Consider the following 222188-nt stretch of genomic DNA (forward strand, 5'->3'; position numbering starts at 1 on the left):
AACGAAGGATCTGAAACAGCCATGAGCGACACGCCTCCCGACCGCCTCTCCACCAACCCGCGCAGCCCCCATTTCAACTTGGATGTGCTGCAACGGGGCATCGGCATCCGCTTCAAGGACCGCGTCCGCAACGATGTCGAGGAATATTGCATTTCCGAAGGCTGGATTCGTGTCGCCGCCGGCAAGACCAAGGACCGCCACGGCCAGCCGCTGACGATCAAGCTCTCCGGCCCGGTGGAAGCCTGGTTCGAGCATGGGGCCGACGGCGAAGAGGAAAAGGCCGCCGACGCGGAATAAGCTGGCCTATCCTCATAGGACCGGCGCTTCCCAATAAGCTCCGTTCGCTTCGAGCGAAGTCGAGAAGCGGTTGCACATAACGTGCCCCAACTTCGCTCGACACGAACGGAGGTCGCTCAAACCCGTCAGCGCAGCCGCGCATCCCGTTTCACATCGGCGATGATGTCGCGCAGCGATCGCCCGGAAGGCGCGGCATCCGCGAACTGGATCGCCCGCATATCCATTTCCAGCTTCGGCTCCTGCGCCGCCTTGCGCAAGGATCGGCCAAGGCTCGCAAGGCGCAGAGACGGCTCCTCTCCGTCAGCCTTGATCACCGCCTTTGTCGGCTTCCAATCCTCGGCATCCGCCTTCGCCAGCCGCACGCTGGTGCCAAGCGCGGGATCGGGCTCGAACGCATGCAACTGCGGCTTGGAAGGATAGATGAAGCCAAAGGTCGGATTGGTCCGCGCGCCCATCTGCCCGGTCGGGCTGTGCCATACGCGCACCTGGCTCCAGTCTCCCGCATCGGACACATCCAGCGCCAACACATCTTCCTCAATCGCGCCGGGCACCGACCAGTTGGCATGACGGATCAGCACGCGCCGGTCGTCCAGCACCTTGCTGACCACCGCGACATGACCAAGGGTCATCGGCCCATAGGGGCGAAAGGTCATGACGGCGCCGCGCCGGGGCACGTGCCCACGGGCATAGCGGTCCTGCGCCTGATCCCACCATGTCAGCGCATCGCCCCGGATATTCACGCCGGACACGATCCGCGCATAGGGCACGCATTGCAAAGCGGTTGCGCCGAATACCGGCGTGGCGACCAGCGCCGCCAGCAGCCAAGCCGCCCCGCGAACATATCGAAACATTATTCTGCGACCTCAAACCACTGAGAATCGCCCCACCGCCGATGACATTATCCGGCGGCTCTTATGAACTGGTTAAACTGTCAGAAAGCAGCGCCAGCGGCGGCAGCGGCCGGGTTCACGCGATCGGCCATGGCGATCTGAACCGGCGCGGCCTCACCGGCATGGCCGGGATAGATGAAGCCCTTGGCGGCGTTCGAGCGCAGGCCAAGGCCACCGATCGGGCCGTACCACACGCGCACGTCGGTCCAGTCATTGTTGGGCGACACGTCGATGGCGCGCACATTGCGCTCGATGCCGCCGCGATAGGACCAGTTGGCATGGGTCAGCAGCACTTCGCGATCGCTGACCACCTTGCTCACCATGGCGACATGGCCGACGGGCATGGAACGGCTGGCGGCGAAGGCCAGGACAGCGCCTTCGCGCGGCTCATGACCACGGTCATAGCGACCCTCGGCCTGACCCCACCAGGTATTGGCGTTGCCATAAAGTGTGATGCCGGAAACCTGGCGCGCATAGGGTGCGCATTGTAGAACGCCAGCGGCGGCAGGGGTCACGATCAGGGCGCCGAGCGCAAGCACGGCAGTCGCGATAAATGCGCGAAAAGCACCGACCATGTGTGAAACGACCCCCGACTTGTTGTGCGTTATCAACCCCGTGGCGTCTTTAGCGCAGAGCCAGGATGAGTTGAGAAGCGCCAAGCGGTGAATTGTTGCGGAGGCGGGTTAACCTGCGGAACGAAAAAGCTGGCCCGCCGTTACCGTTAACCGTGTTGCTAGACCCAACGCGTTGAAAAGACTATCTTCCGTTCCCGTCATCCACACCTGCCCGCCGGTTTCTCTTAACCGGCCGAACAATGCAGCTCGCCGCGACGGGTCGAGGTGAGCCGCCACTTCATCGAGCAGCAAGACCGGCGGCTGGCCGCGATGAGCGGCGACCAGTGCGGCATGGGCAAGCAGGATCGATAACAGCAGCGCCTTCTGCTCGCCAGTCGAACAGAGCGCCGCCCCCTGACCCTTGGCCGCATGGGTGACGGAAAGGTCCTGCCGGTGCGGTCCCGACAATGTCCGCCCCGCCGCCGCATCCCGCCGCCGCTCCCGCGCCAGCCGCTGCGCAAGCGGTCCATCGCCCTCCTCATCCCCGTCGATCGCCAGCAGCGGGCGGGCAAAAGGCTCATCGGGCTGGCCAACAAGTTCCACGCCCAGCCGGGTAACGAGATCAGCACGCGCGGCGGACAATAGCGCGCCATGCTCCTCCATCTGCGCCTCCAGCGCCGTCAGCCATGACGGGTCGGCGCGCGGCAAGTCCGACAACAGCCGATTGCGCGCCCGCATCGCCGCCTCATAGCGAGCGCTATGCACCGCATGCCCCGGATGCAGCGCCAGCGTCAGCCGGTCCAGAAACCGCCGCCGTCCGCCGGGGCTATCCATGAATAGCCGGTCCATCGCCGGGGTCAGCCACACGATCGCCAGATGATCGGCCAGCGCATTGGCCGACGAAGCAACGCCGCCGATCCGCACCTGACGTCGATCGGGCGCTTGGGGCGAAGTGCCGGTCCCCAGCACCACCCCGTCCACTTCCGCCGCGATACCGAAGCTACCCGGCCCACCCTGCCGCGCCATGTCGCGCAACGCCGCGCCGCGCAGGCCGCGTCCGGGCGCCAGCATCGACACCGCTTCCAATATGTTGGTCTTCCCCGCGCCATTTTCGCCGGTCAGCACGATGAAAGCATGATCGGGAAGGATCAGCGCATCCGCATGATTGCGGAAATCGCTCAAGGTCAGGCGGCCGATCATCGCCCCGCTCTAGCGACGCTCGCGACAAACGGAAAGCGCTTCAGCAGCGCTTGCGCGTCACCGCCGCCCCGTCATTGATGATGGTGAGTTCCCGACCATTAGCCGACGGGCGCAGTTCCAGCTTCTTGGTCCAGCTGTCCCCCTCTCCGGTAAAGGCGGCATCGACCTTCACCTTGCCGCCGACTCCGGTCGCAACTCCCGTCACCGTCCCGACGCTTTCATGGAAGATCAGGCTGTCCGACGTCACCTTGAGTTCCAGTTCAGCCGACCGATCGCCGCAACGGTCGTTAAGGCCGGTCCAGCTCCCCTGTAACGCCGCAGGAATTGCGCCAGCATGCGACGCGGTTCCCGTCCTGTCAGCAGCGGCGGAAACAGATGCGTTGTCGCCCGGTTGGGGCGGCGTCTCATTGCCCGCCGCCAGCGTTTCATCCTGCGCAGGCGTTTCATTGCTGACATCATAGGTCGCCTGCTCATCGACGATGTTGGTCGACATGCGGGGCTTTTCCCCGCCCTTGTCGTCACATGCGGCGAGCAACAGCAAGGGCATGGCAAAAAGCAGGCGCATCCGTAATGAACCGGCGGGGCGGTGAAGGGTTCCAGCTACAGGCTTGCCAGCGGCACGGCTTGGGGCCATCACCCTTGCTCTGCCGCAAAGGATGGAGACGGGTGATGATGAAGCGCGCGATGATCGCAATGGCCCTTGCCGCCACCATGTTGGGATCGACCGGCGCCGTGGCGGCGCTGTCTGCCGGTGCCAAGGCGCCCGATTTCACCACGCGCGGCGCGCGGGCGGGCAAGACATTCACCCTTACCCTGTCCCACCAGTTGAAGCAGGGCCCGGTCGTCCTCTACTTCTTCCCCAAGGCTTTCACGCCCGGCTGTTCGGCCGAAGCGCGCGAGTTTGCGACGCATATCGATGATTTCAGGAAAGCGGGCGCGACCGTGATCGGCATGTCGGCAGATCCGGTGGACGACCTTGTCGCCTTCTCCACCAAGGAGTGCGCGGGCAAGTTCGCGGTCGCCTCGGCCGGGCCAGACATCATCGCGGGCTATGACGTCGCGCTCAAGATGGCGCCGGGCATAACCGACCGCACCTCTTACGTCATCGCGCCCAACGGTCGGATCGTCTTCGTCCACAGCGAAATGAATTATACCGGCCATGTAAAGAGCACCCTTGCTGCCGTACAATCGATGAAGGCGAAATAGGAAACGCCTACCCCGTCTCCCCCCACCTCCGTTCGCTTCGAGCGAAGTCGAGAAGCGCTGACGCATCCTATGTCTCGACTTCGCTCGACACGAACGGGCATCACCCTTTTTTCTCACCCTTCACATAGCGCCCAAACCACTCCAACGTAGCCACCCAGGCTTCCTTCGCCGCCGCCTCGTTATAGCTGGGTCGGTAATCCGCCATGAAGCCATGATCAGCCTCCGGATAGACCGTAATCGCGTCCGGCGGCGACTTGCCCGCCTTCTTCAGCGCCGCCCGCATCGCCTCGACATCAGCGACAGGGATGCCCTTGTCCAAACCGCCATATTGCCCCAGCACCGGCGCCTTCAGCGCGCCCGCCTGCTCCACCACGCTCACCGGCTGCAACGCTGTCTTCTCGCTGACCAGCCGCCCATAGAAGGCCACGCCCGCATCCAGTTGCGCACTGTGCGCGGCATAAAGCCAAACGATCCGCCCGCCCCAGCAAAAGCCGGTAATGCCCCGCCGTGCCGCATCGCCGCCATGTTTGCCCGCCCAGTCATAGGTCGTATCAATGTCGGACAACACCTGCGCATCGGGCGCCTTCGACACGATGCTGCTGATCAGCTGCTGGATATCGGCGATCTTGGTCGCATCGCCGTGCCGCGCGAACAGATCGGGCGCGATCGTATAATAGCCTTCTCGCGCAAAGCGGCGGCACATGTCGCGGACCCATTCATGGACGCCGAAAACCTCGTGCACCACGACGATAACCGGCGCGTTCTTCGCCTTCTCCGGCCGCGCCACATAGGCGGGCATCGCAAAGCCATCACTCGCCGCGATCGAAACCGTCTCCTGCGTTAGTCCCTGGCCCGATGTCTGCACGGCGCTGCTCGACACCGGGCGGCATGCGGCGGCGAAACCAGCCGCGAAGGCGCCGGTCATCAGCAGCTTGCGCCGGTCGAGCCCGGTGCTGTCGATCCAGCTGCGGTCTTCGGGCAGGCGATCCATGGGGCCGGGTTCTGCATTCTCACTGCTCATCGCGCTTCCTCTCCGCAGCCCCCCCCCCGGCCGCCGCAGATTATCGGCCCATCCGCCCAGCGCAAGCGGTCAGGCCAGGAAATCGCCGCTCGCGATTCGCTCCAGCCCCGCGACATCGCGCGCATAGACATAAGTCCATGCATCGATCGACCCCGCAGCGCCGCGCACCTTAATCTGCTCCCGCGCAAATTCATGAGGCGCGGGAAAATGCGCCGCGCACTCCTCATGCTCGTCAAGAATGGCAAGGATGTCGTCAGGATCAGGCAGCCGGTACAGCTCACCCGTGACAATTCCGTCAGCATCGGGAACGAAGCCGGGATAATAATCGATCCGGTAAAGCGCACCGCTTGCAATGGCAGCACCCGCAAATTCCGCCACTGATGCCAGCCAGCGAGCCATATCCCCTGAAAATCCGGGCCGGAGAGACCCGTAGACGAATAGCAAAGGCTGGCTCATTGCACGTAATCGCTAGCAATAAAAAAGCCGCCCTGACAATAGCCGGGCGGCCTTTTTGAAATTCCCCCAAGACGAGGAATGAAGGGGAGCGATTAATCGCTCAGGCGAAAAGCACCGAGTAGAAGGTCAGCATCTGCGCACCGACCGCAACCATCAACGCAACGCCCTGCATAGTGTGCCGCATGTTTCGTTTCCTGCAATTTTTGTTTTGCGCCCTGTTTGGACAAGAACGCATATGATGGAACACGCCCTTTGCCTCAATCGCAAAGGACGCGTTCGCAGTTGCAGCAAATGCAACAGCCCTGTCACCCCAATGCAACGATCATCGCTTGGGCCGCGGCGGGCGCACGCACTTTGGCCCCGCTGATGTAGAAAACGAAGACGTCACCATTATCCGCCATCGCTTGCGCCTTTTTTGCCCAGCCGCCAATTTCCCTGGGCGAATAGCCGGTCGCTTCCTCCTCCCGCGTGCGCATCAGGCGGCAATAGGAAAAGCCCACATCATGGCCGACAATGGCAGGATATTCGTCATGGTCGGCCAGCACCACCGCCGCACCCGCATCGCGCGCCAGTTGCAAAAAGGCGGGATCATCGAAACTTTCGTGCCGCACCTCCAGCGCATGGCGCAGCGGGACGCCATCGACGCAATCAGGCAGCAGCTTCAGGAAAGCACCGAAATCTTGCGGCTCGAATTTCTTGGTCGGCATGAACTGCCACAGGATCGGACCCAACCGGTCGCCAAGTTCCGCGATCCCCTGCCCCACAAACTTGCCGATCGATTCCCCGGCCTCCGCCAGCACGCGACGATTGGTGCAGTATCGCGACGCCTTCACCGCGAACTGGAAGCCGTCGGGCACCGCCTTGGCCCAATTGGCGAAGGTCGCGGGCTTTTGCGTGCTGTAATAGGTGGCGTTGATCTCCGTCGCGGTCAGATGCTGGCCGACATAGGCCAGTTCATCCTTCTGCCGCAGCCCCTCGGGATAGAAGGTGCCGCGCCATGGCTCGAACGTCCATCCGCCAATGCCTACCCTGATGCGTCCCGCCGCCATGGCACTCTCCTTTCAGCGCTCATCCTGACGCCTGAACGCCGCCCGGAACAGAGGAAATGTCAGGAAGCCGCCTTGCGACGCAGGCCGATCAGCCACGGCTTTACCCCACGCGTCGGCCGCGCCGTGCCATCCAGCCTCTTGGCGCGAATGATCGTCACCGGCTTAACGATCATCTGCCCCCGCATCGGTCCCGATCCGCAGCAGGTCGGCATGGCTAGGATGCGGCGCACGACATCCATGCCAGCAACCACATGGCCGAAAGCGGCATAGCCGATATAGTCCCCCCGCGCGTCCATATTGGGGGTGGCACCCGCCGTGATGAAGAAATTGCCCATCGCCGAATTCGGCCGATTAGGCCGCGCCATCGACAGGGTCGCGTCGAGATGCCGGATGCCGGTCTTGCTGGTCGGCTCATGCGGGATCGGCGGCAGGGACCGGCGCGCATCGGTATCAATCCCGCCCTGGATCAGCCCCAGCCTCGCATCGCTCTTGCGCCGCGCCGCCCGGTAAAAGGTGACGCCATCGAACCGGCCATCATCGACATAGGTAAGGAAATTGGCCGAAGTGCGCGGCGCCCGCTTATTATCCGTCGCAACAATGATCGTGCCCACCGATGTCTCGATCGCCACGCGCGTATAGCCGGGCGTCGCCCGATTGCCCGGCATTCCCCACGCCGCCGGAAACACCATCAACAACAGGGCAGCAGAAATCGGCGGTCTAACCAAGGATCTATCGTCTCCATTCCAAAGCACACGGGCGATGATCGCGCTACAGGACGAACCGTGCGCTCGCCAGTGGCCAACGGGACGTCTCCCGTCCCCGATCAGTCCGCCTTATGCCGTCCGTTAAAAAAGGAGGTGAGCCGGAATAAAAGCGCGACGGCACGCGTAAGCGTCGCATCATGGCAACGCTTCTCCACCTCGACCGCTCGCCCCGCCCGCCGATCGCCGCCCGAGATGCAAAGCGGCCAATGCGGGTCGCCCTATTTTCCGGCAATTATGACTGCGTACGGGACGGCGCGAATCAGGCGCTCAACCGGCTGGTGGATTATCTTCAGGCGCGCCATGGCGTAACAGTGCGCATCTACACCCCGCGCGCGCCAAAGCCCGCCTTCGCCGCCGTTGGAGATATCCAGGCCGTTCGTTCGCTCGGCTTGCCGGGACGGCCCGAATATCGGCTGGCCCTGGGCCTTACGTCCGCCGCGTGCGCCGATCTCGACAGCTTCGCCCCCGACATCATCCACCTATCAGCGCCCGACTGGCTTGGATGGCAGGCGCTCGGCTACGCCCGGCAAAATGATGTGCCCGTGATCGCCAGCGTGCACACGCGCTTTGAAACCTATGCGGACTATTATCGCCTGTCCTTCCTGCGCAAGCCGATCGAGCGCTATCTCGACCGCTTTTATGGCCGGTGCGACCGCATATTGGCGCCGACGCTGCCCATCGCCGATGAGTTCGCCAGCGCTTATGGAGAGGCAAAGGTTTCGATATGGGGCCGGGGCGTCGATCGCGCGCGCTTCCATCCGTCGCTCCGATCCGACGCTGTGCGCGCGGCCTATGGCTATGATCGCGACGATGTTGTGCCGCTGTTCTTTGGCCGCCTCGTCCTGGAAAAGGGCCTGGACGTCTTTGCCGAGACGATCGCGCTTCTGCGTCAGCGTCACCATGGGCTGCGTCCGCTGATCGTGGGAGAGGGACCGGCCCGCAGCTGGCTGGCGCAACGCCTGCCCAATGCGACCTTTGCCGGGCATCTGGAGGGGATAGCGCTCGGCACCGCCATCGCCAGCGCCGACATATTGATCAATCCCAGCGTCACCGAAGCCTTTGGCAACGTCAATCTCGAAGCGATGGCGAGTGGACTGCCCGTCGTGTCGGCGGAGGTGCCGAGCGCCGCCGCTCTTGTCACCCATGATGTCACGGGCCTGCTGGTCGAACCGAAAGACGCGGCCGCCTATGCCGCCGCCGTCGAACATTTGATCGGCGACCCCCGCCGCCGCCGCCGCATGAGCGCGATGGCCAGTGCGGCTGCCGACCGCTATGACTGGGACGATGTCCTTGCGCCTGTTTATCAAGCCTATGCCGATTGCCTGGCGGATGCCCCACCGTCCGCCACGGTACGGGAACTGATATCATGCGCTGGCTGAAAAGCGGGACCGGCGGCCCGATCGGCGACGACCTCACCGCCATGCGCCGCTATGCCCGCTCCCTCGCGCGCGACGATCAGGACGCGGACGATGTGGTCCAAGATGCGCTGGTGCGCGCGATCGAGCGGCAGGACAGCTTTCAACCCAGCCGTAGCAGGCGCCAATGGCTGCTCGCCATCGTCCACAATGTCTTCATATCGGGCAAACGGCGCGAAGCCGCCGAGGCGCGGCGCGACGCGCGCTTTGCCGAAACGGTGATGGCGCATGTCGATGCCGGGCAGGAACATCGGGTGCAGCTTGCCCAATTGGGGCAATCCTTCGCCGCGCTGCCGGACCATCATCGATCGGTCCTGCACCTGATCGCTGTCGAAGGCATGACCTATCAGGAAGCGGCCGAGGTGCTGGACGTGCCGGTGGGCACCATCATGTCACGGCTGGCGCGGGCGCGTGCGGGCTTGCGGAACTCTGGCAGCGTAGATGGGCAGGCGACGTTGCGTCTGGTTGGAGGACAGGATGACTGAGGAACCCGCCGATCACGAATTGCACGCCTATATCGATGATGAACTGGACGATGCCGAACGCTTTGCCGTGGAAACGCATCTTGCCGCCCGCCCTGACCTCGCGGCGCGGGTGATGGCCGACCTCAGCGCGCGGACGGGACTCCGTCTGCTGGCGCACAGGAAGGAACAGCTCTCCGGCCATTTGCTCGACGACAGCGCAGCGCTTGCGCCTTCGAAAGCCCGGCCTTTCTGGCGCAGGGCAGCGACGGTCGGCGGGACGGGGACAGCGGCCGCACTGGCATTGCTGCTGGCGACCGGGCCTAGCCCGCCCGATTATGTCGATATGGCCGTCGCCTCTCACCGGGTCGCGCTGATCCGGGCGCACATGGCTTCGCAAATCGAAGGGCAGGCGCTCGACCATCACGAGCTTCTGGCGCGAACCCACATCTTCCTGCCCACACTGCCCGCCGACTGGAACGTGACCGACGTTCAGCTTTTCCCGGCGGGGAAAAGTCCCGCCCTTCTCGTCGCGATCAGAACCGGCGCGGGCGAGCGCCTGTCCATCTTCGCGACACGACAGAAAAGCGACGCCCCCGCCATCCCCGACACGGTGCGGGAAGGCGCCCAGTCTGTCGCCTACTGGCGCCGCGGCGACATGTCCTATGCGCTGACCGGCGAAGGCGATCCCGGCACGATCGACCAGGAGGCGGAACGACTGAACCAATATTGGTCCTGACCCGGCTGGATACGGAAGCTTTTGATATTAAGTGGCGGAGAGGGAGGGATCAGTATTCCCGCGCTAAAAGCGGCAAATTTCCTATGTTCCTGCCAGACCAGCTGAAGCTTTCCCACACCCCTTACCACGGGTATCCCTGCTGGCCATGAAATCACCAGCTTGATGAAAGGATGACGGACAAACCTTGATCTGTCCAGACGCTAGCCGAAATGAGTGGACGCAGGTGTTCGAGCGCGACCGGCCGTTTGCGGAATTTGGCGTTTAGAGAGGCGAAGACAGGAAAGCCGCCATTCACCGAACCTGATCCCAGAGGCAGTTTCCGACCAAAGGACCCCGCGGGTTCCTGCACTGGAGGCTTTCGTACGCAAGCGCCCGAAACCCTTCGCAGCATCGGCGTTCCCCCTGCTCTGGTGTAAATGTCAGATCAGGACGCATCCTGCCATTCGCCCGATAACAGATGGGTGCAGCGCGCCGACCCGTGCCGCTCGGTTACCGGACTGCAGCCATAAGGAGACATCAGCGGCACCATCCAAGCGTATGACTTATCTCGTGTATCGCGAATGGCCTACCTCGGCGCAAGCTGTTACCTTCGATACCCCGCTACAATCACCACCCAGAGTACATGGGTAGCGGCAGGCTTGAAACCGGGCGGCTAACTGCGAACCGCCCGATTGCAGAGTCAAAACTCCCGCAGAATTTCGCGCAATGTGGTGCCGCGATATTCGGTGCGAACCGCACCGGCCTTTTGCAGAGCGGGAATAACGCCGTTGAGCAGATCGGGGAGCTGGCGGTTATAGCCCGATCCTTCGATAAGGAAGCCGTCGCCGCCGACTTCATCCATGACCGCCATCATCTTTTCGGCGACCTGCTCCGGCGTGCCACTGAAGTCCATTCCACTGGCGCCCTGGCCCATGGAGAACAGGTCACGGATGGATTTGCCTTCTTCCCGCCCGGCTTTCTTCATATGGTCGAGCGCGCTGGTATGGCCGCCCGCAACGATGTCCTGCGGCACGGGCACGTCCAGGTCATAGAGCGAAAAGTCCACGTCTAGCGAGGAGGAGGCCATGACGATATTATGCTCGAACGACGCCTGCTTTTCAGCTTCGGTCATTTCCTGCTTCTCAACCCCTTCGGGAAGGATGTTGACGGGCGTCAGAAAGATGACCTTGATATCATCCGGGTTGCGGCCCTGCGCTTCGGCGCGCCGCCGAATATCCTCGCGATAGGCTTTCATCCCGGGAACGCCGCCGGTCATCATGCCCAGAACAACTTCCGCATTCTTCGACGAAAATTCGCGGCCGCGTTCCGATGCACCGGCCTGACACAGGACAGGATAGCCCTGCGGCGACCGCACCGTGTTCAGTGGGCCGCGCGAGTGGAAATGCTTACCTTCAAAATTGATGGTGTGAACCTTGTTATGGTCGACATACACACCTGTTTCAGGGTCAGCGACCAGCGCGCCTTCTTCCCACGAATCCCACAGCTTCTTGGCCAGTTCGACATATTCATCCGCTATGTCATAGCGGACCGTAGGCGGCAGCAGCTTGTCCATGCCGAAATTCAGGGCCGCGTTCTTCTCACTGGACGTGACCATGTTCCAGCCAGCGCGCCCGCCCGTAAGGGAATCGACGGTCGAAAGTAGTCGGGCCAGCAGATAGGGCGGGTAGAATGTGGTGGACGCGGTAGCGACCAGTCCGATGTGCGACGTTTCCTGCGCCATGACTGGCAGCAGCGGGATGGGATCGAGTTTGGGGGCCAGCGTAGCGTTCTTCAGATCGAGCTCCATGGAGCCGGCATATCTGTCGCCAACGATCAACGTGTCTTCGAAAAAGATGAAATCGAACTTCGCTGCTTCCAGCATCTTGGCGAGTTGCTTGTGATAGGAACCGTCAATCCAGTCCGACCCGAACTCCTTGCCGTCACCGGGCCATGACGTGGCCCCGAACTTGGTGAAATAGCCGAGGTGGAATTTTGTGTGTGCCATAGCGTCAGTCTCCTTGATTTTAATTTGATGATCTGATGACCGGTAGACGTGTGTCAGAGCAGCGAGAGCGCGGCGTCGACACTGATCTTTCGAAAAGTCTGCCGCATGACGCCGTCATCCCAAATGGCGTCGTGATATTTTCTTGCGGTTATTTTCTCGTCTGCACTAATTTCAATCAATCGACTGCGCACACGCTGCGCCAGCTCTCTTGAATAAAGCTGAACATCCGCATCGCCTGCGTCGATGTAGCGCTCGATACTCTCCGCAAGCGCGATTGGTTCGAGCGCCAGTTCGACATCCTGGTGCAGATCAGGGTTCCGCGACATGATCGCAATATCGGCATTACTGGTGCGTCCCTGGGCAGTATAGGCAAAGCAATGCCGGATGCGATCGCGCGCCACCTCTGGCTCTTTCCAAGGGAACGTCAAATGCCGTGGAGTTCCGTCGGGAATAGCCAGGTGGGTAATCGCGCGATCGTTGATCGCCTCGATCAGCGCGTCGGGATCGGCTGGAAGAAAGACCTCCCGACGGGGCACCACGTCAAAGCTTGAGAAGTCGCCATAGCGCCCGCCAGAATGAAGCAGGTAGATTTCCGCATAATGCGGCGCCTTTCGGCGGCTGGGGCGCACATCATAATAGGCCGTGGTCACCAGCTGTAACAGCATGCTGGCACCCAGTGCGCTCAGGGGCGAGGTGAGAATGACGGCCAGCCGATCATCGGGCCGCCAGTCCAGCAGCTCCTCCCGATCCGCCGCATGACCGTTCATCTCGATCTCGAACATCGAACCCTTCAATGAGAAAGCGGTGTGCATAGGCTGCTCTCGCAAAATGTACGCCGACCGGGGTACGCCGGTGTCTTTCCAGCCTTCCCGACCCCTTCCCCGTCGAGTCCGCACCAGGCACCGACTTGCGTTCAGTGGCGATGCCGCCACCGCCGCGTACCGACTGCCTTGCGCCGCTCCTACGGTCAGTATTCGATGGTGGCCGGGACCGTCATGGAACGCAGCTCTTCCGAAGCCGAGTTCCAGGGTGAATCGAAGCCATTCACGACAGAGCTGTAGCCCAGCAACTGACGGAGCGTACGTGACGCGCCGTCCATCGTGCGCGGATCAAGAACGAGCGGAAAGTTGATCAACGGCCGACACCAGGGCGGGCAGTAACCAAAGTTGATGGATGCCCGCTGCCGGTCAGTCGATACATTTGCCCCTGTGCCGTGGAGCAGCATATCCGAGTAAATGAGCAGCGAGCCAGCAGGGGCGATGGCTGGCACCGACTCGTAGAATGTTGCACCAGACATATCGATCCGGTCGTTCCAGCGATGACTGCCAGGGACGACACGCGTCGCACCATTCTCCTCGTCAAACGCATCCAGGCACCAGATGAAGCGAGCCTGGTATGGAACGGCCTGATCATGGGTGTCGCGGGCAGCGTCCAGGTGGATGAATTGCGCGCCGCTTCCTGGACGTGTGACATTGGCATCCAGGCTTTGAACAAGGTAGCTTTCGTTAAGCACCGTGGGTCCGAGGATGTGTTTGACGAGGTCCAACAAAACAGGCTGTTCGAGGAGTTCGAGAAACACCGGATGCCGATCGGGCAAGCGGTCCAGACGCCGATTCTTGGCATCGGGATCGACAAAGAACTGGCTTACCCGAGTGATGTCCGCCGCCTCTTCGTGGGCAATTTCGGAAGCCAGCACCTGCCGGGCGAGTTCGACCTTGTCTGGCAAGATCGCGGCGGTCAGGATCGCATAGCCTGCTCGTTCAAAGTCGGCCTTTGCCGTTTCCAGATCCGGCGTAGGTTGCGGCAGAGCGTCCTGAAAATCCAGTGGCACCACTACTGTCGCTTTCATTTGCTCGGTCTGATAGTCATCTATCGAAATTGTGTTTCCAACTGACATTTCACGATCCTTCAGTCTTTGATCTGGAATGATATCGCTAGTGAGACCGTGATCTCACCCTGATCGCTATCTCGCGTCCTTCATCCCGGCACGTATCAGGGGTGTGCCTGCCTGAGTGCAGTCAAGGGGTCCGCTTGCGCCCCGGCGTGGCCGTAGCCAAAGCCGATCTGATACCCCATCAATTTCAGAAGATCGTCAGGCAGGGTTCGGGCGATATCTTGCGGGCAGGCCAGAAACTGGTTTTCCTCCTGCCGGACCCAGCCAACACAATAGTTGATCGCCTGCGCGCGTCGGATGTCTTTCGATCGATTGCTGCCCCCGGCATGCCACAGCTTGCTCGTGAAAATCATCACGGAACCACGTTTCATCTCGGCTGGCAGCGTGTCTTCCAACCTATATTCCGCACGCGGTAAGGCATGGCTTCCTGGAACAACCCGGGTCGCGCCATTTTCTTCGGTGAAGTCCGTTAATGCCCACAAGGTATTGCAAGAAACGATATAGTCATCAGGAAATGGAAAGCTGTCGAAAGTCATTTCGTCTTGATGAATAAATTGCGCGGGACAACCTGGCTTCAATGAGATCATCTCGGTTGCGCCGAGCTGAACGATCGGTGAATGGCTAAGTACGTCCTTCACGACGCCAAGTACCAAAGGGTTCATCACGAGGTCGCGACCGGTTTCCGAGCGTGCGATCAAATTGCCGACGCGTTGACTTCCATTACCGAACCACTCATTTTCGCTGAACGGCGCAGCATCGGTATATGGCCGCATATCCGTCAGGATTTGATGGATAACGGAACCTGGAACCAGCTCATCTATGATCACATGGCCATGCTCACGGATCACCTTTATCGCTTCCTCGACGGTGGCGTCGTTAGGAAGATGCTGAAGCTTCATCGTGATACTCCTTGAAGCAGGTCGTCTCGTCGCGCGCTAAGCTCAAAGAAATTACCAGTGCCACCTTGTCGGTTAAACCAAATCGCATAGGGCAGCGGACCGTCGCTGAGCCAAGCACCGCGCCTTCCTTCTTACGTTAATATTTATCAACATTTCTTATGTTGAATATTTTCAACTTCCTGTCAACAGGTTTATGTGGGGTTACCGCGCCATCGCGAGCGCCAGCGATGGGCCGAGCGCAAGACTCGTCGTCCAAGTTCGTTATCGAAGCATGATTTAGCGATGGGGCCACCCGGCGTGGGCCGCGCGCTTGGCCGCACGCTCTGAGTTTAACCTATTTCGGCGCCCGCTTTTGCGTCGCACCCCGTTTTTCCGCAGCCATTTCGTCTGGCCGGGCCTTCAGTATGCGTATTTCGGCCGGAGTGATGGTTTTCGCCATTTTGACGAGCGAATTCGCTCCGATCATTTGCATAAGCGGCATTTTTTTCGACCATGGCTTACCATGACCTGCGATGACTGTCATGCCTTCCATTGCGGCATTGATGAAGATCGAGACTGCTTCAACTTCCTCGTCGTTAAGCGAGGGATTCAGCTGCTTTACGAACGAACCAATCAATGTGTGACTATATTGGTATAAGGCCTCCACGCGCTCCGCCACAAATTCATTGTGATTACTCATGGCCCAAAGTTCTGTCATTAAATGCGTTGTTCCTTTCGCCTTGGCGCCTTCCAACGTGCCGGTTATCACAAGAGTCAGCGCGTCTTCGGCAGGCATATTAGTTTCATACACGCGATGTCTTAGGAGTTCTTCACTGGAATCGAGGATTTCATGAAGAAGTAACTGGACAAGCATTTCCTTTCGAGGGAAATGGCGCGTGACGTTGCCTATCTGCAAACCGCATTTTTCTGCGATCCGTTTCAATGTGAACGCCGCCGATCCCTCTTCAATCAACACTTGAACGGCAGATCGAAGTATCATGTCGACCGTTTTAGAGCCTCGGGAAGATTTCCCGGGGCGCACCATGCCAAGGTCCATCGATTGTTCATTGCTATCGGCTTCCATCATGGCACTGTCCTAAGCATTGAAGGATCAGTCGATCAAGGGTGCCAGTGTAGGTTGGCCTTCTCTACACCGCGAGGCTCGAACCCCGCGACACGAGCGGTGACCCCACATTTGGGCGCCGTCACCTGCCCCAAATTTAGGCGGGAACGACTCCCTTTACTGCCGTGCCCCGCCGAAATTGGCGCTGGATACCTGAGGCTACCGGGTGATGTCGATCTCGCGAACGACTTGACGGCCGAACGGGAGCGGGCCAACCGGAGATTCGAGGTAGTGCTGTCAGACAAACCGAATCGCTCTTCGCTGCATGCACCAAGGGATGAAGAGGCAGGGACTCAGGCCGCGGAACCGCCACTCCGCCAGTGCGGCTGAGCGTCTCTCCTTAAAGGTCTGCCGTCGATGAGGTGGCGCTCCAGGGAAAGATGGTTGTGGATGCTGGCGTGAACAGAGGCGAATTTCTGTAGTGCCTTCATCTGCCTGAAGCGGAGCGTCGCTCTTTCCCGTCGCCGAAAGGCAAACGGCGGCTGTTCTCCATCCTGTTTGTATACCCAGCCGGTCCACCGCAGCGACATATCAGCGAAGGCCATCTATTCAACGTTCCGCAGGCTCAGGGGAAATCGCACATGCATCATCACCACCAGGCGGATGATTTCTCGCGAAGAGTTGACGTAGCGGATTGGGCTGGCAGGTGCGGGCCACGGCATGGAATCTGCTTACCAGCGCCTAACGAGCAGTGCATTTGATCTGACAGTGCCGATCGAAGTGATCGGCAGAAGTTCAACCCCGTTTCCCAGCGTCCGCTAAAAGAGATCTGGCCGTTGCGAACCCGCGACGGCCAGTCCCTTCAATTTACTTCGTTGCTGCCGCGCAGCTTACCACCGGAAGGCAAGCGATGCGCCAAACTCGCGTGGCGCGGTCGCGTTGATCGTCCGGTAACCCGAGTCGAACACGCTGCCATCCGCTGCCGCGGTCTGGCCGATGGCGGCCGAAATGTCCGTGATCCGCTTTTGATTAATGAGGTTTTTGATGAATCCGGTCAGTTCCCACTTGCTGTCATCGCTGCGGACACCCGCATAGACATTGAGAATGGTACGGCTTTGATAGTTGAAGTTCCTTAGCTGCGAAAATACCGCGGGACGATAGTTGATCAGCCCGCGCACGAAGGGTGTGAACGATCCACCCATCGGGAAACGCAACTCACTGTTGGCCGAAAGACTGAAATTCGGTGTATCCGACAACCTGCCAAGCTTGCAGAAACTAACATTGCCCGGTCCGGTAATTGCTGGAGTTCCCTCCGAATCCGGCGCCCCATCGCCGTTATAATCGTTGCACGGCAGCCGGGCACCCTTGGAATACCGCGCCTTGACATAAGCGGTGCTGACCGAAAAATCCCAGAAAGTCGTCGGATGTGCATCAAGGGTCAATTCTACGCCTTTGACCGTTGCGTCGCCATTATAGTTGAAATCGAACCCACCGTCGTTGACGCGATCGCCAGGCGTGCCCACCGGCGATGCCGGCGGAACGTTGTCGCAGCCCCCGCCAAATGCCGCTGGCAGGTTGGGGCAGTCATAGGTGACACCTGTAAAGCGCGACACGAAGCCGTCGATCTTCTGATAGAAGGCGGCGAAAGCAAAGTTCAGTTTCCGGTCGAACGCCGAACCCTTCACGCCGACTTCAAAAGCATCGGTCTTTTCGTCATCTGTGACGATCAGGTCGTTCGACAAGCCCACAGGCACTGACGCGCCTGCCGTGGGGGCGCGGAATGACCGATTATAGGAGGCATAGATGTTCAGGGCGTCGTTGACCTCATAGGTCAGGTTCACGCCGCCAGTGAACGCATGCGTACCCTGGTCGCGCAGGGCTGCTGGAATACCGTCCTGATTGACAGTGAACGGATCAATCGGATCAATGCCAAAGGGGGCAAAGCCCGGATAGCCAGGCGAACTGACAAACGTGTCGCTGACGAGTATGTTATGATATTTGGTGTAGCGCAAACCGCCTTCAATCTTGAGATTACCCAGACGCGCATGTCCGAACGCGTTGAAAGACAATGTTTCAACGTCTGCGGGAATAATGACATTGACCCCAATCGGCAGGAACAGGCCCAGCGACGCAGGTGCAAAAGCCGTGAAGAAGTTGTCTGCCGGCTGATCTACCCGCGTAGTACCAGTCTGCTTGGTGTAGAACGCACCGATACCACCGCCGAGCGAGCCGTCATCATTCGTCGAAAGCCGAAGCTCAAAGGTAGGAATCTTGAACGGTGTCTCGATACGTTGGACGGCCACATAGCCCGGAATGGCGTTGGTGGTGTCCTGATCGCGCGCCTGACCCAGCTTGGAATACTGATACGCAGCCAGTCCATCCAGTGAGACTGGCCCCATATCCCAGTGGCCATTGAACGTAATCTGGTGTGATCGATTCTTGAAACGTGCCGGACCTTCCATGACCGATGCATAGTCATCAACGCCCAAGGCTGGACCTGATGTACCTGCCAGACCAGTCGATCCTGTGCCAACAACCTGGGTATATTGCCGGGTATCGGCTTCAAGATATTGATAGGTCAGATAAGCGGTGAACGCGTCGCTCGGTTTGAAACCAAGCGTTATACGACCGCTCATCGTAGTCGCGCGGGAACGGTCGCCATTGCTGATATTTCTCACCTGGTTAACCTGGTTGTGATCAACCAGACCAGCAACGCGGATCGCGAACTTGTCGGAAAACGGCAGGTTCACACCGCCCTGGAAGTTATAACCTTTGTCGTCTGTCGCGCTTGCTTGCGCATAGCCGGTTATTTCATCGAAGACAGGACGACGCGTCGTGATGGTGATGGCACCAGCCGGCGACGGGAGACCACGTTCAAGACCCTGAGGCCCGCGAAGAATTTCGATCTGCCCGATATCGTACAAGGCAGTGAATACAGTTTGAGCGTCAGCGGGAACTTCGTTGACGTAAGTCTGAACAGTGGGGGTGACGCCTGAATCGGGATCAAACGAAAGGCCGCGAAGGGTGGTTGTGTTGTTACGGCCCGAAGTGTTGGTCAACTCTAAGCCCGGAGCCAGTTGTTGGACGTCCTTAGTGTCGAACAGCTGAAGTTTTTCAAGCTGTTCGCCAGTAGCGACGTTAACCGACATCGGAACGTCGGACAGGTTACGCGCGACACGGGTCGCGGTCACAACGATGTCCGTAGTTGTCACTGCGCCCAGGCCTTCTGTCCGCGTCTGGCTTGGCGTCGTTGGAGAGGCGCCCTGATCCTGGGCATGCGCCACGGTTGGCAACGCCAATGCGCTAGCAGCGCAACACAGCATCAGGTTGCGCTTCAAATATTTTTTCAATGTATTCCCTCCCTTTTGTATCATCAGCTTCAGTCATGCGCAGCGGCGTTATTGCGCCGCCTGACATCAGTGCAACGAGCAGTGCCGGATACGATGGCCGGGTGCTGCCAGCATATCGGAGCTTCTGAGCTCAATAGTTGAAATTTTTCAACTAAGCAACAAGGGCCGACTCATACTCACCACGCCACGGCGGCGGCAGCGGCGGCGAGGTAGATGGCACCAAGGAAGTTGGTTGCGAACTTGTTGAATGAATGGCGATGCTGGCTGAGATGCCGCAAACGCGCTTTAGTACATTGGCTTCACGTTCCAGGAAGAAGCTCGTATTACCCAATTCGATGGGCCAGCCCTCCATCACTTCAACGTGATTCTTTACATCGAACGCTACTGTGACGATCATCCTTTGATCTTGCTCGGCAAGGCCGCTTTCAGCAAGCTTTCCATTGCCGACCAGCCGCAACTATGTCCGCTTTCAGGCGATCGGCAGCGGAGCGTTATGACCGAGACTGGCGCTTAGCTGCCCTTTCGCCGACTGCGGAGGAAGGCCTCGATCGAGGCGACCGGTATGAGCGTCATGCTACCGACCTTGAGGGTCTCGATCTCTCCATCGGCAATGAGCAGATAGAGCTTGGATCGGCCGATACCGGTCATGCGACAGGCATCCTTGATGCGGACCGTGATCGGCGCGGGTGATGGCTCGAGGCTCATGGCTGTTCCTCCGATTTCGCAAGGGCGGTTATTTCGCCGCTGTCGGCCCTCACCAGGCGCTGCTCGACCAGCTTCATGAAGCTGACATAGCGCGTCCTTCCGAGGCGGGCGGTGTCACTGTCGAATGGCGGCTGGTCGGCAACCAGCGTCAGCTGGTGCCGGATGAACAGGCCCAGCATCTCGGTCAGCGCATCGACCTTGCGCTCCAGCCGATCGGCCGTCCGGTTCTGCCGGTCAAGCCGCGGCCCGAACCGCTGGTCCAATTCCTGCGCGCCCTTGCGGTCGAGCCATGCGTTGAGCGCGTCGGTCAATATCTGCGTCTTCGACGTGCCGGGATCGGCGGTCAGCGCATTCAGCTTCGCCGACAGGCTATCGGGGAGGTAGAATTGATGGCGGGTCTTGAACGTCTTCATGCCCGCAACATCCGCCAAGCCGCTATGGGGCGACAGTGCCTCCATGGTGCCGTCAGGTGTCTATCGGAGGGCGGCCGGTCAGCCGATGCCCAATCCCCTATTCCTGCCGCCAATGGTCCAGCTGATTGGACCGTCACGCATGACGCCCGACACAGGCTTGCCAACGGCCCGATCGAGGACCGGGCGCCAGGGCACGAGGCTGAACTCATGCGCCCTCTCGATCACGGCATAGCGCTGGTCCCCGACGTTTATGGCGCGGCGATAGATGCCCTCAATCGGCTCCCTGGGCCGCAACGTGATGTGCCGCAGCCCCGTTTCCCGTTCGATCTGCTGGCTGGTCCGGCTGAGCTCGCGCTGCTGGAGGAGGAGAAGCAGATTGCGGCGTAGGCGAACACCTTGTCCTTGCTGCTCTGCAAGTCCCTGCTCCACAAGCCATGCCTGCCGCTGGGCAAGGCTCTTCCTGACATCCGCCCCGAACCCGCCGGAAAGCGGCTGCGGCTGATCGCTCGCCATCTCGCGGTCCAGCCATGTCACGCCATCATGGGCGGCGAGATGTTCGAGCGGCCTGACGGACAGCGTTTCGATGCGGACCGGCAGGCGCCGACTTTTCTCCCGTTCATAGCGTTCGGTGTCAATCAGATGATCCTCACCGATGACCCAGCTGCCGTCAGATTGCCGTTCAGGCACGCCGATCAGCCGCCGCATGGCCTCGAGTCGGCGGACATGCATCTCCGCTGTGCTCTCCGTTATCGTCCTGTCTTGCGCGAGATGGAGATCGACACTGTAGCGCCCCTGATGTTGGGCAGCGATGTTAGCCACCGTGCGATCGACATCGCGTACCTCGATCGGTGCGGGCGAGAGGCGGACGATACTTGCAGTCGGGAAGGCCTGCTGGTCCTCGCCGATGTCGGCATAATGGCTGTGGCCATTGAGGGCATCGATGATGAGGTAGCGCCGGTCGCGATGCTCGTCGGACAGGCCCGTGGCGACGACCCTGCCTATGATCGCCTCTCCGTGGGCGGGATCGTACAGGCTATGGTTGTGGGGCGGGCGATGGATCCCTGCTTCCCGCAGTTCGCGGTTCAACGTCCGGATGATGTCGCCACGCTCGCCCATGCGGCGCAGCGTCGGTTCCAGTTCACGATCGAGCGTCCAGCGTCCGTTCCTGCCTTCCTCGGCAAGGCCGAGACGGGACAGCGTGCGTAGCCGCCCAATGAGCGAAGCATGTTGGCCCGGATGGGTCTTGGTGACGGTGATGACACCCTCTTCATCGGCTTGCCGCATCAAGGTTCGGTCGATGCCGGTGAAGCGCTCCTGCTCGATCTCTCTTGCCATGCTGGCAGCGATCTCCTGTTGCGTGCGGGGACCAAGGTCCAGGGACACGATCCCGGCAGCGCGGGCGCGAAGGCCCTGGGTCATATAATCCCGGGCGATGACGAGATCCTTGCCGGTCTCGTCCTTACCCCGCACGATGACATGGCTGTGGGGATGGCCGGTGTTGAAATGATCGACCGCCACCCAGTCGAGCTTCGTGCCCAAATCCTTCTCGGCCTGCTCCATCAGCTGACGGATCACGGACTTAAGGTCATCATATTGTGCGCCATCCTCCGGCGCGACGATGAAGCGGAACTGGTGGCGGTCACCAGCCGAGCGTTCGAGGAAGGGCTTGTCGTCGAACCGATCGGTGTCGCGGCCATAGAGCGATCCGCGTTCCCCTTCTCGGGTCGTGCCGTCGCGCTGGAGATAGCGGAGATGGGCAGCGGCTGCCATGCCCTTGCCCAGCTTCACGATGCGGCTCTTCACCACCACGCGACGGGCGCTGGCGACGGATCGGGGTGAGCCCCGGCCGAGCACCCGCCCGACGCCATTGCCGCGCCCCAGACGGGCGCCGGTGAAGCGGCGGCCAGCACTGCCGCCACCGCCGACACGGCGAGCCCGGGCGAGGCTCTTGCCGACGGTCGGCGTGTCGCGGCCGATGCGTCCGAGCCAGAGATCGAAATCGTCGCCGTCGGCCATGTCGTGGTCCTTTCCCTAGGAATGCGGGAAAGGATGGGAAGCGGTCGGCCCGCCGTGCAAGGGCCTCCATCGCCAAGACCGAAGGTGCTGCATTCTCCGGCCCTGTGGAGGCATGGCCGTCGGCATGCCTCCATCAAAAACCCTGTGCAGGCGCCATTCCCGGCCGCATCAGGAGGCAGGGCTTTAATCTTGCCGTACCTTAAATCCCCTCACATCTGCCTTTTCAGCGTCTCAGATTTCAACAACGACGCTCACAAATTCCGGCCTTTGATCCCGCGGCGAGGATGGGCAAACCGCCCTCCTGCTCGGCGGCTTTTCACCATCCTCATTGCCTGAATGATGGTTGCGGACGTGGCCTTGGTTGTAGCTATCCTCGCTGGTTTTCACTTCAAAACGAAGTCATCGAGCACCTGATTTCAGGCGTCCTGCGGTCGGCGGCGGTCCTGATGCCGACTTGAGGAAGCATGTGAATTTCTGATGCAGGCTGCATCTCCTCCACGTCATTAAGCGCGAAATTTGGCTTGATAACTTCGCCAAACCCAGCAATCTGGCCCGGCTCCCAAGATACGTGGGAGCGGGGCGTCGAAACCCCGAACCAAAGGATGCTCGGTCACAGTTTACTGGGGCCGGGTGGCATGCGCGCATGTCCAGCCGGCAACGGTAAAGGCGCATGCGCCTGTTCCTTTGGTCAGGTTTCGAACATCCGGCTTTGGCCGTCGCCCCGAGTGGACATAGGCGCGACGATGAAGGCCAAGGCTCAGGGCGTCGCTCACCCGAGGGACGCGTATGACGTTGCCGAGCAGTTCAGGCTGGAACCCTATTTCTGATCTGCCATCTGACCGAAAAGATGGTCGACGGATGCTGCTGTGGGAGGAGGATCAGCCCGTCGTGGGCCGATGGGATCCCAACCGGCGAGACTGGGAGGACCCGGAAGGCATGCAGCTTTATGAGGAAATCACCTTCTGGGCCGACATTCTTGCCCCTCAATAATTGCAAGCCTGACGAATGTTTCGACCTCATATCGATCCAGCCTTCGGTCAAGATGGAGTCGGTAGACGGGATCCTCGCGGCCCTTGTTCGGCAGATTGGCGGTCGCCTTCGACCGGAAGTAGGATCTTCGCGACGGATGGCACGAACCGTGGGAGGCCACACTTCCCAAATACTGCTGGAATGTGATGCGGCCTAGCGGTTGTTGTCGGCGATCTTTAGTCTCCCGGCGACGGCATTGCCCTCGCGGGACCGTCTCCGGGAGTGAAGGCCGGTACTCAGAAAGTAGCGGCCATACTGGAAGCCTATAAAGCTCTTGATCGCATTCCGCCATCAGGCGGTGGATTCAAATACCGCTCTTTCAAGGCGTGCGATCGCATTCAATCGCTCTTTTTGAGATGCTGCTCGAGGGCCGATGCATGCGCCGTTCTCTGGCACTACGCCTCTCGCGTCGGCTCCGTCTTGCAGTTTGATCGGCAAGAAGCGCAGGGATCTGATCTGCTGCTACGGCTGGACTGAAGAGATAACCCTGCGCCTGATCGCACCCGCTCCTGTGCAGGCGATCTGCCTGGCCTCCTGTTTCGATCCCTTCGGCGACCGTCGTGACTCCCAGATCCCTTCCGAGGTTGACGATCGCGCGGACGATCGCCGCGTTGATCGGATCGTCGAGGGATTGAACAAAAGAACAATCAATCTTGAGTACATCAACCGGAAACTGCTTTAGGTGGATGAGAGAGGCATAGCCTGTGCCGAAGTCGTCAAGTGCGATTGTCATCCCGGCGCGCCGAAGCTGTTCAAATGTCTTCGTTACGTTGTGAGAAGCCCCCTCAAGCAGCACCGTTTCAGTGACTTCCAGTTCCAGACAAGATGCGGAGATGCCTGCGCGATCGATGCGTTCCATCAAGCCCGCGACATAATGCTCCTGTCGAAAGGATGCGGCTGACACGTTAAAGGCGATACGACCGATCGGGAGTCCCCGCCTTCTCCACCGAAGGATGTCGGCCGCGATCAGCTTGAATATGCGCTGGTCAAGAGCGATGGCGAGTTCGGCATCCTCGAAAGCGGCGGAGATTGTTCCGGGTCCGTGATATGCGCCAGGCATTCCGTCGCGCCAATGCAATAGTGCCTCAAATCCTGCGATGGCACCCGATTCCAAATCGACTTTGGGTTGATAGAAGGGGAGGATCTGATCAAGGTCGAGCGCCTGGCGGGCCAGCGACAGTTCCGACATGCGGGCTTGCAGAGCCTCCTGGTCAGCTGTCGCCGTTCCGCTGCAAAGTTAATTTCCTCCAGCGTTCGACCAACAGAGACGAACGAAGCGAACATGAAGGCCATTCCGGCTGAAGTCGTGAGACGGCCGCTATCAGACGGCAAGATGCTCCGTAGGCATTGAAGAAGGTGTCCAGTCACTACTTCAAACAATATGCTCCCCATTCGTCCATCAGCTTTCGCCTCTTCTCGAGGAGGTTCCCGCGCCGGTATGCAGCTTCCGTCTTGTCCTTGACCCGGTGAGCCAGAGCGGCTTCTGCGATTTCACCGGGATGATTGGTCTCCTCGCTGACCCAGTCCCGGAAAGCCGAGCGAAATCCGTGGGCGGTCGCGTCCTCCTTCATCTCGCGGAGCAATTTCGTGAGCGTCATGTCACTCATCGACGCGTCACCTCTGGCCCCAGGAAATACAAGCGAGCGCGATCCGATCCGCAATTCCCGGCACCGTTCCAGAATCGCCAGCGCCGGTATCGACAGGGGAATGACATGCTCGCGCGACGCCTTCATGCGCGCGGCCGGTATGGTCCACAGCTTCTCGTCCAGATCGAATTCTTCCCATGCCGCACCTCGAACCTCGCCTGATCGGACGGCAGTCAGGATAGCAAAGCGCAGCGCTAACCTACTGAAGGATTCCCGCTCCGCGAGCCTCACCATGAAAGCGGGCACCTTTGCATAGGCCATGGCCGCGAAGTGCCCGTCCTTCTTGGGCTGTCGTGGAAGCCCCTTGGTAATTGCGCGCATCGGCGCTTCCGTCTCGCGATAGCCCGAAGCGTAAGCCCAATCGAGAACGGTGCCGATCCGCTGCCGGACTCGTCGCGCTGTCTCTGGCTTGGCGAGCCAGATATCCGACAGCACGTTCCGGATCATGGGTCCTGTAATCTCATGAACCTGCACATGACCGATCTGGGGAAACACATAGGCCTCCAGCGTCTGGAGCCATTGCTTCTCGTGCTTCTCATTCCGCCATGTCTTGCTGTGGGCGGCAATCACTCTGGCTGCCGCCTGCCGGAATGTGGGAATGCCCTGCGCCTTGCGCCGCTCGAATTTCGGATCCAGCCCGAGTTCGACCCAGGTGCGGATTTCTCGCGCCCGCTCTCGGGCTGTCGCCAGCGAGACTTTGGATGCGCTGCCCAAGCCGAAGTCGCGCCGGTTGCCATTCTTCTGCACCCGGCACACCCAGCTCTTGGCACCGCCGGGCTGAATCACAAGAAACAGGCCGTCGCCATCCCCGAGCCGCCCGGGACGTGTTGCTGCCTTCACAGCGGTAGCGGAGAGCCTTCCCATGCCACCAAATCTCCCACATTCTTTCCCACATTTCCAATCGGTCACCGGTGGACTGGCAGGGATGGACGTGGATGCGAATCCCGCTGAAAGCCGCAGAAAAGCTGGGCTTTAGTGATTCGGAACGGATGTGAAAGGACAGGATGGTGGCGGAGAGGGAGGGATTCGAACCCTCGGTACCGTTTCCGGCACGCCGCATTTCGAGTGCGGTGCATTCGACCACTCTGCCACCTCTCCGCAGAAGGTCCAGCATGTGCCGTCCCGGTCGAGCGGCGGCCATTAGCGAATGATGACCGGCTTGCCAAGCGGCCCGCGCCGTATTTTTCTTGTAACACTCAGCAAGCACCCTAAATTGCTTTTCATGACCGACACCACTGCAATCTTCGGCGCCGATGTCAGCGCGCCACCTGTTGTCCACGCGCATTTCAGCATCGGCGATGTCGTAAAGCATCGCCTCTTCGCCTTCCGTGGCGTGGTGTTCGACATCGATCCCGTCTTCGCCAACAGCGAGGAATGGTATCAGGCGATTCCCGAACAATCCCGGCCGGACAAGCATCAGCCCTTCTATCATCTGCTCGCCGAAAATGGCGAAACCAGCTATGTCGCTTATGTAAGCCAGCAGAATCTGATGGCCGACGACAGCGGGGAGCCGGTGGATCATCCGGCGATCGCGGGGATGTTCGGGACCTATGCCCACGGCAAATATCAGCTGCGCCCGCTCCATCGCCATTAAGGCGCCGTCCCGCGCACGGGCATGGTGGCGGGTCGCCGCCGCCCTCGCGCTGCTGCCCGGCCTCGCCGGACTCGCGGCTGCGCAGGCGCCGACCGAGCGCCCCGCGCAGGAACCGCGGATCAATGCCGATCCGACCTTCCCCTTCGCCAATGAAGTCGCCGCCTTCGCCAAGGCGAATGAGAGAGACAGCGGCGCGCCCGGCGCCATCCTCTTCCTCGGCAGCTCCAGCATCAGGCTGTGGGACACAAACGCGGGCTTCCCTGACCGAAGCACCGTCAATCGCGGTTTCGGCGGTGCGACGACGCCCGACGTCCTGCGCCATTATGCCCGGCTCTTCCCCAAAGCCGCGCCCCGATCGGTGCTCGTCTATATCGGCGAGAATGACCTTGCCGCTGGAGCCACCCCCGACACCGTCGCGCGCAACATACTCACGCTGCTAAAAAGGCTGCGCGCCGATTACCCCAAGGCCCGCATCGCCTATCTATCGCTCAAACCCTCACCCATCCGATGGACGCTCTGGCCGAAAATGGCGGCGGTCAACATGACCGTGGCGGCGCGTAGCCGGGTCAGCGGTTTTGAATATCTTGACGTCGGCAGCAGCCTGCTCGCCCATGACGGCCTGCCCGACGCATCACTGTTCGGCCGGGACGGGCTGCACATGAACCCGCGTGGCTACAGCCGCTGGAACAGGCTGGTCGATGGTTGGCTCGACCGGATGGAGATGGCGGCGGCACCGGCATCGCGTTCGGCATCACTTTCCAATTGATCCACGGCCCAGCAACATTATTACCATACATCTGTAAAACACACCCAAAGGGGGACGATGCTGGTGACCACTGATTCGGCCAAGGCCCTGCCCATGCCCGCTCCCATGGCGGAACTGACGCTTCGCGGCGTCGTTCTGGGTGCGCTCATCACGCTGCTCTTCACGGCGGCCAACGTCTATCTGGGGCTGAAGATCGGCCTCACCTTCGCGACCTCCATCCCCGCCGCCGTCATATCCATGGCCGTGCTGCGCCTGTTCGCGACCGGAACGATCCTAGAAAACAACATCGTCCAGACGATCGCGTCGGCGGCGGGCACGCTCTCGGCGATCATCTTCGTTCTGCCCGGCCTCGTCATCATCGGCTGGTGGCACGGCTTTCCCTATTGGCTGTCCGCCTTCACCATCGCGCTCGGCGGCATATTGGGGGTCATGTATTCCGTCCCGCTCCGCCGCGCGCTCGTTACCGGCTCCGACCTCCCCTATCCCGAGGGCGTCGCTGCCGCCGAAGTGCTGAAGGTCGGCGCAGGCTCCCGCGAAGGACTGGAAGAGAATAAGCGCGGCCTCTCTGCCATCCTCATAAGCGCCCTCGCCGCCGCCGCCTTCTCCATCATCGCCAAGACGAAGCTGATCGCCGAAGAAGCCGCCACCTTCTTCAAATTCGGCGCAGGCGCGACGTCTGTCTCGACCAGCTTTTCCATGGCGCTGATCGGCGTCGGCCACCTCGTCGGCCTGTCGGTCGGCGTCGCGATGTTCGTCGGCCTGCTGATCAGTTGGGTCGGCCTCGTCCCCTGGCTCACCGCGCCCCTGCCAGCCGGAGCCGACATCGCCGAAGTCGTCGGCACCACCTTCCGCATGAAGGCGCGCTTCATCGGCGCGGGCACCATCGGCGTCGCGGCGATCTGGACCCTGCTCAAGATATTAGGCCCGATCATCAGCGGCATCCGATCCGCCATCGCGGCAGCGCAGCGACGCAAGGCTGGCGACGGCGCCCTGCTCGAACTCACCGAGCGCGACCTTCCCATCGGCATCGTCGGCGGCACCATCCTCGCCTCGCTCGCGCCGATCGCGGTGCTGCTCTGGTATTTCGCGCAAGGAGGCCCGATCGCGGCCAATCCGGTGCCGATCCTCATCCTGACGCTCGCCTATATCCTCGTCGCGGGCATCGTGATCGCGTCGGTCTGCGGCTATATGGCGGGCCTGATCGGCGCGTCGAACAGCCCGATCTCCGGCGTCGGCATCCTCGCCGTGCTGGGCGCCTCGCTGATCCTCGCCGCCATTTACGGCTCTGGCGGCGATCCAAAACAAAGCCAGGCGCTCATCGCGTACGCCCTGTTCGTCACAGCGATCGTGTTCGGCATCGCCACTATCTCCAACGACAATCTTCAGGACCTCAAGACCGGCCAGCTGGTCGGCGCGACCCCATGGAAGCAACAGGTCGCGCTGGTCCTCGGCGTCATCTTCGGCGCCCTCGTCATTCCGCCAGTGCTCGATCTCCTCAACAGCGCCTTCGGTTTTGCGGGCGCTCCCGGAGCCAAGGCGACCGCCCTGCCCGCGCCCCAGGCCGCGCTCATCTCCGCGCTGGCAAAGGGCGTGCTGGGCGGCGATCTCGATTGGGGCCTGATCGGCACCGGCGCGCTGATCGGCGCCGTGGTCGTCGCCATCGATGAACTGCTCGGCAAGGCAGGCAAGCTCCGCCTGCCCCCGCTCGCGGTCGGCATGGGCATCTACCTGCCGATGGCGCTCACCCTGTTGATCCCGGTCGGCGCGGTGATCGGCCATTTCTACAATCGCTGGGCGCGCCGCCAATCCAACCCCGACTTCGCCGAGCGCATGGGCGTGCTGATGGCCACCGGCTTCATCGTCGGCGAAAGCCTGTTCGGCGTGGCCTTCGCCGGGATCGTAGCCGCCACCAACAGCGACGCCCCACTCGCGCTGATGGCGGAAAATGAGTGGGCCGTGCCCGCCGCGCTGCTGATCTTCGCGGCGGTGATCGCGGCACTCTATGCGCGGCTGCGCCACTGGGCGAGCGCACCGCTTGGTTAGGGGGGAAGCGACCCGTTTCGACCACATTCGGTCGCTAGAGCTTCACGCATACTTTCGGATAGCCGACACACTGCAGGCTTGTTGATTCACCCAGGTGCACCCTCTATAGGGCTCGCATTCGCAAGGACCCGGTGAAAGTCCGGGTGGCTATTCCGGCCGCTGATCCGCCGGATAACAACATGCACTGCTCCTTATGCGCTGTTCAGCGCTCGTGCCCTGTTGTGGATTTTCAATGACATTAGATCTTACTACTTACCGTCGCCATTGGTTCACTGACGGTATCGCCGCCCGCCGTGACATCCTGGCAGGCATCGTCGTCGCGCTCGCGCTTATCCCTGAGGCGATCGGCTTCTCCATCATCGCGGGCGTCGATCCGCGTGTCGGTCTGTATGCTTCTGTCGCCATTGCGATGACCATCGCTCTCATAGGCGGTCGACCGGGGATGATTTCGGCAGCTACAGCAGCCGTCGCAGTCCTTGTCGTGCCACTCGTGCGGGATCACGGTGTCGAGTATCTGTTCGCCGCCACCATCCTGATGGGCGTCATTCAGATCATCGCTGGTCTACTGCGGCTGGATCTTGTCATGCAGTTCGTGTCGCGCTCGGTCATTACCGGATTCGTTAACGCGCTCGCCATCCTGATCTTCATGGCTCAGCTTCCGCAACTTACCAATGTCGGATGGGAGACCTACGCGATGGTGGCTGGCGGCCTTGCGATCATCTACGGGTTCCCCCGCATCACAAAGGCGATTCCTTCGCCGCTGGTCGCAATTCTGGTGCTGAGCGCGATTAGCATTGGTCTGGGTCTCCCGGTCAATACTGTGGGCGACATGGGTAAGCTGCCAGAGGCTCTGCCCAGCCTGGTCCTGCCCAACGTCCCTCTGACAATGGACACGCTGCGGATCATCCTACCATATTCGCTTACGATGGCAGCGGTCGGACTGCTGGAGTCGCTTCTCACTGCGCAGATCGTCGACGATATGACGGACACTGACAGCGACAAGCGGCAGGAATGCGCCGGGCAGGGCGGTGCTAACATTGTTGCGGCTCTGTTCGGCGGCATGGGCGGCTGCGCGATGATCGGCCAGTCGGTGATCAACGTAACCTCGGGCGGCCGCAGTAGGCTGTCGACCTTCGTCGCTGGCGCGTTTCTCCTCTTCTTGCTGGCGGTGCTAGGACCTTATGTCGGTCGCGTGCCGATGCCTGCTCTGGTCGCCGTAATGGTCATGGTGTCGATTGGGACGTTCAGCTGGAACTCGATTCCAAACCTGCGCCGACATCCGCCCACCTCGTCGGTCGTTATGCTGACCACCGTAATAGTGGTCGTCGCCACACATGATCTGTCGCTCGGAGTGCTTGCCGGTGTGCTGCTCTCCGGCATCTTCTTCGCCAGCAAGGTGCAGCGCATGTTCTCTGTCCAGCGCGAAGTATCGGTCGACGGCGCACAGGCGACCTATCGTGTCAGGGGTGAGATCTTCTTCGCATCCGTGGAGCGGTTCAGGCGCGCGTTCAACGCAGAGGACACCGCAGAGAAGGTGCGTATCGATGTCGCCGATGCGCACTTCTGGGATATTTCCGGTGTCGGCGCACTCGACAAGATCGTAGCACGGTTGCGCCGAGACGGTCGTTCAGTCGAGGTGGTCGGCTACAACCGCGCCAGTGAAGACATTGTAGATCGCTTCGCACTGCATGACAAAACCGGTGTTGAGCTGGGCGTGGTCCCCCACTAAGCCGACGGGCAGCTTTTGACGATCAACAGCTAAAGACTGCCCTTCCGCTCTCCACCCAAAACCGTCGCCCCCTCTAGGCCGCAGCAATGAAGAGGGCGGCAAATCATTTCGCCGCCCCTCCAATCACCTCTTGGCAAACCACGCCGTCAGCGCAGGCTTCAACCGCGCCCGCGTTTCGATCCGGGTCTTGATGGCGGAGATCGACCGGTCCACCACCTTGCGCGATTCCGGGGTCAGATACTGGGTCGCATAGGCATCCAGCTTCACCGCCATCGCCGGATCAGCCGACCCGCCGCCCAGCCGCGCAATCGCCTGGGACCGCGCCGACACATCGATCAGCGCCTCATATTGCTGCCGGTGCGCCAGCACATAGTCCACCGCCAGCATCGGATGCTCCCCACCCACGGAGGAGATGATCGCCGCGCTGGTCGTCTTGCCCGGCTCATCCGTCATGGCGAGGTCGAGCGCCTTGCCCCCCAGCGCCTCATCCTTCGCCGCGCCCAGCAACGCGAACAGCGTGCTCCGGTCCAGCGCGCTCGTCGCGCCATTGGCCATCGCCCGCAGCTTGTCCCAGGTCGCCGCATCCGCATTCCGCGCGATGATGCGCAGCCACACATTGCGCAACGGCCCTTCCATCAACGCAGGCTCGGCAAAACGCCGCCGCGCCTCGGCAACGACCGCCTTGTCACCCATACTACCCAGCGTCGAGATCAGCGCCGATCGCAGCACCGGCACCTGCGCGCCTTCGCCCGGCTTCGCATCATAGCCGACGCCCTTCAGCACCGGCCCCAGCTTGCGCGAGGCATAGGCCGCCACTCGCGCCTGCGCCACCTTGTCGCCCTCCAGCATCGTATAGACGCTGTCCAAATAGTCCGGCACCTCGGCCAGCACGGCCGGGCTTGCGTTGGCGGGCACCGCGTCCACCATGTCCAGCGCCAGCCCGATCGGCTGATAACCGCCCAGCCCCAGCTGGAAATTATCCGCCATCAGCCCGATCTGGTCCATCGACGACAGCCGGGTAAAGCCCGCCGCCAGCGCCTTCACATTCGCCTCCGGATAGAGCGAGCGATAATAGCCCGTCTGCCCCCCATTGATCACATAGGCCCCGCAACCGGGCAGCGTCACAGAAGCCGTCCCATTCAGGATCAGCCGCTGCGGCGCCCCGCCGATCGTCTGCGCCATCACCGGCACATTCCAGCGCAGCGGCGCCTTATCCTTCCGATCGCGGCTGAACTCGCCCTGGCTCAGCGACACCAGCGTCGAGCCGCCCTTGCACAACGCGCTGTCCACCTTCACCAGCGGGATACCCGGCTGGCTGGTAAAGTCATGCGCGATCCCGACCAGCCCCTTGGCCCCCGCGCCCTCGACCGCCTTCCACAGGTCGTCGGTCACGGTATTCCCATAGGCATGCGCCTTCATGTAGCCGCGAATACCCTCGCGCCACACATCCTCGCCCGCATAGCCTTCCAGCATGGTGATGACCGCCTCACCCTTTTCATAGGTGATGTCGTCAAACGCTTGGTTCACCTCATCGACGGTATGGATTTTCTGCACCACGGGATGAGTGGTCACCAGCGCATCCAATGCCATCGCCCGCTCACGCCCGCCCACGCGCGTCAGCAGCATTTCCCAATCGGGTTGCAACTTGTCGCTGACCTTGGTCGCCATCCAGCTGGCAAAGCCCTCATTCAGCCACAGATCGTCCCACCAGGCCATGGTGACCAGATCGCCGAACCATTGATGCGCCATTTCATGCGCGACGATCGAGTAAATGGTCCGCTTCGTCCCCTCCGACGTGAATTTTGGATCAACCAGCAGCGCCCGCTCGAATGTAAAGATCGCGCCCCAATTCTCCATCGCGGAGAAGAACTGGCTCTGGCCAGGCCCCGCGACATTATCGAGCTTGGGCAGCGGGAAAGGCACGCCGAAATAGTCGTTATACCAGGGCAGGATCGCCGCCGACGCATCCAGCGCCAGTTGCGCCTTGCCCGTATTCCCCTTGCCGGTGATGACGCCCACCTCGGTCGCGCCTGCCATCTTCGTTGCGCGCTCCAACTCGCCCAGCCCGAAGAACAGCAGATAGGATGACATTTTCGGCGAAGTGCCAAAGGTCACCCGCGTCCTGCCCCCGCCCAGATCCTGCGACGCCTTGACCGGCATGTTGCTGACCGCCAGCTGTCCCGTCGGCACGATCGCGGAAAGATCGAACGTCGCCTTGTAGCTCGGCTCGTCAAAGCTCGGCACAAACCGCCGCGCGTCCGGCGCCTCGAACTGGGTGAACAGCGCCCGCTTCTGCGCCCCCGCATTGTCCTTGTAATCCAGCGCGAACATCCCGTTCGCCTGCGTGTTGATGACACCGCCATAGGCAATATCCAGCTTGTAGCTGCCCGGCTGCACCGGCTTGCCAAAATCCAGCGTCACCGTCTGCGCATTCGCGTCGATCTTGGCGGCACCCACCATCGCCTTGCCTTGGACAGGCGTCAGCGTAACACTGCCAATGCTAAGGTCAGCCGCATTCAACACCAGCACCGGCATCGCCTGCGCGACATTCAGGTCGACCGTCACCTTGCCCGTGAATTTGAGGTTCGCCGCATCCGGCACCACCTCAATGGCATAATGACTGGGAGCCGCCCCACGCGGCAACTGCGTCGTGATCTCCGGCGCAGGCCCGGCGGGCGTTTGGGCGATAGCAGGCTGAACAAGGGCAAGCGGCGCGGCGGCCAGCAAGAGGGACGAAATTTTGGAAAGAGACATCAGGTTCGCAACTCCGACACGTTGAGAACGGCACGGCCCGTGCGGCCATGTGCCATGATAGTTGCGGGATCGAACCTTTCTCGCCTGCGGTCAAGCGGTTGTCGGAATTTTGTTGTTCGTTTGTTTAACAGGAAGAGCTTGGCGAATGCTTTCGAGCACCCCATCAAGATTCTCAATGACCTCATGATTCCAGAAGCGGATCACCGAGTAACCCTGTCCCTCCAGAAAGCGCGTACGCGACAGGTCAGCCTCATCGCCGTGCTGGCCTCCATCGACTTCCACGATCAGGCGATGTTCAGCGCAAAGCAGATCAACGACATAAGGACCTATCGTTGCCTGCCGACGGAACTTGAATCCATCCAGCTGCCGATTGCGCAAAGCTGCCCAAAGTCGTTTCTCACAATCCGTTGCATTCCGCCGCAACGCCGCCGCGTTGAGATTGGTGCGCCGTACCCCCATAGCTCGCCCCCACCCTCACCCAACCCTCTCCCGCCAGCGGGAGAGGGCTCCGATGACTTCCTTCTCCCGCTGGCGGGAGAAGGATACGCAGCCTTGCCCGCAAAGCGGGCTAGGCGAAGTTGGATGAGGGTGGCCTCAACCCCGCCCCCGATACCCCGGCACATCCTGCGCAGGCAGCCACAACCCCGCAGGCGGCTCGCCCGACTGCCAGAACACATCGATCGGAATCCCCCCACGCGGATACCAGTATCCGCCAATCCGCAACCACAAAGGCTGCATCTCGGCAAACAGCCGCTCGCCAATCCCTACCGTGCAATCCTCATGGAAAGCGGCATGATTACGAAATGCCCCCAGAAACAGCTTCAACGACTTTGATTCGACGATCGTCGCGGCAGGCGCATAATCGATCACCAAATGGGCGAAGTCAGGCTGCCCCGTCACCGGGCACAACGACGTAAACTCCGGCGCGGTAAAGCGCACCAGATAGGGCTTCCCCGGCCGTGGATTGGGTACATAATCGAGGACCGCTTCCTCTGGACTCGCAGGCAGCGCACTGCTCTGCCCCAGATGGATCGGTGCCATGTTTTCGGGTATATCGGTCATGCCCGGCCATCTACGCCATTGCACGCCTAATGTCACCGCAACCTGATCCCGCCATGCCGTTCATCTCCCGTTCAGCGTCATCATTGCCTTGGCTGCTTGCCATGGGGATGCGTCCTGCCGCCTTGATCACCTTGCCGCTGCTGCTGGCCACGCCTTCGCTCGCGCAGGAACAAGGCGGCAGTGATCCCGTCTTCACCCTGCCGCGCACGTCCCAGCCGCCTGCTGATCCCAGCCGACAAGGGCCAGAGTTGGACGTATTCCGTGGCGCGCCGGTGACGCCGCCAGCCAGCACGCCCGTCATCACCCCGCCCCCGCCGGTCGTCGCGCAACCCCAGCCCCAACCAGCAGCCCCCGCCCAGCCGCAGCGCCCGACCACAACAGCGCCGCGCCCGGCCCCCGCTGAACCCGCCACGCCCGCCCGCGAGCCCGAAAGCAGCCGCCCCGCGCCCCAGCCCAAGGCACCGCAATCTCCGGCACCCCAGTCTCTGGCACCTCAGCCCGCGCCAGCGGAACCCGCCGCACCGCAAGCCGCCCCTGCCCCAGCGCCCACCACTGAACCCCCGCTCAGCGCGCCTGCGGATGCCTCTTCCTGGGGCTGGATCGCAGGAAGCATCGCCTTGCTCGCGGCGATCGTGGCCGCCGCCTGGCTTTTCCTGCGCCGCCGTCCCGAAGAAGAACAGCAACCCTTCATCGAAGAGCAGGAATCCGCGCCAACACCCCCGTCTTCCGCGCCCCGGCCAGCGTCGGCAAAGCCTACGTCTGCCCCCCCCACGCCCCAGCCCAAGGCGCCACCTCCCGTCCCTGCCGCCGCAACCGCAGAGCGGCCATGGATAGACCTGACCCTTGAAGTCCGCAGCGCCCGTCTCTCGCTGATGGGCGCCACCATTGGCTACGCTCTGACGCTCCACAATCGCGGCGAACGCAGCGCGGACGACATTCTGATCCGCACCTTCATGGCCAATGCGGACACCAACCAGCAGGCGCAGCTACAGCAGTTCTTCGCCGGAGCCACCGGACTACCGGCTCATTCCGCCGTCTCGCTCGCACCGGGGCAGAGCCACAGCCTGACGGGCGAGCTACGCCTCCTGCCCGACCAGATCGCGCCCGTGCAGATGGGCGATCGCGCGCTGCTCATTCCGCTTGTCGCCTTCGACGCGCAATATCGCTGGTCCGACGAACCGGACGGCGCCCCTGTCGGTTCAGGTCGCACCGGCCGCGCCTTCATCGTCGGCCAGGAAAAAACCCCGCCCGCCGACCGCCTCGCCCCCTTCCGCGTCGATCAGGGACCACGCCAGTTCCGCACCCCCGGCAGCCGCGCCACCGCGCTCGAACTCGCGAGCTAAGTCCGCCCAAGTCGTCATCCCAGCGAACGCTGGGATCTCAAGCCGGCCACGCCACCCTCCCCACACCCCGTCATCCCAGCGACCCGAAGGGCGGCAAAGCCAACGCCGGGATATCAGGCCCCCTCCCCCATCCCCCAAATACCTCGTCATCCCAGCGAAAGCTGGGATCTCAGGCCCCGTTACGCCACCCCTCCCGAGATTCCAGCTTCCGCTGGAATGACGAATGCCCCCAACACCCTTCCCACACCCTCATCACCCGCCTAAAACGATCGCCACGCACCAACCAAAGAGGCGGCATGGACATCCTCATCTCCACCGATTGGCTCGCAACCCAACTGGGCCAGGACGACCTCCGGATACTCGACGCCAGCCTGTTCCTGCCCGGCACCCCGCGCGATCCCCGCGCCGAGTTCGAAGCCGCCCACATCCCCGGCGCCGCCTATCTCGACCTCCCCAGCCTTTCCGATGCAGACGACCCGCGCCCCGGCATGTTGCCGACCGATGCCTTCATGACCGAACGCTGCCGCGCGCTCGGCCTCAACGCGGACAGCCGCGTCATCCTCTACGACAACAGCCCGACGCACAGCGCCGCCCGCGCCTGGTGGATGATGCGCCTCTATGGCGTGGGCAAGTCCGCCGCGATCCTGGACGGCGGCCTGCCAAAGTGGATCGCCGAAGGCCGCCCGACGGAAAGCGGCTGGCCCGTCATCCCGCCCGGCAACGCCACCGCCCGACGCGCTAAGGGTCAGGTCCGCACCAAAAACGACCTGCTTGCCAATCTCGACAGCCATGCCGCGCAGGTCCTCGACGCGCGCGGAGCTCCCCGCTTCACCGGCGAGGAAAGGGAACCCCGCCCCGGCATGGCATCGGGCCATATCCCCGGCTCCCGCAACATCCCGTCCGCCTCCCTCTTCAACGCCGACAACAGCATGAAGAAGGGCGAGGAATTGCGGCAACTGTTCCTCGACGCGGGCACGGACTTCGCTCGCCCCATCATCACCAGCTGCGGCAGTGGCGTGACGGCGGCGATCGTCCTCGCGGGCCTCGAGTTGCTCGGCAAGACGGACGTCACCCTCTATGACGGCAGTTGGTCGGAATGGGGCCTCGATCCCTCGACGCCAAAGGCCACGGGGCCAGCCGCATGAGCAGGGACCGCAAGCCGCTCACCCAATTGGCGCAGGCCGGGCGCAAGGCGGAATGGACCGGCATGCCCGGCCAGCCCGGCGCGATCGTCAACCCGCCGGTCTGGCGCGCCTCGACCATCCTCTATGACGATGTCGCCCATCTGCGCAGCGCCGCGCGCAGCAGCACGCATGAGCGGCTTTTCTACGGCCGCAAGGGCACCCCGACCGCCTGGAGCCTCGCCGACGCGCTGACGGAAATGGAACCCGGCGCGGAAGGAACGATGCTCTTCCCCTCCGGCGTCGCCGCGATCGCCTGCGCGCTGCTGTCGGTCCTGAAACCCGGCGACCAGCTGCTCATGGTCGACAGCGCCTACGACCCCACCCGCAACTTCTGCGAACAGATGCTAAAAAATTACGGTATCGAAACGATCTACTACGACCCCCTCGCCGATTCCGTTTCAATTCGCCAACTCCTTAATGAAAACACCCGCGCCATTTTCCTGGAAAGCCCCGGCAGCCTGACTTTCGAAGTGCAGGACATCCCCGCCATCACCGCCCTCGCCAGGGAAAAGGGCATCATCACTCTCCTCGACAATACCTGGGCCACGCCCTTCTTCTTCCCCGCCCTTGCCCACGGCATCGACATCACCATCCTCGCCTGCACCAAATATATCGTCGGCCACAGCGACGTCATGCTCGGCTCCGTCACCGCGACACCTGAGCATTTCCCGAAGCTCCGCCAAACGGCCCATCTCCTCGGTCAAATGGTCAGCCCCGACGACGCCTGGCTCGCCAGCCGCGGCCTCCGCACCCTCGGCGTCCGCCTGAACCAGCATCAGGACAGCGCGCTCCAGGTCGCCCGCTGGCTCGCCGACCAGCCCGACGTCGCCCGCGTCCTCCACCCCGCGCTGCCAAGTTGCCCCGGCCATGAAAATTGGGCGCGTGACTTTTCCGGCTCCAGCGGCCTTTTCAGCTTCGTCCTGAAAGGCGGCAATGAAGAAGCCCGCGCCGCGCTGATCGATGGCCTCGAACATTTCGGCATAGGCTATAGCTGGGGCGGTTTCGAAAGTCTGGCCTTGCCCGTCGATCCAGCACGCTACCGCACCGCCACCATATGGCAGGCGGAAGGTCCGCTCGTCCGGCTGCAGATCGGCCTGGAAGATCCCGCCGATCTCATTGCCGACCTCGATGCTGGTCTCGCTCGTTTCCGCAAGGTCCGGGGATGAGCCGGGGCCTCCCCAACCTGCTGGCATTTCTGCCAGGAAATCCGGCGATCGTTCATCCCCTTGTAGCGCTCACGATCGTGGGGGTTCTATTCCTGATCGCCGATGGAATTGCCCATATCGCCGCCCCGCGCCTGCGCCGCCGGGCACGACCATTAGGGGAAGCGTTGGCCGGACATTTCCGCCCCATCCTTCGCCACAGCCTTGGAAGCGGTCTTTTCGCCCTAGCTGTCATGCTATGGCCCGTCGGCGCGCTCGCCCACCTCATCCTTGGCGGAGCCTTCGCGCTCTCCGTCGCCTTGCTCGCCGTCCATATCCTGCGCAGCCTCGCCATTCCGCGCTGGGCTGTCGTTCCGCTCGCCCTGTTGCTGTTCATCATGATCCTTTCCGGCAGCAGCGGCGGCTTCGCGCCCGTTGCGGACATGCTCGACGGCATCGGCATAGACCTTGGCAAACGGCGGATCACGCTGCTTGGCCTTGTCAGCACCGCCGCGATCTGCGTCCTGCTCTTTGCGCTGGTGCGGCTCGCCAATCGCCTGTTCGCCCGCAGCATCGACCGAGCAAAAGGGCTCGATCCCACGCAAAAGCTACTGGCCCAAAAGCTTGCCGCCATCGCCGCCGTCGTCGCCGCCTTCTTCATCGGCGTCGATCTGCTCGGCATCGACCTTACGGCCTTTGCCGTCTTTTCCGGCGCACTGGGCCTGGCGGTCGGTTTCGGCCTGCAAAAAACCTTCGGCAATCTGTTCGCCGGGATCATCCTGCTCATGGACCGCTCGATCAAGCCGGGCGACGTCATCGTTGTCGGCGACAGCTTTGGCTGGGTGAACAAGATCGGTGTTCGCGCCGTCTCCGTCCTGACCCGAGACGGCAAGGAACATCTGATCCCGAACGAAAACCTGATGACGCAGGAGGTGGAAAACTGGTCCTATTCCGACCGCAATGTCCGCATCCGCATTCCAGTGGGCATCGGTTACGACAGCGACCTCAAGCTTGCGCAGGAGCTCATGCTACGCGCCGCGCAGGAAAGCCCACGCGTCCTGCGCAATCCCAAACCCAATGTCTGGTTGACGGGCTTTGGCGAAAACCGCGTCGAACATGACATATTGGTGTGGATCAGCGACCCGGAAGGCGGCGTCGGAAGTGTCAAATCGGACGTGCTGAACCGCCTCTGGCTGTTGTTTCGCGAGCATGGGATCACGATCCCCTATCCACAGCGGGTAGTACATCAGGCTGCACCAAGCGCTCGGCCTTTTGTTGCAGAGTAGCAACATTACGGACGTAAAAGACAACCAATAGCAATAATTTCTTGTGCAGCGCGGCATGCGTCGGCATGTCGTGCCTGTTCAGGTCATCCGATCCGGCCCTTCGTGGGAATAGAGAATTCGGGATCCTGACGCAGGCGGGACCATCGCAGAAAACCACCAAGGGGAATCCAATGCGTAAGTCCATTCTCGGCCTCTCGGCCGTCGCTCTCGCTGCTCTGTCCGTCCCGGCACTCGCCCAGGACGAAGCTACGCCAGCGCTCACCGTCACCGGCAATGCAGCCGTAGTCAGCGACTATCGCTTCCGTGGCATTTCACAGACCGACAAGCGTTTCGCGCTGCAGGGCGGCATCACCGTCACCCATGAATCGGGCTTCTATGTCTCGACCTGGGGCTCGTCCATCGACGATTATGTGGCCGCTGGCAGCGATCAGGAACTCGACCTGATCGCAGGCTATTCGCGGACCTTCGGCGCCGCGACCGTCGATGTCGGCGTGCTCTATTATTACTATCCCGGTTCGGGCGGTGCGAACACCGACTTCGTTGAGCCCTACGCTTCGGTCAAGGGCACCTTCGGCCCGGCAACGGCCAAGCTCAGCGCCGCCTATGCACCCAAGTCGCGCGCCCTTTCGGTCGATGGCGGCCTGACCCGCGAAGACAATCTCTATGTCGCGGGCGACCTGTCGGCCAGCATTCCCAACACGCCACTGGGCGTTTCGGCGCATCTGGGCCACAGCTTCGGCCCCAGCTACCTGACCATCGGCAAGGAATATACCGACTGGAACATTGGCGCCACCTACACCTGGAGCCACCTGACCTTCGGCGTCAGCTATGTTGACACCGACAAGTCGCTCTACAGCCCCAGCGGCCGTAACATCAGCAAGGCTGGCGTAGTGGGTTCGATCACCGCCTCCTTCTGATTTCTTCGATTATTGAATGATGGGGCCGCGATCTCGATGATCGCGGCCTTTTTCGTGTCCGGAGTTATACGGGGTCGCGCACCTTCATTCGCCCGTTTATACAGGGCGCCATGTCCGCGTTCCTGCTGTTCCTGATCTTCGCCGCCACCGTCACCGCGATGGAGGGCTTTGCCTATGTCATGCACCGCTGGGTGATGCATGGGCCGGGCTGGTTCTTGCACGCCAGCCATCATCGTCCCCGCAACGGGATGTGGGAAGCGAACGACCTCTATTTCGTGATCTTCGCGCTCCCCTCGATCCTGCTGCTGCTGGGGGGCGTGCAATGGGGCTGGGGCGATTGGGCAACCGCCTGCGGCGCGGGGATCGCGGCTTACGGCCTCATCTATCTCGGCTTTCACGACATCCTCGTCCATCAGCGGATCACCCACCGGCATGTTTCCCGCTCTCCCTATATGAAGCGGATCGTTCAGGCGCACCGGTTGCATCATGCGGTCGAAACGCGTGCGGGCTGCGTCAGCTTCGGCTTCCTGGTCGCCCCACGGCCGGAAGAACTCAAAAGGCAACTGGCGCAGGGGGATCGGCGGAAGGGCGTGCGGAAGGCACGCGGGCTCATGGAAGCAGAGTGAGCAATCGGTTCGTTTCTGGCCCATTGGCAGCAACGGCGGCAAGCTGAATGGCACGCATCGGCCTTCTGGGCGGCTCCTTCAATCCGGCACATGGCGGCCATCGCGCAATCTCGCTGTTCGCTGCGAAGGCGCTGCGGCTGGACGAAGTCTGGTGGCTGGTTTCGCCGGGTAATCCGCTCAAGCCCCGTGCTGGCATGGCGTCCCTCGCCGCGCGCCTCGCCCATGCGCGCCATATCGCTCGACGCGCGCCGATTCGGCCCACCGCGATCGAGCAAGCGCTGGACACCCGATACACCGTCGATTCGCTTAAGATGATCAGGCACCGCTTCCCCCGCAATCAGTTTATCTGGCTGATGGGCGCGGACAATCTGGCCCAGTTCGGCCAGTGGAAAGATTGGCGCGGCATCGCGCGACAGATGCCCATTGCCGTAATCGCCCGGCCCGGCTATGATGGAGTTGCCCGTGGCTCTGGGGCCATGGCCTGGCTGCGGCGTTTCGTCCGGCCCGCGCGCCAGAGTGCAGACTGGACGGATTGGAGACCGCCGGCGCTTGTGCTTTTGCGCTTTCGCCCTGATCCAAGATCGGCGACCCTGCTGCGGCAGGCGAAACCCCTCTGGCATCGCGAATATGAACATGCACGCGTGCGCGATCCGCTCACGCGCCGGTTGATTGTCTAGAATGGAGCATTTTTGACCAGACCACATCCTGCCAACGACCCGGCTGATGCCGACAGCGTTGCCGCCCTGCACGACCTTGTCCTGAAATCGCTCGACGATGACCAGGCGCAGGAAACCATCTCCATCCCGCTTGAAGGCAAGAGCAGCATTGCCGACCATATGGTGATCGCCAGCGGGCGTTCATCGCGTCAGGTCGCGTCGATGGCGCAGAAGCTTGCCGAGCGCATCAAACAGGCCACCGGCCGATCCGCGCGCGTGGAGGGACTGCCGGTCGCTGACTGGGTGCTGATCGACGCGGGCGACGTGATCGTCCACCTGTTCCGGCCCGAAGTGCGCAGCTTCTACAATCTGGAACGGATGTGGGGCTTTGTCGACGCGCCGGTAGCTGGCACGGCCTGAAGGCTTCTGCTGCATCGGCTTCGTGTCGCCAATGCATGCAGACCTTCGACAAGCGTGCACTGACCCGTTAGGAGCGTGAGCCATGCTCCTCCACATCATCGCGCGCGGCAAGATCGGACGTTCGGCCGAAGCGGAACTGGTCGAACGTTACGTGAAGCGGCTGACCATGCCGCACAGGATCACCGAACTGCCCGACCGTGGCGGCAAGCTGCCGCCCGCTCCGACTGGCACGATCACCGTGATGCTCGACGAGAAGGGCCGCCAGCTCAGCTCCATGGACTTCGCCAAAAGGCTCGAAGGCTGGCGAGACCAGGGCGCGCGCGAATGCCGCTTCCTCATCGGCGCGGCGGACGGCTTTGACGACGAAGCCCGCGCCGGGGCCGACCTGCTGATCGCCTTTGGCGCGATGACCTGGCCACACATGATGGCTCGCGCCATGCTGGCCGAACAATTGTGGCGCGCCTGTTCCATCCTTTCGGGCCACCCCTATCATCGCGAAGGCTGATGCCGCCACCGCTCGACATGGATGGGCGTTTGCGCCTAGTCAGATATCGCCGGTCGCCAGCAGGACCGGCAGGGGGCAAGGGGTGAAAAGGTCAACAGCCTTCGCGGCGATCATCGGCGGCGTAGCGGTCATCGCCGCCGCGCGCCTGGCGGCGGCACCTCAAGCGGGCATCATCCTGGGCGGCACCGGCGAAACCAGCCTGCGTCAGGAACAGGCTGCGCTGAAGGCGGCCCGCATCCAGTCCGAACAAGCACGCGAACGCTCCCAGCGCTTGGAACAGCAGGCAACGGCCGCGCGGGACGAAGCCGAACAGGCGCGCCGCCGCGCCGCCGCCATGGCTGCCCGTATCCAGCAGGCCGAGGCCGATATTCAAGCGGCCCAAGCGCGTATCGCGATCATAGCGCGCATGCAGCGTTCGCAGGCGGCTCGGCTGGCGGCCAAGCAGGAGCCGGTTGTCCGCTTGACCGCCGCCCTTCAGATGATGGCGCGGCGGCCTTTGGCCCTGGCGCTGGTGCAGCCGGGGTCGCTGAGCGATGCCGTCCACATGCGCGCCGTGCTGGGACAGATATTGCCCGTCATTCAGGAGCGCACATCTGGCTTGCGCGCTGAACTGGAGCGCAGCCGCGCCTTGCGTGAGACAGCCGAGCAGGCCGCCGCTTCACTCGCGCAAAGCCAAGCCGATCTCCGCAATAGCCAAGCCGCTTTACGCACGTTGGAAACGCAAAAGCGGCTGGCGGAGAGGGACTATCGCTCCAACGCCAATCTGGAGAGTGACCGCGCGCTCGCCTTGGGCGAAAGAGCCCGCGACATCGTCGATCTGATGGATCGCCTCCAGGCCGCAGGCGATCTGCGGGAGGAACTGGCAGCACTCCCCGGCCCGCTGCTCCGGCCAGCGCGCCCCGACCTCGCCATGGCGCCTGCACAGGCAAGGCAGCGCAGTGCGGGCGGACCTCCACCCTATCGCTTGCCGGTGATGGGCCAGCTGGTCACCGGCATGGGTGAATTGTCGGAAAGCGGCGTCCGGTCGCGGGGCCTCACCATCGTCACCCAGTCGGGCGCGCTCGCCGTCGCACCTACGGCGGGGCGCGTCGTCTTCGCAGGGCCTTATCGCGGCTACGGCCAGATCATGATCCTCGATCATGGCGGCGGCTGGACCACATTGATCACCGGATTGCATCGGCTTTCCGCCGCCGTGGGCGATGATGTGCGACAGGGCGATCCGCTGGGGAACGCCGGAAGCGGGCGTCCGACCATCACGATCGAACTGCGTCGCAATGGCCGTCCGGTCGATATCGTGCCGTTGGTCGGGCTAGGCTGAAAGCGCTAGAGCGCGCTGCGTTTAATTGGACGCAGGCCGCGCGCCCTAGTTTTTTTTGTTTTCGCATCGTTTTAGGCGCAAAACCGGTTCCCACTTTTGCGCACGATGCTCTAGCGCCGCCAGCGCGCCCAGATGGCCGTCGGCAACTCCAGCCCTCTTGCTTCCTCGCGCACGGCCAATTCGCCCGCTTCGACCGTGCCCGGAAGGTCGGCAAAGGCCTGCTTCAGCAATTCCCCGATCGCCAGCGCGGACATGCGGACGGCATAAACGGTCAGGAACAGGAAGCGGCTGTCGGCATCCAGCAGGCGGCGGCAATCCGCGATCAGACGGGGCAGATCCTCTTCCAGCCTCCAGATTTCACCGTCCGGCCCACGGCCATATTTAGGCGGGTCGAGCAATATGCCGTCATAGCGCCGCTCTCGCCGGACCTCTCGGGCGACAAACTTCGCGGCATCGTCAACGATCCAGCGAACAGGGCGGTCTTCCATCCCCGACGCGGCGGCATTGGCCCGCGCCTGCGCCACCGACTTCTTCGACGCATCGACATGCACCATCTGCGCGCCGGTAGCCGACATCGCCAATGTGCCGACGCCGGTATAGCCGAACAGGTTCATGATCTGCGGCTGCTCCAGCCCGGCCGTCTGCTCGCGCATCCAGTTCCACACCGGCGCCATATCGGGAAAGAAGCCGAGATGCCGGAAAGGCGTGCAACTCGCCTGAAACGTCACCTCGTTCCAGCTGAGCGGCCAACCTTCAGCGGGCACCGGGCGATCATAGAACCAGCGCCCGCCGCCCTCTTCATCCGATCCCGGCACGAATTCGCCATCGGCCTGCCAGTCGGCACTCGCGGGCGCCCACATCGCCTGCGGCTCGGGTCGGATGAAACGATAACGGCCATAGCGTTCCAGCTTGCGGCCATGACCCGAATCGAGCAGGCCATAATCGGCCCACGGCTCACCGATGAGCGTGTCGAGCTTCATGCTCGCGGCGTAGCGCGCTCCGCGACATAGGCGGTGATCGCCTCAAAGGTCGCGGGCAGCTTGGCATAGGCTTCCTCTCGGGCGAACAGGTCACCCATGCGGGCAGGCAGAGGCGGACGAAGCCCGGTGGCGCGCTCCACGGCCTCGCGGAACTTGGCTGGATGCGCCGTCGCCAGCGTGACGATCGGAACGCCTGCCTCAACCTCCATCTCGCGCGCGGCGGCAAGGCCCACGGCGGTATGGGGGTCAATGACTTGCCCCGCCCCGTCAAAGGCCCAACGAATCGCCATGTTCATTGCGTCGCCATCGACGCGCGCCGAAGCGAACAGCTTCGCCGCGCCAGCCCGCTGCGCATTGGTCAGACGCATCGCCCGGCTGGTCTCAAATCCCTTCATCTGCTCGGCCAGCGCCGGGCCGCCACGGCCACCAGCGTCGAACAGCAGTCGTTCGAAATTCGAACTAATCTGGATATCCATGCTGGGCGTGGACGTCTGAACGACCTGGCCCTGGCTATAGTCACCATCCGCCAGCGCGCGGTGCAGAATGTCGTTGACGTTGGTCGCGACCATCAGCTTCGCAACGGGAAGGCCCATCTGCGCCGCGACATAACCAGCGAACACGTCACCGAAATTGCCGGTCGGCACTGAAAAGGCAATTTGCCGCTCGGGCGCGCCCAGTCTTACGGCGGCGTAGAAATAATAGACCACCTGCGCCATCAGCCGCGCCCAGTTGATGCTGTTCACCGCCGACAGATTGAACTTCTTCGAAAAGGCAGGGTCGTTGAACATCGCCTTCACGAGTGCCTGCGCGTCGTCGAAGCTGCCCTCGATCGCGATATTATGGACGTTGGGCGCGCGCACTGTGGTCATCTGGCGGCGCTGCACGTCGGACACGCGGCCTTCCGGGTGCAGCATGAAGATGTCGATCTTCTCGCGCCCTGCAACGGCGTCGATCGCCGCCGACCCGGTGTCGCCCGACGTCGCACCGACGATCGTCAGATGATCATCGCGGCGAGACAGGAACCGCTCGAACAGCTGCCCCAGCAATTGCAGCGCGACATCCTTGAACGCCAGGGTCGGGCCATGGAAAAGTTCGAGCAGCCAATGCTGGTGGTCCAGTTGAACCAGCGGCGTCACCGCGTTGTGGCTGAACCGGCCATAGGCGGCAGTGCACAGCTCGCGCAGTTCATCTTCGCTGAGCGAGCCCGCGACATAGGGGGCCATGACGCGGACGGCGGTTTCCACATAGGAAAGCCCGGCGAGCGCGCGTATGTCCGCCTCCGAAAAGCGCGGCCAGCTTTCCGGAACATAGAGGCCACCGTCGGACGCCAGCCCTGCCAGCGTCACATCCTCGAAACCCAGCGCAGGCGCGCTTCCCCTGGTGCTCACATATTGCATGATGGGGAAGCGCGGTAACGAGGCCGGAGCGTTGGAGCAAGCCTTTACGACGGATCGGCCGATGGAGGCATCCGCTTGCGAAGCGCAAGAACGTAGATAACCACGGCCACCGCCGCGAAGAAGAACCACTGGATGGCATAAGCGAGGTGATTGTTCGGAACGTCGTTGACGCTCGGCGGGGCGACCGGTTTCAACCCTTCCGGCGCGCGCTCCGCGATCAACATCGGCCGCAGCGGAAGGACATTGGCCGTGAACCGCGACAACAACGTCCGGTGATCAGGCTCTTCGGATATCCAGCCGGTGACCTGGCCGCCTTTCCAATTTGGCCTCAGGTCCGGCTGCTTGGCGACGCCCAAGGCAACGAGCGCTCCAGGCCCTTCTGCTCCGGTGGCGCATTGCGCGATATAGCGGTAGCCAACCGACCCATCGGCGGCCCGTCCCGCCTCCGTCTGCCAGCCAACGACATTCAGGCAATGAATGGAAGAACGCCGGAACAGCAGCACGGGCGGAACAGGTGGCATTTGCGGGAAGCTGACAGTCGGCTTGGCTGGATTGGCCGACGCAAGGGCCAGCATCGCCTCCTTCTCGCCGCGGCGCTGCAACTGCCAGATGCCAAGGGCGATCATGACCAGCACGGCGCCTGCCACGATAATGCTGGCAAAAAGGGGGACGCGACGCGCGGTCATAGCTTGACCGCCGACGATATGGTCGCCCCGGTCAAAGCGGACGGGCCGAGTTGCCGGCAGGCAGGCACGGCACTCGCATTCGGCAGCCGAACGCCGGGCAGAGAGAGGCTGGACGGCTGGAGAAGCACTGGTGTGGAAAGAAGCATAACGACAGGCATAATTATCTTCCGCCCAAAAGAAAACGGCCGGTTGTTACCGGCCGTTTGCTTGATGGATAAGACGCAGTCCTTAGCCGCCGTGCATCGGAGCGCCCCAGCCGCCCCACACATAGATGGCGACGAACAGGAACAGCCAGACGACGTCGACAAAGTGCCAGTACCAGGCAGCGGCCTCAAAACCGAAATGCTGGCGGGGAGTGAAGTGCCCCTTATAGACGCGGACCAGATTGACGATCAGGAAGATCGTACCGATCAGAACGTGGAAGCCGTGGAAGCCCGTCGCCATGTAGAAGGCCGAGCTGTAGGGGCTGCCGCCGAACGGGAACGGCGCATGCATATATTCATAGGCCTGGATCGAAGAGAAGAGCAGGCCGAGGATCACCGTCAGCCACAGGCCGGTTTTCAGACTCTCACGATCTCCATGAATGAGCGCGTGGTGCGCCCAGGTGACGGTCGTGCCCGAGCAGAGCAGGATCAGCGTGTTGAGCAGCGGCAGCTCAAACGCGTTCATCACCTCGATACCCTTGGACGGGAACAACCCTTCGATCGGAGCAAGTTGGCTGGGGAAGAGCGAGAAGTCGAAGAACGCCCAGAACCAGCCGACAAAGAACATGACTTCCGAAGCAATGAACAGGATCATCCCATAGCGCAGATGCAATTGCACCACCGGCGTATGGTCACCGGCATGCGCCTCTGCGATCACGTTCGCCCACCAGCTATACATGGTGAACAGCACGCCCGCGACGCCGATCAGGAATACCCAGCCACCGCCGGCAGGCATGGCATCAGGGTGCATCCACATGATCGCGCCGAGCGCCATTACCAGCGCCGACATGGACCCGAATAGCGGCCAGATGCTGGGCGGTAGAATATGATAATCGTGCTGCTTGGCGCCTGCCATGACGTACTCTTCCCTGTTCGCGTTCGCGTTATCGTGGATTGCCTTAGCTCGGCTTCTTGTCCTGCTCAACAGGATAGAAGGTGTAGCTTAGCGTAATTTGCTGAGTGTCCCTATTGTCGGGATCATTCAGTATTTTGGGATCAACATAATAAATCACCGGCATGCGGACCTGCTCGCCCGGCTGCAATGTCTGCTGGGTGAAGCAGAAACACTGAATCTTGGTGAAGTAGGCGCCAGACTGGATCGGCGTCACGTTGAAGCTGGCCGTGCCCGTAACAGGCTTGTCCGACATGTTCTTCGCGATGAAGATCGCCATGTCGCGCGCGCCAACGGTCACCGTATCCGTCCGATGTTCGGGATAGAATTGCCAGGGCATGCCAGGTTGAACGTTGGAATCGAACCGGATCGACATTGTATGGCCGATCGCAGGCTGCAACTTGACGTCAGCAGCAGCGCGCTGCGTCGTGCCGCCATATCCCGTCTGCTGGCAGAAAATCCGGTAGAGTGGGACCGATGCGAAACCGAGCCCAAGCATGGCCAATCCTACCCCCGTCATAGTGATGAGGGTGCGGCGGTTCCGGCGATCCCGATCAAAAGGCGACGGCGGCAAGCTGGCCATTATTGCCCCGCGCCAATCTTCACGATCGTGATCGCGTAAAAGAGAATTACGAGCGCCCCGAGCAGCAGCCCAGTGACAATGGCGCGCGACTTCTGCCGACTGCGTACCTGCTTTTCCTCCTCAGGCGTCATGCCAGCAACCAACGATCAATGACAACCGCTCCGAACAGAAGGAAAAGATAGAGGATCGAATATTTGAACAATCGGCGTTCAGGACCCATGCGGCTCGGATCCATTTCACGGCGCCGGTAAACCTGAAAGGCGAAGATCACGAACAGGCCCGTACCGAACAGAGCGGTGAGACCGTAAATCAGACCCGTAAGGCGAAGCAGAATGGGTGCCATCGCCGCGGCGGCCATGATTGCGGTGTACAACCATATCTGACGGCGCGTAGCAACTTCACCTGATACGACGGGCAACATCGGGATGTTTGCCGCAGCATAGTCGGTCTTCACGAACAGCGCGAGTGCCCAGAAATGCGGCGGCGTCCAGAAGAAGGTGAGCATGAAAAGCGCCACCGGGAGGGCGCCGACGTCACCTGTGACTGCAGCCCAGCCAATAACGGGAGGAAAGGCCCCCGCAGCACCGCCGATGACGATGTTCTGTGTTGTCCGGGGCTTGAGCCAAATAGTGTAAATGAAAACATAGAAAAGAATCGACACCGCCAGGATGGCAGAGGCGAGCCAATTCGTCGCCACGCCCATCAGCAGGACCGAGAAGAAGGAAAGGCCGACGCCGAAATGAAGCGCCGACTGCCGGTCCATACGGCCAGCGGGCAGTGGACGGTTGGCGGTCCGCTTCATCTTTGCGTCAATATCCGCCTCATACCATTGGTTGAGCGCCGCCGCTGCGCCAGCGCCCAGCGCTATGCACAGGATGGCAGTGAAGGCGAGTACGGGATGGATTTGACCGGGCGCCGCGAGCAGCCCGCAAAGACCGGTGAAAACGACCAATGTCATCACGCGCGGCTTGGTCAACGCGACAAAGTCGCGCCAGTGCGCGGGAATCGTGGAAGCGGCGCTCCCGGTCATGAACGGCGAACTTGCCATATGCTCCTCATGCGGCAGCCCGGCACCATCACAGGCGCCGGGGCTGCTAACTGCGGGTCGGCGATATTCGTCGCCACCCGGCATCCTGCTGGATGCATTCTTTTCGCCGATCGTCAGTCGATGACCGGCAATGTTTCGAACTGGTGGAATGGCGGCGGGCTGGGCAGCGTCCATTCCAGCGTCGTTGCCCCTTCACCCCACGGATTGCCTTCTGCCTTCTTGCCGAAAGCAAGCGACCAGAAGACGTTCACGAAGAAGATCAACACGCCCACGGCCATGATCTCATATCCATGGCTCGCCACGCTGTTCCAGTAGGCAAAGGCTTCCGGATAATCGGGATAGCGGCGGGGCATGCCCGACAGGCCGAGGAAGTGCATGGGGAAGAACAGCAGGTTCACGCCCACGAAGAACACCCAGAAGTGGAGGTGGCCGAGGAATTCGCTGTACATGCGGCCCGACATCTTCGGGAACCAATAGTAGAAGCCCGCGAAGAGACCGAAAACGGCGCCCAGCGACAACACATAATGGAAGTGGGCAACAACATAATAGGTGTCGTGCAGCACGTCATCGACCCCGCCATTTGCCAGGACCACGCCGGTAACACCGCCCACGGTGAACAGGAAGATGAAGCCAAGCGCCCAGACCATCGGGGTCTTATAGCTGATCGAACCGCCCCAGATCGTCGCGATCCACGAGAAGATCTTGATGCCGGTTGGAACGGCAATAACCATCGTCGCAGCCGTGAAGTACATCTTCACGTTCACCGACATGCCGGTGGTGAACATATGGTGCGCCCAGACGACGAACCCGACGACGCCAATCGCGACCATGGCATATGCCATGCCGAGGTAGCCGAACACCGGCTTACGGCTGAAGGTCGAGATGATCTGGCTGACGATACCAAAACCCGGCAGGATCATGATGTACACTTCAGGGTGCCCAAAGAACCAGAAAAGATGCTGGTAAAGCTCCGGATCGCCACCCCCGGCGGCATCGTAGAAAGTGGTGCCGAAGTTACGATCGGTCAGCAGCATGGTGATAGCGGCCGCAAGAACCGGCAGCGCGAGCAGCAGGAGGAAGGCGGTGACCAAAACCGACCATACGAACAACGGCATCTTGTGCAGGGTCATGCCCGGCGCGCGCATGTTCAGGATGGTGGTGATGAAGTTGACGGCACCCAGAATAGAGCTGGCGCCCGCGATGTGCAGCGACAGGATAGCCATATCCACAGCTGGCCCCGCAGAACCGCTGGTCGAGAGCGGAGCATAGACCGTCCAGCCCGTGCCCGCGCCATTACCCGTACCACCAGGAACGAATGTCGAACCGAGCAGCAGAGAAAAAGCGGGGATCAGCAGCCAGAAGCTAATATTGTTCATGCGCGGGAAGGCCATGTCCGGCGCACCGATCATGATCGGCACGAACCAGTTACCAAAGCCACCGATGATGGCGGGCATGACCATGAAAAAGACCATGATCAGACCGTGCGCGGTGATCAGCACGTTCCAGAGGTGATAGGCCTGGTCCATCGTGGCCGAAGGACCATCAGTCATCTGGGCCCAAGTGTGGAGATACTGAATGCCGGGCTGCGCAAGCTCAGCACGCATCAGACCCGAAATCGCGCCGCCGATCACGCCGGCAAGGATCGCGAAGATCAGATAGAGAGTGCCGATGTCCTTGTGGTTCGTCGACATGAACCAGCGCTGGAAGAAGGCTGGCTTGTGATCGGCGTCATGATGATCATGAGCATGATCGCCGTGATGATCTGCAGTAATCGTGGTCATGGCGTTATGCCCTTACATCAAAGCTTTTCGGCGGGAGCGGCGGCAGGCGCTGCGGGAGCGGCAGCCGTAGCTGCTGCGTCAGCGCCCCTAAGCTTGCCGCCCTGCGAGAGAACCCACTGGTCAAACTGGGCAGGAGGCAGCGCCTCGATCGCGATCGGCATGAACCCGTGACGCGCGCCGCACAGTTCAGAACACTGCCCGTAATAGACGCCCGGCTTCTCAATGGTGAAGGTCTTCTCATTGAGACGGCCAGGAACAGCGTCCATCTTCACCCAGAGCGACGGGACCGCAAAGGCGTGGATCACGTCAGCACCGGTGATGATCAGCTTGATCGGGCGGCCAGCAGGAAGAACCATGCGGTTGTCAGGCGCGAGCAGATAAGGCTCGCCATTCGCCTCGGCCTTTTCCCTGGGAAGCATGTTCGAGACATATTCAGGAATGCCGTTGTCGGGATATTCATACCCCCAATACCACTGGTAGCCGGTGACCTTCACGGTCAGCGCATCCTTGGGCGCGGGCTTGTACTGGTCAGCCAGCAGGCCGATCGAGGGCACCGCGATAACAAGGAGGATCACTACCGGAACCACGGTCCAGATCACTTCGATCAGCGTATTGTGCGATGTTTTCGACGGCACCGGATTGGCGCTGCGGCGGAAGCGGATCATCACATAGAGCATCAGGAGGGCCACGAAGACCGAAATGATCGTGATAAGCGGCAGAAGCAGCACGTCGTGCAACCAGCGAGCGGTATGACCCGTGGGGGTGAACTGTTCCTGCAGTGTGATCTCGCCGGGGCGCGGCATGCCGATGCCTTCGGTCGGCTTCATGCGGGGCGGCGCGGCAACCTTGGCCGCAGGCGCAGCCTCGGCAGCGGCCGCATTGGCGCCCGAGTCGGCCGGTGCGGCGGCATTGCCCGCAGCGGCGGCTGCGACGGCGGCATTGTCCTGCGCCAGCGCCTGACTGTTCAACACCGCAGCTGGCGCAAAGGCCAGCAACCCGGCGAGAACGAGCGATTTCACCATTTTCATAAGCGTCTTCTTACCCCGTAACCCCTTGGCGCCGCTGCAACGAAGGCGCGCGCATGCGCATCCCCCTCCGCCCGGTCGGTCTGCCGCGGCTTATAGGCATGGTTTTTTCCTGCCTCAAGCGGGCAGGAGCAGATTTTCTTCGCTGTTGCAACGCCCCGGTCGTCCGCCTATCTCGCACCTCGCGCGCAGGGGCGCGTTCATGGGCATTACCCATGTTAGAAATTGATGTGCAGATGGCCCCGAAAATAGGCCTGGGCATGTACTGATGGATCGAAGAACCGGATGACCGACGAGGAAGTACTGGCAGAATTCAGGGCCGCAGGAGCGCTGCTGGAGGGACATTTCATTCTGTCCTCGGGCCGCCGTAGCGCCAATTACCTGCAATGCGCGCGGGTATTGATGAACGCCGAACGCGCAGGCGGCCTCGCGCGCGCAGTCGTGCAGAAGCTGCCCCGCGAACTGCGGCAGGACATCGACCTTGTCGTCTCGCCCGCCATGGGCGGCCTTATCATCGGCCATGAAGTCGGGCGCGCGCTCGACAAGGATGCCGTATTCCTGGAACGGCCCGAGGGAAAATTCGAGCTGCGGCGCGGCTTCGCCATAACGCCCGGCCAAAAAGTGCTGATGGTCGAAGACGTCGTTACGACCGGGCTGTCGTCGCGCCAAGCGATCGAAGCGGTGGAGGCCGAAGGCGGCATCGTTGTCGCCGAGGTGGCGCTGGTCGACCGATCCGCAGGAGAAGTGGATCTGGGCGTCCCCTTCTACCCGCTCGTCAGCATCAATTTCCCTGTATATGAAGCAGATGATGTCCCGCCGGAACTAGCGGCCATCCCCGCCATCAAACCTGGAAGCCGGAAACAATAGGCATCATGCAGCAAACTCCCGCCCACCTGCGCCTGGGTGTCAACATCGACCATGTTGCCACCATCCGGAATGCGCGGGGGGGAGAACATCCTGATCCCGTCAAGGCGGCGTTGCTGGCCGTGAAGGCGGGGGCCGATGGCATCACCGCGCACCTGCGCGAGGATCGGCGGCACATCCGGGACGAGGATATCGCCACGCTGATGGCGGCTCTTAAGGTTCCGCTGAACCTTGAAATGGCCGCAACGCGGGAGATGCTGGACATTGCGTTGAAGCATCGCCCGCACGCGGCATGCATCGTGCCTGAAAAGCGCGAGGAGCGGACGACCGAGGGCGGTCTGGATGCCGCCGGGCAGATCGAGGCGCTGCGACCGATCGTCGGCGCGCTGGGGGACGCGGGGATTCGCGTCAGCCTTTTCATCGAACCTGATCCGGCGCAAATCGAGGCAGCGATGCGCCTAGGCGCGCCGGTGGTGGAGTTTCACACTGGGCGCTATGCGCATATTTCCGGCTCAGCGCGCGCTGAAGAGTTGCGGCGCATCTCCGATGCTGCTGCGCTTGCGGCCAAAAATGGTATCGAACCCCATGCTGGTCATGGCCTCACTTTCGACAATGTAGGCCCGGTGGCGGCAATTCCGCAGGTGGCCGAACTCAACATCGGCCACTTCCTGATTGGCGAGGCCATTTTCAGCGGGTTGGAAAGCAGCATCCGCGAAATGCGGCGGCAGATGGACCTGGCGCGTTGATCATCGGCCTCGGCTCCGACCTATGCAACATCGAGCGGATCCAAAATTCGCTCGATCGCTTTGGCGAGCGGTTCGAGCAGCGCGTTTTCACCGAAGTCGAACGCGCCAAGGCAAACCGCCGACCGTTCACCAAGGCCGGGACGCTCGCCAAGCGTTTCGCCGCCAAGGAAGCCTTTTCCAAAGCAGTGGGGACGGGCTTTAATCGTGGCGTGTTCATGAAGGACATCGGCGTCGTCAATCGCCCCGGCGGCGCACCGACGCTCGAGCTGACCGGCGGCGCGCTCGCACAGCTTCAAACAATGCTGCCCGATGGACACAAGGCGGTCATTCACGTCACGCTAACCGATGATCATCCATGGGCGCAGGCATTCGTCATCCTTGAGGCCCAGCCCCAGTGACCACGGCACCACCAGCATCCGAGAAGCCATCCATGACGGCAGCCGACATGAGCGAGAACGACCCGCTTTCCACAGAAGAACCGGCGGCGGCACCGCCAGCGCGGACAGACAAGAGTGCGATCGACTGGTGGCATGAGGTGAAGAGCATCGCGCTTCTGATTCTGGCGGTCCTGGCCTTTCACAGCTTCGTCGCCAAACCTTTCTACATCCCGAGCGAGTCCATGATGCCGGTGCTGCTGAAGGGCGACCGGCTGGTGGTCAGCAAATTCCCTTATGGCTGGTCCTATGTTTCGCCCAGTTTCCACCCCCTGCCCTTTCTGAAGGGTCGCATTTTCGGCCACCTGCCTGAGCGTGGCGACATCGTCATCGTGTCGCCGCATAATCGGCGGGAGGACTATATCAAGCGGGTGATCGGCCTGCCGGGCGACATCATCGAGGTCCGGGGCGGACAGGTCATCCTGAACGGCACCGCTGCTCCCCAGAAGGCAATCAAGCCGGCACTGATCCCGATCGATGGCAACGCCCCCTGTTCCCCCACCCAGTTCCCTGGCGCCCGCATCACGGGGGCGGACGGACGAGAATATTGTCAGTTGCCTGTCCGGCAGGAAATCCTGCCCAATGGCAAAAGCTATGTAACGATCGACATGGGGCCGAGTGCGCTGGACTGGTATGGTCCGGTGCGCGTTCCACGCGACCATGTCTTCCTGATGGGTGACAACAGGGACAATAGCGCCGACAGCCGCGCGCCGCTTGAGGAGAACGGCCTTGGAGGACCTGTCCCTTGGGAAGCGATTGGCGGACGGGCGGAGTTCATTACTTTTTCGCTCGACGGCAATTCCAGCTGGAATCCCGTTACCTGGATTCACGCGCTGCGTAGTGGCCGGGCGGGGAACAGCTTACGCCCGGAGAGCGTTCCACCCCCGAAATAATACATCTGCAAAGGGGCTGGTGATTGAGCGGGAAACACGTCCACATTGAGCAACCGGGTCCGAGTGAACTGCGCAGCCCGCTCGTTCAGCATGAGATAAAGCGCGCGGGCGTGTGGATCGCCATGGCGGTCGCCGTCGCACTGTTGGCATTGCTCGCGCAACCGATCATGCTCATCCTTGGAGCGCTGGTCCTGACCAGCATGATGGACGGCGGCACGCGGCTACTCGGCCGAGTCTTGCCGATCGGCCGAGGCTGGCGCCTTACGATCGTGCTCCTCTCCGCCCTGCTGTTCCTGGCTTATACATTCTACCTGACAGGCGCGAGTTTGGCCGCGCAGGCGCAGGCCATGCGCACGATCGTGGAGACTCAGGTCACCCGCATCGGTGGCTGGATGCAGCAAATGGGCGTGACGACGACACCCAATGATTTCAAGAGCCTGGCGACGCAGGCTTTCAATTCAATCGGTCGGGTCACTGCGGCGGTCGGCACCGTCATGGGTGCCGTGACCAGCGGCGTAATGATGCTGGTGCTCGCGATTTTCATTGCGGTGGAGCCGCGTCTCTATGAGCGCGGCGTCGCTTGGATGCTCCCCATGAGCAGCCGCCTCAGCTTTTACAATGTCATCGACAGGATGGGTTGGACGCTACGCCGTTTGATGTTCGGTCGGCTGATTGGCATGGCGGTAGAGGGCGTTGGAACTTGGCTGCTGTTGCTCGCGGGGGGTGTCCCAATGGCTGGCCTGCTGGGAATCCTGACCGGGCTGTTTGCTTTTCTGCCGAACATCGGGTCGATCATATCGGGCGTATTGATCGTGCTCGTCGGATTTTCGGCGGGGGTGGACGCCGGGATCTACGCCTTTTTCGTGTATCTAGTAGTGCAGATCGTCGATGGTTACCTGATCGTTCCCATGGTGGCGAAGCGGGCAACCGACCTTGCCCCCGCGCTGGTCCTGGCCGCGCAGATATTGTTCGGCGCGCTGTTTGGAATAATGGGCCTGTTCCTGGCCGACCCGATCGTGGCGATGATCAAGGTCTATCTGGAGGAACGGTCCAAGGCGATGAACGATGGTCCCGAATCAAAGGGGATCGTCGTCACCGAATAAAAAAAGGGTCCGAAAACCGGACCCTTCTATTCTTTACATTTCGGCGATGCGATCAGCGGCTGGGAAGCGGCGGAGGGGCCGCGCCCTGCTGCATCATCTGCTGCATCCGCATGATGTCTGCCTTAGACTTGAAATCGTGCAATTGAACATCGAAGACCAGCACGGAATTGGCGGGGATAGGTCCAGCCGCCTGCTCGCCATAGCCGAGCTGCGGCGGAATCCACAGACGGTACTTGCCGCCCTTCTTCATCTTCTGCAGACCTTCGGAAAAGCCCGGCACAACGCCATCGACCGGCATCGCGGTCTGGGCATTTTCGTCGAAGACAGTGCCGTCGAGCAAAGTGCCCTTATATCCAACCAGCGCCACGTCCGCTGCGGTGGGGCTGGGGCCAGTGCCCTCTTCCAGAACCTTGTACTGGAGGCCCGATTCGGTCGTGACTACACCTTCCTCCCCGGCATTGCGGGCGAGGTAGCTGGCAGGCGAAGGCTCGACCCCGCGCTGCCCGGCCCAGGCCAAGCCACCCGCGGCGATCGCCACGGCGGCAACACCGATCCAGAGACGCGTCAGCGACCCCTTGGCGATGGGACGAAGGGGAACAGCGGTCGTGGACATGGACCTAAGCCTCGCAGATGCGGATGATCAGCAGAAAGAGGCGGAGAACCGCCGCCCCTTAAAAACGAACGTCTTAACGAACGCCGTCACGCTCAGCGCGCTTGCGCTCCAGCTTGCGCGCGCGGCGAACCGCAGCGGCCTTTTCGCGGGCGCGCTTTTCCGAGGGCTTTTCGTAGTGACGGCGCAGCTTCATCTCGCGATACACGCCCTCACGCTGCAGCTTCTTCTTGAGCGCGCGCAGGGCCTGGTCGACATTGTTGTCGCGAACGATGATTTGCATAATCCAGTCAAACTCCAGTCGAAAACGGGCGGTTCGTCAGGAAAAAAAACCCTTCCCGACGGGCCTACCGAAAGTAATAGCGATGAGTCGTCGCAGGGCAGCCTGCGCCGTGTGGGGCGCGCCCTACCAGCAGAGTCGGCCAAATTCAACCCCAAAGCCGTTTCGCTCGACAGCAGCGCCGCCGGGGAGGATAGTTACGGCGACAGGGTATAGGAGGACCACCATGGCAACCGCCGCTTCCGCTGATGACATGCCCATCGAAGAATGGAAAGCGCGCCAGCAACTTGCTGCATGCTACCGCATATTTGACCACATGGGATGGTCAGAACTTATCTACAATCATATCACGCTGCGCGTGCCCGGCGACGACAGCGCGTTCCTGATCAACCCGTTCGGCTTGCTTTATTCCGAGGTGACGGCGTCCAACCTCGTCAAGATCGACATTGACGGGCACATATTGGACGGCAGTCCCTATCCAGTGAACCGCGCCGGTTTTACCCAGCACAGCGTCTTCCACCGCCACCTACCCGACGCCCACTGCGTCATCCATACACACACGACCGCCGCCATGGCGGTCAGCGCGACACAGGAGGGGCTGCGTCCCACCAATTTCTATGCCGCCGCCTTTGCCGGGCGAATCGCTTATCACGATTTTGAAGGCATCACCCTGCGCCCCGAAGAAGGCGAGAGGCTGATCGCCAATCTCGGCGACCGGCGGCTAATGATGCTGCGCAACCACGGTACGTTGGTCATGGCGGACACCCTTCCCAAGGCATTCCTCATGCATTGGATGCTTCAGCGCGCCTGCGAGATACAGGTAGCTACGGGTTCAGCGGGAACCCCGGTCGACATTCCGGACGAAGTGATTGCCGTACATCAACGCGATATCAGCGGCGTGCAGTTGCCGACTGGGCCGGGCGTTCCTGATTTTGAGGCAATGGTTCGGTTGATCGATCGGATCGATCCAGGATGGAAAAACTGATGTCCGACTGAACGCGATTCGCAATCTGGATCAAGGACAAGCGGAGAAAAAGAACATACCATGAACTTATGACTGCCCTTTCCATTCCGCAGAAGCTGAAAATCCTCGCCGACGCGGCCAAATATGATGCATCATGCGCATCCTCCGGAACGAAGAAGCGCGATAGCCTGTCAGGGCAGATGGGCGGCTTGGGTTCGACCGAAGGCATGGGCATCTGCCATGCCTACGCACCTGACGGACGATGCATATCGCTGCTCAAGATTTTGCTGACGAACAGTTGTATCTTTGATTGCCACTATTGCATCAATCGCCGGTCGAGCGACGTTCGCCGGGCGCGCTTCACTGTGGGCGAAGTGGTCGAACTGACGCTGAGCTTTTACCGGCGCAATTATATCGAGGGACTTTTCCTGTCCTCCGGGATCATACGATCGCCCGATTATACGATGGAACAGCTGGTGGGCGTTGCCCGAGCGTTGCGGGAAGAGCATGACTTTCGCGGTTATATTCATCTCAAGACGATCCCTGATGCCGATCCGGAACTGACGCATCAGGCCGGTCTTTTTGCTGACCGGCTGTCGCTCAATGTCGAGATGCCGACCGAGCAGGGGCTTCGGCGACTGGCGCCCGAAAAGGATGGAACACGGATCGAAGGCGCGATGAGCGGGCTGCGCACAGCCATCGAAGATACGCGCGATGCGAGAAAGCGCTACCGCCACGCGCCGCGATTTGCTCCCGCAGGACAATCCACGCAGATGATCATAGGGGCCGACGGAGCAGATGACCGGGCCATCATCCGGCGTGCGCGATCTCTATATGACCGCCATGCTCTACGGCGCGTCTATTACAGCGCCTTTTCGCCTATTCCCTCGCCGAGCAGCGTCCTTCCGTTAAAGCGTCCTCCACTGCTGCGCGAACACCGCCTGTATCAGTCGGACTGGATGATGCGCTTTTATGGCTTTTCAGTGGATGATCTTGATCAAGCGACCGACCCCGCAACGGGGCATTTGCCTCTCGACATTGATCCCAAGCTGGCCTGGGCCTTGCGACACCGGGCCATATTCCCGGTAGATGTGAACCACGCGCCGCGTGAGATGTTGCTGCGCGTGCCGGGCCTGGGCGTAAAGGCCGTCGATCGCATATTGGCGAACCGCAGGGTCCGCCGCCTTCGGCTGGACGATGTCGCGCGCGTGACAAATTCGATTGCCAAGCTGCGGCCCTTTTTGGTCGCCAGCGATTGGAGGCCGGTTCACCTCACCGACAAGGCAGACCTTCAACGGCAGCTCACCCCTCCCCCTTCGCAACTGGAGCTTTTCGACTGACGACAGGTTTTCCTTATTGATAAGTGCGGCACTTCGTGATTTCTTGAGATTCAATAAAAGTCGAGGGGAAGGCGCTGGTGGCAACGGCATTCAACAATGATTCCGCACGATCTCATGGTGGGCGGTATGCCAAGCGCATGAGCAGCCATCTGGCTATTGCGCTTGTTGTTTTTTGCCTTCTTCAAATTGGCATCGTCGCCAGGATGGGCGGCTCGCTGGTGCTACACCTCGCCCTGATCATCGCAATCGGCGGCTTTGCAATGGTGGCGAGGGACATGGAACGCCGGTGGGAATTACTGGATGAGAGTGGCCTGTCGATGTCGGGCCTGGACCTTCGCTTTCGCAGAGATGTGGCACAGGTGTGGCTGATGAGCATCGCCAGCAGCCTGCTATGGATTCCCGTCGCCATCATCTTCCGCTTCCTGTTCGGCTGAACCAGCGGACCCAAAGCTCCTCGCCTTTCGTTGTGCCCTCTAAATCAAGAGGAGCACATCATGGCCAATGCCACGATTTTCGACAAACTGAAGCAAGATCATGACGCCCATCGCCAGCTGTTTGAGAAAATGGCTGACGCGAAGGAGGATAATGATCGGCTGGAGAAGCTGTTCGAGCAGTTCCGTGTGGAAGTCACCGCACATGCGGCGGCGGAGGAAGAAACGCTATATGCAACGATGCTCGCCCGTCCCGACCTGCGCGAAGATGCACAGCATAGTGTAGCCGAGCATAAGGAAATCGACGATTATCTGGAGGAGCTGCAGGAGCAGCCCTTCAACGGCCCTGAATGGCAGGAAACCTTCGCCAACCTGAAGAAGCGTTATCTCCACCATATCGAGGAGGAGGAAGAGGAGATGTTTCCCGATGCGGCTGCGGAATTGACGGATGAAGAGGAACTGAAACTCGCCGCCACCTTTGCCCGGCGCAAGCCCGCCGAACTGGAGCGAGCGGAAGCGTCCGATTAATTTCCCATGTATCAGGTGCTGCTGAGCAGGCCGGATGATTTCGACGGGTGGCGCGATGCCGCCCGTCGCTTCGCTTTGGCTGATGTGCCTGCTCAGGATATTGATTGGCGGGTCGAGGGAGAAGGCGGGTCACTGCTGGCCTTCGATCCGCCGCCTTCGGAAAATGGTGGCGGAGCATTTTCAGTGCCGCGCGCCTTTCTGGACTTGGCCGAAAGCGCAATACTGCATCAGGATGAAGAGCGCTTTGCCTTGCTCTACGCCCTTTTGATCGAGGTGCGGCAAATCCCCGCACGCCTGGACGATAAAGCCGATCCCCTGGTCCGCCGTGTCGAGATGCTAGCAAAAGCGGTTCGGCGCGACATGCATAAGATGCGCGCCTTTGTCCGATTCCGCGAAATGCAGGATGATGACGGAGCCCGTTTCATCGCCTGGTTCGAGCCTGATCATCATATCGTCCGCGCGAATGCCGGGTTTTTCGTGCGACGTTTCGCCTCGATGCACTGGTCGATCCTGACGCCCGAACTCGGTATCCATTGGGATGGCGAAAGGTTGGAAGAAAGTCCCGGCGCTTCAAAGGCAGATGCGCCGGGCGGCGACCCGGTCGAAGAAATCTGGAAAAGCTATTATGCTGCGACATTCAACCCCGCCCGGCTCAAGCAGCGGGCCATGTTGTCCGAGATGCCCAAGAAATACTGGCGCAACCTGCCGGAGGCGGCCCTTATCCCCGACCTTGTTGCCGGGGCACAGGCACGGGAAGCGGCCATGATCGCCACTCCACCCAAAATACCTGCCCGCGCCAGCAACGCGGCTGCCGCTTGGACGAGATTGCGCGAGGAGGCGATGGGCTGCACCCGCTGCCACCTTTATTGTGACGCCACGCAGACTGTGTTCGGCGAAGGCCCCATCGATGCGCCCCTGGTTCTCGTGGGGGAACAGCCGGGCGATCAGGAAGATATTGCCGGGCGCCCCTTCGTAGGCCCGGCGGGCCAGTTGCTGGACCAAGCGTTAGAGGAAGCCCGGATCGATCGCGCGAGCGTCTATGTCACGAACGCCGTCAAGCATTTCAAGCATGAGCGGCGGGGCAAGAGGCGCATTCACCAGACGCCTGACACGCCCGAGATTGCTGCCTGCCGCTGGTGGCTGGATCAGGAATTGGACCTCGTTCGCCCGCGCGTCGTCGTCGCTCTGGGCGCAACTGCCGCGCGTGCCATATTGGGCAAGGCCGTGACGATCAGCCGCACGCGAGGCGCGCCGATTCCACTGGAAAACAGCACCGAAGCTTGGGTGACCGTGCATCCGAGTTTCCTGCTGCGCATACCCGATGAAGCACGGAAGGCGGCCGAGCGAGCGCGCTTTGTCGCAGATTTGCGAGAGATAGGAGAGCGGGTAAGGACGTTAAGCCGATGATCATTGCTTGACCGACGATCGTGCCCCGGCAACATCGCCGATGTTCATGCCGGAGGATTTTAGCGCTTCATGTCCATCGCCTATCTCAATGGCCAGTTCCTGCCGCTCGCCGAAGCGCAGGTCTCGGTGCTGGATCGCGGCTTTCTGTTCGCCGAGGCCGTTTATGAGGTGACGGCCGTCCTTGATGGCAGACTGATTGACAGCGCGTCGCATCTGGTGCGGCTTGAACGTTCGGCGGCCGCGATAGGGCTTAGCCTTCCCGTGTCCCTTGCCGAGATTGAAGCGGTGCAGAAGGAACTGGCGGCGCGCAATGATCTCGAAGAGGGCTTGATCTATCTGCAGCTGACGCGGGGCGCCGACGCAGGGCGCGACTTCCTGCCATCATCGGCTTTGCAGCCAACGCTTGTGATGTTCACGCAGGCCAAGCGCTTTCTCGATTCTCCCGCTGTGCAGAACGGCATTGCGGTTGTCACGACACCCGACCTGCGGTGGGCGCGGCGCGATATCAAGAGTGTCGGTCTGCTGGCTCAAGCGATGGCAAAACAGATCGCGGCCGAGGCCGGGGCACAGGAAGCCTGGATGGTGGAACACGGCTTCATAACCGAAGGCGCCTCTTCCACGGCCTTTCTGGTCACGGATGAAGGCATCATCACCCGCCCTTATTCGCAGGTCGTGCTTGCCGGATGCACCGGCGCCGCACTGACCGCTCTGGCCGAAGAAAGCGGCCTAAATGTTGTCCATCGCCCCTTTTCCGTGGCGGAAGCCAAGGAAGCCCGCGAAGCCTTCATCACCAGTGCATCGACACTCTGCCAAGCGGTCGTGCGTATCGACGGGACCAAGATCGGCGATGGCACCCCCGGCCCGGTCGCCACCCGGCTACGCCAACTCTACATCGATTTCGCACGCCGGACGGCGGTCTGAAGCGACAACCTGGGATAACAACATCCATTTTGGATGGGTTGCCTCTTCTCCATCGCCTCCCGCCATTTCGGCGAAAAGCCAAACCATTTTGGCGACAGCGAGGGCCGAGCGTCGTGAATTCGGGTGGGTCAGCAGGATTATCGGTCAATAAAGGGAAGCTGGCATGTCCGATCCGGAGGAAAGAGCAGGCACGCCGCCGCAATATTGCGATAGGTTCGGAACAAAGCAGGGACAGGAGTAACAGGTGGAAATGGATCGCCCCCGGACTGAATTTGGATCCAGCAGCGAGGAAATCTATGGGATGAGAGACCCTCGCGCGGGACTCCTCATTCTGGCGGACGACGTCTTTCTGGACGATGTCGCAGGATTGGCAAAGGCCGCCCAGTTCCGGCTCCTCGATATAGTGCCGCTGGATCAGGCAATGCTTCGGCTCGACATGCAGGTGGGGTGCGACGTTATCCTGTTCTTCTGCACAAACCCGTCCGCATTGCTCGAGCGACTGTTGGTGCAGGTGGAGACGTTGGCGGTTCAGAATGACATGTCGGTCATCCTGGTTGCCGGTCTCGACACAATCGATCTTGCCTTCGCCTGCATGCGGAGCGACCGCACGCAACTGCTCTGCACGCCGGATCACACCGACCTCGCCGCCGCTTTGCTGACTGCCGGGGGAACGACGCCGCAGCGCACGGTTCATGAGGTCAATCAGGAAAGCGAGGGCGTCCGCCTGCAACAGCTGAGCGAAGAGGTCAGCCGCCTTGCGCGGACGCTGGAGGCGCTGACATCGCGACCGCGCCACGCGACCCCCTCCTTCGCATTGGGGCCTCGCATTTCGGATCGGGCAAGCGACTATATCGGCATGCCGACCGTGGAGACGATAGGTAATCAGCCAGCCGTTACCGACGAAGCAGCGCTGGGTGCCGCGCAGGTGCGGGACATGCTGCGCGCGCGGCGGTTGCGTGAGGATTTCCTGCCCGGCGAACTGTTTGCCGATCCGGCATGGGACATGCTGCTGGATCTACTGGCCGCGCGTCTGGAGCAGGAACGCGTTTCCGTTTCCAGCCTGTGCATCGCGTCGGCAGTGCCGCCCACCACGGCGCTGCGCTGGATTCGGACGCTGACAGACAAGGGCATCGTGCATCGGCAGGCCGACCCGCATGATGGCCGCCGTGTGTTCATCGCCCTTGCGGAAGAGACGGCCCAAGCCCTTACACGCTGGTTCATGGCCAGCCGCCGTTTTCTTTGCGCGTGACAAGGTCGTCATCAACGCTTGACCCGCGCGCTGATTGGCCTAGATAGGCGCGCTCCGGCTGCACCGGCATGGATGCGGTATCGGGCGATTAGCTCAGTTGGTAGAGCGTCTCGTTTACACCGAGAATGTCGGCGGTTCGAGCCCGTCATCGCCCACCATCCCTTATGCTGCCAGAAAGCCGTGCCGGATATTGCGGTGCGATGGAGCCGCTGCTAATCGACGCCATCATGATACAGCCGCCTGAAATTCTTCGAGTCACCAAAGCCCGCGTCTCATGCGACGGGTCAGGCGACATTCCCGCCGCTCTGGGTCACCCGCGCGTGTTCCTGGAGATTGACGAACATGGCTATGTCGATTGCGGTTATTGCGACAAGCGCTTCGTCCTGATTGGCGGTCCTGCGGATACGCCGGAAGTTGCGGGCCTGCCTGACATTTCGTCCGGCGCGAGCCTCTAAAGAAGCGCCCTTCGAATTTGATTGGGCTTGGGCTGTGTCGCTCCTATATCGGGCGGCATGACTGACATCGCTTCCCAGTTCACCGATGCGCGCGGCCTTCTCTACCGGCCGGGCTTGCTTGATCCCGATGGCGCGCAGCGGCTGACGGCGCAGGCGCTCACCAATTGTGATGATGGCGAGCTCTATCTGCAATATCGCGCCAGCGAGAGTTTCGGGTTCGACGATGGAAGGCTGAAAACAGCCGATTATTCGACCGATGCGGGCTTTGGCCTGCGCGGCGTATCGGGCGAGATGACGGGCTTTGCCCATGCCAACGATATCAGCGAAGCAGCGATTCGCCGGGCGGCCGAAACGCTGACCTTGTTGGACCCGGCCAAGGGCCAGCCCGCTCCGCCGCCGCAGCGGACCAACCGGCATCTTTATACAGACGCCAACCCTCTGGACATCGTCCCGTTCGCCGAAAAGGTGACGCTGTGCGCTGCCATTGATGCGGCGGCGCGAGCTCGTGATCCCCGCGTCGCGCAGGTTTCGGTCAGTCTGGCCGGGAGCTGGTCGGTTGTGGAAATCGTCCGTGCCGATGGCTTTACCGCTACCGACGTCCGGCCGCTGGTGCGGCTGAATGTCTCCCTGATTCTTGAAGAAAATGGCCGCCGCGAAACCGGCAGCTTCGGTATTGGCGGACGCTATCTCTACGATCAGGTGATGGATTCCGCGATATGGAACCGGGCCATCGACGAGGCACTGGCACAAGCGAGAGTGAACATGCGATCCGTCGCTGCGCCTGCGGGCGAAATGACGGTGCTGCTGGGGCCGGGCTGGCCGGGCGTACTGGTGCATGAGGCGATCGGCCATGGCCTTGAGGGTGATTTCAACCGTAAGGGCACCAGCGCCTTTTCCGGCCGGATCGGCGAGCGCGTTGCCGCTCCCGGCGTCACGGTGGTGGATGACGGATCGATCCTCAGCCGCCGTGGATCGCTCTCGATCGATGACGAAGGCACGCCCACACGAGAGAATGTCCTTATCGAGGATGGCATCCTAAAAGGCTATATGCAGGATCGCCTGAACGCCCGACTTATGGGCGTGGAGCCCACGGGCAACGGGCGTCGCGAAAGCTACGCCCATGCGCCGATGCCGCGCATGACCAACACGTTCATCAAAGGCGGCCATGATGATCCGGAGGAATTGCTGTCCCGTATGGGTTCCGGCATCTTCGCCAAGAGTTTTGGCGGAGGCCAGGTCGACATCGTCTCAGGCAAATTCGTCTTTTCCTGCACCGAGGCCTACAAGGTCGAGAATGGAAAGCTGGGCGACCCAATCAAGGGTGCGACGCTGATAGGGGACGGGCCAACGGCGCTAACCAAGGTGATCGGCATCGGCAATGACTGGGCTCTGGATGAAGGCATCGGCATGTGCGGCAAGGGTGGACAGAGCGTTCCAGCGGGCGTCGGGCAGCCGACCCTGCTGATCGAAGGGCTGACGGTCGGCGGCACGGCGACCTGATATCTTGGCGCCGTGGGCTGCGGAACCTGTGGCCCACTGCTTCTTTTTCCTTCTATGAACATGCTTACGGACAGCCATGACGCCGTGACCGCCGATTGGGCGGCTGCCCTTCTGGACTTCTGGTTCAATCAGGTTGGGGAAGAGGGCTGGTGGAAGCATGATCCAAAGCTGGACCGACGGTGCGCGGCGCGCTTTTTTCAGCTGTGGGAAGAAAAGCGGACCTTAGTTGCCGAAACATTCCTTGATCGGGCTGATGACGCATTGGCGGCAGTCCTGCTATTCGATCAGTTACCGCGTAATATGTTCCGCGGCACCGCCGAGGCTTTTAAAACTGACGAACTCGCTCGAACCGTCGCGCGCGGCGCAATTGCCCATGGCTATGACATCCAGATTGGCGGCGCGGGCCGTAGGTTTTTCTACATGCCGTTCCAGCATAGTGAGGATATCGAAGATCAAAAGCTGTCGCTGAGCCTGTTCGAGGCAGCAGGCGATGCGCCGTCCTTGGAATATGCCCGTCAGCATCATGACATGATCGCCCGTTTCGGCCGGTTCCCGCATCGAAATGCTGCGGTCGGGCGGCCGACTTTGCCCGAGGAAAAAGACGCCGTCCGTATGACGGCCAACTGGTAGGGAAAAGCTGCCCAATTTTTGGGCAGTGCAGGCAGACTGCCCATTTTTTTGGCGGGCGATGCTTAAGGCCAATCTAAAAACCCCACTTTTGAACGGCGCTGACCAATTGGCACGCCTCTTGCTGTAATGTCGTCGCACACCATTAACAGGGGGCGACATGAAACTTGTCATGGCTATCATCAAGCCGTTCAAGCTTGACGATGTCCGCGAGGCACTCTCCTCGCTAGGCATCGCCGGCATGACGGTGAGCGAGGTGAAAGGCTTCGGCCGCCAGAAGGGGCAAACCGAAATCTACCGGGGCGCCGAATATTCCACGAACATGGTTCCGAAAATCAAGATCGAGGTCGTCTGTGATGATGATCTCGCACCGCGCGTAGTCGAAGCGGTCCAGACGGCTGCCAATTCCGGCGCGATCGGCGATGGCAAGATCTTCGTTCTTGATGTCGGTCAGGCCGTGCGCATCCGCACCGGCGAGACCGGCGAAACCGCGCTGTAAGAAGGGGGGAATAATGACCTTTTCCAAGAAATTCTGCGGCGTGATGGGGGCGGCTGCGCTGACCCTTCTCGCAGCCGCACCGGCGCTTGCCGCGCCGATAAAGGCGCCAGACGCCGCTGCAATGGCCAGCATGGTTAACAAGGGTGACGTCGCCTGGATGCTGATCTCGGCCGCGCTGGTCCTGATGATGTCGATTCCGGGCCTTGCCCTGTTCTATGGCGGCCTGGTCCGCACCAAGAACATGCTGAGCATCCTCATGCAGGTGTTCACGATTGTTTCAGTGGCTGGTCTGGTCTGGACCTGCTGGGGCTATTCCATCGCCTTCACCTCGGGTGGCGACAATCATTTCTTCGGCGGTCTTTCCAAGGCGTTCCTGATGGGCGTCGATGGCACGACATCGGCCGCGACGTTCAGCAACAACGTCTATCTGCCCGAATTCGTGTTCGTCGTCTTCCAGATGACCTTCGCCATGATCACCCCGGCGCTGATCGTCGGTGCGTTCGCGGAGCGCGTGAAATTCTCCTCGCTGATCGTGTTCGTCGTGCTGTGGCTGACCTTCATCTACTTCCCGATGGCGCACATGGTGTGGTATTGGGCTGGCCCGGACTTCCTGGCTGATGCTCCGACCGACTATGGCATGCTCTGGGGCTGGGGCGCGCTCGACTTCGCGGGCGGCACCGTGGTCCACATCAACGCGGGTATCGCGGGCCTCGTCGGCGCCATCATGATCGGCAAGCGCGTCGGCTTCCCCAAGGAGCCCATGCCGCCGCACTCGCTGACCATGACCATGATCGGTGCCAGCCTGCTGTGGGTCGGCTGGTTCGGCTTCAACGCCGGCTCCAACCTGGAAGCCAATGCCGTCACTGGCGTCGCCTTCATCAACACCATGGTCGCCACCTGCGCGGCAGCGGTCAGCTGGTCGCTGGTTGAACAGGTCCACCACGGCAAGGCTTCGTTGCTCGGCGCAGTCACGGGTGCTGTCGCTGGCCTCGTCGCCATCACCCCGGCGGCTGGTTTTGCGGCTCCTATGACCTCCATCGTGCTCGGCTTCGCCGTCTCCCCGATCTGCTACCTCTTCGTGGCATTCGTGAAGGGCAAGGTCGGCTATGACGACAGCTTGGACGTGTTCGGCGTGCACTGCATCGGCGGCATCGTCGGCGCGATCGCAACCGGCATCGTCGCAGCTCCGTCGCTCGGCGGCCAGGGCGTGTTCGACTACACCGTCTTCCCGGCAGCCTTCCATCCGGAAGCCTACAGCATCCCGGGCCAGGTCTGGATCCAGATCAAGGCGGTCGTGTTCACCCTGCTCTTCTCGGGCATCGGCAGCGCGATCCTCTACTTCATCATCGACAAGACCATGGGTCTGCGTCCGAGCCGCGATGCCGAGATGGAAGGCCTGGACCTCGCGAGCCACGGCGAGCGCGCCTACAACTACTAAGACTTCGGCAGGGCGGGCCGGAAAGAACGGCCCGCCCGCCACACGATGTTCCTCCTGCGAACACGCCTCGGGACCGGTACGAAAGTATCGGTCCTTTTTTTGATGTCAGGCCCTTGGTCGGGTCCAGAGATGTGCCGGTCGGGGCACCGATAAAGACCAGCGGCGGGACCGGGCCACGATCTGCAACCCGGCCCGGAACACCCAGCCCAGCTTTTCACTCTTCGGCGTCACCACGCGATCGTCCCAGGCATGACCGCCCCGCCGATCCACTTCCCGAGCGATATCGCCATAAATGCCCGCTGCGGCCAGAACCGCCCAGGCGGAGCGGCTCGGCAAGGCGCCCGTGCCATGCCGGGCGCTCGCCTCAAAATCCGCGGCCAGCCCGGCGAGACGGCGCGCCAATATCACTAGCTGCGGACGGAAGCCTGGCTCCATATGCCTGCCGCAAGGAATGTGCATCTCCGCCAGCCATTGCTGGGGCAGGTAACAGCGTCCCGCCGCCTGATCCTCACCGATGTCGCGCGCAATGTTGGCGAGCTGAAACGCCAGTCCCAAGTCGCAGGCCCGGTCAAGCGTAGACTCATCCGCCGGATCAACCCCCATCAGCACCGCCATCATGCAGCCGACCGCGCCAGCAACATGATAACAATAGCGCAGCATGTCCGCTTCGCTCTGAGGCCGCCAATCTTCAGCATCGAGCGCGAAGCCTTCGATCAGGTCATGCGCATAGCGGGCCGGGATGGCGCATTCGCGCATCACTAGGCCAAAGCCATCGAAGGCGGGATCGCCCGTCGGCTCGCCGCGCAGGGCGGCATCGGTCAGCGCCCTCATACTGGCAAGGCGCGCCTGCCCATCGGCCACGCCTCTCATTACGCCACCATGATCCTGCCCGTCGGCGATATCGTCGCACTTGCGGCACCATGCATAGAGAAGCCAAGCACGCTCACGGGTTTGCCGGTCGAACAGCTTCGATGCCAAGGCGAAGGATTTGGAGCCCCGGGCGATACTTTCGCGGGCATGGGCGACGAGGGCGGTGCGATCGAGAATGGTCACATTGCGGCCATGCCCCGCGCCGATGGTCGCCGCAAGGGTGGCACGAATTACAGCCTGTCGGCCTTCATCGAAAAGATTGGCTCGTGCGCCTCATAGGCTGCCATTTTATCAAGCAGCGCCTCGATCGAGTCGGCATGGACCAGGATGTCGGCATGTTGCGGGCGGATGAAGCCGGTGTCGATCATATGCCGGTTGAAGGCGATGAGCTGGTCATAGAAGCCAGATGCATTCAGCAGGCCAACCGGCTTGGCATGATAGCCAAGTTGCGCCCAGCTGATCGCCTCCCATAACTCATCCATGGTGCCAACGCCGCCGGGCAGCGTGATGAAGCCGTCAGACAAATCGGTGAAGCATGCCTTGCGCTGATGCATGGTCTGGACGACGTGAAGCTCGGTGCAGCCCTGATGCGCGACCTCCGCCCGTACCAAGGCTTCCGGAATGACGCCGATCACCTCGCCCCCGGCCTCGAGCGCGGCATCGGCAACCGCGCCCATTAAACCCAGCCGCCCGCCACCATAGACGACCCCAATGCCGCGCCCAGCAAGCGTGCGGCCAACTTGGCGAGCGGATTCTATATAGACCGGATCAGCAGGCAAAGCCGATCCGCAATAGACCGCTAGCCGCTTCACAGCAGGTCTTCGAGCATCAGCGCGGCGGTCGCCTTGGCGCTACCGACGACGCCAGGGATGCCCGCCCCCGGATGAGTACCAGCACCAGTGAGATAGAGGTTCGGGATCACGTCATCGCGGTTATGGGCGCGGAACCAGGCGCTTTGCGTCAACAGCGGTTCAAGGCTGAAAGCGCTGCCCAAATGCGCGGACAGGTCGCTCTGGAAATCGGGCGGCGCATAGTGAAATTGCGTGACGATGCGAGAGCGGATGTCGGGGATCAATCGGTGTTCGATCTCGTCAAGAATGCGCTCAGCATAAACGGGGCCAAACTGCTTCCAGTCGATCGGCAGCTTGCCCATGTGGGGCACGGGCGCAAGAGCGTAGAAAGTCGAATGACCGTCGGGCGCCATCGACGGATCGGTGACGGTCGGGTGGTGCAGGTAGAGCGAGAAATCCTGCGGCAGCACGCCGTGGTCATAGATGTCGGTCAGTAACCCTTCATAGCGGGGACCGAATAGGATCATATGGTGCGGGATGCCGGGCCAGCTGCCCTTGATACCGAAATGCAGCACGAAAAGGCTGGGCGACCAGCGCTTTCTCGCCAAGCTCTCGGCCTGCTTCTGCCCCCTTGGATGATGGCCGAGGAGGTCCCGATAGCTATGCATGAGGTCGCCGTTCGTGGCGACCGCATCGGCCTCCCCCCGCCATCCCGACGCGGTTAAAACCGCAACCGCGCGGTCGCCATGGGTCTCGATACGCACGACGGGGTCGGCGAGGCGCAGCGTACCGCCGAGCCGCTCGAAATGCGTCGCCATGCCCTGGACCAGGCGGTTCGTGCCGCCCTTGGCGAACCAGACGCCGCCATCCTTTTCCAGCTTGTGGATCAGCGCATAGATCGCGCTGGTCTGCATCGGATTGCCGCCAACCAGAAGCGTGTGGAAGGACAGCGCCTGACGCAGCCTTTCGTCCTTCACATAGGAAGAAACGATCGAATAAACCGAACGCCATGCCTGATGCTTCGCCAGCGCTGGCGCGGCGCGGATCATGGAGGCGAAGTCGAGGAAAGCCACCGAGCCGAGCTTGCGATAGCCTTCCTCATACACGCCTTCAGCATAGTCGAGAAAGCGCTGATACCCCGCAACATCCTGCGGGTTCAGCTTTGCGATTTGCGCCCGCAGGCTGTTTTCGTCGTTGGAATAATCGAAGTTCGTGCCGTCGCGCCAGTTCAGCCGGTAAAAGGGAGTGACCGGCACAAGGCTGACATCCTCCGCCATGTCATGGCCGGACAGGCGCCAGAGCTCTGCAAGGCAATCTGGATCGGTGATGACGGTCGGGCCTGCGTCGAAGACGAAGCCGTCCTTCTCCCACATATAGGCGCGCCCGCCCGGACGGTCCCGTGCTTCCACCAGCGTGGTGTCGATGCCCGCCGATTGCAGGCGAATGGCAAGAGCGAGGCCACCAAAGCCCGCCCCTATTACTATCGCTTTGCGGTTCATCAGGCGGAGGGGGTCAACAATGCGCGCATGGCGCTCCTTATGGGCACCGGCGGGCGTCCACACAAGATGCGGATGCGATCGGCCCAAGTTGATCGGCCCGCGTAGAAGCGACCGACCAGATGGGGATTGAGGCGATAGAAGCGCTCGAAGATGCGCCATCGCTGGTCCGGCCGGGCAGCGCGGAAGAGCATCTTGCCGAGCAGCCGGTAATAGCCGCCGGCGCGCCAATGCGCCGCAGCGCGGGCGCGGGTGGTGGCGGCAAGATCTTCGATCGGCTGGTCGGCGAGCCACAGCGCGGTGGCCACGGCGTCGGGAAGTGAATAGCCGGTCATCGGGTGGAACAATGCGGCGCGTACCCCGGCGCGGGCGATGTCGTCCTCCGCTGGCCAGAAGCGATCGAAGTTGCCGCCATGGACTACGGGAAGAACGCCGCTTTCCTGATGGATGAGCTCGTCGACCTGCCAACCTCGATCTTTGGCATAGTCGGCAATTCGGCTGGTGAGCGCCGGGACATCGAGCGCAGGATCGTCGCTGTAATAGGTGTCCTCGACGAAGATGGTGCGATCATCGAAGGGGAGCAGATAGACGAAGCGGTAGCCGTCAATCTGCGCGACGGTTGCGTCCATGATCACCGGGCGTTGCAGGCCGTGTGGGTGGTTGAGGCGAAGGACCTGACCGACGAACTTTTGCCAGCCGCACTCCAGCGCCGACATATCGCCGCCGCCGCGAGCATCGAGGACGGCGCGGGCCTGGATATGGCGGCCGCTGGCAAGGGTGACGCTGGTCGGCGTGATGTGGGTGACGTCGGCGTTGAGCAGGACGCGATCGCCAAGGAGTTGGCTGGCGTGGGCGTCGAGTTGGGCGGAGGCGATACTGTTATAGGCGGTGGGGAGGCGACGCTGATAGGCGGGGAAGCGGACCTCATGGCCTTGGGGCCAGCGATGGGTGATGAGCGGATCGACCAGCCAGCGATCGGCGGGGCGGACATCGCCGTCGAAGAAGGACCAGAGATGGTTGCCGCCCAGCGATTGGCCGCGTTCGATCAGGAGCAGGTCGACGTCGGGGCGGAGTCGGGCGAAGGCGAGCGCGGTCAGAGTGCCGGAAAGGCCGCCGCCCAGAATCGCTAGGTCGCAGTCGAACGTCTTGGCCATGAGTCCTGTTAGGGAGGGTGAATTAATGAAGCAATTGGCGAAAAGAACGGGGTTTGACGAAAATGGCCGTATAGGATAGGGGGGTATCCTATGCATGTGATCGAGAACAAGGAAAAGCTGCTGGCGCGGGTGCGGCGCATCGCGGGGCAGGTCGGCGCGATCGAGCGGCAGCTAGGCGGAGATGCGGGCTGTTCGGAGACGTTGCAGCTGGTCGCTTCGGTGCGCGGTGCGGTCGGCAGTCTGATGGAGGAGCTGATCGAGCAGCATATGCGCGACCATGTCGCCCGCCCCGGCCTGACCGATGAAGAGCGGCAAACGGCGGCGGAAGAAATGTTGGAGCTGATCCGGCGGTACGGGAAATGACGATGCACGGCCACTCCCACCCTCATGACGCGCCGCAGGCCCAAAGCGGGGCGCTGCCCCCCTTCCCCACCAATGGGGATGAGGAGGAAAGCCATTATTTCGACCATATTTACCTGAGCGCGGGCCATGACCAGAATGCCCGGCGGACGATGTGGGTCGTGTGGCTGACGGCAGCGACGATGGTGGTCGAGATCGTCTTTGGCTGGATCACCGGGTCGATGGCCCTGCTGGCCGATGGGTTCCACATGGCGACCCATGCGGGCGCGCTGGCGGTGGCGGCGGCGGCCTATGGCTATGCCCGGCGCCATGCCCGCAATCCGCGCTTCACCTTTGGCACGGGGAAGGTCGGCGACCTTTCGGGCTTTGCATCCGCCCTGTTGCTGGGTGTCACTGCCCTGTTCATCCTGGTCGAATCGGTGCTGCGCTTCTTCGAGCCTGTATCGGTGAAGTTTGGCGAAGCTACATTGGTCGCGGTCGTCGGCCTTGCCATCAACCTGATCAGCGCGTTGCTGCTGGGGCATGACCATAGCCATGATCATCATGGGCATGATCATGAGCATGCGGGGGGCCATGGGACGGATCACGATCATGGGCACGATCACAAGCATGGGCATGCCGACAATAATCTGCGCGCCGCCTATGTGCATGTGCTGACGGACGCGTTGACATCGGTGCTGGCGATCGTGGCGTTGCTCGCTGGGCGTTACATGGGCTGGTGGTGGCTGGACCCGGCAGTGGGCATATTGGGCGCGGTGGTGATCGCGCGCTGGGCCTGGGGGTTGATGAAGGACACCTCGGCCATCCTGCTCGACACCGCCGAACCGGCGTTGATGAAGCGGATCAAGGCGCTCGTGGAGGCAGAGGGCGCGATCATCCATGACCTGCATGTCTGGCGGATCGGGCCGCACGCCCATGCCGCGATCATCAGCCTGGCGCCGGGCGGCGATGTTGCCGCCGTGCGGCAGCGGGTGCGCGCGCTACCAAGGATGGAGCATGTCACGGTCGAGTGCGGCTGAACGCAGGTCCATTCAGGCTGAACGGAAATGTCTTTGCGAACAATGGCCTGTTGTGAACGGCAAGTGAGGGGCATGTTCAGGAAGCACTCATCAGCGGCCTAGCATATGGGTCCGATAAGGATCAGTGGAGGCCTGTCATGTTGACCAAGTTCATCATTTCCCTTTCCGTCGCCAGTGCGGCGATCGCGGGCGCTGCCGCATCGCCCGCCTTTGCGCAGAGCAGCTATCGCTATAGCGAACGCTATGATGGGGACGACGGCAGCTATTATCGCAGCGAAACCTATCAGCGAGACGATCGGGATTATGATCGCGGCTATCGCGACTATGACCGACGGCCGGTGGAATATCGGGAGTATCGCGAGGACCATTATCGTGAGGCGCCCCGCCGCTATCGGGCGCGGGGCTATGACGATGGCTGTTCGTCCGGGACGACTGGCGCGGTGGTCGGCGGTGTATTGGGCGGCTTGCTGGGTCGGGAAATCGGCCGTGGCGGACGGTGGAACCGGCCGAGCACGACTGGCCTGATCTTGGGCGCTGGCGCGGGCGCGCTGGCGGGCCGCGAGGTTGAACGCGGGGATTGCCGGTAAGATGAGCGGGCGGCGTGTCGCGGGAGTGATGCGCCGCTTTTTTATTGGGTGCGCTGGCGCTAATGTTCGGCTGTGGGGCCTGAGATCCCAGCGGTCGCTGGGATGACGGCTCAATAGACGTCGGTGGTTCGCTGTCATGTAAGCGAAAGATATTTGTCACTGAACTGTCACTGAAAAATCATAATTCGCCCCTCGATCGAAACAGGGGAAATTTTCGTGACAGGTTCCAAGATGAAAAGCATGGCTCTGGCCGTGAGCCTGCTGGCGTTGATGCCGGAAGTGGCGCAGGCGCAGAGCAACGAGGCGTTGCAGCGCCAGATTGACGAGTTGAAGGCGCAGGTTCAGGCGCTGACGAATGCGCTTGCTGCCAACAAGGGCAGTGAAGTCGCCAGCGCGAGCGCGTCGGCCACGCCTGCTCCGGTCACGGGCTCGGCGACCGCCCCTGCGGTTCTTGCCGCTGCGCCCGCGCAGCCGGTCGTGACTCAGGCATCGGTGCCGGAAAAGAAGTCGAAGGCCTGGTATGAGCGGCTGTCGCTGCGCGGCTATACCCAGATGCGCTATAATGCGTTTCTGTCGGGCGACGACACCGCACCGGCAGGCCAGTCGCGCCTGCGGTCGGTGCATGACAGCGGAATTTCCGACAAGAGCAGCTTCTCGCTCCGCCGGACGCGCCTTGTCGTTCAGGGTGACATCTCCGATCGCGTGTCGCTCTACCTTCAGTCCGATTTCTCCGCTGCCGTAAACAATCAGGCTGGTAGTGAGCGGCGGGAAGGCTTTGTACAGCTGCGCGACGCCTATGCCGACGTCTTCCTGGACAAGGCCAAGACATTCCGCGTGCGCCTGGGCCAGTCCAAGGTGCCCTATGGCTGGGAGAATATGCAGTCGTCCTCCAATCGCCTGACGCTGGACCGCAGCGACGCGATCAACAGCGCGGTGCCGGGCGAGCGTGATCTGGGCATCGTCGGCTATTACACGCCGCCTTCTGTCCAGAAGATCTGGGACCGGCTGGGGCATGACGGGCAAAAGCTGTTCGGCAATTATGGCGCGTTCGGTCTGGGCGTCTTCAATGGTCAGGGCATCAACAAGACCGAGCAGAATCGCGGGCTGATGAAGGTGGCCTTTGCAACCTGGCCGTTCGAACTGGATGGTCTGGGCGGCATGTTTGAGGATCAGGTGTTCGAAATCGGCGGGTCGGCGATGATGAACGACTACCAGCCGGAAGTACGCAACGGATCGGCGGTCGCGATCAGTGAACAGTCCTATGACGAAAAGCGCGTCGGCATTCACGCGATGCTCTATCCCCAGCCCTTCGGCATTCAGGCGGAATGGAATTGGGGCAAGGGGCCGGAGTTCGACCGCGCCAGCCAGTCGATCGAGACGAAGAAGCTGAACGGTGGCTATGTCCAGATGATGTATCGCCTGCCCACGGATTCGATCGGCGTGCTGGTGCCTTATGGCCGCTGGCAGCATTATCGTGGCGGGTGGAAGGCTTCCACCAATGCGCCTCGCCTGGAAACGGACGAGTTTGAATTGGGGCTGGAATGGCAGCCGTGGAAGGCGCTGGAGATCACGCTGGCCTATGCGCGGATGAAGCGGGCCGAAGCGGACGAGCGGCGGACGGGTCGGGCGACGGGAGACCTGATCCGTACGCAGGTGCAGTGGAATTACTGATTGGTGGCGGGCAAGCGGTCAGGCTTCGCCGATCGCCTGTCCCGCTGCCCAGCCGCTCGCCCATGCCCATTGGAAATTATAGCCGCCTAGCCAGCCGGTGACATCGACCGCTTCGCCAATCGCGTAGAGGCCGGGGACGCGGCGGGCCTCCATGGTGCGGGAGGAGAGTTCGGCGGTGGAGATGCCGCCGACCGTGACTTCCGCCTTGGCAAAACCTTCGGTGCCATTGGGGGCGAAGGACCAGGCGGCAAGGCGGCGCTGTGCCTCTTCCAGCTTGCGGTCGGCTATGTTGCCAAGATCGCCGGGCAGCGCGAGGCGATCGGCCAAGGCGTCGGCGAGGCGGTCGGGGAGTTGCGTGCGCAGCAGCGCGGTCAGCGACGTGCGCGGCTTGCTACGCTTGGCTTCGGTCAGCCAATTGGCGGGCATGTCGGGCAGGAAGTCGAGGCTGACTTCGCTGCCATGACGCCAATAGGAGGAGATTTGCAGGATGGCCGGGCCGGACAGGCCACGGTGGGTCAGCAGCGCGGCTTCGCGGAAGGCCGTCTTACCATGGCGGGCGATCACGGGCGTCGAGACGCCGGAAAGTTCGCGGAACAGCATGTCTTCGCCGCCGAGGGTGAGCGGAACGAGCGCGGGGCGCGGCTCCACCACCTTGAGGCCGAACTGGCGGGCGAGGTCATAGGCAAAGCCGGTAGCGCCCATTTGCGGGATGGAGGGGCCACCTGTGGCGATCACCAGCGCGGGGGCCTGTGCTATCTTGCCGCCATGGGTCACGCTGTATCGGCCATCGGCGTGGGTGATCGCGCCGACAGGGTGGCCGAGGCGGATGGTGACGCCCCCTGCTTCGCACTCGGCGAGCAGCATGGCGACAATCTGGCGCGCGGACTGATCGCAGAAGAGTTGACCCAACGTCTTTTCATGCCAGGCGATGCCGTGGCGATCGACCAGCGCGACGAAATCCGCCGCCGTATAGCGGCCGAGCGCGGACTTGGCGAAATGGGGATTGGCCGAGAGGTAACGATCCGGCGCGGTGTAGATGTTGGTGAAGTTGCAGCGGCCGCCACCCGAGATCAGGATCTTCTTGCCCGGCTGATCGGCGTGATCGAGGACGAGGACGCGTTTGCCGCGCTGCCCGGCCGCCGCTGCGCACATGAGGCCCGCTCCGCCAGCGCCGAGGACGATGGCGTCAAATTGATCGGCTGGGGTGGACAAGATCAGCCTGCGGAGAGCGCGTCCATGATCTGGCGGATGGGGGTCAGGTCATAGCCTGCGGCTTCCGCCTTTTCGCTGAGCGCTGCGGGGTGTTCACCGGCGCGGGCGCGGGTCAATGCCCAGAGGAGCGTGCTGCGGGTGCCGGAGCGGCAATAGGCGAGGACCTTGCCTTCGCCTGCTTGGCCCAGTGCTGCGGCCATTCCGTCCAGCTGCCAGGGGGCAAAGCCGCCATGGGCGACAGGGACGGCGGCATAGGCGAGTCCGGCGGCTTTTGCGGCGGCTTCGATTTCCGCGCCGTTGGTCTGGCCCGGTTCCTCATCATCGGGGCGGTTGTTGATGATGACGGTCACGCCCAGCGCCTTGGCTTCCTCGACCTGATCGACGCTGATCTGGGGGGAGACGTAGAGGTTGGGGGTGATCTGACGGAACATGGGGCGGGACTCCTTCTGCCGCGAGCCATGCGCTTGTGGGGGGCGGGATTCAAGTGGGGTTTTTGGTGGGCAGAGGGGGCATCTGCCCTCCCCCTCTCCAAGTCCGCCTAGCTGCTTGCAGCAGCAAGGCTCCCTATCCTTTCCCCTGAAGGAGAGAGGATGTAGTTAGAGGAAGGGGCGGATGGCGGCCAGGAAGGCGTCGCCAAAGGCGTCGAGTTTGCGCTGGCCGATGCCGCTGATGTGGCCGAGTTCGGCGAGTGTCGCAGGGCGTTGTTCGGCCATTTCGCGCAGGGTGGAATCGTGGAAGATCACATAGGGGGGCACGCCCTGTTCCTGCGCCAGTTCGCGGCGGCAGGCGCGCAGGGCGTCGAACAGCGGATCGCCGACGGGGTTTTCCGGATTGCCGTTTCGGGCGCTGCGGCGGCGGCGTTCGCGGCGTGGGGGGAGGACGAGGCTGACCTCCTCCTCGCCGCGTAGGATTGGGCGGGCGCTGGGGCCTAGTTCGAGGCCGCCATGTTCATTAGTTTGCAAAGCATCTTTTACGAGCAGGGCACGGGAGACTGGGCGGAGGAGCGCCGTCTCTTCTCCTGATACGATGCCGTAGACGGAAATCTTGTCGTGGCCGCGTTCCCGAATGCGGTCGGTGACGGCGCCGGTAAGAACCTGTTCGATATGGCCGGTGCCGAAGCTCTGACCGGTGCGATAGACGGCGGATAGATATTTGCGCGCGGTTTCGGTGGCGTCGATGCTGGGCGGGGGATTCAGGCAATTGTCGCAGTTGCCGCAGCTGGCAGGCGGGTGCTCTCCGAAATGGCGGAGGAGGATGGCGCGGCGGCAGGTGCCCGTTTCGACGAGGCCCCCGAGGGCGGTGATACGGGTGCGTTCGCCCTGCTGGCGGCTGGGGTCGAGTTCGGCGATGCGCTGGCGGGCGCGGGCGAAATCGTCGGCGCCCCAGAAGAGGTGTGCTTCGGCCGGTTCGCCGTCGCGGCCTGCGCGGCCGGATTCTTGGTAATAGCCCTCGATCGACTTGGGCAGCGCCGCGTGGGCGACGAAGCGGACGTCGGGCTTGTCGATGCCCATGCCGAAGGCGATTGTCGCGACCATGACCATGTCTTCGCTGGCGATGAAGGCGGACTGGTTGGCGGCACGCACCGCCGGATCAAGCCCGGCATGATAGGCGCGGGTCGGGCGACCGGTGCGGGTCAGGGTGTCGGCCAGCTTTTCGGTGGCCGCGCGCGTGGGGGCGTAGACGATGCCGGGACCTTCGCTGGCGGAGATGAGATCGGACAGCTGTCGCGGCAGGCCGTCGCGCGGGTGGACGGCGTAGCGGATGTTGGGCCGGTCGAACCCCGCGATGATGAGACCTTCGCGCGGGATGCCGAGCTGGACGAGGATGTCGTCGCGTGTGTGATGATCGGCGGTGGCGGTGAGCGCGAGGCGGGGGACGGTGGGAAATTCGTCCAGCAAGGGGCGGAGCAGGCGGTAGTCGGGGCGGAAATCGTGGCCCCATTCGGACACGCAATGCGCTTCGTCTATGGCAAAGAGGGCGATCTTTGCCGAGCGGAGGAGGCTGCGGAAACCTTCGCCGCTTGCGCGTTCGGGTGCGACGTAGAGCAGGTCTAGGTCGCCGTTGCGCAGGCGGTCCTGGGTTTCGCGCCAGTCGGCATCGACGCTGGTCAGGCTGGCGGCGCGGATGCCGACCGCCTGCGCCGCGCGAAGCTGGTCGTGCATCAGGGCGATGAGGGGCGAGATAACGACGCAGCAGCCATCGAGCGCGACGGCGGGGAGTTGGTAGCAGAGCGACTTGCCCGCGCCCGTTGGCATGATGGCGAGCGTTGGCTGGCCAGCCATGACGCGTCCGACGACCTGTTCCTGCACGCCGCGGAAGCCGGGAAAGCCGAAAATGTCGTGGAGGAGACTGGGGATGTCCGAACGCATCGGGCGGCTGTAGCGGGTTCGGCTGGCGAGGCAATATTTTGGGTTCACGCGGAGGCGCCGAGGCGCGGAGAAGAAAGAGCGCGAAATTTATGCGCGCAGAGGCGCAGAGGACGCAGAGCTTGTGAGGCGCTGCGCGCGGGGCGTCCCGGGGCCGGTCGATATTCAGGAGATGGCTTGTTCGAAGGCACCGAAGATAAATGCTGGTTTTCCGTGACCCTTGAAGAGAGTCACGCGCCTCGCTTCAACGCCGAGTGCTCAAACTATGTGAGTACAGGACGCGCGGAGACAGGCCGCCAGACCTGAATGTCTATCAGCCCTAGTCGATTGGGTCGAGGAGGCAGCCCCAGCCCTTGCGGTATTGCGCCGTGCGGGAAGCAAGAAGGGGGACGCTGGCTTCGACGCTGCGCGATTCGGGATTGTCGGAGAGGGTGACGAAGGTCATGCCCGGTTCCTTGTCGCCCTTGCAGCTGTCCATTGCCCGCCCCTCCACATAACGGCAGGAACAGGTGACGCGCGCGCCAAAACCCGCGCCCACGGCGGCGCGAGCGCGCAGGGCGCTCCAGTTCCATGCCAGCAGCAGGACGAGCAGCGCGACGATGGCGGCGAGCGCATAAATCCATTTCGGGCGTGCGGACATGCTCCCCTTTCCGATGAGCCGTGCTAAGGGCGCGGCTTATGAAGCTCGATCGGAAACGCGTAAAGGCTGTTGGCGCAGGCGCTGCCATTTTGTCGCTGCTGGCGCTGGCAGGTGGCCTCGCCGTGCGCGCCGCCGATCCGGAGACGGATTATCGCGTGTCGGCGGATACGGGCGTGAATGAAGGGGATTTGCGCGCCGCGATCGATCCGCTGTTCGAGGGCGACGAGGATGTCGGTGAGACGCGAGCGCTGATCGTCATGCATCGGGGCGAGATCGTCGCGGAACGCTATGCGCCCGGATTCGGGCCGGAGACCAAGCTGCTTGGCTGGTCGATGGGCAAGAGCGTGACGGCGGTGCTGGTCGGATTGATGGTCGCTGACGGGCGGTTGGCGCTGGATTCGCCGGTGCCGGTCGCGGCATGGGGTCAGCCGGGCGATCCGCGCGGAAAGATTACGCTGCGGCAATTGCTCGCCATGACGTCAGGGCTGGACCATGTCGAGGATGACGAGCCGCTGGCCGAGGCGGACACGGTGCGCATGCTGTTCACCGACGGCGCGGAGGATATGAGCGCCTTTGCCGAAGCGAAACCGCTGGCGCATGCGCCAGGGTCGCGCTTTTCCTATTCGACCGGCAATACATTGATCCTGGGCGACCTGATGGCGCGGATGCTGACCAGCAATCCCGATCCCGATGTGCGGCGGCAGGCGATGCAGACATTCATCGATGGACGACTGAAAATCCCGGCGGGGATCAAGAGCCTGACGGTGGAATATGACGCGGCAGGCACGATGATCGGCGGCAGTTTCCTGCATATGACGGCGCGCGATTATGCACGCTTTGGCGAATTGCTGCGGAACCATGGGCGCGGGCCGAACGGACATCAGATCGTGCCGGAAAAATGGGTCGATTTCATGCGCACACCTTCAGGGCGCAATGCGGCCTATGGCGCGCATCTCTGGCTGAACCGCGAAAGCGAGGAAAGCGTGCTGATGCCGGGGGATGCGCCGCGCAGCCTGTTCGGCTGTGTAGGACATGGGGGGCAATATATATTGGTGTCGCCGGGTCAGGCGCTGACGGTCGTTCGGATCGGGGCTTCGCCGGAAAAGGAGCAGCGAACGGCCGTGAAGCAAGGGCTGGCAAGATTGATGCGGCTATTTCCTGCCTGAGGGTGATTTCCGCCGGATGTTAATATGCCCGGTCATCGGGCTGAGTGATCCAGATACAAGGCACGATGCTATGGCGCCTCGCCGAGGACATCTGGGTCAGGCCCGGATGACAGCCCACGAACGCGCCACACGCAAGATATCAGTCGCCGCTAAGCCGAAGCTCCAGCGCGAACGGTGGTGGGAGGTAGCGCTGACAACAGGGCGTTGCATGATGGCGAACTCGTCTGGGCCTACGTCCGCTCGCTAAAGCATGATGATGTTTGAGTGATCGTCACCCCGGACTGGATCCGGGGTTCCACTTCTTTTCTGATGCTGCCGAGGCAGCGGGACCCCGGGTCGAGCCCGGGGTGACGGAAAATCGGCCCTAATGCTCATGCTTCCGTGTAAGACGATCACGCTATAGAGGCCGCCACGTCAACCGAGGCTGAAGCGCCCAAATAGTGCCGACCAGGTAGGCAGCAGCCGTTTTTCCAGGCCGTCGCCCGGACAGATGCGATGCACGTCCAGCAGGTCAAAGCCCGACCGCCTGCCCTCTACCGTCACTCGCCTGTCGAGATAGCGTCGCGCCGATCGGGGGGCGTCAAGCTGCCACGTGCCGCCATCATCTCTCTCCAGCGCATAGCCCCATTGGCCGATGCGCAATATTCCGGTTTCCACATGCCATGTCCCTTTGGGCATCGCGGCCTATCCCCGAACCCGCTGGCGGTGCGCCCCTTCGGCGCTGCCTGACGCCGACAGTCGATCGAATATGGCACGTTTGAGCAGCGGGGACGAGTGGATGAGGTGTTGCAGTTCGCGAATGGCGCCATCGACCACGCCCTTGTCATAATCACTGACTGTCCAACGACGGGTGGATGGGGACGTTGGATCGACGAAGAAGCATATCGTTTCCTGTTCGCCCGTCAGAAGCTCAACATGATGTTGCCTTAGCCGCTCGATCAGCATGTCAGCGACATAGTGTTCCCATTTCATATTCATGCCCGTCGTTCCAATCCTGGAATGTCATGGTCTGCCAGCACGGTAGCTGGAGCAAAAAAAGGGCGCGTCGAAATCGACGCGCCCAGTGCATGAGGAGGGTTGGATCAGAAACCGAAGCTGATGCCGCCGCGGACCTGAGCCAGGCTGTTGTGCCCACCGAAGCCGTAGCCGCCGGACAGGAACAGGTTGACGCGCTTGTTCACCGAAGTGTCGATGCCCAGCTCGATCAGGCCATGACCATCGGGATCGACGCCCTTCAGGTTGAAGGCATTGCCGCCGCCCACATATTGGACGGTGCGATCGCTGCCGATGTTGCCCTGGAAGCTGTACTGCACCTTGGCATAGGGGCGGTAAGCCACACCATCGACATCACCCAGCAGAGCGCCTGCCTTCACACCGATGACCGGCGAGAAGACCGTCTTCGACGCGTCTTCGACGTTGAGACCGATGCCTGCGCCACCTTCTTCGGTGAAGCCGTTCATCGACCAGCGGCGAAGCGCCAGCTTACCGAAGGGCGTTACGACGAGACCGTTACCGGCCGCGAAGTCATAACCCATTTCCAGGCTGGCATCCCACTGCGAACCCTTGAAGTTGCCTTCGATCGTGCGGGCAAGCAGGGTCAGGTCGCGTTCGACTTCAAACTTCGAGAAGCCGTATGCGAACTGGAAGCTGCCGTAGAAGGGACCGAAGCCCTGCGTCGCATAGGCACCGATGGTGTAGGTGCGGACCTGCGCTTCTTCCGGCGAACCCTGAGCGGTTACGTCATGCTGACCATAGCCGAAGCCGATGCCGAAGGCGCCGTCTTCCTGATAAGCGACGTCGATACCGAAGGCACCACCATAGCTGTTGGTCTTGATCTTCGACGCGCCCGAACGGGTGCCGCCCGTCTTGGCGAAGTTAGCCGAGGGGTTGAACCAGAGCTGGGTGCCCAGAGCCTCTCCATAACCGCGACGTGCCGCCAGACGGTTGACCGTGGTGTTGAAGACCGCGTTCTGATCCACCGCAGCAAGCGAACCGTAAATCTCCGCCGAGGAAAGCTCGTTGAAGACCTGCGCCGCCTGAGCGCTGTTCAGGCGCCAGTCGAGACCGGCCGCGATGTTGGCGATGTCCTGAGCGTTGGCGATCTCCGTGACCGAAGCAAAGCCATTGCCACCAGCAGCGTCCGTCTTCACCCGGGCGATGACGTCAGCCAGAGCGCTGTCGAGACCCACCGCCGCAGCAGCTGCGTTGGGGTTCGTCGCGCCGACAGCATAGCTGTTGCGGGTCGCTTCGATCGCCACGGTCTTGGCGGTCGTGTCATGCTTCAGGCCGAAGGTGACGAACTGCGAGCTAAGCGACGGGGTCGCAGTTGCCGTGACATCGCCCGTTCCGGTGTAGGTGAACAGCGTGTAGCCGTCGCCCGTGGAATAGAGGCTGTCCTTCGACACGGTCACAGCGACCTTGCCAGCCAGGTTCAGGTTCCCGTCCACCGTGACGGACGACGGAGTCGAGAAGACACCCGCATTTTCCGGAGTGGTGAAGTAGGGAATGCCGACTCCGCCGGTGATCGGGCCCAGGATTTCCGGAGCCGAACCGCCATCGTTGACGTTCAGGCTGCCGAAGCGGACCAGCGAGGGGTTGACGCCCACAACCGTCGTGCCGTTGGCAGTCTGGGTGTAGTTGCCCTGCTGATAGACTTCGATGCCCTTGATGGCTTCGGGACCCGGCGTGACGATGCTGTTGCCGACCGTGCGGATGAAGGTCGGTGCGCGGCGGCCGAGGACGAGGGTCGCATCATTGTTGATGTTGCCCTTGATCCCGAAGACCGCGTCGTCCGAAGCAACGTCCAGCTGGAGTTCGCCAGCCTGCACGTTGAGGTTGCCGACATCCATCGTCCAGGCAGCAGGCGAGGAGCCTTCAGCCGGAACATATTCGGCGCCCGTCACCACGAAGGTGCCAGCACCCGTCTTGTTGACGGTGTTGACGCCCAGCACGCGAACGGCCGTCGGGTTGAACAGCCCTTGCGCGTCTTGCGGCAGGGTCGCGACCGGCGTGAAGTTGGCCGGGGTGGTCGATCCAGCCAGCTTCAGTTCGCGGGCGCCCAGGAAACCGCCGCCGTTCAGGTTGACGGTCGTGTCGGTCAGATAGGCACCGCTGTCGTCGCGCTGTGCGTCGATGTCGCCGAGCGTGATCGACCCGTTGTTGAGGTTGATCGCCGCCTTGATGTCGGCTGTCTTGACGGCAGCTTCGCCACCCACGCTGAGGTTGAACGCGGCAGGATCAACCTGCGATGCGTTCAGGGGAACGCCCGCGCCCGAAACCAGCGAAGCCAGTTCGGAAGCGACTTCGCCCTGCGTCGATACCGCACCCGTCACGGTGAAACCGCGCGAGATGCCGTTCTGATCGACGGTGTAGGTCTGAGCCGCAGGAGCAGCCGTGACGGTGACGGCGGTCGTGTTGACCGTCGCATCGACAGTAGCCGTGCCGCTGAACACCGATCCGCCGAGCGTCGTGTTGCCCGTCAGGATGCCGTTGTTCGTGACAGCACCAGTGACGCCCTCCAGCTCGACGTCGCCAAAGGCGATGCCGTTGTTGGTGAAGCTGGCGTTGCCGCCAACCGGCGCCGCCGTAACGTTTGCCGCGATCGTGCGGGTGCCAGCGTCGGTCGGGTTGGTGTCGGTGATCGTCGCGGAGCCGCCACCGTCCAACGCGGAAACGCTGAACACATTGCCCGCACCCGGCGTGCCGAGCGAGCCATTGTTAACGAGCGAGGCGGAGGCCAGACCTTCGACATCGACATCGCCAAGGACAGTGCCGTTGTTCGTGACCGAAGCCGCGGCGCCGACCGGCTGACCCGTGAACGTCGTTACGACGCTGACGGGGGTGAAGCCATCAGCCGCATAGGTGGTGACGGTTTCTTCGCTGCTGTCGAAGCCCGAGCTGCTGGCGAAAAGGTTGCCGCCGGTGCCGTTGTTGGCATCGCCGATGACGCTGCCTTGGCCGATGGTGATCGATGCACCGCCTACGCCGGAAGCGAAGACGTTGCCTGCCACGCTGGGCACGCCCTGCTGCGAGGGAGCGTCCACGACAACCGAAGCCTGACCACCTGCGGAGGTGAAGCTGTTGGTTTGCGTGCTGGTCGTCAGCGTGTCGATACCGCCAGTGACGCTGTAATTGTCAACGCTCTCGCTGTTTGACAGGTCGGTGCCCGACGAGGCGAAGACCGATCCGCCGACCGAGCCGGTGATGTTGGCGCTCGCGTTGCCGAAAGCCGAGGTGACGCTGCCGTCACCATCGATGCGTCCGGCATTGTTGAGCGTGGCGTTGCCAGCAGCGGCCGGAGCAGTTTGCGTCGAGGTGGTGGTGACAGTAGCCGTGCCATCTCCAGCGGCGTCTACCGTCCGCGTTGCGGAGGTGGCGAATGCCACGTCAGCGGGCGTAAAGACGAAGGGGCCGACCTGCGCGGTGCTGACAGACACGTTGCCAGCGACAGCTGCATCCGCGCCGATGTCGGCCAATGCCGAAGCGGTGCCCGTAACATTCACGTTGCCACCCACATTCGCCGCACCTTGAAGCGCGACGGAAGCCGCACCGCCGGTCTGGCTCTGGGTGAACTGCGAGCTGGCGGACGAGCTGGTTCCCTGCAGAACGCCAGCGTCATAGGTGTCGGTGCTTTCCGAGGCGTTCGTCAGGTTGATGGCGAAGCCCTGGCTCGTCGAGGTGACGTTGCCCGAGATCTGGCCGCCGTTGACGTTGACCGCACTGCCTGCGTTGCCGGAGGAGAACACATCGCCGTTGCGGCCAGAATCACCGGGAGCAACCGTTCCGCTGATGTTGACGGTGCTCGTGCCGCCGGTGGTGGCGAAATCGGTCGTGTCGAGGCTGGTGGCGACGACCGTTCCGGTGCCTGCGCCATCGCGGGAGTCAGTCGCAACGTCCGTGCTGGCAGTTGCGGATGACCCACCCTGGGCTACAGAAGACACATCGCCATAGACGCTGCCGCTGACTGTCGCAGTGCTGTTGGCGGCGGAGAACTGGCTGACGCTGCCGTCATTGCCGGTGCCGAAGTTCAGCGAGCCGTTGATGCCCGCATAGGTGCCGGTGACGTCGCCGCCGACGGTTTCGCTCGAACTGCTCGACTGCGTGGTCGTGGTCGTTCCCGATACGGTGACCGTGGGACCGGTGCTGGTCGAGACCGTGCTGCCGCTCGACGCGGTGGTCTGGCCGAGGACCTGGCCATTGTTCGCGATGGTGATCGCGCCGGTGTCCGAATCGGCATCGACGTCGCCGCTGATCCGTCCAGCGGCCGCATTGGTAATCGAGATGGCACCATCAGTGGTCGAGGCCAAGGCGCTGCCGCCGACCGAGCCGCTATTGGCCAGGGTGACAGAACCGGTCGTTGCCGTGCCGACAAGGTCGCCATCGACGGAACCGTTGTTGGTGACGGAGACGTTCGCGGCATCAAGGGCTGAGCCGATCAGGCTGCCGCCGACTTCGCCCGCGGGACCGTTGACGAGCGCAACATCACCATAGGCCGAGCCGAATACGCTGCCGCCTACCGAACCGTTATTGGTGACCGAAGCCGTGCCGCCGAAGTCCGTTGCGCTGATGCTGCCCGTGACTTCGCCATTGTTGGTGGCGGTGAAGCTGTTCGCAGCGGCAGTGCTGCCGACGCCGCCAAAAGCGATGCCGGTGACCAGGCCATCGTTGGTCAGTGAAACAGCGCCATCACCCTCGCCAGCCGCATAGCCGCCCGCGACGAAATCATAGCCGACGCTGCCGCCGCTGATGTCCGCGCCCGAGGCAATCGCTACCGTAAGGTCAGGGTTTGCAGGAGTGGTGATCGCGGCATCGATGCTGGCGTTCACCGCGGCGCTTGTACCCGCGCCGGTGGGCACGTTCACAGTTGCGGGAGCGGCTGAGGCTCCACTGGCGTTGGCGAGGAGCGCCATCGCCGGCATCGAGGCTGACAAGAGCAGCATCCGATGCAGTTTCGAGTTATTTCTCATTCTTTATTCCCCTAGTCATCGTGCAAAGCCGCAAAGCCAGACGGCAGAAGGGGACATCCGGGCCGGGACGACACCACCCGACCTGCCGCATCTGATATGCGCGGTGAAATCCCCTTCACCCCCTGCACATTGCTAGACGCACTTCACGTGCGTGTGCGCAACTTGCGCAAATCTCCTATGCGCAATCGCATTCGTTCGCAATCGCTTTTTGCCGCGTCGCAAAGATGTGCGCAAATAGCTCCGAGATTTGACGGATTTGGGCCGGGATTTTGGCCTTTTCCATGAAAATTCTGGATTCTTAAGTGCGCAAATTGTATGATCGTTCAATATGCACTTGGCAGGTTTGCGACAGCGGTGTGAACGCTTCTAGAAACAACAACGAACAAAAGGCGACGCAAGGTTTGCGATCGTCGTTTCTCCAGGTGGTCGCACGGGTGTGCCAAGAACAGGCGCAGAAAAACATGTCTTTTGATTATGAGTGGGATCAGCAGAAAGCGCGTGGGCTGATCAGCTGCCTGATAGAGGAAACCGGCCTGTCGGCGACGGAAGTAGCGCGCCGATCAGGGCTGGCTCCATCGACGCTGACCCGGATTTATCCAACACCTTCGGTCGGCTATTCCCTTTCGGCCCGGAGCATATCCAAGCTCAAGGAAGCATTCCCCGAGCCATTCGCCATGTGCGAGGCAAGAGGGATCACCGCCACCCCTTCACCGGCACCTACTCATCTGGTGAAAGAGCGGCCCCTGCCCTTTGCGATGCCGAGTGAAAGGACCATCCCGGTTTATGCCGCGTCCCTGCTGTTCCCGGACGAGGACAGCATATCGTTGGCCAACGACCTGGAGATGTGGGAAGGCGACTTCACCCAGCCCGCCGCCTTTATCCCCGCGCCATTCGGCCGTGCCGACGCGGCCCGCTATTTCGCAATCTACATCCCCAGCGAAGCGATGGAGCCGAGGTTCCGGGCAGGCGAGCGGGTGATATTGGACAGGATTAAGCCTGCCTCCATTGATACCGACGTAATCGTGCAACTGCGCGACGAAGAGGAACGATCGCTTTGGACGATAGGCAGACTGAGCGCGCGGGACCGCAACCTGATCGGCCTGACCCAATATAAGGACCGGGTGACCGCTTCCATTCACCGCAGCAAGGTCCGGCATATCTTCCCGATCATCGGGATGCTCGGCGACGAGGCTTGAGGGTTGAAGCGGCCCGGCTGCCGCCAAGCTCAATATCGTTCGCCTAAAGCAGGAACTGCCCCTCTATCACCGTGCGGCAGGCGCCGGTCAGGATGACCCGATCGCCGTCCAGACGGCAGCCGAGGCGGCCGCCGCGAGCAGATGCCTGCACGGCGCTGAGCTTTACCTTATCGAGCCGGGACGCCCAGAAAGGTGTAAGCAGGCAATGGGCCGAGCCTGTCACAGGATCCTCGTCCACGCCGCCGCCGGGCACGAAGACGCGGCTGACGATGTCGCTGTCCTCGCCCGGTGCCGTAGCAATCAGCATGATGTCGCCCAGCGCTCGCAATGCCGCAAAGTCAGGCTGGAGCGCCCGGACGGCGGCGGCGTCAGGGAAGATGAACAGGCTGTATCCGCCGTCGCGCCAATGGGACTCAAGCGGCTTCCCGCCGAGCCCGGTCGCAAGATCGGGCAGCGCGCGCGGTTCCATATGCCACGCGGGGAGGGAAAGGGCGTAGCCATCCCGGTCACGCGCAACCGTCAGCACGCCCGCGTCACGGGTGCGGAAGCGCAGCGCGGTGCGGCCGCCCATCAGCACATGGCCGCTCGCCAGCGTGGCATGGCCGCAAAGCTTCACCTCGACCGTGGGCGTGAACCAGCGCAGCGCATAATCGGCGTCGGGATCATCGGGCGTCGGAACGGTGAAGGCGGTTTCCGACAGGTTGTTTTCAGCCGCGATCGCCTGGAGGGTGGCATCGTCCAACCAGCGGCCGAGCGGCATCACGGCAGCCGGATTTCCGGTGAAGGGCGCGTCGGCGAATGCGTCAACCTGGGTGAAGGGAAGGCTGGTCATGGATTGGGTTTCCGCTGGCTTGTGAGGCGGATGATGACGCGCGGTGACACCGGGCGATAGGGCCAGCGAGGAGACATTGGTCTGGATGTGCGTCAAGGGGGAGAGTGATCTGGCGTTCGATGCAGGGGCCTGAGATGCCAGCTTTCGCTGGCATGACGTAGGTGGGGGAAAGGAAATGGGCCAGCCATATGGAATGGCTGGCCCGTGTTCGCGGCTTGAGGGGACGCTTTGACCGTCAATCCAATTTTGGCCCGAAGGCCGGTGAGGAATGACGCTCCCCAGGCTTACGCACTGCCGCTCGCCCTCCCGCGGGCGATCGATGCTGACGATGTTAACGCAGATTCACTGAGTCGTCTCGCGCAAACATGGTTTTCAACGGGTAATCGGCTCGTGTCAGCCGGTTATGCGCCGCCGCATTGCGCGCGATGCAGGAGTTTCTGGTCCGCCAGCACCAGCGCCATCATCGCTTCCACGACGGGTACGCCGCGAATCCCGACACAGGGGTCGTGGCGACCCTTCGTGATGATGTCGGAAGCTTCGCCATCGCGCGTGATTGTTTCGACGGGGATGAGGATCGAGCTGGTCGGCTTGAAAGCGACGCGCAGCTTCACCGGCTGGCCGGTCGAGATGCCGCCTGCAATGCCGCCAGCATGATTGGCAAGAAAGGCTGGCCCCTCTTCGCCCGGACGCATGGGATCGGCATTTTCCTCGCCACGCAGGCGGGCAGCGGCGAAACCGTCGCCGATTTCCACGCCCTTGACCGCGTTGATGCTCATCATCGCGGCGGCGAGTTCGCTGTCGAGCTTGGCGTAGAGCGGCGCGCCCCAGCCTGCGGGCACGCCGGACGCGACGCATTCGACCACGGCGCCAAGGGACGAACCGTCCTTGCGCGCGCCGTCCACCAGTTGCTCCCACCGCTTGGCAGCTTCAGGGTCGGGGCAGAAGAAGGGGTTATTGTCGATTTCCGCCGCGTCAAAACGGGCATAGTCGATCGCGTCGCCGCCTATCTCACTAACATAGGCGAAGATATCGACCTCCGGCAGGACGAGGCGGGCAACCGCGCCCGCAGCGACACGGCTGGCGGTTTCACGCGCCGACGAACGGCCGCCGCCGCGATAGTCGCGAAAGCCATATTTGGCATCATAGGCATAGTCGGCATGACCCGGCCGATAAGCCTTGGCGACGTCCGAATAATCCTTCGACCGCTGATCGGTATTCTCGATCATCAGGCTGATCGGGGTGCCGGTGGTCTTGCCTTCGAACACGCCCGACAGGATGCGGACCTCGTCCGGTTCGCGGCGTTGGGTCGTGAACTTCGATGTGCCGGGCTTGCGCTTGTCCAGGAAGGGCTGGATGTCGGCTTCGCTGATCGGCAGGCCGGGAGGGCAGCCATCGACGATCGCGCCGATGGCTGGACCATGACTCTCGCCCCAGGTGGTGAAGCGGAATACGCGGCCGAAGGTGTTGAAGCTCATATCCTGTCCCTAGCCCGGATCAGCCCTTGTCGAGCGCGATATCCGGCGCGTCTTCGGCCTTCATGCCGATGACATTGTAGCCAGCGTCGACATGATGGACTTCGCCGGTCACGCCCGATGCCAGATCCGACAGGAGGTAGAGGGCCGCGCCGCCGACATCCTCAATCGTCACATTGCGGCGGAGCGGGCTGTTCAGCTCATTCCACTTCATGATGTAGCGGAAGTCGCCGATGCCGCTGGCGGCCAGCGTCTTGATGGGGCCTGCCGAAATGGCGTTGACGCGGATATTTTCCGGTCCCAGGTCCATTGCCAGATATTTGACGCTGGTTTCCAGGGCCGCCTTGGCCACGCCCATGACGTTGTAATGGGGGATGACCTTTTCGGCGCCATAATAGGACAGCGTCAGCATGCTGCCGCCCTCGGCCATCAGAGCGCGGGCACGTTTGGCGACGGCGACGAAGCTGTAGGCGGAGATGTTCATCGTCATCAGGAAATTTTCGAGGCTGGTGTCGACATATTTGCCGCGCAGCTCATTCTTGTCGGAAAAGCCGATCGCGTGGACCACGAAATCGAGCTTGCCCCAGCGTGCCTTCACTTCGTCGAAGGCCGCGTCGAGCTTGTCCATGTCGGAAACGTCGCAATCGATCAGAAAGTCCGATCCCAGTTCCTCGGCAAGCGGGCGCACGCGCTTGGCCAGCGCATCGCCCTGATAGGAGAAGGCGAGTTCCGCCCCCTGTGCGCGCAATGCCTTGGAAATGCCCCATGCGAGCGACTTGTCATTCGCCAGGCCCATGATGAGACCTCGTTTTCCCGCCATCAAGCCCGTCATTCTACCGTCCCGTTCCCTTTACGATCCTCCATGCCACGCTCCACTTCCTCTTCGGGAAATTCGGCAAGCGCCGCATTGAGTTCCGCGCCAATTACCACGCCAAGCCCGACGAGGAAGAAAAAAATGAGTGTGATCATTACGCCAGCCAGACTGCCATAGGTGCGGTCATAGCCGCCGAGCAGCGAAAGGGTGGGCGGCAGCAGCATGGTGACGCCATACCACCAAAGCGCCGTGGCGACCGCGCCGGGCCATTTGGGAAAGCGTTTGTCCTTGTAGGCGCTGGGTGTCAGCGAGAAATAGAGATAATAAAGGGCGACGCAGAGGATCAGCATCGGCAGGGCGCGCGTCAGGGTGACGATCTGCATCGCCTGGTCCGCGAAGGGCAGCAGCTGGTGCAGGAACTGGTCGATGCCGGTTATGACGACCTGAAGGGAAAAGGCGAACATCACGGCAAACACGCTGACCAACGTGATGCCGATGGCGGTCAGGCGATAGTGCCAGAAAGGGCGCGTGCTTTTGGTGCCGTAGGCGCGGCGGAGAATGTCGCGGATGGTTTCGATGAGGCTCCCCACCGTCCACAAGCCGACAAGGCCGCCCAGCCATAGGAGAGGGCCGGTGCGTGCGGTGAGCACGTCGATGATCGGCTGCTTCACCACGCTGGCGACGCCGGGCGGCACGGTTTCAAGGAAAGCGCCCACCGCCGCCAGGCCATCCTGCGACCGGCCGAAGATGCTGGCTACCGCCGCCGCGACGATGAAGAAGGGGAAGAGCGTCATCAGCGAAAGATAGGCGAGGTTTCCCGCGTGGATGAAGCCATCGCTATAGGTGCCGACAGCCACCCGCTTCATGATTTCGAAGGCGTGGCTGCCGGGTCGGACCTTGGCTATGCCGCGGTTGAGATGGGCACGAGCGTCGTCCGCGATCCGTTTGCGGCGGGATTCGGGTGAGTAGGGTGAAGGCTGCGGCATGCCCTCCTAACGTCCTAAACGCCCAGATGGGCGCGAACGGCACGGCCATCCTGCCAGCTTTCGACCAGCGACAGGATCGCCGGGTCGTCGCCGGGGATGTCGATCAGCAGGCGGACGAGCTGATCGCCCCGCTCCCCAGCCTTGTGCGTGAAGCCCTTGCCGCGCAGGCGCAGCGTCTTGCCCGATGTGGTCCCGGCGGGGACGCCGAGCATCACCGGACCATCGACGGTGGGCACCTTGACCTTGCCGCCCTTCACCGCTTCGTCGAGGGTGATGGGGAGGTCGAGCAGCACATTGTCGCCGTCGCGGGTGAAGAATGGGTGCGGTTTCACCTCGATAGTGACGATCGCGTCCCCTGCCCCGGCTGGCCCCGCCTGCCCCTTCCCCGACAGCCGCATCTGCGTGCCGGTTTCGACGCCAGCAGGCAGCTTGAGGTCGATGCTCTTGCCGTCCTGCAGGGTGATCCGCTGCGGCGCGAGGGTGGCCGCGTCGACGAACGCGACGGCCAAGCGGTAGGACACATTGGCCCCCTTTTGCGGCGGGCCGCCACGGCCAAAGCCACCGAAACCGCCGCCACCGCGCCGGGCGCCGCCGCCGCTGAACAATCCTTCGAAAATGTCGCCGAAGTCGGCACCTTCGTTGAATTCAAAGCCGCCGCCGCCACCCGGACGTCCACGAAAACCGCCGCCGCCAGCGCCGCCAAATCCGAAGGGAGCGGTGGGATTGCCGTCGCCGTCAATCTCTCCCCGGTCGAAACGCGCGCGCTTATCCTTGTCCGACAGCAGCTCATAGGCGCTGGAAACCGACGAGAAACGCTCGGCCGCCTTGGGATTATCCTGATTCCGGTCAGGGTGAAGCTCCTTGGCGAGCTTGCGGTAGGCCGACTTGATCTCTGCCTCGCTCGCGCCGCGCGCGACGCCCAGTATGGAGTAGGGATCCGCCATTGCCGAGTGTCTATCCTTGTTCGTGAAAGCTGATTTGCACCTTATGTGGCGAAATAGTCACGATCGTTCAAGCGGCGCGGCCATCGACATGAACGGAAACCAGCCGTAGATCAGCAGCATGACCGATCCCTTCATCCTGTTCGACCAATGGTATGGCGAAGCGCGCGACGCCGAGATCAACGACAGCAACGCAATGGCGCTGGCAACCGCCGACGCGCGCGGGCGGCCGTCGGTGCGGATGGTGCTGCTGAAAGGGCATGGGCCGGAGGGCTTTGTCTTCTATACGAACTTCGAAGGGCGCAAGGCCGAGGATTTGCTCGCCAATCCGCATGCAGCGCTGCTGTTTCACTGGAAGTCGCTGCGGCGGCAAATCCGGATCGAAGGGCCGGTCGAGACGGTCGATGAGGCGACCGCCGACGCCTATTTCGCTACGCGCAGCCGTGACAGCCAGCTGGGCGCATGGGCTTCGGACCAGTCGCGCCCCTTGCCATCTCGGGATGTTTTCATGGCCCGCTATGACGATGCGGTCGCCCGGTTCGAGGGCGGGCCGGTGCCCCGCCCGCCGCACTGGTCGGGATTTCGCGTGGTGCCGCAGCGGATCGAATTCTGGCAGGACCGTGAGCATCGGCTGCACGAACGGCGGTTGTTCGAGCGGGATGGCGATGGTTGGCGCGAAGGGCTGCTTTATCCTTGAGGCGCGGGGCCGCGTAGCGGTGGTGGAGGGAGCGTGGCCAGCGTTGCGCATTTCCCCTCCACCAGCCTTTGGCTGGTCCCCCTCCCCACGCCTCCGGCGCAGGGAGGATAAGGCTGTCGTCGTTCGTTCAACAGGATAGGCGTTCCGGTCGGCGCCTGTTAGATGTGAGGCCAGCACGGCTAAGAGGGGTTGCATGCGGAATCGACTGACGGCCTTCATTCTTGCTGGCATGATCCTGGGCGTTCTCACCGGCTTTGCGGCCAATTTGTGGGTCGGAGCCGACAAGACCCTTGCCAAGGATGTGGCAGGATATTTCCACCTGCTGGCCGACATTTTCCTCCACCTCATCAAGATGATCATCGCACCGCTGGTGTTTTCGACGCTGGTCGCGGGGATCGCGCATATGGGCGACAGCGCGGCGTTGGGGCGGATCGGCGGGCGGGCGCTGGCCTGGTTCATCATCGCCAGCCTCATATCGCTGACGCTCGGCCTCTTCTTCGTCAATTTCTTCGCGCCGGGTGAAGGGCTGAACCTTGTCCGGTCAGGCGCGCAATCCGCGGTGAATACCGAAGCACTCAATTTCAGGGATTTCGTCCTGCATGTCTTCCCCACGTCCATGGTGGGCGCGATGGCGGAAAATTCGATCCTCCAGATCGTCGTCTTTTCGCTGTTCGTGGGCGTCGCGCTGACCGCCATTGGCGAGAAGGGCAAGCCGATCGTCACCGTTATCGAGGCGATGGTCGAATTGATGCTGCAAGTGACGGGCTATGTGATGCGGGTCGCGCCCCTTGCCGTGTTCGGGGCGCTGGCGTCGGCGATCACCACCGAGGGGCTGGGCGTGCTCAAAACCTTTGGCGAGTTGGTGGGCGAATTCTACCTTTCGCTCTTCGCGCTGTGGCTGCTGCTCTGTGGCGCCGGGGCGATCTTCCTGGGGCGGCGGATGATCAAGCTGCTCAAATATGTGCGCGAGCCGCTGCTGATCGCCTTTTCCACGGCATCGTCGGAAGCCGCCTACCCCAAGATGCTGGAGCAGCTGGACCGGTTCGGCGTCCCCCGTCGTATCTATAGCTTCGTGCTGCCGCTTGGCTATTCGTTCAATCTCGACGGGTCGATGATGTATTCGACCTTCGCTACGATCTTCATCGCGCAGGCCTATGGCATCGACCTGCCGATCGCGACGCAGATCACTATCCTGCTGGTCCTGATGGTGACGAGCAAGGGCATCGCCGCCGTGCCGCGCGCCTCGCTCGTCGTCGTTGCGGCGACACTGGGGCAGTTCGACCTGCCGGTCGAAGGCATCGCCTTCATCCTGGCCGTCGATCATTTCATGGACATGGGCCGCACCGCCACCAACGTGCTGGGCAACGCCATCGCCACGTCGGTCATCACCAAATGGGAAGGCATGCTGGAGGTCGAGGAACCCGAATTCGTGCCGCATCCCAAGGCCCCGGCCCATACGCCCGCGCATGGCCGCGCGGGGTTGGAGCTGGCGTCGGACATGGTGGACGAAGATCCGCGAAGCTGATCGCTACCACAATATGCCCCTGACCGGCTGATCCGGCGCAGGCGCATCGTCGCCGATGGATTGGAGCAGATCGATCTCGATCGTCCGGCACATGGCGGAGAGTGGCACATCATAGACACTATTAGCGAAGGGATCGACCAGATCGTCGCCGATCCGCAGCACCGCCAGGAACATGAGGCCCGCCACCGTCGATCCCAGCGGCGTCGCAAGGCCGAGGGTTTCCACCAGCCCGATCGGCAGCAATACGCAGAAGAGATGCGTGAACAGCGTCGGCAGGAACCGATATTGGATGGGCAACGGCGTGTTCTTGAGCCGCTCCATGCCCCCTTGCGCATTGGAGATATCGACCAGCGTCTTTTCCATCTGCGTTTGCTGGATAGTGTCGATCCATCCTTCCCGGCGGGCGATGTCGATCCGGCGCCCGGCGCTGTCCAGCAGGCCATTGGCTGGATTGGTGCGCGCCAGCGCATGCTCCTTGTCCCGTTCCTCGATAAAGCCGGTGACCCGATCATCGAAGGGTTGGCGGCGCAACTGGCATCGCAAGGCGTTCACATAGGCTATCTGCCGTTTGATGATCTCTCGCTTCAGGTCCCGCGCTTCGGGATCGGGCAGGAAGTTGCGCGTGGCGCGCGCCAGGCTGCGCGAGGCGTTGATCATCGCGCCCCAGAGGATGCGTCCTTCCCACCAGCGTTGATAGGATGAGTTGCTGCGAAAGCCGAGGAAGAGCGCCAGCGCCGAGCCGAACAGGGTGAGCGGCAGCGGTGGCGCGCGAAAGGGCAGGATGAAATAGGTGATCGTGACCGCACAGTCCCAGATGAACAACAGGGCGAGCGGCTTCCAAACTTCACTCGCAATCTGGCGCAGGCTGGGCGCGGCATTGACGATCATGCATTTCTCCGGATTTCAGCACAGGAGGGCATAAACAAAGCGGCCATCCTTTGGATGCGGGCGGGGGACAATTTACCGGCTGCGCGTTACGCCCTCTTTGCAACGGGGGGAGGTCAGCGCGCTGCCTTCGCCGCTTCCGCCCACCAGATGAGGCTGCTCGCGAAACCCGCAAAACCGCGTTCGAGCGCCGCGCCGCCGTCACCCTGTGGCTGACCCTGCTCATCAAGCGTCTGGGCGATCTGGCCGACGCTCAAACGTTCCGGGATGACGGCCATGCCCATGGCGGACAGCGTCACGGTCCAAGCCGCGTGGCTGTTGACCCCGGCATAGCGGCCCGCCGAATAGCTGGCGATGGCGGCGGGACGGCGGTCGAATTCCTTGAGATAGTGGTCGACGAGATTCTTGAGGCCGGGTTGAACGCCCCGATTATATTCGCCGGTCACGAAGACGAAGGCGTCGGCAGCGGTGAGGCGGTCGGCAAGCGCGCTCATTGCTTGGGGTGCTTCACCGGCGGGATAGTCGCTGTAACGCTGGTCGAGCATGGGAAGGCCGACCTGCATCGCGTCTATGAGTTCGGGCTTGTGGCTGAGTTGCTGGAAGCCGTTGATGAGATAGTCGGCGAGGCGGATGCCCATGCGGTTACGCCGGTAGGAGCCGTAGAGGATGAGGAGGTTGAGTGGCATCGCGGCGCTCCCTTGCTGTTAGGGGGAGGTTTGTCGCATCGGCATGAGCGCGCGTCCAGCATATCGGCCATTCTATGCGTCATGCCAGCGGAAGCTGGCATCTCAGGATGGGGTAGGACGCATAGGCCCGAGATGCCAGCTTTCGCTGGCATGACGGGGTTGGGGATGAGGCTTTAGCGCAGCTTGGCGATGGAAAGCCCGTCCTGCTTGGCGCGGGCTTTTACCGACTCCTCGCTGCGGGTCAGGGCCTTGGCGATCGCTTTCAGTGCCATGCCCTTTTTCGCCAGAGAATGGAGCTTTTGCAGCTCATCCGCCGTCCAGGGCTGTTTGTGACGCTCGAAGCGATCGCCTGCCATCGGATCAATCCGCGAAGGGATCGCGCACGAGGATGGTGTCCTCGCGCTCGGGGCTGGTCGAAACGAGCGTGACCGGGCAACCGATCAGTTCCTCGATACGGCGGATATATTTGATCGCCTGAGCGGGCAGGTCGGCCCAGCTGCGAGCACCGGCCGTCGTGTCCTGCCAGCCTTCGATGTCTTCGTAGATCGGCTGCGCCTTCGCCTGGTCCTGTGCATGGGCGGGGAGATAGTCGTAGGTCTGGTCGCCGATCTTGTAGCCGACGCAGATTTTCAGCGTGTCGAAGCCATCCAGCACGTCGAGCTTGGTGAGCGCGATGCCGGTGACGCCCGAAACCGCAACCGACTGGCGTACCAGCACGGCGTCGAACCAGCCGCAGCGACGCTTACGGCCGGTGACGGTGCCGAACTCATGGCCGCGCTCGCCAAGGCGCTGGCCGGTTTCGTCCTCCAGTTCCGTCGGGAAGGGACCGGAGCCAACGCGAGTGGTGTAGGCTTTGACGATGCCGAGCACGAAGCCCGCGCCATTGGGGCCAAGGCCGGTGCCGCTCGCTGCCGTGCCTGCGACCGTGTTGGAGGAGGTGACGAAGGGATAGGTGCCGTGGTCGATGTCGAGCAGGGTTCCCTGCGCGCCTTCGAAAAGGATGCGCTGGCCCGCCGCCTTCGCCTTGTTGAGGGTCAGCCAGACGGGCTTGACGAAGGGGAGGATGAAGCTGGCGATGTCACGCAATTCCGCCATCAGGGCGTCGCGGTCGATCGGCGCTTCGTTGAAGCCCGCGCGCAGGGCGTCATGGTGGGCGGTCAGGCGGTCGAGTTGCGGGCCAAGATCGTCGAGATGGGCAAGGTCGCAGACACGGATGGCGCGGCGGCCGACCTTGTCCTCATAGGCCGGGCCGATGCCGCGACGGGTGGTTCCGATCTTGCCCGCGCCCGATGCGTCCTCGCGCAGACCGTCGAGGTCGCGGTGGAAAGGCAGGATCAGCGGGCAGGTTTCAGCGATCTGGAGATTTTCCGGCGTGATCTCGACGCCCTGCCCCTTGAGCTTGGCGACTTCATCGCGGAAGTGCCAGGGGTCGAGGACGACGCCGTTGCCGATGACGCTGAGCGTGCCGCGCACGATGCCGGAGGGGAGCAGCGAGAGCTTGTAGACCTTTTCGCCGACGACCAGCGTGTGGCCCGCATTGTGGCCGCCCTGAAAGCGGGCGACGACATCGGCGCGCTCCGACAGCCAGTCGACGATCTTGCCCTTGCCTTCGTCGCCCCACTGAGCGCCGATTACGGTCACGTTAGCCACAGATACAGTCCTCCGCCCGCCGCGGGGACCGGCCATGCCCTTCGACGGGACTCGGCATGCCGGTGGGATCAAGCGGACGCTTCACGCCCTATGCGGGGCGCGCGTTAGCCGCGCTGCCCCCTATGCGTCAAGTCAGTAGGGGCGCGGTTCGTCGCCGTCCAGCCAATGGGTGCAGCGCAGTGCTTCGCCATTTTCCTGGCCTGTGAGGGCTGCGACGGTCTGCCAGCCGTCAGCGCGAAGTTGCGCGGCGCGACTTTCGTCATGGTGCAGGGGCAGGAAGAGACGCTTGGGCGCTTCCGCGCCGAAACCTGCGTCGATCAGCGGATCGGGGTAGAGGGAGAAGCCGATCGCCGGTTCTTCCGAGCCATCCGCGCGGGTGATGGCGTAGCTGCCGCCCCGGCCGATTTCGCCGATGAACCCTTCAGCGAAGATCGAGAAGCCGAACCAGTTCTGATATTCGAAACCGTGGCGCTCGGTCGGGTCGAGGGTCAACGTGATGTCCCAGCCGATCGGCTTGACGATGGCGCGCAGGCCCGCGATGCGGCTGTCGATCGCGCCACCGAGTTGCGCGCTCAGCGCTTCGAGCTTTTCCATCGCGGGGTGGAAGGGGCCGGTCGCTTCCATCAGGGGGAGATAGGCAGCGGCAGCCGAGCTGATCGCAGCGAGCGCGCCTGCATCCTTGGCGTCCAGTTCGGCGCGGACGGCTTCGATGTCTTCGCCCGCGAGCGGGAGCGGGCCGGTGGCGAGGCTGTCGATAAGATCCGGCAGGGTGAAATCGATGGTGATGCCGGTGACGCCTGCGGCTTGCAGCGCCTCGATCGCGACGTTGACGATTTCGACGGCGGCGGCGACGCTATCGCTGCCGATGAGTTCGGCGCCGACTTGCAGACGCTCGCGTTCGGGGCGGAGCTGGTTGGCCTTCAGTCGGATCACGGGGCCGCCATAGGACAGGCGCAGCGGGCGCGGCGCGCTGGCGAGGCGGGTGGCGGCGATGCGGCCGACCTGGGCGGTCATGTCGGGGCGGAGCGCCATGCTGCGCTGCGACACTGGATCAACGGCACGGACGAGGTCCTGTGCGCGCATGGATTTGAGGCGGCTGACCAGCGTTTCCTCAAACTCGGCGAGCGGCGGCATGACGCGCTCATAGCCATGGGACGCCACGGTATCGAGCACGCGGCGCGCGAGGCGCGCGGAGGCTTCGGCCTGCGGCGGCAGGCGGTCGGAGAGTCCTTCGGGAAGGAGGCCGGGTGGGATGGTCATTATTTTGACTCCCTCCCCCCTTGGGGTCGGCCAGAGGCACGTGACTCTGGCCGAGGTTGGGGAGAGGGGGAATGGCGCAACGCTTGCGCAATCACACTGAGTACGCCCTCAATATTCCCCATCACATCCGGGTTGCCGAAACGAAGCACGCGATATCCTAGCGATTCCAGAAACTCTGTTCGCCGTGCGTCATAGCGATCTTTGGCGGAATGTGTATCCCCGTCGATCTCTATGATGAGCTTGGCAGCCTTGGACGCGAAATCGGCGATGTAGGGCGCGATGATCGTCTGGCGGGTGAATTGCTGGTTTTCGAAGCGGTTGGCCCGGAGGACGAGCCAGAGCTTTTGTTCGGCAGGGGTGGGGGTGGGGCGCATTTGTTTGGCGCGTTGTTTCAGCGTTGCGTCAAGGCGCACCGTTGCTTCCCCCTCTCCCAAACCCTCCCCCCGAGGGGGAAGGGCTTTTAGTTTTAGGCGAACTTCAACAGCTTCACCGTCTTCACGCCTGCGAGCTTGCAGATGTCGTTCAGCACGGCTTCGCTGACCGCGCCATCAACCGACAGCAGCAGCACGGCTTCGCCGCCCTGGCTGCGGCGGCCGAGGTGGAAGGTGCCGATGTTGACGCCTGCTTCGCCGAGCGTCGAGCCGAGACGGCCGATGAAGCCGGGCGCGTCCTGGTTGACGATGTAGAGCATGTGGCCTTCAAGGTCGGCTTCGACCTTGATGCCGAACAGCTCGACAAGGCGCGGGCTGCCGTGGCCGAACAGGGTGCCAGCGACCGACTTGTCGCCTGCTTCGGTCTTAACCGTGACGCGGACGAGGGTCTGATAGTCGCCCTCGCGGTCGTGACGGACCTCACGGACGTCGAGGCCGCGTTCCTTCGCCAGGAAGGGTGCGTTGACCATGTTCACCGTGTCCGAATAGACGCGCATCAGGCCAGCGAGGACCGCCGCCGTGATCGGCTTCTGGTTGAGTTCGGCGGCATGGCCTTCGACCTCGACCGAGACGCCCTGGATGCGGTCGCCTTCCAGCTGGCCGACGAGGCTGCCCAGTTCCTCGGCGAGCGCCATATAGGGCTTGAGCTTGGGCGCTTCTTCAGCGGACAGGCTCGGCACGTTCAGCGCGTTGGTGATGCCGCCGTCGAGCAGATAGTCGCTGAGCTGTTCGGCGACCTGAAGCGCGACATTGACCTGTGCTTCGTCGGTCGATGCGCCGAGGTGCGGGGTGCAAATGAAGTTGGGGGTGCCGAACAGCGGCGATTCCTTGGCTGGTTCCTGCACGAACACGTCGAGCGCGGCGCCTGCGACATGGCCCGAATCCATCGCTTCCTTGAGCGCGGCTTCATCGACCAGACCGCCACGGGCGCAGTTGATGATGCGCACGCCCTTCTTGGTCTTGGCGAGGTTTTCCTTGCTCAGGATGTTGCGGGTCTGGTCGGTCAGCGGCGTGTGCAGCGTGATGAAGTCCGCCTTCGCCAGCAGCGTGTCGAGGTCGGCCTTTTCCACGCCCATTTCAACGGCGCGCTCGGGGGTGAGGAAGGGGTCGAAGGCGACCACCTTCATCTTGAGGCCAAGCGCGCGGCTGGCGACGATCGAGCCGATATTGCCCGCGCCGATCAGACCCAGCGTCTTGCCGGTGACTTCAACGCCCATGAAGCCGTTCTTGGGCCACAGGCCCTGCTGCGTCTGGGCGTTGGCTTCGGGCAACTGGCGGGCGAGCGCGAACATCAGCGCAATGGCATGTTCGGCGGTGGTGATCGAGTTGCCGAACGGGGTGTTCATCACGATCACGCCCTTGGCCGAAGCCGCGGGGATATCGACGTTATCGACGCCGATGCCTGCGCGGCCGATGACCTTGAGGTTAGGCGCGGCGTCCAGGATTTCCTTGGTCACCTTGGTCGAGCTGCGGATGGCGAGGCCGTCATATTGGCCGATGATCGCCTTGAGTTCTTCCGGGGTCTTGCCGGTGATTACATCGACTTCCAAGCCACGTTCGCGGAAGATCGCGGCGGCGCGGGGGTCCATCTTGTCGGAAATGAGTACCTTGGGCATCTGATGATTCCTGTGTTTTCACCGTCACCCCGGGCTTGACCCGGGGTCCCGCTTGGCTGCGGGCGGACGGAAGAAGAAGCGGGACCCCGGCTCAAGGCCGGGGTGACGTAACTAGGTGAGGGTCAGCCAGCCTTGGCCGTTGCGTAGGCCCAGTCGAGCCACGGGCCGAGCGCTTCAATATCGGCGGTCTCTACCGTCGCGCCGCACCAGATGCGCAGGCCCGCCGGGGCGTCGCGGTAACCCGCGACGTCATAGGCCGCGCCTTCCTTTTCGAGCAGGCCAGCCATGCTCTTGATGAGGGCTTCGTCCGCGCCTTCGACGGTCAGGCAAACGCTGGTGGTCGAGCGGGTGGCTTCGTCGGCGGCGAGATGGCCGAGCCAGTCGCGTTCCCCGACGATCTTGTTCAGCGCCGCCGCATTGGCGTTGCTGCGGGCGATCAGGCCGTTGAGGCCGCCCAGCGACTTGCCCCATTCCAGCGCGAAGATCGCGTCTTCGACAGCCAGCATGGACGGGGTGTTGATCGTCTCGCCCTTGAAGATGCCTTCGGCGAGCTTGCCCTTTGCCATCAGGCGGAAGACCTTCGGCAGCGGCCAGGCGGGGGTGTGGTTTTCCAGACGCTCGACCGCACGGGGGCCGAGGATCAGCACGCCATGACCGCCTTCGCCGCCCAGCACCTTCTGCCAGGAGAAGGTAGCGACGTCGATCTTGGTCCAGTCGATCTCGTAAGCGAAGACCGCGCTGGTGGCGTCGGCGAAGGTCAGGCCTTCGCGGTCGGCCGGAATCCAGTCGGCGTTCGGCACGCGCACGCCGGAGGTGGTGCCGTTCCAAGTAAAGAGAACGTCGTTCGAGAAATCGACAGTGCCGAGGTCAGGCAACTGGCCATAGTCGGCGCGGATGATCGTGGGATCGAGCTTGAGCTGCTTGGCAGCATCCGTCACCCAGCCTTCGCCGAAGCTTTCCCAGGCGAGCGTCGTCACCGGGCGGGCGCCCAGCATCGTCCACATCGCCATTTCGAAGGCGCCGGTGTCGGAACCGGGCACGATGCCGATGCGGTGGGTATCGGGCAGGTTCAGCAGCTCGCGCATCAGGTCGATGCAGTAAGCGAGACGGGTCTTGCCGATCTTGGCGCGGTGCGAGCGGCCGAGGGATTCAGCGCTCAGCTTGTCGGCGCTCCAGCCCGGAGGCTTGGCGCAGGGACCCGAAGAGAAATAGGGGCGAGCCGGTTTATTCGTCGGCTTGGCCGCGGGCGCAATGGTGGCGTCGGCGGCAGTAACATCAGTCATGTACGCTTCTCCTTGCAGAGAGCTCGCGCGGCGTTGGGACCGCGTGGCCCGCTGGCCGCCCTAAAGATCGCAGGGGAAGAGTCAAGCTGAATGTCTGGATGCGACGAACCGTTGCGCTCGTTAACCCTCAATTGCGTCAGGCATGGTAAATGGTTGATCATGAACGAGCGGGTCAGGGGGAAAGCGGCGATACGCGGCGCGGGCCAGGCGGCTCTGCTGGCGCTGTGCATGACATTGGCATCGTGCGGCGGGGACCTCGTCCCGCGCGGGCGGGTTGAGCGTCCGTCCAAGCCTGTAAAGAGCGCCCGTCCTGCCGCGCCTCCGCCGATGGAATTGCGGCAGTGCCTCGTGAAGCTGCAATCGCAATCGGTGCTGTTCACGCCCCTGCCCGATCAAAATTTCGGCGGCGGCTGTTCGGCGATGGGCAGCGTCAAGCTGCTCGACATCGGCGTGCCTGCCACCAATCTGGGCGCGATGACATGCGGGCTGGCAGCCAATTTCGCGGCATGGGCGCGCTATGGGGTTCAGCCTGCCGCGCGACTGATCCTGGGCGCGGAGATCGAGCGGATCGAGACTTTCGGCACCTATAATTGTCGGCCGATCGCTGGCAGCGGGAGGCTGTCCGAACATGCGCACAGCAATGCGGTGGATGTGTCGGCCTTTGTCCTGTCAGACGGGCGGCGGATCACCATCGAGCAGGGATGGAATGGCGACCGGCAGACGCGGCAGTTTCTGGAGGTAGTCAGAGCGAGCGCCTGCAAGCGGTTCCGCACGGTGCTCAGCCCCGACTATAATGTCGCGCATCATGACCATTTTCATTTCGATATGGGTGGAAGAGGTGGCTTTTGCCGCTGACAGCGGCGAGGGCGGCTTTTGCCGCTGAGCGCGAAAAAGGCGGGTGGCTTTTGCCGCTGACCTTCCTAAGTTGGGTTGAATGACAAGAAAAGAAATCGAAGAACGCAAATTCCGTCCCGCCCGGCAGGAAGCCGCCGATGCCCAGAAAGGCGTGGACACCCCGCAAACCACCAGCGCCGCCTACCGCCTGGCTTTTCAGGATACCGAGTTCCTGCTGCGCGAGGATTTGCGGCCGGTGCGGTTTCAATTGGAACTGTTGAAGCCGCAACTGCTGATGGACGAAGCGAGGATCGAATCCACTTTCGTCTTTTATGGATCGGCTCGCATTCCCGAACCGGAGCAGGTGCAGGCAAGGATCGACGCCGCCACGACGCCGGACCAGCGGCGGATCGCGGAGAATCTGGGGAAGAAGGCGCGCTATTATGAAGAAGCGCGCAAGCTGGCGGGGATGGCGGCGCAATATCCGGTGAATGAGGCGGGATGCCGCCACTTCGTGGTGTGTTCGGGCGGCGGCCCTTCCATCATGGAGGCGGCCAATCGCGGCGCGGCGGATGTGGGCGCGCAGACGATCGGGATGAACATCGTGCTGCCCCATGAGCAGGCACCCAATCGTTTCGTGACGCCGGAACTGAGCTTCCAGTTCCACTATTTTGCGCTCAGGAAGATGCATTTCCTGCTGCGGGCGCGGGCTTTGGCCGTGTTTCCGGGCGGGTTCGGCACGTTTGACGAAATGTTTGAGCTGCTGACGCTGATCCAGACGGGGAAGATGAAGCCCATCCCGATATTGCTGTTCGGGCGGGAGTTTTGGACACGGGTCGTGGATTTCGAAGCGCTTGCCGATGAGGGCGTGATTTCGCCTTCGGACCTGAATTTGCTGACCTGGGTCGAGACGGCCGAGGATGCGTGGAAGGCTGTGCAGACTTTTTATCAGGATAGTGAAGGGCCGGGGTGCTGATGCTTGTCCTCTCTCCTTTAGGGGAGAGGATGTGGAGACTTGGTGCGAAGCGCCTAGTCGGAGCTGGAGAGGGGGCGAGAGATGGCGCCTAGCCCCCTCCCCCTCATCCAACTTCGCCTAGGCCCTTTTGGGCCAAGGCTTCGTATCCTTCTCCCCGTGGGGGAGAAGGGTTAGATGTTGCCTCTTGGGGTTGTGAAGACTAGGGCGCGGCCATGCGTGCCGAGCTTGATCATGTCGATTGCTGGATCTTCGATCTGGACAATACGCTGTACCCGGCGAAGGCGGACCTGTTTGCGCTGATCGACGTGAAGATGGGCGAGTTCATCCAGGGGCTGCTGGGCTGTGACCCGGACGTCGCGAAGGCCACGCAGAAGCGCTATTTCATGCAACATGGCACAACGCTATCGGGGCTGATGCATCATCATGGCATCGAGCCGCGCGCTTTCCTGGACTATGTGCATGATATTTCCATGGATCGGCTGGAGGTGGATGAGGCGCTGAATGCGCATATCGCTGCCCTGCCCGGCCGCCGCCTGATCTTCACTAATGGCGATGCGGATTATGCGCAGCGGGTTCTGGATAAACTGGGCCTTGGCCAGGCTTTCGAGCTGATCCACGACATCCATGCCTGCCAATATGTGCCCAAGCCCGATCCGTCGGGTTATGCAGAGCTGTGCCGGGTGCATGGCGTCGATCCTACCCGCGCGGCTTTCTTCGAGGACATGGCGCGCAACCTGCGGCCTGCCAAGGCGATCGGCATGTCCACCATCTGGGTGAATAATGGCTCCGAAGCGGGCAATCATGAGCATCATCCGGACTTTATCGATTTCGAAACCGACCATCTGACGCCATTTTTGGCCGACATTCTGGGGACAAGACCATGAGCCAAGATCTGATCGCCACCATCGACGCCGCCTGGGAGGACCGGGCCAATGTCAGCCTGACCACGCAGGGCGAAGTCCGTCAGGCGGTCGACAAGGCGCTGGCGCTGCTGGACAAGGGCGAACTGCGCGTTGCTGAACCCACGGCGGAGGGCTGGCAGGTTAATCAGTGGGCGAAGAAGGCGGTTCTTCTGTCCTTCCGCCTCAACGACAATGTCATGATCGACAATGGTCCGGGCGCTGGCCATTGGTGGGACAAGGTGCCGAGCAAGTTTGCGGGCTGGGACGAAGGGGCGTTTCGCGCCGCCGGTTTCCGTGCGGTGCCGGGCAGTTTCGCCCGTGCGGGTTCGCATATCGCGAAGAATGTCATCCTGATGCCGAGCTTCGTCAATATCGGCGCATTTGTCGATGAAGGCACGATGGTCGACACCTGGGTGACGGTGGGCAGCTGCGCGCAGATCGGCAAGAACGTCCACCTGTCGGGCGGCGTTGGCATTGGCGGCGTGCTGGAGCCGTTGCAGGCTGACCCGGTGATCATCGAGGATGACTGCTTCATCGGCGCGCGGTCGGAAGTCGTTGAAGGCGTGCGCATCGGCAAGGGTTCGGTGCTGTCGATGGGCGTGTTCATCGGCATGTCGACCAAGATCGTCGATCGCTCGACCGGCGAAGTGTTCATCGGCGAAGTGCCGCCTTATTCGGTGGTCGTGCCGGGGTCCTTGCCGGGTAAGCCGCTGCCTGACGGCACACCGGGGCCGAGCCTCTATTGCGCGGTGATCGTGAAGCGCGTGGATGCGCAGACGCGGTCGAAGACCGGGATCAACGAGCTGCTGCGGGATTGAGCGACACTACTCCCCTCCCGCTTGCGGGAGGGGCCGGGGGTGGGCCACGATTGCGCCAGCAATCGTGCCGCCCTCTGGGATAGGGCGTCGGCTCGCTGCGCTCGCACCCACCCCTTCCCCCTCCCTGAAGGGAGGGGCTTATAAGATGGGCGCCGGTCGCCTACATTCCCCCGATGCCGCCATCCACACCTGACAACACCCCCCTTCCGCCCGTTTGGGCTACATTGCGGCGGTTTCTGCCCTATCTCTGGCCCGCAGACGCTCCGGCACTGCGGCGGCGCGTGTCCATTGCTATGCTGTTGGTGGTATTCGCCAAGGTCATCAGCCTGGCTATGCCCTTCGCCTACAAGGCCGCGATCGACCGGATGGCGCCGGGTCTGGAACCGGGCGTAGCGCTCGCCGTCGCCCTGGTCGTCGCCTATGCGGGCGCGCGGTTTGGGAGCGTGCTGTTCGACAATCTGCGCAACGCCGTGTTCGAGCGGGTTGGGCAGGAGGCCGGGCGGCGGCTGTCCGATGATGTCTTCAAGCATCTGCACCGGCTGTCGCTGCGCTTTCACCTTGATCGGCGCACGGGCGCGGTCACCAAGATCGTGGAGCGCGGGACCAAGAGCATCGACACGATGCTGTATTTCCTGCTGTTCAACATTGCGCCGACGGTGCTGGAACTTGCGGCGGTCTGCGTCATCTTCTTCGTCAAGTTCGGGCCGGGCCTCGTCGTTGCGACATTGGCGATGGTCGGCCTCTACATCTGGTTTACCCGCACCATCACCGAATGGCGCAATCAGCTGCGCCGCGACATGGTGGACATGGATACCAACGCGGTCGCCCATGCGGTGGACAGCCTGCTGAATTTCGAGACGGTCAAATATTTCGGCGCGGAAAGTCGTGAGGCGGCGCGCTATTCCAGGGCGATGCGGCGTTACGCCGATGCCGCCGTCAAATCGGAAAACAGCCTTGCCTGGCTGAATATCGGCCAATCGCTGATCACCAACCTGATGATGGCGGGCGCGATGGGTTATACCGTGTGGGGATGGAGCAAGGGCAGCTTCACCACCGGCGACGTGGTGCTGGTTAACACATTACTTAGCCAACTATTCAGGCCGCTCGATCTGCTGGGCATGGTTTACCGCACGATCCGGCAAGGCGTGATCGACATGGAGGCGATGTACAAGCTGATCGATACGGAGGCGGAGATCGCCGATGCGCCGAACGCCCCGGCGCTGCAGGTCCACGCGGGGGAAGTACGCTTCGACCATGTGCGCTTCGGCTATGATCCCGATCGGGAGATATTGCATGATGTGAGCTTTGCCGTCCCTGCCGGACGGACATTGGCGATCGTCGGGCCTTCGGGTGCGGGCAAGTCCACCATCGCGCGTACGCTGTTCCGTTTCTTCGACATTCAGGGTGGTCGGATCCTGATAGATGGGCAGGACATTGCGCAAGTTACGCAGGCATCGCTGCGCGCGGCGATCGGCATCGTGCCGCAGGACATGGTGCTGTTCAACGACACGGTCGGCTATAATATCGGCTATGGCCGGGCAGGCGCGACGCAGGCGGAAATCGAGGCGGCGGCCAAGGCTGCCTCCATCCACGATTTCATCATGCGGCTGCCGCAGGGCTATGACACGCGCGTGGGTGAGCGCGGGCTGAAGCTGTCCGGGGGCGAAAAGCAGCGCGTGGCGATTGCCCGCACGCTGCTGAAGGACCCGCCCGTGCTGGTGCTGGACGAGGCGACAAGCGCGCTCGACAGCCGCACGGAGACGGAAATTCAGGACGTGTTGCGCAATATTTCCCGCAAGCGAACGACACTGGTAGTGGCGCATCGCCTGTCGACGGTGGTGGACGCGGATGAGATCATCGTGCTGGATCAGGGGCGGATCGTGGAACGCGGACGCCATGCTGATCTGGTGCGGGCCGATGGCCTCTATGCCGCGATGTGGACGCGCCAGGCGACGGAGCGAGAGGAGATGCCCTCAGATCCGGTGATCGATGACGGCATCGCTGTCAGGGAAGCCTCGATGAGGACGGGTTGAGAATGCGGCAGATGACGGACCCGGGTCGCGGCTGGCGACTGGCGCCATGGGCGGCGATCGCGATCATCTTAATAGTGCCGCTGGTCGCAATGCGGTTCACCGATGAGGTGCGCTGGACCGGCCAGGATTTCCTTGCGGCAGGCATGCTGCTCGTCAGCGCTATGCTGATCTATCAGGTCGGGGCGCGGCTAATTACCGGGCGTGGGCGTCGGTTGTTGTGGACCGGTGCCATCTTCATCGTGGCGATGTTGCTATGGGCGGAAGGTGCCGTGGGCATCTTCTCCTAAGGTTAGGCAAGCGGCCCCGGTTCGGGACGCGAGGCCGCTTGCCTTTCAGCTATCAGCGGTTGGTGACGGTCGTTGTCGTCTTTTCGACAACCGTGGCACGCGCGGGCGCGGACGTCGTCTTGCGGACGATCTTGCGCTTGACCGGTGCGGCCTTGCGGACGGTCGTCACAGGCGCGCTTTTCACGGTTTCGGTAGTGACGGTGGTGGCGGCCGGGGCGGTCGCAGCGGCGGCGCGCGCGGCCCTTGCGTCGGCAGCAGCGGAAACGGCGGCACGTTCGGCGGCATCAGCGCGCGCATTGGCGGCGGCGGCATCCTGCTGCGCGGCGGCGGCGGTGGACGCCTGAACCTCTGCATCGGTCTTGACGCTCACCTGGCTCTGGCCGATGGCGGTGTCGGCAAAGCCCTGCGCCTCGACGGCGGCCTTGATAGCATCCTGTTCCTTGCCGCTCTTCAGCCGTTCCTGAGCGAGGCGGAGCGAAGTCTGGGCTTTGGCGAGAACGGCCGGATCGAACTGGCCCGCCTGCAGCTTGGCGGCGGCGTCGATCTTGCCCTGCGCCTGCGCGATGGCCGTGAGCGCCTGTTCTTCATCGCCTGCGAGCGCGGGACCGCTCGCGAGGAAAAGCGCCGAAGCGGCGGCAAGAGCGCGTAGGAAATAGCCGGATTTACGCATATTCTCTCCTGAGACTGTTGAGAGCCGGGTAACGTGCCGGAATGAACCGGGTTCCGGATGCGCGGTTGCTGGAGAGAGACGGGCTGCCGTCAGTCTGGCAGAAAAGGGGCGGCAACATCGGTCGGCACGCGCAGGATGCGGCCGCTTGTCCGGTCGATGATCGCCCAGGTGGATGTGGCGCTGACCTTGACCTTGCCGTCTGGGCCGATGAATTCCATGTGCCGGTCGAACCGAGCGCCACGCGGCGGTTCCGGAATCCAAGTACGGACGGTTACGGTCTCCCCTTCCCGCACATTGCCGCGATAATCGATCTCGTGCCGGGTCACGACCCAGACATAATCGTCGAGATGTTCCGGCGCAGCATCGCGCGTCCAATGTTCGGTCGCGACCTGCTCCATCCACTGCACCCAGACGGCGTTGTTCACATGACCTAGCATGTCGATATGCTCGGGGTCTGCGGTGATCTGGGTGGTGTAGGTGGAGGACATTATATTGATGCTCCGTTGCTGGCTCGCTGCGCTCGCACCCTCCCCCGACCCCTCCCTTAAAAGGGAGGGGAGAGATTATTGGCTATTGAGATACGCCAAGCTGCCAAAGGATGAAGGCAAATTCCTCGGCCGTTTCCTGGAGGCTTTCGAAGCGGCCCGACTTGCCGCCATGGCCCGCGCCCATGTTGGTTTTGAGGAGCAGGACATTCTGGTCCGTTTTGGTCGCGCGCAGCTTTGCCACCCACTTGGCCGGTTCCCAATAGGTGACGCGCGGGTCGTTGAGACCGGCGGTAACGAGGAGCGGCGGGTAGGATTGCGGCTTCACATTATTGTAGGGATCGTAGGACAGGATCGTCTCGAACGCCGCCTTGTCCTCGATCGGATTCCCCCATTCGGGCCATTCGCCGGGCGTCAGGGGCAGGCTTTCATCGAGCATGGTGTTGAGGACATCGACGAATGGGACGTGCGCGACGACGGCGCCCCAGAGGTCGGGATCGCTATTGATGACTGCCCCCATCAACTCGCCGCCCGCCGAGCCGCCGGAGATGCTGATCCGACCCTTTGAGGTATAGCCGCGTTCGACCAAGCCCTTCGCCACGTCGACAAAGTCGTTGAAGGTGTTGGTGCGCTTGTCGAGCTTGCCGTCCAGATACCATTGCTGGCCAAGGTCATCACCGCCCCGGATATGGGCGAGCGCGAACACAAAGCCGCGGTCGAGCAGCGACAGGCGGCTGGTTGAAAAACCCGGCTCCATCGCGATGCCATAGGCGCCATAGCCATAGAGGTGCAGCGGCGCGCTGCCGTCGCGGGGGTAGTCCTTGGGATATACGATGGAGACCGGGATGGGCGTGCCGTCACGCGCGGGGATGGTCACCCGTTCAGTTGCGTAGCGGGTCGCGTCGTAGCCTGAGGGGATTTCCTGGACCTTCAGGACCTCCATCTCGCCGGTGGCGAGGTGATAGTCGTAGATGGTGTCCGGCGTGACCATGGATTCATAGCCGATGCGCAGCTTCGTCACGTCATATTCGGGATTGTCGTCGAGCGAGGCGGAATAGCTCGCCTCCGGGAAGGAAAGCCGCTTGGCCGAGTGGGTCGCGTAATCGCGCAGTTCGATCTGGTCGAGCCCGTCCTGCCGCCCTTCGGTGACGTAGAAGTTTTTGAACAGGGTGAAATCGGTCAGGTAGAAATGCGGATCGGCGGCGATCACTTCCGACCAGTTATCCGGAGCATTCAGCGAGGCTTTTACCAGCCGGAAGTTGGGATGGGTGTCGTTGGTGCGGATGTAGAGCGTGTCCTCATGCTCATCGACATCATATTCGCGGCCGGGCTTGCGCGCGGAAACGAGCAGCGGCTGAGCCAAGGGATTGTCGGCGGGCAGCAACCAGCTTTCGGTGGTGACATGGTCGCCTGTGGCGATGACGATCCATTTTTCCGAGGAGGTGAGGCCGACCGACACGCGGAAGCCCTCATCATCCTCATGGAAAAGCTCGACATCGCTATCCACCGGCTGGCCCAGCCAGTGGAGCCGCGCATTGTCAGTGCGCCATTGGTCGTTGGCAATGCCGTAGAGGAGGCCCTTGCTGTCACTGGTCCAGACAAGGGATGAGAGCGTATCGGGGATGACTTCGGGCAGGATTTCGCCGGTGAACAGGTCCTTGATCCGCGCCTCGAACCGTTCCGACCCATTATTGTCGATGGCGTAGGCGAGGTAGCGGCCGTCCGGGCTGACCGACAGCGCACCGAGGCGGAAATATTCATGCCCTTCCGCCAGTGACGGCTCATCCAGGATCAGTTGGTCCTCGCCGCCAGCGACCGGGCGGCGATACCATTTGCGATATTGCGCGCCGGTTTCGAACGCCCGCCAATAGACATAGTCGCCGTCCTTTTGCGGAACGGAGCTGTCGTCTTCCTTGATGCGGCCCTTCATCTCCGCAAAGAGCGCGTCGGTCAGCCGCTTGTGGGGCTCCATCGCTTTTTCGAAGAAGGCGTTTTCCGCCTCAAGATAGGACAGGACATCCTTGTCCTTCACGTCCGGATAACCCGGATCGCGCAGCCATGCCCAGGGATCTTCCACCGTGATGCCATGGCGGGCGAAGCTGTGCGGGCGGCGGGCGGCGGAAGGAGGCGTGCTGTCGGCGGTCATTCAGTATCCTGATTCTGGTATAGGAGGCGCGCTGGCATAAGCGGCTGGGCCTGCTTATGTTGGCGGCAGCCTGCCCTGCGCAAGGGTTCTCGATCAAGGAAATGCGATGTCGACCCATGAAGACCGTCTAAAAGCCCTGCGCGAACAGCTGATGCGCGAGCGGCTGGACGGTTTTGTTGTGCCGCTGACCGATGAGCATATGAGCGAATATGTTGGCGAATATGCGCAGCGCCTCGCCTGGCTGACGGGCTTTCAGGGATCGGCGGGGAGCGCGGTGGTGCTTCGGCAAGAAGCGACGATTTTCGTCGATGGCCGCTATACCTTGCAAGTGCGCGAGCAGGTCGATGCCGCGCACTGGCAATATGAAAGCGTGCCGCAGACCTCCGTCGCAGCATGGCTGGGCGTTCATGCTCCCCAGGGCGGGCGCATCGGCTATGATCCCTGGCTGCACACCCGCGCATGGGTGAAGGCGGCGGGCGAAGCGCTGGCAGAACGCGGGGCGGAGCTGGTGGCGGTGGAGACCAATCCGGTGGATGCCGTTTGGCCCGATCGCCCTGCCCCCAGCGATGCGCGGCTGATGATCCATGAGGATCGCTATGCCGGGCAGAGCGCCGCAGAAAAGCGGCAGGCGATGGCGGATTGGCTGACGGCGAAGAAGGCGGACGCGGTGGTGCTGTCGGCGCTCGATTCCATCGCCTGGACCTTCAACATCCGGGGCAAGGATGTGTCCCGCACGCCTGTCGCGCTGGCCTATGCGATAGTCCACGCCGATGCGACGGCGGACCTCTATGTCGCGCCCGAGAAGATCGATGAAGCGGTCGTGCAGCATCTGGGCAACGCAATGCGAGTGCATCCGCGCGCGGACTTTGCGGGGGCGCTGGGAGGGTTTGCAGGCAAGACGGTGGCAGCGGACCCCGAGCGGGCGGTGGCGGCGATCTTCGAAGCGCTGGACGCGGGCGGGGCAACGATATTGTCGCTCCGCGATCCGGCCGTGCTGCCCAAGGCGATCAAGAACCCGGTGGAGATTGCGGGGCATAAGGCAGCGCAGGCACGCGACGGAGCTGCCCTGTCACGCTTCCTGCATTGGATTGCCGTCGAAACGCCCAAGGGTGGGGTAGATGAGCTTACCGCAGCCGCCCGGCTGGAGGCTTTCCGCAAGGAGACCGGGCTGCTGGAGGATCTGTCCTTCGACACGATCAGCGGTGCCGGTCCCAATGGCGCGGTGGTACATTACCGGGTCGAGGAAAAGACGAACCGGCCGATTGAACAGGGATCTTTCTATCTGGTCGATTCGGGCGGCCAGTATCGCGACGGCACCACCGATGTAACGCGGACGATCGCGATCGGGCCGCCGACGGAAGAGATGAAGCGGCGCTTCACGCTGGTGCTGAAGGGCCATATCGCGCTTGGCCGGGCGCTGTTTCCGGCGGGAACGCGCGGTAGCCAGCTGGATGTTCTGGCGCGCCAGTTTCTTTGGGCGGAAGGGCTCGACTATGCCCATGGCACGGGACATGGCGTCGGCAGCTTCCTGTCGGTGCATGAGGGGCCGCAGCGCATTGCGACAGCCGGAGGTGGCGACGAACCTCTGCAACCGGGCATGATCCTGTCCAACGAGCCGGGCTATTACAAGACCGGCGAATATGGCATCCGCATCGAAAATCTGGTGCTGGTCGAGCGGCGTGACGTGCCCGGTGCCGAGCGGGAGATGCTGGGCTTTGAAACGCTGACCTTTGCGCCGATCGATCGCAATGCCATCGCGGTGGAATTATTGACGGCGGACGAACGGGCGTGGGTCGATGCCTATCATGCCAAGGTTGTCGAGATTGTCGGGCCGCAGCTGGAAGGTGACGCGCTGGAATGGTTGAAGCAGGCCTGCGCACCCTTGTGACGGCGCCGCGCCCTTATTCGTCGGGCTGATCTTTCTGGTTGGCTGGTGACGGCGTGGCGCGACCTGCCTCCTCCCGCGCCTGCGCCTTGCGGCGGCGTAAATTGTCGCGCAGCGCCTGCGCCAGCCGTGCCTTGCGATCGTCCTGTCCACTGGTCATCGCCGCGCCATAAGCAAATTGGGGCATCGGCCGCAACCCGCCTTGACAAGCAGGACGCGCGCGGCCATAGGCCCGGCTCCGCAGCCCGAAAGGCTCTGCGGGATGGTGAAAGTGCTGCCGTAGCTCAGTGGTAGAGCGCATCCTTGGTAAGGCTGAGGTCGCGAGTTCAATCCTCGCCGGCAGCACCATTTCCCGACAGGCTGGAGAAGTCATGCTCGCCTATTTTCCTATTTTTGATTATTGTTACGTAATTTAATCCATATTATTTCGCCTGCGGGGAATCGGGAAATCCGGGGGGAATTTTAGGTGCGCGAGCAACAAGCCGTTGCGCACGAGGTCTTGACCTTTCTTCAGCGTCAAAGCCTCGCGCCTACGCCGCAAAATTACGCTATGGGCTACGTGTTGAAAAGCGGCACGAACGAGCCGCTGTCGAAAGCCGTCAACGATGCCACGGATGGCGGCATCAGGATGAGTCAGCAGCAGGCGGACGACATCTTCGTGCGCTGTCTCGGCAGCTTTGGCGGTCAGGGTACAGCCCATAACGCCGACGCCCTGAGAAACCAGACCCGGCATCAACTCCTGCGGCTGGCCGAAGTCGCCAACAGCGCGGCAGAACGGACCGGAGATTTCAACCGGGACCTCAACATCGGTTATGAAAAGTTGGCGGATAAGGACGTCGCTGGCGTGGGCCTTGTCATTTCCGACATGATCGAACGCTCATTGCGGGCCGAGCAGGATCTCGCCGCAGCAGCAAGGGAGGTGGAGGTCCTAAGGCAGGAACTCGACACCGCGCGCCATGACGCGAACCTTGATGCGTTGACCGGTCTGTTTAACCGGCGGGCGCTGGAAACGGCGATGGACCAGCTGAAAAGCGCGAAACGCTCCTTCGCCGTCGCGATCTGCGACGTCGATCATTTCAAGCGCGTCAACGACCAATATGGCCATTCGGTCGGCGACCGGGTGCTGAAGATGGTCGCAACTTCCCTGGTCGAAAGCTGCGGTGGCCAACTGGTGGGCCGCTGGGGCGGCGAGGAATTTCTGGTGGTAATGAAGGGATTGGCGCCAGAGCAGGCCGTGGAGTTGCTGGACACAGCCCGGCGGGACTTAGGGCAACGGGCCTTCAGGCTGCGTGACACCGATGAGCCGATGGGCGCCATCACCTTTTCGGCGGGCGTCGCGCTGGTCAACGAAGGTGCGGAATGGGCGGGCGCGCTCAACGATGCCGACGCAGCGCTATACCGGGCCAAGGCGCAGGGGCGGAACATGATCCTGATGGGATGACGGGCGGTCCTGCCGCCTTCCCGGCTTTTCCTGGAGAATGGCAGACACGGGTCAGGGCAGCGGCTTGGGCAGCCAACTCAAATCCCGCGCGAGTGTACGGGGCGGTACGCCGCTGAGTTTGCGCAGGGCCGGAATGTCGAGCAGTTCGATCATGTGGCCGTCCCGCAGGATGAGTCCCTTGTCCTCCAGCGTGCGGAAGACACGGTTCACATGGACGGCGGTAAGGCCGATGACGTCGCCAATCTGTTCCTGCGTCAGCGGATGCTCGAAGCGCGGCCCGGTGCCCGGCTGAACCACGTTCAGGCGGCCATGCAGGTGAACCAGAAAGTCGGCGAGGCGGGATTCGGCCGAAGTGCGGCCGATCGAGCAGAGCCGGTCCATCAGCATGACGCGTTCCTGCTGCACGCTGAGGAACATGAGGGCCGCCATGTGCGGCGCGCGGGTGAAAAGGCCGCCAAAGGCCGACAGGCTGATCGTGCGCAGCCTGACGGGCGTGAGCGCCGTCAAAGTCTCCGCCGCCCGGTCGAGCGCCATGCTGGGCGTGCCCAGAATGTCGCCGGGCAAATGCACCTTCAATATCTGCCGCCCGCCATCGGCCAGTGTCATGCTGCTGATCGCCCAGCCTTCCAGCATCATATAGATTGACTGGGGGGTATCCCCTTCCCGCCGTATCGTCCGGTTGCGCGCGATCTGCTGAACCGGGCCTGCGAGGCTGGAGAAAATTTCGAGTTCCGCCGGGCTTGGCGACCGAAATTCAGCCAATCGGGCCGTCGAAAAAGCTGGCGGGGAAGAGTCATCGAAAATTGCGCGCACGGAACCTCGGATCGGATCGTTCCGGCCGCTCTAGCAAAGCGCGCGTCTGCCCTCTTTAAAGTGGAGCAAGAAGCGTAAGATTCAGCGGTTGAGGGTCAGTCCGACCCACAATGTACGTGGCGCGCCGAGGTCCTCCGACACCCCCGTGCCGGTGGTGACGCGGCGGGTGACGACATCTTCATCGAACAGATTTTCGCCGCGCAGGATGAGTTGGACGCCGTGACCGATCGGCAAGCGAGCGACGGCGTCGGCCGTCACGGCGCCCGGCAGGCGATCGGCATGAAGATCGTCTTCATACTGGGCGGAGACATAACGCAGGGTGGCCGACAGGCTAGATCCGCGCCGGGGCTGCCAGGCCAATGTCGTGCTGGCGGCGTGGCGGGGCGTCTGGGCAGGGGAAAGGCCGTCGAACAGGCTGCCCGACGCATGAACGACGCTGTGGCTGTAGGCGTAGGAGGCGGACAGGAATAGCGAGCCGATCTGGCCCACAGCGCTCAGTTCGACCCCCTTGGCCACGATGGCATCGACATTTTCCCGCTTGCGCAGATTGGTGCCGATCGTGACGTTGGCGATCGCGTCGTCCAGCCGGTTATAGAAGGCGGTTGCCGACAAGGTCATGCCTTTGACTGGGCTGACATCGATCCCGGCCTCGATCCCCTTCAGCTTCTCCGGCACCAGAGCGTCGTTGGCCTGTGTCGTGACCGGAAAGACGACGAAAGGCCGGTAAAGCTCATTCAGCGTCGGCAAGCGGAAGCCGGTATACGCCGCGCCTCGCACGGAAATTCCCTCCCCGGCATGCCATAGTACCCCGGTCCGGCCCGACATCTGCCAGTCGGAGCGATTCTCAAAATCCCGGTCGGTCGCGCCAGCACCCGCCGCGCGGAAGAAGCCGTCGGATATCGTCCAACGGTCGGCTCGCACCCCTCCGGTCAGGACAAGGCGGCCTAGCGTCCAGTCGTCTTCGGCGAACATGCCCGTGGTGAGTTGTCGCCCCCCCGCATGGCGGCGCGCGGTGACCAACCCGGTGGTGGCGCTGTAGGCATCCTCGAACATGTCGCCACTGGCAAAGCGGCTGTCCACGCCGATGCGCAGCAGATGATCCGAACCAACCGGCGGACGCAGTTCGACTTTGCCACCAAGACCAGTGGAAGGCGTGTTCCGCTGATCCAGCGTCTTGCTGAAAGGCGGATTGGAGGAAATCACGATGTTCGAAAAGTTGCGCGCCTGAACATAGGCAAGGGCGTCGACCTGCCACCGGCCCCGCGACACATAGCGGATGCTTACATCCTGCCCTTCGCTCACACTGTCCGCGCCACGAAAGCGAAGCGTCCGATCGTCGTGGAACAGCGTCGTGCGGAATTGCAGTTCCTCGTTGGCGGAAACCGGAACCACGGCGCGCAGATTGGCCGACCAACTGTCATAGGCGGCAGGGACCGTCGCTGACACGCGCTGGTCCGATGGCGTGGTTTGGAAGCCATCTCCTCTGTCCCAACGGCCGGAGAGGGAGACGAAGCCGCCGCCAAGATCAGGCGTGAGGCTGGCGGACAGTTCGGTCGCGTCGCGGCTGCCATAAAGGGCGCTGGCGGCCAGCATGGGCAATTGTTCACGTGTGGCGCTTGCCAGTTCGATGGTCCCTGCGACCGCGCCCGATCCGAAAGCGCCGACGCCGCCCCCACGCGTCACGCGTGCGCCTGAAAGCCGATCGGGCACCAGCGCGCTGAAAGGAATATAGCCGAAAAACGGGTCGGCCATCGGCACCCCGTCCAGCAACACAAGGGTACGGCTGGACGCGTTGCCACCCAAGGCGCGCAAGCTCGCCCCTTGGGCCGAGGGGTTTGCCGACCGACTGTCGGATCGGCGAAACTGCTGGAACCCGGCTACATCGTTCAGGATGCTTTCGATCCTGCCGGACGCACTGTTTAGCAGGCGTTGCCGTTCGATCTCCACCGACCCATAGGCAGGCGTGCCGGGCGGCAGGGGCAAGCCCGCTCCCGTGATAACGATGCGTGCCTGCGCATTGTCAGCCGCCGCCGGTTGGGCGAGCGCGGCAGAGGGTAGCAATGCAGGCAACAGGCAAAGGGGCGCGGCTTTCATGGCGCCGCTGATAGCGGTGCGCTCTCACCCTGACAACGACGCCACGCGGCGTGCAGGGTCAGGCCAGCGCCGACCCTTCCCGCCCGGCCAGCAGCTTGTCGATGGTGAGCGGATAGTCGCGCAGGCGGATTCCCGTGGCGTTATAGATGGCATTGGCAACCGCTGCGCCAGCACCGCAGATGCCGAGTTCGCCCACGCCCTTGGCCTTCATCGGAGAGGATTTGTCGTCCAGTTCATCAAGGAAAAGCACATCCTGCTCGGGAATATCGGCATGCACGGGGACCACATATTCGGCCATGTCATGATTGACGAAGAACCCAAAGCGCGTGTCGACATGTAGCTCCTCCATCAATGCCGCGCCAACACCCATTGTCATGGCGCCGATGACCTGGCTGCGGGCCGATTTTGGATTGAGGATGCGGCCCGCCGCAAACGCGCCGCCCATTCGCCTGACCCGCACTTCCGCCGTGTCGATGTCTACCCCGACTTCGCAGAAATGCGCGCCAAAGGTCGCCTGCGCATAGTCTTTGGTCAATTTGCCGAAGGTGATCCGGTCCTCCGCCCACAGGCCGCCCTCATCCGCGAGACTGCCGATGGGCTGCGACTGATTGCCAAATCGCACCAGCCCGTCTTCGAAAATGACGTCGTCCGCCGGGAAGCCAGCCTTGGCGGCCAGCTTTGTCCGCAAGGCGATGCAGGCGGCATAAAGTCCTGCGGTTGCGCTGTTCGCGCCGAACTGGCCACCCGATCCAGCCGATATGGGGAAGCGACTGTCGCCCAGACGCACCGTAACCGCTTCGATCGGCACGCCCAGCATTTCCGCCGCCGTCTGCGCGAGGATGGTGTAACTGCCGGTGCCGATGTCCGTCATGTCGGTTTCCACGACGACATGGTCGCGCCGGTCCACGCCCACGCGCGCGCCGGAGGGCGCGACGAGATTGTTGCGGAAAGCGGCGGCCATGCCCATGCCGATCAGCCAGCGGCCGTCCCGAACCTGCCCGGGCTTTGGATGACGCTTTTCCCATCCGAAGCGTTCCGCGCCCTGACGCAGGCATTCAACGAACTTGCGGCTGGAAAAGGGACGCTGCGGTCCTGCTTCCGGATCATATTGCACATCATTACGGATGCGCAGTTCGACCGGGTCGATGTCGCAGGCTTCGGCCAGTTCGTCCATCGCGACTTCCAGCGCCAGCAGGCCCACGGCTTCGCCCGGAGCCCGCATCGCATTGGCTTCGGGCAGGTCCAGTACCGCCAGCCGGTGCGCGGTCAGCCGATTGGCACCGCGATAAAGCAGCCGCGTCTGTTGCGCCGCGACCTCCGGACCACCGCCCGGCAAATCGCCGGACCAGACTTCATGGGCGATCGCGTCGATGATGCCATCCTTGTCCGCGCCGATGCGAATACGCTGAATGGTCGCCGCGCGGTGGGTCGTGTTGTTGGGCACCTGCGGCCGGGCGATGGCTACCTTGACCGGCCGACCCGCCATCCGTGCGCCCAGAGCCGCCAGCAATGCGTCGGCGCGCAGGAACAGCTTCGCGCCAAAGCCACCGCCGATATAGGGGGAGACGACCCGGACGTTTTCCTTCGGAATCTTCAGCGTGGCCGCCATGTCCTCGACGGTCCAGGCGACCATCTGGTTGGATGTCCACAAGGTCAGCTGATCGCCATTCCATGCAGCCGTGGTCGCATGGGGTTCCATCATCGCATGGCTTTGGTCGGGCGTTGTGTAGCTCCGGTCGATCTTTACCGCCGCGCTGGCGAAACCCGCGTCGAAATCCCGCGCGCGCGTGTCGGCCGGGCCGCCAAACCCCTCTTCCGGCACGATGGCATTCCCGCGTTCGGTAGCGAGATCGTAACGCCCTTTTTCCGGGCTGTAGTCGATGCGCAGCAGCCGTGCGGCGTCGCGGGCATTTTCAAACGTATCGGCGACGATCAACGCCACCGCCTGATCATAATGTTCGATCAGGGGTCCGCCCAGCAGGTGAGCGGTGTTCCTCCCGCCCTTCGCGAGCGGCCCGGCATTTTGATGCGTGACGATGGCCAGAACGCCCGGTGCCGCTTGAGCGGCACGCAGGTCCATCGCGTCGATCTTGCCCTTCGCGATTGCCGATCCGACAATCCAGCCATAGGCGGCATGGGGCGCGGCATCATGCCGTTCATAGGCATAGGGCGCAGTTCCTGTGACCTTTGCCGCTCCGTCGATGCGATCATGCGCAATCCCGACTACGCGGCCGCGATCGATGGGATTGATCGTAGCGGGCTTGTCGAACTTCATGGCCGCGCCTCCTTCTGGCGGAAGAGGGATGCCAGCGTCCTGGCGGTCAGTTGCTGCTTGAACGCGTTCTGATCGGTAGGCCGGGCGCCTGCCAACGCGGCTTCAGCAACCAGAGCGGGGCCAGCCTTGGCCGCCGCATCAGCCGCCGGGACGCGCCATGGCTTGGGCGCGATGCCGCCAAAGGCGAAGCGGGCGCCGCCATCCTCGTCGAACACTGCCGCCACGGAAACAAGGGCAAAGGCGTAGGAATGGCGATCCCGCACCTTGCGATAGACATGGGTGCCGCCAATCGGCCGGGGCAATGTCACCGACGTTATGAGTTCGCCCGGTTGCAGCGCATGTTCGACATGTGGCGTATCCCCCGGCAGCAGGTGAAAATTCGCTATGGGAATGGAGCGGCGCGTCCCGTCCGGGGCCACCGTATCCACCGTCGCATCCAGCACGCGCATCGCCACGGCCATGTCGGAAGGATGCTGCGCGATGCAGGCGTCGCTGGTGCCGATGATCGCCAGACTGCGGCTGATCCCCTTCAATGCTCCACATCCGCTGCCCGGTTTCCTTTTGTTGCAGGGCATGCGTATGTCGTAAAAATAGGGGCAGCGGGTGCGCTGGAGCAGGTTTCCGGCAGTCGTTGCCTTGTTGCGCAATTGGCCCGATGCGCCCGCAAGCAGCGCACGGCTGAGCACTGCATAGTCGCGCCGAACCATTTTGTCCGCCGCAAGTGCCGTGTTGCGGACCATCGCCCCGATCCGTAAGCCGCCCTCGGCCGTCCGCTCGATCCGATCGAGGCCGAGATGATTGACGTCGATCAGATGCGAGGGTGTTTCGATCTGGAGCTTCATGAGGTCGAGCAAATTGGTGCCGCCTGCGATGAAGCGCGCGCCTTTCGTATCCGCAGCGGCTTTCACGGCATCTTCGACGCTGGCGGCTCGGCTGTAGGTGAATGGCCTCATGCCTTTTCCTCCCCGGCGACATCACGAATGGCGGCGATGATGTTGGGATAGGCGGCGCATCGGCAGATATTGCCGCTCATCCGCTCGCGCAATTCCGCGTCCGACGGAACCACCTGCTCCAGATCATCGGTCACGTGGCTGGGAATACCCGCCTTGATCTCGCCCAGCACGGCGACGGCGGAACAGATTTGTCCGGGCGTGCAGTAACCGCATTGATATCCGTCATGCGTGATGAAGGCCCGCTGCATCGGATGGAGCTTTTCCGGCGTGCCGAGGCCCTCGATCGTGGTGACGGTTTCGCCTTCATGCATGACGGCCAACGTGAGGCAGCTGTTGATCCGCTGGCCTTCGACAATCACCGTGCAGGCGCCGCACTGACCATGGTCGCAGCCCTTCTTGGTGCCGGTGAGGTGCAGATGCTCACGCAGGGCGTCCAGCAATGTCGTGCGCGGATCGAGTTGCAGATGCACCTGACGGCCGTTCACGGTCAGCTCCACGGTAGTCATGTGTCTTCCCTCGTTAAATTTGGGCACGCGGATCGCCCCGGTTTTCGCGTCCGCCACGGCCGGAACCGCCATCACCGCGCCCCCGCCCTGCAACACGGCACGGCGAGTCAGATCGTCTGGCGCCATATCGTCCTTCCTCCTACCGTAGCCAATACGAAGCATATTCCCGGATGATCCGCCACGGTCAGAAAAGATGCAGCACCGCCCAGATAGGGCGCGCACCTTCCACAGCCAAGCGCAGTCCTTCTGCCCCCGCCCAAAAGTCCGCCAGCGGGATAAATTTGGGCCGGGGCCAAATTCTCCCTTGCCGACCTCCCCAACCGCTGCTAGTTGCCCGCCTCACCCGCCGAGAGGGACTTCCTCCGGCCGCCAGAGCGGGCGTAGCTCAGGGGTAGAGCACAACCTTGCCAAGGTTGGGGTCGAGGGTTCGAATCCCTTCGCCCGCTCCAGATTTTCGAAGATTTCTGCAACTTTTCGCCTTCGGGCTCAAGGCATAGGTAAACGGCAAGGTGACGCGACACCTGCTTCGGGTTACGTCTTACAAATGTGAGAGAAGCGACCCGCAGTTGCCTGCGAGCCGCTTCCTTCGGTCCTTAGCCTTGGATACCTCTCCCCGTCGGGGCAGGGCTGTCTCTAAGTGCAAGGCTTCGGCTGGCGAAGAACGCCGCGCCGGGACCTAAGCTGATTGCTTATGCTTGGGCAGAGACAGGGCCTTACTCTTGGCCTTCGCCTCCTGCTTCGCCTTCGTGAACTCCGGCTCAAGCTCCTTCATCTTCTTGACGAGCCCGGAGAGGTCGTACTCGTTGCTAGTCTTTCCCTTGCCTGGGCTGGTCCGGCCGATCCGCTGAATCAGGCCCGCACCTTCCATCTCCGCAACGTGACGTTGAATCTGGCGATCGCTCATTCCCATGCGCTCAGCCAGTGTCGCCTTCGACGGCCACGGCCGCCGCTCCGCCGACCACCACTGGTCGAGAAGATGCATGACGATGTTGAACTGAACGGGGTTGAGCCCAATCCGCGCCTGTGCCTTCATCAACAGCGAGGGCGTGATGCAGAAGCCCACGTCCATAACCGGCTTACCGAACTTCTTCTCGGAGGCTTTGCGTGTGTCCTGCTTGCCGGACTGCGCTAGCAGGTCGGCGAGGTTCAGGACCTTGTTCTCTGTGTCAGTCGGGTTGGTGCTCATCAGTGTTTCCTTCGATGAACTCAATATGCCCTATTTTTCGTCCATTGCAAGCAACCCGACTAGATGTAGGCGTCCTATGCTACAAGACGCCAATGTCTTGTGGCATCAGTCGCATATGTCCTATGAAATAGTATAGCCGGTTAAGCGGCATTACGGCTAACCGCATGACGAACTAGGACAGTGACAGAACCGGGCGCTGATGTCCTATGGGGCTGATGATTTTTTCGCCGAGGGCTTTGGCCATGCACCTAAATGGGCGATGTGAAGCGGCTACCCTATGCAAATACTATGAAGATCGCCGCTTCTCGATCTCGATAAGAAATGGCGGCCCATCATATCTGCGACCCCTCACGAATCGCCGCCGACCGGGTGGCGTGTACTTGGGGAAGATCGGACATGACCAGAACCGCAGCATTTGAGTGCCTGCCCAGCCGTTCGGCCGCGCCAGCGCCGGGGGAAGGAGCGTGATGATGCAGGACCTGCTCTGGATTGGCGCACTGGCCGGGCTGCTGGCGGCAACGCTGGCTTATGTCCGCCTGTGCGATCAGGCGTGAGGGGGGCGGGGATGACGCTTGACCTCACTCTCGCGGCGATCACGGCGATCGGCCTTCTTCTGTATCTGGTGGCGGTGCTCATTCGCCCCGAACGCTTCTGACGAGGAGCCCGGACCATGACTATCCGGGGCTGGATCCTGATATTCGCTTTCGTGGGCATATTGCTGGCGCTGACCAAGCCGATGGGCCTCTGGCTGTTCGCGCTCTTTGAAGGCCGCCGGACGCCCCTTCATGCCGTGCTCGGGCCGATCGAAACCGGCTTCTACAAGCTGTCCGGCATCAATCCCGACGAAGAGCAGAGCTGGCGCCGTTATGCGGCGCATATGCTGCTGTTCAACTTCGCGGGATTGATCTTCACCTATGCCGTGTTGCGGTTGCAGGGGGTGCTGCCACTCAACGACCTAGGCTACGCAGGGATTGGCGCCGATGGCGCGTTCAACACCGCGATCAGCTTTACCACCAACACCAATTGGCAATGGTATTCGGGCGAGGCGGCCATGTCCAACCTGTCGCAGATGCTGGGGCTGACGCTGCACAATTTCCTTTCAGCGGCGACCGGCATCGCGCTTGCCTTCGCCTTCTTCCGCGGGTTCGCACGGCGTGAGACAGCGAGCATCGGCAATTTCTGGGCGGACGTGACCCGTGTCACCCTCTACCTGCTGCTGCCGATCAGCCTGGTTTACGGCGTCTACTTGATCGCTTCGGGCGTGCCGCAAACCCTGGCCGCTTCGGTCAATGTGACCACGCTGGAAGGCGCAAAGCAGGTTATCGCGCTTGGCCCGGTTGCCTCCCAGGAAGCGATCAAGATGCTGGGCACGAATGGCGGCGGCTTTTTCAATGCGAATTCGGCGCACCCGTTCGAAAATCCGACCGCGCTCACCAACCTGATCCAGATGCTGTCCATATTCGTGATCGGCTTCGGTCTTACCTGGTGCTTCGGCAAGGCCGTTGGCAACACCCGGCAGGGCTGGGCGATATTGTCGGCCATGACGTTTTTGTTCCTCCTGGGCGTGGCCGTCACTTACTGGCAGGAGGCGGCGGGCAATCCCGTTCTTCACAATCTTGGTGTTGCCGGTGGCAATATGGAGGGCAAGGAAGTCCGGTTCGGCATCGCCGCCTCCGCCCTTTTCTCGGTCGTCACCACGGCGGCAAGTTGCGGTGCTGTCAACGCCATGCATGACAGCTTCACCGCGCTGGGCGGCATGATCCCCTTGTTCAACATACAGCTGGGGGAAGTCGTCATCGGCGGCGTCGGCGCGGGCATTTACGGGTTCCTGCTGTTCGCCATCCTCGCCGTGTTCGTCGCGGGACTGATGGTCGGCCGGACACCGGAATATGTCGGCAAGAAGATCGAGGCGCGGGAGGTAAAGCTGGCGGTGCTCGCCATCGCCATCCTGCCGCTCTGCATCCTCGGCCTGACGGCGGTCAGCGCGATGTTGCCTGCCGGGCTGGCCGGGCCGCTCAACAAGGGACCGCACGGATTTAGCGAAATCCTCTACGCCTATACTTCGGCCACCGGCAATAACGGGTCCGCCTTTGCCGGGCTGACGGCGGGCACGCCCTTTTACAACGCGCTGCTGGGCGTCGCGATGTGGCTGGGGCGCTTCTTCGTCATCGTGCCCATGTTGGCAATCGCGGGCAGCCTCGCCGCGAAGAGGCATACGCCCGAAAGCGCCGGGTCTTTTCCCACGACCGGGGGCCTTTGGGTCGGGCTGCTCGTCGGGATCATCCTGATCGTGGGCGGTCTCACCTTCCTGCCGAGCCTCGCGCTTGGTCCCATCGCCGATCATCTCGCCATGATCCGCGGGCAACTTTTCTAGAAGGGGGGCGCCCAATGGCTCGCGCAACCAACAAATCCCTGTTCACGGCCGAGTTGATCGCACCGGCGATCCGCGACGCCTTTGTCAAGCTTCATCCCAGGCAACTGATCCGCAACCCGGTGATGTTCGTGACGGCAAGCGTTGCTTTGCTGCTGACGATCCTGCTCGTCGTCGGCACCGATACGTTGGGCGTTGGTTTCAAGCTTCAACTGGTCATATGGCTGTGGCTGACGGTGTTGTTCGGCACCTTTGCCGAAGCGGTGGCCGAAGGGCGCGGCAAGGCGCAGGCCGCGTCTCTCCGCGCCACCAAGGCGGAGCTGGTCGCCCGCCGCGAGAAGAACGGACGGGTCGAGGAGATCCCCGCCAGCCAGTTGCGCGCAGGCGACATCGTGCTGGTCACCACCGGAGACCTGATCCCCGCAGATGGTGAAGTGGTCGAGGGCGTCGCTTCCGTCAACGAATCCGCGATAACGGGGGAATCCGCGCCAGTGATCCGCGAGGCGGGCGGCGATCGCTCGGCCGTGACGGCGGGCACCCGCGTCATTTCCGACGAGATCAGGGTCAGGGTGACCGTCGATCCCGGGCAGGGCTTTCTCGACCGGATGATCGCCCTGGTCGAGGGTGCGGAGCGGCAGAAGACGCCGAACGAGATCGCGCTCACCATCCTGCTGGTCGGCCTTACCATCATATTCCTGATCGCGGTCGGCACCGTTCCGGGCTTTGCCAGCTATGCCGGTGGGGCGATCCCCGTCGCCATTCTCGCGGCGCTGCTCATCACGCTCATTCCCACCACCATCGCCGCGCTGCTGTCGGCCATCGGCATTGCGGGCATGGATCGGCTGGTGCGCTTCAATGTGCTGGCCAAGTCGGGCCGGGCGGTGGAGGCCGCTGGGGACATCGACGTGCTGCTGCTCGACAAGACCGGGACGATCACCATCGGCGACCGGCAGGCGTCCGAATTCCGGACGGTGGACGGCGCCCAGCCGGGCCAGCTGGCTGAAGCCGCCCTGCTCGCCAGCCTGGCCGACGAAACGCCGGAGGGTCGCTCCATCGTGGTACTGGCGCGCGAGAAATTCGGCGTCGGGACAGCGTCCCTGCCCTGGGATGCGGAGGTGATCTCCTTTACCGCCCAGACGCGCATCTCCGGCGTCAGTATGGGCGGAACGTTGATCCAGAAAGGCGCTGTGGACTCGATCCTGAAGGCCAATCCCGGTCTGGACGAAACAGCCGCAGCGACCGAACTGCGGCGCATCACCGACGAAATAGCCCGGGCAGGCATGACCCCGCTGGCGGTTGCGCAGGACGGTCGGCTGCTGGGCGCCATCGCGCTCAAGGACATCGTGAAGGCTGGCATCCGGGAGCGGTTCGCGGAGCTTCGCCGCATGGGCATCCGCACCGTGATGATCACGGGCGACAATCCGCTGACCGCCGCCGCCATCGCGGCCGAGGCGGGCGTGGACGACTTCCTCGCGCAGGCGACGCCGGAGGACAAGTTGGACCTTATCCGCAGGGAGCAGCAAGGGGGCAAGCTGGTCGCCATGTGCGGCGACGGCACCAACGACGCGCCCGCGCTGGCGCAGGCCGATGTCGGCGTTGCGATGAACACCGGCACGCAGGCCGCGCGCGAGGCGGGCAATATGGTAGACCTGGACAGCGATCCGACCAAGCTGATCGAGGTGGTGGGTCTGGGCAAGCAGATGCTGATGACGCGCGGGGCGCTCACAACCTTCTCCGTCGCCAACGACGTCGCCAAATATTTCGCGATCATCCCGGCGATGTTCGTCGCGCTCTATCCGGGGCTCGGCGTCCTGAACGTCATGGGCCTATCCACGCCGCAAAGCGCGATCCTGTCCGCCATCATCTTCAACGCGCTCATCATTCCGCTGCTCGTGCCGCTGGCGCTGAAAGGCGTGACGTATCGGCCCATGGGTGCCGGTCCGCTGCTGGCGCGCAACCTTGCGATCTACGGCCTTGGCGGGCTGGTGGCGCCGTTCATCGGCATCAAGATCATCGACATGATCGTCGGCGGCCTCGGCCTCGCGTAAAGGAACATATGATGGGCAAGGACATGCTTTCTTCACTGCGTCCGGCGATCGTCATGACGATCCTGTTCGCCATTCTGCTCGGGATCGCCTATCCTCTCGCCATGACGGGTATTGGACAAGCGATCTTCCCCCGCGCCGCCAATGGCAGCCTGATCCGCGATGACAGGGGTCAGGTGATCGGATCGACGCTGATCGGACAAGCCTTCACCGCCGACCGCTATTTCCAGACGCGCCCTTCGGCGGCGGGCAAGGGCTATGATGGCCTCGCCTCCGCTGGTTCCAACCTTGGCCCGACTTCCAAAGCACTGGCGGATCGGGTGAAGGCCGATGTCGAAAAGCGGCGCGCCGAGGGTGTTGCCGGACCGGTTCCGGCCGATCTGGTCACGACCAGCGGCTCCGGCCTCGATCCCGACCTGTCGCCTGCTTCCGCCATGGCGCAGGTGTCCCGTGTCGCCCGCGTTCGCGCGCTTGACGAACGGCTGGTGCGCGATCTCGTCAGCCGCAATGTCGAACGCCCATTGCTGGGCTTTGTGGGCGAGGCGCGCGTAAATGTGCTGGCGCTGAACCGGCAGCTTGACCAGCTTGGCGGCAGCGCGCGTTGAACGAACGGGATCGGCCTACCCCGGAAGCCTTTCTGCGCGCCGCCGCGCAGGAGGGTCGAGGCAGGCTGAAGATATTTCTCGGCGCGGCGCCCGGCGTCGGCAAGACTTATGAAATGCTGGTGCAGGGCGCGGCTCGGCAGAAGGCGGGCGTCGATGTCGTCGTCGGTGTCGTCGAGACGCATGGCCGTGTCGAAACGCAGGCACTGACGCAGGCACTGGAAATCCTCCCGCGCCGATCCATCGACTATCAGGGCCATGTCCTGACCGAGATGGACATCGACGGCCTGCTGGAGCGCCGACCGGCGCTGGCGCTCGTCGATGAGCTGGCCCACACCAATGCGCCGGAAAGCCGTCATCCCAAACGCTGGCAGGATGTCGAGGAACTGCTTGACGCCGGGATCGACGTCTATTCGACACTCAACATCCAGCACGTGGAGAGCCTGAACGACGTCGTCGCATCCTTCACCCGCGTGCGCGTGCGGGAAACCGTTCCCGACGGCATTCTGGAACAGGCAGAGATCGAGGTCGTCGATATTCCGCCAGCCGAACTGATCGAGCGACTGAAGGAGGGGAAGGTCTATCTCCCGCAGGAGGCGACCCGCGCCCTTGCCCATTTCTTTTCCAAGACCAATCTGTCGGCGCTGCGCGAACTGGCACTGCGCCGGGCCGCGCAGGCTGTCGATACGCAGATGCTGGAGGATCTTCGGGCTCAGGCGCTCGGCGGCACATGGGCGGGCAGCGAACGCATATTGGTTGCCGTCAGCGAATTGCCCGGCGCCGAGACGCTGGTGCGCGCGGCCAAGCGCATATCCGACGCCGCCCGCGCGCCTTGGAGCGCGGTCCATATCGAAACACCCCGCGCGCAATATTTCGGCGAGCCGGAAATGCGCCGGATTGCCTCTGCGCTCAACCTGGCATCCAGTCTGGGCGCGACGGTCGCCACGGTGCCCGCCTCCACGGTGTTCGAGGGCCTGAAAAGCTACGCCGATGAGGCGCGCGCGACCCAGCTGGTCGTCGGCAAATCCATTCGATCGCGCTGGTTCGAGTTCCGGCACGGCTCGATCGTCGATCGGCTGGTGCGGGAAACGCCGGGCGTGGCGGTCCACGTCCTGCCGCTTGATGAAAGCGCCCCGGCCAGCCCTGCGCGCGCACGCCCATTGAACCATTGGGGCAAGCCTGCGGGATATCTCTGGACCGCGCTGCTGGTCGCTGGCGTGACAGCCCTTGGATCGGCCCTTTTCCACATCCTCAACCTGGGTAATGTCGGCCTGCTCTATCTGCTGCCGGTCATGGTCGCCGCCAGCCTGTTCGGCCTGCGCACCGGGCTGTTTGCCGGGATCGTGTCCAGCCTTGCCTATAATTTCTTCTTCCTGCCACCCACCGGCACGCTGACGATCAGCAATCCGGAAAATGTCATTTCCATCTTCGTCCTGCTGGGCGTGGCGATCGTGACCAGCCAGTTGACCTCGCGCGTTCGATCGCAGGCGGACCTCGCCGCTTCCAGCGCGCGGACCAACGCCGCGCTCGCTGGCTATCTGCGGCAACTGACGGCGCTCGGCGACCGGGAAGAAGTGGGGAGGACCGCGTGCCAGGAAATCGGGCGCCTGCTCAAACTCCGCGTGCTGATCCTGGAACGGCATCGAACGGGCTTGGTCGTGCAGGCCGCGAGTGAACCGGGCATCAATGTGGAAACGATGGAACTGGCCGCCGCGCAGTGGGTGCTGGACACCGGCCAACCCGCCGGGCGTGGCACGGGCAGCCTTGCGGCATCGGACTGGCAGTTTCAGCCGCTGCGCGCGGGAGAGCATATTCTGGCGGTCATGGGTCTGGCGCGCGACGACGGCAGCGATCCTATCCGTTCGGACCAACTTCCGCTGCTCACCAGCCTGCTGGACCAGACCTCGCTCGCGCTCGAACGGCTGCGCCTGGAAAGCGAGATGCGCGACGTCGACAAGGTGCGCGAACGCGATCGGCTCCGCGCCGCGCTGCTATCCTCCGTCAGCCATGACCTGCGCACGCCGCTAACGGCAATCCTGGGCGCGGCGGCCGAATTGCGCCAGCGCAACGGCGATCCCCTGCTCGACACGATCGAGAGCGAGGCCGTGCGGCTCAATCGCTTCGTGGCGAATCTGCTCGACATGGCGCGGGTCGAGGCGGGAGCGCTGCGCCTGCATATCGAGCCGGTCGACCTGACCGATGCCGTGGGCGGGGCCGTCCATGACACGCGCCGATCGCTGGAGGGGCATCCGATCCAGCTTGCCGTCCCGCCTGACTTGCCGCTCGTCAATGTCGATGCCCAGCTTTTCCACCATTGCCTGCTCAACCTGCTCGACAATGCCGGGCGCTATGGCGACCCCGGGACAGCAATCACGATCCGCGCCGAACTTTCCGGCAGCGAACTCATCCTGTCGGTGCTGGACGAGGGGCCAGGACTTCCCATCGGACAGGAGAAGGAGGTATTCGAGACGTTCAAGCGGCTGGAGGGGTCCGATCGGTCGGTCAGCGGAACCGGCCTTGGCCTCGCCATCGTGAAGGGTTTCGCCGAGGCGATGGGCATGAATGTGGATGCGGACAATCGGCCAGATGGCAAAGGCGCCCGGTTCAGCCTGCATTTTCCTGAATCCCTCCTCACCCGCGCTAGCGAGCAGGACCAGCATATATGAGCAGCCAGCGGATTCTCGTCGTAGACGATGAGGTGCATATCCGGCGTCTGTTGCACGGTACGTTGACGCGCGCAGGCTATGACGTCGCCGAAGCGGTGAACGCGGCACAAGCGCTGGACGAAGCCCGGCGGACTAAACCCGATGCCATCCTCCTCGACCTGGGCTTGCCCGACCGCGACGGGTTGGAGATTGTCCAGTTGCTCAAGGCGGCGGTAGCCGCGCCCATCATCGTCGTGTCTGCCCGCGAAGCGACCGAGCAAAAGGTCGCCGCACTCGATCTGGGCGCGCATGACTATGTCACCAAGCCCTTCGATAGCGAGGAAGTGCTCGCGCGCCTTCGTGCCGCGCTGCGCGAGCGTGTGGCGGCGCAGGGGGCCGCGCCCGTCGTCCAGTCCGGCCCCGTGGAAATCGACCTCGCCAATCGGCGCATCATGCGTGACGGCGAGGAAGTGCATCTGACCCGCAAGGAGTTTGAGGTCCTCACCCAGTTGGCAATGCACCCCGGCCGCGTCGTAACGCATCAGCGAATTCTGGCAGCCGCCTGGCCGCACGATCATGATCGCCGGATCGACTATCTGCGAATCGTCGTGCGCAATTTGAGGCAGAAGCTGGAAAAGGACCCCGCGCGGCCGTCCATGATCGTCAATGAACTTGGCATCGGCTATCGACTGATGGCGGATTAGAGCGCACTGCGTTAAATCGGACGCAAGGCGCGCGCTCTAGTTATTTGTTGTCGCATCGTTTTTGCGCAAAACCGGTTCCCACTTTTGCGCACGATGCTCTAGGCCCGCCCCGCCCTCCGCCCTGCAAATGCTATGATAATACTATGGCGATCGGAGATCCGGCCGCTCGAAAGCATATGCGCCCATCCGTAAGTCTCATGCCGCGACGATGGAGGGCGACATGCAGGCCAGGAAAACAAGCTTACAACAGGATATGGGCCTGCGACTGGCCGGAATTTCCCTGATTGGCGCGAGTTGGTTCGGCGTCAGGCTGCTGTCCCGGGTGGTGAATCTTCCGCCGGAACATGAGGCGACCATGGCAGAAATGGGTGTAGCGGCGGCGAGCTTCCTCGGCGCAACCAGCGGGGTCGCATTGTCGGTGATCGGGGCGCATATCTTCGACCCCGTTCCACTATCGGCTCTCTGGGTCAGCGCTCCGGATCATCATGTAAAGAATGAGCGACGGCGCGCCGCGCTTTTCCCGTCCCGATCGACGCAGAGACGTACCGATGGCCGCATCTCATCGAAAACTACCTCTGCAAACTCACAGAGTTCACACGCGTCACCATAATTCCGGGCAATTCGCGAGAATAAATCTTTATTTTCAGTGAGTTAGTGGTGCCCGGGGACGGAGTCGAACCGCCGACACTGCGATTTTCAGTCGCATGCTCTACCAACTGAGCTACCCGGGCACGAGCGCCGGGGAGGACCACCGGCGGCGTTGAGAGGCGTGCCTATAGGCATCAATCCGGGGGGTTGTCCACCCCATCATCGTCGCTTTTTTTCATCTCGTCGGCGGCGAGGGTTCCGGGGACGCGATAGCCTTCGCCCAGCCATTGCAGCAGGTCACGGTCACGGCAGGCCTTTCCGCAGAAGGGCCGCGTGTCGGGATGCGCTGGCTGGCCGCAGATCGGGCAGGAGGATGATTTAGGCGACATGGCCCGCCGATATGGCAAGTGCCGGGTCAGCCTTCAAGCTGACGGCGCCGCCGCGTCGGCGAGCGAGCTGTTCCAGCCAATCGGTCGCCTTGTACAGGCGGTCAATGATGGGGGGCGCGGCGGTGATCGTCACCGGCCCGCCATTGCCTTCCCTTTCGGCACGGCGGAGCAATGCGAGAGCCGCCGTTTCGATCGGATCAGCCCGCAACAACTCCATGAGGTTCATCCGCTCGCGGCGGCGGATGACCTGGACGAAGCCGAAGCCGTTCACCGCCGTGCGTTCGAAGGGAAGCGGCAGATATTTATCGATCTGCGCGGAGGCGACGGCGCGCTCATCCTTGTTGTTCATGGTGGGCAGATCGATACCGATCGATCCGGTCAGGCCCATGCGACGGATCGACTGCGCCGCCAGTTTCGCGCCCTTGGGGCCGAGCTTCGCGGGCGGCAGCGATCCGTCTACGTCGATCAGGATCATCGCGGGCGTCGGAAAGATGCGGAGCGCCGCTTCCTCCGTGCCGATCTCGCCCGACATCGCCTCTTCCATGAGTTCGCTCCAGCCATGGGCTTCGAAGCGATCCTCGCCATGGGCCGGGCAGGGGGTGATGGGCAGACCCGTGGCGCGCAGGCGCTGGAGGAGGCTGGGAGCCGGATGCACCTTGGAGCCCGGCTGGGCGATGCGGCCCTTGGCCAGCTTGGGGCGACCTTCCTCCGGGATGGCTTCGCGCAGGATTTCGAGGAGGACGGTCGCGCCCTCTGCGGTTTTTGGCGGGATGGGTTCGACCAGCACTTCCTCGCCCGAGATCAGGCGGGCGATGCCGCGCTTCTTGGGGATGATGGTCCGGACGAGCTTACCCTGCATGATAGCACCGGCGCGGGCGCCATCGCCCTCACGCTCGATCTGTGCCTCGACCAAACGGCCCTTTTCGATCAACGCGGCGCGGGCCTCGCCAATCCCTTCTTCATAGAGCCATTCGGCCATAATATATTCCTGTTGGTCGGGATTGCCGAGCCGGGAAATGTGCCATTTCCCTTGCCATCCCTCTAGTCCAATGGGTAGCCCGCTGCCTTCAGCAGCGCGCGGGTTTCGTAAAGGGGCAGGCCCATGATCGCGCTATGGCTGCCCTGTATCGCGCGGATCAGCCCGGCGGCACGGCCCTGAATCGCATAGCCGCCTGCCTTGCCGTGCCATTCTTCGCTGGCGATATAGGCGTCGATCTCGGCGCGCTCCAGACGTTTGAAGATAACGATATTGGTGGAAAGGCGATGCCTTGCCCTGCCCTCGCCATCGATGAGCGTGATAGCGCTCAGCACGCGGTGACGGCGGCCGGAGAGCAGCGAAAGACAGGCTCGCGCTTCACCCTCCGTCTCTGCCTTGGGCAGGATGCGGCGGCCTGCCGCGACGACCGTATCGCCTGACAGCACCAGCGCGCCGGGATGGCGGGCGGCCACCAGCGCAGCCTTTTCAGCGGCCACGCGCGCAGCATAGGTCGCTGGCAATTCGCCTTTCAAAGGGGTTTCATCAAGATCGGCGGGGTCCACAGCGTCGGGACGCACGCCGATCTGACCCAGAAGTTCACACCGTCTGGGAGAAGCCGAAGCAAGGATGAGCCGCATCGAAAAAGCGGCTTATTTGAAGCGGTAAGTGATCCGACCCTTGGTCAGGTCGTAGGGGGTCAGTTCGACCAACACTTCGTCGCCCACCAGCACGCGAATGCGGTTTTTCCGCATCTTGCCCGCCGTGTGGCCAAGGATCTCGTGATCATTTTCAAGCCGGACGCGGAACATGGCGTTGGGGAGAAGCTCCACAACCTGTCCGCGCATTTCAAGCAGTTCTTCTTTTGCCATAATATCCTGGGGAAACCAAAAATCGCGCCGCCATAGCGGCAAAATGCGGAAAATGAAAGTCAGGCTGACACGCCAAATACATCGCCCGCGTCAGACAAGGCCGCAAAGATGTGATCCAGCTGATCCACATCCGTACAAAAGGGCGGCATCAGGTAGATGCTGTTGCCCAAAGGACGCACCAATATGCCCCGATCAAGGAAGAAGGCGCGCAGGCGCGGCGCAAGGTCGGACAGATAACCGGCGTCCTGCGCGATCAGGTCAATCGCCACGATCGTGCCAAGCTGCCGGGCATTTTCGAAGGCGGGATGAAGCGCCAGCTTGCCGAGTCGCTCCGCCATATTCTGTTCGAGCGCGGCGATGCGGCCGAGCACATCCTCTTCGCGCCAGATGGCGATGTTGGCCGCGGCCGCCGCGCAGGAGATGGCATTCGCTGTGTAGCTGGACGAATGGTAGAAAAGCCGCGCCCGGTCCTGCGACTTGTGCGCATCAAAAATGCGCGCCGTGGCTAGTGTCGCCGCGAGGGGGACGGAGCCGCCGGTGATCCCTTTGGCGACGGCCATGATGTCCGGCACGACGCCCGCCTGCTCGCAAGCGAAGACTGTGCCGGTGCGGCCCCAGCCGGTCATTACTTCGTCGGCAATGAAGAGAACATCATGTCGGGCGCAGATTTCCGCCATCTGCCGCAAAATGGCAGGCGGGTAGATCAGCATCCCGCCAGCACCCAGCACCAAAGGTTCAACGATGAACGCCGCCGGATGCTCCTTGCAAGCCGCTTCCAGCGCGTCGAGCGTCTGTTGCTCCGTTCCCGGCGCAGGGAAGGGAATGGTGCCAACGTCGAACAGCAAGGGCGTCCATGCGGCATTGTAGACGCCGCGCTCGCCGACCGACATCGTGCCGATCGTGTCGCCATGATAGCCATGTTCGAGGACAAGGATGCGATGCCGGGACGCGGACAAACCATCCAGCGCACGATTGTGCCAGTAGCCGAGCGCCATCTTCAGCGCGACTTCGACGGAGGTCGATCCGCTGTCGGAATAGAAGACATGGGCGAGCGGGTCGCGCCCTTCCGCGCGGGGGGCGAGTTCGATCAGGCCGCGCGCAACCTCTTCGGCAGGCTCATGCGTGTAATTTGCAAAGATCAGCTGGTCAAGCTGCCCGGCCTGCTGAGCGATGGCAGCGGCGATGCGGGGGTGACAGTGGCCATGCGTCGTCACCCACCAACTGGAGATGGCGTCGATCAACGTGCCGCCGTCTGCCAGATGCAACAGGGCGCCTTCCGCACGAACGACATGCGGGATGGGTTCGTTGAGGCCGTGCTGGGTGAAGGGGTGCCATATAGGGGAGGTCATGGCGAGACGCTTAGAATAGCCCAAGCGTCAGGCCAAGCACCCTCCCCTATATTATGGCGCTCCCGCTTACTTGGCCGGGGTGGCCGGGGCAGCAGGGGCGGCTGGCGTCGCCGGGGTGGCGGGAGCAGCCGGTGCCGCGGCCTGGATACGCTGCTGCAACGCCGGGTCGGCGGCGGCGGCCTGGCCGATCTCATTGAACTTTTCTGGAGCGATGCCCGATGCCTGCAACGCGGCGAGCATCTTGGGCTGCTTTTCCGCATTAGCGATGCTGGTGTCGGACTGAATCTTGGTCACTTCGACCGCAGCAGCCGCAAACAGCTTGATGTCAGCATCGCTAAATTTACCCGCATCGGCCGAAGGCGCCGCCGGAGTGGCAGGCGTCGCGGGCGTAGCCGGAGTTGCGGCGCCCTGAGCCAGAACTGGAGCCGCTGCCAACAAAGCGACCGATGCCATTGCCGTCTTCAAAACCAGTGATGAACGAAAACCCGTCAACATGCTTCTCCTTGCGATTTGATGTCTCAAAGCTGTGGAAGAGCGCACGAGGTTTAAAGAGTGTTCCGGCGAAACGTGAGATTTGAGGGACGACGGCCGGGCGCGGCGCAGCTCATCACTCGCACCATCACGGTTCATCGCAGGGCAGAATCGTTACTGATGCTCATCTTTTCACCAGATTCTCACCCGATCCTGAGGCGCGAGATAGAGCTTGCTGCCGGGCACCGGGTTGAAGGCGGCGTACCATTGATCGAAATTCCGCACGGTATCCGCCCGATATTGCGACGGCGAATGCGGGTCAGTGACCAGCCGCTGGCGCAAGTTGGGCTCGCGATAATTGCGCCGCCATACTTGCGCCCAGCCGAGGAAGAAGCGCTGATCGCCGGTGGTGCCGTCGATCACCGGCGCGGGCTTGCCGCCGAGTGACGCATGATAGGCGTCCAGCGCCACCGCGACGCCTGCCAGATCGCCGATATTCTCGCCCAAGGTAAAGTCGCCCTTCACATGCGCGCCGGGGAAAGGCTCGTAGGCGTCATATTGCTTTATCAGCTTGCCGGTCAAAGCCTTGAAGGCAGCGACATCAGCATCGCTCCACCACTGGTTGAGCTTACCGGTCTCATCATATTTGGCGCCCTGATCGTCGAAATGGTGGCTAAGTTCATGGCCGATTACCGCGCCGATGCCGCCATAATTCACCGCCGGATCGGCATGGGGATCGAAGAAGGGCGGCTGGAGGATGGCGGCCGGGAAGACGATCTCCACCATGGAGAAGTCCGCATAGGCGTTGATCTCCATCGGCGTCATCTGCCATTCCCAACGGTAGATCGGCTTGCCGAGCTTCCCCATCTGATAGTCGAATTCATATTGGTTCGATCGCACCGCGTTGCCGAACAGGTCGCCTGCGATGATCGTAACCCCGCTATAATCCCGCCATTTGTCGGGATAACCGATCTTGGGCGTGAAGGCGGCCAGCTTCTTGTGCGCCCTCGCCTTCGCGCCATCGCTCATCCAGCCGAGGCCGTCGATGCGGCGGCCCATGGCGGCGATCACATTTTTGACGAGCTGGTCCATCGCCGCCTTGGTTTCCGGCGGGAAATAGCGGGCGACATAGATTTTGCCGACTTCCTCGCCCATCGCCTCCTTGACGAAGCTGACGGCGCGTTTCCACCGCTCTTCGCGCTGCGGCGTGCCGGATAGAGTGGTGCCGTAGAAGGCGAAGTCGGCGTCGGCGATCCGGTCGGGGAGGTAAGTGGCGTAGCTGTGCAGACTGCGCAGCAACAGGGCATCTTTCAACACGCCTATCGGGGTTCGCGCGATCAGTGCTGCTTCGCCCGCGATCGCCGTCGGCTGTGCGACGATCAGCGCCTGCTGCTCCAGGCGGTTCGCGGCGAAATAGGCCGAAAAGTCGAAGCCGGGCGCGGCTTTGTGCAATTCGACGAGCGTCATGCGATTGTAGGTCTTGTCCGCGTTCCGGCTGTCGACCTGGGTCCAGTGGACCTTTGCCACTTCCGTTTCGAACGCCATCAGGGCAGTGGCGCGCGCCTTTGCGTCGCTCGCGCCCGCCAGTGTCAGCATCTGTTCGAGATGAGCGGCATAGGCGGTACGGATTGCCGCCATCTTCTCGTCAGGCTGTAGATAGAAGTCACGATCCGGCAGGCCTAGGCCCGATTGGCGCAGGTTCAGGATGTAAGTGTCGGGCGCCTTGTCATCCTGTCCCACATAGAAGGTGAACGGGCCTGCGATACCGGCTCGTGCAGCCTCCGCCGCCAGACGAGCATAGCCTGTCTTGTCCTTCACCGCCGCGATCTTCGCGAGCCAGGGCTTGATGGGGGTCAGGCCCTTCGCTTCCACTGTGGGAGCGTCCAGATAGCTGGCATAGGCGAGGCCGATACGGCTGGCGGGGTCTTTCCTTGCCTCCTCCAATATGCCTCGGGTGCGTTCGCGCGACAGGTCGTCAAGGACGTTGAACGCGCCATAGTTGGACTTGTCGGCAGGGATCGGCGTGGCCCTGGCCCAGCCGCCATTGGCGTGGAGGTAGAAATCATCGCCCGGCTTGACGGCCGGGTCCATGCCCTTGTCGTCGAAGCCGTAGCTGCCATAGGTCGGCTTGGCCGATGGCGCCTGGTCAGCCTGCGCGGCGTTTGCGGCGAGCAGCAGAGCGCCAATCGCGGCGCTCATCAAAAGATTTTTCATCGAAGCATCCCTTGCTTGATCCGATCATGGCAATTGACCCGGCGCAGGGCGACAAGTCCATGTCCTTTGTCGAAAATCGTGCAAAAGCGGCTGCGCCCCTCTTCAGGGCAAGTGGATATTCTCGGCGAAAGCAGCCTTAAGGCTGGCGGCATCCAGCGGGTCGAGGCGCGGAAGGCGGCCGAGGCTTGGCACCCTGGCAAGTTGGGGGATGATGCGCTCATTCTCCTCATGGGAATCCCCGATGAACGCGATGCCCACCAGCGGCACGCCCCGGCTGCGCAGCGCCTCGATGCTGAGCAGGCTGTGGTTGATCGTACCGAGCGCAGTGCGGGCGCACAGGATGACGGGCAGCTGCCAATGGGCGAAGAGATCGGCCATCAGCAAGGTTTCGCTGACGGGCACCAGCACGCCGCCTGCGCCTTCCACGACCAGCGGGCCGTCCACTTGCGGCAAAGCGAGATTGTCGAGGCGGACTTCAACCCCGTCGAGGCGAGCCGCCAAATGGGGCGAGGCGGGCGTGGTAAGGCGGTAGGCTTCCGGCAGGATGCGCGCATTGGGGATGCCGCCTAGCCGTGCGACCGTTTCCTTGTCGCCTTCGGGGTCGATCCCCGCCTGAACAGGCTTCCAATAATAAGCGCCAAGGGCGCCCGCGAGCCCGGCAGCGAAGACTGTTTTGCCGATGTCCGTATCGGTCCCGGTGACGACGAAGCGCGTCATGCCATCACCCTTTGCAGTTCTTCGCCAAGAGCCGCCACATCGGCGCGGCCGACATTCAATGTCAGGGAGATGCGCAGGCGGCTGGTGCCGGGCGGGACCGTCGGCGGCCGGATGCCGCGCACGTCGAAGCCTGCCTCCTGCAGCGCGGCGGCGGCGGCCATGGTGCGCCGGTCTTCGCCAAGCAGCACGGGGACGATGTGGGTACGCGGCGCAGGCAAGCCCAGTGGCGCGCAGATGACTTCGGCGGCATCGACGCACAAGGTCTTCAGCCGCGCGCGCAGGTCGTCCGCCTGCTCGATCCGGTCGAGCGCGGCCGACGCCGCCACCGCCATCAGCGGCGAGGGCGCGGTGGAGAAGATGAAGGCGCGCGCTCGGTTGATCAGATAGTCGATGATGATCTGCGGCCCGCAAATCAGCGCACCTTCCACGCCCATGGCTTTGCCGCAGGTGTGGAGCGTCACCACATTATGCAGCCCGTCCAACCCGGCGGACAGACCACGGCCGCTGGGACCAAACACGCCCGTTCCATGCGCTTCATCCAGGATCAGCATCCCGTCATGCTGCGCGGCCAGTTTTGCGAGATCAGCGAGCGGCGCCGTATCGCCGTCCATCGAATAAAGCGTTTCGACCGCGATCCAGATGCGGCCCTTGCCACCTTCTTCGCGCCAGGCGGTAATCAGGTCGGCGAAACTCTGCACATCATTATGCCGGGCAAAGACAGTGGCGGCCTTGGACAGGCGGATGCCGTCATGGACGCTGGCGTGGATCAGCTCGTCCGCGACGATCAGGTCGCCGCGCTGCGGCAATGTCGAAAACAAGGCGCAGTTGGCGGCAAAGCCATTGGCGAGAAATAGCGCCGCCTGCGTCCGGAAGAAGGCCGCCGCCTTCGCCTCCAGCCCTTCATGCTCGGGCGCATTACCGCGCAGCAGGCGCGAGCCACCCGATCCCACCGGCACGCCCCGCGCCACCGCATCCGCCACCGCCTGACCGATCAGCGGATCGGACGCCAAGCCCAGATAGTCGTTGGAGGCGAAGTCGCGCCCGGCGCGCGGCACCAGACGGCGCAGGCGGCCGCGCTTTTCAAGGGCCGCCAGTTGCGATCGGAAGGGTTCGCTGGTCATGGCGCGCCCTATAGGCCCGCGAGGGGTCGAGGGGCAAGCTGGGCAGCCGCCGCTTCATCCGTCGGGCGGGGAAAGGCACCGCCCTCCCCCGCTCCGGTGCCGAAAATCAGAAGGAAAAGCTGAGCGATAGCGACGCCACATTGTCGTTGGCGTCGTCGGCATTCGGACGGAAGCCATGCTGATGCAGATAACCGATTTCCGCATTCACATTCTTCGCGATCGGGGTCGTGATGGCGATCATGTTACGCATCCGCTCTTCGCCCTCGACCCGCTGAAAATTGGTGGTGTTGAGGTCGATGAAGCTTTCATGGCTCAGCACCAACGCGGTCTTGCCGCCTTCCTTGAAGGGCAGCACATATTTGACATAGGGGCGGAAGCGCCAGGCCGTGCCATCGACGCCTTCGCGCCAGCGCTCCTCAAGGCGCAGGCGGGCGCTGAGCTGGCCGGGGCCGATCTTCACGATATTGTCGAACGTCACCTGCTGGCGGCCGCGATGTTCCATCACCGAGAAGTCACCGGCATTGTAATTGGGATCATGGGTGTATCCCGCCCAAACCGTCACCTTCTTGCTGACCTTGTAGCCGATCAACGAGTTCATTTCGACCTCGTACAGACCGTCGCGGTCGTTGCTGAACCGGGCGATCACCTCCTGCGAGAAGCGCCATTTGTCGCTCAGTTTCACAGTGGCGCTAACGCCGGTCCAAAGCTGGTCATCCTCCGTGGCATGCGCCACAGCCGGAATGGCCAAAGCCACCAGCGCAGGCGCCAGTTTCAAAATCGGTCGCATCATAGTCTCCCTCCGCCCCATGGCGTCGGGGCGCGACTATGACCTTTATGTGACAACGTCATTTCTCTTTTATGTAATATTTGTGACGATTGTTTCTGCAACGTGGCCGATAGCGGCAACCGTCAAATCCGCCTTCCGCACAAAAAAGATCCCGCCCCATGATAGGGCGGGGTCATATCCTTTTCGTTGCGAAATGCCGTCAGACGCCGTGCGCCAGAGCGGCGAGCAAGAGCAGCGCGACGATGTTCGTGATCTTGATCATCGGGTTGACCGCAGGCCCCGCCGTATCCTTGTAGGGATCACCCACGGTATCGCCGGTCACCGCTGCCTTATGTGCCTCAGAGCCTTTGCCGCCATGGTTGCCATCTTCGATATATTTCTTGGCATTGTCCCATGCGCCGCCGCCCGATGTCATGGAAAGGGCGACAAACAGTCCGGACACGATCACGCCCAGCAGCAATGCACCGAGCGCCGCAAAGCCATTGGGCGTTCCGGCCACGGCTGAAATGGCGAAATAGACGACGATCGGCGCCAGCACTGGCAGCAGGCTGGGGATGATCATCTCCTTGATCGCCGCGCGGGTGACAAGGTCGACAGTGCGGGCATAGTCGGGCCGTGAGGTCCCTTCCATGATGCCGCTGTTGGTAGCGAACTGATCGCGAACGTCTTTCACCACGTCGCCCGCCGCGCGGCCCACTGCCGTCATGCCCATTGCGCCGAACAGATAGGGCAGCAATGCGCCGAGCAGCAGGCCGACGATGACATAGGGGTTGGACAAGCTGAAATCGACCGGCTCGGTCAGGCCGAGGGCCGAGTTATAGAATTTCAGATCCTCGGTGTAAGCGCCAAACAGCACCAGCGCGGCAAGCCCGGCTGACCCGATCGCATAGCCCTTCGTCACCGCCTTGGTCGTATTGCCCACTGCGTCCAGCGCGTCGGTCTTGCTCCGCACACTGTCATCCAGATGCGCCATCTCCGCGATGCCGCCCGCATTGTCGGTGACGGGACCATAGGCGTCGAGCGCCACGACCATGCCCGCAAGCGCCAGCATCGCCGTAGCCGCAAAGGCAATGCCGATCAGGCCCGCCTGACTATAAGAGACGATGATGCCGCCCACGATCACCAGGGTCGGCAGCGCGGTCGCCTCCAGGCTGACGGCCAAGCCCTGGATAACATTGGTGCCATGGCCAGTTTCCGATGCGCGGGCGATGCTGCGCACCGGGCGATAGTTGGTCCCGGTATAATATTCGGTGATCCAGACGATCAGGCCGGTAACGGCAAGGCCCACCATCATCGACCAGAACAACTCCATGCCGGAATAGCCGCCATTGCCATCCAGATCGGTGCCGAAGCGCGTCTGAAGATCGCCCAGCGTGAACTGGGTGACGCAATAGAGCGCGGGGATCGACAGGATCGCTGTCGTCCAGAAGCCTTTGTAGAGCGCACCCATGATCGACTGGCTGGCACCAAGACGCACCATATAGGTGCCGATGATCGACGTGATGATGCACACCCCGCCGACGATCAGCGGCAACGCCATCAGCCGTTGCAGGAAGATGTTATCGACCCCACTCACCAGCAGTGCCGTCAGCACCATAGTCGCGCCGACCGTGACCACATAGGTTTCGAAAAGGTCAGCCGCCATACCAGCGCAGTCGCCCACATTGTCGCCAACATTATCGGCGATCACGGCGGGATTGCGTGGGTCATCCTCCGGAATGCCCGCTTCCACCTTGCCGACAAGGTCAGCGCCCACGTCGGCCGCCTTGGTGAAAATGCCGCCCCCTAGACGTGCGAAGATCGAGATGAGGCTGGCACCGAAAGCCAACGCGACCAGAGAGTCGATCACCAGTCGATCGTCCGGCGCATGACCTGCGGGTCCGGTGAGATACCAGAAGAAGACACTGATCGCGAGCAGCGCCAATCCTGCCACCAGCATGCCGGTGATCGCGCCAGCACGAAAGGCGACGGTGAGGCCGCTCTGCAAAGTCGTGCGTGCGGCTTCGGCGGTGCGGACATTGGCGCGCACCGAAATGTTCATGCCGATGAAGCCAGCCGACCCGGACAGGATTGCGCCGATCAGGAAGCCGATTGCGGACGTTGCGCCCAGAAAGAAAAAGACGATCGCCGCAACCACGACCCCGACCATGCCAATGGTCATATATTGGCGGCTGAGATAGGCCTTCGCCCCTTCCTGGATCGCCCCCGCGATCGCTTGCATGGTTTCATTGCCGGCGGAGGCCGCCAGTACCTGACGACTGGTTATCAGGCCGTAGAGCAGGGCTAATAGCCCGCACCCTATGGCGATATAGACAATCTGCATGAATGTTCCTCTCCCCCTGTTTTTGCTGTCATCGGCCGCTCCGCAGGGAAAAACGGGCGGGCGAAAGGCATAAGCGCGGGCGGCCGGAATTCACGCATCCGGCATCAGGCACCGCGTCAATCAGCATCAAGGTTACGCGCGTCATGGGCGTCCAACCGGGCTGAGAAAAGGATGGACGGAAGCTACAGGCAGGACGGGCGGCGTCAAGCCGTTACGAAACGCATCCGAATCAGGGTCTTGCGGGGTCCTGGTTCAGCCATGTTCCCAACCAAGCCGGTCGGGCAACGGCATATCCGCGCCGTCGATGATCAGCTTCAGCCCCGACCCCGATGAGAAACAACCCACCGGAATGGCGCGTACTGGCGGCTTTGTCGTGGGCGGCAGTGCGAACAGCAACTCATAGTCATCGCCCGCCCGCGCCGCGGCGACCTGAGCGGCAGTGCTGCCGCCGCTGACCGCCTCCAGCGCCGAGGAAAGCGGAACATGATCGATGGTGACAGCCAATCCGCTAGCCTGCGCCATGCGCGCGGCATCGATCAGCAGGCCGTCGGACACATCCATCATCGCATGGACTTGGCCTGCAAGCAGCGCGCCTTCGGTGAGCCGGGGTCGCGGGCGGCGATAAGCCTCCACCAGCGGCCCGGAAGCGGCGGCGTTCGCGCGGAGCAGTTCAAGCCCCGCGCCGGCATCGCCAACGGGACCCGTCAGATAGAGACGATCACCTGCGCGCGCGCCGCTACGGGCGGGCACGGGGCCACTTGTCTCACCAATCGCCGTCAGGCTGTAGCTGCGCGGACTGCCCAGCGGCATCTGCACCGTGTCGCCGCCCAGTAGCGGCATGGCATGACGGCTAAGCGCCTCGCCCAGCCCCTCAAGAAACGCAGCGTCCCAGCCATCGTCGCCCGACAGCGCGTAATTGAGCAGGCAACCCACGGGCCGCGCGCCCTTGGCGGCAAGGTCGGAGAGGTTCACGGCGGCAAGTTTCCAACCGATGTCCGCAGGGGGATCGCCGGGGAGATAATGCACCCCCTCCACCATGGTGTCGCTGGTGAGGATCAGGCGCGCGCCGCCCACGTCCAGCACCGCTACATCGTCCTGCAAGCCGCGCGCGGCGGGATCATTGGCCAGCAGGCGCAAGAGGGTCAGGAAACGGGATTCAGCGGACATAATTGACCTCCGTTCGCCCTGAGCCTGTCGAAGGGTCTTTCTTCTTTTAAAGAAGTTAAGGGCTTCAACAAGCCTGTCCTGAGCCTGTCGAAGGGCTCAGCCCGAACGGAGGTGGTTCGTTACTGGCGCACGTCCTTCGCGACGCCGTCCAGCAGGCCGTTGACGAAACCCGCCTCGCGCTTGTCGTAAAAGGCATGAGCGACATCGACATATTCGCTGATGACCGTGCCGGTCGGTACATCCTTGCGCGCGATCAGTTCATAGGCGCCCGCCCGCAAGATCTGCCGCATCGGCTTGTCCAGCCGCTCAAGGCTCCAGCCCTTGGACAGGCGGGCGGTGATCATGGCGTCAATCTCGTCGCGCCGTTTGTCCACGCCGGTCACGACATCGTCGAAAAAGCTCTCTTCCGCATCGGCATAGGTCACGTCTTCGATCGTCGCGCCCAGTCGGTGCTGATGGAATTCATGCAGCAGGGTGGCGAGGGGCGTCCCTTCCATTTCCAGCTGGTACAGCGCCTGCACCGCGGCAAGCCGGGCTGCGGAGCGGGATTTGGAGCGTTCAGTCATCAGGATTCCATATAGCCGTGCGGGCTGGCCTGTCGAAGCCCTGCCCTTCTTGAAGAAAATACTGCCCCTCGACAAGCATGGGGCGAACGGAAGTTATTTGAGCCGCACCGCCACGGAGGCGGCATGGGCAGGTAGCCCCTCCGCCTCCGCCAGCGCGACCGCCGCCGGGCCGATGGCATCGATCGCAGCCTGATCCAGGCTGAGGAAGCTGGTGCGCTTCATGAAGTCGAGCACCGAGAGCCCCGAAGAAAAGCGTGCACGGCGACCCGTGGGCAGCACATGGTTGGGGCCTGCAACATAATCGCCGACGGCTTCGGGGGTCATGCGGCCCAGAAAAACCGATCCGGCATGGCGGACCTGCGCGAACAGGGCATCGGGATCATCCACCGCCAGTTCCAGATGCTCGGCCGCCAAGCGGTTCACCAGCGGCATCGCCTCTTCCAGATCGCGCACGAGGATGATCGCGCCGTTTGCCGCCCAGCTGGTCGTGGCGACTGCCTGCGTCGACAATAGTGGCAGTCGTTTTTCGACGGCCGCCGCCACGGCATCGGCGAAAGCGGCATCGTCGGTGAAGAGGATCGACTGGCTGGTCGGATCATGCTCCGACTGGCTCAGCAGGTCAGCGGCGATCCAGTCCGGATCATTTTTCCCGTCGGCGACGACGACGATCTCGGACGGTCCTGCGACCATATCGATGCCGACGACGCCGTAAAGTTGACGCTTGGCTTCGGCGACCCAGGCATTGCCGGGGCCTGTGATGACATCGACCGGCTTGATCCGATCCGTCCCATAGGCGAGCGCAGCCACGGCTTGCGCGCCACCCACGCGCCAGATTTCCTCTATCCCCGCGATGCTGGCAGCAGCAAGGACGAGCGGGTTGATCACGCCGTTGGGCGTGGGCGTCACCATGGCGATGCGAGATACGCCAGCCACCTTGGCGGGGATTGCGTTCATCAACAGCGAACTGGGATAGGCTGCCCGGCCGCCCGGAACGTAAAGCCCAGCCGCATCCACCGGCTGCCAGCGCGCGCCCAGCCGTACGCCAGCGCTGTCGGTGCCGTCGCTGTCCTGCGGTCGCTGCTTTTCGTGATAGGCGGTGATCCGCGCCGCCGCGAGTTCCAGCGCCCCGCGCAACTCAGGCGAGATGCCGTCCAACGCGGCGCGGCACTCGGCGGCGGTAACCGCCCAGCCGCTTGCTTCCAGATCGTGCCTGTCGAACCGGCTGGTGTAATCGGCCAGCGCACCGTCGCCTTCGGCGCGGACGCGCTTCAGGATTGCCGCGACGTCGCGCGACACGTCTTCATCGGCCTCGCGCCGGGCATCGACCAGCGCCGTGAAGGCAGTAGCGAAATCAGCGTCGCGGCTGTCGAGCCTAAGCGGCATCGCGCTTCCCCACTGCCTTGCGGAAGCTTTCCACCAGCGGCGCCAGTTCGGCCGACCGCATCTTGTAGGCAGCGCGGTTGACGACAAGGCGCGCCGACACCTGCATAATGACATGGGTTTCGACCAGCCCGTTTGCCTTGAGCGTCGCGCCGGATGATACCAGATCGACGATCCGGCGCGACAGGCCGAGCGAGGGCGCAAGTTCCATCGCACCGTTCAGCTTCACGCATTCCGCCTGGATGCCGCGCGCCTCATAATAGCGGCGCGTGAGGTAAGGATATTTAGTTGCGACCCGCACATGGCTCATCGCGGCCTCATCCTCGCCCGCAAGGTCAACGGGTTCAGCGACCGACAGACGGCAGTGACCGATGTCGAGATCGACCGGCGCGTAGAGTTCCGAATAGTCGAACTCATCGACCACGTCCGAACCGACGATGCCGATCTGCGCCGCGCCATGGGCGACGAAGGTCGCGACGTCGAAGGCGCGCACGCGAATGATCGAGATATCGGGCCGGTTGGTGGCAAATCGCAGCGCCCGGCTTTTCTTGTCATGAAATTCCGCTTCAGGCTCGATACCGACGCGCGCGAGCATCGGCAGCGCTTCATCAAGGATGCGGCCCTTGGGAATGGCGAGTGTGAGCGGACGAGTCATGACCGGCGGGCCTTAGCCGCGCGCGCCACAAAGGACAATATTCATGCAGCTTGCGCCAGTACAGCCTCGGTGGCCTCGATCCAGCCGCCGCCCAGCACCCGGTCGCCCGCGTAGAGCACGGCGGCCTGACCCGGTGCCACGCCATATTCGGGGGCGTCAAACATCAGGCGATCACCCTCCAGCCTTGCCGGAACAGGCTTTGCCATCGACCGCACCTTGGCGGTCAACGGCCCGCTGAAGTCGCCGCCAAGCCAGTTTATGTCGCTCAGCCGCGCCGCTGACACCGCGAGCGCCGCTTTGGGTCCGACAATCACCCGCCGAGCATCGGCTTCCAGACGGACGACATAGAGCGGCTCGGCCTGCCCGCCTATCTCCAGCCCCTTTCGCTGGCCTACGGTGTAGTGGATCAGTCCCTTGTGCGTGCCCATGATGCGGCCGTCGATATGGACGATCTCGCCACCTTCATCGGCGTCCGGGCGCAACTTGCGCACCACGCCAGCATAATCGCCATCGGGCACGAAGCAGATGTCCTGGCTGTCCGGCTTCAGCGCCACCGACAGCCCAAGTTCTGCGGCGATTTCGCGGACCTGCGGCTTGGGGAGACCGCCCAGCGGAAAGCGCAGATAATCAAGTTGTGCCGGGGTGGTAGCGAAGAGGAAATAGCTCTGGTCCCGCGCCGGATCGGCCGCGCGGTGCAGTTCGGCGCCCTGCGCTCCTTCGACGCGGCGGACATAATGGCCGGTCGCCAGACAATCCGCGCCCAAATCGCGCGCGATCTGGAACAGGTCGGTGAACTTCACCCCCATATTGCATTTGACGCAGGGGATGGGCGTCCGCCCCGCCATATATTCATCGGCGAAGTCGGCGATGACGGAATCCCTGAAACGGCTTTCATAATCGAAGACATAATGGGCGATGCCGATACGGTCGGCGACAGCGCGCGCGTCCCGTATATCCTGCCCCGCGCAGCAACTGCCCGTGCGGCCGACAGCGGCGCCGTGATCGTAAAGCTGTAGCGTCACGCCGATGGTTTCGGCGCCCGTACGCGCGGCAAGGGCGGCGACGACGCTCGAATCGACGCCGCCAGACATGGCAACGACGATTCGCCGCTTCGCAAGCGGTTCGGGCAACTGGAACTGGGGCTGCATGGCCGGGCATATAATCGTCCGCGCCGTTGCATTCCAGCGGGATTCCACGCCGCGCGCTGCAAAGCGTCGTTTCGGCCCCGCGAGTTTACCGGACCTTATCCTTTTTTCGCTACCTCCCTTCCCATGGATTTTGGTTTCCTTCGGGCAGGCGGGCTCAAACCCGCCAATGCCAGACCCGTCAGTCGGCCGCATGCGCCGGTCTGGCCGCTGCTGCGCGCCGCCTCGGCGGCGGAGCAGGCGGCCAGCCCGACCGCGCGGGCGGTGGCCGGGGTCCTGCGGGGGCAGGATGAGACGAGCGACTGGATCCAGGATTTGGCCGAAGTGTTCGCGCCACGTCCGGACGGCATGATCGAGGCCGCGCGCCCGACGGGAAGCTTCAACCCGTTGATCGCACAGCATTTAAGAGTGGGACAAGGATGATGAAGGGGGCGTTTACCGTGGCGCTTTAGCTGATCTTCAGGGCTGACGCGCATATCGGTTGCCGCTGCTGAATTCGGCAACGCCAGTGCCGCTTTTTGAGGGTGAGAATGATAGAAAATCAAAAAATCCGACCTGCTCAGGTCGTCGGGCCGCTCGGGGAACCCTTGACTCTGGAGAGCTTGCCTCCCGCGAATACGACCCGTTGGGTCGTCCGTCGCAAGGCCGAGGTGGTCGCCGCCGTCAACGGTGGTTTGTTGACCGTCGATGAGGCCTGCGCGCGCTATTCGCTGACGCTTGAGGAATTTGCAGGCTGGCAGCGCGCTGTCGATCGGTCGGGCATGCACGGCCTGCGTGTTACGCGGATCCAATATTACAAGTCGCTCTACGAACGGCAGCAGAAATACTGATCCTCCGTGTCCGGCTCAACGCCGGACAGCGAAGGATGCAGGCACATCAAGGGCCGCCGGATGCAAATCCGGCGGCCCTTTCACTTGGATCGCGCACCGATTCACCGGCCATTGTCAAGCCAGAAACATTTCCCAGGGAACGCGAAGCCGACTTCGCCGTTAAATACATCAGCCAACCCGCTGGGGGCGGTGGTCCAAGGAGAGTGTGAAATGGGTATCATTTTGTGGCTTGTTGTCGGCGGCATCATCGGCTGGCTTGCCAGCATGGTCATGCGCACCGATGCGCAGCAGGGCATCCTTCTAAACATCGTGGTGGGCATAGTCGGCGCCTTTATCGGCGGCCTGATTTTCAGTGGCGGTTCGATCAATGAGGGTCTGACGCTGTACAGCTTCCTCGTGTCCCTCGTGGGTGCGATCGTGCTGCTTGCCATCGTCAACCTGGTCCGTCGCGGATCAATGCGTTAACCACCCCGGAAGCTAAGCTGGCGGGTATGAAGGGCTGCGTTTCGACGCGGCCCTTTTCGCCGTTCGTTCAGCCGCGCCCCGCAAACCAGCGATAGATGGCCAGAACGGCTATCGAGCCCAATACGGCCGCAAGAAAGCTCGCCTGTTCGTCCGCTTCATAGACACCCAATAATCGACCGACATAAGCGGCGAATAATGCCCCAGCTATTCCCAACAGGATCGTAACCACGCATCCACCGGGATTTCTGCCCGGCATCACGAAACGGGCAATCGCTCCTGCGAACAGGCCGACGATGATCCAACCTAGTAATTCCATCCTAGCCTCCCGTCCACTTCATGCCGCATAGCGCCACAGGCGCATGAATTTGGCAAGCAAAGGCGGCCAGCCCGCGTTGCTCCGCCGATGTGCAAAGTGTATTGAGGGTTGAGCCGGGTGATGTATTCATATAACACAGCGCCGGTCGGCCCGTCGGCCGAATGATGGAATCAGGATGAATTACGAAACTCAGGTGGCCGGAGATGTTCCGGCGCGCGTCTTTGGCGAAGAACCGCGCCCTTCAAGGCGGCGGGCGCTTACGATTGGCGCGGTGATTGCGATCATCCTGATTGCCGTTGCAGCCTGGATCAGCATGCATGGCAAGAGAGGGGATGGAGCAGCCCCTGCGGAAGACGCGCCGGTCGTCACCGTCCTCGTGCCAGGCCAGTCGGTCGTGGCCCGCACCGTCAGCGGCACGGGATCACTGGCCGCGCGTGTGGAAATGCCTGTCGGCGTCGTCGGTGAGGGCGGGCAGGTGACGCGCGTGCTGGTGCAACCGGGTGATTGGGTTCGCGCCGGGCAGGTGCTTGCGGTGATCGAACGGTCGGTACAGGCGGAGCAGGTTCGTTCACTTGCCGCACAGGTAGAGGTAAATCGCGCCGATGCGAAGCTGGCTCAGGCGCAGCTCGACCGTGCCCAGGCCCTTGTGAAGCGCGGCTTCATCAGCCGGGCCGATATCGATCAGCGCACAGCCACGCGTGATGCCGCCAACGCCCGAGTGAATGTCGCGGTTGCACAATTGGCCGAACAGCGTGCCCGGACGGGACGGCTTGATATTCGCGCCCCTGCATCCGGGCTGATCCTGACCCGCGACGTCGAACCCGGTCAGATTGTCGGTTCGGGCAGCGGCGTGCTTTTCCGCATGGCCAAGGATGGCGAGATGGAACTTCTGGCCCAATTGAGCGAGAGCGATCTCGCCACGTTGCGGCCGGGAAACAGCGCGACGGTCACCCCTGTCGGTGGCCAGACGGAATTCACCGGACGCATTTGGCAGGTTTCGCCGGTCGTTGATCCACAGACGCGGCAGGGCATCGCGCGCATCTCCATACCCTATAACAAGGCGATCCGCCCCGGCGGATTTGCCGCTGCCCGCATCGTCAGCGGCACGGCAACGGCCCCGCTGCTGCCGGAGTCCGCCGTGCAGACCGATGCCAAGGGACAGTTTGTCTACATCGTCAACGCGCAGGACGAGACCGAACGGCGCGGCGTCGAGGTCGGACAGGTCTCCCCGAAGGGCGTTGCGGTTACGCGAGGCCTGAATGGCGGCGAACGCATTGTCGCATCGGCAGGCGCCTTTCTGCGGCCCGGGCAGAAGGTGCGGCCGCAAGTTCAAAAGGCCGGGTAAGCCCGCGCAGGCGAGGAAGCCGTCATGAGTTTTCGTAATATGTCGGCCTGGGCCATCCGCAACCCGGTGTCCCCGCTCGTGCTATTCGTCGCCCTGCTTCTCGCGGGGATGGTCAGCTTTGGCCGCATGGACATCAACCAGCAGCCCGACGTCACCTTCCCCATTGCTCAAGTGCTGGTACTACAACCGGGCGCCGCGCCGCCGGAACTGGAAACCCAGGTAACGCAGCGTGTCGAGGCCGCCGTGCGCGGTATCAGCGGCGTTGACGAGATCACCTCGACCGTCTCCGAAGGCAATTCGATGACGATCGTGCAGTTCCAGATCGGAACGCCGATCGATCGGGGCGTTGCCGACGTCAAGAACGCTGTCGACCAGATCCGTAGCGAACTGCCAGAAGGCATATTGGAACCGCAGGTGACGCGGCTCGATGCCGATCGTCCGATCGCCTATTTCAGTGCCGAAGCGACCGACATGACGCTGGAACAATTGTCATGGTATGTCGATAATACTGTCGCCAAGCGCCTGCTTGCTGTGCCGGGCATGGCGGCGGTCAGGCGTGGTGGCGGCGTCACCCGCGAAATTCGCGTTATCCTCGACCCCGCCAAGCTGCAGTCGCACGGCGTCACGGCCGCGCAGGTCAATCAGCAGTTACAACAGGTCAACCTGAACGCGGCAGGCGGCCGCACCGAAATCGCGGGAGCCGAGCAGGCGATCCGCGTGCTCGGCAATGCGCAGGACGCCTATGCCCTGGGCCAGACCCAGATCGCCATCTCCGGCGGCCGCACCGTCAAGCTGTCCGACCTTGCCGATGTGCGCGACATGTATGGCGAACAACGGTCGCTTTCGCTGATGAATGACATGCAGGTGACGAGCTTCAGCCTGGAAAAGGCGAAGGGATCATCCGACGTCACCGTGTTCGACAATGCGATCAAGGTGCTGGACCAGCTTAAGAAAGAAAATCCGAAGATCCGTTACAAGGAACTCTTCAACAGCGTCGATTATACCAAGAGCCAATATCATGCGGCGATGCAGTCCATGATCGAAGGCGCGGTGCTGGCGGTTGTCGTCGTGTTCCTGTTCCTGCGTGACTGGCGCGCGACGATTATCGCCGCCACGGCAATCCCGCTGTCAGCCATCCCGACATTCTGGTTCATGGACATGATGGGCTTCACGCTCAACGTGACCTCCTTGCTGGCGCTCAGCCTGGTCGCGGGCGTGCTGGTCGATGACGCCATCGTGGAAATCGAAAATATCGTGCGCCACATGCGCATGGGCAAGACAGCCTATCAGGCATCGATCGACGCGGCCGACGAGATCGGCCTGGCAGTGCTGGCGACGACGATGGCTATTGTCGCGGTATTCCTGCCAGTTGCGCTGATGCCCGGCGTTTCGGGCCAGTTCTTCATCCAGTTCGGCATGACCGTCGTGGTCGCGGTGCTGCTCAGCCTGGCCGTCGCTCGCCTCATTACGCCCATGGTCGCGGCCTATTTCCTCAAGGCACACGGCAAGGAAAGCCATGGCGAGGGCTGGCTGATGGACGTCTATATGCGTGTGCTGCACTGGTCGCTCGATGAAAGCCGGGCCAAAGCCTATCGCGCATCAGGCGCCCGCCCCCGCTTTGCGGCCTGGCTGCGCGACCACCGCATCTGGACCGTCGGCATCGGGGGGCTGGCCTTCATCGCCACGCTGCTCGCCTTCGGGACGCTGCCAATGGCATTCCAGCCATCGATGAACACCGATTACAGCCAGGTGAAGATCGAAACCGTGCCCGGCAGCACGCTACAGCAAACCACCGCAGTCGCCCGGCGCGTTGCGGACATGTTGACCGCCGACACCAAGTTCGTCAACGCGGCCTTCGCCGACATCCAACCGACCAGCGCCAACATCTATCTTACACTGAAGAAGGACCGGCCTGCTTCCTCGGTCGAGTGGGAACGCAGCATGGCGCCCCGCTTCCAGCAAATTCCGGATGCCCGTGTGAACTTCCAGTCGCAAGCGGGTGGAGGCATGGGCCGTGACGTTACGATCATGCTCGGCAGCGACAATGCCGCGCTGCTGGATCGTGTCGCTAACAAGCTGGTTTCCGAAATGAGCGGCGTGAAGGAAGTCCGGTCGCCCCGGGTCCAGGGCGACATGAATAGGCCCGAGATCATCATCAAACCCCGATTCGACCTGGCCGCGAGCCTGGGGGTCACCACCGCCGCGCTCAGCCAGACCATTCGCGTGGCCACGATCGGCGACATAGACCAGAATACGGCCAAATTCTCGCTATCGGATCGCCAGATTCCCATCCGCGTGGCCGTGGCCGAGGACAGCCGCAGCGACATCGCGACGATCGAGAACATGCCCGTGCCGACCGTCAGCGGCGGTTCGGTTCCGTTGAAGGTGGTCGCCGATATCGAATTCGGTGCCGGGCCGACGCAAATCCGTCGCTATAACCAAATCCGCCGGATCGTCGTCGATGCCGACTTCGCACCCGGTATCGTCAGCAGTCAGGCCATGAAGAAGATCAACGCGCTGCCCACGATGAAGGAAATCAGTGAAGGCCGTATCCCGGGCATTCAGAAGATCAACACCGGCGAATCGAAGTGGCAGGCAGAAATGCTCAAGAACTTCACGGTTGCGGTCATTTCCGGCATCCTTCTGGTGCTCGCGGTGCTGACACTGCTCTACAAGCGGTTGATGCCGCCGTTCGTCAATCTGGGATCGCTGCTGCTGGCGCCGCTCGGCGGGGCATTGGCGCTGCATCTTACCGGGCACCCTATCTCCATGCCGGTGATGATCGGCATCTTGATGCTGCTCGGGATCGTCGCGAAGAACTCCATTCTGGTGATCGACTTCGCGCTGGAGGAAATCCAGAAGGGCGTGCCTCGGTTCGACGCGATCATCGATGCGGGGCACAAGCGCGCACAGCCGATCGTCATGACCACCGTCGCTATGGTTGCGGGCATGGTGCCCACCGCCATCTCGCTGGGCGGCGACAGCGCATGGCGCGCGCCCATGGGCATCACAGTGATCGGCGGTTTGCTGCTGTCCACGCTCCTCACCCTTGTGATCGTGCCCGCGACATTCAGTCTGGCTCTTCAGATCGAAGGATGGGCAGGTCCGCGCCTCAGCCGCCGTCTGCTCACATACAAGCCTGGGGACGATGCAAAGCATGAGGGAAATGCACAACCGGCGGAATGATGGCAGTCGGCTCGCCTGAAAGAAGCGCATGGCTGAACGAAACGGCGGCGTAACCGTTGGACGGACAATGAATCAGCTTCCCGTTCCCCCGATCGCCGCCGACGTGTCTGTCCGGCCGCCGCGCGACATGCGGGTGGTTGCGACGGGCATGTTGATCGCGATGGCGCTGCTGTTCCTTGCCGCGCGATCTACCGTCCATCTGCATCCAGCTATCGGTTTCGTTCAGGCATTTGCGGAAGCCGCGATGGTGGGCGGCCTTGCCGACTGGTTCGCCGTCACCGCCCTGTTCCGGCATCCGCTGGGCCTCCCTATCCCGCACACGGCGATCATCCCGCGCAACAAGGACCGGATCGGCGATACGTTGGCCTTTTTCCTGCGGGACAATTTCCTCACCCCCGCCGTCGTTGCGCGCAGGATGCAGCGGCTGGACGTGGCGGCCGCCGCCGGGCGCTTCCTCGCCAGCCCGTCAGGAGGCGACGGCCGCTTGCGCGAAGGCGCGTCGCGGCTGGCGGCGGACATGCTGGAGGCGCTTGATCAGGAACGGCTTGGCGGCATGGTCAAGGGTGCGATCGCTCAGCGGCTGCGGGGCATGAACATCGCCCCGCTGATCGGTCAGGCGATCGAGGCGGCGATGCGCGATGGCCGTCATGCGCCGGTGATGGATGGCATCATCCATTGGGCCGATCGCACGCTGGAGGCCAATGACCACCTTATCCGCCAGATGGTGCATGACCGGGCGGGCAAGATCCTGCGTTGGACGGGATTGGATGAAAGTCTGTCCAACGCCATCATCGACGGACTGCGGCGTCTGCTGGCGGAGATGGCGGCGGACCCAGCTCACAGTCTGCGCCTCAAGGCAGAAGAGGGCATGGCGAAGCTGGCCAGCGACCTGCAATTCGATGCCGCCATGCAGGAACGCGTGGCCCGCATCCGCGACGAGATCGTGGAAAATCCCGCAATGCAGCGGTGGATAGACGGCCTTTGGGAACAGGCACGATCCGGCCTGCTGCGCGCCGTCCGCGATCCGGGCAAGGCGATGGCGGGGCGGCTGGGCGAGGCGCTGCGCCAGCTGGGCACCACGCTTCAAGACGATGCCCGCCTTCGCCTGCTGATCAACCGCTTCGTGCGGCGCGCGGCAGTCGGCGCGACGGCCGCCTATGGCGATTCCATCGTCAAACTGGTGAGCGAAACCGTGCGCGGCTGGGACGCGGGAACCGTGACCAACCGCCTCGAAAGCGCTGTCGGCCGCGACCTTCAATATATCCGGATTAACGGTACTTTGGTCGGTGGCCTTGTAGGATTGGCCATTCATGCGGTTGACACACTGTTTTGACATCTTGCCGCGAACAGGCTTGAAAGCCTGATCACCGATCCCTAGCTGGCGTCGGCAAGCTTATGCGTTGCAAATTGCAACCGTAATAAGGGGATTTTCATGACCAGCCTCTTCGATCCTGTTCAGTTGGGCGCCATCAAGGCCCGCAATCGCATATTGATGGCGCCGCTCACCCGCGCCCGCGCCAGCCGCGATCATGTGCCGACACCGATCATGGCCGACTATTATCGCCAGCGCGCTTCGGCCGGCCTGATCATCAGCGAAGGCATAGGCGTGTCGCGTCAGGGACTAGGCTGGCCCTTCGCACCGGGCATCTGGACGGCAGAGCAGGTGGAGGCCTGGAAGCCGATTACTCAGGCCGTGCATGAAGTCGGCGGCCGTATCTTCGCGCAGCTTTGGCACATGGGGCGCCTCGTCCATTCCAGCGTCAGCGGGCAGCAGCCCATCTCTTCCAGTCCGATCGCCGCACCCGGCCACGCCCATAGCTATGAAGGCAACAAGCCCTATGAGCAGCCCCGCGCGTTGGACGCAGGGGAAATCCCGGCCCTGATCGCCACTTATGTCACAGCCGCGCGCAATGCCCGCGAAGCCGGATTTGACGGCGTTCAGGTTCACTCCGCCAACGGCTATCTGCTCGACGAATTTCTTCGCGATGGCGTCAACCAGCGGCAGGACATCTATGGCGGCAGCCCCGAAAACCGTGTCAGGCTGCTGCGCGAGATCACGCAAGCTGTCGCCGACGCCATCGGTGCTGACAGGACGGCGGTGCGGATTTCAATCAACGGCGCGTCGCAGGGGACGGACGACAGTGATCCCGCCAGCCTTGCCATCGCCATTGCTAAGGCGCTTGACCCGATCGGCATCGCCTTTCTGGAGATGCGCGAGCTGCGTCCGGACGGCAGCCGAGGCGCGAGCGACGTTCCGCGTCAGTCGCCGCTCGTCCGCCGTCACTTCAGCGGCCCGCTCGTCCTGAACAGCGATTATGACGCGGGGCGGGCGCAGGAGGATCTGGACAGCGGCCTTGCCCAGGCGATCAGCTTTGGCCGCCCGTTCATCGCTAATCCCGACCTGCCCGATCGCCTGTCGCTAGGGGCTCCGCTGAACCCCTTGAGCACCGATACGCTCTACACGCAGGGCCGCGAGGGCTATGTGGATTATCCGGTTCTCGCCAAGGCAGGCTGAGCCTGATGGAAAAAGGGCCGCTCCGGTGACGAGCGGCCCTTTCTCCTTAAAAAAGAAGTAGAGCCCTTCGACAAGCTCAGGGCGAACGGGATTAAGAGGCGATGCTCTTTTAAAGCCCGAAGCGCCTAGGCGCCGAATTTCTCGCGCAGGGCCAGCATGGCGATCGCGGCTTTGGCCGCTTCGCCGCCCTTGTCCTTCTCATCCGGCTTGGCGCGGGTCAGCGCCTGCGCCTCATTCTCGACGGTCAGGATGCCATTGCCGATGGGGATGCCGTCCATGCTCAGCGCCATAAGGCCCCGCGCGCTTTCGTTCGAGACCACCTCGAAATGATAGGTTTCGCCGCGGATCACCACGCCGATCGCTACGAAGCCGTCATAGCGCCCGGACTCCGCCGCCAGCGCGACCGCTCCGGGGATTTCCAGCGCGCCGGGCACCGTCACCACTTCATATTTATGCCCTTCCGCCTCCAGCGCGGCCACCGCGCCTTCGATCAGAAGGTCATTGAGATGTTCGTAGAAGCGGGCTTCAACGATCAGGAATTTCGCCACGGCCGATATCCTTTTTTATAGCTCGACGGGTCGATGCCCAACCACGGCAAGGTCATAGCCGTCAAGCGCGATGAGGCTGTGGCTGGAATTGGTGAGCAGGATCATGTCGTGCACGCCGAGTTCCGCGAGGATCTGCGCGCCCACGCCATAGTCGCGCAATTCGTCCATGCCGCTGCCAGGCTGGCCAGCATGATGGCGCAGGATACGGGTCAGGAAATCGGCCGGCGAGTTGCTGGTCAGGACGACGATGAGGCCCGCGCCTTCTTTGGCGATGATCTCCATCGACTTGCGCAGGATTTCGCAGCGGGGGCCGCTGGCGCCGTAGACATCGTCGAGCAGCGAAAGCTGATGCACGCGCACCAGCGTCGGTTCGTCGGGCGACACATGGCCTTTTTGCAGCACCAGCTGTTCGCTTTGCGTCGCCTTGTTATAGAAGCTGATCGCCTTCCAATCGCCGCCCCACTTGCTGTTGAAGACCGTTTCGGCGCGCCGTTCGACCATATGGTCATGACGGCGGCGATAGGCGATGAGGTCGCGGATCGTGCCGATCTTCATCTTGTGCTTCTGCGCGAAGGGGATGAGGTCGTCGAGGCGCGCCATGGTGCCATCGTCTTTCATCACTTCGCAGATCACGCCCGACGGGTTGAGCCCGGCGAGACGCGCCACATCGACAGCCGCCTCGGTATGGCCGGTGCGCACGAGCACGCCGCCATCCTTGGCCACGAGGGGGAAGACGTGGCCGGGGGTCACGATGTCATCGCGGCCCTTGGAGCCGTCGATCGCCACGGAAATGGTGCGCGCGCGGTCGGCGGCGCTGATGCCGGTGGTTACGCCCTCGCGCGCCTCGATCGACACGGTGAAGGCGGTTTCATGCCGCGTGCCGTTGTTGCGGCTCATAAGGTCGATGCCCAGATGATCGACCCGATCCTTGGTCATCGCGAGGCAGATGAGGCCCCGACCATGCGTCGCCATGAAGTTGATCGCGTCGGGTGTCGCCATCTGCGCCGGGATCACCAGATCGCCTTCATTCTCCCGATCTTCATCATCGACTAGGATGAACATGCGGCCGTTGCGCGCTTCGTTGATGATCTCTTCGGGGGAGGCGAGAGCAGTGCCACCTTCGCGCCGCGCCAGATAATTTTCGAGCTTGCCCAGCGTTTCGGCGGTCGGGTTCCAGTCCGTTTCCCCCAACTTCCGCAGGGAATTGGCATGAAGGCCCGCAGCGCGCGCGAGTCCCGACCGGGACATGCCCCCTTCATTGACCAGTGTGCGAACGGTATCGATAAGCGCGGAAGACATGACTGCGACTCCTTGACCAGATCGGCCTCGGGACGCAGTTATCACATTATGATGTGATTATTTCAAGCGCCAATCACATCGCGCCGCGAAGGCTCTGCATCCGGTCGAGATAACGGGCCAGTACGTCAATCTCCAGATTGAACGTCCTTCCGGTCGCCAGATCGTCCAGCGTGGTAGCCGCAGCCGTATGCGGAATGATGTTCAGACCGAACTGAACGGACCCGTCCGGCTGATCCTCAACGCTGTTCACGGTCAGAGAGATGCCATCGACCGTGATAGACCCCTTGGCGGCAAGCGCGGACGCCAGCGCCGGGGGCGCGGCGATCACCAGCCGGGTAGAATCCCCTTCCGGCGTGATCGACACCAATGTGCCGACGCCATCGACATGGCCGGTCACGATATGCCCGCCCAGTTCATCCCCAACCTTGAGCGCGCGTTCCAGGTTCAGCCTGCCGCCCTGCGCCCACAGTCCGGACGCGGTTCGCTCCACCGTTTCGGCGGACAGGTCGACGGCGAACCAGTCCGCGCCCTTTTCCACCACGGTCAGGCACGCGCCCGAACAGGCGATCGAAGCGCCGATCGCAACGCCTTCCATGTCGTAGGCGGTGCCGATGACTAGGCGCAGGTCCCCGCGCTGCTCGGCGGAGCGAATGGTGCCGATGTCGGTGATGATGCCGGTGAACATGGGTATGCGATCCTGATGGTTCCGTGACGCTCCTAAGCGCCGCGCCGCCGCTCGTAAACCTCCAGCCGGTCCTCGCCCAATTGGCGTCCGTCGGTCAGGGTCCAGCGATGGTGCGCCTCGCCAAGATCGGTGAGGCCAATGTCGCCGATCCCCGCAAGGCCGTCGCCGATGATGATCGGCGCGCGGTAGAGCAGAAGGCGGTCGACCAGATCGGCGCGCAGGAAGGCCGCCGCCGCCGCCGCGCCGCCCTCCACCATCAGATGGTCCACATGGTCGAGCGCGGCGATATCCTCAGGCTGCGCAATGGCTTCCCACCCCTTGGGCGCCCGGCCGCGAGTCAGCAGCAGGCGGCGGGGTGAGCGATCCTCCAGTCCCGGTAGCCGGACATCAAGGCGGGGCGCGTCGGCGCGCAAAGTGCCGCCGCCGACCAGGATGGCGTCATGCCGCGCCCGCTCCAGATGTGCATGGGCGCGCGCCGCCTCGCCGGTGATCCAGCGGCTCGACCCGTCCTTGAGCGCGATGCAGCCATCGAGCGACAGGCCTAGCTTCAAGGTGACGGCCGGGCGGCCCAGCGTCTGCCGCAGGACAAAGCCGCGCATCGCCGCAGCAGCTTCATGCGCCATCAGGCCCATTTCAACCTCTATGCCTCGCGCGCGCAGATGCCCCGCACCTTGGCCATCGGTGCGCGGGTCGGGATCACGCAGCGCGATCACTACGCGCGCGACGCCAGCCCGCGCCATCAGGTCGGCACAGCGCGGCCCACGAGCGGACAGGTGGAAGCAGGGCTCCAGCGTCACATAGGCGGTCGCGCCGCGCGACTGATCCTTTGCTTCATCGAGCGCTTGGGCTTCGGCATGAGGTCGGCCACCCTTTTGGGTCCAGCCGCGACCAACCACCGCGCCGTCGCGGACGATCAGGCATCCGACATTGGGATTGGGGGTGGACAGACCGCGACCGCGCTCGGACAGGGCGATCGCCGCTGCCATGAAACGGCGGTCGTCGGCGGGGTCAGCCATAGGGAAAATCAATTCTGGCTGGTCTGGGGCGCGGCCTTTTCCGCCGCCTCCGCCTTGGCCAGTCGCGAATCGAGCTGGGCATTGATCTGCTTCAGCGCTTCCTTGCGGCGCGCGCTGTTGCGGGCTTCTTCGGTGCGCCAGTCGATGCCGAATGAGTCGGCCCATCCCTGCATCTGCTTCTGCCGCTTCTGCAAGGCAGCCTCACTCTTTGCGAGGTCGATCTTCTGTTGCAGGATGATCGCCGCGTCCGACCGGCTCGCGTCCCAGCTCTGGACGTAGATGATCTTGTTGCGGGTCGGCATCGTGTTGGTGTTCGCGTCGACCATGAACACCCACATGATCACCCAGGTAATCGCCATCGACAGCCCGAGCAGCGGCCATTTATGCGGCCGATTCTCGCGAAAATAGCTCCACATATCGCCTAGAGCGCTTCTGGGAGAGACCGGACGGGGGAAGATCGCCATCGCCGCTATATAGGAGATGGCGGCGCCGGATGCAAAGCCGGGCCTTGCATCCGGCATGGCGGCATTCAACGGTCGGTCAGCTTGAAATGGACGGTCAGCACCTTGGTGCCGGGCACGGCCACGCCGTCCCGAGTCGCGGGGCGGAAACGCCATTTGCGCATGGCGTGCCGCTGGGTCGCGATCCAGAAGGCCTCGTCCGTGGCGGACAACCGTTCGATGGCCGTCACCTTGCCATCCGCGCCGATGCTGACGCGGACAGTGACGGAGCCTTCCATCCCCTGGCGGACCATCGATCCGGGATAGTCGGGCTGGAACGCGGACATGGCGCGCGGGTCGATGCCGGGTTCGACGAGCCGAGGCTCGTATACTGGTTCAATCGGCGGGAGGGTGACACCCCCGCCCGTGTCAGTACCAGTGCCACCGGCGGGCACGATTGGCCCCGTTTCGCTGTCAGGCAGCATCACCAGATCATCGGGATTTGTCGGGATCGGGTCGGTCGTCGGCCGCACCGGCAGCCTGCTCTCGGGCGGCTGGGGCTGCGCTTCGGGTGGAGGCGGCGGGTTGAGCGGGATCTGCTTGCCGATCAGGATCTGCGGCACATAGGGGGCGATCACCTCCTTGGGTATAAGGATGAAAGCGCCCACCACCAGCGCGTGGACGGCGATGGTCGCTCCGATCGCGACGGGCGATCCGCCCCCGCCACTATAGCCAGGCCGTCTCTCGCCGCCCGTTGCATGCATTGCCATTACTGCCATCGCATCCTCCATCCTAAAATCCGCGCGAGTTTCTGCTCGTCACAGACATAATGTTACATCATATCTAATGATATGTTGCAACATCATGTTTTGATCGAAGTCCTGCGCTTGTGTGCAGGCGTGCCGCGCCCTACCATAAGGGGCATGACGACCTTGCCTGAAGACCCGACCCTCGACGAAGTGCGGGCGTTTCTCGCGCCGATCCTGCCTCGCCATGCCGCATTTGACGGCTGGCGAGCCGAAGCGGTCACCATGGCCGCGTCGGAAGGCCGCGTGGATGCCGACATCGCGCATCTTGCCTTTTCGGCGGGGGCGATGGACATGATCGATGCCTGGTTCGCCAGCATCGACACGCGCATGCTGGAGGCGCTGACGCCAGAGAAGCTCGTCACCATGTCGATTCGCCAGCGTATCATCGCGCTGGTCACGGCACGGCTGACGCTGCTGGCGCGCGACCGGGAAGCCTTGCGCCGCGCGCTCGCTATCATGGCCCTGCCACAGAACAGCGTCCGCGCAGCCCGCCTGGGCTGGCGATCGGCCGATGTGATGTGGCGCGCGGCTGGCGACAGCGCGACCGACCTCAATCACTATAGCAAGCGCCTCACGCTCGCGGCCGTCTATGCCGCAACGCTGCTGGTGTTCGTGGACGATGAAAGCGAAGATTGGGCGGATAGCCGCGCCTTCCTCGATCGGCGTATCGAAGGGGTGATGCGCTTCGAACGGGCCAAGGCGAGGTGGAAAGGCATAGGCGGCGGTGAGCGGCTGAGCCTTGCTCGCTTCATCGGCAGGCTCCGCTACCCCGCAACCTGACTGCCCACGAAAGGCCGCGATTCCGGCTGGCCTTTTCCTATCTATATTGATAGTCACTCGCAGGTGATCTCAGCGAGTTTTACTTCCTTGCGCCTGTCCGAACTGCCGTTGCGCCAGCCAGCCTATGTGGACCTGATCGACTGGGACGCGCTTTCCGCGTCGGATGGCCAGCGTCTGCGTGAATTCGGTCTGTGCGAAGGCGCGAGCGTCGAAGCGCTGCATCATGGCGGTTTGCTCGGGCGTGGTCCGATCGCCTGCAAGGTCGGGCGCATGACCATTGCGATGCGCCGCAATCATGCGGCCGCGATTACCGTCCGCACGGGTCCGGCGGAGCCGGCATGAGTGGCCTGCCTCTGGTTGCGCTGGTCGGCAATCCCAATGCCGGCAAGAGCGCCCTGTTCAACGCCCTGACCGGCGCGCGGCAGAAGCTGGGCAACTATCCCGGCGTGACGGTAGAACGTAAGGCAGGCAGACTGTCGCTATCCGATGGCCGCCCGCTCGAACTGGTCGACCTGCCCGGAACATACAGCCTCAATCCCACCAGCCCCGATGAGCAGGTGACCCGCGACGTGGTCCTCGGCAAGCAGCATGGCGAGCGGCTGCCGGACGCGCTGGTGGTGGTGGTCGATGCCTCGAACCTCGACAATCATCTGCGGTTCGCGCTTGAGTTGATCGCCCTTGGCCTGCCGACGGTCGTGGCGCTCAACATGGTGGACCTTGCCACCCGCGACGGGCTGGAACTGGACGCAAATATCCTCTCGCGCGAGCTGGGTGTGCCGGTCATCTCGACCGTTGCGGTTCGGAAACGCGGGCTCGACCATCTTCGCACCGAACTGGACGCGCTGTTCGATGGCAGTGCCAAGGTCCGGCCTACCGCCGCGCCTCTCGACTTCGATGCCTTGCGCAGCGAGGCGCGCAGGATCGCACGCGCGGCGGTGGTTCGCGAAACGCCCTCGCGCCGCCTGACCGCCGCGGTCGACCGGGTTGCGCTCCACCCCGTTGCAGGTCTGCTGCTGCTGCTCGGGCTGCTCTTCATCATGTTCCAGGCGGTCTATGCCTGGTCGGCAGCGCCGATCGCCATGATCGAGGGGCTGGCCGAAACGGCAAGCAAGATCATCACCAACGCGTTGCCCGATGGCCTGCTACGATCCTTCCTGGTCGATGGCGTCATCAACGGCGTCGGATCGGTGGTCGTCTTCCTGCCGCAGATCCTCATCCTCTTCTTCTTCATCCTGATGCTGGAAGCGACCGGCTATATGGTCCGCGCGGCATTCCTGATGGACGGCCTGATGGCCCGTGTCGGCCTGTCGGGCCGCGCATTCATCCCGCTGCTTTCCTCCTTCGCCTGCGCCGTGCCGGGAATCATGGCGACGCGCACCATCGCCGATCCGAAGGACCGGCTCACGACCATATTGATCGCACCGCTCATGACTTGCTCGGCCCGCTTGCCGGTCTATGCGGTGATCATCGGCGCCTTCATCCCGGCGCGCAACGTGGGGCTGGGCATCGGCCTTCAGGGACTCGTACTCTTCTGCCTCTACATCGCCGGGATCGTCGGCGCGATGCTGGTCGCGCTGATCCTCCGCGCCACCGTCACCAAGGGCGCAAGCGGCAGCTTCCTGATGGAAATGCCGAAATATCAATGGCCGCGCCCGCAGGACATATTGCTCGGCCTATGGCAGCGTGCCGTCATCTTCCTGAAGCGTGCAGGCACGATCATCTTCACATCGACCGTGATCCTGTGGGTGCTGCTCAGCTTTCCGAAGGCGCCCGAGAACAGCAGCATCAGCCAGGTCAATTATTCGATCGCCGGACGGATCGCCAACGGGCTCAACGTCGTGCTGGAGCCGATCGGCTTTAACCGCGACATTTCGCTCGCACTTATCCCGGCAATGGCCGCACGGGAAGTAGCGGTGTCGGCACTCGCGACCGTCTATTCGCTCGATGCGGATCAAGATGAGACCAAGCTGGAACGGAGCCTGGGCGATCGGTTGAAGGATAATTGGCCGCTGCCCACGGCGCTCGCCTTCCTCGCCTGGTTCGTGTTCGCGCCGCAATGCATCTCGACGATCGCCGTGACGAAGCGGGAAACCAACGGCTGGAAATGGCCGCTCTTCATGATCGGCTATCTTTTCGCGCTCGCCTACGTGGCGGCGGGCTTGACCTACTGGACCGCGACGGCAGCGGGGCTATAAGAACCTCCAAAGTATCGGAGGAAATATGGCGGGTTCGGTCAACAAAGTCATTCTGGTTGGTAATCTGGGCGCTGACCCGGAAGTGAAGAGCTTCCAGAATGGCGGCAAGGTGTGCAATCTTCGCATCGCCACGTCCGAAAGTTGGAAGGACCGCAATTCCGGCGAGCGCAAGGAGCGCACCGAATGGCATAGCGTCTCGATCTTTTCCGAAGGTCTGGCGGGCGTAGCCGAGCGGTTCCTGCGCAAGGGATCGAAGGTCTATGTCGAGGGCCAGCTGCGCACGCGTAAGTGGCAGGATCAGTCGGGTAACGACCGCTACACCACCGAAGTGGTTTTGCAGGGTCCGGGCGCGGTGCTGACCATGCTCGACGGCGCACCTGGTGGTGGCCAGGGCGGTGGTCGCTCGCAGGGCGGCGGCAGTGATTGGGGCGCCAGCTCGGGCGGCTTTGGCGGCGATTATGATGATTTCGGCGGTGGCAGCGGCGGCGGTGGCGGCTTTGGCGGCGGCAGCGGCGGGCGCTCGTCCGGTGGTGCCCGGGGCGGCGCTGGCGGGCCGAATTTCGACAATGATCTGGACGACGAAGTGCCGTTCTGAGGCTTCGCGCTGAAAGGATGAGAAAGGCGGCTCTGCGAAGGGCCGCCTTTTTCATGTCGATGATGGATATTTGGAGGGTCGGCCCGGAGACATTCTCCTCCCGCAAGCAGGAGAGGTTAGGGGTGGGCGCGAGCTTGGCAAGCTCTCGCGATAACCCCTCCTAAAACAAGGCTGATGTTGCGCTGGCCCACCCCCGACCCCTCCCGCTTGCGGGAGGGGAGATGATAGAGAGGTCTGCGGTAGGAACGGCTCCCTCCGTACCAAACAAAAAAGGTGGCCCGGCAGCACCGGACCAACTCTCTTAGTGAAATACTCTCAGGCAGCAGCAGCGATCGTCGTTGCGCCCAATTCCGCCAGTGCGAACTTGCGAATATGCTCGCCCAGATCTTCGCGCTCCAAAGCCAGCGCCAAGTTCGCTTCGATATAGCCGGCCTTTGACCCGCAATCGAAGCGGCGTCCATCGAAGGTCACGCCGTGGAAGGGCTGCTGCCCGATCATCGATGCCATGGCGTCCGTCAGCTGGATCTCGCCGCCCGCGCCCTTTTCCTGGGTCGCGAGAATCTTCATGACCTCAGGTTGCAGGATGTAGCGGCCCGGCAGAATAAGGTTGGAGGGCGCGGTGCCGGGCGCAGGTTTTTCCACCAGCCCCTTGACCTCGGTCAGCGCGCCATCGCGCTGGCCCGGATCGATCACGCCATAGCTCGGCGTATCGGCCATCGGCACTTCAAGCGCGCAGACCAGATTGCCGCCGACCTGATTATAAGCATCGACCATCTGCTTGAGGCAGCCTCGCCCCGGCGCGCCCTTCATGAATTCGTCGGGCAACAGGATAGCGAAGGGTTCGTCCCCGACGATGTCGCGCGCGCACCAGACTGCATGGCCCAGGCCCAGCGGTTCCTGTTGACGCAGGAACACCGCGTTGCCGGGCGCAAGGCGCGTGCCGTCGAGCGCCGACAGATCCTTGCCGCGCTCGCGCTGGGTGGCTTCGCTTTCATAGGCGATGTCGAAATAATCCTCGATCGCGCCTTTGCCGCGGCCGGTTACGAAGATCATCTGTTCGATGCCCGCCTCGCGCGCCTCATCGACAGCATATTGGATCAGCGGGCGGTCAACGACCGGCAGCAGTTCCTTGGGCACCGATTTGGTGGCAGGCAGGAAGCGCGTGCCGAGGCCTGCGACAGGAAACACGGCTTTGCGGATAGGCTTGTAGGGCATGGTACTCCATTCTCGCTAGACGCGCGGACAGGCTTCGCCCTCCACGTGTCAAAGGTCAAGCTTAGCGGGAGGATTACCTCGCCCGGTCAGACGGCCAGCAGGCGCTGTGCCACCGTTTCGAGCGAAGATATCTCCGCATCGAGATGATCAAGTGAGACATGCGTGTGATTGTTCCGCGCGTCGCGGCACGTAAAGCCGCCAGGCGCGGGCTGCTGAAAGCCGCCAATGATGAGCGATCGGAAGCGATCGATCCTCTGCATGTGTCGCTCGATATCCGAAATCTCCTTGAGCGCGCTGGCGTTGCGCTTGTCACGCATCGCCACCATCGTCCGAAGCTCGGTCATCAGTTTCGCCATGCCCGGGCGCATCCGGGTGCCGACAGTCCGCACGTCACCCATTGCTTCCCGCATCATGGCAATTTTCGCCTCCAGACTCTGTTCCAGCATCGTCCAGGCACAGACCAGACGACCCACGGCACAAAGCAGCGCCGCATCTTCCGGCGCATATTCAGACACCGCCCTCACCTTTATCTCGGCTATATGATTCACGACCCACCCCGGCTCTGTTTTCTTCCTTCGCCCCGCTGAATCCTGCACGGAAGCGGGTAGCAAAGGCTAGAGGAACGCGCCGCGCCGCTCGCAGCGAGGGCACAGGCCAGCGGAAGACGTGCATAATCAGCGATGAACCGATCGAAGGGCAATTGCTGACATTCAAAAATCGATAGCGATTCCCTTGCGTTCCCAGTCGCCGTAGCGGACGGGGCTCAATTCTTCCTCGTGGCGCGAGGGGTGGTCGATCGGGTCGGGCGCAGGCACCGGCGGGCTCTTCGACAGATGAGCGGGCGGCTTCACATGCGCGGGACGCTTGCCGTTATATGTTCCCATGTCCAAAAGCCTTTCGATTGTGGCGCCGCACCGGCAACCCCATATTCATGCATGCCCCGCTATCTGGGCTGCAAAGGAGTGGAAGACAAGTGAGCGGTTTCAAGACGGTGATGCTGTTGTCGGCAATGACGGCGCTGTTCATGGCGCTGGGCTATACGCTGGGCGGCAGCGGCGGCGCGATGATTGCGCTGCTGGTTGCGGCGGGCATGAACCTGTTCACCTTCTGGAACGCCGACAAGATTGTGCTGTCGATGCACAATGCGCGGGAGGTGGATGCGCAGAGCGCGCCCGAATATTATGGGCTGGTGCGCGATCTTGCCCAGCGGGCGGGTCTTCCCATGCCGCGCGTCTACCTGATCGACCAGCCGCATCCCAACGCCTTTGCCACGGGCCGCAATCCCGAACATGCCGCCGTCGCCGCGACGACGGGCCTGCTGTCTATGCTGACCCGTGAGGAAGTGGCGGGCGTGATGGCGCATGAACTCGCCCATGTGCAGAATCGCGACACGCTGATCATGACCATGGTCGCGACGATCGCGGGCGCCATTTCGATGCTCGCCAATTTCGGGCTGTTCTTCCGTGGCGGCAATGAAGAGAATGGACATGGCAACATCCTCGCCACGCTGATGGCGGTCATCGTCGCGCCCTTCGCCGCGATGATCGTGCAAATGGCGATCAGCCGCACGCGCGAATATGGCGCTGACGCCGCAGGAGCGCAGATCAGCGGCAATCCCCGCGCACTCGCATCCGCGCTCGCCAAGATTTCCGGCAAGGCGGAGATGATCCCGAACCATGTGGCCGAGCGCAATCCCGCCGCCGCCCAGCTCTACATCGTCCCTGTTCATGTGAGCGAACTCTTCTCCACCCACCCCGCGACCGAAAAGCGCATCGCGGCGCTGGAGGAAATGGGCGTGCCCGCACCCTCCACCATCCCCGTATCGGCACTCAACCCTGTCGCAGCTCCACCGCGCCGCCGGTCGAGCGCGCTCAATCCAAACGGGCGCTAATGGTAGACGTGATTGGCGAGGCCGCAGCCGAAGTCGCGGGTGCGCTATTCCGACATGCGGGTGGGCTGGTGATCGACCTGACCGTCGAGCACATCTTCTCCCGTCACACGGCGCGATTCTTTCATGGCGTGGGGCGGCGCGTCATCTTTGTCACGACATTGGGCGCCAAGCGCATTCCTTCCTCATTGCGGACAGTGCCGAAAGGCGTCCGCGCCAGCCCCCGCCGGTCGGATTGGGTAGCACTATGGGTCGGCATCGGCAGCTGGATAGGATTATTTCTGCTGGTCGGCATTATCGTCACTCATTTTCTTTAAAGGTGACCCTAGAGGGGAAAACGCGTAGGGCCCGCTGATGCCCCGCCGCCCTGCCCAACTCTCATTAGCCCCCCAACCCACAGATATTCCCGGCCTCCCCGCCCGCCGCGCCGCCTTGCGCCTGCTCGACGCCGTCCTGCGCCGGGGCGATCCGCTGGAGTTGGCGCTGCATGGCGCAGCACAGGGCCTGCCCGCTCCCGACCGGGCGCTCGTTCATGCCATCGCCGCCGAGACACTGCGCCACCTGCCCGATCTCGACGCGCTGATCGACGGCGCTACCCGCCAGCCGCTGCCCCCGGATGCCAAGGCCCGCATGGTCCTGCGCATCGCCCTCATTCAGGTGCTGGCGCTCGGCACTGCGCCCCATGCCGCCATTGCGACCGCGCTGCCGCTGGTCGATGGCGGCCCGCGCAAGCTGGTCCATGGCGTCTTCGGCACTGTCACGCGCGCCACACCCACCCTCCCCGATCCACCCACATTGCCGGACGAAGTCGTGGCGCGCTGGGAAAGCCAGTGGGGCAGTGACATGCCCGCTGCCGCCGCGCGCGCCTATGCCGTGCGCCCGCCTGTCGATGTCACCCTGCGCGACCCGGCAGAAACCGCGAGCTGGGCCGAAAAGCTTGGCGGCGAAAGTTTTGCGCCCGGCCATGTCCGCCTGCCCGATCACGGATCGGTGACGGAGCTTCCCGGCTTCACCGAGGGCGCTTGGTGGGTGCAGGACATCGCCGCCTCTTGCCCCGCGCGCCTTCTTGGCCAAGGCGAGGGCCGCACGGTGCTGGACCTCTGCGCGGCGCCCGGTGGCAAGACGATGCAACTCGCCGCCGCAGGGTGGCAGGTGACGGCCATCGACCAGTCGAAGAAGCGGCTGGAACGGCTGAGCGAAAACCTGTCGCGCACCGGCCTTTCCGCCACGATCGTTCAAGCCGATCTGCGCCAGTGGGAGCCCGCCACCCCCGCCGACGCCATCCTGCTCGATGCCCCCTGCACCGCGACCGGCATCTATCGCCGCCATCCCGACGTGCTGCATCGCATTGGGGGCCGCCAGATTGCCGAACTTGCCGAGTTACAGACGGAGTTGCTGAGCCGCGCGGCCCAATGGCTAAGGCCCGGTGGCACCCTGATCTACGCCACTTGCTCCCTGGAACGAGCGGAAGGCGAAGATCAGTTGGAAACCTTCCTTCACGCCCATCCCGATTTCAGCATTCAGAGCGCGAACGTGGCCGAATTGCCGCAGGGCCTGCCCCCCCGTCCGGACGGTTGGCTGCGCACCCTGCCCGAGACGCTGGCCGACCAAGGCGGAACGGACGGATTTTTCGTTGCCCGGCTTGCCCGCGCGCCACAATGAATTAAGATCAACCCTGTAAGAACTGAGATCTGGCAACGTCTGAAAGGCATCGCTTGCGCCCGACCGAGCCCCTTGCCCTGAATCATAGCTGGCCGCTCTACGACCTGCACCAGCATCTCGCCTCGGTGTCGCTCGACGATCATACCGCGCGCGATGATCAGGCGCTGGCGGAGCGGGGCATTGGCCTATGGCACTGCAATCTTGACGACGACAGCCTGTGTTGGACAGGCGGCGTCTATGATCTGTTTGGCCTGGAACGGGGCATGACGGTTCAGCGCCCGCTCGCCACATCGCTCTACCAACCCGACTCTCGCGAGGCGATGGAGCAGCTACGCGCCTATGCCATTCGCCATCGCCGCGGCTTCACCGTGGACGTCGATATACGGCCGCTCGACGGCGGCGAATGCACCATGCGCCTCATCGCCGCCCCGATATTGGAGGGCGCGCATGTCGTCGCGCTCCACGGCGTGAAGCAGTTTTTGCCGCGCGGATCGGTGGCGTCACGCGGCCTTGATCCCACTATTTTCAACCTGCCCTGAATCCCGCGCCAACGAGCGCCGAAAAAGCCTGTGGATAAGGTCGAACTGCGCCGTTGCCCTTGACCCGAGGCGCGGCTAGAGCCGACTGTTGATGACCAGCCCTATCCTTATCTCGCCCTCCATCCTCTCCGCCGACTTCGCCCGCCTGGGCGAGGAGGTCCGCGCGATTGACGAGGCGGGTTGCGACTGGGTCCATATCGACGTGATGGACGGCCATTTCGTGCCCAATATCACGATCGGCCCGGCCGTGGTGAAGGCCCTGCGCCCGCACAGCAAGAAGCCGTTCGACGTTCACCTGATGATCTCTCCGGTGGACCAGTATCTCGACGCCTTCGCTCAGGCAGGCGCCGATATCCTGACCGTCCACCCGGAAGCCGGGCCGCACATTCACCGCTCCATCCAGTATATCAAGTCGCTGGGCGTGCAGGCGGGCGTAGTGTTGAACCCCGGCACCCCGGCCAAGATGCTTGATTATCTGATCGATGATATCGACCTGATCCTGGTGATGAGCGTCAATCCCGGTTTCGGCGGGCAAAGCTTCATCGAAAATCAGCTGCGCAAGATCGAGGCGATCCGCAAGATGATCGACAAGAGCGGGCGCGACATTCGCCTGCAGGTCGATGGCGGCATCGATTTCGCCACTGCCCCGCGCGCGATCGAAGCGGGCGCAGACGTGCTGGTCGCTGGCACCGCAACCTTCCGTGGCGGGCCTTCCGCCTATGCCGACAATATCCGGAAGCTCAAGGGCGGGTGAGCGACAAGCGGCGCATCCCCAGCCCATCGCTTGCGGATACGGCGGAATCAGAACCAGCCGAAAACGGAATCGAACAGGGCAAGCGCCTCATCCGCGTCGCGGATGACAAGGGCCTGTCGCTGGCCCAACGGGTCGCCAACCGCTTTTACCTGATGAGCTGGAAAACGCCGATCCACGGACGGCGGCTCAAGGGGAAATATCCGCTCAAACTGCTCGCGGTGCCCGATGATGAGATTGCGGGTGATGCGAAGGCTGGCCAGGCGATCCGGGCAGGCTATTTCCTGTTTCGCGGACTGAAGCAGCCGCTCAACACGCTGGATTTCAACCGCCTGACTGTCATCCCGGCATTCGCCGATTATCTGCACAGCTTTGCATGGCTGCGCGACCTGTCATCGGCGGCGACGCGGGAACAGGGCGCGCCCATCGCCGAAGCCGTGCTGCGCAAATGGCTAGACGTGCATGCCGAAACGCCCAGCGAACCCGCCTGGCGCGCCGACAATGCTGGTTGGCGGCTACTCTTCTGGTCGGCTCATGCGCCGCTTATCCTGTCGTCCAGCGATCTGGTCTATCGCTCGCTGGTGCTGAACTGCATCGCACGGACGGCGCGGCATCTAGATCGCGGCGCGGACAAGGCGCCGCTTGGCCTCCCGCGTCTGGTGGCCTGGGGCGGGATCGTTGCGGCATCAATGTTGCTGCCGGGTGGCGCTGCCCGCAAGATTTTCGGTGAGGCGGGTCTCAAGCGCGCCATCGAAAACACGGTTCATGGCGATGGCGGCATTATCTCGCGCTCGCCCAGTGACCAATTGGACGCCATCATGCTGCTGGCAATGGTGCGGGCGGTTTATGATGTTCGCCGCGAACAGGTGCCGCCTTTCCTCGCCGAAGCGCAGGGGCGAATGGTTCCCGCGCTGCTGGGCCTCACCCATGGCGATGGCGGGCTTGGCAGCTGGCAGGGCACGGGCGCGATCGACCCCGCCATCATAGAAGACGTGATCCGGGCAAGCCGCGTGCGTGCGCGTCCGCTGCGGCAGGCGAGCGATTGGGGCTATCAGCGGCTCGTCGCGGGCACGACCATCGTCCAAATCGATGCTGCGCCGCCGCCGGTCGCCCGACTGGCCGAGGCGGGATGCGCCTCCACCACCGCGATCGAGATCAGCGATGGGCCGCAGCGGCTGATCGTCAATTGCGGCGGCGCGGCGCTTGAGGGCGCGTGGATGCCCGGCGGCCTCGCACAGGGCCTGCGCACCACGGCGGCACACAGCACGCTGGTGCTGAACAACAGCAATTCCACCGCCCTGCTCCCCGACGGCACACTAGGACGCGGCGTCACTGAAGTCGAATTTCACCGGCAGGAACAGGAAAGCGGCAGCCGGATAGAGATCAGCCATGACGGCTATGTGCGGCGCATGGGCTATGTCCACCGCCGCCTGCTGCTCGTCAGCATCGATGGCCGCGAAATCCGGGGCGAAGACATGCTGACGCCCGCCGCGCGCCGCCGTCGGCCGGTAAAGCTACCCGCCGAGCTACGCTTTCACTTAGCGCCCGGAGTAGAACCCACCGCCACAGCCGACGGCATGGGCGCGTTGTTGCGCATCGAGATGGGGCCTATCTGGCAGTTTCGCGCCAATGCGGGGAAGCTGACTATAGAGGAAAGCCTCTGGGTGGACGGGGAAGGCCGCCCGCATGAGACCCGCCAGCTGGTCATCACCGCCGAAGCACTGCCCGGCGGATCGACCATCGGCTGGCTCTTCAAGCGGATGAGCTAAGGCCCCTTACCCTAAATCCTATCGCTTGCCGCATCGGTCCGGCAGGACTAGAGGGCTGCGGCAAGCCTGAGCGGCACTTCGAACAGCAGGAAGCATCATGTCAGACGTCACCATCAAACGCGCCCTCCTTTCCGTGTCGGACAAGTCCGGCCTCGTCGAACTGGGTCAGGCGCTGGGCAAACATGGCGTCGAACTGGTGTCCACCGGCGGCACGGCCAAGGCTCTGCGCGATGCCGGGCTGGACGTGAAGGATATTTCGGACCTCACCGGCTTCCCGGAAATGATGGACGGCCGCGTCAAGACGCTGCACCCCAAGGTTCATGGCGGCCTGCTCGCCGTGCGCAACAATCCCGACCATGTCGCCTCCATGCAGGAACATGAAATCGGCGCCATCGATCTTGTCGTCGTCAACCTCTACCCCTTCGCCGCCACGGTCGCGAAGGGGGCAGAGCGCGAGGAGATCATCGAGAATATCGATATTGGCGGCCCCTCGATGGTTCGCTCCGCCGCGAAGAACCATGAGAGTGTCGCCATTGTCACCGATCCGGCCGACTATGCCCGTCTGATCGCGGAGATGACGGAAAAGGGCGGCGCGACCAGCTATGACTTCCGCCGGATGCTCGCGGCCAAAGCCTATGCCGCTACCGCCGCCTATGATTCGATGATCGCCAGCTGGTTCGCCTTTGCCGATCAGGGCGTCGATTTCCCCGAAACACTGGCCGTATCGAGCAAGCTCGGCGCGACGCTGCGCTATGGTGAGAATCCGCATCAGTCGGCCGCGCTCTATTTGCCCGTCGGTCCTTCCGCCAATGGCATTGCCCAGGCGAAGCAGATTCAGGGCAAGGAGCTCAGCTACAATAATTACAATGACGCCGACGCCGCGCTGGAGCTGGTCAGCGAGTTCCGTGACGGCCCGCCCACCGTGGTGATCGTCAAGCACGCCAATCCCTGCGGCGTCGCCACCGGCAATACGCTGATCGAAGCCTATGAAGCCGCCCTCGCCTGCGACAGCGTCTCGGCCTTTGGCGGTATCATCGCCGTCAACCGCCCGCTCGACGGCCCGACCGCCGAAGCGATCAGCGGCATCTTTACCGAAGTCGTCGCCGCGCCCGACGCCGATGAGGAAGCCAAGGCGATCTTTGCGAAGAAGAAGAACCTCCGCCTGCTGCTGACGGGCGAACTGCCCGACCCGGCGCGGACCGGGTTGATGATGAAGAGCATTGCCGGTGGCATGCTGGTGCAGAGCCGCGACAACGGCCGCATCACGCGCGATCAGTTGAAGGTCGTGACCAAGCGCGCGCCCACCGATCAGGAGCTGAATGACTGCCTGTTCGCCTGGACCGTCGCCAAGCATGTGAAATCCAACGCCATCGTCTATGCCAAGGGCAACAGCACTGCTGGCATCGGCGCGGGGCAGATGAACCGCCTCGAATCCGCGCGCATCGCGGCGTGGAAGGCCAAGGATGCCGCTGAAAAGGCGGGGTGGAGCGAAGCCCGCACCATCGGGTCGGCGGTCGCGTCCGACGCCTTCTTCCCCTTTGCCGATGGCCTCCTGACGGCGGTCGAAGCAGGCGCGACGGCAGTGATCCAGCCGGGCGGATCTATCCGGGACGACGAGGTCATCGCGGCGGCCGACGAAGCTGGCCTCGCCATGGTCTTCACCGGCATGCGGCACTTCCGCCATTGAGAGGGGCTGGCGGGGCGGTCCACCTGCCCCGCCATGCTTACCTGATCATTAACCATTCCTTAGATGATTTCCGCCAATTCCGATGATAGAAGTTAGCCTATCGGGGGGCATTGCATGCCGGAAATCGACCAGAATGTGGATGTCGCCATCATCGGCGCGGGTCCGGCAGGCCTGACTGCGGCCTATTTGCTCACCAAAAAGGGCTATTCGGTCACTGTTATCGAGAAGGACCCCCGCTATGTCGGCGGGATCAGCCGGACTGTTGAACTGAACGGCTTCCGCTTCGACATTGGCGGCCACCGCTTCTTTTCCAAGTCGAAAGAGGTGGTCGATCTCTGGAACGAGATCCTGCCCAATGATTTCATCCAGCGCCCCCGGATGAGCCGCATCTATTATGAGGGCAAATTCTACAGCTATCCGCTGCGTGCCTTTGAGGCGTTGTGGAATCTTGGCGTGTGGCGATCGACGCTATGCATGGCGAGTTTCGCGAAGGCGAGGCTGCTGCCGAACCGCAATGTCCGGTCGTTTCAGGATTGGACGGTGAACGCGTTCGGACACAAGCTGTTCTCCATCTTCTTCAAGACCTATACCGAAAAGGTCTGGGGCATGCCCTGCAACGAGATGTCGGCTGATTGGGCGGCACAGCGGATCAAGGGTCTGTCGCTCTGGGGCGCGGTGAAGGATGGGCTGAAGCGCTCGCTGGGTCTCAACAAGCGGCCCAATGATGGCATGGCGACCAAGACCCTGCTCGAAAGCTTCCGCTATCCACGCCTTGGCCCCGGCATGATGTGGGAAGCCGCACGGGACTTCGTCGTCAAGGGCGGCAACAAGGTGCTGATGGCGCACAGCCTCAAGCAGCTGTCGCACGACCAAGGCACCGGCCGGTGGCAGATGGTCGCTCAGGGTCCCGAGGGTGAGGTGCTGTTGAAGGCGCGTCATGTCATCAGTTCCGCGCCGATGCGTGAGCTGGCGGGCCGCATTCATCCTTTGCCCGCGACGCTCGGCAATGCGATGGAGCTTAAATATCGCGACTTCCTGACCGTGGCGCTGATGATCAAGTCGGAGGACCTGTTTCCCGACAACTGGATCTACATCCATGATTCGAAGGTTCAGGTCGGCCGCATCCAGAATTTCCGCAGCTGGTCTCCGGAAATGGTGCCAGATCCATCGCTCGCCTGCGTCGGCCTTGAATATTTCTGCTTCGAGGGCGATGGCCTTTGGTCATCGAACGACGATGCCCTGGTCGAGCTCGCCAAGCACGAAATGGCGATACTGGGGCTGTGCGATCCTGCCGATGTGGTCGAGGGAGCGGTCGTCCGTCAGGAGAAGGCCTATCCCGTCTATGATGATGACTATGCCGCCAATGTGCTGAAGATGCGGACGGAACTTGAGCAGCTCTACCCGACGCTGCATCTGGTCGGCCGTAACGGCATGCACCGCTATAATAATCAGGATCATGCGATGATGACCGCCATGCTGACGGTGCGGAACATCGAAGCTGGCGAGCGGCAGTTCGACATCTGGGCGGTCAACGAGGATGCCGAATATCATGAAGCTGGCGAGGAAGGCGAAGAAGCCATCGGGCAGAATGCGGCGCTGGGGAGCGTGCGGCGGGTGCCCGGCCGCCTGAAGGCCGCGTAAACCGGCAGTCATGCATTGATGAACCTTGGCCATCTGAGCAGCGCCCTCACCGTCCGCTTCACCCTAGTCCGCTATTTGCTGGCCAGCCTTTGCGCGCTTTGCGGCGACATGCTGCTGTTCCTGGCACTGCTGCGCTTCGATGTGCCGCCCACGATGGCGGGAGCCATCGGCTATACATCGGGCCTGCTGTTGCACTGGTTGATCAGCGTTCGTTTCGTCTTTCCTTCGGCTGTCGGCCCGACGAACCGGCAGCGTCTGGGCTTTGCCGTCAGCGCGGTGGTCGGCATCGCCGTGACATCCGGCCTTATCAGTGTTCTGGGAGCCGCCGGAATGACCCCGGCGCTTGCGAAGCTGTTCGCCATCCCCGCCAGCTTTCTATCTGTATATGCGATCCGGAAATATGGCGTCTTCGCCGCTCGCTAAGATCCGCACGGGATTTACCCGCGACATTGGGGGGACAACCACCCCCAGTGCCCGCTGGCTCATCCTTGCCTGGATTTGCTGTTCCATCATTCTGTTGTGGCTGGCCCGCGACCAGCTAGACATTTTGGGCTTTCGTGATCCGGACGACGCAATGCGCCTTCAGCAGGTGCGCGACTGGCTCGGCGGCCAGGCCTTTCTGGATGTCAGTCAGCATCGGGTGAACCCGCCCTTTGGCGGACCCATGCATTGGTCGCGGATCGTCGATATGCCGATCGCGGCGATAATCCTGCTGTTGCAGCCGATCCTGGGCAGCCACCTGGCCGAAGTGATCGCCTGCTCGACGGTTCCACTGCTGTCGTTGGGTGCGCTGGCATGGGCACTGCATGTTGCCGTTGTTCGTATTGCGGGCAAACCGGCGGCGATGCTGGCGCCGGTGCTGTTGCTGACGACGCCGACCATCCTTGTGCAGTTCGGGCCGCTGCGAATCGATCACCATGGCTGGCAGATCCTGATGGCGACGATCGCTCTTGCCGGTGCCATGGATACGCGGCCTGCACGCGGCGGCGTGGTCGCAGGCACGGCCATGGCCGTGTGGCTACAGATTTCGAGCGAAGGATTGCCCTATGCCGCCCTGTTCGCAGCTACGTTGGCGCTGCGCCAGTGGCGAGATCAGGATGAGACGCCCCGCTTTGTAGCCTATGCGTTGACCTTGGGCAGTGCCGCGCTGCTGTTGCTGGCTGTCCTGCGCGGCATGGCGCCGCTGGCGCACGCGCAATGCGATGCTCTTTCAGCGGCCTATATCTGGCCATTGATCGCCTTCGCGATCGTAACCCCGATTGTCTTCCGCATCGGCACCCCGGTTTCCGCGACAGGGCGGTTCGCCGCCGCCGGAACGGGCGCATTGGCCGCCGCGGCGCTGTTCATCATCACCGGCAAGTCTTGCCTGACCGGCGATCCTTTCCAGTCGCTGGGACCCGTCGCCTATAAACTCTGGTATTTGCATGTCATGGAAGGCCGCCCGATCTGGGAACAGGGCCGTTCGATGATGGGGCTCATCCTGCTGCCCCCACTCGCGGGACTGGCCGGGTCGATCATGGCGGCGCGAATAGCCGATACGGCCAAGGCGCGTGATCGCTGGCTGGCTGTGGCGCTCCTCCTGACCGGGGCGACGCTGGTCGCTATGCTGGTGATGCGGGCGATGTCGGTCGCCCATGTACTGGCGCTGCCGGGGGTGGCCTGGTTGATGCTGCGGCTCTTCCGGCGAGCGCAGCAGAAAACCGCGACGATCCCGAGGGTGTTCGCCTCCTCGGCGGTCGCCTTGCTCACCCCGGCCGCCTTGTGTGCGCTCTGGATCGCAGCTACGGCGAGCGCAGAGAAAGAGGAGAAATCGCCCACGCCTGCGGGTGAATGCCGGACTGCCGCGGCGTTGAGCCCATTGCGGCAGTTGCCCAGATCGACGCTGTTTGCGCCCCTGGATATAGGTCCCGACATTTTGATCCGCACCCCCCACGATGTCATCGGCACGGCGCATCACCGGAATGCGGCCGGAATCACGGCGGTGGTCGAAGGCTTTACGGCGCCGCCCGTGAAGGCGCGGACTATTCTGACGGCTTTGAATAGTCGCAAGGGACCAGACTATCTAGTGACCTGTCCCAGCCTAAATGAGTTCAGACATTATGCTCAGGAGCATCCGGGCAGTCTGGCAATGATTTTGGACAAGGGTGGACATCCCGACTGGTTGAAGCCGGTCAGGCTTCAGGGGATGACGTCCTTGCGTGTCTACAGGATCATGCCGCCGCAAAACTGAGCGCCACGCCGTTCATGCAATAGCGTTTCCGGGTGGGCGGCGGTCCATCATCGAAAACATGGCCGAGGTGGCCGCCGCATCGGGCGCAATGAACCTCGATCCTTGGATAGAGTAGGGACATGTCTCGCGATGTGCCCGTGGCACGGGGCAAGGGCGCCCAGAAGCTAGGCCAGCCTGTGCCGCTGTCGAATTTGGTCTTCGAACTGAACAGGGCCTGGTCGCAACCTGCGCATTTGAAGGTGCCCGCGCGATGTTCCTTGTTCAACGGACTGGTGAAGGGATGTTCGGTGGCCTGCTTGCGCAGCACATTATAGGCAAGCGGGCTGAGACGCTTGCGCCATTCAGCATCGGTCAGGGTAAAGGGATAAGCGGCGGCGGCCTCTTCCATGCCCAATCGCCAGAAGGCGAGAGCGGCTACTGCACAGGCGCCACTTTTGAGAAGATCCCGCCGTGTCATCCCGTCTACCTATCCAACCGAGGCTGAGCGTCGCCTGAACAATTTCCGGCTACTGCCATGGCCTGATTTCAGCACATGTCTACGGAACAGCCAGACGCCCAGACGGATAATGGCGGCAACCCAAATGGCCTGCCACACGATCGCAAGAATATGGGGCCATAGCGCCGAGTCCTGAGCCGCTCGCGCGATCATCGCGAATGGCGAGGAGAAGGGGAAGATGATCGCGCCAATCTCTGGAGCGGAGCCCATATGATCAACCGCATAGGTCGCGAAAAAGAAGACGCCCATCTGCGCCATGGTGACCGGCATGTTGAGCGTCTGCACCTCCCGCACGGTTGCGGCCTGTGCGCCGATGCCGAGGAATAACGAGCCCAGCAAGGCGTAGGCCATGGTGAAATAGATGCCGCCAAGCAGCAGGAACATGGGCCATCCAACCGCAGGGGTAGGCGGCGCGATGTCAGGGCCTGCAAAAATCCGGACGCCCAGCACGACCCCCGCCCCCCAGAAGCCGATGCCGACGAAGCTCATGCCGAGCATGGCGATGAGTTTACCCAGGAAAACGGAGTCGATCGGGACGGCGGCGGCGAGGATTTCGATCACCTTGTTGGTTTTTTCCTCCACAAGGTTGGACAGAACCATGCCCGCGAGAAGCATGGTGAGCAGGAATATCAGGACCTGCGCCGCCCGGCCGGTCAACAATCGCGATTGCGCCTCCGCGCCCGCGCTGGCCGTAACAAGCTGCTTCTTGATCCGCACATGGGGTAGCTGTTCGCCAGCGACGGCCGCGCTTGCGAGCAGGCTGATATCGCCTTCCAGCATGGCGAGATCGTCGGCTTTGCCGGTGAGCACAGGATGGGTGATCGTGCCCGACACAATGGCGATGAAGCGGGCGTCGGGTCGCATAAGCAAGGCGCGCGGCGCTCCCTTGGGCGCGCGTTGCAGGCGAGGGAGGTTGTCCGCCCCCAATCGGGCGGCAAGAATGTCATGGGCACGTTCCATGCGCACCGCATCTTCCTTCGCCATGGCGATGCCGACGGTGGGGCGCAGGCTTTCAGTCGTTATCTTTTCACCCAGGCCGCCAAACGCCATGCCGATCACGACCGGGAACAAGGGTCCAAGCAGGAACAGGATGAAGGTCTTTGAGAAGATAACGGCGGAAAAATCGCGGCGGGCGATGACCAGAGCCGCGCGCAGAACTTCGCTCATCAGGCGGCCTCCTCTTCCGCATCCTGCATCTGCTGGGCAGCGGCGGCACCCGCGATGGAGACGAACGCGTCATGCAGGCCGGGCCGTTCGATCGAGAGACTTTCGATACCTGCCTGCCCGTCGAGCAAAGCCCGGAGCAGCGGTTCGATCCCCTCATCCGGCAGATCGAAATGCCATGCGCCATCGGCCGCCAGCGTTTCAGCAGGCAAGGCACGGCGCCAGCTGCCATCGCTCGCGCGGGTCCGCAGGCGAACCTGCGGGCGCAGCTTGTCGCGCGCCTCACCCACCGATCCTTCGAACCTGATGCGCCCGCCCGCGACGATGGCGATGCGTTCACAGAGGCGTTCGGCATGCGCGATGACGTGGGTGGAAAAGAGGATGGTGACGCCCCGCCGCGCCTGATCGCGGATCAATAGCTCCAACTTGCCCTGGTTGATCGCGTCGAGCCCGGAGAAAGGTTCGTCGAGAACTATCAGCCGAGGCTCGTGGACGATCGTGCCGAATAGCTGAACGGTCTGCGCCATGCCCTTGGACAGTTGACGGATCGGCTTGTCGATCGAACTGCCCATGCCATGTTCGGCCAGCATCTCGCGTGCGCGCTGACGCCCTGTTTTTAGCGGCAGCCCGCGCAAAGCACCCATGAACGCGATCGCTTCCGCCGCCTTCATCGAGGGATAGAGGCCCCGTTCCTCGGGCAGATAGCCGATGGCCCGCGCCTGACGCAGCGGGACATCATCCCCTAGCAGTCGGCGAGAGCCCTCGTCGGGATCGATGATGCCGAGCAGCGTGCGGAGCAAGGTCGTCTTGCCCGCTCCGTTAGGCCCGAGAATGCCGTAAATGGAGCCCGTGGGAACGGCGAGGTCGATGCCATCGACTGCCCGGAATTTGCCGAATGTCTTGACAAGAGCATGGCCTTCGACGGCATAGGCCGAAGGGGGAGCCGGATTGTTACGGATCATCCACTCCTGATAGTCGCACAGCATGCCAACGCAAACCGAAACCTTGGAACAGCGCCTGAAGGCGCAAGCGCAGCGGCTGGGGTTTGCCGCATGCGCCATCGCGCGCGCGGACGCCGCGCCCGAGGCCGGGCGGCGCTTACGCAAATGGCTGGACGATGGCTGTCATGGCGAGATGCTGTGGATGGAGGAGCGCGCGGAGCAGCGCGGCTCACCCAGCGCGCTGTGGCCCGACGTACGCAGCGTCATCATGCTGGGGATGAGCTATGCTCCGGGCCGCGATCCGCTGACGCTGGCAGAGGAGGGCGATCGTGGACGCATTTCCGTGTACGCTCAGGGGCGCGACTATCATGACGTCGTGAAAAAGGGACTGAAGAGCCTCGCTCGCTGGCTGGTGGAGGAGCAGGCGAGCGCCCTTAAGGTATTTGTGGACACCGCGCCGGTGATGGAAAAGCCTCTGGCGGTGGCGGCGGGTTTGGGCTGGCAGGGGAAGCACAGCAATCTCGTCAGCCGCGCGCACGGCAGCTGGCTGTTCCTGGGCGCGATCTATAGCGAACTGGCCCTGGAACCCGACCTGCCCGAAGTGGATCATTGCGGCAGTTGCACGGCCTGCCAGTCGGCCTGCCCCACCGATGCTTTTCCTGCCCCCTATGTCGTGGATGCGCGGCGTTGCATCTCTTACCTTACGATCGAGCATAAGGGGCCGATCCCGCCCGAGTTTCGCGAGAAGATCGGCAATCGCATCTACGGCTGCGACGATTGTCTGGCGGTGTGTCCGTGGAACAAGTTCGCTGATGCGGCAGCGGCAAACCGGGCGTTTCTCGGACGGGCCGAACTGGCTGCGCCTGAACTTGGCGACCTGCTGGCTTTGGACGATGCGGGGTTTCGGGAGGTTTTCTCAGGGTCGCCGATCAAGCGGATCGGGCGCAGCCGGATGGTCCGCAACGCGGCCATAGCGGCGGGTAACAGTAGCGACCCTCGTCTTTTGGCGCGATTGCACCCATTGCTGATTGATGACGATCCCGTGGTGGCGGAAGCGGCGGCGTGGGCCGTGGAGCGGCTGTCCGCGCCCTGACCTATCGCCGAAGCGCTGAAGCGCAGGCGCCCGGATCTGTATCGGCCCCGGCGGGGGTGCGAGCATCGACATGGGTGACAACAGGCTCCTTGCCGCGAGCCGGTGCATAAAGATAGGCGTCCAGAACGCAGCGCCCGTTAGCGAACTGGAGCTTACGCATGGTGCTTTCCCGGATATCAAGCCGCGGCGTACCGAATTGCTGGACGAGGTGGCGCACGTCCATTCCCATGAGCGGACCCGATTTCATGAAGGCGCTGGCGGGCGGCCCAGATGGAGACGGGCGCATCGGCGAAGGCGGCACAATCGACCCGCCGCAAGCTGCGAGTGGCAGCGCAAGCAAGACCGAGAGGATATGTTGGGGGGCTTTCATCGTGACTTGTTCCCGACGCCATGCAGCATGTGCACCGCCATAGCCGCGCTCCAAACAGGCGCAAGCAAGTTGATGAAGGGGATGAGGAACATAAGCGCCGAGACGAGACCCATGAGCCACCGGCCGAGGCGAGGGATCGGCAAAAGTCCCGGATGCCGCTGTTCCACCATATCGCTGAGGTCGCGACCCAGGAGATAGGCGTTAAGCGCCAGGAAAAGCAGGACCGTGCCGACGCCGGTGACCAGAAGAAGGAGGTAGACCGGCAGCGCCAGCAAGTTCCAGCCCGCCGTTCGCGCGGCCGAAGCGAGGGCAAGCCGCAAGCTGGGCGCGAAGCCCAGAGGCCGGGCGGCGGCTGCGGCGGCGGGATAGCTGTCCCGTTCGACCGCAGCCACGATGTCGTCGGCAAACAGGTTCATAACTGCCATGGCGATGGTCCGGAAGAGCAGCCATGCAAGCGCGGCGAGGCTCGAAGCCGTCAAGGCGGCTTCCGCTAGGCCACCACCACTCCAGCCGAAATATGCGCGCGTTGCGTGGACTGCTGTCCAAAGACCTAGTCCCGCCATCGCAAAGATCAGCAGCGTCAGCATGAGCGTCTTGGCCAACAGGCGCAGAGCAGCCCGATGGAAGATGACGGGAAAGGCACGAAGGGCGGCGGCGATCACCATGAGGCACGCTATTCCGCGCTCTGCACGCATGGTCAATCTGCAACGTTGCACGCAGCAGCGCGGCTCGATAGACACGGCTCGATTTTGAGCCTTTGAGTAAGGATATCGCGTGACCGCTGCTGCTGCCCCCTCGCTAGATGTTGTCGCGATCGGCAATGCCATTGTCGACGTGCTTACTCCCAGCGATGACGCATTCCTTGCCGAACATGCGCTGACCAAGGGCGGGATGCAGCTAATCGACGCGGAGACGGCCGAGGCGCTCTACGCCGATATGGGCGCGGGGAAGGAGGTCAGCGGTGGATCAGCGGCGAACACGCTGGCTGGCCTCGCGGCACTGGGCAAGCGCTGCGCCTTCATCGGGCAAGTGCGCGACGACCAGTTGGGCGACGTGTTCACCCATGATGTGCGCGCCCTCGGTATCCGCTATGACACGCCAGCGGTGGGGGGCGAGGTGCCCACCGCGCGCTGCTTGATCCTGGTGACGCCCGACGCTCAACGCACGATGAACACCTTTCTGGGCGCGTCGCAGTTTCTGCCGGAATCAGCGCTCGACCTCGACCTGATCCGTTCAGCATCGATCCTCTATCTGGAAGGCTATTTGTGGGATCCTGAACAGCCGCGTGCTGCCATGCGTGCCGCCATCGACGCCGCGAAGGGGGCGGGCCGCAAGGTTGCCTTCACCTTGTCCGATGGCTTCGTCATTGAACGGCATCGGGACGATTTCGTGCAGCTCATCGATCAGGGGTTGATCGACATCCTCTTTTCAAACGAGCATGAAATTCAGTCGCTGGCGCAGATCGACGACTTTGACAAAGCGGTGGCGTCATTCGCCGGACGCGTGCCAGTGCTGATATCGACCCGCAGCGAAAAGGGCGCGATCGCTGTGGTGGACGGCGTTCGCTACGAGGTGCCCGCAGCGCCTATTGCGCAGGTGATCGACACCACGGGCGCGGGCGACCTGTTCGCTGCAGGATTCCTTGCCGGTCATATCGAGGAACTGGACGTGCATCATTGCCTCGAACTGGGCGCAGCAGCCGCAGCCGAAGTGATTTCCCATTGGGGCGCGCGACCGGAACAGGATCTGAAGCTGATCCGGGCTAAGCTGGGGCGGTAAGGCCGCGGAACGCTCATCCACATCGACGGGGAAGTCTAAGCCGCTTAAACCCTAGTTTGGGTCAGGCGGCTTTCTGGCGCCGGAACAAGGCCCGGTCATCGGGGCCGAAGCCCCATCGCCAAATGACAAAGCCGTAGACCGCCAAAATCGTCCCCACACCGAAAACAAGTTCGATCCATTCCAGCGCGGGCGGCAGAGCGACAAAGGCCGCCCCCACGATGCAGGCGACGCCACATGCGCTAAGCAATGGCCAGCGCCAAGCATTTACCTTGGCCTTCAGCAGATGAGACAAAAGGCGCGCCTTCACCAGCGCGCCAACCCCCAGCGCGATGGTGAGCGCGAGAGCCGGTGCCGCTGCTATCGCCATCGGAGGCAAATCAAATCGGCGCGCAAGCAATATGAGTCCGAAACTGAGCGCGGCCTGCAATCCGATCATGAACAGCGAAATCATCAGGTTGCGGTGGCGAGCGATATATACCAGCGCGGATTCGCTGACTACGGCAGTGGCCGCGACGACCTCCGCCAGCAGGAGAAAGGCCAGCGCTCCGGTGCCGCCAACGAAATGCGGCCCGACTAGCCCCATAACCGCCTCGCCGGGTATGCCCAGCGCAAGGGCGATACCGGCCTGCGCGGCGATGATCCAGAAGCCCACCTGGCTGACCTGCCGCGCAATGGCGGCAAGATTGCCCTCGGCAAGGTTGCGGGTAATGACCGGCCCCAGAATGGGATCGAAGCTGGTTTTCAGCTTTTGCGGCAATGAGGCGACCTGCTGCGCCACATAATAGACGCCGACAATCGCGGGACTGACGAACAGGCCCAGAATGGCGAGGTCAAGGCGACGCGATCCCCATTCCACGCCATCGGCGGCGGCGAGCGGCAAGTTACGGCGCGCGAGACGCCAAAGCCTCCCGAAGTCGGGGCGCCATCCATAGGGTATGCCATAGTGGCGGGTCATGGGGATGATGGAGGCGACGAACGCCGCAATCATGGAAACGACGTAGGAGAGGATCAGGCCATCGCGCGTCGAATAAAAGGCGAAGGCGAAAGCGCCGATACTGATAGCCCAGGGTTCTATGATGGACCGGGCACGAACTGTTGCCCCTATGTCAAAACGATAAGCACAGGCGGCGAGTGCAACGTCTGACCCTGCAACGGCTATCACGATAAGCGCCAGCAAGCGGTCAAGGCCATTGATGCCGCTGTTTGGGAACATCGCTTGAGGGAAGGCAACCAGTATGCAGCTGCCCAACGAGGCGGCGATCAGCGTCACCAGCATCGCGTCCGTGACGACATGGCCGTGCGGACGCTCGGTTTGAGCCAGCGCGCCAGCCAGACCGCGCTTCAGCCCCAGCGTCGCCAGTTGCGCGATGAATTCAACGACAAGGACAGCATAGGCGAAACGGCCTAGCGCATCGGCACCATACCAGCGGCCAGCGATGAAAAGGAAAGGGAGGCGAGCAGCCAGGCGCAGAAGAAAGCCGAAGATATTCGTCCGGCCACCTCTGGCAAGCGCCGCGATGTCATCCTGTTGCGCGGAGGAAGCCTGCTCAGTCGGCAAAGAAAGTGGATCCCCCTGTCGCGTCATATTCTCTGTTGCCGGACGGTAAACAATAAATGGTCGAAGGGCGATGGATTATTCGGGACGCAGCGGACGTGCGAGCAGCGCATCGATGACTTCGCCCAGAGGGGCCGCGTCTTCCAGCAGGGCACAGACGGCTTCGACCACCGGCATTTCGACAGAGGCCGCGCGTGCAGCCTCGCGCAGCACTGGCGCTGTAAAGGCGCCTTCGGCAACGGTGCGGCGATTGGCAAGCAATTCGGCAGCCGATCGGCCTTCGCCCAATCCCTTACCGAGCGAGAAATTGCGCGAGTTGGTCGAGGAACAGGTGAGGACCAGGTCACCCAACCCTGAAAGGCCCGAGAGCGTTTCGGCGCGCGCGCCGCGCGCGAGGCCGAAACGCGTCATTTCGGCGAAGCCTCGGCTGATGAGCGATGCGCGAGCGTTCAGGCCGAGGCCCGCTCCGTCTGCAACGCCGCAAGCGATGGCGAGCACATTCTTGACGGCCCCGCCAATCTCCGCGCCTACGATGTCATCGGACAGATAGGGACGAAAGGCGGGGCGGGCGACACGCGCCGCAATACGCCCGGCAAGCTGGGCATCATCGCAAGCCAAGGTGACGGCAGTGGGAAGCCCCCGCGCGACTTCATGTGCGAAGGTCGGACCTGACAAAACGCCGATCGGCGAACTGGGCTGAGCCTGCTTGGCGACTTCCGACATCAGCAGGCCGGAGCCAGCTTCGATCCCCTTCGAACACAGGATGAGCGGGATACCGGCAGGGAGTCCCGCCACGACAGCGCGCAGGTGCTGGGCCGGGCTGACGATCAACAGCAGTTCCCGGTCAGCCATGTCCGCCATATCCCCCGTCGCCTGCACGGCTGGATTGAGGGGAATCCCGGGAAGATAAAGGGGATTGAGATGATCCTGGTTGACGGCGCTGACGACGTCCGGTTCAAGCGCCCACAAACGGACATCCTCGCCTTGCGACGAAAGGGTTTGCGCAAGGGCCGTGCCCCAGGCGCCCGCTCCTATGACACCCGCCTTCATGCCTTCACTCCTGCCCCGCGCGCTTTTTCGGCATCCGGATCCAGCGGCCAGCGCGGCCGGGCTGGAACGGTAAGATCATCGACCAGACCGGCTGCATAGCGTTCAGCCCCGGCCCAAGCGATCATTGCAGCATTATCCGTGCAAAGCCAAAGCGGTGGCGCGACAAAGGGAAGATCATGCCGCGCGGCGAGTGCCTGAAGCCCCGTGCGGATCGAATGGTTGGCGGCAACGCCACCCGCAACGACCAAAGCGGTTATCCCGTCCAGCGCGACAAGCTGCTTTTCAGTCCGATCAACGAGGCAATCTATCACTGCCTGCTGGAAGCTCGCAGCAATGTCTTCGGTCGAATATTGTCCCGATTGCGCGGCGCGCATTACCGCGCTCTTGAGCCCGGCAAAGGAGAAATGCGGCTCGGCCGTTCCGACCAGCGGACGCGGCAGGGGGACGGCCTTAGGATTGCCGCTTGCCGCAGCCCGCTCGACCGCCGGACCTCCGGGGTAGCCCAGGCCAAGCAGCTTGGCGGTCTTGTCAAAAGCCTCGCCACTGGCATCATCGATCGTGGTGGCAAGGCGGGCATAGTCACCGGGTCCACGGACATGGAGCAACTGACAATGTCCGCCGGAAACTAGCAAAAGGAGATAAGGAAATTGCAGCGACGGATCGGCAAGCCGGGGCGACAGCGCATGGCCTTCGAGATGATTGACGGCGACCAACGGCTTGTTGACGGCATGGGCGAGCGCCTTGCCAGTCACCAGACCGACCATCACGCCGCCGATCAATCCGGGGCCTGCGGTCGCGGCGATCACGTCAACCTGATCCAGGGTCAAATCTGCGTCGGCAAGTGCCGCTTCGATCAGGGGAGCCAATGCCTCGACATGGGCGCGGGCGGCTATCTCAGGCACAACGCCGCCATAGGGGCGGTGCGCCTCCTCCTGCGTGGCAAGACGGTGGGCGAGTATCTTCCCATCAGCCGTCACCAACGCTGCCGCAGTTTCGTCGCAGCTAGATTCCAGGCCGAGGATGATCGTCATTGCTGCTTCCATCTAATGGCCACGGATATTAGAGCAAGCGGCATATGACATTGCAATCTTTCACGCCTGATCGCCCGCTCCGTCTTGGCACGCGAGGTTCGCCCCTTGCGCTGGCGCAAGCGCGCATGACGGCCGAGGCGCTCTGCGCGCAGCATGGCTGGGCAGCGGACACGATCGAGACGGTGATCGTCCAGACGAGCGGCGACCGGATTCAGGACCGGGCGTTGGCGGAAATCGGCGGCAAGGCGCTGTGGACGAAGGAACTGGACCGGGCACTGGTGGAAGGTCAAATCGACTTTGCCGTCCACTCCATGAAGGATGTGGAGACTATCCGACCTGCCGAAATCACCATTACGGCCATGCTGCCCCGCGCGGATGTCCGGGATCGGCTGGTCGGCGCGGAAAGCTTTGCGGCCCTGCCCGAGAACCCGGTGGTGGGATCAAGTTCCCCCCGGCGGGCGGCGCAGGTCAAGCGGCTGCGGCCTGATGCGCAAGTCGTGCTGTTCAGGGGGAATGTCGCGACGCGGCTGGCGAAGCTTGCCGCCGGGGAGGTGCATGCGACATTGCTTGCGGCGGCGGGGCTCGACCGGCTGGGGCAGCCGGACGTCGGGACATGCATCCCGCTTGACGTCATGCTGCCAGCACCATCGCAGGGGGCCGTGGGCATCGAGACATTGAGCGACAATACGCAAATACAGGCGCTGCTGGCCGGGATCAACGATAGCGACACGTTCGATTGTGTTTTGGCCGAGCGAGCAGTCCTCAAAGGGCTGGGCGGGACGTGCCATTCGCCGATCGCTGCTTTGGGCCGGCTGGAGGATGGGGAGATCCGTCTCGCTGCCGAGATATTGAGCGCTGACGGGCGCGAGCGGGTGGAGGACATAAGGATCATCGCACGCGGCGATCTCAGCGCGGCGGAGGCGCTGGGACGCTCCCTGCTCGACCGTGCCAGCGCGGAGCTGCGCGCTCTGTTCGAGGCGTGAGGCCGGTCATCATCCTGCGGCCCGAACCGGGCGCGAGCGAGACTGCCGCGCGGGCAAGGAAGCTGGGCCTCCTACCCCGCCTTTGCCCATTGTTCGAGGCACGGCCGATCGGCTGGGACGCACCTCCGCCTGAGCGGTTCGATGCGCTGTTGATGACCAGCGCGCAGGCTGCGCGGCTCGGCGGATCGCAGCTTGTCGGTTACCGGGCGCTACCCGCCTATGCGGTCGGGAGCGCGACCGCCCAGGCAATGGCAGAGCATGGCTTCGCGAATGTCGTCAGCGGCGATCAGGATGGCAGCGCCATCGCGGCCCGCATGGCGGCGGACGGACACCGGCGGGTGCTGCATCTGGGGGGCACGACACTCGCCCCGATAGAGGCGGGGCAGTTGAGTATCGAGCGGGTGGCCGTCTATACGATCGGCGCGCGGCCGCAGGCGCAGCTTGATCCTCAGCTGGAGCCGGGCGCGATATTGCTGGTTCATTCCCCGCGTGCGGGCGCCAACCTTGCAGAAATGATCGCCCCGGAGCGGCGGCGCGATTTCCCTATTATCGCCATCAGCCCGACGGCTCTTTTGGCCTGCGGCCCCGGCTGGGCCAGCGGCGAAGCGCCCGACAGGCCCGATGACGAGAGGATGCTGGCCCTCGCGGCACGATTGTGCGAATGATCCCGCCAAGATGGAAGAAAGGTCCTCAATGAGCGAAGAAGGCGGCGCGACAAGCGTCACGGCGATTCCGCCGGTTCCTCCGCGCAAACGGAGTTCCTGGCCGATCTTCGCGTCCCTGCTATTTGCCTTTGTGATCGGCGTCGCGCTTGCCATCGGCACGATGCTCTATTTTCAGGGCCGGTGGAATGATCGCGCGCAACCGTCGGTCGCCACCGCCGACCCCTATTTGCGCCCCGGCGTCGCGCTACGCCCACTGTCCGCAGACGCGGCGCAGATGCTGGACGGACGGGTAGTGCAGCTGGAAGATCGGCTCAATCGCATTACCGTAGAGGCTCAGGCAGCGTCCGGAAATGCAGCGCGCGCCGAGGGATTGCTGGTCGCCTTCGCCGCGCGCCGTGCGCTCGATAGCGGAATGCCTCTCGGCTATATCGAAGGGCAATTGAGGTTGCGCTTTGGTCAGGCGCAGCCGCGCGCCGTGGCGACGATCATCAATGCGGCGCGCGAGCCGGTCACGATTGCCGACCTGCGCGCCGGACTTTCCGGCGTCGCCGATCAATTGACGACGCCCGGGCCACAAACGAGCTGGTGGGAATCGGTGGAGCATGAGGCCCGCGAACTCGTCACCATCAGGCGGACGTCCACACCCTCTCCGCGCCCGGAGGCCGCGATGGAACGGGCGCTGCGTTATATCGATGCGGGGCGGGTAGGTCCTGCTCTTGCAGAGGTGGAGAAAATGCCCGGCAGGGCGGCCGCCGACAGGTGGTTGCAGTTCGCCCGCCGCTATATCGAAGCACGACGGGCGCTCGACCTGATCGAGACCGCAGCCATATTGGAACCGCGCCAGCTGCACGGCGTCAGTGGCGGGCCGGTCACCCAAACCTCGCCCCTCGCGCCCTGAAGAACCTGTCATAATCGACCAGCCGTTGAGACGGCCGCGCGAAACCATTGGACGCGCGGTGCATTTGTCATGAGAATGTCATCTTTCGCCTTCGGGCCTTGGAGACTGTTTTCTCGTGCCGCCTTATGTCGATTCGATCACCAGCTTCTGGAAGGGCCGCGTAGCGCAGCATCCTAGCGATGCAGTGCGGCCTTCGCTGCGGCATTTGCTGGGCAACGCTTCCATGCCGATCGATCTGGCGCGCAGCCGTGCCCGAGCCGGTGCCTTGTCGCGAGCTATAAAGGGCGATGGGCGCCACATCCTGCTGATCCCCGGCCTGCTCGCTTCAGAGCAGCGGATGGAGATGATGCGCACGATCCTTCAGGCTGCGGGATATAGGGCACACAGCTGGGACATGGGACGCAATCTGGGTCCCCGGCCAGACACGCTCGAGCAAATCGACCGGCGAGTGGACAGGATTCGCAAGGAAACCGATGCACCAGTGACTCTGGTGGGCTGGAGCCTGGGAGGGCTGTTCGCACGAGAATATGCCAAGGTCGCGCAGGAGAAAGTTGCTGGCGTCATCACCATGGGCACGCCCTTTTCAGGCGATCCGCGCGCCAATCATGCTTGGCGGCTCTATCAGCTGGTAGCGGGTCATCCCGTCGATTGCCCGCCTTTTGCCTGCAATCGGGAGGTAAAGCCGCAGGTCCCCACCATTGCCCTCTGGTCGCGGCGCGACGGGGTTATTGTGCCGGAATGCGCAAAGGGTAGGCACGGCGAGCGCGACAGGGCCATCGAGGTGGATTGCACCCATATGGGCTTTGCTGTCGCGCCCGAAGGCATATTGGCTGTGGGCAAGGCGTTGGAAGCCATACGCGCCTGATCTGCTCAGGGCGCTGCCCGACTCAACTCAGGCGGCGGAGTGCTTCGTCTCTGCCGATCAGCGGCAAGAATTGAGCCATGTCCGGACCGTGATCCAGGCCGGTGAGTGCACGACGTAGGGGCAGGAACAGCATTTTGCCCTTGCGGCCTGTCCGCTCCTTGAGCGCGCCGGTGAGCGAGGGCCAGATGTCCGCGTTGAAGTCCAACTCCAGCAGCATTTCCCGAGCAGTTGCGAGGAAGGTGCGATCATCGTCGTCGGGCGCAGGCGCTTCGACGGGGCCAGTCACGATGCGCCACCAATCGGCGGCTTGCCGCACATTTTCGAGGTTCGGCCGGATGGCGTTCCAGCCTGCCTCATTCATCCCGGCAGGCAGGCGGCCGGACACGGCGTCATAGGGTAGAAGATGGACGATCTTCTGGTTAAGTGCGGCAAGTTCCGCTTCATCGAAGCGGGCGGGCGCTCGTCCGAAATGCGCGAAGTCGAAGCTTTCGACCAGCGGCTCGACATTCGCGAATGGCTCTACCGGCAGTGACGTGCCGAGGCGGGCGAGTAGCGCCAAGACAGCCATAGGCTCCAGCCCGATCTCGCGGAAATGGGCGACGCCTAGCGAGCCCAAGCGCTTGGAGAGCTTGCCTTCGCTACCCGTCAGCAATGCCTCATGCGCGAAGAAGGGGAGCCCGGCCCCTAAAGCGGCGAACATCTGGATTTGCGTCGCCGTGTTGGAGACATGATCTTCGCCGCGCAGCACATGGGTTACGCCCATGTCCACATCGTCGATCACGGAGGGGAGCATGTAGAGCCAGCTGCCATCGGCGCGGCGGATCACCGGGTCGGACAGCAGCTTGGGGTCAAAGCGCTGCTCGCCACGGATAAGGTCGGTCCAGACGATCGGCTGATCATGATCGAGCTTGAAGCGCCAATGGGGTGTGCGGCCTTCGGCTTCATAGGCGGCGATCTGATCGGCCGTCAGCGACAGGGCGGCGCGGTCATAGACCGGCGGAAGGCCCCGGCCGAGCAGGACCTTTCGGCGCAGCTCCAGTTCTTGGCTCGTTTCATAGGCCGGATAGACATGACCCGACGCCTTCAACTGCTCGAACCGGCTTTCATACAGGGCGAAGCGATCCGACTGCCTCTCCTCCCCGTCCCAGTTCAGGCCGAGCCAGGACAAATCCGCCCGGATCGCGTCGGCATATTCCGCGCGGGATCGTTCAAGGTCGGTGTCGTCCAGGCGCAGGAGGAACTTGCCGCCGCTTTTGCGCGCCCAAAGCCAGTTGTGGAGCGCGGCGCGGATATTGCCGACATGAAGGTTGCCGGTCGGCGACGGGGCAAAGCGGGTGATGACGGTCATGAGCTTAAAGGGTCCGGAAAGCGTTGGTGATCGGATAACGGCGATCACGCCCGAAATTGCGCATGCCGAGCTTGACGCCGGGAGGAGATTGGCGGCGCTTATATTCGGCGACGTAGAGCAGGCGTTCGATGCGGGCGACCACATCCTTGTCGAAGCCGCGCGCGACAAGCTCTTCCACCGACAGCTCCTCCTCCACCAGGCCATACAGGATGGGGTCCAGCACCTCATAGGGAGGGAGGCTGTCTTCGTCCTTCTGATCGTCCCGCAATTCCGCGCTCGGCGGCTTCGTGATCACGCGTTCGGGCATTACCGGACCGGATGGGCCAAGGCCAAGCGAAGAGACATGCTCGTTGCGCCAACGGCTGAGGTCGAAGACAGTGGTCTTGTAGGCGTCCTTCAACACCGAATAGCCGCCTGCCATGTCGCCATAGATGGTGGCGTAGCCGACCGACATCTCGCTCTTGTTGCCGGTGGTCAGCAGCATGTGGCCGAACTTGTTGGACAGGCCCATGAGCGTCACGCCACGAATGCGGGACTGGAGATTTTCTTCGGTAAGGTCACGCTGACGCCCCGCGAAAGCATCGGCCAGCATCATGTCGAAGGCCGCCACGGCAGGCTCGATCGGGATCGTGTCGTAGCGGATGCCGAGCAAGCGAGCGCATTCGACGGCATCGTCCAGGCTGTCCTGGCTGGTGAAGCGCGACGGCATCATGACGCTCCAGACGCGCTCCGGCCCCAGGGCGTCCACGGCCACCGCTGCGGACAGCGCTGAGTCGATGCCGCCTGACAGGCCGAGGACGACGCCGGGGAAGCCGTTGCGGTTCACATAGTCGCGCAGGCCCAGCACCATCGCATTGTAGATATCGGCGGGGCGGCTATCGAGTTCGTGCCGCTCGCCGGGAATGCAGACCCACTGGCCTTCCCATTTTTCCCAATGGGTGAGGACGAGCGCTTCCTCCCAGTCAGGGAGTTGGTGAGCGATGCCGCGGTCGGCGCCCATGACGAAGGACGCGCCGTCGAACACCAGTTCATCCTGGCCGCCGACGCGGTTCAGATAGACGAGCGGCAGGCCGGTTTCACGCACGCGCGTACCAGCGACGGCGTTGATGCGGCGGTCGTCCTTGTCGACTTCGAACGGGCTGCCATTGGGGCTGATGAGGATTTCCGCCCCCTCCGCCCGCAGATGCGCGGTGACGAAGGGGAACCAGATATCTTCGCAAATCGGCACGCCGATCTTCACGCCACGGAAGTCGATCGGCGCGGGTAGCGGGCCGGGCGCGAACAGACGCTTTTCGTCAAATGTGCCGTAATTGGGCAGCTCGCGCTTCTGGCGGATGGCGGTAACGGCCCCATCTTCCAACAGGGCGATGACGTTGAACAATACGCCTTGGGAGGCGACTACGGTGCCGACCAGCATCGCGGGGCCGCCGTCCGCTGTCGCCTGGGCCAGACGATCCAGTTCATGGTTGGCGCGATCGACCAGTGCGGGCTTCAACACCAGGTCTTCGGGCGGGTAGCCGATCAGCTGGAGCTCGGGAAAGACGATGAGGTCGGCACCGGCCGCGCGCGCCCGCCATTCGAGCATCGCGTCCGCATTGGCCTTCAGGTCGCCCACGCTCTGTGTCATTTGGGCAAGGGCGATCACGAGTTTGTCGGTCATGCCCGCGCCCTAGTGCATTTTGCCCCCCTGCGCAAAAGCGCCTTTCCAGTGAGGGCAAGCGCGGCTAAAGGGGCCGCGTTTCGCGCACCGTCATCCAATCGTCACAGGGGTTTGGCCATGAAACTCATGACCGGCAATTCGAACAAGCCGCTTGCGGCCGCAATTGCAGATTATATCGAGATCCCGCTGACCGATGCGAGCGTCCGCCGCTTCGCGGATGAGGAAGTTTTCGTGGAAATTCACGAGAATGTCCGGGGCGAGGATGTGTTCGTCATTCAGTCGACGGCTTATCCGACTAACGACAATCTCATGGAATTGCTGATCATGATCGATGCGCTGAAGCGCGCGTCGGCCAAGCGAATCACTGCGGTGGTTCCTTATTTCGGCTATGCCCGGCAGGATCGGAAGCCCGGCCCGCGCACGCCGATCTCGGCCAAGCTGGTGGCGAACCTCATCACCACGGCGGGTGCTGACCGCGTGCTGTCGGTTGATCTGCATGCTGGGCAAATCCAGGGCTTTTTCGACATTCCGACCGACAACCTCTTTGGTGCACCGGTGATGTCGGCGGATATCCAGGCGCGCTTTGGTGATCGCAACCTGATGGTCGTGTCGCCGGACGTCGGCGGCGTGGTGCGCGCCCGTGCGCTGGCCAAGCGGCTGGACAACGCCCCGCTCGCCATCGTCGACAAGCGCCGCGAGCGCGCGGGCGAATCGGAAGTGATGAACATCATCGGCGACGTGAAGGGCCGCTTCTGCGTCCTGATCGATGATATCGTCGATTCGGCCGGTACGCTGTGCAACGCGGCCGGAGCGCTGAAGGCCGCAGGGGCAGAGGATGTGGTCGCCTATGTGAGCCATGGCGTGCTGTCGGGCGGCGCGGTTGCGCGCGTCGAGGCGTCGGAACTCAAGGAACTCGTGATCACCGATTCGATCCAGGGCACGGACACGGTGTGCACTGCCAAGAGCATCCGTCACCTGCCGATCGCCCCGCTGCTGGGCGAAGCGATCAAGCGGATTGCGGACGAAAGCTCGGTTTCCAGCCTGTTCGACTAAGCGCAAAAGTTGCGCCGCGCGACTTCTATGAGGCGCTGGGCAGCAACACTATGGGCAGGCAGAATAGCAGGATCAGTCCGCCAACGACTCTCTGAGCGCGGGAAATGCCAAGCGGCTTTTCCCGCCAGAGAATCGGGCAGGCGAGCAGCGCCAGCAGCAGGAGCATGTTGGAAAGGGTAGCTGACCCGCCGACGGGCGCGTCCTGCCGCATGGCGAGAGCGCCCAGCAAGGCCGCGAAACTCAAGATCCAGCCGATCAGCGCCACAACGATTCCCTTCCGATACGAAGCGATAAACGGCGCGGATTGACGAAGATTAAACGGCGGCTGCCCAAGGATCATAGGTGCCGAAGCTCCAGAGATTCCCTTCCGGATCGAGCGCCTCATAACCGCGTCCGGGATAGCCGTGATTATCATGCGGCTCGTTCACCACCACCGCACCCTGATTGCGGGCATGCAGGCAGTGGGCGTCGGCATCCGGGACCACCACATAGATGCAGGTCGTGACACCGCCCAGATCGCGCGGCGTCGTCCAACTGTAGAGCGACTCGGCCTCGCCATCGCGCGCGCTACCCAGCATGACCATGCCCTCGCCCAATATGAGTTGCGCGTGGTGGATGATGTGCGGGTCCGCTTCGTCCTCATAACAGGCGTGCAATGCAAAGCCGAAAGCGTCTTGCAGGAAGTTTATAGCCGCTGGAGCATCGGCATAGCGCAGGCCGGGGATCAGTGAGGAGCCAGGCATGTTTTTTCCTTCCTTCGTCGCGATCAGGAACAGGTTGGCAAAGCCTAGCGCAGCAGGTGCTTTCCGGCTAGGCGGGAGCGATGACGACCCGCGATGACCTGACCCTTGCCCACCGCCTCGCCGACGCCGCGGCGGCAGCCATCCGGCCCTTTTTCCGCGCGCGATACGACATGGAATTCAAGTCGGACCAATCGCCGGTGACCGAGGCGGATCGGGCGGCGGAAGCAGCGATCCGAGCCATCTTGGAAAAGGAACGCCCCCAGGACGGCATCATCGGGGAAGAATATGGAGCGACACGCGAAGACGCGGAGCGCGTCTGGATCCTCGACCCGATCGACGGCACGCGCAGCTTCATTGCGGGACGGCCGATCTTTGGCACGCTTATCGCGCTGACTGAGGCGGGATGGCCGACGGTCGGCATCATCGACCAGCCAATCGCGCAAGAGCGCTGGGCAGGCATGATGGGCCAGCCCACCACCTTTAACGGCGCACCGGTCACCGCCCGCAGTTGCCGGTCGCTTGAAGAAGCGATCGTCGCCAGCACCGGGCCGCAATATTTCCCCGGATGCACCGGCGAGCATTTCTCGCGGCTGGCTGGTCAGTGCCGCGACACGGTGTGGGGCGGCGACTGTTATAATTACGGCCTCATCGCGTCGGGCCATGTCGATATCGTCGTCGAAGCCGGGTTGAAGCTGCACGATATCGCCGCGCTCGTCCCTGTCGTGGAAGGTGCGGGGGGGCGGATGTGCGATTGGGCGGGCGACCCCATCACGGCGGAAAGCGACGGACAGGTTATCGCGATCGGCGATCCTGCTCGGCTGGACGATGTGCTGGAAGCGCTTGCCGAAGGACATCACGCTCATTAATGTTTCAGGCATTGATGTTTAGGCGGCCACCGCCGTTACTGCTTCAGCATATATGCGCGCGCTCTCGTCATCGAAGCAGATGAACAGGATGAGGTCGAAGGCCGACGGGAAAGCAGCAAGCTGGCCCCGCACCGTCTGGGCCGCGATCCGAGAGGCCAGTTCTTTCGGATAGCCATAAATGCCGGTGGAGATGGCAGGGAAGGCTATACTGCGGAGGCTATGCTCCCGCGCCAGATCGAGCGACGATCGGTAGCAATTGGCGAGCAACCGGGGTTCCCGAAGCCCCGCCCCGCCATACCGGACCGACGGTATGAATGACATGGGCAACGGGCAGGCTGTAGCCGCGCGTGATCCGCGCCTCCCCCACTGGACAGCCGCCCAGCATACGGCATTCGGCGAGCAGTTCAGGCCCTGCCGCTCGATGGATCGCACCATCCACGCCGCCGCCCCCCAGCAGGGAACTATTGGCGGCGTTGACGATCGCTTCCGTTGCGCAACGGGTAATGTCGCCAGTTCCGATTTCCCAGCGGGCGGTGCCGAAGATCATATCGCAGCCCTCGCGATGAATTACGTTCGCAGCATTGCCCTAGAAAATCCCCAAAAACTTCTTCTTCTGCTTCTTTTCTTCCCTGGCGTTGGCCTTGCCGGCTTCTTCCTTTGAAGTTGTGCCCCGGCCTACGTCATCTCGGGGCTTCCCGCCCTTCGTCCTCTGCGCAGCGGCGGTCGCGCCAGCGAGGACGGGGCCGCACGCCGCACTTTTGGCGTCACCCACATCGACAAAGGCCAGAACGGCAGCGAGTGGGCTCGCCGCGATCCCCAGCGCCGCCGCCGCACCGCCGCGCGCGATCAGTTCAGGACTGATGACGTTGATGCCGGGCTTCGCGAAATAGCCTGCGATGCCGACCGGCGACTGGCCGGAAAACAGGCTGAACTTTTTGCCGTCAGCGCGGAAGGCGAGATCGAGGCTCTCGTTGCGGAAGGAAAAGCCGCCTCGTCCAAGCATGACGTTCTTCCTGGTATCGATGATGATCGGATCCGCGGCCGCGATGCCGTTGCGAACGGTGAAGGCGATCAGCCCGCAATTGATCTGGACAGGTTCCTTCAGCTTCTTTTCGAACATCTTCGTGATGAAGGTGCCCACGTCCAGTTCAGCAAGCTGAACATTGCGTGCCCACATGGTGCCCGCAGGCAGGATGACCGCGATCCTGCCATTGGCGGTACTAAGCGAATCATGCACCGTGTTGCCCGAACCTGTCATTTGCGCCCGCGCCTTGATGATGCCGGTGGTCCCGGATTCCTCAACACCCCAGCGGCCAAGCAGCTTGCCCATGGGTGTCGGCGACAAGCGCACATCATAGCGCGTACGCACCGGCTGAGCCCGCGCGTTAATCTCTATGTCCGAACTGACATGCCCGCCGGACATGTCGAAGGTGAGCGGCGAAAGCGTCAAAAGGCTGCGCTCAAGCGCTAGCGTAAGACCGATATTGGAAATGGGCACATTGGGCGCCCTGACCTGGCGCACGTCGTATCGAACATTGGCATCGAAGTTGCGCAGGGCCTCTACCCTGAGCGGTGCGTCCGGCAGGACGCGCGGCCTGCCGCCGACATTCTCGATCGCGCCACTGGCGCCCTGCGCTTCCAGCTTGTGGGGATTGTAGCCGATGAAAGGACCCACATCGACAATATCGAGGGTGCGGGTGGCGAGGTCAGCCTTCAAGCGCAGGCGATTGTCGGGCAGAGACACGGTCATGCGCCCGGAAAGGTCGCTGTCGCCGAACCGGCCCTTGAGATGGGTGAAGCGCCATTCTCCGTCCTGCTTGGTAAGCGCAGAGGTGAAGCGGTAGGTGCGGGTTTCGGGGATGGCGACGCCCAGAAAGTCGAACAGCAGGGCAAGATTGGGGCCGCGCGTCAGCAGCCGCAAGTCCGCTCCCTCAATCTCAGTCGCGCCGGGCAAGGTTCCGCTGACCTCCAAAATTGTCGGCCCGGATTGCGCGTGAAGAGCGAGACTGTTCTTGCCGCCTGTTACAGTTTCGTTGGGCGAGAGCAGTCCGCCACGCAGAGTGAAGGGACGGCCCCGCATCGTGCCGTCGCCGGAAAATCGGATGTCGCTCGCAAAGCGCGTGTCCTGCGCCTTCACCGTTTCGAATTTTATGTCGGTGGACAGCTGCATCCGGGGGTCGCGATAGCGCAAGGTCGTCCCGTCAAGCAGCGCCCGGCGCACGAGAGGCAGATTGAGCGGCTCTCCCTTCTTATTCGGGTCACCGAAGGTCCATGTGTTGCTCTTGCCGTCCTTCGACCATTCCAGGTCAGCGGCGGCGTTGCGAAGCTCAAGCCAACGAACGCGATATTTGTCGCCGAAGATCAGGCTAAGCGGCGCGATCCGCGTGTCGATAAGGTCGGAATGGAAGAAATGCGGCCTGCTCGCCCAGGGCGTGTTGGCAATCGTCATTTCCTCGGCGCGAAACTTGATCGTGATGGGCGCGAAATAGAGCTGGAAGTCACCGGCGACCTTGACCGGGCGCTCCAGCCGACTTGTGAGGAATCGCTCGAACGGATGTTTGAGGAAACGGCCCTTCGTGATGAACAGGATCAACCATAGTAGGAAGATCAGCCCGCCGATATAAGCGATGATACGCAGCGGCAGGGGAACATTGCGCCATTTCTGACGTGCGGAGGACCAATAATGGCCAACGCCTCCTGCCCCGCTGTCGAGCGCAGGAGCCGATTTCGCCGGGGTGCCCGGCCGCAGGGGATCGGCGTCGGCCATGGCGCAAGAACGCCCTTCCCCTGCTTTAGGTCCGAATCACCTTGCTTTCCGGCGGCCGGCCGATTATGCGCGCCCCTTCGCGATATTTGGAAGGACCGCCCGGCTAACTAGGGCTGCCGTGGCTGTCCGTAATCGTCGCGCTGAAGAAGGAGACGAAAATGCCCAAGCTCAAGACCAAGAGCGGTGTGAAGAAGCGCTTCAAGTTCACCGCTTCCGGCAAGGTCAAGCACGGCGTCGCTGGCAAGCGTCACCGCCTGATCAGCCACAACGCAAAGTATATCCGCCAGAATCGCGGCACGTCCGTGCTGTCGGATTCCGATGTCGCTCACGTGCGCCTCTGGGCGCCCTACGGCCTGAAGTAAGGAGTAGAGGCACATGGCACGCGTAAAACGTGGTACTACCACCAAGGCGAAGCATAAGAGGATTCTGGATCAGGCGAAGGGCTATTATGGCCGTCGCAAGAACACGATCCGTATCGCTCGCCAAGCCGTCGAAAAGGCTGGGCAGTACGCTTATCGCGACCGCAAGGTCAAGAAGCGCACCTTCCGTGGCCTCTGGATCCAGCGCATCAACGCTGGTGTCCGCGCCGAGGGCCTGACCTATTCGCAGTTCATGCACGGCCTAAAGCTGGCTGGCGTCGATCTGGACCGGAAGGTTCTGGCCGACATTGCGATGCACGAAGGCGAGGCGTTTAGCGCCATCATCGCCCAGGCAAAGGCTGCGCTGCCCGCGGCCTGAGCATAGAACGGTCGAAAGATCGTCCAAGGGGCGCCGGGGCAGATGCTTCCGGCGCCCTTTTTGTTTTGGTTCCGCTCCCTTTCCGTTCGGGCTGAGCGAAGTCGAAGCCCAATGCTGAGCGAAGACGAAGCGCCTTTGCTCCGCTCAGGGCGAACGGAGAAATAGTCGAAGGAAGCCTCATGTCGCTGCATGTCTGGTGGCTCTATATCACTGCCGTCTTCCTGATCTCGGCGACGCCTGGCCCGAACATGCTGCACGTGATGAGCCAGAGTATCGCCCATGGACCGAACAAGGCCCTCGCCACCATGGCGGGGTTGATGAGCGCTGTTCTGCTGTGCCTGATTGCGTCGGCGCTGGGGCTGGGCGCCTTGCTGAAGGCGTCTCCGCTGTTATTCAATATATTGCGCTATGCCGGAGTGGCCTATCTGATCCTTCTCGGCATAAAGGTCTGGAAGGCTCCAATCGAGGTCAGTGGCGAAACCACAGGGACACCGCCTGTTCCAGTGCCCGCGCTTTACGCGACTGGATTGATAACCGGGCTATCCAACCCCAAGCTCATCATCTTCGCCGCTGCGCTGTTCCCGCAATTCATAGACACGGGGCGCCCCTTCGGCATCCAACTGGCGATCCTGGTGGCGAGCTTCGCCGCGATCGAGAGCTTCTGGTACGGCGCCTATGCTCTGGGGGGCATGAAGCTCAAACATTGGCTGGTGCCCATCAATCGGCAGCGGCTGTTCAACCGGGCTACCGGCCTGTTGTTCATCGGCTTTGGCGGCGCACTGTTGGGCGCGCGGGCCTGACCCTTTCCTTGCGCAGCGCGCCCCGCTAAGGCGCGCTCATATTGCGCCTTCGCGGGAATGATGAGAACCATGAGTGAGATTGCCAATCTAAAAACCGGCCTGGTGGCTGACATTGCCGCGGCCAATACTCTCGAAGCGCTCGAAGCCCTTCGCGTGGGCGCTATGGGTAAGAATGGGGTCGTGACTGGGCTGCTCAAGACTCTGGGCTCGATGAGCCCGGAGGATCGGCTGGAGAAAGGCCCACCGATTCAGGACTTGCGCGAGAGCGTGACTGCGGCGCTGGCCGAGAGGAAGGCGGCGCTTGAAACAGCCGCGCTCGACGCAAAGCTGGCGGCCGAGAAGATCGACATGACGCTGCCCGCCGATGGCGGGGCGCAGGGGTCGGTGCATCCGGTAAGCCAGGTCATGGACGAACTGGCGGAGATTTTCGCGGACCTTGGCTTCTCCGTCGCAACAGGGCCGGAGATCGAGGACGACTGGCATAATTTCACCGCGCTCAACATTCCCGAGACGCACCCGGCGCGGGCGATGCATGATACCTTCTATTTCCCGGATGCTGACGGCAAGAAAATGCTGCTGCGCACCCATACCTCACCGGTGCAGATCCGCACGATGATGAGTGGCGAGCCGCCGATCCGTATCATCGCGCCGGGCCGCGTTTACCGGTCGGACAGCGATGCGACGCATACGCCGATGTTCCATCAGATCGAGGGGCTGGTGATCGACAAGGGGATCACCCTTGGTCATCTCAAATGGACGTTGGAAACCTTCCTCAAGGCTTTCTTCGAGCGTGACGATATCGTCCTGCGCCTGCGGCCGAGCTATTTCCCCTTTACCGAGCCTTCGGTTGAGGTCGACGTCGGCTACACGCTGGTGAGCGGCCAGCGGGTGATCGGCGGCGACGGCGATGCGCCCGGTGGCGGCTGGCTGGAAGTGCTGGGCAGCGGCATGGTCAATCGCCGGGTGATCGAAGCCTGCGGGCTCGATCCGGACGAATGGCAGGGCTTTGCCTTCGGCACCGGGGTCGATCGGCTCGCCATGCTGAAATATGGGATGAACGACTTGCGCGCTTTCTTCGACGGCGATCTGCGCTGGCTGAAACATTATGGCTTCTCGGCGCTGGATGTGCCGACGCTGAGCGGAGGAGTGGGCGCATGAAGTTCACGCTGAGCTGGCTCAAGACGCATCTCAATACCGATGCCGACCTGCCGACAATCCTCAAAACGCTGAATGATATCGGCCTTGAGGTCGAGGGCGTGGAGAATCCGGCGGAAAAGCTCGCGCCCTTCCGCATCGCCAGGGTGCTGACGGCGGAGCCTCACCCGCAGGCGGACAAGTTGCAGGTGCTGACGGTGGATGCGGGCGATGGGGCGTTGCAGGTCGTGTGTGGCGCGCCCAACGCTCGGGCGGGACTGGTCGGCGTGTTCGGGACCGAGGGCGCGGTGGTGCCCGTCAATGGCATGGTGCTCAAGAAAACCGCCATTCGCGGGGTCGAATCCAACGGCATGATGTGTTCGTTCCGGGAACTGGAACTGGGCGAAGATCATGAAGGAATCATCGAATTAAACGCGGATGCGCCGGTGGGGCGGGTCTATGCCGAGTGGGCCGGGCTGGATGACCCGGTGATTGATGTGAGTATAACACCTAATCGCCAGGACTGCATGGGCGTTCGGGGGATTGCGCGTGATCTGGCGGCGGCGGGATTGGGGACGCTGAACGCGATCGTCGTGCCGGAGGTCGAGGGCTTCGGGTCGGGGCCGGACGTGCGGATCGAGGATACGGATGGCTGCCCGGCCTTCTTCGCGCGCACGGTCAGGGGCGTGAGCAATGGCGCGTCGCCCGAATGGATGGCGCGACGGTTGAAGGCGATCGGGCAGAAGGCGATCAGCACGCTGGTCGATATCACCAACTATCTGATGATCGACCTTGGTCGACCGTTGCATGTCTACGACATGGCCAAGCTGAAAGGTCCGCTGACCGCCCGTCCGGGCAAGGCTGGCGAAGAAGTGCTGGCGCTCAATGGCAAGACCTATACCGTTGACGAGACGATGACCGTCATCGCCGATGATGAGGCGGTGCACGACATTGGCGGCATCATGGGCGGCGAGCATTCGGGTGCGAGCGAGGCGACGACCGATGTGTTGATCGAATGCGCCTATTTCACGCCCGAACGGATTGCGGTCACCGGACAGAAGCTGGGCCTGACCAGCGACGCGCGGGGGCGGTTCGAACGCGGGGTGGACCCGGCGTTCCTGGATGACGGATTGTCGATCGCGACCGACCTGGTGATGAAGCTGTGCGGCGGCAGCGCCAGCGAGGCGACGCGCACCGGCATGCCGCCGGCCGCAAACAAGGTCATCCGCTATGAGCCGTCGCAATGCCTGACGCTGGCGGGTGTGTATGTGGGTGATCAGGAACAAAGGCGCGTTCTGGAAAGCCTGGGCTTTGGCGTCGAGGAACATGACAGCACGTTCGATTATGAAGACGGCGTGCCGGTGACGACGAGCGCCCATTGGTCGGTCAGCGTGCCCAGCTGGCGGCGTGATGTCGATGGCTGGCCCGATCTGGTCGAGGAGGTCGTGCGCATTGTGGGACTGGATCAGGTCCCTTCCACCCCCCTGCCCCGCATGCCCGGCGTCGCCAAGCCAACGGCAACCAGCGAGCAGCTGATGGAGCGGCGGGTTCGGCGGACGGCGGCGGCCCGGGGCCTGGCCGAGGCGATCAACTGGTCGTTCATCTCGGAAAAGGAAGCGGCGTCGGTCGGCGGTGGCGATTGGACGCTGGCGAACCCGATTTCTGAGGATTTGAAGGTCATGCGGCCTTCGCTGCTGCCCGGCCTGCTGTCGGCCACGCGGCGGAACATGGACCGGAGCGCGACTTCGGTGCGGCTGTTCGAGGTCGGCCGTCGCTATTTCAGCGACAAGGAGCGGGCCACGGCCAGCTTCGTGCTGGCGGGCGAGAAAGTCGCGCGCGGATGGCAGACGGGCAAGGCGCAGACTTTCTCCGCCTTTGACGCGAAGGCCGAAGTGATCGCGCTGCTGGCCGCCGCAGGCGCGCCCGTGGCCAACCTGCAAAGCTTTGGCGAGGCATCGGGCGCCTACCATCCGGGTCAGTCGGGGACGTTGCGCCTTGGCCCCAAGGTGGTGCTGGCCGAATTTGGCGTGCTGCATCCTTCGCTGGCTAAGCAATTCGGCATCAGCGGCGCGGTAGTGGCAGGCGAGATTTTCCTGGATGCGATCCCGGCCAAGCGGAAGAGCGGCTTCATGCGCGCGCCCTATGCGCCACCCGCCTTGCAGGCGGTGAAGCGCGACTTTGCCTTTGTTGTCGATGAGGCCATCGAGGCGGACGCGCTGGTGCGCGCGGTCAAGGGCGCGGTCAAGAAGAGCATCGTCGATGCGCGGTTGTTCGACGTCTTTGTCGGGCCGGGCGTGGATGAGGGCAGCAAGAGCCTGGCGATCGAGGTAACGTTACAGCCGGGTGAGAAGAGCTTTTCGCAGGAAGAGCTGGACGCCATCAGCGCCGCTGTCGTGAAGGCGGCGGAGAAGCTGGGCGCGACGTTGCGGGGGTGAGGGAAACCTCGCCAGGGGTCTGGCTGGAGTAGCGAGGCTGGCTTTACTCCGTTGAAGAGAAGAGAAGGACTTCGACAAGCTCAGTCCGAACGGAAATAGTAGGCTGGACCGACAGGATCAAAAGTAGAGGGCTGATGGACGAGCTTGTAATGATCGCGTCGGACGGGCTGACCGCCGCCATCAACCCGCTGGGCGCGGAGCTTTGGTCGCTCAAGGACTCTGCCGGGCGCGAACTGATGACCGATGCCGATCCGCGCTGGTGGACGGGGCATGCGCCCTTGCTGTTTCCTTTCGTCGGGCGGTCACGCAATGATGTGTATCGGCTGGACGGGCATGACTATCCGATGCCGCAGCACGGCTTTGCCCGGCACATGGCGTTCGCGCTGGTGGAGCATCTGCCTGAATCGGTGATCTTCCGGCTGGAGGCGGACGCAGCGACGCGGGCGGTCTATCCGTTCCATTTCCGGCTGGACATGCAGTTCGCCGTGGCTAGCGGAACGTTGATGATGACGGCCACGGTCATAAACCGGGGCGAGGCGGACATGCCCTTTTCCTTTGGCTATCATCCGGCCTTTGCCTGGCCGCTGCCCTTTGGGGGTTCGGCGGAAGATCATCGGATAGAGTTTGAGAAGGCGGAAACGGCACCGCTGCGCAAGGTGGGAAACGAGCCGGGTCTGATCGCGCGGGAAACCGTTGCATCGCCGGTGAAGGGCAAGGTCCTGCATCCCACCCATGCGATGTTCGAGGGCGATGCGCTGGTCTGGGATGCGTTGGAGAGCGACAGCCTATATTGGGGTGTGCCGGGACAGACGCGGCTGAAGATCGACTTTCCCGATACGCCATGGCTGGGGCTGTGGCAGAAGCCGGGCGCGCATTATCTGTGCGTCGAGCCCTGGGCGGGGATGGCTGACCTGGTCGGGTTCGAAGGAGATGTCTGGGACAAGCAGGGCGTCATGCGGCTACTGCCGGGGGACGAGCGGCGGTTCCGCATGGACGTGACGGTCGTGGACGTGTAACGGCGGCTTCCATGATTCCGTTCGGGCTGAGCCTGTCGAAGCCTCTTCCCTGGAAGGAAGTAAAGCCCTTCGACAAGCTCAGGGCGAACGGTTGTTTTTATACCGAGCCCCCGACAACATCATGACCATCCCATCCCGCCGCACCTTCGCGATCATTTCCCACCCTGACGCGGGTAAGACCACGCTGACCGAAAAGCTGCTGCTGGAAGGCGGCGCCATCCATCTGGCCGGTGAGGTCAAGGCGCGCGGGGCGAACCGGCGCGCGCGGTCGGACTGGATGAAGATTGAGCAGCAGCGCGGCATTTCCGTGACCAGCTCCGTCATGACGTTCGAACGCGACGGCATCACCTTCAACCTGCTGGACACGCCGGGGCACGAGGATTTCTCGGAAGATACCTATCGCACGCTGACGGCGGTGGATTCGGCGGTCATGGTGATCGACGCGGCCAAGGGCATCGAACCGCAGACGCGCAAACTGTTCGAAGTGTGCCGGTTGCGCAACGTGCCGATCATCACTTTCGTGAACAAAGTGGACCGCGAAGGGCGCGACACCTTCGCCCTGCTGGACGAAGTGGCGGACGCGCTGGCGCTGGACGTGTGCCCGATGAGCTGGCCGGTCGGCATGGGTGGCGAGTTCGAAGGGATTTACGATTTCGCCAAGAACCGGCTGCGCCAGCCCAGCGGTCCGAGCAAGGAATTTGAGGGCAAGCAGGTGTTTGTCGAGGGCATCGATGATGATGCGCTGGCCGAGCATATTTCCGCGCGGGGCCTTGAAAAGCTGCGCGAGGAAGCGGAGCTGGCGGTCGGTGGCTATGCCGATTTCGATCTGGCGGCCTATCGCCACGGGGATCTGACGCCGGTCTATTTCGGATCGGCGCTCAAGCTGTTCGGCGTGACCGAGTTGATCGACGCGCTAGCCGCCCATGCGCCGCCGCCGCGTGCGCAGCCGGCCGAGCCTGCGCCGGTGGAGCCGGAGAATAGCGAAGTCACCGGCTTCATCTTCAAGGTTCAGGCGAATATGGACCCGCAGCATCGCGACCGCATCGCCTTCATGCGGCTCTGTTCCGGCAAGTTCAGGCGGGGCATGAAGCTGACGCCGAGCGGGTCGGGCAAGCCGATCGCGGTGCATTCGCCGATCCTCTTTTTCGCGCAGGACCGCGAGATTGCGGATGAGGCTTTTCCCGGCGACATTATCGGCATTCCCAACCATGGGACGTTGCGGGTCGGCGATACGCTGAGCGAGAAGGCGGGGGTGCGCTTTACGGGGCTGCCGAACTTTGCACCGGAAATATTGCGGCGCGTGGCGCTGAAGGATCCGACCAAGACGAAGCAGTTGAGGAAGGCGCTGGACGATCTGTCCGAAGAAGGCGTGATCCAGGTTTTCTATCCCGAGATCGGCAGCAGCTGGGTCGTCGGCGTGGTTGGGCAGTTGCAGCTGGACGTGCTGATTTCGCGGTTGGAAGCCGAGTATAAGGTGGCGGCGGGGCTGGAGGCATCTCCCTTCGATACGGCGCGCTGGATTTCCGGTGATGAGGCGGCGGTCAAGGACTTGGCCTCGTTCAACGTGGCGAACATGGCGAAGGATCGCGACGGCAACCTTGTCTTCATGGCGAAGAGCGCGTGGGATGTGGGTTATCAGCAGGAGCGGCATCCCAAGGTGAAGTTCAGCGCGACCAAGGAACGCTGAATTTTGGCGGTCGGGGGATGAGCGCCATCCTCTACAGTTTCCGGCGCTGCCCCTATGCCATGCGGGCGCGGATGGCGCTGATCATCAGCGGGCAGCAGGTGGAGTTGCGCGAGGTCGTTTTGCGCGACAAGCCTGCCGCGATGCTGACGCTGTCACCCAAGGGGACGGTGCCGGTGCTGGCGTTACCCGGCGGCGACGTGATTGACGAGAGCCTGGATATCATGCGCTGGGCGCTTCGCCTGGATGATCCGGAGGGTTGGCTCGACGGGGATGACGCGGCGCTGATCGCCGCCAATGACGGGCCGTTCAAGCAACATCTCGACCGCTACAAATATGCGACGCGCCATGGGTCGGACCCGCTGGAACATCGCGCCGCAGGGATGGCATGGCTGGGCGAACTGGAAGCGCGGCTGGAGAGCAGTGCTTTCCTGTGTGGCGAGCGCAGGATGCTGGCCGACATCGCGATCTTTCCGTTTGTGCGGCAGTTTGCGGCGGCTGATCAGGCGTGGTTTGACGCACAGCCCGTGCCGCGCGTGCAGGCATGGTTGCGCGCTTTGATCGGGTCGGAATTGTTTGACCGCGCCATGACGCGCAGAGCTGCATGGCAGCCGGATGACGCGGCGGTTTTTCTTTAGCGGCGCAGCAGGAAGACAGCGTGTTCGGCGAACAGGTTGGCGTTCGCGTGGGTGGTTTCCTTGTCGCCCTTCAGGAACCATTGACCATCGATCGTCCAGCCGCGATCCTTCACCAGCGCGCGGAAATCATCGACGGTGACATGGTGGATGTTGAGCGTGTCATACCATGTATCGGGCAGCAGTCGCGTTACCGGCATGCGCCCGCCCCACATCAGCGACAATCGTCCTCTCCAATGGGCGAAATTGGGGAAGGACACGAAGGCCTGGCGGCCGATGCGCAGCAGTTCCTCCACGACCAGGTCCGGGCGGCGCGTGGTCTGTAGCGTCTGGCTGAGGATCGCATAGTCGAAGCTGGCGTCGGGATAATAGGCAAGGTCGGTGTCGGCGTCGCCCTGCACGACCGAGAGGCCCCGGCCGACGGCGGCGGCGACATTGCCCGCGTCCAGTTCCAGCCCGCGCGCATCCACCTGTTTCGTGTCGCGCAGCGCCGCCATGAGCGCGCCGTCGCCGCAGCCGACGTCCAGCACGCGCGCGCCCGGCGTTACGGTGCGAGCGATCAGGGCGAGGTCCGGCCGAAGCGTCTCGCTCACGCGCGGCCGCCCTTGAGGAAGCCATCGACGACGCGGTTCAATTCCGGGCATTCCAGCAGGAACGCGTCGTGGCCGAAGGGGCTCGACAGTTCCACGAAGCTGGCGTGCGCGCCGCTGGCGTTGAGCGCGTGGACGATGATGCGGGATTCGGCGGTGGGATAGAGCCAGTCGGTGTCGAAGCTCACCAGGCAGAAGCGTGCCTTGGACGGGGCGAAGGCCGTGGCGAGGCTGCCGCCATGATCCTCCGCAATGTCATAATAGTCCATGGCGCGAGTGATATAGAGATAGGAGTTGGCGTCGAACCGCTCGACGAAACTCAAGCCCTGATGGCGCAGATAGCTTTCCACCTGAAAGTCAGCGTCGAAGCCGAAGGTCTTGGCATCGCGCCCTTGCAGGCGGCGGCCGAATTTCTCGGTGAGGCCCGCTTCGGACAGATAGGTGATGTGCGCGGCCATGCGGGCGACGGCAAGACCCGCGCTCGGCACCTGGGCGTCGGCATAATAATCGCCGCCGCGCCAGTTGGGATCGGCCATGATCGCCTGCCGCCCGACTTCGTGGAAGGCGATGTTCTGCGCGCTGTGTCGCGCGGTCGAGGCGATGACGATGCAGCTTTCCACGCGATCGGGGAAGATGGTTGGCCAGCTAAGCGCCTGCATGCCGCCCATGGAGCCGCCGATGACAGCGGACAGGCGATCGACGCCCAGATGGTCGAGCAGCAGCGCTTGGGCGCGCACCATGTCGGCGATGGTCAGCACCGGGAAGCGCATCGCATAGGGCGCATTGCTCGACGGATCGACGCTGGCGGGGCCGCTGGACCCCATGCAGCTGCCGATGACGTTGGCGCAGACGATGAAATGGCGCGCGGGGTCGATGGGTTTTCCTTCGCCCACCATGCGCCACCACCAGCCGGGCTTACCTGTGACGGGATGGTCGGACGCCACATATTGGTCGCCGGTCAGCGCGTGGCAGATGAGGATGACGTTCGACTTGTCCGCGTTCATCCGCCCATAGGTTTCATAGGCGATATCGACCGGTGCAAGGGCCGCGCCGCTGTCCAGCCGCAGGGGGCCGGACAGGCGGACCTGGCGGCGGAGGCCGAAACGGCTGTCGTCGGTGAAGGAGGCGCTGGCCATGGTGCAAGCGGGCTAGGACCGTGGAGGGGTGCTGTCAATCGGGTGGGGATGGGCTAGGACGAGGACATGAGCCAGACCCGCATTCCGATCGTCATCTATGGCCCCCTGTCCTCCTATCTGGAAGAGCAGTTGAAGGCCCGATTCATCGTGCATGAGTTGGCGGCGGCTGCCGATCCGGACGCGCTGCCCGAGGCGGTGCGGGAGGCGCGGGCGCTGGTGTCGTTCGGGGCGGTCGGCGCTTCTGCCGCGATCATGGATGCGCTGCCGAGGCTGGAGATGATCGGGCTGTTTTCGGTTGGCTATGACAAGGTCGATGTCGCGCATGCCAAGGCGAAGGGCATCAAGGTCAGCAACACGCCCGACGTGCTGACCGACGATGTGGCCGATCTGGCGGTGGGCCTGCTTTATGCGACCGTGCGCAATATTGCTGCCAACGATCGGATGGTGCGGTCTGGCAGCTGGGCGCGGGGTGGCACGGCGCCGTTGAGCGGCAGCGTAACGGGGCGCAGGATCGGGATATTGGGACTGGGCCGGATCGGGCGAGCGATCGCGCGGCGGCTGGAGCCGATGGCAAGCGAGATCATTTATCATAACCGCAGACCTGCACCGGACGCCCCCTATCGCTATGTGGCCGACCGCATCGCCTTCGCGCGAGAGAGCGAGGCGATGATCGTCGCGACATCGGGCGGGCCGGAAGCGCACGGGCTGGTCGATGCGGCGATGCTGGAGGCGCTGGGGCCGCAGGGCGTGCTGATCAACATCAGCCGGGGGAGCGTCATCGATGAGGACGCGCTGGTCGCGGCGCTGGCGGAAGGTCGGGTCGGTGGTGCCGGGCTGGACGTGTTCGCGCAGGAGCCGCACGTGCCCGAGACTTTGTTCGCCATGGATAATGTCGTGCTGCAACCGCATCAGGGTAGCGCCACGGTGAACACGCGCAAGGCGATGGCCGACCTGGTGCTCGCCAATCTGGACGCGTGGGCGGCGGGCAAGCCGCTGGTGACGCCGGTCATCTAGCAGCGCTTTGCCTTTGCCGCCGATGGCGCTAAAGCCCGGCCATGACGAAACCTGCTCCCAAGGAATGGATTCTGGGCATTTCGCCCTATGTGCCGGGTAAGGCAGCGGCCGATGATGGACGCCCGCTGATCAAGCTCAGCGCGAATGAAAACCCGCTGGGCACCGGCGCGGCCGCACGGGCGGCGCTGGTCGCGGCGACGGCAGACCTTGCGACCTATCCCGATCCCGGCGCGACGAAGATGCGCGAGGCGATCGCGGCGGTGCATGGCCTTGATCCCGCTCGGGTGATCTACGGCACCGGATCGGACGAGTTGCTGCACATTGCGGCGAGCGCCTATGCAGGGCCGGGGGACGAGATACTTTACGTCCATTACGGCTTTTCGGTTTACGACATCGCCGCGCGGCGGGTCGGCGCGACCCCGGTGATCGCGCCGGACAAGGATTATGCGACCGATGTGGACGCGCTGCTCGCCTGCGTGACGGAAAAGACCAAGGTCGTTTTCCTGGCCAATCCCAACAATCCCACGGGCACCATGACGCCGCGCGAGGATATTGCGCGGCTGCACGCGGCGCTGCGGACGGACATTTTGTTCGTGCTGGATCAGGCCTATGCCGAATATCTGGACCCGCAAGAAGATGATGGCGGGCTGGAGCTGGCGAAGAACGCCGCCAATGTGCTGGTAACCCGCACCTTCTCCAAAATCTACGGCCTCGCCGCTGAGCGGATTGGATGGGGCTATGCCAGCGCGGAGATCATCGACGCGTTGCACCGCATCCGCGCGCCGTTCAATGTCACCACAGCCGGACAGGCGGCGGCGATCGCGGCGGTGAAGGATCAGGCATGGGTGGATGCCAGCCGGGCGCACAATCGCACATGGCGGGCCTGGCTGACCGATGAGGTTGCTTCGCTGTCCAACCATGGGCTGCGGGCGGTGCCGAGCAAGGCCAATTTTCTGCTGATCCTGTTCAACGGCAAGCTGACCGCCGAGGCGGTGATGAAGGGGCTGTGGGACGAAGGTTTCGCGACCCGCTGGCTGCCCGGCCAAGGGCTGCCCAATGGTCTGCGCATCACCATCGGCACCGAAGAGCAGGTGCGCGCGGTCGCGGCGAAGCTGCGGGCGATGGCGGAGGCGGCCTGAACCATGCTGCCATTTGCTCGCGTCACCATCATCGGCCTTGGCCTGATCGGCTCATCCCTCGCGCGGGCTATCCGCGAATATATGCCGACGGTTCGGGTGACGGGGCATGATGCCGATCCAAATGTGCGGCAGATCGCGCGGGCTATCGACCTGTGCGACGATGTAACCGACACGGCGGGCGCGAGCGTGACCGACGCCGACCTGGTCGTGCTGTGCGTGCCGGTGCGGGCCATGGGCGTGGCGGCAGAAGAGATTGCGGACGATCTGCCCGCCGATGCGATCGTGAGCGATGTGGGATCATGCAAGGCCGATGTGCTGGCGCAACTGAACGCGGCCCTGCCCGGACGCGTCATCATCCCCGCACACCCGGTCGCCGGGACCGAGAATAGCGGGCCTGAAGCGGGTTTCGCCAGCCTGTTCCAGGGCCGCTGGTGCATCATTACGCCGCCTGCCGGAGCCGATCCGGCGGCGGTCGAGCGCATTTCCGAACTATGGCATCGCGTCGGCGCGGATGTCGAGACGATGGACCCGCAGCATCATGACCTGGTGCTGGCGGTGACGAGCCATCTGCCGCACCTTATCGCCTACACCATCGTCGGCACGGCGAGCGATCTGGAGGATGTGACCCAGTCCGAGGTCATCAAATATTCCGCTGGCGGTTTTCGCGATTTCACCCGCATCGCGGCGTCCGATCCCACCATGTGGCGCGACGTGTTCCTGGCGAACAAGGACGCTGTGCTGGAAATGCTACAGCGTTTCTCCGAGGACTTGTCGGCTTTGCAGCGGGCGATCCGGTGGAATGACGGGGACACATTGTTCAACCTGTTCACCAAGACGCGGGCCATCCGCCGGTCGATCATCGAACAGGGGCAGGACGATCCCAAGCCAGATTTCGGGCGGCGTCACTAGGACCGATCTTCTTACACGGAAGCATCGGCATTAAGGCTGATTTTCCGTCACCCCGGACTTGATCCGGGGTCCCACTGCCTCGGCAGCGTCAGAAAAGAAGCGGGACCCCGGATCAAGTCCGGGGTGACGATCACTCAAATATGATCATGCTCTAAGGCTTCGCGCCTTTTATCCGGGATCACTCGACCGCGTTTGGGTTGAGCTTGTCAAAGGCATGCGCGGGATTCAGCGCGTTGATCGCGGCATGGACGCGGATTTCGGCGTCTCGGCGGTCCAGGCCGGTCGGGATCACTTCCCCGACCTTGTAGGTGATGACGCCCGCGCGCTTCAGGAATTTGCCGCGCGGGGAAAGGCGCCCGCTGTCGATCGCGATCGGAACGACGGGCAAAGCGAGGAGGGAATAAAGGCCCGCGAAACCCGCCCGCAACGGCGGCGCCTCGCCATGAGGGACGCGCGTACCTTCTGGAAAGAGGCAAACGGCGCGGCCCTGATCGGTTGCGGCGCGGGCGGCGGCTCGCAGGGTCCGCAGGGCGCTGGCCCCAGCGGTGCGCTCGACCGGGATAAGGCCGTACAGCCGACCGATACGGCCCCACAAAGGAATGTCGAGCAGTTCGCGCTTGGCAGCGATGACCGGGCGATCGAAGATGCAGAGCAGGTCGATCGTTTCAAACATCGACTCATGCTTGACGATATAGAGATAGTTGCCGTGCGGCAGGTCGCCTTCGATCCGCACTTTTTGCCCGAGAATCCAGCGCGCGCAGAGGCGGTGGAAGCGGCCCCATGCCGTTGCCACGACCGGAACCCCAGCAGGCCATGGCCATGCCGCAGCCAGAGCAGCAAGAACCAGCAGCAAGGAGCCGCTGTAGAATATCAGCGTGAAGACGAGCGAGCGCAGGGCGGTGATCATAAGGCCGTTCTTCAAATCCCGACGAGCGCGGCGGCGCGGCGGAGGAGATATTTATTATATTCGCGCATCAGCATCCTGAGGCTCGGCCTGCTGGGCACGGCGTCATAGACGATCGTCAGATTGCCCGGCACCGCCTGGCGCAGTTCAAGCGCGGCGCGACGCATGTGCCAGTCCGTCGTGATGAGGCGGACGGTGCGGAAGTCCCTGCGCTCCAGCCAATGGGCGGTTTCGATGGCGTTCGAGCGGGTGTCGATCGCTTCGCGGCCCAAAGTGATGCAGCAGGAAAATAGCCGTTCGGGCCTTTCATATTGCGCCGCCAGCTCCGCCGGGCGGACGGAACGATCGACGCCCGAGATCAGCATTCGCTTTGCCGCACCCTCTTCAAGCAGGGCAAGGCCACGGTCGATCCGGCCCGCGCCGCCCGTCAGCACGACGATGGCGTCTGTCGGGCGGCCATCGAGCGGCTGGGGCAGGAAGATCGCGAACCAGGCGAAACCCAGCATCCAGGCGAGCAAGGTCACGGCGAAGAGGCGGACGATCATAGGAGCCGGCCCAGCGACCGCAGCACCGTCCATCGCGCGGCCAGCGTCGAGAGCAGGACGCCGCCTATGGGCAGGGTGGCAAGGATCAGCCAACTGCTCCACGGCAGGCTGATCGCCGCCAGCAGATCGGAACCCGTCGCCGCGAGCCGGGTGCCCAGCAGGATGATGACCAGCAACGCGGTGACGAAGCCCAGCAGGCCCCCGAACAGCGCGTCGAGGCCGATGCGCCGCTGAAAGAGCCGGGCGATCTGGACATCGGTGGCGCCCATCAGGTGAAGTACGTCGATCGTGCCGCGATGGCTGTCATGCGCGGCGCGCGCGGCGAGCACGACGATGGCGGCAGTGGCAAGCGCCATTAGCAGAACGATGCCAGCGGCGAGGCCACCTAGCGCGGCAAGCAGGCTGCCGAGCGGCTGGAGGAAGGCGGCGTGGGGTTCGACGCGAATATTCGGGGACAGAGTCGCGAGGACGCGGCCTAACCGCTGCACCTTGGCCGCCGTCGCACCGGGGGTTAGTTCGACATCTATCAGTGCGGGGATAGGCAGATCGCCGCTCGCGGCATCCTGGCCGAGCCAGGGACGAATCTGGTCGGCGAGGGTCGCCGGATCGACCGGATGGACGGCGCGCACGTCAGCGGATTTGCGTAACAGCCGAGCTGCCGCGCCGCTCAGCGCCTCGCGTCGGTCAGCATTGGCCTCGACAATCTGGATCGTGGCGCGTCCGGCGAGGTCGGCGCCGACCGACTGCACCGCCGCTGCAAGGCCAAGGCCAGAGGCGGCGGCAAGGACGGTCAGGAACATCATGATCGCGATAACCCAAGGCATGGGTCCAGCGACGCGGCCTTCGGGCAGAAGCCGGTGGCGGGCGGCGGCGGCGGCGCGGCGATCGGCTGCGGTCATGACGCGGCCATGCCTTGCGATCGGGGCGGGTAGCGCAGCGATCCGGTGGGATCGGACAGCCGACCCTTGTCCAGCCGCATCATCTGCGCGCCTTCGACCTGACCGATTAGCGGCAGGTCGTGGGTCGCGACGACGATGGTGGTGCCGAGGCGGTTGAGCGCTTCGAACAGGGTGAGCAGACGGCGGGCCATGTCGGCATCAACGTTGCCGGTGGGCTCGTCCGCTACCAGGATTTCGGGCCGGGCGATGACCGCGCGGGCGATGGCGACGCGCTGCTGCTCTCCGCCCGAGAGTGTCGCCGGGCGCGCCTGCCCCCGGTCACCAAGGCCGACCCAATTGAGCATCTCCGAGACCGAAGCGTCGATCTCGCTTTCCTCCATGCCTGCGACCCGCAGCGGCAGGGCGATATTGTCATAGGCGGACAGGTGCGCGACCAGCCGGAAGTCCTGGAAAACGACGCCGATGCGGCGGCGAAAGCCTGGCAGGCGCTTGCGGGGGAGCGTCACCACATCCTCCCCGAACAGCCGGATGACGCCGCGACTGGGGCGCTGGGCCAAGTAAAGGAGCTTCAGCAGCGACGTCTTGCCCGCGCCCGACGCGCCGGTCAGGAAATAGAAGCCGCCGCCATGCAGCGAGAAGCTGACGTCGGACAGCGTTTCGCTGTCCAGACCATAGCGCAGGCCGACATTTTCGAACTGGACGATCGCCGACATGCTTTAATGAATGCGCCTGCGCGCTCCCTGCTTCCCCTTGGATACAGCCATGGCACAGCGGGCAGGCAGGCGTAAAGCGCCAAGCACCATCATCCACCGAGTCGCGGCATCTTCGGCCTCCCCATTCAATGCCGCTTGCCCTCGAGTCCAAGCCATGGCTATGAAGCGTCATGATCCTGGTGTGTCCCAATTGCGCCACGCGCTATATTGTGCCGGACAGCGCCGTCGGCCCCGATGGCCGCCAGGTTCGCTGCGCCTCCTGCAAACATAGCTGGTTCCAGGAAGGTGCGGCTCTGCCGGTCAGGGAAAAGGCCGTGGAGATGGCGGAAGCGCCCGTCGCCGCCGAAGCGCGCCCTGCCCCGCCGCCGCCTGTTGCCTCTGCTCCGCCTCCTCCTGCTGCGCCTGTCGAGGCTCCGGCGGAGCCCGCTCGGGTAGTAGAAGCGGTAGCTGCGCCGATACCCGAGCCAGTGGCAGTCGCGCCGAGCATGTCAGCAGCGCAGACCGATAATAGCGTCGATGACATTTACGGCCGGCACCGCGAGGAACCTGCGGAAAGCTACGCCGCGCCGGTCAGGCCGCGCCGCAATCGCCTGAAGCTGTGGACCTATGCGGCAGTGCTTTTCTGCCTTGCGGTTGGCGGCATCGGGGGCGCGCTCTGGTATTTCGGCACGCCAAGCTGGGCGGTCAATCTGGGCTTTGTTTCGGAAGAGGGCGATCCGGACCTGCTATTCTACCTGTCCAAGCCCGCTGAGCGGCGCAAGCTGCCGACCGGGGAGGAATATTTCGCCTTTGGCGCGCGGATCGTGAACAGCGGGAAGCAGACTTTGCCGGTGCCGCCGGTGCTGGTGCAGTTGCGTGATCAGCAGAACCGGCTGGTGTTCAGCTGGACGACGAAGGCGGATCGCACGAGCCTGAAACCGGGCGAGGAAGCGTCGATCAATGAAAGCCGGATCGATATTCCGAAAAATGCCGAGAATTTGTCGCTGACCTTCGTTCAGTAAACGGCCAGCCTCGATTACCCCATCTCCGTTCGGGCTGAGCCTGTCGAAGCCCCTTCTTTTTCAAGAAAGTAAGCCCTTCGACAAGCTCAGGGCGAACGGTCATTGTGGGGCGGATGGTTTCACGGATAGCTCACCGTCTTGGGCCGCCCCTTCGGGATCGGGATGAATTCCTGATCATCGCCGGGGATCAGCGGGAAGCGCATCGCCTCCCAATCCTCGCGCGCCTGATAGAGGCGATCGGTCGAAGAGGAGACGAAGTTCCACCAGACATGGCGCGGCGTCTTGAACGCCTCGCCCCCGCAATACATTACGCGGCCGCCATCGACGCTCATCAACGTGGCGCGGGTGCCGGGACGCAGGACGTAGAGCGTCTGGGGCAACAGCGCGACGCCATCGAGCGCCGCGTCTCCGCCAGCGACATAGATGGCGCGCTCATCTGCATCGGTGTCGATCGGCACGGTCCCGCCGGGTGACAGTTGAATATCGGCATAGATGGTGTCGGCATAAGTCGTGACCGGCGATGTCGCGCCCCAAAGGCTGCCCATGATCACGCGCGCGCTCGCCCGGCCGCAATCGATCACGGGCAAGCCGCCCTCGCTGACATGCTCGAAGGCTGGCGCCATTTCCTCGATGCCGTCCGGCAGGGCAAGCCATGTCTGAATGGCCGAGATTTTGGACTCACGCACGCGGTCACTATCGGGCGAGCGTTCGGAATGGACGATGCCGCTGCCTGCGGTCATCAGATTGACCGCGCCCGGCTCGATCAACTGCTCCGTGCCCAAGGAGTCCCGATGCAGGAATGCGCCCTCGAACATATAGGTGACCGTGGAGAGATTGATGTGCGGGTGCGGGCGCACGTCGATGCCCTGCCCCGCACCGATCTTCGCGGGTCCGGCCTGATCGAAGAAGATGAAGGGGCCGACCATCGTCCGGCCCGGCGCGGGCAGTGAACGATGGACGCGGAAGTCGCCCAGATCATGGGTGGTCGGGCTAACGGTCTGGATGACGAGGTCGTCTAACGTCATGAGCTTTCCCCTGATCAGGCTTCGCCGGGCGCGCGGGCCTTGATCGCCAGCGCGTGAACCTTGTCGCGCAGCAGATCGGCAAGCGCGGCGTTGACCAGCCGCTGGCGGGCCACGCGGTTTTTCGCCGCGAACTCGGCCGAGACGATCTCCACCGTAAAATGGCTTTCGCCCGATCCGTCATGTCCCGCATGACCGCGATGCTTCTCGCTGTCGTCGATCACGGCGAGATGCTCTGGCGACAGGGCGGCGCGCAGCCGCTGTTCGATTTCCGTGGCCACCGGGCCTTTCAGTTGGGTGCTCATCGCCCCTATATAGGCCCTTTGTTTCATCACGCATCAGGGCAATCTTGTCTACCGACCCGTACTCGACCCGCCGTTTCAACCGCTTCCATGGCCGCGTGGAAAGTGACCGCCCCTGCGCGGTCAATGGGTGCGCCGAGCCCGGAGAGTTTCGCGCTCCGCCGCTGGAGGGCGCGTCACCCAATCAGGAAGGCCCGCGCTGGCGCTGGCTGTGCCTCGACCATGTGCGCGAATTCAACCAGGGCTATAATTTCTTCACCGGCATGAGCCCCGATGAAATCGCCGCCGCCCAACGGCCCTTTGCGGGGTGGGAGCGGGAGACGCGCGCCTTTTCATCGAATGCCACCAGCCGGCCGCCCAAATGGTCCGACTTCCAGGACCCGCTCGACGCGATCGGCGCCAAGTTCAAGGAGCGGGTGGCAAAGGCGCGGGCCGACGCGCAAATGCGCGAGGATGGCAAGTTTCTGTCTAACGAGGATCGCAAGGCGCTGTCTGTCATGGGCCTGTCCATCGATGCGGATCGCAAGGCGTTGCGACAGCGTTATACCGAGCTGCTGCGGCGCTATCATCCCGATCATAATGGCGGCGACCGCAGTCATGAAAGCGCATTGCAGGGCGTGATCGAAGCCTATGGGCTGCTGTGCAAGGCGGCTGCCTTCGCGTGAATGGGCAGGCCGCGCCGGATGGATTGGCCACTCGACACCGGCCTTCGCCATGGGTTACGGCGGAGGAGAGCGAATAGAAAGAAGAGCAATGACCGACATTCCCAACGTCCAGCCCGATACCCGATCAGAGACGCTGCTGGCTGCGCCCGACCGTGAGGTGGATGCGCGGGAAGTGTTCGGCATTGACGTCGATCTGAAAATCCCGGCCTTTTCCGAAGCGGACGAGCGGGTGCCGGATCTCGACCCCGCTTATGTGTTCGACCCGGATACCACGCTCGCAATTCTGGCGGGTTTTGCCTACAACCGGCGCGTCATGGTGCAGGGCTATCATGGCACCGGCAAGTCGAGCCATATCGAGCAGGTTGCCGCCCGGCTGCGCTGGCCCTGCATCCGCATCAACCTGGACGCGCATATCAGCCGTATCGACCTGGTCGGGCGTGACGCCATCGTGCTGCGCGACGGTCAGCAGGTTACCGAGTTCCGTGAAGGATTGCTGCCTTGGGCGTTGCAGCGCCCGGTAGCGCTGGTGTTCGACGAATATGACGCAGGGCGCCCCGATGTCATGTTCGTGATCCAGCGCGTGCTGGAAACCGATGGCAAGATGACGCTGCTCGACCAGAATCGCGTAATCCGACCCAACCCGCATTTCCGGCTTTTCGCGACCGCCAATACAGTCGGGCTGGGAGACACAACCGGCCTCTATCATGGCACGCAGCAGATCAATCAGGGCCAGATGGACCGCTGGAACCTGGTGGTGACGCTCAATTACCTGCCCGCCGCGACCGAAGCGCAAATCGTCCTCGCCAAGTCGGGGGAGTACGATCATGAAGGCGGCCGCAAGGAAGTCGAGAATATGATCAAGGTGGCGGAATTGACCCGCCAAGGCTTCATAAATGGTGATATCTCCACCGTGATGAGCCCCCGCACCGTGATCAGCTGGGCGCAAAATGCGTTG

Annotated in this window: 218 protein-coding genes, 5 tRNA genes, 2 pseudogenes and 1 other annotated feature (1 of these 226 only partly in view); of the genes and pseudogenes, 106 read left to right on the plus strand and 119 right to left on the minus strand. The window is 62.9% G+C overall.

Annotated elements, in window-relative coordinates; translation table 11 throughout:
• Nucleotides 1-21: 21 nt before the first annotated feature.
• On the plus strand, nt 22-297 hold the full coding sequence (locus ACZ51H_RS09735) for a DUF3297 family protein (protein ID WP_464801708.1): 276 nt from the start codon (nt 22-24) through the stop codon (nt 295-297).
• A gap of 125 nt (nt 298-422) precedes the next feature.
• On the opposite strand, the gene ACZ51H_RS09740 is transcribed toward ACZ51H_RS09735, so the two are convergent.
• The 4 genes from ACZ51H_RS09740 to ACZ51H_RS09755 form a co-directional block, all read right to left on the minus strand.
• A complete protein-coding gene (locus tag ACZ51H_RS09740; protein ID WP_464801709.1) occupies nt 423-1148 on the minus strand; it encodes a CHAP domain-containing protein in 726 nt (241 codons plus the stop codon).
• Nucleotides 1149-1228: 80 nt separating this feature from the next.
• The gene (locus ACZ51H_RS09745) at nt 1229-1762 is read right to left on the minus strand and encodes a CHAP domain-containing protein (protein ID WP_464801710.1); all 534 of its coding nucleotides are present in this window, start codon (nt 1760-1762) and stop codon (nt 1229-1231) included.
• A gap of 108 nt (nt 1763-1870) precedes the next feature.
• Nucleotides 1871-2941 carry a DNA replication/repair protein RecF gene (recF, locus tag ACZ51H_RS09750; protein ID WP_464801711.1) on the minus strand — a complete coding sequence of 357 codons (1071 nt, stop codon included), beginning with the start codon at nt 2939-2941 and terminating at the stop codon, nt 1871-1873.
• Nucleotides 2942-2981: 40 nt separating this feature from the next.
• Complete coding sequence (locus ACZ51H_RS09755) at nt 2982-3488, minus strand: hypothetical protein (protein WP_464801712.1); 507 nt, start codon at nt 3486-3488, stop codon at nt 2982-2984.
• 125 nt (nt 3489-3613) lie between these two features.
• Between ACZ51H_RS09755 and ACZ51H_RS09760 the strand changes: the two genes are divergently transcribed.
• Complete coding sequence (locus ACZ51H_RS09760; RefSeq protein WP_460988120.1) at nt 3614-4147, plus strand: peroxiredoxin; 534 nt, start codon at nt 3614-3616, stop codon at nt 4145-4147.
• A 100-nt stretch (nt 4148-4247) separates the two neighbouring features.
• Here ACZ51H_RS09760 and ACZ51H_RS09765 read toward each other — a convergent pair whose 3' ends face one another.
• The 4 genes from ACZ51H_RS09765 to ACZ51H_RS09780 all read right to left on the minus strand — a co-directional run bounded on the left by ACZ51H_RS09765 (nt 4248) and on the right by ACZ51H_RS09780 (nt 7362).
• The gene (locus ACZ51H_RS09765) at nt 4248-5168 is read right to left on the minus strand and encodes a dienelactone hydrolase family protein (RefSeq protein WP_464801713.1); all 921 of its coding nucleotides are present in this window, start codon (nt 5166-5168) and stop codon (nt 4248-4250) included.
• A 69-nt stretch (nt 5169-5237) separates the two neighbouring features.
• A complete protein-coding gene (locus tag ACZ51H_RS09770; RefSeq protein WP_464801714.1) occupies nt 5238-5624 on the minus strand; it encodes a gamma-glutamylcyclotransferase family protein in 387 nt (128 codons plus the stop codon).
• A gap of 305 nt (nt 5625-5929) precedes the next feature.
• Nucleotides 5930-6673: a DUF72 domain-containing protein gene (locus ACZ51H_RS09775; protein ID WP_464793787.1), complete on the minus strand. Its 744-nt coding sequence runs from the start codon at nt 6671-6673 to the stop codon at nt 5930-5932.
• A 59-nt stretch (nt 6674-6732) separates the two neighbouring features.
• The gene (locus ACZ51H_RS09780; protein ID WP_464802880.1) at nt 6733-7362 is read right to left on the minus strand and encodes a peptidylprolyl isomerase; all 630 of its coding nucleotides are present in this window, start codon (nt 7360-7362) and stop codon (nt 6733-6735) included.
• A 212-nt stretch (nt 7363-7574) separates the two neighbouring features.
• Between ACZ51H_RS09780 and ACZ51H_RS09785 the strand changes: the two genes are divergently transcribed.
• The 3 genes from ACZ51H_RS09785 to ACZ51H_RS09795 are packed head-to-tail and all read left to right on the plus strand — an operon-like array spanning nt 7575 to nt 10052.
• Nucleotides 7575-8816: a glycosyltransferase family 4 protein gene (locus tag ACZ51H_RS09785; protein WP_464801715.1), complete on the plus strand. Its 1242-nt coding sequence runs from the start codon at nt 7575-7577 to the stop codon at nt 8814-8816.
• Complete coding sequence (locus ACZ51H_RS09790; protein ID WP_464801716.1) at nt 8804-9337, plus strand: sigma-70 family RNA polymerase sigma factor; 534 nt, start codon at nt 8804-8806, stop codon at nt 9335-9337. Before ACZ51H_RS09785 ends, ACZ51H_RS09790 begins: the two co-directional genes overlap by 13 nt.
• Nucleotides 9330-10052 carry an anti-sigma factor family protein gene (locus ACZ51H_RS09795; RefSeq protein WP_464801717.1) on the plus strand — a complete coding sequence of 241 codons (723 nt, stop codon included), beginning with the start codon at nt 9330-9332 and terminating at the stop codon, nt 10050-10052. Before ACZ51H_RS09790 ends, ACZ51H_RS09795 begins: the two co-directional genes overlap by 8 nt.
• A gap of 679 nt (nt 10053-10731) precedes the next feature.
• Here the strand turns inward: ACZ51H_RS09795 and ACZ51H_RS09800 are convergent.
• From ACZ51H_RS09800 to rlxS, 11 genes and pseudogenes are all read right to left on the minus strand, one after another.
• Nucleotides 10732-12036: an NtaA/DmoA family FMN-dependent monooxygenase gene (locus ACZ51H_RS09800; RefSeq protein WP_196224665.1), complete on the minus strand. Its 1305-nt coding sequence runs from the start codon at nt 12034-12036 to the stop codon at nt 10732-10734.
• Between the two features lie 53 nt (nt 12037-12089).
• Nucleotides 12090-12818, minus strand: a complete 729-nt coding sequence (locus ACZ51H_RS09805; protein ID WP_460986851.1) for a hypothetical protein — start codon at nt 12816-12818, stop codon at nt 12090-12092.
• 185 nt (nt 12819-13003) lie between these two features.
• A complete protein-coding gene (locus ACZ51H_RS09810) occupies nt 13004-13933 on the minus strand; it encodes a phytanoyl-CoA dioxygenase family protein (RefSeq protein ID WP_196224667.1) in 930 nt (309 codons plus the stop codon).
• Nucleotides 13934-14028: 95 nt separating this feature from the next.
• Nucleotides 14029-14829, minus strand: coding sequence for a phytanoyl-CoA dioxygenase family protein (locus ACZ51H_RS09815; protein WP_196224668.1), 801 nt, complete (start codon nt 14827-14829; stop codon nt 14029-14031).
• 334 nt (nt 14830-15163) lie between these two features.
• Entirely contained in the window at nt 15164-15895 is a 732-nt protein-coding gene (locus ACZ51H_RS09820) for a TetR/AcrR family transcriptional regulator (RefSeq protein WP_230463184.1), read from the minus strand.
• Between the two features lie 273 nt (nt 15896-16168).
• Nucleotides 16169-16430 (minus strand): annotated as a pseudogene (locus ACZ51H_RS09825) (hypothetical protein); the annotation flags it as partial.
• A 331-nt stretch (nt 16431-16761) separates the two neighbouring features.
• Complete coding sequence (locus tag ACZ51H_RS09830) at nt 16762-19221, minus strand: TonB-dependent receptor (protein WP_460986852.1); 2460 nt, start codon at nt 19219-19221, stop codon at nt 16762-16764.
• Nucleotides 19222-19372: 151 nt separating this feature from the next.
• On the minus strand, nt 19373-19678 hold the full coding sequence (locus ACZ51H_RS09835) for a hypothetical protein (protein WP_196224670.1): 306 nt from the start codon (nt 19676-19678) through the stop codon (nt 19373-19375).
• A gap of 53 nt (nt 19679-19731) precedes the next feature.
• Nucleotides 19732-19926: a helix-turn-helix domain-containing protein gene (locus ACZ51H_RS09840; protein ID WP_196224671.1), complete on the minus strand. Its 195-nt coding sequence runs from the start codon at nt 19924-19926 to the stop codon at nt 19732-19734.
• On the minus strand, nt 19923-20384 hold the full coding sequence (locus ACZ51H_RS09845) for a CopG family transcriptional regulator (protein WP_230463185.1): 462 nt from the start codon (nt 20382-20384) through the stop codon (nt 19923-19925). The genes ACZ51H_RS09840 and ACZ51H_RS09845 overlap by 4 nt, the downstream gene beginning before the upstream one ends.
• 33 nt (nt 20385-20417) lie before the next feature.
• The gene (gene rlxS, locus ACZ51H_RS09850; RefSeq protein WP_196224672.1) at nt 20418-22355 is read right to left on the minus strand and encodes a relaxase/mobilization nuclease RlxS; all 1938 of its coding nucleotides are present in this window, start codon (nt 22353-22355) and stop codon (nt 20418-20420) included.
• A gap of 858 nt (nt 22356-23213) precedes the next feature.
• On the opposite strand from rlxS, the gene ACZ51H_RS09855 reads away from it, so the two are divergent.
• Nucleotides 23214-23345, plus strand: a complete 132-nt coding sequence (locus ACZ51H_RS09855; protein ID WP_460986853.1) for a hypothetical protein — start codon at nt 23214-23216, stop codon at nt 23343-23345.
• Nucleotides 23346-23703: 358 nt separating this feature from the next.
• On the opposite strand, the gene ACZ51H_RS09860 is transcribed toward ACZ51H_RS09855, so the two are convergent.
• The 3 genes from ACZ51H_RS09860 to ACZ51H_RS09870 all read right to left on the minus strand — a co-directional run bounded on the left by ACZ51H_RS09860 (nt 23704) and on the right by ACZ51H_RS09870 (nt 26128).
• Complete coding sequence (locus tag ACZ51H_RS09860; RefSeq protein WP_196224674.1) at nt 23704-24573, minus strand: EAL domain-containing protein; 870 nt, start codon at nt 24571-24573, stop codon at nt 23704-23706.
• Nucleotides 24574-24751: 178 nt separating this feature from the next.
• Nucleotides 24752-25894 (minus strand): tyrosine-type recombinase/integrase, encoded by a 1143-nt coding sequence (locus tag ACZ51H_RS09865; protein ID WP_196224675.1) that lies wholly within the window; start codon nt 25892-25894, stop codon nt 24752-24754.
• 144 nt (nt 25895-26038) lie between these two features.
• Nucleotides 26039-26128: transfer RNA gene (locus ACZ51H_RS09870), tRNA-Ser, on the minus strand.
• A 124-nt stretch (nt 26129-26252) separates the two neighbouring features.
• On the opposite strand from ACZ51H_RS09870, the gene hspQ reads away from it, so the two are divergent.
• The 4 genes from hspQ to ACZ51H_RS09890 all read left to right on the plus strand — a co-directional run bounded on the left by hspQ (nt 26253) and on the right by ACZ51H_RS09890 (nt 31162).
• On the plus strand, nt 26253-26624 hold the full coding sequence (gene hspQ, locus ACZ51H_RS09875) for a heat shock protein HspQ (RefSeq protein WP_464771374.1): 372 nt from the start codon (nt 26253-26255) through the stop codon (nt 26622-26624).
• A complete protein-coding gene (locus ACZ51H_RS09880; RefSeq protein ID WP_464801718.1) occupies nt 26581-27390 on the plus strand; it encodes a GDSL-type esterase/lipase family protein in 810 nt (269 codons plus the stop codon). The genes hspQ and ACZ51H_RS09880 overlap by 44 nt, the downstream gene beginning before the upstream one ends.
• A 105-nt stretch (nt 27391-27495) precedes the next feature.
• Entirely contained in the window at nt 27496-29433 is a 1938-nt protein-coding gene (locus tag ACZ51H_RS09885; RefSeq protein ID WP_464802881.1) for an OPT family oligopeptide transporter, read from the plus strand.
• A gap of 121 nt (nt 29434-29554) precedes the next feature.
• Nucleotides 29555-29610, plus strand: a sequence feature (sul1 is cis-regulatory element that is thought to sense ions involved in sulfur or methionine metabolism; They are found in Alphaproteobacteria).
• Nucleotides 29611-29665: 55 nt separating this feature from the next.
• Nucleotides 29666-31162 (plus strand): SulP family inorganic anion transporter, encoded by a 1497-nt coding sequence (locus ACZ51H_RS09890; protein ID WP_464801719.1) that lies wholly within the window; start codon nt 29666-29668, stop codon nt 31160-31162.
• Nucleotides 31163-31285: 123 nt separating this feature from the next.
• Here the strand turns inward: ACZ51H_RS09890 and ACZ51H_RS09895 are convergent, their stop codons facing one another.
• From ACZ51H_RS09895 to queF, 3 genes are all read right to left on the minus strand, one after another.
• A complete protein-coding gene (locus ACZ51H_RS09895; RefSeq protein WP_464801720.1) occupies nt 31286-33916 on the minus strand; it encodes a M1 family metallopeptidase in 2631 nt (876 codons plus the stop codon).
• A 90-nt stretch (nt 33917-34006) separates the two neighbouring features.
• Nucleotides 34007-34375, minus strand: a complete 369-nt coding sequence (locus tag ACZ51H_RS09900) for an endonuclease domain-containing protein (protein WP_464801721.1) — start codon at nt 34373-34375, stop codon at nt 34007-34009.
• A 135-nt stretch (nt 34376-34510) separates the two neighbouring features.
• Nucleotides 34511-34957 carry a preQ(1) synthase gene (gene queF / locus ACZ51H_RS09905; RefSeq protein WP_464802882.1) on the minus strand — a complete coding sequence of 149 codons (447 nt, stop codon included), beginning with the start codon at nt 34955-34957 and terminating at the stop codon, nt 34511-34513.
• 122 nt (nt 34958-35079) lie between these two features.
• Here queF and ACZ51H_RS09910 point away from each other — a divergent pair, with 122 nt between their 5' ends.
• The 10 genes from ACZ51H_RS09910 to ACZ51H_RS09955 all read left to right on the plus strand — a co-directional run bounded on the left by ACZ51H_RS09910 (nt 35080) and on the right by ACZ51H_RS09955 (nt 44375).
• On the plus strand, nt 35080-36321 hold the full coding sequence (locus ACZ51H_RS09910; RefSeq protein ID WP_464801722.1) for a hypothetical protein: 1242 nt from the start codon (nt 35080-35082) through the stop codon (nt 36319-36321).
• Between the two features lie 296 nt (nt 36322-36617).
• Nucleotides 36618-37466, plus strand: coding sequence for a 3-mercaptopyruvate sulfurtransferase (gene sseA / locus ACZ51H_RS09915; RefSeq protein ID WP_464801723.1), 849 nt, complete (start codon nt 36618-36620; stop codon nt 37464-37466).
• Nucleotides 37463-38671, plus strand: coding sequence for a cystathionine beta-lyase (metC, locus tag ACZ51H_RS09920; RefSeq protein ID WP_464801724.1), 1209 nt, complete (start codon nt 37463-37465; stop codon nt 38669-38671). The genes sseA and metC overlap by 4 nt, the downstream gene beginning before the upstream one ends.
• A complete protein-coding gene (locus tag ACZ51H_RS09925) occupies nt 38668-39933 on the plus strand; it encodes a mechanosensitive ion channel family protein (protein ID WP_460986861.1) in 1266 nt (421 codons plus the stop codon). Before metC ends, ACZ51H_RS09925 begins: the two co-directional genes overlap by 4 nt.
• Before the next feature lie 170 nt (nt 39934-40103).
• The gene (locus ACZ51H_RS09930) at nt 40104-40850 is read left to right on the plus strand and encodes a TorF family putative porin (protein ID WP_460986862.1); all 747 of its coding nucleotides are present in this window, start codon (nt 40104-40106) and stop codon (nt 40848-40850) included.
• Nucleotides 40851-40960: 110 nt separating this feature from the next.
• Complete coding sequence (locus ACZ51H_RS09935; protein WP_460986863.1) at nt 40961-41476, plus strand: sterol desaturase family protein; 516 nt, start codon at nt 40961-40963, stop codon at nt 41474-41476.
• Nucleotides 41477-41523: 47 nt separating this feature from the next.
• Entirely contained in the window at nt 41524-42153 is a 630-nt protein-coding gene (locus ACZ51H_RS09940) for a nicotinate-nucleotide adenylyltransferase (RefSeq protein ID WP_460986864.1), read from the plus strand.
• A gap of 12 nt (nt 42154-42165) precedes the next feature.
• A complete protein-coding gene (gene rsfS / locus ACZ51H_RS09945; protein ID WP_449474303.1) occupies nt 42166-42552 on the plus strand; it encodes a ribosome silencing factor in 387 nt (128 codons plus the stop codon).
• Between the two features lie 82 nt (nt 42553-42634).
• The gene (locus tag ACZ51H_RS09950) at nt 42635-43057 is read left to right on the plus strand and encodes a 23S rRNA (pseudouridine(1915)-N(3))-methyltransferase RlmH (protein WP_196224688.1); all 423 of its coding nucleotides are present in this window, start codon (nt 42635-42637) and stop codon (nt 43055-43057) included.
• A gap of 82 nt (nt 43058-43139) precedes the next feature.
• Nucleotides 43140-44375: a murein hydrolase activator EnvC family protein gene (locus tag ACZ51H_RS09955; RefSeq protein ID WP_464801725.1), complete on the plus strand. Its 1236-nt coding sequence runs from the start codon at nt 43140-43142 to the stop codon at nt 44373-44375.
• A 110-nt stretch (nt 44376-44485) separates the two neighbouring features.
• On the opposite strand, the gene ACZ51H_RS09960 is transcribed toward ACZ51H_RS09955, so the two are convergent.
• From ACZ51H_RS09960 to coxB, 9 genes are all read right to left on the minus strand, one after another.
• Nucleotides 44486-45355: a class I SAM-dependent methyltransferase gene (locus ACZ51H_RS09960; protein WP_464771387.1), complete on the minus strand. Its 870-nt coding sequence runs from the start codon at nt 45353-45355 to the stop codon at nt 44486-44488.
• Nucleotides 45352-46752, minus strand: a complete 1401-nt coding sequence (thrC, locus tag ACZ51H_RS09965; protein WP_464793812.1) for a threonine synthase — start codon at nt 46750-46752, stop codon at nt 45352-45354. The genes ACZ51H_RS09960 and thrC overlap by 4 nt, the downstream gene beginning before the upstream one ends.
• A gap of 44 nt (nt 46753-46796) precedes the next feature.
• Nucleotides 46797-47438 carry an SURF1 family protein gene (locus tag ACZ51H_RS09970; protein ID WP_460986869.1) on the minus strand — a complete coding sequence of 214 codons (642 nt, stop codon included), beginning with the start codon at nt 47436-47438 and terminating at the stop codon, nt 46797-46799.
• Nucleotides 47439-47666: 228 nt separating this feature from the next.
• Entirely contained in the window at nt 47667-48497 is an 831-nt protein-coding gene (locus ACZ51H_RS09975; protein WP_449474314.1) for a cytochrome c oxidase subunit 3, read from the minus strand.
• Between the two features lie 43 nt (nt 48498-48540).
• Entirely contained in the window at nt 48541-49116 is a 576-nt protein-coding gene (locus tag ACZ51H_RS09980) for a cytochrome c oxidase assembly protein (protein ID WP_449474315.1), read from the minus strand.
• Nucleotides 49116-49247: a hypothetical protein gene (locus ACZ51H_RS09985; RefSeq protein ID WP_268934763.1), complete on the minus strand. Its 132-nt coding sequence runs from the start codon at nt 49245-49247 to the stop codon at nt 49116-49118. Before ACZ51H_RS09985 ends, ACZ51H_RS09980 begins: the two co-directional genes overlap by 1 nt.
• Nucleotides 49244-50164, minus strand: coding sequence for a heme o synthase (locus ACZ51H_RS09990; RefSeq protein ID WP_464795094.1), 921 nt, complete (start codon nt 50162-50164; stop codon nt 49244-49246). Before ACZ51H_RS09990 ends, ACZ51H_RS09985 begins: the two co-directional genes overlap by 4 nt.
• Before the next feature lie 113 nt (nt 50165-50277).
• Nucleotides 50278-51945, minus strand: a complete 1668-nt coding sequence (gene ctaD / locus ACZ51H_RS09995) for a cytochrome c oxidase subunit I (protein WP_196224696.1) — start codon at nt 51943-51945, stop codon at nt 50278-50280.
• Between the two features lie 17 nt (nt 51946-51962).
• On the minus strand, nt 51963-52973 hold the full coding sequence (gene coxB / locus ACZ51H_RS10000) for a cytochrome c oxidase subunit II (protein WP_449474317.1): 1011 nt from the start codon (nt 52971-52973) through the stop codon (nt 51963-51965).
• A gap of 282 nt (nt 52974-53255) precedes the next feature.
• On the opposite strand from coxB, the gene pyrE reads away from it, so the two are divergent.
• Genes pyrE through ACZ51H_RS10025 form a run of 5 tightly spaced genes read left to right on the plus strand, consistent with a single transcriptional unit; the run spans nt 53256 to nt 57010 of the window.
• Nucleotides 53256-53837 (plus strand): orotate phosphoribosyltransferase, encoded by a 582-nt coding sequence (pyrE, locus tag ACZ51H_RS10005; protein WP_449474318.1) that lies wholly within the window; start codon nt 53256-53258, stop codon nt 53835-53837.
• A gap of 5 nt (nt 53838-53842) precedes the next feature.
• Nucleotides 53843-54580 carry a pyridoxine 5'-phosphate synthase gene (locus ACZ51H_RS10010; RefSeq protein WP_464771388.1) on the plus strand — a complete coding sequence of 246 codons (738 nt, stop codon included), beginning with the start codon at nt 53843-53845 and terminating at the stop codon, nt 54578-54580.
• On the plus strand, nt 54577-54978 hold the full coding sequence (gene acpS / locus ACZ51H_RS10015; protein ID WP_196224700.1) for a holo-ACP synthase: 402 nt from the start codon (nt 54577-54579) through the stop codon (nt 54976-54978). The genes ACZ51H_RS10010 and acpS overlap by 4 nt, the downstream gene beginning before the upstream one ends.
• Before the next feature lie 32 nt (nt 54979-55010).
• Nucleotides 55011-55907 carry a signal peptidase I gene (gene lepB / locus ACZ51H_RS10020; RefSeq protein ID WP_464801726.1) on the plus strand — a complete coding sequence of 299 codons (897 nt, stop codon included), beginning with the start codon at nt 55011-55013 and terminating at the stop codon, nt 55905-55907.
• A gap of 23 nt (nt 55908-55930) precedes the next feature.
• Nucleotides 55931-57010, plus strand: a complete 1080-nt coding sequence (locus ACZ51H_RS10025; RefSeq protein ID WP_464801727.1) for an AI-2E family transporter — start codon at nt 55931-55933, stop codon at nt 57008-57010.
• Nucleotides 57011-57062: 52 nt separating this feature from the next.
• Here ACZ51H_RS10025 and ACZ51H_RS10030 read toward each other — a convergent pair whose 3' ends face one another.
• Entirely contained in the window at nt 57063-57623 is a 561-nt protein-coding gene (locus ACZ51H_RS10030) for an FKBP-type peptidyl-prolyl cis-trans isomerase (RefSeq protein ID WP_464801728.1), read from the minus strand.
• 73 nt (nt 57624-57696) lie between these two features.
• Nucleotides 57697-57903 (minus strand): 30S ribosomal protein S21, encoded by a 207-nt coding sequence (gene rpsU, locus ACZ51H_RS10035; RefSeq protein ID WP_004208618.1) that lies wholly within the window; start codon nt 57901-57903, stop codon nt 57697-57699.
• 223 nt (nt 57904-58126) lie between these two features.
• Between rpsU and ACZ51H_RS10040 the strand changes: the two genes are divergently transcribed.
• The 13 genes from ACZ51H_RS10040 (at nt 58127) to ACZ51H_RS10100 (ending at nt 69259) form a co-directional block, all read left to right on the plus strand.
• Nucleotides 58127-58885, plus strand: a complete 759-nt coding sequence (locus ACZ51H_RS10040) for a class II aldolase/adducin family protein (protein WP_464801729.1) — start codon at nt 58127-58129, stop codon at nt 58883-58885.
• A 68-nt stretch (nt 58886-58953) separates the two neighbouring features.
• The gene (locus tag ACZ51H_RS10045; RefSeq protein WP_464801730.1) at nt 58954-60204 is read left to right on the plus strand and encodes a putative DNA modification/repair radical SAM protein; all 1251 of its coding nucleotides are present in this window, start codon (nt 58954-58956) and stop codon (nt 60202-60204) included.
• A gap of 77 nt (nt 60205-60281) precedes the next feature.
• Complete coding sequence (locus tag ACZ51H_RS10050) at nt 60282-60638, plus strand: hypothetical protein (protein WP_464801731.1); 357 nt, start codon at nt 60282-60284, stop codon at nt 60636-60638.
• A gap of 60 nt (nt 60639-60698) precedes the next feature.
• Nucleotides 60699-61163, plus strand: coding sequence for a hemerythrin domain-containing protein (locus tag ACZ51H_RS10055; protein ID WP_464801732.1), 465 nt, complete (start codon nt 60699-60701; stop codon nt 61161-61163).
• Between the two features lie 6 nt (nt 61164-61169).
• Nucleotides 61170-62570 carry a UdgX family uracil-DNA binding protein gene (locus ACZ51H_RS10060; RefSeq protein WP_464801733.1) on the plus strand — a complete coding sequence of 467 codons (1401 nt, stop codon included), beginning with the start codon at nt 61170-61172 and terminating at the stop codon, nt 62568-62570.
• 69 nt (nt 62571-62639) lie between these two features.
• Nucleotides 62640-63491 (plus strand): D-amino-acid transaminase, encoded by an 852-nt coding sequence (locus ACZ51H_RS10065; RefSeq protein ID WP_464801734.1) that lies wholly within the window; start codon nt 62640-62642, stop codon nt 63489-63491.
• Between the two features lie 301 nt (nt 63492-63792).
• A complete protein-coding gene (locus tag ACZ51H_RS10070; protein ID WP_460986879.1) occupies nt 63793-64740 on the plus strand; it encodes a MarR family transcriptional regulator in 948 nt (315 codons plus the stop codon).
• An 82-nt stretch (nt 64741-64822) separates the two neighbouring features.
• Nucleotides 64823-64898: transfer RNA gene (locus tag ACZ51H_RS10075), tRNA-Val, on the plus strand.
• Between the two features lie 69 nt (nt 64899-64967).
• The gene (locus ACZ51H_RS10080) at nt 64968-65195 is read left to right on the plus strand and encodes a zinc-finger domain-containing protein (protein WP_460988125.1); all 228 of its coding nucleotides are present in this window, start codon (nt 64968-64970) and stop codon (nt 65193-65195) included.
• A 57-nt stretch (nt 65196-65252) separates the two neighbouring features.
• The gene (gene tldD / locus ACZ51H_RS10085) at nt 65253-66695 is read left to right on the plus strand and encodes a metalloprotease TldD (RefSeq protein ID WP_464801735.1); all 1443 of its coding nucleotides are present in this window, start codon (nt 65253-65255) and stop codon (nt 66693-66695) included.
• Nucleotides 66696-66749: 54 nt separating this feature from the next.
• Entirely contained in the window at nt 66750-67325 is a 576-nt protein-coding gene (locus ACZ51H_RS10090; protein ID WP_464801736.1) for a DUF924 family protein, read from the plus strand.
• 157 nt (nt 67326-67482) lie between these two features.
• Entirely contained in the window at nt 67483-67821 is a 339-nt protein-coding gene (locus ACZ51H_RS10095) for a P-II family nitrogen regulator (RefSeq protein WP_097092464.1), read from the plus strand.
• Between the two features lie 13 nt (nt 67822-67834).
• Entirely contained in the window at nt 67835-69259 is a 1425-nt protein-coding gene (locus tag ACZ51H_RS10100) for an ammonium transporter (RefSeq protein ID WP_464801737.1), read from the plus strand.
• A 105-nt stretch (nt 69260-69364) separates the two neighbouring features.
• Here the strand turns inward: ACZ51H_RS10100 and ACZ51H_RS10105 are convergent, their stop codons facing one another.
• From ACZ51H_RS10105 to crtY, 4 genes are all read right to left on the minus strand, one after another.
• Nucleotides 69365-70264: a phytoene/squalene synthase family protein gene (locus ACZ51H_RS10105; RefSeq protein WP_464802883.1), complete on the minus strand. Its 900-nt coding sequence runs from the start codon at nt 70262-70264 to the stop codon at nt 69365-69367.
• Nucleotides 70265-70359: 95 nt separating this feature from the next.
• Nucleotides 70360-70941 (minus strand): LOG family protein, encoded by a 582-nt coding sequence (locus tag ACZ51H_RS10110; protein ID WP_460986883.1) that lies wholly within the window; start codon nt 70939-70941, stop codon nt 70360-70362.
• On the minus strand, nt 70938-72419 hold the full coding sequence (locus ACZ51H_RS10115; protein WP_464801738.1) for a phytoene desaturase: 1482 nt from the start codon (nt 72417-72419) through the stop codon (nt 70938-70940). Before ACZ51H_RS10115 ends, ACZ51H_RS10110 begins: the two co-directional genes overlap by 4 nt.
• Entirely contained in the window at nt 72419-73570 is a 1152-nt protein-coding gene (gene crtY, locus ACZ51H_RS10120) for a lycopene beta-cyclase CrtY (RefSeq protein WP_464801739.1), read from the minus strand. Before crtY ends, ACZ51H_RS10115 begins: the two co-directional genes overlap by 1 nt.
• Before the next feature lie 90 nt (nt 73571-73660).
• Between crtY and ACZ51H_RS10125 the strand changes: the two genes are divergently transcribed.
• The 4 genes from ACZ51H_RS10125 (at nt 73661) to ACZ51H_RS10140 (ending at nt 77207) form a co-directional block, all read left to right on the plus strand.
• Entirely contained in the window at nt 73661-73933 is a 273-nt protein-coding gene (locus tag ACZ51H_RS10125; RefSeq protein WP_460986886.1) for a metal/formaldehyde-sensitive transcriptional repressor, read from the plus strand.
• Nucleotides 73930-74949, plus strand: coding sequence for a CDF family Co(II)/Ni(II) efflux transporter DmeF (dmeF, locus tag ACZ51H_RS10130; protein WP_464801740.1), 1020 nt, complete (start codon nt 73930-73932; stop codon nt 74947-74949). The genes ACZ51H_RS10125 and dmeF overlap by 4 nt, the downstream gene beginning before the upstream one ends.
• A gap of 137 nt (nt 74950-75086) precedes the next feature.
• The gene (locus tag ACZ51H_RS10135; RefSeq protein ID WP_464771400.1) at nt 75087-75536 is read left to right on the plus strand and encodes a glycine zipper 2TM domain-containing protein; all 450 of its coding nucleotides are present in this window, start codon (nt 75087-75089) and stop codon (nt 75534-75536) included.
• Between the two features lie 240 nt (nt 75537-75776).
• On the plus strand, nt 75777-77207 hold the full coding sequence (locus ACZ51H_RS10140) for a porin (protein WP_464801741.1): 1431 nt from the start codon (nt 75777-75779) through the stop codon (nt 77205-77207).
• Between the two features lie 18 nt (nt 77208-77225).
• On the opposite strand, the gene ACZ51H_RS10145 is transcribed toward ACZ51H_RS10140, so the two are convergent.
• The 4 genes from ACZ51H_RS10145 to ACZ51H_RS10160 form a co-directional block, all read right to left on the minus strand.
• On the minus strand, nt 77226-78359 hold the full coding sequence (locus tag ACZ51H_RS10145; protein WP_464802884.1) for a BaiN/RdsA family NAD(P)/FAD-dependent oxidoreductase: 1134 nt from the start codon (nt 78357-78359) through the stop codon (nt 77226-77228).
• 62 nt (nt 78360-78421) lie between these two features.
• Nucleotides 78422-78850 carry a protein tyrosine phosphatase family protein gene (locus tag ACZ51H_RS10150; protein WP_464778303.1) on the minus strand — a complete coding sequence of 143 codons (429 nt, stop codon included), beginning with the start codon at nt 78848-78850 and terminating at the stop codon, nt 78422-78424.
• A gap of 165 nt (nt 78851-79015) precedes the next feature.
• Entirely contained in the window at nt 79016-80788 is a 1773-nt protein-coding gene (gene recQ / locus ACZ51H_RS10155) for a DNA helicase RecQ (RefSeq protein WP_464802885.1), read from the minus strand.
• A gap of 316 nt (nt 80789-81104) precedes the next feature.
• Nucleotides 81105-81425, minus strand: a complete 321-nt coding sequence (locus tag ACZ51H_RS10160; RefSeq protein WP_464801742.1) for a hypothetical protein — start codon at nt 81423-81425, stop codon at nt 81105-81107.
• 38 nt (nt 81426-81463) lie between these two features.
• On the opposite strand from ACZ51H_RS10160, the gene ACZ51H_RS10165 reads away from it, so the two are divergent.
• The gene (locus tag ACZ51H_RS10165) at nt 81464-82591 is read left to right on the plus strand and encodes a serine hydrolase domain-containing protein (RefSeq protein ID WP_464801743.1); all 1128 of its coding nucleotides are present in this window, start codon (nt 81464-81466) and stop codon (nt 82589-82591) included.
• 414 nt (nt 82592-83005) lie between these two features.
• On the opposite strand, the gene ACZ51H_RS10170 is transcribed toward ACZ51H_RS10165, so the two are convergent.
• The 3 genes from ACZ51H_RS10170 to ACZ51H_RS10180 form a co-directional block, all read right to left on the minus strand.
• Nucleotides 83006-83269, minus strand: a complete 264-nt coding sequence (locus tag ACZ51H_RS10170; protein WP_449474341.1) for a DUF5818 domain-containing protein — start codon at nt 83267-83269, stop codon at nt 83006-83008.
• Between the two features lie 6 nt (nt 83270-83275).
• Nucleotides 83276-83569, minus strand: coding sequence for a hypothetical protein (locus ACZ51H_RS10175; protein ID WP_464797237.1), 294 nt, complete (start codon nt 83567-83569; stop codon nt 83276-83278).
• 104 nt (nt 83570-83673) lie between these two features.
• Nucleotides 83674-88557 (minus strand): autotransporter domain-containing protein, encoded by a 4884-nt coding sequence (locus ACZ51H_RS10180; protein WP_464801744.1) that lies wholly within the window; start codon nt 88555-88557, stop codon nt 83674-83676.
• Between the two features lie 461 nt (nt 88558-89018).
• On the opposite strand from ACZ51H_RS10180, the gene ACZ51H_RS10185 reads away from it, so the two are divergent.
• Nucleotides 89019-89753, plus strand: a complete 735-nt coding sequence (locus tag ACZ51H_RS10185; RefSeq protein ID WP_449474344.1) for a hypothetical protein — start codon at nt 89019-89021, stop codon at nt 89751-89753.
• 43 nt (nt 89754-89796) lie between these two features.
• On the opposite strand, the gene ACZ51H_RS10190 is transcribed toward ACZ51H_RS10185, so the two are convergent.
• From ACZ51H_RS10190 to ACZ51H_RS10210, 5 genes are all read right to left on the minus strand, one after another.
• Nucleotides 89797-90585 carry a PhzF family phenazine biosynthesis protein gene (locus tag ACZ51H_RS10190; protein ID WP_464801745.1) on the minus strand — a complete coding sequence of 263 codons (789 nt, stop codon included), beginning with the start codon at nt 90583-90585 and terminating at the stop codon, nt 89797-89799.
• Between the two features lie 401 nt (nt 90586-90986).
• A complete protein-coding gene (aroC, locus tag ACZ51H_RS10195) occupies nt 90987-92060 on the minus strand; it encodes a chorismate synthase (protein ID WP_464801746.1) in 1074 nt (357 codons plus the stop codon).
• A 19-nt stretch (nt 92061-92079) separates the two neighbouring features.
• Nucleotides 92080-92889, minus strand: a complete 810-nt coding sequence (gene fabI / locus ACZ51H_RS10200; RefSeq protein WP_464801747.1) for an enoyl-ACP reductase FabI — start codon at nt 92887-92889, stop codon at nt 92080-92082.
• A complete protein-coding gene (locus ACZ51H_RS10205) occupies nt 92886-93857 on the minus strand; it encodes a YihY/virulence factor BrkB family protein (protein WP_449474348.1) in 972 nt (323 codons plus the stop codon). Before ACZ51H_RS10205 ends, fabI begins: the two co-directional genes overlap by 4 nt.
• A 14-nt stretch (nt 93858-93871) precedes the next feature.
• Complete coding sequence (locus ACZ51H_RS10210; protein WP_464801748.1) at nt 93872-94801, minus strand: DnaJ C-terminal domain-containing protein; 930 nt, start codon at nt 94799-94801, stop codon at nt 93872-93874.
• 118 nt (nt 94802-94919) lie between these two features.
• Here ACZ51H_RS10210 and pdxH point away from each other — a divergent pair, with 118 nt between their 5' ends.
• Both pdxH and ACZ51H_RS10220 read left to right on the plus strand, forming a co-directional pair.
• Nucleotides 94920-95495, plus strand: a complete 576-nt coding sequence (gene pdxH, locus ACZ51H_RS10215; protein ID WP_464801749.1) for a pyridoxamine 5'-phosphate oxidase — start codon at nt 94920-94922, stop codon at nt 95493-95495.
• Nucleotides 95496-95688: 193 nt separating this feature from the next.
• Entirely contained in the window at nt 95689-97020 is a 1332-nt protein-coding gene (locus tag ACZ51H_RS10220) for a dicarboxylate/amino acid:cation symporter (RefSeq protein WP_464801750.1), read from the plus strand.
• A gap of 3 nt (nt 97021-97023) precedes the next feature.
• On the opposite strand, the gene ACZ51H_RS10225 is transcribed toward ACZ51H_RS10220, so the two are convergent.
• The 8 genes from ACZ51H_RS10225 to ACZ51H_RS10260 all read right to left on the minus strand — a co-directional run bounded on the left by ACZ51H_RS10225 (nt 97024) and on the right by ACZ51H_RS10260 (nt 104831).
• Nucleotides 97024-97908, minus strand: coding sequence for a bestrophin family protein (locus tag ACZ51H_RS10225; protein WP_464801751.1), 885 nt, complete (start codon nt 97906-97908; stop codon nt 97024-97026).
• A 113-nt stretch (nt 97909-98021) separates the two neighbouring features.
• Nucleotides 98022-98591, minus strand: coding sequence for an NADPH-dependent FMN reductase (locus ACZ51H_RS10230; RefSeq protein ID WP_464801752.1), 570 nt, complete (start codon nt 98589-98591; stop codon nt 98022-98024).
• Nucleotides 98592-98764: 173 nt separating this feature from the next.
• Entirely contained in the window at nt 98765-98947 is a 183-nt protein-coding gene (locus tag ACZ51H_RS10235; RefSeq protein WP_062113188.1) for a hypothetical protein, read from the minus strand.
• 4 nt (nt 98948-98951) lie between these two features.
• Nucleotides 98952-100241, minus strand: coding sequence for an adenylosuccinate synthase (locus ACZ51H_RS10240; protein WP_464801753.1), 1290 nt, complete (start codon nt 100239-100241; stop codon nt 98952-98954).
• Between the two features lie 132 nt (nt 100242-100373).
• Nucleotides 100374-101504, minus strand: a complete 1131-nt coding sequence (locus ACZ51H_RS10245; protein WP_464802886.1) for an ATP phosphoribosyltransferase regulatory subunit — start codon at nt 101502-101504, stop codon at nt 100374-100376.
• Nucleotides 101501-101914 (minus strand): endonuclease domain-containing protein, encoded by a 414-nt coding sequence (locus tag ACZ51H_RS10250; RefSeq protein WP_464801754.1) that lies wholly within the window; start codon nt 101912-101914, stop codon nt 101501-101503. The genes ACZ51H_RS10245 and ACZ51H_RS10250 overlap by 4 nt, the downstream gene beginning before the upstream one ends.
• Nucleotides 101915-101967: 53 nt before the next feature.
• Nucleotides 101968-103548 (minus strand): phosphoglycerate dehydrogenase, encoded by a 1581-nt coding sequence (gene serA, locus ACZ51H_RS10255; RefSeq protein WP_449474356.1) that lies wholly within the window; start codon nt 103546-103548, stop codon nt 101968-101970.
• A 122-nt stretch (nt 103549-103670) separates the two neighbouring features.
• Nucleotides 103671-104831 carry a phosphoserine transaminase gene (locus tag ACZ51H_RS10260; protein WP_464801755.1) on the minus strand — a complete coding sequence of 387 codons (1161 nt, stop codon included), beginning with the start codon at nt 104829-104831 and terminating at the stop codon, nt 103671-103673.
• Between the two features lie 159 nt (nt 104832-104990).
• Here ACZ51H_RS10260 and ACZ51H_RS10265 point away from each other — a divergent pair, with 159 nt between their 5' ends.
• The 6 genes from ACZ51H_RS10265 to ACZ51H_RS10290 all read left to right on the plus strand — a co-directional run bounded on the left by ACZ51H_RS10265 (nt 104991) and on the right by ACZ51H_RS10290 (nt 110681).
• Nucleotides 104991-105686 carry an extensin family protein gene (locus tag ACZ51H_RS10265; protein ID WP_464801756.1) on the plus strand — a complete coding sequence of 232 codons (696 nt, stop codon included), beginning with the start codon at nt 104991-104993 and terminating at the stop codon, nt 105684-105686.
• Nucleotides 105687-105765: 79 nt separating this feature from the next.
• Nucleotides 105766-106641: an LOG family protein gene (locus ACZ51H_RS10270; RefSeq protein ID WP_464801757.1), complete on the plus strand. Its 876-nt coding sequence runs from the start codon at nt 105766-105768 to the stop codon at nt 106639-106641.
• Nucleotides 106642-106853: 212 nt separating this feature from the next.
• Complete coding sequence (locus ACZ51H_RS10275) at nt 106854-107525, plus strand: pyrimidine 5'-nucleotidase (protein ID WP_464801758.1); 672 nt, start codon at nt 106854-106856, stop codon at nt 107523-107525.
• On the plus strand, nt 107522-108361 hold the full coding sequence (gene dapD / locus ACZ51H_RS10280) for a 2,3,4,5-tetrahydropyridine-2,6-dicarboxylate N-succinyltransferase (protein ID WP_460986913.1): 840 nt from the start codon (nt 107522-107524) through the stop codon (nt 108359-108361). The genes ACZ51H_RS10275 and dapD overlap by 4 nt, the downstream gene beginning before the upstream one ends.
• 173 nt (nt 108362-108534) lie before the next feature.
• Nucleotides 108535-110394, plus strand: coding sequence for an ABCB family ABC transporter ATP-binding protein/permease (locus tag ACZ51H_RS10285; protein WP_464801759.1), 1860 nt, complete (start codon nt 108535-108537; stop codon nt 110392-110394).
• An 11-nt stretch (nt 110395-110405) separates the two neighbouring features.
• Nucleotides 110406-110681 (plus strand): hypothetical protein, encoded by a 276-nt coding sequence (locus ACZ51H_RS10290; RefSeq protein ID WP_464801760.1) that lies wholly within the window; start codon nt 110406-110408, stop codon nt 110679-110681.
• Between the two features lie 52 nt (nt 110682-110733).
• Here ACZ51H_RS10290 and ACZ51H_RS10295 read toward each other — a convergent pair whose 3' ends face one another.
• From ACZ51H_RS10295 to ACZ51H_RS10305, 3 genes are all read right to left on the minus strand, one after another.
• Entirely contained in the window at nt 110734-111351 is a 618-nt protein-coding gene (locus tag ACZ51H_RS10295; RefSeq protein ID WP_464801761.1) for a hypothetical protein, read from the minus strand.
• A gap of 89 nt (nt 111352-111440) precedes the next feature.
• Nucleotides 111441-111839, minus strand: coding sequence for an acyl-CoA thioesterase (locus ACZ51H_RS10300; protein WP_464801762.1), 399 nt, complete (start codon nt 111837-111839; stop codon nt 111441-111443).
• A gap of 82 nt (nt 111840-111921) precedes the next feature.
• Nucleotides 111922-113982, minus strand: coding sequence for a S9 family peptidase (locus tag ACZ51H_RS10305; protein WP_464801763.1), 2061 nt, complete (start codon nt 113980-113982; stop codon nt 111922-111924).
• Nucleotides 113983-114088: 106 nt separating this feature from the next.
• Between ACZ51H_RS10305 and ACZ51H_RS10310 the strand changes: the two genes are divergently transcribed.
• On the plus strand, nt 114089-115870 hold the full coding sequence (locus ACZ51H_RS10310) for an aminopeptidase P family protein (protein ID WP_464801764.1): 1782 nt from the start codon (nt 114089-114091) through the stop codon (nt 115868-115870).
• Between the two features lie 13 nt (nt 115871-115883).
• Here ACZ51H_RS10310 and ACZ51H_RS10315 read toward each other — a convergent pair whose 3' ends face one another.
• Nucleotides 115884-116054 (minus strand): hypothetical protein, encoded by a 171-nt coding sequence (locus tag ACZ51H_RS10315; protein ID WP_464771425.1) that lies wholly within the window; start codon nt 116052-116054, stop codon nt 115884-115886.
• An 86-nt stretch (nt 116055-116140) separates the two neighbouring features.
• Between ACZ51H_RS10315 and ACZ51H_RS10320 the strand changes: the two genes are divergently transcribed.
• Both ACZ51H_RS10320 and ACZ51H_RS10325 read left to right on the plus strand, forming a co-directional pair.
• A tRNA-Thr gene (locus ACZ51H_RS10320) sits at nt 116141-116215 on the plus strand.
• 151 nt (nt 116216-116366) lie between these two features.
• Nucleotides 116367-117308: a GGDEF domain-containing protein gene (locus ACZ51H_RS10325; RefSeq protein WP_464801765.1), complete on the plus strand. Its 942-nt coding sequence runs from the start codon at nt 116367-116369 to the stop codon at nt 117306-117308.
• Nucleotides 117309-117359: 51 nt separating this feature from the next.
• Here the strand turns inward: ACZ51H_RS10325 and ACZ51H_RS10330 are convergent, their stop codons facing one another.
• The 5 genes from ACZ51H_RS10330 to paoA all read right to left on the minus strand — a co-directional run bounded on the left by ACZ51H_RS10330 (nt 117360) and on the right by paoA (nt 124075).
• Complete coding sequence (locus ACZ51H_RS10330) at nt 117360-118070, minus strand: Crp/Fnr family transcriptional regulator (protein WP_464801766.1); 711 nt, start codon at nt 118068-118070, stop codon at nt 117360-117362.
• Nucleotides 118071-118202: 132 nt separating this feature from the next.
• A complete protein-coding gene (locus ACZ51H_RS10335) occupies nt 118203-120215 on the minus strand; it encodes a TonB-dependent receptor (protein WP_464801767.1) in 2013 nt (670 codons plus the stop codon).
• A 58-nt stretch (nt 120216-120273) separates the two neighbouring features.
• Nucleotides 120274-122490, minus strand: a complete 2217-nt coding sequence (paoC, locus tag ACZ51H_RS10340) for an aldehyde oxidoreductase molybdenum-binding subunit PaoC (protein WP_464801768.1) — start codon at nt 122488-122490, stop codon at nt 120274-120276.
• On the minus strand, nt 122487-123443 hold the full coding sequence (locus tag ACZ51H_RS10345) for an FAD binding domain-containing protein (protein WP_464801769.1): 957 nt from the start codon (nt 123441-123443) through the stop codon (nt 122487-122489). Before ACZ51H_RS10345 ends, paoC begins: the two co-directional genes overlap by 4 nt.
• Nucleotides 123440-124075, minus strand: a complete 636-nt coding sequence (paoA, locus tag ACZ51H_RS10350) for an aldehyde dehydrogenase iron-sulfur subunit PaoA (RefSeq protein ID WP_464801770.1) — start codon at nt 124073-124075, stop codon at nt 123440-123442. The genes ACZ51H_RS10345 and paoA overlap by 4 nt, the downstream gene beginning before the upstream one ends.
• A 248-nt stretch (nt 124076-124323) precedes the next feature.
• On the opposite strand from paoA, the gene ACZ51H_RS10355 reads away from it, so the two are divergent.
• Nucleotides 124324-124398: transfer RNA gene (locus ACZ51H_RS10355), tRNA-Gly, on the plus strand.
• A gap of 227 nt (nt 124399-124625) precedes the next feature.
• Here the strand turns inward: ACZ51H_RS10355 and ACZ51H_RS10360 are convergent.
• Nucleotides 124626-125135 carry a helix-turn-helix domain-containing protein gene (locus ACZ51H_RS10360; protein ID WP_464801771.1) on the minus strand — a complete coding sequence of 170 codons (510 nt, stop codon included), beginning with the start codon at nt 125133-125135 and terminating at the stop codon, nt 124626-124628.
• A gap of 565 nt (nt 125136-125700) precedes the next feature.
• Between ACZ51H_RS10360 and kdpF the strand changes: the two genes are divergently transcribed.
• The 7 genes from kdpF (at nt 125701) to ACZ51H_RS10395 (ending at nt 134112) form a co-directional block, all read left to right on the plus strand.
• Nucleotides 125701-125790, plus strand: coding sequence for a K(+)-transporting ATPase subunit F (gene kdpF, locus ACZ51H_RS10365; protein WP_449474375.1), 90 nt, complete (start codon nt 125701-125703; stop codon nt 125788-125790).
• Nucleotides 125791-125805: 15 nt separating this feature from the next.
• Entirely contained in the window at nt 125806-127509 is a 1704-nt protein-coding gene (gene kdpA / locus ACZ51H_RS10370) for a potassium-transporting ATPase subunit KdpA (RefSeq protein WP_464801772.1), read from the plus strand.
• 14 nt (nt 127510-127523) lie between these two features.
• Complete coding sequence (gene kdpB, locus ACZ51H_RS10375; RefSeq protein WP_464801773.1) at nt 127524-129554, plus strand: potassium-transporting ATPase subunit KdpB; 2031 nt, start codon at nt 127524-127526, stop codon at nt 129552-129554.
• Between the two features lie 11 nt (nt 129555-129565).
• Nucleotides 129566-130156, plus strand: coding sequence for a potassium-transporting ATPase subunit KdpC (gene kdpC, locus ACZ51H_RS10380; RefSeq protein ID WP_464801774.1), 591 nt, complete (start codon nt 129566-129568; stop codon nt 130154-130156).
• Nucleotides 130153-132819, plus strand: a complete 2667-nt coding sequence (locus tag ACZ51H_RS10385; RefSeq protein WP_464801775.1) for a DUF4118 domain-containing protein — start codon at nt 130153-130155, stop codon at nt 132817-132819. The genes kdpC and ACZ51H_RS10385 overlap by 4 nt, the downstream gene beginning before the upstream one ends.
• Complete coding sequence (locus tag ACZ51H_RS10390; RefSeq protein ID WP_460986930.1) at nt 132816-133502, plus strand: response regulator; 687 nt, start codon at nt 132816-132818, stop codon at nt 133500-133502. The genes ACZ51H_RS10385 and ACZ51H_RS10390 overlap by 4 nt, the downstream gene beginning before the upstream one ends.
• A gap of 220 nt (nt 133503-133722) precedes the next feature.
• The gene (locus tag ACZ51H_RS10395; RefSeq protein WP_460986931.1) at nt 133723-134112 is read left to right on the plus strand and encodes a hypothetical protein; all 390 of its coding nucleotides are present in this window, start codon (nt 133723-133725) and stop codon (nt 134110-134112) included.
• A gap of 45 nt (nt 134113-134157) precedes the next feature.
• On the opposite strand, the gene ACZ51H_RS10400 is transcribed toward ACZ51H_RS10395, so the two are convergent.
• The 17 genes from ACZ51H_RS10400 to mnmA all read right to left on the minus strand — a co-directional run bounded on the left by ACZ51H_RS10400 (nt 134158) and on the right by mnmA (nt 150222).
• Nucleotides 134158-134233 (minus strand) — tRNA-Phe (locus tag ACZ51H_RS10400).
• A gap of 51 nt (nt 134234-134284) precedes the next feature.
• Nucleotides 134285-134479: a DNA gyrase inhibitor YacG gene (locus ACZ51H_RS10405; protein WP_449474381.1), complete on the minus strand. Its 195-nt coding sequence runs from the start codon at nt 134477-134479 to the stop codon at nt 134285-134287.
• A complete protein-coding gene (locus ACZ51H_RS10410; protein ID WP_460986932.1) occupies nt 134469-135458 on the minus strand; it encodes a ribonuclease in 990 nt (329 codons plus the stop codon). Before ACZ51H_RS10410 ends, ACZ51H_RS10405 begins: the two co-directional genes overlap by 11 nt.
• Nucleotides 135459-135520: 62 nt before the next feature.
• Nucleotides 135521-136093, minus strand: coding sequence for a Maf family protein (locus tag ACZ51H_RS10415; protein ID WP_460986933.1), 573 nt, complete (start codon nt 136091-136093; stop codon nt 135521-135523).
• Nucleotides 136094-136105: 12 nt separating this feature from the next.
• On the minus strand, nt 136106-136324 hold the full coding sequence (gene infA, locus ACZ51H_RS10420; RefSeq protein ID WP_003049127.1) for a translation initiation factor IF-1: 219 nt from the start codon (nt 136322-136324) through the stop codon (nt 136106-136108).
• A gap of 59 nt (nt 136325-136383) precedes the next feature.
• Nucleotides 136384-137673 carry an adenosylmethionine--8-amino-7-oxononanoate transaminase gene (locus ACZ51H_RS10425; protein WP_460986934.1) on the minus strand — a complete coding sequence of 430 codons (1290 nt, stop codon included), beginning with the start codon at nt 137671-137673 and terminating at the stop codon, nt 136384-136386.
• 66 nt (nt 137674-137739) lie between these two features.
• Nucleotides 137740-138168, minus strand: a complete 429-nt coding sequence (locus ACZ51H_RS10430; protein WP_460986935.1) for a DUF4168 domain-containing protein — start codon at nt 138166-138168, stop codon at nt 137740-137742.
• 168 nt (nt 138169-138336) lie between these two features.
• Entirely contained in the window at nt 138337-140358 is a 2022-nt protein-coding gene (locus tag ACZ51H_RS10435; protein ID WP_464801776.1) for a M13 family metallopeptidase, read from the minus strand.
• A 102-nt stretch (nt 140359-140460) separates the two neighbouring features.
• Nucleotides 140461-141075 (minus strand): dethiobiotin synthase, encoded by a 615-nt coding sequence (gene bioD, locus ACZ51H_RS10440; RefSeq protein WP_464801777.1) that lies wholly within the window; start codon nt 141073-141075, stop codon nt 140461-140463.
• Nucleotides 141072-142196, minus strand: a complete 1125-nt coding sequence (locus ACZ51H_RS10445; RefSeq protein ID WP_464801778.1) for an 8-amino-7-oxononanoate synthase — start codon at nt 142194-142196, stop codon at nt 141072-141074. Before ACZ51H_RS10445 ends, bioD begins: the two co-directional genes overlap by 4 nt.
• Nucleotides 142197-142302: 106 nt before the next feature.
• Entirely contained in the window at nt 142303-142983 is a 681-nt protein-coding gene (locus ACZ51H_RS10450) for a DUF2490 domain-containing protein (protein WP_460986939.1), read from the minus strand.
• 199 nt (nt 142984-143182) lie between these two features.
• The gene (locus ACZ51H_RS10455; RefSeq protein WP_464801779.1) at nt 143183-145306 is read right to left on the minus strand and encodes a sodium-translocating pyrophosphatase; all 2124 of its coding nucleotides are present in this window, start codon (nt 145304-145306) and stop codon (nt 143183-143185) included.
• Between the two features lie 252 nt (nt 145307-145558).
• Entirely contained in the window at nt 145559-146473 is a 915-nt protein-coding gene (gene thiL / locus ACZ51H_RS10460) for a thiamine-phosphate kinase (RefSeq protein ID WP_464801780.1), read from the minus strand.
• A 119-nt stretch (nt 146474-146592) separates the two neighbouring features.
• Nucleotides 146593-147039 carry a transcription antitermination factor NusB gene (gene nusB / locus ACZ51H_RS10465; protein WP_464801781.1) on the minus strand — a complete coding sequence of 149 codons (447 nt, stop codon included), beginning with the start codon at nt 147037-147039 and terminating at the stop codon, nt 146593-146595.
• A gap of 93 nt (nt 147040-147132) precedes the next feature.
• Nucleotides 147133-148422: a histidinol dehydrogenase gene (hisD, locus tag ACZ51H_RS10470; RefSeq protein WP_464801782.1), complete on the minus strand. Its 1290-nt coding sequence runs from the start codon at nt 148420-148422 to the stop codon at nt 147133-147135.
• Nucleotides 148412-149074, minus strand: a complete 663-nt coding sequence (gene hisG, locus ACZ51H_RS10475) for an ATP phosphoribosyltransferase (protein ID WP_449474392.1) — start codon at nt 149072-149074, stop codon at nt 148412-148414. The genes hisD and hisG overlap by 11 nt, the downstream gene beginning before the upstream one ends.
• 41 nt (nt 149075-149115) lie before the next feature.
• Nucleotides 149116-150222 (minus strand): tRNA 2-thiouridine(34) synthase MnmA, encoded by a 1107-nt coding sequence (mnmA, locus tag ACZ51H_RS10480; RefSeq protein ID WP_464801783.1) that lies wholly within the window; start codon nt 150220-150222, stop codon nt 149116-149118.
• A gap of 123 nt (nt 150223-150345) precedes the next feature.
• Between mnmA and ACZ51H_RS10485 the strand changes: the two genes are divergently transcribed.
• From ACZ51H_RS10485 to ACZ51H_RS10495, 3 genes are all read left to right on the plus strand, one after another.
• Entirely contained in the window at nt 150346-150642 is a 297-nt protein-coding gene (locus ACZ51H_RS10485) for a hypothetical protein (RefSeq protein ID WP_464771463.1), read from the plus strand.
• Nucleotides 150643-150749: 107 nt separating this feature from the next.
• Nucleotides 150750-151049 carry a CtrA inhibitor SciP gene (sciP, locus tag ACZ51H_RS10490; RefSeq protein ID WP_097092542.1) on the plus strand — a complete coding sequence of 100 codons (300 nt, stop codon included), beginning with the start codon at nt 150750-150752 and terminating at the stop codon, nt 151047-151049.
• A 210-nt stretch (nt 151050-151259) separates the two neighbouring features.
• Entirely contained in the window at nt 151260-151514 is a 255-nt protein-coding gene (locus ACZ51H_RS10495) for a GlsB/YeaQ/YmgE family stress response membrane protein (protein ID WP_449474394.1), read from the plus strand.
• 67 nt (nt 151515-151581) lie between these two features.
• Here the strand turns inward: ACZ51H_RS10495 and ACZ51H_RS10500 are convergent, their stop codons facing one another.
• The gene (locus ACZ51H_RS10500; RefSeq protein WP_460986944.1) at nt 151582-151830 is read right to left on the minus strand and encodes a GlsB/YeaQ/YmgE family stress response membrane protein; all 249 of its coding nucleotides are present in this window, start codon (nt 151828-151830) and stop codon (nt 151582-151584) included.
• A 175-nt stretch (nt 151831-152005) separates the two neighbouring features.
• Here ACZ51H_RS10500 and ACZ51H_RS10505 point away from each other — a divergent pair, with 175 nt between their 5' ends.
• The 4 genes from ACZ51H_RS10505 to ACZ51H_RS10520 all read left to right on the plus strand — a co-directional run bounded on the left by ACZ51H_RS10505 (nt 152006) and on the right by ACZ51H_RS10520 (nt 158876).
• Nucleotides 152006-153175, plus strand: coding sequence for an efflux RND transporter periplasmic adaptor subunit (locus tag ACZ51H_RS10505; RefSeq protein ID WP_464771464.1), 1170 nt, complete (start codon nt 152006-152008; stop codon nt 153173-153175).
• 24 nt (nt 153176-153199) lie between these two features.
• Nucleotides 153200-156361 carry an efflux RND transporter permease subunit gene (locus ACZ51H_RS10510; RefSeq protein ID WP_464771465.1) on the plus strand — a complete coding sequence of 1054 codons (3162 nt, stop codon included), beginning with the start codon at nt 153200-153202 and terminating at the stop codon, nt 156359-156361.
• A gap of 67 nt (nt 156362-156428) precedes the next feature.
• Complete coding sequence (locus tag ACZ51H_RS10515) at nt 156429-157694, plus strand: DUF445 domain-containing protein (protein ID WP_464802887.1); 1266 nt, start codon at nt 156429-156431, stop codon at nt 157692-157694.
• Nucleotides 157695-157793: 99 nt separating this feature from the next.
• On the plus strand, nt 157794-158876 hold the full coding sequence (locus tag ACZ51H_RS10520) for an alkene reductase (RefSeq protein ID WP_464801784.1): 1083 nt from the start codon (nt 157794-157796) through the stop codon (nt 158874-158876).
• A 125-nt stretch (nt 158877-159001) separates the two neighbouring features.
• Here the strand turns inward: ACZ51H_RS10520 and ribH are convergent, their stop codons facing one another.
• The 6 genes from ribH to ACZ51H_RS10550 form a co-directional block, all read right to left on the minus strand.
• Nucleotides 159002-159424, minus strand: a complete 423-nt coding sequence (gene ribH / locus ACZ51H_RS10525; RefSeq protein ID WP_464801785.1) for a 6,7-dimethyl-8-ribityllumazine synthase — start codon at nt 159422-159424, stop codon at nt 159002-159004.
• Nucleotides 159425-159439: 15 nt separating this feature from the next.
• A complete protein-coding gene (gene ribB, locus ACZ51H_RS10530) occupies nt 159440-160723 on the minus strand; it encodes a 3,4-dihydroxy-2-butanone-4-phosphate synthase (protein ID WP_464801786.1) in 1284 nt (427 codons plus the stop codon).
• A gap of 73 nt (nt 160724-160796) precedes the next feature.
• On the minus strand, nt 160797-161408 hold the full coding sequence (locus ACZ51H_RS10535; protein WP_464801787.1) for a riboflavin synthase: 612 nt from the start codon (nt 161406-161408) through the stop codon (nt 160797-160799).
• Between the two features lie 32 nt (nt 161409-161440).
• Complete coding sequence (gene ribD / locus ACZ51H_RS10540; RefSeq protein ID WP_464802888.1) at nt 161441-162394, minus strand: bifunctional diaminohydroxyphosphoribosylaminopyrimidine deaminase/5-amino-6-(5-phosphoribosylamino)uracil reductase RibD; 954 nt, start codon at nt 162392-162394, stop codon at nt 161441-161443.
• A gap of 38 nt (nt 162395-162432) precedes the next feature.
• Nucleotides 162433-162945 (minus strand): hypothetical protein, encoded by a 513-nt coding sequence (locus ACZ51H_RS10545; RefSeq protein ID WP_464771469.1) that lies wholly within the window; start codon nt 162943-162945, stop codon nt 162433-162435.
• An 8-nt stretch (nt 162946-162953) separates the two neighbouring features.
• Entirely contained in the window at nt 162954-163643 is a 690-nt protein-coding gene (locus ACZ51H_RS10550; protein WP_464801788.1) for an energy transducer TonB, read from the minus strand.
• A 144-nt stretch (nt 163644-163787) separates the two neighbouring features.
• Between ACZ51H_RS10550 and ACZ51H_RS10555 the strand changes: the two genes are divergently transcribed.
• The 4 genes from ACZ51H_RS10555 (at nt 163788) to ssb (ending at nt 167243) form a co-directional block, all read left to right on the plus strand.
• Nucleotides 163788-164453, plus strand: coding sequence for a COQ9 family protein (locus ACZ51H_RS10555; RefSeq protein WP_449474404.1), 666 nt, complete (start codon nt 163788-163790; stop codon nt 164451-164453).
• 87 nt (nt 164454-164540) lie between these two features.
• The gene (locus ACZ51H_RS10560; protein ID WP_460988129.1) at nt 164541-164795 is read left to right on the plus strand and encodes a FeoA family protein; all 255 of its coding nucleotides are present in this window, start codon (nt 164541-164543) and stop codon (nt 164793-164795) included.
• Nucleotides 164792-166648, plus strand: a complete 1857-nt coding sequence (gene feoB / locus ACZ51H_RS10565; RefSeq protein WP_464801789.1) for a ferrous iron transporter B — start codon at nt 164792-164794, stop codon at nt 166646-166648. Before ACZ51H_RS10560 ends, feoB begins: the two co-directional genes overlap by 4 nt.
• Nucleotides 166649-166673: 25 nt before the next feature.
• The gene (gene ssb / locus ACZ51H_RS10570; protein WP_449474408.1) at nt 166674-167243 is read left to right on the plus strand and encodes a single-stranded DNA-binding protein; all 570 of its coding nucleotides are present in this window, start codon (nt 166674-166676) and stop codon (nt 167241-167243) included.
• A gap of 315 nt (nt 167244-167558) precedes the next feature.
• Here ssb and ACZ51H_RS10575 read toward each other — a convergent pair whose 3' ends face one another.
• The 3 genes from ACZ51H_RS10575 to ACZ51H_RS10585 all read right to left on the minus strand — a co-directional run bounded on the left by ACZ51H_RS10575 (nt 167559) and on the right by ACZ51H_RS10585 (nt 169342).
• Nucleotides 167559-168458 carry a UTP--glucose-1-phosphate uridylyltransferase gene (locus tag ACZ51H_RS10575; protein WP_449474409.1) on the minus strand — a complete coding sequence of 300 codons (900 nt, stop codon included), beginning with the start codon at nt 168456-168458 and terminating at the stop codon, nt 167559-167561.
• A gap of 86 nt (nt 168459-168544) precedes the next feature.
• On the minus strand, nt 168545-168973 hold the full coding sequence (locus ACZ51H_RS10580; RefSeq protein ID WP_196224798.1) for a hypothetical protein: 429 nt from the start codon (nt 168971-168973) through the stop codon (nt 168545-168547).
• 195 nt (nt 168974-169168) lie between these two features.
• A complete protein-coding gene (locus ACZ51H_RS10585) occupies nt 169169-169342 on the minus strand; it encodes a DUF1674 domain-containing protein (protein WP_196224799.1) in 174 nt (57 codons plus the stop codon).
• A gap of 47 nt (nt 169343-169389) precedes the next feature.
• Between ACZ51H_RS10585 and htpX the strand changes: the two genes are divergently transcribed.
• The 10 genes from htpX (at nt 169390) to ACZ51H_RS10635 (ending at nt 180625) form a co-directional block, all read left to right on the plus strand.
• Nucleotides 169390-170349, plus strand: coding sequence for a zinc metalloprotease HtpX (gene htpX / locus ACZ51H_RS10590; RefSeq protein WP_464772637.1), 960 nt, complete (start codon nt 169390-169392; stop codon nt 170347-170349).
• Nucleotides 170349-170663: a hypothetical protein gene (locus tag ACZ51H_RS10595; RefSeq protein ID WP_460986957.1), complete on the plus strand. Its 315-nt coding sequence runs from the start codon at nt 170349-170351 to the stop codon at nt 170661-170663. The genes htpX and ACZ51H_RS10595 overlap by 1 nt, the downstream gene beginning before the upstream one ends.
• Nucleotides 170664-170700: 37 nt before the next feature.
• The gene (locus tag ACZ51H_RS10600) at nt 170701-172008 is read left to right on the plus strand and encodes an RsmB/NOP family class I SAM-dependent RNA methyltransferase (protein ID WP_460986958.1); all 1308 of its coding nucleotides are present in this window, start codon (nt 170701-170703) and stop codon (nt 172006-172008) included.
• A gap of 53 nt (nt 172009-172061) precedes the next feature.
• Nucleotides 172062-172547 carry a diguanylate cyclase gene (locus tag ACZ51H_RS10605; protein WP_449474413.1) on the plus strand — a complete coding sequence of 162 codons (486 nt, stop codon included), beginning with the start codon at nt 172062-172064 and terminating at the stop codon, nt 172545-172547.
• Between the two features lie 91 nt (nt 172548-172638).
• Nucleotides 172639-173301, plus strand: coding sequence for a ribulose-phosphate 3-epimerase (gene rpe / locus ACZ51H_RS10610; RefSeq protein WP_449474414.1), 663 nt, complete (start codon nt 172639-172641; stop codon nt 173299-173301).
• Nucleotides 173298-175067 (plus strand): heparinase II/III family protein, encoded by a 1770-nt coding sequence (locus tag ACZ51H_RS10615; RefSeq protein ID WP_464801790.1) that lies wholly within the window; start codon nt 173298-173300, stop codon nt 175065-175067. The genes rpe and ACZ51H_RS10615 overlap by 4 nt, the downstream gene beginning before the upstream one ends.
• Nucleotides 175068-175164: 97 nt before the next feature.
• Nucleotides 175165-176754, plus strand: a complete 1590-nt coding sequence (gene purH / locus ACZ51H_RS10620) for a bifunctional phosphoribosylaminoimidazolecarboxamide formyltransferase/IMP cyclohydrolase (protein ID WP_464801791.1) — start codon at nt 175165-175167, stop codon at nt 176752-176754.
• Nucleotides 176755-176868: 114 nt separating this feature from the next.
• Nucleotides 176869-178395, plus strand: coding sequence for an NAD(P)/FAD-dependent oxidoreductase (locus tag ACZ51H_RS10625; RefSeq protein ID WP_464801792.1), 1527 nt, complete (start codon nt 176869-176871; stop codon nt 178393-178395).
• A gap of 18 nt (nt 178396-178413) precedes the next feature.
• Complete coding sequence (locus tag ACZ51H_RS10630) at nt 178414-178818, plus strand: GtrA family protein (RefSeq protein ID WP_464801793.1); 405 nt, start codon at nt 178414-178416, stop codon at nt 178816-178818.
• On the plus strand, nt 178796-180625 hold the full coding sequence (locus tag ACZ51H_RS10635) for a hypothetical protein (protein WP_464801794.1): 1830 nt from the start codon (nt 178796-178798) through the stop codon (nt 180623-180625). The genes ACZ51H_RS10630 and ACZ51H_RS10635 overlap by 23 nt, the downstream gene beginning before the upstream one ends.
• Here the strand turns inward: ACZ51H_RS10635 and msrB are convergent.
• The 3 genes from msrB to ACZ51H_RS10650 are packed head-to-tail and all read right to left on the minus strand — an operon-like array spanning nt 180606 to nt 183247.
• Entirely contained in the window at nt 180606-181082 is a 477-nt protein-coding gene (msrB, locus tag ACZ51H_RS10640; protein ID WP_464801795.1) for a peptide-methionine (R)-S-oxide reductase MsrB, read from the minus strand. The genes ACZ51H_RS10635 and msrB overlap by 20 nt on opposite strands.
• Before the next feature lie 9 nt (nt 181083-181091).
• Entirely contained in the window at nt 181092-182288 is a 1197-nt protein-coding gene (locus ACZ51H_RS10645; RefSeq protein WP_464801796.1) for an ABC transporter permease, read from the minus strand.
• Nucleotides 182288-183247: an ABC transporter ATP-binding protein gene (locus tag ACZ51H_RS10650; protein WP_464801797.1), complete on the minus strand. Its 960-nt coding sequence runs from the start codon at nt 183245-183247 to the stop codon at nt 182288-182290. The genes ACZ51H_RS10645 and ACZ51H_RS10650 overlap by 1 nt, the downstream gene beginning before the upstream one ends.
• 22 nt (nt 183248-183269) lie before the next feature.
• Here ACZ51H_RS10650 and queG point away from each other — a divergent pair, with 22 nt between their 5' ends.
• Complete coding sequence (queG, locus tag ACZ51H_RS10655; protein ID WP_449474423.1) at nt 183270-184319, plus strand: tRNA epoxyqueuosine(34) reductase QueG; 1050 nt, start codon at nt 183270-183272, stop codon at nt 184317-184319.
• 1 nt (nt 184320) lies between these two features.
• On the opposite strand, the gene ACZ51H_RS10660 is transcribed toward queG, so the two are convergent.
• Nucleotides 184321-184689, minus strand: coding sequence for a hypothetical protein (locus ACZ51H_RS10660; protein ID WP_464801798.1), 369 nt, complete (start codon nt 184687-184689; stop codon nt 184321-184323).
• Entirely contained in the window at nt 184686-185354 is a 669-nt protein-coding gene (locus ACZ51H_RS10665; RefSeq protein ID WP_464802889.1) for an EI24 domain-containing protein, read from the minus strand. The genes ACZ51H_RS10660 and ACZ51H_RS10665 overlap by 4 nt, the downstream gene beginning before the upstream one ends.
• Nucleotides 185355-185463: 109 nt before the next feature.
• On the opposite strand from ACZ51H_RS10665, the gene ACZ51H_RS10670 reads away from it, so the two are divergent.
• Nucleotides 185464-186468, plus strand: a complete 1005-nt coding sequence (locus ACZ51H_RS10670) for an adenosine kinase (protein ID WP_464801799.1) — start codon at nt 185464-185466, stop codon at nt 186466-186468.
• 61 nt (nt 186469-186529) lie between these two features.
• Here ACZ51H_RS10670 and ACZ51H_RS10675 read toward each other — a convergent pair whose 3' ends face one another.
• The 3 genes from ACZ51H_RS10675 to tsaD are packed head-to-tail and all read right to left on the minus strand — an operon-like array spanning nt 186530 to nt 190104.
• Nucleotides 186530-188053: a lipopolysaccharide biosynthesis protein gene (locus tag ACZ51H_RS10675; RefSeq protein WP_464771487.1), complete on the minus strand. Its 1524-nt coding sequence runs from the start codon at nt 188051-188053 to the stop codon at nt 186530-186532.
• 48 nt (nt 188054-188101) lie between these two features.
• Complete coding sequence (locus ACZ51H_RS10680) at nt 188102-189073, minus strand: NAD(P)H-dependent glycerol-3-phosphate dehydrogenase (RefSeq protein ID WP_464771488.1); 972 nt, start codon at nt 189071-189073, stop codon at nt 188102-188104.
• Complete coding sequence (tsaD, locus tag ACZ51H_RS10685) at nt 189070-190104, minus strand: tRNA (adenosine(37)-N6)-threonylcarbamoyltransferase complex transferase subunit TsaD (protein WP_464801800.1); 1035 nt, start codon at nt 190102-190104, stop codon at nt 189070-189072. The genes ACZ51H_RS10680 and tsaD overlap by 4 nt, the downstream gene beginning before the upstream one ends.
• A 44-nt stretch (nt 190105-190148) precedes the next feature.
• Here tsaD and hemC point away from each other — a divergent pair, with 44 nt between their 5' ends.
• The 4 genes from hemC to ACZ51H_RS10705 all read left to right on the plus strand — a co-directional run bounded on the left by hemC (nt 190149) and on the right by ACZ51H_RS10705 (nt 193515).
• Complete coding sequence (gene hemC / locus ACZ51H_RS10690) at nt 190149-191087, plus strand: hydroxymethylbilane synthase (protein ID WP_464801801.1); 939 nt, start codon at nt 190149-190151, stop codon at nt 191085-191087.
• The gene (locus tag ACZ51H_RS10695; protein ID WP_460986975.1) at nt 191084-191752 is read left to right on the plus strand and encodes a uroporphyrinogen-III synthase; all 669 of its coding nucleotides are present in this window, start codon (nt 191084-191086) and stop codon (nt 191750-191752) included. Before hemC ends, ACZ51H_RS10695 begins: the two co-directional genes overlap by 4 nt.
• A gap of 10 nt (nt 191753-191762) precedes the next feature.
• A complete protein-coding gene (locus ACZ51H_RS10700) occupies nt 191763-192650 on the plus strand; it encodes a hypothetical protein (RefSeq protein WP_464801802.1) in 888 nt (295 codons plus the stop codon).
• 115 nt (nt 192651-192765) lie between these two features.
• Nucleotides 192766-193515 (plus strand): esterase/lipase family protein, encoded by a 750-nt coding sequence (locus ACZ51H_RS10705; RefSeq protein ID WP_464801803.1) that lies wholly within the window; start codon nt 192766-192768, stop codon nt 193513-193515.
• 22 nt (nt 193516-193537) lie between these two features.
• On the opposite strand, the gene gltX is transcribed toward ACZ51H_RS10705, so the two are convergent.
• Together gltX and ACZ51H_RS10715 are read right to left on the minus strand one after the other, a co-directional pair.
• Nucleotides 193538-194863 carry a glutamate--tRNA ligase gene (gene gltX / locus ACZ51H_RS10710; protein WP_464801804.1) on the minus strand — a complete coding sequence of 442 codons (1326 nt, stop codon included), beginning with the start codon at nt 194861-194863 and terminating at the stop codon, nt 193538-193540.
• 4 nt (nt 194864-194867) lie between these two features.
• Nucleotides 194868-196523 carry an NAD+ synthase gene (locus ACZ51H_RS10715; RefSeq protein ID WP_464801805.1) on the minus strand — a complete coding sequence of 552 codons (1656 nt, stop codon included), beginning with the start codon at nt 196521-196523 and terminating at the stop codon, nt 194868-194870.
• Nucleotides 196524-196640: 117 nt separating this feature from the next.
• Between ACZ51H_RS10715 and ACZ51H_RS10720 the strand changes: the two genes are divergently transcribed.
• Nucleotides 196641-197576, plus strand: a complete 936-nt coding sequence (locus ACZ51H_RS10720) for a ribose-phosphate pyrophosphokinase (protein ID WP_460986980.1) — start codon at nt 196641-196643, stop codon at nt 197574-197576.
• A 25-nt stretch (nt 197577-197601) separates the two neighbouring features.
• Here the strand turns inward: ACZ51H_RS10720 and ACZ51H_RS10725 are convergent, their stop codons facing one another.
• Complete coding sequence (locus ACZ51H_RS10725) at nt 197602-197841, minus strand: hypothetical protein (RefSeq protein WP_464801806.1); 240 nt, start codon at nt 197839-197841, stop codon at nt 197602-197604.
• 49 nt (nt 197842-197890) lie between these two features.
• A complete protein-coding gene (locus ACZ51H_RS10730; protein ID WP_460986982.1) occupies nt 197891-198319 on the minus strand; it encodes a VOC family protein in 429 nt (142 codons plus the stop codon).
• A gap of 80 nt (nt 198320-198399) precedes the next feature.
• On the opposite strand from ACZ51H_RS10730, the gene hisN reads away from it, so the two are divergent.
• Nucleotides 198400-199185, plus strand: a complete 786-nt coding sequence (hisN, locus tag ACZ51H_RS10735) for a histidinol-phosphatase (RefSeq protein ID WP_460986983.1) — start codon at nt 198400-198402, stop codon at nt 199183-199185.
• 18 nt (nt 199186-199203) lie between these two features.
• Here hisN and ACZ51H_RS10740 read toward each other — a convergent pair.
• Nucleotides 199204-199732 (minus strand): annotated as a pseudogene (locus ACZ51H_RS10740) (O-acetyl-ADP-ribose deacetylase).
• Between the two features lie 39 nt (nt 199733-199771).
• Entirely contained in the window at nt 199772-201952 is a 2181-nt protein-coding gene (locus ACZ51H_RS10745) for an AsmA family protein (RefSeq protein ID WP_464801807.1), read from the minus strand.
• A gap of 158 nt (nt 201953-202110) precedes the next feature.
• On the opposite strand from ACZ51H_RS10745, the gene rpmI reads away from it, so the two are divergent.
• From rpmI to ACZ51H_RS10785, 8 genes are all read left to right on the plus strand, one after another.
• On the plus strand, nt 202111-202314 hold the full coding sequence (rpmI, locus tag ACZ51H_RS10750; protein WP_183955972.1) for a 50S ribosomal protein L35: 204 nt from the start codon (nt 202111-202113) through the stop codon (nt 202312-202314).
• A gap of 13 nt (nt 202315-202327) precedes the next feature.
• Nucleotides 202328-202690 carry a 50S ribosomal protein L20 gene (rplT, locus tag ACZ51H_RS10755; RefSeq protein ID WP_022682430.1) on the plus strand — a complete coding sequence of 121 codons (363 nt, stop codon included), beginning with the start codon at nt 202328-202330 and terminating at the stop codon, nt 202688-202690.
• Nucleotides 202691-202869: 179 nt separating this feature from the next.
• Nucleotides 202870-203490, plus strand: a complete 621-nt coding sequence (locus ACZ51H_RS10760) for a LysE family translocator (RefSeq protein ID WP_464801808.1) — start codon at nt 202870-202872, stop codon at nt 203488-203490.
• A gap of 69 nt (nt 203491-203559) precedes the next feature.
• Nucleotides 203560-204648, plus strand: a complete 1089-nt coding sequence (pheS, locus tag ACZ51H_RS10765) for a phenylalanine--tRNA ligase subunit alpha (RefSeq protein ID WP_464801809.1) — start codon at nt 203560-203562, stop codon at nt 204646-204648.
• Entirely contained in the window at nt 204645-207059 is a 2415-nt protein-coding gene (gene pheT / locus ACZ51H_RS10770) for a phenylalanine--tRNA ligase subunit beta (protein WP_464801810.1), read from the plus strand. The genes pheS and pheT overlap by 4 nt, the downstream gene beginning before the upstream one ends.
• 134 nt (nt 207060-207193) lie before the next feature.
• Nucleotides 207194-208075, plus strand: a complete 882-nt coding sequence (locus ACZ51H_RS10775) for an aldose 1-epimerase family protein (protein WP_464801811.1) — start codon at nt 207194-207196, stop codon at nt 208073-208075.
• Between the two features lie 121 nt (nt 208076-208196).
• The gene (locus tag ACZ51H_RS10780; protein ID WP_449474445.1) at nt 208197-209762 is read left to right on the plus strand and encodes a peptide chain release factor 3; all 1566 of its coding nucleotides are present in this window, start codon (nt 208197-208199) and stop codon (nt 209760-209762) included.
• A 17-nt stretch (nt 209763-209779) separates the two neighbouring features.
• Entirely contained in the window at nt 209780-210397 is a 618-nt protein-coding gene (locus tag ACZ51H_RS10785) for a glutathione S-transferase (protein WP_464771502.1), read from the plus strand.
• Here ACZ51H_RS10785 and metW read toward each other — a convergent pair.
• Nucleotides 210394-210987: a methionine biosynthesis protein MetW gene (metW, locus tag ACZ51H_RS10790; RefSeq protein WP_196224833.1), complete on the minus strand. Its 594-nt coding sequence runs from the start codon at nt 210985-210987 to the stop codon at nt 210394-210396. The genes ACZ51H_RS10785 and metW overlap by 4 nt on opposite strands.
• Nucleotides 210984-212120, minus strand: a complete 1137-nt coding sequence (gene metX / locus ACZ51H_RS10795; protein ID WP_464801812.1) for a homoserine O-acetyltransferase MetX — start codon at nt 212118-212120, stop codon at nt 210984-210986. The genes metW and metX overlap by 4 nt, the downstream gene beginning before the upstream one ends.
• Before the next feature lie 66 nt (nt 212121-212186).
• Between metX and ACZ51H_RS10800 the strand changes: the two genes are divergently transcribed.
• From ACZ51H_RS10800 to ACZ51H_RS10810, 3 genes are read left to right on the plus strand one after another with little or no spacing between them, the layout of a single operon-like run.
• Complete coding sequence (locus ACZ51H_RS10800; protein ID WP_464801813.1) at nt 212187-213134, plus strand: 2-hydroxyacid dehydrogenase; 948 nt, start codon at nt 212187-212189, stop codon at nt 213132-213134.
• A 41-nt stretch (nt 213135-213175) separates the two neighbouring features.
• Nucleotides 213176-214273: a histidinol-phosphate transaminase gene (gene hisC / locus ACZ51H_RS10805; RefSeq protein ID WP_464801814.1), complete on the plus strand. Its 1098-nt coding sequence runs from the start codon at nt 213176-213178 to the stop codon at nt 214271-214273.
• A 3-nt stretch (nt 214274-214276) separates the two neighbouring features.
• Nucleotides 214277-215182 carry a prephenate/arogenate dehydrogenase family protein gene (locus ACZ51H_RS10810; RefSeq protein WP_464771506.1) on the plus strand — a complete coding sequence of 302 codons (906 nt, stop codon included), beginning with the start codon at nt 214277-214279 and terminating at the stop codon, nt 215180-215182.
• Between the two features lie 178 nt (nt 215183-215360).
• Here ACZ51H_RS10810 and ACZ51H_RS10815 read toward each other — a convergent pair whose 3' ends face one another.
• From ACZ51H_RS10815 to ftsE, 4 genes are read right to left on the minus strand one after another with little or no spacing between them, the layout of a single operon-like run.
• Entirely contained in the window at nt 215361-216089 is a 729-nt protein-coding gene (locus ACZ51H_RS10815) for a lysophospholipid acyltransferase family protein (protein WP_464801815.1), read from the minus strand.
• 11 nt (nt 216090-216100) lie between these two features.
• Complete coding sequence (locus ACZ51H_RS10820; protein ID WP_460986996.1) at nt 216101-216631, minus strand: YdcF family protein; 531 nt, start codon at nt 216629-216631, stop codon at nt 216101-216103.
• Entirely contained in the window at nt 216628-217530 is a 903-nt protein-coding gene (locus ACZ51H_RS10825) for a cell division protein FtsX (protein WP_464801816.1), read from the minus strand. The genes ACZ51H_RS10820 and ACZ51H_RS10825 overlap by 4 nt, the downstream gene beginning before the upstream one ends.
• Nucleotides 217527-218243 (minus strand): cell division ATP-binding protein FtsE, encoded by a 717-nt coding sequence (ftsE, locus tag ACZ51H_RS10830; RefSeq protein ID WP_464772639.1) that lies wholly within the window; start codon nt 218241-218243, stop codon nt 217527-217529. Before ftsE ends, ACZ51H_RS10825 begins: the two co-directional genes overlap by 4 nt.
• 170 nt (nt 218244-218413) lie before the next feature.
• On the opposite strand from ftsE, the gene ACZ51H_RS10835 reads away from it, so the two are divergent.
• Entirely contained in the window at nt 218414-219244 is an 831-nt protein-coding gene (locus tag ACZ51H_RS10835) for an MJ0042-type zinc finger domain-containing protein (protein ID WP_464793924.1), read from the plus strand.
• A 119-nt stretch (nt 219245-219363) separates the two neighbouring features.
• Here ACZ51H_RS10835 and ACZ51H_RS10840 read toward each other — a convergent pair whose 3' ends face one another.
• The gene (locus ACZ51H_RS10840; protein WP_449474456.1) at nt 219364-220269 is read right to left on the minus strand and encodes a pirin family protein; all 906 of its coding nucleotides are present in this window, start codon (nt 220267-220269) and stop codon (nt 219364-219366) included.
• 14 nt (nt 220270-220283) lie between these two features.
• On the minus strand, nt 220284-220571 hold the full coding sequence (locus tag ACZ51H_RS10845; protein ID WP_449474457.1) for a BolA family protein: 288 nt from the start codon (nt 220569-220571) through the stop codon (nt 220284-220286).
• 44 nt (nt 220572-220615) lie between these two features.
• Here ACZ51H_RS10845 and ACZ51H_RS10850 point away from each other — a divergent pair, with 44 nt between their 5' ends.
• Both ACZ51H_RS10850 and cobS read left to right on the plus strand, forming a co-directional pair.
• Nucleotides 220616-221233 carry a DnaJ domain-containing protein gene (locus ACZ51H_RS10850; RefSeq protein ID WP_464801817.1) on the plus strand — a complete coding sequence of 206 codons (618 nt, stop codon included), beginning with the start codon at nt 220616-220618 and terminating at the stop codon, nt 221231-221233.
• Between the two features lie 88 nt (nt 221234-221321).
• Nucleotides 221322-222188 carry the 5' portion of a cobaltochelatase subunit CobS gene (gene cobS / locus ACZ51H_RS10855; RefSeq protein WP_464793926.1) on the plus strand. Its footprint extends 141 nt past the window's final position, so the window shows 867 of its 1008 coding nt (coding positions 1-867); its start codon is at nt 221322-221324; its stop codon lies off the right edge, out of view.

This window comes from Sphingobium sp. TomMM15, assembly GCF_055397045.1.

What these genes read in the sequence shown, in the direction of transcription:
- ACZ51H_RS09735 (WP_464801708.1), top strand. Translation starts at nt 22, where the DNA reads ATGAGCGACACGCCTCCCGACCGCCTCTCCACCAACCCGCGCAGCCCC.
- ACZ51H_RS09740 (WP_464801709.1), bottom strand. Translation starts at nt 1,148, where the DNA reads ATGTTTCGATATGTTCGCGGGGCGGCTTGGCTGCTGGCGGCGCTGGTC.
- ACZ51H_RS09745 (WP_464801710.1), bottom strand. Translation starts at nt 1,762, where the DNA reads ATGGTCGGTGCTTTTCGCGCATTTATCGCGACTGCCGTGCTTGCGCTC.
- recF (WP_464801711.1), bottom strand. Translation starts at nt 2,941, where the DNA reads ATGATCGGCCGCCTGACCTTGAGCGATTTCCGCAATCATGCGGATGCG.
- ACZ51H_RS09755 (WP_464801712.1), bottom strand. Translation starts at nt 3,488, where the DNA reads ATGCCCTTGCTGTTGCTCGCCGCATGTGACGACAAGGGCGGGGAAAAG.
- ACZ51H_RS09760 (WP_460988120.1), top strand. Translation starts at nt 3,614, where the DNA reads ATGAAGCGCGCGATGATCGCAATGGCCCTTGCCGCCACCATGTTGGGA.
- ACZ51H_RS09765 (WP_464801713.1), bottom strand. Translation starts at nt 5,168, where the DNA reads ATGAGCAGTGAGAATGCAGAACCCGGCCCCATGGATCGCCTGCCCGAA.
- ACZ51H_RS09770 (WP_464801714.1), bottom strand. Translation starts at nt 5,624, where the DNA reads ATGAGCCAGCCTTTGCTATTCGTCTACGGGTCTCTCCGGCCCGGATTT.
- ACZ51H_RS09775 (WP_464793787.1), bottom strand. Translation starts at nt 6,673, where the DNA reads ATGGCGGCGGGACGCATCAGGGTAGGCATTGGCGGATGGACGTTCGAG.
- ACZ51H_RS09780 (WP_464802880.1), bottom strand. Translation starts at nt 7,362, where the DNA reads ATGGTGTTTCCGGCGGCGTGGGGAATGCCGGGCAATCGGGCGACGCCC.
- ACZ51H_RS09785 (WP_464801715.1), top strand. Translation starts at nt 7,575, where the DNA reads ATGGCAACGCTTCTCCACCTCGACCGCTCGCCCCGCCCGCCGATCGCC.
- ACZ51H_RS09790 (WP_464801716.1), top strand. Translation starts at nt 8,804, where the DNA reads ATGCGCTGGCTGAAAAGCGGGACCGGCGGCCCGATCGGCGACGACCTC.
- ACZ51H_RS09795 (WP_464801717.1), top strand. Translation starts at nt 9,330, where the DNA reads ATGACTGAGGAACCCGCCGATCACGAATTGCACGCCTATATCGATGAT.
- ACZ51H_RS09800 (WP_196224665.1), bottom strand. Translation starts at nt 12,036, where the DNA reads ATGGCACACACAAAATTCCACCTCGGCTATTTCACCAAGTTCGGGGCC.
- ACZ51H_RS09805 (WP_460986851.1), bottom strand. Translation starts at nt 12,818, where the DNA reads ATGTTCGAGATCGAGATGAACGGTCATGCGGCGGATCGGGAGGAGCTG.
- ACZ51H_RS09810 (WP_196224667.1), bottom strand. Translation starts at nt 13,933, where the DNA reads ATGTCAGTTGGAAACACAATTTCGATAGATGACTATCAGACCGAGCAA.
- ACZ51H_RS09815 (WP_196224668.1), bottom strand. Translation starts at nt 14,829, where the DNA reads ATGAAGCTTCAGCATCTTCCTAACGACGCCACCGTCGAGGAAGCGATA.
- ACZ51H_RS09820 (WP_230463184.1), bottom strand. Translation starts at nt 15,895, where the DNA reads ATGATGGAAGCCGATAGCAATGAACAATCGATGGACCTTGGCATGGTG.
- ACZ51H_RS09840 (WP_196224671.1), bottom strand. Translation starts at nt 19,926, where the DNA reads ATGAGCCTCGAGCCATCACCCGCGCCGATCACGGTCCGCATCAAGGAT.
- ACZ51H_RS09845 (WP_230463185.1), bottom strand. Translation starts at nt 20,384, where the DNA reads ATGGAGGCACTGTCGCCCCATAGCGGCTTGGCGGATGTTGCGGGCATG.
- rlxS (WP_196224672.1), bottom strand. Translation starts at nt 22,355, where the DNA reads ATGGCCGACGGCGACGATTTCGATCTCTGGCTCGGACGCATCGGCCGC.
- ACZ51H_RS09855 (WP_460986853.1), top strand. Translation starts at nt 23,214, where the DNA reads ATGCTGCTGTGGGAGGAGGATCAGCCCGTCGTGGGCCGATGGGATCCC.
- ACZ51H_RS09860 (WP_196224674.1), bottom strand. Translation starts at nt 24,573, where the DNA reads ATGTCGGAACTGTCGCTGGCCCGCCAGGCGCTCGACCTTGATCAGATC.
- ACZ51H_RS09865 (WP_196224675.1), bottom strand. Translation starts at nt 25,894, where the DNA reads ATGGGAAGGCTCTCCGCTACCGCTGTGAAGGCAGCAACACGTCCCGGG.
- hspQ (WP_464771374.1), top strand. Translation starts at nt 26,253, where the DNA reads ATGACCGACACCACTGCAATCTTCGGCGCCGATGTCAGCGCGCCACCT.
- ACZ51H_RS09880 (WP_464801718.1), top strand. Translation starts at nt 26,581, where the DNA reads ATGCCCACGGCAAATATCAGCTGCGCCCGCTCCATCGCCATTAAGGCG.
- ACZ51H_RS09885 (WP_464802881.1), top strand. Translation starts at nt 27,496, where the DNA reads ATGGCGGAACTGACGCTTCGCGGCGTCGTTCTGGGTGCGCTCATCACG.
- ACZ51H_RS09890 (WP_464801719.1), top strand. Translation starts at nt 29,666, where the DNA reads ATGACATTAGATCTTACTACTTACCGTCGCCATTGGTTCACTGACGGT.
- ACZ51H_RS09895 (WP_464801720.1), bottom strand. Translation starts at nt 33,916, where the DNA reads ATGTCTCTTTCCAAAATTTCGTCCCTCTTGCTGGCCGCCGCGCCGCTT.
- ACZ51H_RS09900 (WP_464801721.1), bottom strand. Translation starts at nt 34,375, where the DNA reads ATGGGGGTACGGCGCACCAATCTCAACGCGGCGGCGTTGCGGCGGAAT.
- queF (WP_464802882.1), bottom strand. Translation starts at nt 34,957, where the DNA reads ATGGCACCGATCCATCTGGGGCAGAGCAGTGCGCTGCCTGCGAGTCCA.
- ACZ51H_RS09910 (WP_464801722.1), top strand. Translation starts at nt 35,080, where the DNA reads ATGGGGATGCGTCCTGCCGCCTTGATCACCTTGCCGCTGCTGCTGGCC.
- sseA (WP_464801723.1), top strand. Translation starts at nt 36,618, where the DNA reads ATGGACATCCTCATCTCCACCGATTGGCTCGCAACCCAACTGGGCCAG.
- metC (WP_464801724.1), top strand. Translation starts at nt 37,463, where the DNA reads ATGAGCAGGGACCGCAAGCCGCTCACCCAATTGGCGCAGGCCGGGCGC.
- ACZ51H_RS09925 (WP_460986861.1), top strand. Translation starts at nt 38,668, where the DNA reads ATGAGCCGGGGCCTCCCCAACCTGCTGGCATTTCTGCCAGGAAATCCG.
- ACZ51H_RS09930 (WP_460986862.1), top strand. Translation starts at nt 40,104, where the DNA reads ATGCGTAAGTCCATTCTCGGCCTCTCGGCCGTCGCTCTCGCTGCTCTG.
- ACZ51H_RS09935 (WP_460986863.1), top strand. Translation starts at nt 40,961, where the DNA reads ATGTCCGCGTTCCTGCTGTTCCTGATCTTCGCCGCCACCGTCACCGCG.
- ACZ51H_RS09940 (WP_460986864.1), top strand. Translation starts at nt 41,524, where the DNA reads ATGGCACGCATCGGCCTTCTGGGCGGCTCCTTCAATCCGGCACATGGC.
- ACZ51H_RS09950 (WP_196224688.1), top strand. Translation starts at nt 42,635, where the DNA reads ATGCTCCTCCACATCATCGCGCGCGGCAAGATCGGACGTTCGGCCGAA.
- ACZ51H_RS09960 (WP_464771387.1), bottom strand. Translation starts at nt 45,355, where the DNA reads ATGAAGCTCGACACGCTCATCGGTGAGCCGTGGGCCGATTATGGCCTG.
- thrC (WP_464793812.1), bottom strand. Translation starts at nt 46,752, where the DNA reads ATGCAATATGTGAGCACCAGGGGAAGCGCGCCTGCGCTGGGTTTCGAG.
- ACZ51H_RS09970 (WP_460986869.1), bottom strand. Translation starts at nt 47,438, where the DNA reads ATGACCGCGCGTCGCGTCCCCCTTTTTGCCAGCATTATCGTGGCAGGC.
- ACZ51H_RS09975 (WP_449474314.1), bottom strand. Translation starts at nt 48,497, where the DNA reads ATGGCAGGCGCCAAGCAGCACGATTATCATATTCTACCGCCCAGCATC.
- ACZ51H_RS09980 (WP_449474315.1), bottom strand. Translation starts at nt 49,116, where the DNA reads ATGGCCAGCTTGCCGCCGTCGCCTTTTGATCGGGATCGCCGGAACCGC.
- ACZ51H_RS09985 (WP_268934763.1), bottom strand. Translation starts at nt 49,247, where the DNA reads ATGACGCCTGAGGAGGAAAAGCAGGTACGCAGTCGGCAGAAGTCGCGC.
- ACZ51H_RS09990 (WP_464795094.1), bottom strand. Translation starts at nt 50,164, where the DNA reads ATGGCAAGTTCGCCGTTCATGACCGGGAGCGCCGCTTCCACGATTCCC.
- ctaD (WP_196224696.1), bottom strand. Translation starts at nt 51,945, where the DNA reads ATGACCACGATTACTGCAGATCATCACGGCGATCATGCTCATGATCAT.
- coxB (WP_449474317.1), bottom strand. Translation starts at nt 52,973, where the DNA reads ATGAAAATGGTGAAATCGCTCGTTCTCGCCGGGTTGCTGGCCTTTGCG.
- pyrE (WP_449474318.1), top strand. Translation starts at nt 53,256, where the DNA reads ATGACCGACGAGGAAGTACTGGCAGAATTCAGGGCCGCAGGAGCGCTG.
- ACZ51H_RS10010 (WP_464771388.1), top strand. Translation starts at nt 53,843, where the DNA reads ATGCAGCAAACTCCCGCCCACCTGCGCCTGGGTGTCAACATCGACCAT.
- lepB (WP_464801726.1), top strand. Translation starts at nt 55,011, where the DNA reads ATGACGGCAGCCGACATGAGCGAGAACGACCCGCTTTCCACAGAAGAA.
- ACZ51H_RS10030 (WP_464801728.1), bottom strand. Translation starts at nt 57,623, where the DNA reads ATGTCCACGACCGCTGTTCCCCTTCGTCCCATCGCCAAGGGGTCGCTG.
- rpsU (WP_004208618.1), bottom strand. Translation starts at nt 57,903, where the DNA reads ATGCAAATCATCGTTCGCGACAACAATGTCGACCAGGCCCTGCGCGCG.
- ACZ51H_RS10040 (WP_464801729.1), top strand. Translation starts at nt 58,127, where the DNA reads ATGGCAACCGCCGCTTCCGCTGATGACATGCCCATCGAAGAATGGAAA.
- ACZ51H_RS10045 (WP_464801730.1), top strand. Translation starts at nt 58,954, where the DNA reads ATGACTGCCCTTTCCATTCCGCAGAAGCTGAAAATCCTCGCCGACGCG.
- ACZ51H_RS10055 (WP_464801732.1), top strand. Translation starts at nt 60,699, where the DNA reads ATGGCCAATGCCACGATTTTCGACAAACTGAAGCAAGATCATGACGCC.
- ACZ51H_RS10060 (WP_464801733.1), top strand. Translation starts at nt 61,170, where the DNA reads ATGTATCAGGTGCTGCTGAGCAGGCCGGATGATTTCGACGGGTGGCGC.
- ACZ51H_RS10065 (WP_464801734.1), top strand. Translation starts at nt 62,640, where the DNA reads ATGTCCATCGCCTATCTCAATGGCCAGTTCCTGCCGCTCGCCGAAGCG.
- ACZ51H_RS10070 (WP_460986879.1), top strand. Translation starts at nt 63,793, where the DNA reads ATGAGAGACCCTCGCGCGGGACTCCTCATTCTGGCGGACGACGTCTTT.
- ACZ51H_RS10080 (WP_460988125.1), top strand. Translation starts at nt 64,968, where the DNA reads ATGATACAGCCGCCTGAAATTCTTCGAGTCACCAAAGCCCGCGTCTCA.
- tldD (WP_464801735.1), top strand. Translation starts at nt 65,253, where the DNA reads ATGACTGACATCGCTTCCCAGTTCACCGATGCGCGCGGCCTTCTCTAC.
- ACZ51H_RS10090 (WP_464801736.1), top strand. Translation starts at nt 66,750, where the DNA reads ATGAACATGCTTACGGACAGCCATGACGCCGTGACCGCCGATTGGGCG.
- ACZ51H_RS10095 (WP_097092464.1), top strand. Translation starts at nt 67,483, where the DNA reads ATGAAACTTGTCATGGCTATCATCAAGCCGTTCAAGCTTGACGATGTC.
- ACZ51H_RS10100 (WP_464801737.1), top strand. Translation starts at nt 67,835, where the DNA reads ATGACCTTTTCCAAGAAATTCTGCGGCGTGATGGGGGCGGCTGCGCTG.
- ACZ51H_RS10115 (WP_464801738.1), bottom strand. Translation starts at nt 72,419, where the DNA reads ATGAACCGCAAAGCGATAGTAATAGGGGCGGGCTTTGGTGGCCTCGCT.
- crtY (WP_464801739.1), bottom strand. Translation starts at nt 73,570, where the DNA reads ATGGCCAAGACGTTCGACTGCGACCTAGCGATTCTGGGCGGCGGCCTT.
- ACZ51H_RS10125 (WP_460986886.1), top strand. Translation starts at nt 73,661, where the DNA reads ATGCATGTGATCGAGAACAAGGAAAAGCTGCTGGCGCGGGTGCGGCGC.
- dmeF (WP_464801740.1), top strand. Translation starts at nt 73,930, where the DNA reads ATGACGATGCACGGCCACTCCCACCCTCATGACGCGCCGCAGGCCCAA.
- ACZ51H_RS10135 (WP_464771400.1), top strand. Translation starts at nt 75,087, where the DNA reads ATGTTGACCAAGTTCATCATTTCCCTTTCCGTCGCCAGTGCGGCGATC.
- ACZ51H_RS10140 (WP_464801741.1), top strand. Translation starts at nt 75,777, where the DNA reads ATGGCTCTGGCCGTGAGCCTGCTGGCGTTGATGCCGGAAGTGGCGCAG.
- ACZ51H_RS10145 (WP_464802884.1), bottom strand. Translation starts at nt 78,359, where the DNA reads ATGTGCGCAGCGGCGGCCGGGCAGCGCGGCAAACGCGTCCTCGTCCTC.
- ACZ51H_RS10150 (WP_464778303.1), bottom strand. Translation starts at nt 78,850, where the DNA reads ATGTTCCGTCAGATCACCCCCAACCTCTACGTCTCCCCCCAGATCAGC.
- recQ (WP_464802885.1), bottom strand. Translation starts at nt 80,788, where the DNA reads ATGCGTTCGGACATCCCCAGTCTCCTCCACGACATTTTCGGCTTTCCC.
- ACZ51H_RS10160 (WP_464801742.1), bottom strand. Translation starts at nt 81,425, where the DNA reads ATGTCCGCACGCCCGAAATGGATTTATGCGCTCGCCGCCATCGTCGCG.
- ACZ51H_RS10165 (WP_464801743.1), top strand. Translation starts at nt 81,464, where the DNA reads ATGAAGCTCGATCGGAAACGCGTAAAGGCTGTTGGCGCAGGCGCTGCC.
- ACZ51H_RS10170 (WP_449474341.1), bottom strand. Translation starts at nt 83,269, where the DNA reads ATGCCCAAAGGGACATGGCATGTGGAAACCGGAATATTGCGCATCGGC.
- ACZ51H_RS10175 (WP_464797237.1), bottom strand. Translation starts at nt 83,569, where the DNA reads ATGAATATGAAATGGGAACACTATGTCGCTGACATGCTGATCGAGCGG.
- ACZ51H_RS10180 (WP_464801744.1), bottom strand. Translation starts at nt 88,557, where the DNA reads ATGAGAAATAACTCGAAACTGCATCGGATGCTGCTCTTGTCAGCCTCG.
- ACZ51H_RS10185 (WP_449474344.1), top strand. Translation starts at nt 89,019, where the DNA reads ATGTCTTTTGATTATGAGTGGGATCAGCAGAAAGCGCGTGGGCTGATC.
- ACZ51H_RS10190 (WP_464801745.1), bottom strand. Translation starts at nt 90,585, where the DNA reads ATGACCAGCCTTCCCTTCACCCAGGTTGACGCATTCGCCGACGCGCCC.
- aroC (WP_464801746.1), bottom strand. Translation starts at nt 92,060, where the DNA reads ATGAGCTTCAACACCTTCGGCCGCGTATTCCGCTTCACCACCTGGGGC.
- fabI (WP_464801747.1), bottom strand. Translation starts at nt 92,889, where the DNA reads ATGACGGGCTTGATGGCGGGAAAACGAGGTCTCATCATGGGCCTGGCG.
- ACZ51H_RS10205 (WP_449474348.1), bottom strand. Translation starts at nt 93,857, where the DNA reads ATGCCGCAGCCTTCACCCTACTCACCCGAATCCCGCCGCAAACGGATC.
- ACZ51H_RS10210 (WP_464801748.1), bottom strand. Translation starts at nt 94,801, where the DNA reads ATGGCGGATCCCTACTCCATACTGGGCGTCGCGCGCGGCGCGAGCGAG.
- pdxH (WP_464801749.1), top strand. Translation starts at nt 94,920, where the DNA reads ATGACCGATCCCTTCATCCTGTTCGACCAATGGTATGGCGAAGCGCGC.
- ACZ51H_RS10220 (WP_464801750.1), top strand. Translation starts at nt 95,689, where the DNA reads ATGCGGAATCGACTGACGGCCTTCATTCTTGCTGGCATGATCCTGGGC.
- ACZ51H_RS10225 (WP_464801751.1), bottom strand. Translation starts at nt 97,908, where the DNA reads ATGATCGTCAATGCCGCGCCCAGCCTGCGCCAGATTGCGAGTGAAGTT.
- ACZ51H_RS10230 (WP_464801752.1), bottom strand. Translation starts at nt 98,591, where the DNA reads ATGCCACTCAACCTCCTCATCCTCTACGGCTCCTACCGGCGTAACCGC.
- ACZ51H_RS10235 (WP_062113188.1), bottom strand. Translation starts at nt 98,947, where the DNA reads ATGGCAGGCGATCGCTTCGAGCGTCACAAACAGCCCTGGACGGCGGAT.
- serA (WP_449474356.1), bottom strand. Translation starts at nt 103,548, where the DNA reads ATGCCCAAGGTACTCATTTCCGACAAGATGGACCCCCGCGCCGCCGCG.
- ACZ51H_RS10260 (WP_464801755.1), bottom strand. Translation starts at nt 104,831, where the DNA reads ATGACTGATGTTACTGCCGCCGACGCCACCATTGCGCCCGCGGCCAAG.
- ACZ51H_RS10265 (WP_464801756.1), top strand. Translation starts at nt 104,991, where the DNA reads ATGAACGAGCGGGTCAGGGGGAAAGCGGCGATACGCGGCGCGGGCCAG.
- ACZ51H_RS10270 (WP_464801757.1), top strand. Translation starts at nt 105,766, where the DNA reads ATGACAAGAAAAGAAATCGAAGAACGCAAATTCCGTCCCGCCCGGCAG.
- ACZ51H_RS10275 (WP_464801758.1), top strand. Translation starts at nt 106,854, where the DNA reads ATGCGTGCCGAGCTTGATCATGTCGATTGCTGGATCTTCGATCTGGAC.
- dapD (WP_460986913.1), top strand. Translation starts at nt 107,522, where the DNA reads ATGAGCCAAGATCTGATCGCCACCATCGACGCCGCCTGGGAGGACCGG.
- ACZ51H_RS10285 (WP_464801759.1), top strand. Translation starts at nt 108,535, where the DNA reads ATGCCGCCATCCACACCTGACAACACCCCCCTTCCGCCCGTTTGGGCT.
- ACZ51H_RS10290 (WP_464801760.1), top strand. Translation starts at nt 110,406, where the DNA reads ATGACGGACCCGGGTCGCGGCTGGCGACTGGCGCCATGGGCGGCGATC.
- ACZ51H_RS10295 (WP_464801761.1), bottom strand. Translation starts at nt 111,351, where the DNA reads ATGCGTAAATCCGGCTATTTCCTACGCGCTCTTGCCGCCGCTTCGGCG.
- ACZ51H_RS10300 (WP_464801762.1), bottom strand. Translation starts at nt 111,839, where the DNA reads ATGTCCTCCACCTACACCACCCAGATCACCGCAGACCCCGAGCATATC.
- ACZ51H_RS10305 (WP_464801763.1), bottom strand. Translation starts at nt 113,982, where the DNA reads ATGACCGCCGACAGCACGCCTCCTTCCGCCGCCCGCCGCCCGCACAGC.
- ACZ51H_RS10310 (WP_464801764.1), top strand. Translation starts at nt 114,089, where the DNA reads ATGTCGACCCATGAAGACCGTCTAAAAGCCCTGCGCGAACAGCTGATG.
- ACZ51H_RS10315 (WP_464771425.1), bottom strand. Translation starts at nt 116,054, where the DNA reads ATGCCCCAATTTGCTTATGGCGCGGCGATGACCAGTGGACAGGACGAT.
- ACZ51H_RS10335 (WP_464801767.1), bottom strand. Translation starts at nt 120,215, where the DNA reads ATGAAAGCCGCGCCCCTTTGCCTGTTGCCTGCATTGCTACCCTCTGCC.
- paoC (WP_464801768.1), bottom strand. Translation starts at nt 122,490, where the DNA reads ATGAAGTTCGACAAGCCCGCTACGATCAATCCCATCGATCGCGGCCGC.
- ACZ51H_RS10345 (WP_464801769.1), bottom strand. Translation starts at nt 123,443, where the DNA reads ATGAGGCCATTCACCTACAGCCGAGCCGCCAGCGTCGAAGATGCCGTG.
- paoA (WP_464801770.1), bottom strand. Translation starts at nt 124,075, where the DNA reads ATGGCGCCAGACGATCTGACTCGCCGTGCCGTGTTGCAGGGCGGGGGC.
- ACZ51H_RS10360 (WP_464801771.1), bottom strand. Translation starts at nt 125,135, where the DNA reads ATGAGCACCAACCCGACTGACACAGAGAACAAGGTCCTGAACCTCGCC.
- kdpF (WP_449474375.1), top strand. Translation starts at nt 125,701, where the DNA reads ATGACGCTTGACCTCACTCTCGCGGCGATCACGGCGATCGGCCTTCTT.
- kdpA (WP_464801772.1), top strand. Translation starts at nt 125,806, where the DNA reads ATGACTATCCGGGGCTGGATCCTGATATTCGCTTTCGTGGGCATATTG.
- kdpB (WP_464801773.1), top strand. Translation starts at nt 127,524, where the DNA reads ATGGCTCGCGCAACCAACAAATCCCTGTTCACGGCCGAGTTGATCGCA.
- kdpC (WP_464801774.1), top strand. Translation starts at nt 129,566, where the DNA reads ATGGGCAAGGACATGCTTTCTTCACTGCGTCCGGCGATCGTCATGACG.
- ACZ51H_RS10390 (WP_460986930.1), top strand. Translation starts at nt 132,816, where the DNA reads ATGAGCAGCCAGCGGATTCTCGTCGTAGACGATGAGGTGCATATCCGG.
- ACZ51H_RS10395 (WP_460986931.1), top strand. Translation starts at nt 133,723, where the DNA reads ATGCAGGCCAGGAAAACAAGCTTACAACAGGATATGGGCCTGCGACTG.
- ACZ51H_RS10405 (WP_449474381.1), bottom strand. Translation starts at nt 134,479, where the DNA reads ATGTCGCCTAAATCATCCTCCTGCCCGATCTGCGGCCAGCCAGCGCAT.
- ACZ51H_RS10410 (WP_460986932.1), bottom strand. Translation starts at nt 135,458, where the DNA reads ATGGCCGAATGGCTCTATGAAGAAGGGATTGGCGAGGCCCGCGCCGCG.
- ACZ51H_RS10415 (WP_460986933.1), bottom strand. Translation starts at nt 136,093, where the DNA reads ATGCGGCTCATCCTTGCTTCGGCTTCTCCCAGACGGTGTGAACTTCTG.
- infA (WP_003049127.1), bottom strand. Translation starts at nt 136,324, where the DNA reads ATGGCAAAAGAAGAACTGCTTGAAATGCGCGGACAGGTTGTGGAGCTT.
- ACZ51H_RS10425 (WP_460986934.1), bottom strand. Translation starts at nt 137,673, where the DNA reads ATGACCTCCCCTATATGGCACCCCTTCACCCAGCACGGCCTCAACGAA.
- ACZ51H_RS10430 (WP_460986935.1), bottom strand. Translation starts at nt 138,168, where the DNA reads ATGTTGACGGGTTTTCGTTCATCACTGGTTTTGAAGACGGCAATGGCA.
- ACZ51H_RS10435 (WP_464801776.1), bottom strand. Translation starts at nt 140,358, where the DNA reads ATGAAAAATCTTTTGATGAGCGCCGCGATTGGCGCTCTGCTGCTCGCC.
- bioD (WP_464801777.1), bottom strand. Translation starts at nt 141,075, where the DNA reads ATGACGCGCTTCGTCGTCACCGGGACCGATACGGACATCGGCAAAACA.
- ACZ51H_RS10445 (WP_464801778.1), bottom strand. Translation starts at nt 142,196, where the DNA reads ATGACCAGCGAACCCTTCCGATCGCAACTGGCGGCCCTTGAAAAGCGC.
- ACZ51H_RS10450 (WP_460986939.1), bottom strand. Translation starts at nt 142,983, where the DNA reads ATGCGACCGATTTTGAAACTGGCGCCTGCGCTGGTGGCTTTGGCCATT.
- ACZ51H_RS10455 (WP_464801779.1), bottom strand. Translation starts at nt 145,306, where the DNA reads ATGCAGATTGTCTATATCGCCATAGGGTGCGGGCTATTAGCCCTGCTC.
- thiL (WP_464801780.1), bottom strand. Translation starts at nt 146,473, where the DNA reads ATGTCCGCTGAATCCCGTTTCCTGACCCTCTTGCGCCTGCTGGCCAAT.
- nusB (WP_464801781.1), bottom strand. Translation starts at nt 147,039, where the DNA reads ATGACTGAACGCTCCAAATCCCGCTCCGCAGCCCGGCTTGCCGCGGTG.
- hisD (WP_464801782.1), bottom strand. Translation starts at nt 148,422, where the DNA reads ATGCCGCTTAGGCTCGACAGCCGCGACGCTGATTTCGCTACTGCCTTC.
- hisG (WP_449474392.1), bottom strand. Translation starts at nt 149,074, where the DNA reads ATGACTCGTCCGCTCACACTCGCCATTCCCAAGGGCCGCATCCTTGAT.
- mnmA (WP_464801783.1), bottom strand. Translation starts at nt 150,222, where the DNA reads ATGCAGCCCCAGTTCCAGTTGCCCGAACCGCTTGCGAAGCGGCGAATC.
- ACZ51H_RS10485 (WP_464771463.1), top strand. Translation starts at nt 150,346, where the DNA reads ATGGATTTTGGTTTCCTTCGGGCAGGCGGGCTCAAACCCGCCAATGCC.
- sciP (WP_097092542.1), top strand. Translation starts at nt 150,750, where the DNA reads ATGATAGAAAATCAAAAAATCCGACCTGCTCAGGTCGTCGGGCCGCTC.
- ACZ51H_RS10495 (WP_449474394.1), top strand. Translation starts at nt 151,260, where the DNA reads ATGGGTATCATTTTGTGGCTTGTTGTCGGCGGCATCATCGGCTGGCTT.
- ACZ51H_RS10500 (WP_460986944.1), bottom strand. Translation starts at nt 151,830, where the DNA reads ATGGAATTACTAGGTTGGATCATCGTCGGCCTGTTCGCAGGAGCGATT.
- ACZ51H_RS10505 (WP_464771464.1), top strand. Translation starts at nt 152,006, where the DNA reads ATGAATTACGAAACTCAGGTGGCCGGAGATGTTCCGGCGCGCGTCTTT.
- ACZ51H_RS10510 (WP_464771465.1), top strand. Translation starts at nt 153,200, where the DNA reads ATGAGTTTTCGTAATATGTCGGCCTGGGCCATCCGCAACCCGGTGTCC.
- ACZ51H_RS10515 (WP_464802887.1), top strand. Translation starts at nt 156,429, where the DNA reads ATGAATCAGCTTCCCGTTCCCCCGATCGCCGCCGACGTGTCTGTCCGG.
- ACZ51H_RS10520 (WP_464801784.1), top strand. Translation starts at nt 157,794, where the DNA reads ATGACCAGCCTCTTCGATCCTGTTCAGTTGGGCGCCATCAAGGCCCGC.
- ribB (WP_464801786.1), bottom strand. Translation starts at nt 160,723, where the DNA reads ATGTCTTCCGCGCTTATCGATACCGTTCGCACACTGGTCAATGAAGGG.
- ACZ51H_RS10535 (WP_464801787.1), bottom strand. Translation starts at nt 161,408, where the DNA reads ATGTTCACCGGCATCATCACCGACATCGGCACCATTCGCTCCGCCGAG.
- ribD (WP_464802888.1), bottom strand. Translation starts at nt 162,394, where the DNA reads ATGGCAGCGGCGATCGCCCTGTCCGAGCGCGGTCGCGGTCTGTCCACC.
- ACZ51H_RS10545 (WP_464771469.1), bottom strand. Translation starts at nt 162,945, where the DNA reads ATGCCGGATGCAAGGCCCGGCTTTGCATCCGGCGCCGCCATCTCCTAT.
- ACZ51H_RS10550 (WP_464801788.1), bottom strand. Translation starts at nt 163,643, where the DNA reads ATGGCAGTAATGGCAATGCATGCAACGGGCGGCGAGAGACGGCCTGGC.
- ACZ51H_RS10555 (WP_449474404.1), top strand. Translation starts at nt 163,788, where the DNA reads ATGACGACCTTGCCTGAAGACCCGACCCTCGACGAAGTGCGGGCGTTT.
- feoB (WP_464801789.1), top strand. Translation starts at nt 164,792, where the DNA reads ATGAGTGGCCTGCCTCTGGTTGCGCTGGTCGGCAATCCCAATGCCGGC.
- ssb (WP_449474408.1), top strand. Translation starts at nt 166,674, where the DNA reads ATGGCGGGTTCGGTCAACAAAGTCATTCTGGTTGGTAATCTGGGCGCT.
- ACZ51H_RS10575 (WP_449474409.1), bottom strand. Translation starts at nt 168,458, where the DNA reads ATGCCCTACAAGCCTATCCGCAAAGCCGTGTTTCCTGTCGCAGGCCTC.
- ACZ51H_RS10585 (WP_196224799.1), bottom strand. Translation starts at nt 169,342, where the DNA reads ATGGGAACATATAACGGCAAGCGTCCCGCGCATGTGAAGCCGCCCGCT.
- htpX (WP_464772637.1), top strand. Translation starts at nt 169,390, where the DNA reads ATGCATGCCCCGCTATCTGGGCTGCAAAGGAGTGGAAGACAAGTGAGC.
- ACZ51H_RS10595 (WP_460986957.1), top strand. Translation starts at nt 170,349, where the DNA reads ATGGTAGACGTGATTGGCGAGGCCGCAGCCGAAGTCGCGGGTGCGCTA.
- ACZ51H_RS10600 (WP_460986958.1), top strand. Translation starts at nt 170,701, where the DNA reads ATGCCCCGCCGCCCTGCCCAACTCTCATTAGCCCCCCAACCCACAGAT.
- rpe (WP_449474414.1), top strand. Translation starts at nt 172,639, where the DNA reads ATGACCAGCCCTATCCTTATCTCGCCCTCCATCCTCTCCGCCGACTTC.
- purH (WP_464801791.1), top strand. Translation starts at nt 175,165, where the DNA reads ATGTCAGACGTCACCATCAAACGCGCCCTCCTTTCCGTGTCGGACAAG.
- ACZ51H_RS10625 (WP_464801792.1), top strand. Translation starts at nt 176,869, where the DNA reads ATGCCGGAAATCGACCAGAATGTGGATGTCGCCATCATCGGCGCGGGT.
- ACZ51H_RS10630 (WP_464801793.1), top strand. Translation starts at nt 178,414, where the DNA reads ATGAACCTTGGCCATCTGAGCAGCGCCCTCACCGTCCGCTTCACCCTA.
- ACZ51H_RS10635 (WP_464801794.1), top strand. Translation starts at nt 178,796, where the DNA reads ATGGCGTCTTCGCCGCTCGCTAAGATCCGCACGGGATTTACCCGCGAC.
- msrB (WP_464801795.1), bottom strand. Translation starts at nt 181,082, where the DNA reads ATGACACGGCGGGATCTTCTCAAAAGTGGCGCCTGTGCAGTAGCCGCT.
- ACZ51H_RS10645 (WP_464801796.1), bottom strand. Translation starts at nt 182,288, where the DNA reads ATGAGCGAAGTTCTGCGCGCGGCTCTGGTCATCGCCCGCCGCGATTTT.
- ACZ51H_RS10650 (WP_464801797.1), bottom strand. Translation starts at nt 183,247, where the DNA reads ATGATCCGTAACAATCCGGCTCCCCCTTCGGCCTATGCCGTCGAAGGC.
- queG (WP_449474423.1), top strand. Translation starts at nt 183,270, where the DNA reads ATGCCAACGCAAACCGAAACCTTGGAACAGCGCCTGAAGGCGCAAGCG.
- ACZ51H_RS10660 (WP_464801798.1), bottom strand. Translation starts at nt 184,689, where the DNA reads ATGAAAGCCCCCCAACATATCCTCTCGGTCTTGCTTGCGCTGCCACTC.
- ACZ51H_RS10665 (WP_464802889.1), bottom strand. Translation starts at nt 185,354, where the DNA reads ATGGTGATCGCCGCCGCCCTTCGTGCCTTTCCCGTCATCTTCCATCGG.
- ACZ51H_RS10675 (WP_464771487.1), bottom strand. Translation starts at nt 188,053, where the DNA reads ATGACGCGACAGGGGGATCCACTTTCTTTGCCGACTGAGCAGGCTTCC.
- ACZ51H_RS10680 (WP_464771488.1), bottom strand. Translation starts at nt 189,073, where the DNA reads ATGAAGGCGGGTGTCATAGGAGCGGGCGCCTGGGGCACGGCCCTTGCG.
- tsaD (WP_464801800.1), bottom strand. Translation starts at nt 190,104, where the DNA reads ATGACGATCATCCTCGGCCTGGAATCTAGCTGCGACGAAACTGCGGCA.
- hemC (WP_464801801.1), top strand. Translation starts at nt 190,149, where the DNA reads ATGACATTGCAATCTTTCACGCCTGATCGCCCGCTCCGTCTTGGCACG.
- ACZ51H_RS10700 (WP_464801802.1), top strand. Translation starts at nt 191,763, where the DNA reads ATGGAAGAAAGGTCCTCAATGAGCGAAGAAGGCGGCGCGACAAGCGTC.
- gltX (WP_464801804.1), bottom strand. Translation starts at nt 194,863, where the DNA reads ATGACCGTCATCACCCGCTTTGCCCCGTCGCCGACCGGCAACCTTCAT.
- ACZ51H_RS10715 (WP_464801805.1), bottom strand. Translation starts at nt 196,523, where the DNA reads ATGACCGACAAACTCGTGATCGCCCTTGCCCAAATGACACAGAGCGTG.
- ACZ51H_RS10720 (WP_460986980.1), top strand. Translation starts at nt 196,641, where the DNA reads ATGAAACTCATGACCGGCAATTCGAACAAGCCGCTTGCGGCCGCAATT.
- ACZ51H_RS10730 (WP_460986982.1), bottom strand. Translation starts at nt 198,319, where the DNA reads ATGCCTGGCTCCTCACTGATCCCCGGCCTGCGCTATGCCGATGCTCCA.
- hisN (WP_460986983.1), top strand. Translation starts at nt 198,400, where the DNA reads ATGACGACCCGCGATGACCTGACCCTTGCCCACCGCCTCGCCGACGCC.
- ACZ51H_RS10745 (WP_464801807.1), bottom strand. Translation starts at nt 201,952, where the DNA reads ATGGCCGACGCCGATCCCCTGCGGCCGGGCACCCCGGCGAAATCGGCT.
- rpmI (WP_183955972.1), top strand. Translation starts at nt 202,111, where the DNA reads ATGCCCAAGCTCAAGACCAAGAGCGGTGTGAAGAAGCGCTTCAAGTTC.
- rplT (WP_022682430.1), top strand. Translation starts at nt 202,328, where the DNA reads ATGGCACGCGTAAAACGTGGTACTACCACCAAGGCGAAGCATAAGAGG.
- ACZ51H_RS10760 (WP_464801808.1), top strand. Translation starts at nt 202,870, where the DNA reads ATGTCGCTGCATGTCTGGTGGCTCTATATCACTGCCGTCTTCCTGATC.
- pheS (WP_464801809.1), top strand. Translation starts at nt 203,560, where the DNA reads ATGAGTGAGATTGCCAATCTAAAAACCGGCCTGGTGGCTGACATTGCC.
- pheT (WP_464801810.1), top strand. Translation starts at nt 204,645, where the DNA reads ATGAAGTTCACGCTGAGCTGGCTCAAGACGCATCTCAATACCGATGCC.
- ACZ51H_RS10775 (WP_464801811.1), top strand. Translation starts at nt 207,194, where the DNA reads ATGGACGAGCTTGTAATGATCGCGTCGGACGGGCTGACCGCCGCCATC.
- ACZ51H_RS10780 (WP_449474445.1), top strand. Translation starts at nt 208,197, where the DNA reads ATGACCATCCCATCCCGCCGCACCTTCGCGATCATTTCCCACCCTGAC.
- ACZ51H_RS10785 (WP_464771502.1), top strand. Translation starts at nt 209,780, where the DNA reads ATGAGCGCCATCCTCTACAGTTTCCGGCGCTGCCCCTATGCCATGCGG.
- metX (WP_464801812.1), bottom strand. Translation starts at nt 212,120, where the DNA reads ATGGCCAGCGCCTCCTTCACCGACGACAGCCGTTTCGGCCTCCGCCGC.
- ACZ51H_RS10800 (WP_464801813.1), top strand. Translation starts at nt 212,187, where the DNA reads ATGAGCCAGACCCGCATTCCGATCGTCATCTATGGCCCCCTGTCCTCC.
- hisC (WP_464801814.1), top strand. Translation starts at nt 213,176, where the DNA reads ATGACGAAACCTGCTCCCAAGGAATGGATTCTGGGCATTTCGCCCTAT.
- ACZ51H_RS10810 (WP_464771506.1), top strand. Translation starts at nt 214,277, where the DNA reads ATGCTGCCATTTGCTCGCGTCACCATCATCGGCCTTGGCCTGATCGGC.
- ACZ51H_RS10815 (WP_464801815.1), bottom strand. Translation starts at nt 216,089, where the DNA reads ATGATCACCGCCCTGCGCTCGCTCGTCTTCACGCTGATATTCTACAGC.
- ACZ51H_RS10820 (WP_460986996.1), bottom strand. Translation starts at nt 216,631, where the DNA reads ATGATCGTCCGCCTCTTCGCCGTGACCTTGCTCGCCTGGATGCTGGGT.
- ACZ51H_RS10825 (WP_464801816.1), bottom strand. Translation starts at nt 217,530, where the DNA reads ATGACCGCAGCCGATCGCCGCGCCGCCGCCGCCGCCCGCCACCGGCTT.
- ftsE (WP_464772639.1), bottom strand. Translation starts at nt 218,243, where the DNA reads ATGTCGGCGATCGTCCAGTTCGAAAATGTCGGCCTGCGCTATGGTCTG.
- ACZ51H_RS10835 (WP_464793924.1), top strand. Translation starts at nt 218,414, where the DNA reads ATGATCCTGGTGTGTCCCAATTGCGCCACGCGCTATATTGTGCCGGAC.
- ACZ51H_RS10840 (WP_449474456.1), bottom strand. Translation starts at nt 220,269, where the DNA reads ATGACGTTAGACGACCTCGTCATCCAGACCGTTAGCCCGACCACCCAT.
- ACZ51H_RS10845 (WP_449474457.1), bottom strand. Translation starts at nt 220,571, where the DNA reads ATGAGCACCCAACTGAAAGGCCCGGTGGCCACGGAAATCGAACAGCGG.